Origin of the sequence: Sediminispirochaeta bajacaliforniensis DSM 16054, assembly GCF_000378205.1 — a bacterium.
In the GTDB taxonomy this organism is placed as follows: Bacteria; Spirochaetota; Spirochaetia; order DSM-16054; family Sediminispirochaetaceae; genus Sediminispirochaeta; species Sediminispirochaeta bajacaliforniensis.
In genome coordinates this window covers 173015-375186 of sequence record NZ_KB899406.1, presented here as the reverse complement: position 1 = coordinate 375186, position 202172 = coordinate 173015, and the positions used below count along the sequence as shown (strand labels likewise).

Annotated in this window: 185 protein-coding genes, 1 tRNA gene and 1 pseudogene (1 of these 187 cut by a window edge); 71 read left to right on the top strand and 116 right to left on the bottom strand. The window is 49.6% G+C overall.

The window, feature by feature from the left end; genetic code table 11:
* The 4 genes from F459_RS0101740 to F459_RS23125 form a co-directional block, all read right to left on the bottom strand.
* On the bottom strand, positions 1-198 hold a 198-nt coding region (locus F459_RS0101740; protein ID WP_020611011.1), incomplete at its 3' end, for a transposase.
* 42 nt (positions 199-240) lie between these two features.
* Positions 241-2583 (bottom strand): GAF domain-containing protein, encoded by a 2343-nt coding sequence (locus tag F459_RS0101735; RefSeq protein WP_020611010.1) that lies wholly within the window; start codon positions 2581-2583, stop codon positions 241-243.
* A gap of 171 nt (positions 2584-2754) precedes the next feature.
* Complete coding sequence (locus F459_RS23130; protein WP_407636020.1) at positions 2755-3171, bottom strand: FAD binding domain-containing protein; 417 nt, start codon at positions 3169-3171, stop codon at positions 2755-2757.
* A 98-nt stretch (positions 3172-3269) separates the two neighbouring features.
* The gene (locus F459_RS23125; protein ID WP_081623706.1) at positions 3270-4007 is read right to left on the bottom strand and encodes an FAD-dependent oxidoreductase; all 738 of its coding nucleotides are present in this window, start codon (positions 4005-4007) and stop codon (positions 3270-3272) included.
* Positions 4008-4028: 21 nt separating this feature from the next.
* On the opposite strand from F459_RS23125, the gene F459_RS0101720 reads away from it, so the two are divergent.
* Positions 4029-4379, top strand: a complete 351-nt coding sequence (locus F459_RS0101720; protein WP_154651598.1) for a hypothetical protein — start codon at positions 4029-4031, stop codon at positions 4377-4379.
* Between the two features lie 64 nt (positions 4380-4443).
* Here the strand turns inward: F459_RS0101720 and F459_RS0101715 are convergent, their stop codons facing one another.
* Together F459_RS0101715 and F459_RS0101710 are read right to left on the bottom strand one after the other, a co-directional pair.
* Positions 4444-5259, bottom strand: a complete 816-nt coding sequence (locus F459_RS0101715) for a methyl-accepting chemotaxis protein (protein WP_013255844.1) — start codon at positions 5257-5259, stop codon at positions 4444-4446.
* 5 nt (positions 5260-5264) lie between these two features.
* Positions 5265-6374: an FIST signal transduction protein gene (locus F459_RS0101710; RefSeq protein ID WP_020611008.1), complete on the bottom strand. Its 1110-nt coding sequence runs from the start codon at positions 6372-6374 to the stop codon at positions 5265-5267.
* Positions 6375-6553: 179 nt separating this feature from the next.
* On the opposite strand from F459_RS0101710, the gene F459_RS0101705 reads away from it, so the two are divergent.
* Both F459_RS0101705 and F459_RS0101700 read left to right on the top strand, forming a co-directional pair.
* Positions 6554-7234: a hypothetical protein gene (locus F459_RS0101705; protein WP_020611007.1), complete on the top strand. Its 681-nt coding sequence runs from the start codon at positions 6554-6556 to the stop codon at positions 7232-7234.
* Between the two features lie 167 nt (positions 7235-7401).
* A complete protein-coding gene (locus F459_RS0101700) occupies positions 7402-8382 on the top strand; it encodes a YeiH family protein (protein ID WP_020611006.1) in 981 nt (326 codons plus the stop codon).
* Between the two features lie 78 nt (positions 8383-8460).
* On the opposite strand, the gene F459_RS0101695 is transcribed toward F459_RS0101700, so the two are convergent.
* From F459_RS0101695 to F459_RS0101675, 5 genes are all read right to left on the bottom strand, one after another.
* Entirely contained in the window at positions 8461-9606 is a 1146-nt protein-coding gene (locus F459_RS0101695) for a glycerate kinase (RefSeq protein WP_020611005.1), read from the bottom strand.
* Between the two features lies 1 nt (position 9607).
* Positions 9608-10243 (bottom strand): tetratricopeptide repeat protein, encoded by a 636-nt coding sequence (locus F459_RS0101690; RefSeq protein ID WP_020611004.1) that lies wholly within the window; start codon positions 10241-10243, stop codon positions 9608-9610.
* 90 nt (positions 10244-10333) lie between these two features.
* Positions 10334-11677: a GntP family permease gene (locus F459_RS0101685; protein ID WP_020611003.1), complete on the bottom strand. Its 1344-nt coding sequence runs from the start codon at positions 11675-11677 to the stop codon at positions 10334-10336.
* Between the two features lie 26 nt (positions 11678-11703).
* Positions 11704-12546: an MBL fold metallo-hydrolase gene (locus F459_RS0101680; RefSeq protein ID WP_020611002.1), complete on the bottom strand. Its 843-nt coding sequence runs from the start codon at positions 12544-12546 to the stop codon at positions 11704-11706.
* A 100-nt stretch (positions 12547-12646) separates the two neighbouring features.
* Positions 12647-13339 carry a FadR/GntR family transcriptional regulator gene (locus F459_RS0101675; protein WP_020611001.1) on the bottom strand — a complete coding sequence of 231 codons (693 nt, stop codon included), beginning with the start codon at positions 13337-13339 and terminating at the stop codon, positions 12647-12649.
* Positions 13340-13744: 405 nt separating this feature from the next.
* Here F459_RS0101675 and F459_RS0101670 point away from each other — a divergent pair, with 405 nt between their 5' ends.
* Positions 13745-13993 carry an ABC transporter permease gene (locus tag F459_RS0101670; RefSeq protein ID WP_020611000.1) on the top strand — a complete coding sequence of 83 codons (249 nt, stop codon included), beginning with the start codon at positions 13745-13747 and terminating at the stop codon, positions 13991-13993.
* 31 nt (positions 13994-14024) lie between these two features.
* Here F459_RS0101670 and F459_RS0101665 read toward each other — a convergent pair whose 3' ends face one another.
* Positions 14025-15452, bottom strand: coding sequence for an amidohydrolase (locus F459_RS0101665; RefSeq protein ID WP_020610999.1), 1428 nt, complete (start codon positions 15450-15452; stop codon positions 14025-14027).
* Between the two features lie 264 nt (positions 15453-15716).
* Here F459_RS0101665 and F459_RS0101660 point away from each other — a divergent pair, with 264 nt between their 5' ends.
* The 11 genes from F459_RS0101660 (at position 15717) to F459_RS0101610 (ending at position 25628) form a co-directional block, all read left to right on the top strand.
* On the top strand, positions 15717-16814 hold the full coding sequence (locus F459_RS0101660) for an amino acid ABC transporter substrate-binding protein (protein WP_020610998.1): 1098 nt from the start codon (positions 15717-15719) through the stop codon (positions 16812-16814).
* A gap of 81 nt (positions 16815-16895) precedes the next feature.
* Complete coding sequence (locus F459_RS0101655; RefSeq protein WP_020610997.1) at positions 16896-18065, top strand: amino acid ABC transporter permease; 1170 nt, start codon at positions 16896-16898, stop codon at positions 18063-18065.
* Positions 18058-19131, top strand: coding sequence for an amino acid ABC transporter permease (locus F459_RS0101650; RefSeq protein WP_020610996.1), 1074 nt, complete (start codon positions 18058-18060; stop codon positions 19129-19131). The genes F459_RS0101655 and F459_RS0101650 overlap by 8 nt, the downstream gene beginning before the upstream one ends.
* On the top strand, positions 19128-19928 hold the full coding sequence (locus F459_RS0101645) for an amino acid ABC transporter ATP-binding protein (protein WP_020610995.1): 801 nt from the start codon (positions 19128-19130) through the stop codon (positions 19926-19928). Before F459_RS0101650 ends, F459_RS0101645 begins: the two co-directional genes overlap by 4 nt.
* A 27-nt stretch (positions 19929-19955) precedes the next feature.
* Positions 19956-20576, top strand: coding sequence for a LysE family translocator (locus tag F459_RS0101640; protein ID WP_020610994.1), 621 nt, complete (start codon positions 19956-19958; stop codon positions 20574-20576).
* Between the two features lie 37 nt (positions 20577-20613).
* On the top strand, positions 20614-21219 hold the full coding sequence (locus tag F459_RS0101635) for a LysE family translocator (RefSeq protein WP_020610993.1): 606 nt from the start codon (positions 20614-20616) through the stop codon (positions 21217-21219).
* Positions 21220-21272: 53 nt separating this feature from the next.
* Positions 21273-21740, top strand: coding sequence for a Cys-tRNA(Pro) deacylase (ybaK, locus tag F459_RS0101630; protein ID WP_020610992.1), 468 nt, complete (start codon positions 21273-21275; stop codon positions 21738-21740).
* Positions 21741-22126: 386 nt separating this feature from the next.
* The gene (locus tag F459_RS0101625; protein ID WP_020610991.1) at positions 22127-22927 is read left to right on the top strand and encodes an amino acid ABC transporter substrate-binding protein; all 801 of its coding nucleotides are present in this window, start codon (positions 22127-22129) and stop codon (positions 22925-22927) included.
* A gap of 12 nt (positions 22928-22939) precedes the next feature.
* The gene (locus F459_RS0101620) at positions 22940-23581 is read left to right on the top strand and encodes an amino acid ABC transporter permease (protein WP_020610990.1); all 642 of its coding nucleotides are present in this window, start codon (positions 22940-22942) and stop codon (positions 23579-23581) included.
* Entirely contained in the window at positions 23574-24356 is a 783-nt protein-coding gene (locus F459_RS0101615; protein WP_020610989.1) for an amino acid ABC transporter ATP-binding protein, read from the top strand. Before F459_RS0101620 ends, F459_RS0101615 begins: the two co-directional genes overlap by 8 nt.
* 150 nt (positions 24357-24506) lie before the next feature.
* On the top strand, positions 24507-25628 hold the full coding sequence (locus F459_RS0101610) for an aldo/keto reductase (RefSeq protein WP_020610988.1): 1122 nt from the start codon (positions 24507-24509) through the stop codon (positions 25626-25628).
* Positions 25629-25764: 136 nt separating this feature from the next.
* Here the strand turns inward: F459_RS0101610 and F459_RS0101605 are convergent, their stop codons facing one another.
* Positions 25765-27279, bottom strand: coding sequence for a dipeptidase (locus F459_RS0101605; protein WP_020610987.1), 1515 nt, complete (start codon positions 27277-27279; stop codon positions 25765-25767).
* A 203-nt stretch (positions 27280-27482) separates the two neighbouring features.
* Between F459_RS0101605 and F459_RS0101600 the strand changes: the two genes are divergently transcribed.
* From F459_RS0101600 to F459_RS0101590, 3 genes are all read left to right on the top strand, one after another.
* Entirely contained in the window at positions 27483-28226 is a 744-nt protein-coding gene (locus F459_RS0101600; RefSeq protein WP_033301063.1) for an acyl-[acyl-carrier-protein] thioesterase, read from the top strand.
* A gap of 634 nt (positions 28227-28860) precedes the next feature.
* Positions 28861-29838: a substrate-binding domain-containing protein gene (locus tag F459_RS0101595; RefSeq protein WP_020610985.1), complete on the top strand. Its 978-nt coding sequence runs from the start codon at positions 28861-28863 to the stop codon at positions 29836-29838.
* Complete coding sequence (locus F459_RS0101590; RefSeq protein ID WP_020610984.1) at positions 29831-30505, top strand: cyclase family protein; 675 nt, start codon at positions 29831-29833, stop codon at positions 30503-30505. Before F459_RS0101595 ends, F459_RS0101590 begins: the two co-directional genes overlap by 8 nt.
* A 368-nt stretch (positions 30506-30873) precedes the next feature.
* Here F459_RS0101590 and F459_RS0101585 read toward each other — a convergent pair whose 3' ends face one another.
* The 8 genes from F459_RS0101585 to F459_RS0101540 form a co-directional block, all read right to left on the bottom strand.
* Entirely contained in the window at positions 30874-31842 is a 969-nt protein-coding gene (locus F459_RS0101585; RefSeq protein WP_020610983.1) for an ABC transporter permease, read from the bottom strand.
* 17 nt (positions 31843-31859) lie between these two features.
* Positions 31860-33383 (bottom strand): sugar ABC transporter ATP-binding protein, encoded by a 1524-nt coding sequence (locus F459_RS0101580; RefSeq protein ID WP_020610982.1) that lies wholly within the window; start codon positions 33381-33383, stop codon positions 31860-31862.
* Positions 33384-33551: 168 nt separating this feature from the next.
* Positions 33552-34832 (bottom strand): iron-containing alcohol dehydrogenase, encoded by a 1281-nt coding sequence (locus tag F459_RS0101570; protein WP_020610980.1) that lies wholly within the window; start codon positions 34830-34832, stop codon positions 33552-33554.
* A gap of 4 nt (positions 34833-34836) precedes the next feature.
* A complete protein-coding gene (locus F459_RS0101565) occupies positions 34837-35781 on the bottom strand; it encodes a transketolase family protein (protein WP_020610979.1) in 945 nt (314 codons plus the stop codon).
* The gene (locus tag F459_RS0101560; RefSeq protein ID WP_020610978.1) at positions 35778-36668 is read right to left on the bottom strand and encodes a transketolase; all 891 of its coding nucleotides are present in this window, start codon (positions 36666-36668) and stop codon (positions 35778-35780) included. Before F459_RS0101560 ends, F459_RS0101565 begins: the two co-directional genes overlap by 4 nt.
* 165 nt (positions 36669-36833) lie before the next feature.
* On the bottom strand, positions 36834-37565 hold the full coding sequence (locus F459_RS0101555; RefSeq protein ID WP_020610977.1) for a GntR family transcriptional regulator: 732 nt from the start codon (positions 37563-37565) through the stop codon (positions 36834-36836).
* 73 nt (positions 37566-37638) lie between these two features.
* Positions 37639-38391, bottom strand: coding sequence for an SDR family NAD(P)-dependent oxidoreductase (locus F459_RS0101550; protein ID WP_020610976.1), 753 nt, complete (start codon positions 38389-38391; stop codon positions 37639-37641).
* 223 nt (positions 38392-38614) lie between these two features.
* A complete protein-coding gene (locus F459_RS0101540) occupies positions 38615-39661 on the bottom strand; it encodes a TRAP transporter substrate-binding protein (RefSeq protein ID WP_020610974.1) in 1047 nt (348 codons plus the stop codon).
* Positions 39662-40347: 686 nt separating this feature from the next.
* Between F459_RS0101540 and F459_RS23875 the strand changes: the two genes are divergently transcribed.
* Both F459_RS23875 and F459_RS0101530 read left to right on the top strand, forming a co-directional pair.
* Positions 40348-40518 carry a hypothetical protein gene (locus tag F459_RS23875; protein ID WP_154651597.1) on the top strand — a complete coding sequence of 57 codons (171 nt, stop codon included), beginning with the start codon at positions 40348-40350 and terminating at the stop codon, positions 40516-40518.
* 161 nt (positions 40519-40679) lie between these two features.
* Positions 40680-41393: a GntR family transcriptional regulator gene (locus tag F459_RS0101530; RefSeq protein WP_020610972.1), complete on the top strand. Its 714-nt coding sequence runs from the start codon at positions 40680-40682 to the stop codon at positions 41391-41393.
* A gap of 71 nt (positions 41394-41464) precedes the next feature.
* Here the strand turns inward: F459_RS0101530 and larA are convergent, their stop codons facing one another.
* From larA to F459_RS0101455, 13 genes are all read right to left on the bottom strand, one after another.
* Entirely contained in the window at positions 41465-42739 is a 1275-nt protein-coding gene (gene larA, locus F459_RS0101525; RefSeq protein WP_020610971.1) for a nickel-dependent lactate racemase, read from the bottom strand.
* A gap of 60 nt (positions 42740-42799) precedes the next feature.
* On the bottom strand, positions 42800-44134 hold the full coding sequence (locus tag F459_RS22025) for a nickel pincer cofactor-dependent isomerase, group 22 (RefSeq protein WP_020610970.1): 1335 nt from the start codon (positions 44132-44134) through the stop codon (positions 42800-42802).
* A gap of 160 nt (positions 44135-44294) precedes the next feature.
* Complete coding sequence (locus F459_RS0101515; protein WP_020610969.1) at positions 44295-45329, bottom strand: zinc-dependent alcohol dehydrogenase; 1035 nt, start codon at positions 45327-45329, stop codon at positions 44295-44297.
* A gap of 31 nt (positions 45330-45360) precedes the next feature.
* Entirely contained in the window at positions 45361-46638 is a 1278-nt protein-coding gene (locus F459_RS0101510; RefSeq protein WP_033301049.1) for a TRAP transporter large permease, read from the bottom strand.
* A gap of 8 nt (positions 46639-46646) precedes the next feature.
* Positions 46647-47192, bottom strand: coding sequence for a TRAP transporter small permease (locus F459_RS0101505; RefSeq protein WP_020610967.1), 546 nt, complete (start codon positions 47190-47192; stop codon positions 46647-46649).
* A 60-nt stretch (positions 47193-47252) separates the two neighbouring features.
* Entirely contained in the window at positions 47253-47417 is a 165-nt protein-coding gene (locus F459_RS23870; protein ID WP_020610966.1) for a hypothetical protein, read from the bottom strand.
* Positions 47418-48435: 1018 nt separating this feature from the next.
* A complete protein-coding gene (locus tag F459_RS0101485) occupies positions 48436-48711 on the bottom strand; it encodes a hypothetical protein (protein ID WP_020610963.1) in 276 nt (91 codons plus the stop codon).
* A 178-nt stretch (positions 48712-48889) separates the two neighbouring features.
* The gene (putP, locus tag F459_RS0101480; RefSeq protein WP_020610962.1) at positions 48890-50362 is read right to left on the bottom strand and encodes a sodium/proline symporter PutP; all 1473 of its coding nucleotides are present in this window, start codon (positions 50360-50362) and stop codon (positions 48890-48892) included.
* Between the two features lie 148 nt (positions 50363-50510).
* Positions 50511-51794 carry an L-cysteine desulfidase family protein gene (locus F459_RS0101475; RefSeq protein WP_020610961.1) on the bottom strand — a complete coding sequence of 428 codons (1284 nt, stop codon included), beginning with the start codon at positions 51792-51794 and terminating at the stop codon, positions 50511-50513.
* Positions 51795-51800: 6 nt separating this feature from the next.
* Entirely contained in the window at positions 51801-52652 is an 852-nt protein-coding gene (locus F459_RS0101470) for a carbohydrate ABC transporter permease (RefSeq protein WP_020610960.1), read from the bottom strand.
* Positions 52653-52658: 6 nt separating this feature from the next.
* Positions 52659-53393, bottom strand: coding sequence for a carbohydrate ABC transporter permease (locus F459_RS0101465; RefSeq protein WP_245540045.1), 735 nt, complete (start codon positions 53391-53393; stop codon positions 52659-52661).
* 231 nt (positions 53394-53624) lie between these two features.
* Positions 53625-54995: an ABC transporter substrate-binding protein gene (locus F459_RS0101460; protein ID WP_020610958.1), complete on the bottom strand. Its 1371-nt coding sequence runs from the start codon at positions 54993-54995 to the stop codon at positions 53625-53627.
* A 27-nt stretch (positions 54996-55022) separates the two neighbouring features.
* Positions 55023-55979: a uroporphyrinogen decarboxylase family protein gene (locus F459_RS0101455; RefSeq protein WP_020610957.1), complete on the bottom strand. Its 957-nt coding sequence runs from the start codon at positions 55977-55979 to the stop codon at positions 55023-55025.
* 124 nt (positions 55980-56103) lie between these two features.
* Between F459_RS0101455 and F459_RS0101450 the strand changes: the two genes are divergently transcribed.
* From F459_RS0101450 to F459_RS0101425, 6 genes are all read left to right on the top strand, one after another.
* Complete coding sequence (locus F459_RS0101450; protein WP_020610956.1) at positions 56104-56757, top strand: GntR family transcriptional regulator; 654 nt, start codon at positions 56104-56106, stop codon at positions 56755-56757.
* 95 nt (positions 56758-56852) lie between these two features.
* Positions 56853-57827, top strand: coding sequence for a helix-turn-helix transcriptional regulator (locus F459_RS0101445; protein ID WP_020610955.1), 975 nt, complete (start codon positions 56853-56855; stop codon positions 57825-57827).
* Between the two features lie 119 nt (positions 57828-57946).
* Positions 57947-60334 (top strand): efflux RND transporter permease subunit, encoded by a 2388-nt coding sequence (locus tag F459_RS0101440; protein WP_020610954.1) that lies wholly within the window; start codon positions 57947-57949, stop codon positions 60332-60334.
* A gap of 27 nt (positions 60335-60361) precedes the next feature.
* Positions 60362-61177, top strand: a complete 816-nt coding sequence (locus F459_RS0101435; RefSeq protein ID WP_020610953.1) for an outer membrane lipoprotein-sorting protein — start codon at positions 60362-60364, stop codon at positions 61175-61177.
* A complete protein-coding gene (locus tag F459_RS0101430; RefSeq protein ID WP_020610952.1) occupies positions 61177-62451 on the top strand; it encodes a DUF1302 family protein in 1275 nt (424 codons plus the stop codon). Before F459_RS0101435 ends, F459_RS0101430 begins: the two co-directional genes overlap by 1 nt.
* A 159-nt stretch (positions 62452-62610) precedes the next feature.
* The gene (locus F459_RS0101425; RefSeq protein ID WP_020610951.1) at positions 62611-64398 is read left to right on the top strand and encodes a flavocytochrome c; all 1788 of its coding nucleotides are present in this window, start codon (positions 62611-62613) and stop codon (positions 64396-64398) included.
* Between the two features lie 81 nt (positions 64399-64479).
* Here the strand turns inward: F459_RS0101425 and F459_RS0101420 are convergent, their stop codons facing one another.
* From F459_RS0101420 to F459_RS23865, 18 genes are all read right to left on the bottom strand, one after another.
* Entirely contained in the window at positions 64480-66588 is a 2109-nt protein-coding gene (locus tag F459_RS0101420) for an ADP-ribosylglycohydrolase family protein (RefSeq protein ID WP_020610950.1), read from the bottom strand.
* A 36-nt stretch (positions 66589-66624) separates the two neighbouring features.
* Positions 66625-68028: an extracellular solute-binding protein gene (locus F459_RS0101415; RefSeq protein ID WP_154651595.1), complete on the bottom strand. Its 1404-nt coding sequence runs from the start codon at positions 68026-68028 to the stop codon at positions 66625-66627.
* 10 nt (positions 68029-68038) lie between these two features.
* Positions 68039-68926, bottom strand: a complete 888-nt coding sequence (locus F459_RS0101410; RefSeq protein WP_020610948.1) for a carbohydrate ABC transporter permease — start codon at positions 68924-68926, stop codon at positions 68039-68041.
* Positions 68920-69819 (bottom strand): ABC transporter permease, encoded by a 900-nt coding sequence (locus F459_RS0101405; protein WP_020610947.1) that lies wholly within the window; start codon positions 69817-69819, stop codon positions 68920-68922. Before F459_RS0101405 ends, F459_RS0101410 begins: the two co-directional genes overlap by 7 nt.
* Positions 69819-70556, bottom strand: a complete 738-nt coding sequence (locus F459_RS0101400) for a citrate/2-methylcitrate synthase (protein WP_020610946.1) — start codon at positions 70554-70556, stop codon at positions 69819-69821. Before F459_RS0101400 ends, F459_RS0101405 begins: the two co-directional genes overlap by 1 nt.
* The gene (locus F459_RS0101395; RefSeq protein WP_020610945.1) at positions 70549-71205 is read right to left on the bottom strand and encodes an acetate--CoA ligase family protein; all 657 of its coding nucleotides are present in this window, start codon (positions 71203-71205) and stop codon (positions 70549-70551) included. Before F459_RS0101395 ends, F459_RS0101400 begins: the two co-directional genes overlap by 8 nt.
* Positions 71202-72605, bottom strand: a complete 1404-nt coding sequence (locus F459_RS0101390) for a CoA-binding protein (RefSeq protein WP_020610944.1) — start codon at positions 72603-72605, stop codon at positions 71202-71204. Before F459_RS0101390 ends, F459_RS0101395 begins: the two co-directional genes overlap by 4 nt.
* Positions 72602-73603, bottom strand: a complete 1002-nt coding sequence (locus F459_RS0101385) for an ADP-ribosylglycohydrolase family protein (protein WP_020610943.1) — start codon at positions 73601-73603, stop codon at positions 72602-72604. Before F459_RS0101385 ends, F459_RS0101390 begins: the two co-directional genes overlap by 4 nt.
* A gap of 4 nt (positions 73604-73607) precedes the next feature.
* Complete coding sequence (locus tag F459_RS0101380; RefSeq protein ID WP_020610942.1) at positions 73608-74618, bottom strand: LacI family DNA-binding transcriptional regulator; 1011 nt, start codon at positions 74616-74618, stop codon at positions 73608-73610.
* A 216-nt stretch (positions 74619-74834) separates the two neighbouring features.
* Positions 74835-75143, bottom strand: coding sequence for a 4Fe-4S dicluster domain-containing protein (locus F459_RS24255; protein WP_026294826.1), 309 nt, complete (start codon positions 75141-75143; stop codon positions 74835-74837).
* On the bottom strand, positions 75128-75607 hold the full coding sequence (locus tag F459_RS24250) for an aldo/keto reductase (RefSeq protein WP_211213980.1): 480 nt from the start codon (positions 75605-75607) through the stop codon (positions 75128-75130). Before F459_RS24250 ends, F459_RS24255 begins: the two co-directional genes overlap by 16 nt.
* Complete coding sequence (locus F459_RS0101365; protein ID WP_020610941.1) at positions 75607-76008, bottom strand: MerR family transcriptional regulator; 402 nt, start codon at positions 76006-76008, stop codon at positions 75607-75609. Before F459_RS0101365 ends, F459_RS24250 begins: the two co-directional genes overlap by 1 nt.
* Positions 76009-76208: 200 nt before the next feature.
* The gene (locus F459_RS22015) at positions 76209-76775 is read right to left on the bottom strand and encodes a flavodoxin family protein (RefSeq protein WP_020610940.1); all 567 of its coding nucleotides are present in this window, start codon (positions 76773-76775) and stop codon (positions 76209-76211) included.
* Positions 76775-77296, bottom strand: coding sequence for a hypothetical protein (locus F459_RS0101355; protein ID WP_020610939.1), 522 nt, complete (start codon positions 77294-77296; stop codon positions 76775-76777). Before F459_RS0101355 ends, F459_RS22015 begins: the two co-directional genes overlap by 1 nt.
* Complete coding sequence (locus tag F459_RS0101350) at positions 77293-78003, bottom strand: hypothetical protein (RefSeq protein ID WP_020610938.1); 711 nt, start codon at positions 78001-78003, stop codon at positions 77293-77295. The genes F459_RS0101355 and F459_RS0101350 overlap by 4 nt, the downstream gene beginning before the upstream one ends.
* 44 nt (positions 78004-78047) lie before the next feature.
* Positions 78048-78632 (bottom strand): TetR/AcrR family transcriptional regulator, encoded by a 585-nt coding sequence (locus tag F459_RS0101345; RefSeq protein WP_020610937.1) that lies wholly within the window; start codon positions 78630-78632, stop codon positions 78048-78050.
* Between the two features lie 41 nt (positions 78633-78673).
* Positions 78674-81268 (bottom strand): hybrid sensor histidine kinase/response regulator, encoded by a 2595-nt coding sequence (locus tag F459_RS0101340; protein ID WP_020610936.1) that lies wholly within the window; start codon positions 81266-81268, stop codon positions 78674-78676.
* Positions 81269-81391: 123 nt separating this feature from the next.
* The gene (locus F459_RS23865) at positions 81392-81598 is read right to left on the bottom strand and encodes a hypothetical protein (RefSeq protein ID WP_154651594.1); all 207 of its coding nucleotides are present in this window, start codon (positions 81596-81598) and stop codon (positions 81392-81394) included.
* Positions 81599-81737: 139 nt separating this feature from the next.
* On the opposite strand from F459_RS23865, the gene F459_RS0101330 reads away from it, so the two are divergent.
* Complete coding sequence (locus tag F459_RS0101330; protein WP_020610934.1) at positions 81738-82736, top strand: NYN domain-containing protein; 999 nt, start codon at positions 81738-81740, stop codon at positions 82734-82736.
* On the opposite strand, the gene F459_RS0101325 is transcribed toward F459_RS0101330, so the two are convergent.
* The gene (locus F459_RS0101325; protein ID WP_020610933.1) at positions 82717-84558 is read right to left on the bottom strand and encodes an HD domain-containing phosphohydrolase; all 1842 of its coding nucleotides are present in this window, start codon (positions 84556-84558) and stop codon (positions 82717-82719) included. The genes F459_RS0101330 and F459_RS0101325 overlap by 20 nt on opposite strands.
* 100 nt (positions 84559-84658) lie before the next feature.
* On the opposite strand from F459_RS0101325, the gene F459_RS0101320 reads away from it, so the two are divergent.
* A complete protein-coding gene (locus tag F459_RS0101320; protein WP_081623708.1) occupies positions 84659-85219 on the top strand; it encodes a GNAT family N-acetyltransferase in 561 nt (186 codons plus the stop codon).
* On the opposite strand, the gene F459_RS0101315 is transcribed toward F459_RS0101320, so the two are convergent.
* Entirely contained in the window at positions 85161-85964 is an 804-nt protein-coding gene (locus F459_RS0101315; RefSeq protein WP_020610931.1) for an ABC transporter ATP-binding protein, read from the bottom strand. The genes F459_RS0101320 and F459_RS0101315 overlap by 59 nt on opposite strands.
* A 137-nt stretch (positions 85965-86101) precedes the next feature.
* On the opposite strand from F459_RS0101315, the gene F459_RS0101310 reads away from it, so the two are divergent.
* Positions 86102-86542 (top strand): PGPGW domain-containing protein, encoded by a 441-nt coding sequence (locus F459_RS0101310; protein WP_020610930.1) that lies wholly within the window; start codon positions 86102-86104, stop codon positions 86540-86542.
* Here the strand turns inward: F459_RS0101310 and F459_RS0101305 are convergent.
* Genes F459_RS0101305 through F459_RS0101280 form a run of 6 tightly spaced genes read right to left on the bottom strand, consistent with a single transcriptional unit; the run spans position 86529 to position 92785 of the window.
* Positions 86529-87026 (bottom strand): hypothetical protein, encoded by a 498-nt coding sequence (locus F459_RS0101305; RefSeq protein WP_020610929.1) that lies wholly within the window; start codon positions 87024-87026, stop codon positions 86529-86531. The genes F459_RS0101310 and F459_RS0101305 overlap by 14 nt on opposite strands.
* Positions 87027-87051: 25 nt before the next feature.
* Complete coding sequence (locus tag F459_RS0101300; protein ID WP_245540044.1) at positions 87052-88566, bottom strand: phosphate acyltransferase; 1515 nt, start codon at positions 88564-88566, stop codon at positions 87052-87054.
* Between the two features lie 46 nt (positions 88567-88612).
* Positions 88613-89683 (bottom strand): butyrate kinase, encoded by a 1071-nt coding sequence (gene buk / locus F459_RS0101295; RefSeq protein WP_020610927.1) that lies wholly within the window; start codon positions 89681-89683, stop codon positions 88613-88615.
* Positions 89680-90576, bottom strand: coding sequence for a phosphate acyltransferase (locus F459_RS0101290; RefSeq protein ID WP_020610926.1), 897 nt, complete (start codon positions 90574-90576; stop codon positions 89680-89682). The genes buk and F459_RS0101290 overlap by 4 nt, the downstream gene beginning before the upstream one ends.
* On the bottom strand, positions 90573-91169 hold the full coding sequence (locus F459_RS0101285) for an indolepyruvate oxidoreductase subunit beta (protein ID WP_020610925.1): 597 nt from the start codon (positions 91167-91169) through the stop codon (positions 90573-90575). The genes F459_RS0101290 and F459_RS0101285 overlap by 4 nt, the downstream gene beginning before the upstream one ends.
* Positions 91166-92785, bottom strand: a complete 1620-nt coding sequence (locus F459_RS0101280; protein ID WP_026294823.1) for a thiamine pyrophosphate-dependent enzyme — start codon at positions 92783-92785, stop codon at positions 91166-91168. The genes F459_RS0101285 and F459_RS0101280 overlap by 4 nt, the downstream gene beginning before the upstream one ends.
* Before the next feature lie 180 nt (positions 92786-92965).
* Between F459_RS0101280 and F459_RS0101275 the strand changes: the two genes are divergently transcribed.
* The 3 genes from F459_RS0101275 (at position 92966) to F459_RS0101265 (ending at position 95429) form a co-directional block, all read left to right on the top strand.
* Entirely contained in the window at positions 92966-93424 is a 459-nt protein-coding gene (locus tag F459_RS0101275) for an Lrp/AsnC family transcriptional regulator (protein ID WP_033301037.1), read from the top strand.
* Positions 93425-93674: 250 nt separating this feature from the next.
* The gene (locus F459_RS0101270) at positions 93675-95261 is read left to right on the top strand and encodes a cadherin-like beta sandwich domain-containing protein (RefSeq protein ID WP_020610922.1); all 1587 of its coding nucleotides are present in this window, start codon (positions 93675-93677) and stop codon (positions 95259-95261) included.
* Positions 95262-95356: 95 nt separating this feature from the next.
* Positions 95357-95429, top strand: a tRNA-Met gene (locus F459_RS0101265).
* A 196-nt stretch (positions 95430-95625) separates the two neighbouring features.
* On the opposite strand, the gene F459_RS23110 is transcribed toward F459_RS0101265, so the two are convergent.
* From F459_RS23110 to F459_RS0101250, 5 genes and pseudogenes are all read right to left on the bottom strand, one after another.
* Positions 95626-95856 (bottom strand): transposase domain-containing protein, encoded by a 231-nt coding sequence (locus tag F459_RS23110; protein WP_245540048.1) that lies wholly within the window; start codon positions 95854-95856, stop codon positions 95626-95628.
* Positions 95857-95865: 9 nt separating this feature from the next.
* Positions 95866-96872: pseudogene (tnpC, locus tag F459_RS23105) on the bottom strand (IS66 family transposase); the annotation flags it as partial.
* Positions 96873-96880: 8 nt separating this feature from the next.
* On the bottom strand, positions 96881-97078 hold the full coding sequence (locus F459_RS23100) for an IS66 family transposase (protein WP_020610920.1): 198 nt from the start codon (positions 97076-97078) through the stop codon (positions 96881-96883).
* A gap of 41 nt (positions 97079-97119) precedes the next feature.
* A complete protein-coding gene (tnpB, locus tag F459_RS0101255) occupies positions 97120-97467 on the bottom strand; it encodes an IS66 family insertion sequence element accessory protein TnpB (protein WP_020610919.1) in 348 nt (115 codons plus the stop codon).
* A complete protein-coding gene (locus F459_RS0101250) occupies positions 97464-97676 on the bottom strand; it encodes a hypothetical protein (protein ID WP_020610918.1) in 213 nt (70 codons plus the stop codon). The genes tnpB and F459_RS0101250 overlap by 4 nt, the downstream gene beginning before the upstream one ends.
* A gap of 143 nt (positions 97677-97819) precedes the next feature.
* On the opposite strand from F459_RS0101250, the gene F459_RS24625 reads away from it, so the two are divergent.
* From F459_RS24625 to F459_RS0101225, 5 genes are all read left to right on the top strand, one after another.
* Positions 97820-97993, top strand: coding sequence for a hypothetical protein (locus F459_RS24625; protein ID WP_081623707.1), 174 nt, complete (start codon positions 97820-97822; stop codon positions 97991-97993).
* Positions 97994-98108: 115 nt separating this feature from the next.
* Positions 98109-99806 (top strand): HD domain-containing phosphohydrolase, encoded by a 1698-nt coding sequence (locus tag F459_RS0101240; protein ID WP_245540042.1) that lies wholly within the window; start codon positions 98109-98111, stop codon positions 99804-99806.
* Between the two features lie 21 nt (positions 99807-99827).
* Positions 99828-101999, top strand: coding sequence for a methyl-accepting chemotaxis protein (locus F459_RS0101235; RefSeq protein WP_154651591.1), 2172 nt, complete (start codon positions 99828-99830; stop codon positions 101997-101999).
* A gap of 162 nt (positions 102000-102161) precedes the next feature.
* Complete coding sequence (locus F459_RS0101230) at positions 102162-103343, top strand: PAS domain-containing protein (protein WP_020610914.1); 1182 nt, start codon at positions 102162-102164, stop codon at positions 103341-103343.
* An 88-nt stretch (positions 103344-103431) separates the two neighbouring features.
* On the top strand, positions 103432-103794 hold the full coding sequence (locus F459_RS0101225; protein ID WP_154651590.1) for a helix-turn-helix transcriptional regulator: 363 nt from the start codon (positions 103432-103434) through the stop codon (positions 103792-103794).
* 60 nt (positions 103795-103854) lie between these two features.
* On the opposite strand, the gene F459_RS0101220 is transcribed toward F459_RS0101225, so the two are convergent.
* From F459_RS0101220 to F459_RS0101205, 4 genes are all read right to left on the bottom strand, one after another.
* Entirely contained in the window at positions 103855-104718 is an 864-nt protein-coding gene (locus F459_RS0101220) for a ketose-bisphosphate aldolase (protein ID WP_020610912.1), read from the bottom strand.
* Positions 104719-104756: 38 nt separating this feature from the next.
* A complete protein-coding gene (locus F459_RS0101215; protein WP_020610911.1) occupies positions 104757-105602 on the bottom strand; it encodes a carbohydrate ABC transporter permease in 846 nt (281 codons plus the stop codon).
* Positions 105603-105604: 2 nt separating this feature from the next.
* Positions 105605-106366 (bottom strand): carbohydrate ABC transporter permease, encoded by a 762-nt coding sequence (locus F459_RS0101210; RefSeq protein WP_245540041.1) that lies wholly within the window; start codon positions 106364-106366, stop codon positions 105605-105607.
* Positions 106367-106570: 204 nt separating this feature from the next.
* Positions 106571-107830: an ABC transporter substrate-binding protein gene (locus F459_RS0101205; RefSeq protein ID WP_154651589.1), complete on the bottom strand. Its 1260-nt coding sequence runs from the start codon at positions 107828-107830 to the stop codon at positions 106571-106573.
* Positions 107831-108115: 285 nt separating this feature from the next.
* Here F459_RS0101205 and F459_RS0101200 point away from each other — a divergent pair, with 285 nt between their 5' ends.
* The 3 genes from F459_RS0101200 to F459_RS0101190 are packed head-to-tail and all read left to right on the top strand — an operon-like array spanning position 108116 to position 110918.
* Positions 108116-108907, top strand: a complete 792-nt coding sequence (locus tag F459_RS0101200; protein WP_020610908.1) for a DeoR/GlpR family DNA-binding transcription regulator — start codon at positions 108116-108118, stop codon at positions 108905-108907.
* 27 nt (positions 108908-108934) lie between these two features.
* Entirely contained in the window at positions 108935-110137 is a 1203-nt protein-coding gene (locus F459_RS0101195) for an ADP-dependent glucokinase/phosphofructokinase (RefSeq protein ID WP_020610907.1), read from the top strand.
* A 4-nt stretch (positions 110138-110141) separates the two neighbouring features.
* Entirely contained in the window at positions 110142-110918 is a 777-nt protein-coding gene (locus tag F459_RS0101190; RefSeq protein WP_020610906.1) for a DeoR/GlpR family DNA-binding transcription regulator, read from the top strand.
* 14 nt (positions 110919-110932) lie between these two features.
* Here the strand turns inward: F459_RS0101190 and F459_RS0101185 are convergent, their stop codons facing one another.
* The 5 genes from F459_RS0101185 to F459_RS22005 form a co-directional block, all read right to left on the bottom strand.
* Complete coding sequence (locus F459_RS0101185; RefSeq protein WP_154651588.1) at positions 110933-112291, bottom strand: MATE family efflux transporter; 1359 nt, start codon at positions 112289-112291, stop codon at positions 110933-110935.
* 442 nt (positions 112292-112733) lie between these two features.
* Entirely contained in the window at positions 112734-112991 is a 258-nt protein-coding gene (locus tag F459_RS0101175) for a type II toxin-antitoxin system Phd/YefM family antitoxin (protein ID WP_013255951.1), read from the bottom strand.
* Between the two features lie 185 nt (positions 112992-113176).
* Positions 113177-115294, bottom strand: coding sequence for a PAS domain S-box protein (locus tag F459_RS0101170; RefSeq protein WP_020610903.1), 2118 nt, complete (start codon positions 115292-115294; stop codon positions 113177-113179).
* Positions 115295-115313: 19 nt separating this feature from the next.
* The gene (locus F459_RS0101165) at positions 115314-115760 is read right to left on the bottom strand and encodes a chemotaxis protein CheW (protein WP_020610902.1); all 447 of its coding nucleotides are present in this window, start codon (positions 115758-115760) and stop codon (positions 115314-115316) included.
* A gap of 9 nt (positions 115761-115769) precedes the next feature.
* Positions 115770-117371 (bottom strand): methyl-accepting chemotaxis protein, encoded by a 1602-nt coding sequence (locus F459_RS22005; RefSeq protein ID WP_020610901.1) that lies wholly within the window; start codon positions 117369-117371, stop codon positions 115770-115772.
* 217 nt (positions 117372-117588) lie between these two features.
* Here F459_RS22005 and F459_RS0101155 point away from each other — a divergent pair, with 217 nt between their 5' ends.
* Positions 117589-117897, top strand: coding sequence for a helix-turn-helix domain-containing protein (locus F459_RS0101155; protein WP_020610900.1), 309 nt, complete (start codon positions 117589-117591; stop codon positions 117895-117897).
* A gap of 131 nt (positions 117898-118028) precedes the next feature.
* On the opposite strand, the gene F459_RS0101150 is transcribed toward F459_RS0101155, so the two are convergent.
* From F459_RS0101150 to F459_RS0101120, 6 genes are all read right to left on the bottom strand, one after another.
* Complete coding sequence (locus tag F459_RS0101150; RefSeq protein ID WP_020610899.1) at positions 118029-118859, bottom strand: carbohydrate ABC transporter permease; 831 nt, start codon at positions 118857-118859, stop codon at positions 118029-118031.
* On the bottom strand, positions 118856-119989 hold the full coding sequence (locus F459_RS0101145) for a carbohydrate ABC transporter permease (RefSeq protein ID WP_020610898.1): 1134 nt from the start codon (positions 119987-119989) through the stop codon (positions 118856-118858). The genes F459_RS0101150 and F459_RS0101145 overlap by 4 nt, the downstream gene beginning before the upstream one ends.
* Before the next feature lie 102 nt (positions 119990-120091).
* A complete protein-coding gene (locus tag F459_RS0101140) occupies positions 120092-121405 on the bottom strand; it encodes an ABC transporter substrate-binding protein (protein ID WP_020610897.1) in 1314 nt (437 codons plus the stop codon).
* Between the two features lie 222 nt (positions 121406-121627).
* Entirely contained in the window at positions 121628-123157 is a 1530-nt protein-coding gene (locus F459_RS0101130) for a helix-turn-helix domain-containing protein (protein ID WP_020610895.1), read from the bottom strand.
* Positions 123150-124916: a sensor histidine kinase gene (locus F459_RS0101125; protein ID WP_020610894.1), complete on the bottom strand. Its 1767-nt coding sequence runs from the start codon at positions 124914-124916 to the stop codon at positions 123150-123152. Before F459_RS0101125 ends, F459_RS0101130 begins: the two co-directional genes overlap by 8 nt.
* Positions 124913-125917 carry a substrate-binding domain-containing protein gene (locus tag F459_RS0101120; protein WP_020610893.1) on the bottom strand — a complete coding sequence of 335 codons (1005 nt, stop codon included), beginning with the start codon at positions 125915-125917 and terminating at the stop codon, positions 124913-124915. Before F459_RS0101120 ends, F459_RS0101125 begins: the two co-directional genes overlap by 4 nt.
* 310 nt (positions 125918-126227) lie before the next feature.
* Between F459_RS0101120 and hydG the strand changes: the two genes are divergently transcribed.
* The 4 genes from hydG to hydF are packed head-to-tail and all read left to right on the top strand — an operon-like array spanning position 126228 to position 130706.
* The gene (gene hydG / locus F459_RS0101115; RefSeq protein WP_020610892.1) at positions 126228-127760 is read left to right on the top strand and encodes a [FeFe] hydrogenase H-cluster radical SAM maturase HydG; all 1533 of its coding nucleotides are present in this window, start codon (positions 126228-126230) and stop codon (positions 127758-127760) included.
* A complete protein-coding gene (locus F459_RS0101110; protein ID WP_020610891.1) occupies positions 127747-128052 on the top strand; it encodes a hypothetical protein in 306 nt (101 codons plus the stop codon). The genes hydG and F459_RS0101110 overlap by 14 nt, the downstream gene beginning before the upstream one ends.
* Complete coding sequence (locus F459_RS0101105) at positions 128049-129458, top strand: aspartate ammonia-lyase (protein ID WP_020610890.1); 1410 nt, start codon at positions 128049-128051, stop codon at positions 129456-129458. Before F459_RS0101110 ends, F459_RS0101105 begins: the two co-directional genes overlap by 4 nt.
* A 3-nt stretch (positions 129459-129461) precedes the next feature.
* Positions 129462-130706, top strand: a complete 1245-nt coding sequence (gene hydF, locus F459_RS0101100; RefSeq protein WP_020610889.1) for a [FeFe] hydrogenase H-cluster maturation GTPase HydF — start codon at positions 129462-129464, stop codon at positions 130704-130706.
* Positions 130707-130767: 61 nt separating this feature from the next.
* On the opposite strand, the gene F459_RS0101095 is transcribed toward hydF, so the two are convergent.
* The 9 genes from F459_RS0101095 to F459_RS0101055 form a co-directional block, all read right to left on the bottom strand.
* Positions 130768-131802, bottom strand: a complete 1035-nt coding sequence (locus tag F459_RS0101095) for an ABC transporter permease subunit (RefSeq protein ID WP_020610888.1) — start codon at positions 131800-131802, stop codon at positions 130768-130770.
* Positions 131799-132884, bottom strand: a complete 1086-nt coding sequence (locus F459_RS0101090; RefSeq protein ID WP_020610887.1) for an ABC transporter permease — start codon at positions 132882-132884, stop codon at positions 131799-131801. Before F459_RS0101090 ends, F459_RS0101095 begins: the two co-directional genes overlap by 4 nt.
* On the bottom strand, positions 132881-134410 hold the full coding sequence (locus F459_RS0101085) for a sugar ABC transporter ATP-binding protein (protein WP_020610886.1): 1530 nt from the start codon (positions 134408-134410) through the stop codon (positions 132881-132883). Before F459_RS0101085 ends, F459_RS0101090 begins: the two co-directional genes overlap by 4 nt.
* 75 nt (positions 134411-134485) lie before the next feature.
* Entirely contained in the window at positions 134486-135472 is a 987-nt protein-coding gene (locus F459_RS0101080; protein WP_020610885.1) for an ABC transporter substrate-binding protein, read from the bottom strand.
* Between the two features lie 124 nt (positions 135473-135596).
* A complete protein-coding gene (locus F459_RS0101075; RefSeq protein WP_020610884.1) occupies positions 135597-137204 on the bottom strand; it encodes a response regulator in 1608 nt (535 codons plus the stop codon).
* Positions 137197-138675 (bottom strand): sensor histidine kinase, encoded by a 1479-nt coding sequence (locus F459_RS0101070; protein WP_020610883.1) that lies wholly within the window; start codon positions 138673-138675, stop codon positions 137197-137199. Before F459_RS0101070 ends, F459_RS0101075 begins: the two co-directional genes overlap by 8 nt.
* Positions 138638-139651: an ABC transporter substrate-binding protein gene (locus F459_RS0101065; protein ID WP_020610882.1), complete on the bottom strand. Its 1014-nt coding sequence runs from the start codon at positions 139649-139651 to the stop codon at positions 138638-138640. Before F459_RS0101065 ends, F459_RS0101070 begins: the two co-directional genes overlap by 38 nt.
* Positions 139652-140107: 456 nt before the next feature.
* Entirely contained in the window at positions 140108-140515 is a 408-nt protein-coding gene (locus tag F459_RS0101060; RefSeq protein ID WP_020610881.1) for a type II toxin-antitoxin system VapC family toxin, read from the bottom strand.
* On the bottom strand, positions 140512-140748 hold the full coding sequence (locus F459_RS0101055; protein ID WP_020610880.1) for a type II toxin-antitoxin system Phd/YefM family antitoxin: 237 nt from the start codon (positions 140746-140748) through the stop codon (positions 140512-140514). The genes F459_RS0101060 and F459_RS0101055 overlap by 4 nt, the downstream gene beginning before the upstream one ends.
* Positions 140749-141008: 260 nt before the next feature.
* Here F459_RS0101055 and F459_RS0101050 point away from each other — a divergent pair, with 260 nt between their 5' ends.
* The 5 genes from F459_RS0101050 to araA all read left to right on the top strand — a co-directional run bounded on the left by F459_RS0101050 (position 141009) and on the right by araA (position 147434).
* On the top strand, positions 141009-142370 hold the full coding sequence (locus tag F459_RS0101050; protein ID WP_020610879.1) for a sn-glycerol-1-phosphate dehydrogenase: 1362 nt from the start codon (positions 141009-141011) through the stop codon (positions 142368-142370).
* A gap of 81 nt (positions 142371-142451) precedes the next feature.
* Positions 142452-143477 (top strand): LacI family DNA-binding transcriptional regulator, encoded by a 1026-nt coding sequence (locus F459_RS0101045; RefSeq protein WP_013255976.1) that lies wholly within the window; start codon positions 142452-142454, stop codon positions 143475-143477.
* 32 nt (positions 143478-143509) lie between these two features.
* On the top strand, positions 143510-145189 hold the full coding sequence (locus F459_RS0101040) for a ribulokinase (protein ID WP_020610878.1): 1680 nt from the start codon (positions 143510-143512) through the stop codon (positions 145187-145189).
* Positions 145190-145201: 12 nt separating this feature from the next.
* A complete protein-coding gene (gene araD / locus F459_RS0101035) occupies positions 145202-145897 on the top strand; it encodes an L-ribulose-5-phosphate 4-epimerase AraD (protein ID WP_020610877.1) in 696 nt (231 codons plus the stop codon).
* Positions 145898-145919: 22 nt separating this feature from the next.
* A complete protein-coding gene (araA, locus tag F459_RS0101030) occupies positions 145920-147434 on the top strand; it encodes an L-arabinose isomerase (protein WP_020610876.1) in 1515 nt (504 codons plus the stop codon).
* A 120-nt stretch (positions 147435-147554) separates the two neighbouring features.
* On the opposite strand, the gene F459_RS0101025 is transcribed toward araA, so the two are convergent.
* Positions 147555-148235, bottom strand: a complete 681-nt coding sequence (locus F459_RS0101025; protein WP_020610875.1) for a Crp/Fnr family transcriptional regulator — start codon at positions 148233-148235, stop codon at positions 147555-147557.
* Positions 148236-148331: 96 nt separating this feature from the next.
* Between F459_RS0101025 and F459_RS23860 the strand changes: the two genes are divergently transcribed.
* Positions 148332-148505, top strand: coding sequence for a hypothetical protein (locus tag F459_RS23860; RefSeq protein ID WP_020610874.1), 174 nt, complete (start codon positions 148332-148334; stop codon positions 148503-148505).
* A gap of 37 nt (positions 148506-148542) precedes the next feature.
* Here F459_RS23860 and F459_RS0101015 read toward each other — a convergent pair whose 3' ends face one another.
* The 8 genes from F459_RS0101015 to F459_RS0100980 form a co-directional block, all read right to left on the bottom strand.
* A complete protein-coding gene (locus F459_RS0101015) occupies positions 148543-150651 on the bottom strand; it encodes a [Fe-Fe] hydrogenase large subunit C-terminal domain-containing protein (RefSeq protein WP_026294820.1) in 2109 nt (702 codons plus the stop codon).
* Between the two features lie 184 nt (positions 150652-150835).
* Entirely contained in the window at positions 150836-151243 is a 408-nt protein-coding gene (locus F459_RS0101010; RefSeq protein WP_013255982.1) for a universal stress protein, read from the bottom strand.
* The gene (locus F459_RS0101005; protein WP_020610872.1) at positions 151243-152478 is read right to left on the bottom strand and encodes an Nramp family divalent metal transporter; all 1236 of its coding nucleotides are present in this window, start codon (positions 152476-152478) and stop codon (positions 151243-151245) included. Before F459_RS0101005 ends, F459_RS0101010 begins: the two co-directional genes overlap by 1 nt.
* Before the next feature lie 91 nt (positions 152479-152569).
* Positions 152570-154075, bottom strand: coding sequence for a tripartite tricarboxylate transporter permease (locus F459_RS0101000; RefSeq protein WP_013255984.1), 1506 nt, complete (start codon positions 154073-154075; stop codon positions 152570-152572).
* A 13-nt stretch (positions 154076-154088) separates the two neighbouring features.
* Positions 154089-154553, bottom strand: coding sequence for a tripartite tricarboxylate transporter TctB family protein (locus F459_RS0100995; protein ID WP_013255985.1), 465 nt, complete (start codon positions 154551-154553; stop codon positions 154089-154091).
* Between the two features lie 59 nt (positions 154554-154612).
* Positions 154613-155584, bottom strand: a complete 972-nt coding sequence (locus F459_RS0100990) for a tripartite tricarboxylate transporter substrate binding protein (protein ID WP_020610871.1) — start codon at positions 155582-155584, stop codon at positions 154613-154615.
* Positions 155581-156552, bottom strand: coding sequence for a ComEC/Rec2 family competence protein (locus tag F459_RS0100985; protein WP_020610870.1), 972 nt, complete (start codon positions 156550-156552; stop codon positions 155581-155583). Before F459_RS0100985 ends, F459_RS0100990 begins: the two co-directional genes overlap by 4 nt.
* A gap of 8 nt (positions 156553-156560) precedes the next feature.
* The gene (locus F459_RS0100980; protein ID WP_013255988.1) at positions 156561-157556 is read right to left on the bottom strand and encodes a LacI family DNA-binding transcriptional regulator; all 996 of its coding nucleotides are present in this window, start codon (positions 157554-157556) and stop codon (positions 156561-156563) included.
* Between the two features lie 231 nt (positions 157557-157787).
* On the opposite strand from F459_RS0100980, the gene F459_RS0100975 reads away from it, so the two are divergent.
* From F459_RS0100975 to glgX, 8 genes are all read left to right on the top strand, one after another.
* Positions 157788-158432 (top strand): TetR/AcrR family transcriptional regulator, encoded by a 645-nt coding sequence (locus F459_RS0100975; protein WP_020610869.1) that lies wholly within the window; start codon positions 157788-157790, stop codon positions 158430-158432.
* Between the two features lie 22 nt (positions 158433-158454).
* Entirely contained in the window at positions 158455-159756 is a 1302-nt protein-coding gene (locus tag F459_RS0100970) for a TolC family protein (RefSeq protein ID WP_245540039.1), read from the top strand.
* Complete coding sequence (locus F459_RS0100965) at positions 159753-160640, top strand: HlyD family secretion protein (RefSeq protein WP_020610867.1); 888 nt, start codon at positions 159753-159755, stop codon at positions 160638-160640. Before F459_RS0100970 ends, F459_RS0100965 begins: the two co-directional genes overlap by 4 nt.
* The gene (locus F459_RS0100960; protein ID WP_020610866.1) at positions 160627-161577 is read left to right on the top strand and encodes an ABC transporter ATP-binding protein; all 951 of its coding nucleotides are present in this window, start codon (positions 160627-160629) and stop codon (positions 161575-161577) included. The genes F459_RS0100965 and F459_RS0100960 overlap by 14 nt, the downstream gene beginning before the upstream one ends.
* Positions 161574-162329: an ABC transporter ATP-binding protein gene (locus F459_RS0100955; RefSeq protein ID WP_020610865.1), complete on the top strand. Its 756-nt coding sequence runs from the start codon at positions 161574-161576 to the stop codon at positions 162327-162329. Before F459_RS0100960 ends, F459_RS0100955 begins: the two co-directional genes overlap by 4 nt.
* On the top strand, positions 162326-163429 hold the full coding sequence (locus F459_RS0100950) for an ABC transporter permease (protein WP_020610864.1): 1104 nt from the start codon (positions 162326-162328) through the stop codon (positions 163427-163429). Before F459_RS0100955 ends, F459_RS0100950 begins: the two co-directional genes overlap by 4 nt.
* 3 nt (positions 163430-163432) lie before the next feature.
* Positions 163433-164542, top strand: coding sequence for an ABC transporter permease (locus tag F459_RS0100945; RefSeq protein WP_020610863.1), 1110 nt, complete (start codon positions 163433-163435; stop codon positions 164540-164542).
* A gap of 238 nt (positions 164543-164780) precedes the next feature.
* Positions 164781-166883, top strand: a complete 2103-nt coding sequence (gene glgX, locus F459_RS0100940) for a glycogen debranching protein GlgX (protein ID WP_020610862.1) — start codon at positions 164781-164783, stop codon at positions 166881-166883.
* A 3-nt stretch (positions 166884-166886) separates the two neighbouring features.
* On the opposite strand, the gene F459_RS0100935 is transcribed toward glgX, so the two are convergent.
* From F459_RS0100935 to F459_RS0100925, 3 genes are read right to left on the bottom strand one after another with little or no spacing between them, the layout of a single operon-like run.
* Positions 166887-167228 carry an STAS domain-containing protein gene (locus F459_RS0100935; protein WP_020610861.1) on the bottom strand — a complete coding sequence of 114 codons (342 nt, stop codon included), beginning with the start codon at positions 167226-167228 and terminating at the stop codon, positions 166887-166889.
* A 3-nt stretch (positions 167229-167231) separates the two neighbouring features.
* Positions 167232-169259 (bottom strand): glycosyltransferase family 2 protein, encoded by a 2028-nt coding sequence (locus tag F459_RS22000; RefSeq protein WP_020610860.1) that lies wholly within the window; start codon positions 169257-169259, stop codon positions 167232-167234.
* Positions 169256-173128, bottom strand: a complete 3873-nt coding sequence (locus F459_RS0100925) for a PAS domain S-box protein (RefSeq protein ID WP_020610859.1) — start codon at positions 173126-173128, stop codon at positions 169256-169258. Before F459_RS0100925 ends, F459_RS22000 begins: the two co-directional genes overlap by 4 nt.
* A 222-nt stretch (positions 173129-173350) precedes the next feature.
* Here F459_RS0100925 and crcB point away from each other — a divergent pair, with 222 nt between their 5' ends.
* Complete coding sequence (gene crcB / locus F459_RS0100920; protein ID WP_026294817.1) at positions 173351-173710, top strand: fluoride efflux transporter CrcB; 360 nt, start codon at positions 173351-173353, stop codon at positions 173708-173710.
* A gap of 11 nt (positions 173711-173721) precedes the next feature.
* Positions 173722-174963 (top strand): DUF190 domain-containing protein, encoded by a 1242-nt coding sequence (locus F459_RS0100915; protein WP_020610857.1) that lies wholly within the window; start codon positions 173722-173724, stop codon positions 174961-174963.
* A gap of 43 nt (positions 174964-175006) precedes the next feature.
* On the opposite strand, the gene F459_RS0100910 is transcribed toward F459_RS0100915, so the two are convergent.
* The 6 genes from F459_RS0100910 to F459_RS0100885 all read right to left on the bottom strand — a co-directional run bounded on the left by F459_RS0100910 (position 175007) and on the right by F459_RS0100885 (position 180182).
* On the bottom strand, positions 175007-176092 hold the full coding sequence (locus F459_RS0100910; protein ID WP_020610856.1) for a radical SAM protein: 1086 nt from the start codon (positions 176090-176092) through the stop codon (positions 175007-175009).
* 3 nt (positions 176093-176095) lie between these two features.
* Positions 176096-177169 (bottom strand): ABC transporter substrate-binding protein, encoded by a 1074-nt coding sequence (locus F459_RS0100905; protein ID WP_020610855.1) that lies wholly within the window; start codon positions 177167-177169, stop codon positions 176096-176098.
* Positions 177170-177264: 95 nt separating this feature from the next.
* Positions 177265-178023 (bottom strand): Rossmann-like domain-containing protein, encoded by a 759-nt coding sequence (locus F459_RS0100900; protein WP_020610854.1) that lies wholly within the window; start codon positions 178021-178023, stop codon positions 177265-177267.
* An 18-nt stretch (positions 178024-178041) separates the two neighbouring features.
* Positions 178042-178734, bottom strand: a complete 693-nt coding sequence (locus F459_RS0100895; protein WP_020610853.1) for a molybdate ABC transporter permease subunit — start codon at positions 178732-178734, stop codon at positions 178042-178044.
* 1 nt (position 178735) lies between these two features.
* The gene (gene modA, locus F459_RS0100890; RefSeq protein ID WP_020610852.1) at positions 178736-179464 is read right to left on the bottom strand and encodes a molybdate ABC transporter substrate-binding protein; all 729 of its coding nucleotides are present in this window, start codon (positions 179462-179464) and stop codon (positions 178736-178738) included.
* Positions 179465-179477: 13 nt separating this feature from the next.
* The gene (locus F459_RS0100885) at positions 179478-180182 is read right to left on the bottom strand and encodes an ATP-binding cassette domain-containing protein (RefSeq protein ID WP_020610851.1); all 705 of its coding nucleotides are present in this window, start codon (positions 180180-180182) and stop codon (positions 179478-179480) included.
* Between the two features lie 143 nt (positions 180183-180325).
* Between F459_RS0100885 and F459_RS0100880 the strand changes: the two genes are divergently transcribed.
* The 6 genes from F459_RS0100880 (at position 180326) to F459_RS0100855 (ending at position 188340) form a co-directional block, all read left to right on the top strand.
* A complete protein-coding gene (locus tag F459_RS0100880; RefSeq protein WP_020610850.1) occupies positions 180326-180760 on the top strand; it encodes a MarR family winged helix-turn-helix transcriptional regulator in 435 nt (144 codons plus the stop codon).
* Positions 180757-182502 (top strand): ABC transporter ATP-binding protein, encoded by a 1746-nt coding sequence (locus F459_RS0100875; protein WP_020610849.1) that lies wholly within the window; start codon positions 180757-180759, stop codon positions 182500-182502. Before F459_RS0100880 ends, F459_RS0100875 begins: the two co-directional genes overlap by 4 nt.
* Positions 182495-184336 (top strand): ABC transporter ATP-binding protein, encoded by a 1842-nt coding sequence (locus F459_RS0100870; RefSeq protein ID WP_020610848.1) that lies wholly within the window; start codon positions 182495-182497, stop codon positions 184334-184336. The genes F459_RS0100875 and F459_RS0100870 overlap by 8 nt, the downstream gene beginning before the upstream one ends.
* A 248-nt stretch (positions 184337-184584) precedes the next feature.
* Complete coding sequence (locus tag F459_RS0100865) at positions 184585-185724, top strand: PAS domain-containing protein (RefSeq protein WP_020610847.1); 1140 nt, start codon at positions 184585-184587, stop codon at positions 185722-185724.
* A 120-nt stretch (positions 185725-185844) separates the two neighbouring features.
* Positions 185845-187800 (top strand): HAMP domain-containing methyl-accepting chemotaxis protein, encoded by a 1956-nt coding sequence (locus tag F459_RS0100860; protein WP_020610846.1) that lies wholly within the window; start codon positions 185845-185847, stop codon positions 187798-187800.
* Between the two features lie 12 nt (positions 187801-187812).
* Positions 187813-188340 carry a chemotaxis protein CheW gene (locus F459_RS0100855; protein WP_013256028.1) on the top strand — a complete coding sequence of 176 codons (528 nt, stop codon included), beginning with the start codon at positions 187813-187815 and terminating at the stop codon, positions 188338-188340.
* Between the two features lie 18 nt (positions 188341-188358).
* Here F459_RS0100855 and F459_RS0100850 read toward each other — a convergent pair whose 3' ends face one another.
* The 4 genes from F459_RS0100850 to F459_RS0100835 all read right to left on the bottom strand — a co-directional run bounded on the left by F459_RS0100850 (position 188359) and on the right by F459_RS0100835 (position 192587).
* Complete coding sequence (locus F459_RS0100850; RefSeq protein ID WP_020610845.1) at positions 188359-189507, bottom strand: glycerate kinase; 1149 nt, start codon at positions 189505-189507, stop codon at positions 188359-188361.
* Positions 189508-189524: 17 nt separating this feature from the next.
* Positions 189525-190361, bottom strand: coding sequence for an MBL fold metallo-hydrolase (locus F459_RS0100845; RefSeq protein ID WP_245540038.1), 837 nt, complete (start codon positions 190359-190361; stop codon positions 189525-189527).
* Between the two features lie 94 nt (positions 190362-190455).
* Positions 190456-191589, bottom strand: coding sequence for an aspartate-semialdehyde dehydrogenase (gene asd / locus F459_RS0100840; RefSeq protein WP_020610843.1), 1134 nt, complete (start codon positions 191587-191589; stop codon positions 190456-190458).
* A gap of 251 nt (positions 191590-191840) precedes the next feature.
* Complete coding sequence (locus F459_RS0100835) at positions 191841-192587, bottom strand: CPBP family glutamic-type intramembrane protease (protein WP_051086147.1); 747 nt, start codon at positions 192585-192587, stop codon at positions 191841-191843.
* 105 nt (positions 192588-192692) lie between these two features.
* On the opposite strand from F459_RS0100835, the gene F459_RS0100830 reads away from it, so the two are divergent.
* Genes F459_RS0100830 through radC form a run of 4 tightly spaced genes read left to right on the top strand, consistent with a single transcriptional unit; the run spans position 192693 to position 196845 of the window.
* Entirely contained in the window at positions 192693-193061 is a 369-nt protein-coding gene (locus F459_RS0100830) for an ArsR/SmtB family transcription factor (protein WP_020610841.1), read from the top strand.
* A 7-nt stretch (positions 193062-193068) separates the two neighbouring features.
* Complete coding sequence (locus F459_RS0100825; protein WP_020610840.1) at positions 193069-195075, top strand: heavy metal translocating P-type ATPase; 2007 nt, start codon at positions 193069-193071, stop codon at positions 195073-195075.
* Between the two features lie 50 nt (positions 195076-195125).
* Complete coding sequence (locus tag F459_RS0100820; RefSeq protein ID WP_020610839.1) at positions 195126-196115, top strand: GGDEF domain-containing protein; 990 nt, start codon at positions 195126-195128, stop codon at positions 196113-196115.
* Positions 196116-196161: 46 nt separating this feature from the next.
* Positions 196162-196845 carry a RadC family protein gene (gene radC / locus F459_RS0100815; RefSeq protein WP_020610838.1) on the top strand — a complete coding sequence of 228 codons (684 nt, stop codon included), beginning with the start codon at positions 196162-196164 and terminating at the stop codon, positions 196843-196845.
* A 30-nt stretch (positions 196846-196875) separates the two neighbouring features.
* Here the strand turns inward: radC and feoB are convergent, their stop codons facing one another.
* The 5 genes from feoB to F459_RS0100790 form a co-directional block, all read right to left on the bottom strand.
* A complete protein-coding gene (gene feoB, locus F459_RS0100810; protein ID WP_020610837.1) occupies positions 196876-198927 on the bottom strand; it encodes a ferrous iron transport protein B in 2052 nt (683 codons plus the stop codon).
* Positions 198928-199155 carry a FeoA family protein gene (locus F459_RS0100805; protein ID WP_013256038.1) on the bottom strand — a complete coding sequence of 76 codons (228 nt, stop codon included), beginning with the start codon at positions 199153-199155 and terminating at the stop codon, positions 198928-198930.
* Between the two features lie 64 nt (positions 199156-199219).
* Positions 199220-199525: a MarR family transcriptional regulator gene (locus F459_RS0100800; protein ID WP_020610836.1), complete on the bottom strand. Its 306-nt coding sequence runs from the start codon at positions 199523-199525 to the stop codon at positions 199220-199222.
* Positions 199512-200864, bottom strand: a complete 1353-nt coding sequence (locus tag F459_RS0100795) for an MATE family efflux transporter (protein WP_020610835.1) — start codon at positions 200862-200864, stop codon at positions 199512-199514. The genes F459_RS0100800 and F459_RS0100795 overlap by 14 nt, the downstream gene beginning before the upstream one ends.
* A gap of 15 nt (positions 200865-200879) precedes the next feature.
* Positions 200880-202172, bottom strand: the 3' portion of a protein-coding gene (locus F459_RS0100790; protein WP_020610834.1) for an ABC transporter ATP-binding protein. The gene runs 462 nt beyond the window's last position; only the last 1293 of its 1755 coding nucleotides appear in the window; its start codon lies off the right edge, out of view — the gene reads right to left on this strand; it ends in the stop codon at positions 200880-200882.

Here is a 202172-nt window from a genome sequence, read left to right as displayed (position 1 = left end):
AAACTTTTCTCTGTTGCCCAGAGCGGCAGGTCCTAACTCTGCATCCAGGTTCAGTATACCGTTATTTACCTGCTCTATCCAGTTTCGGATGGTCTGATCGTTTATGCCGTATTCCAGGGCTACCTCACGGATACTCCGCTTCTCAGGGGGTAAGACTTTTTTCAAGACTGATTCTTTGATGGCTCTGCTGTACCTCATACTGTCTCCATAGTTCTGTTCTCTGATGAAGAAATTAAATTCTCACATCAGGCGTAATCTATGTTGACACAGGGGGCCATGGTTACACTCGGCAATAAATGAAAAGTCGTCAAATAGTTTATCTTCCTCTTCCTCCCTTGCTGTACGGGCATCGGCAGGATTCTTTCCTGACATAACGGCTTCCAATTCTTCGATCTTCAGGTCCCTGAGGAGAATCTCAAAGCGCATTCGTATTTCATGAATCCGGTTATTGATGGTTTCCAATTTGACTGATTTATCCACCACATATTCCGGTGTTGTTATCTTACCGCAGTCATGGAGCCAGGCACCATATCGAAAGGCCTTTCGTTCCTCGTCGGAAGAAAACCTGAAATCAGCAAGCGGGCCCGCAGAGGTCCGTTCCGCTTCATTCGCCAGCATGATGGCCAGCTCCGGGACTCTTTTACAATGTCCTCCGGTATAGGGGCTTTTGGTATCAATCGCACCAGCTATGAGCTGAATAAACGACTCAAGAAGTCTGTCATTGGAGTTGATAAGGGCTTTGGTTTGATAGATGGCCGCAGCCTCAGCACTTAACGCCTCGATAAACGTCTTAACCGAGTCACTGAAAGGAATAATCTCTCCTTCGACAGGAGAACGGGCATTGATCAGCTGCAGAGCACCGATCACCTCTCCTCCCTGTACCTGCAAAGGCACAGTCATAAAAGAAATCGACTTGTAGTTGTTTAATGTGTCGAATTCTCTTGTACCGGTAAAATCATACCCTTTACTCTCATAAGCGTTATCAACGACGATGGTCCGCTGGTCATGTATTGCGCAGGAAACCACATTGTTCCGATTAGGCTCCCCATTTTCCTTATATAATGGAACATGCGGTAGTGTGACTCTTTCTTTCTCAACCCCACCCTGCGCTATGTTCAAACTATCATTCAAGACTACCTGGAACTCCAGATGGTCACCCTTTTTGAGATATAAACTTCCACCGTCGGCATCGCCTATTTCCTTTGCACCTTTGAGTATCAGCTCCGTCAGAAGATCTGTATTTCTTTCAACAGACATAGCTATTCCCAGGTCGATTATTCGCTGAAGCTTCACAGTGGCAATCTGTAAATCTTTCGTCTTCGCTTTTAAGGCGCTTTTCATCAATGCAAATGCCTCAGATAATTCTGCAAATTCCACTATGATCGTTTTCTGAGGAACATCGCCGCTGAAATCAAGATTCTTCATCCGTCTTGCTTCACGTGCAAGGATAGTAAGAAAGTGACTAAGCCTCCTACTGCCAAACATAACAAAGGGGAAGAGCAGACAAAGTAGTAACAAAGTGGAGGCAATAGCCCTCTGCCGCATCTCTGCCAGATAGCCCAAGAAATCCTCAGATGGGGCTATCATAATGAGATCAAAAACATGTCCCACTATCGGTTCCCAAGAACGGCTCCAGATCATATATGTATCGCGTATGGAAAACGATCCTGCCCTTGTGGGGGGAAGGATAACCTCACTCAAACTTTGCATGTCGGTATTATCATTAAATGTCGTATTAATAGGCTTAATAGGCGCCAAATAATCAGCTGAAGAACCGATCCACTCTTTAAATTTACTATTCGAGGCAAGAATAGAACCCTTAGCATCCAATAAGGCTGTTTTACAGTTCTCAGAGACATAAAGATTGTTGAGAAAATCCTCCAAACTTGCCAGCGTTATATCTATACCTACGACACACTCTGTTCCTACTGATTTGGCAGCAGTTATGCCGGGTTCCTGGAAAGAATCAAAGAGATACGTATCTGTCAGCACACCTTCCTGCAGGTTCTCCCGAGCCAAAAGAAACCAGGGGCGAGATGATGCCACATACTCAACCCCATCATGTACGCGCTTTCCAACGACCTCCAGGTCTTCGTTTAGATAGGTCCATAACTCGCGAGCTGTCTCTCCATTTTGATTCGTCATAATTATCGAACGTAGAATATAGACAGTCCCGTTCGGTGCTTCATGCTTACGTATGATCTTTTCGTCGGTACCTGCATGAATTAACTGAAGGAAGGTATTATCGGAAAAACCGCGATACACGGAATAAATTTCCGGGTAATTGTTTAAGATCTCGACAAAATAGTGTATGAAAGGCAGGGATAATCCATCATCATTTTGCTTATCAGCGATTCCAGGAATTGTTGCCGCCTGATTCACCGACTTTTGAGCCTGAACAAGCATTTTTGTCAATTCATCCTGAACTCTGCTCCCCGTTTCGCTAAAAAGCCGACCGGCTTTTTCCGTATTCACCCGTTTACTAATCGACAAAACGGCAAGCAGCGTTGTAACTGAAGAGATGATGAGTATACAACAAACCAAAATCAGTAAACTGATCTGAAATTTAAAATGGATCTTCATTTTCTGTTACTATAAACGATCACGCAGCTCTTTGCATGGTTTAAATACAAAAACAAGAAAATCCGGTCCATCTGCCACAGGGCCAGCCCATAGAACAGCGTCGATGCTCATAATAACAAGGATAGGAGGCTGTACATCAACGTTGAGAAAACACTAATGTACAGCCTATTTTTACCGCATCCTTAAGATAGAGGCCTTTATTAATGCTTTTAGTTCCTGCACCTTATATGCATTTCTGGCCATGACGACCGTATTTTGAGTTGCTAAATCGGCAGCCTGTTGTGCCGTTTCGTCCGTTACATGCTTACCAATTAAAAAGCCTTCCACATGCTGTAAGCGCAGCGGAACAGGAGCAACACCGCCTAAAACGATCCTTGCTCCGGTAAATTTCCCCTTTTCGACGCTGTACATCGACGATACACTTACAATGGCAAAATCGACAGCATCCCTTAGACGGAATTTATCATAATGCATGGTTGCACCCTTGATCAGAGGGAGTTCTATACCCGTAACAAGCTCTCCCGGTTTCAGCGTATCGGAAGTCTTTAAGTTTTTACAACAGAATTCCGGGGCTTTTACGGTCCTCATATTTGTGACAATAGTAGCATCCAGTGCAACCAAAGTCGGGGCAATATCTGATGGATTTACCGAGTAACAGCCGCAGTTCATACAACGTCTGGCCTCTTTTATTGCCCCACTTCTGACAGACTAAAAGAATCTTCCTTATCCAGACTTCTTTCCCCAGCAGGAATTTCCTTTAATGTGGAAGCTTTTTTCTCTTTTATCCCCTCGGAATCAAAAGTCAGGAAATCAGTGTCGTCCGACTGCATACTTCTGCATTCATGCGTTGTATCCACTCCCAGAAAACTATTCATGCCGTTTGCCGCAGCATGACCGGTAGCTATAGCTTTTATCTCCGTAGCAGGACCGGTTGTAACATCACCGCCTGCGAACACACCTTCGCGCGATGTCATCTGGGTTTCTTCCGAAATATCGATCAGGCCGCGTTTGTTTAACTGGATCTGGTATTTTTCGTTAAGAAAGGATAAATCAACTTTTTGCCCGACAGCCATGAGGATATTTTCCGCATGTACGATTATTTTTTCATTTTCATCATACTGGGGATTAAAGGCCTCGCTTTCATCTCTGACAGAAATACATTTCTTTAATTCCATACCCTTCACTACGCCGTTTTCCTCAATGACGTTGCAGAGCCCCCAGGACGGCATAATGATAATGCCCTCTTCCCTCGCCCGGCCAATCTCTTCCCGACTTGCAGGCATTTCTTCTTCGCTTTCGATTATGCTGCGCAATATATATCTTCTGATTACAATCCCATTTACTCGAAAATCGAAACAGCATATGGATATCAAGAAATTTCTCGGCAACGTGCATGGGAATTGATCTGCAAATTGATTGATCATCAGTTGTATATTGCATTAGATATGCCGCATAAAGAATTCTTGACCCTTCTGTATTGGGAACAAGTTTATCATCCGGATGATTATTATCCTATTACCAACGTTGTATATCAAAAATGCGAAAATATCCTTGCACTTCTTATCATGGTGTATACAGGAAGCAAAAATCATAGGTGGGCCATTACAATAAGCCGAACAATCAACGGCAGCATTATTAGCTACGCCGAGCACCTGATGTTTATTAGAAGAGCCCTAAACAAGGACAGCAATGATGTTGCACTACCGATGGAGATCAAAACCATCATCCGCAACCATATCCTGTGTAGTGTGAAAAATCTGAAACCTGAAGACGGCAAGAGTTTGGAAGTCCAATGACAGGCTACAAAGGGCTTCTTTCCTTTGCATACACACAGGGAAGAGTTGGAGACCTCTACAAACATCAACGGAATTTACGGTTTACACCGGCGAGGTCGGCCTGAAAGGATAGAAGGATTTCCTCAATCTCGGTATTCGAAACCGCTGATTGGTCGATCATACGATTCAAGCTTTCCCGAAGGGAATCATATTCCTGAAACACATTGAGTATGGATTGTACATCTTCCTGAACTTCATCGGCACTATCTTTGCTCTTTTGGGTTGTTTCCAAAAGCTTTTGCAGGATTTCCCGGCTTGATGAGACTTCAGCACCGATGGACTGCATGATGTCTACGAGCTGAAAGATTAAGTCGATCATTTCATGCAGCTGTGCAGATGCCTGAGTAACGATCTCCCGGGATTGCTCCCCATGCCGCCGGATCTCTTTGGCGACAACAGCGAACCCCGCTCCTTCCGTTCCGACACGGGCAGCCTGAATCGAAGCATTCATTGCAAGAATATTCGTCATCTCGGACAAATCTTCGATTTCCTTCAGCTGCTTCTCCGCCTCTTCGGCTTTCAACTGCAAGGCCTGTCCGAGCTTATAGGAATCGCCGAAAGATGTATCGATATGAGAAAAATGCTCTTCCACATCTTCGATGTAGCCTCGGGAACGCAAGAAAACATCAAGCAAACGTTCCATTCGCTGCTGGAAGGTTGACCTGACGGTCCCAATGACCTCGGTTAATTTAGCGAATTGTTCATGCAAATACTGGATCGTAATATTCAGAAGCTGACTTCGCGATATAATTTCAAAAACGATCGCATTGATTTTACTCGCGAAGTAATGCAGTATCTTTTTCCCGTTGCTTATCCTGGTCGTCGCATGTGCTTGGCCCATTGTGTCTATCTCCCGATGAACAAGGCGGTAAGAGTCTGGTTGTGATGAGTGAACAATTCCTCTCCGTAAGTATTAAAGCCTATGTAAGGAAGGGATGAAAAAATCTGATGAAAGCTCTCCAATTTGCCATCCTCTTTCATTTCAAGATACCGAAGGACACAATTAAAGAGGACCACTCCCTGAATGGGATATACATAATCTTCGGCTTTTCGTAGTGCATCTCTGGCATTTTCAAGAATATCACCCTGTTTTAAGAGTTGCATTTTAGTACCGGCCTCTATGAAGCAGTAAAACTGCAACCCCTTTCCATCTATTACCGCATTGGGGCTTCGTGTATAAACCCTGTCGCCTATGACCACTCCCAAAGGATTCCGTGAAAAATGGATATGGTCGATCGCCTTCGGACCCGGCAGATTCAGCAGCTTAGCGTAATAATCGGCTGCAGGCATATGATTTATTTCCCACACAATACGCCGTTGCGGATCAGCACGGGTGATAAGGAACTCCTTCCCGGTAGGCAAATAATGAACAAAATGATCATAGAAAAAAGGAACCTTCATCTTCATTACCGCTACGGCCGCTCCGTCGCTGGACATTCTGGAATTATGCGCAACCAATGTTTCGGTAAATGTTAGTTCATCTGCCGCCGCTCCGCCGACAATGGGGAAGGTGAACTTCTTTGCGGTGGTAAACTCTTTCATCAGCAACTCACCCAACGACAGTCCGTCGATAAGTACGATTCCAATGTAATCGGCGGGATTTACTTCACCTTCAGGAAGCTGATGAGCAATATCCTCGACGATTTCACGTGCCGTCTGTCGTGGATGTGCTTTAACACCTTCACGAAAAGAGGAAACCACTGTTTCCACCTCATCAGAGGAAAGCGACATGGCCGTAAAACCTTTTTCCATCGGTCCGTTCGGTCCCCACCCACCGATCATCGATGAGCCGAGGCATACGGCCTCGGGAAACCACTGGTGGATAGTCGCCTCTATGTTCAACTTTTTATAATCGACAGAGAAAAAATACAAAACGATCCGAACATTTTCCTGCGAGATCGCCTGCAAGACCGGATCAATATCTTCTCCGGCTGTAGCCGCTGTAAGAACTGACATAGTATTTTGAACCCTCGTTGGAGCAGAATATACTAGAGCATTCATAATGACAATAAAAAAAAGTATGCATTGTCAAAAGAGAACCTACGTATCCCCGAAATTGCAGAAGCAATCGGTATGGAAATAAAAAAAGAAATAGTATATTCTCACTACAAAATATAATGAAGGACGATAGGCAAATGAGAAAAGTACGTTCAACAGTAGATGCCTTATCCTCGCCTTTGACGGGGAAAGGGACAAGGCTTTCCGGTAAGGTTGTGAAGTACCTTTTGGGTCTTCTTATCCTTGCCATGGTTTCCGGCTGTACGATGCTGCCGGCATCGATTCGGAGTGAGGGCCCGGAAGCAGGGACCGTGGGATTCTATGAAGTCACCCCGGTAGAAGGTAAGGTCGTAACGGATAATGTGACGGCTCGGAGAATGAGTACTCCGGGAGATCGCATCTACGTGTATCGCGTCGATGATGATATGGTGGTTCTTGGCGAAGGAAATACAAACCCAGAGGCCAAGGTAAAACCCTTCGATGAGGTAAGCGGTGGGGTTGTGATTACTCCCGACGGAGCAAAGCGACTTGCCTCTTATCTGGAAAAAGTAGTCGCCCAGTACGATAGTACGGATAAACAGAACAGCTTGTACATGGACTTCCGTTTTTTGACTGACGGAACCATCGAAGAAGGCCAGGGAGAAGAGGCTGCTACAAAGAAGCAGATCTCTCTTCGTTTTCAATACATATTCAACAAGATGGCACTTGAAGATGAGGAAACGACCCTCTGCTATCTGGGAGGAAGAGCCTCAGCCTCACCAAAAGAATTGACATACAACGAAATCAAAATACTCATCTCGAACCTGCAAAAAAAGTAACCCCTCTATGCGGATGCTTCGCCCTATGGCGACGGAGCATCCGTGCCGTTGCTTCTTATGTTAGCAATAATCAAGTTCATCATTCATAATATTTCATTATCAATTCAGCATAAAATATAATTATACATAAAGAGTTATTTTCTCTATCCTCCCGGCAAGGAGTTGCCATGAAATTGTTAAACATCTTGCCGGGCCTGGTAATGTGCATCATCATAGGCGGAGTCTCGTTTATAGTCGCTCGATATATTCCTCTGGGAAGTGTAACGATATCAATTCTGCTCGGAGTGCTTACCGCCAACATTGTAAGGCTTCCTGATATAACAAAAGAGGGAGTACGTTTTGCAGAGAAAAAGATTTTAACCTGGGCTATTGCCTTACTCGGCCTGGAACTCGATTACCGCGTACTCCTTTCCCTGGGGTATTCCACTATTGTTATTATTCTTACAGGAGTTATCTTTACTATCGGTATGGGACTTTTTTGGGGAAAAATCCTAAAAGCGGAACGTAATCTCAGCCTGCTTGTGGGAATTGGAAATGCAGTCTGTGGAAGTTCTGCAATTGCTGCGGCTCAAGGGGTCATAAAGGCAGAAGAAGAGGATGTGGGCGTATCCATCGCCGTTATTAATCTTCTCGGGACAGTGGGAATATTTTTACTTCCCGGAATTTTCTTTGTGTGGAAGGGGTTCCCAAACGCAGGAAAGGGTATCCTTATAGGCGACACCCTCCAGGCAGTGGGGCAGGTAACAGCGGCAGGATTCTCTCTTTCAGATGCAATAGGGCAGACAGCAACAATAGTAAAAATGGGAAGAATCCTTCTTCTTACCCCATTGGTCCTTATCCTCGGGGGAATCAGGAAACGAAAAACAGGGAAAAAGCTTGGAGATGAGAAACTCCCCGGTATACCGTCTTACATTCTTTTCTTTATCCTCTTTTCGGTTATACGCTCACTGGAAATAATACCCGCACCCGCAGCCGAGGGGATCAAGCTAATCAGCAAATTGCTTCTTACGGTGGCAATGGCAGGTATCGGCATGAAGATCACCCTCCACCAGCTTATCAGAGGCGGCAGAACCGCTCTCGGAATCGGCATGCTCACCTGGGGCTGCCAAATTGCTTTCAGCCTCCTGCTCATCATGCTTCTGCATTAGTATGATGTCAGTGTTCGGAATCCTGGTGATGTATATTCATAGCCGTTTGGATATGACAAAGGCTGCACAAAACGTGATCTATACGGCGAGCCTCTTTCCAATGGTAAGCAATCGCGCTACCCGCTCCCCCGTCTCTACAAGGAGGTCCCGCCCTTTTTCCATAGCCTCGGCGAGCGTCATAGCCCTGTTCACTGTGCTGATTACCGCATTGATACCCACATCATACACAGCTTCAAACCCATCACCGATATCCCCTACAATGGCAATGACCGGGATCTCTCCGGCCCTTTTTGTCCAAAGAGCGACCCCGGCAGGGACCTTTCCGAAAGGGGTCTGCCGGTCAAGTTTCCCTTCTCCGGTAATGACAAGGTCCGCATCCCGTACCAGCTCACTAAAATCAAGCATGCTCAGGACCGCATCAATTCCCGGCCGCAGTTCCGCACCCAACAAACCGACAAGCCCTCCGCCAAGGCCTCCGGCCGCCCCGCTGCCGGGAAGTTCGGCGATGGAGATATGGAGGTCCCGTTCTACAATTTCGGCATAATGAGCCAGAGCACGATCCAGCTCTTTCACCATGGCGGGACTTGCCCCCTTCTGCGGTCCATAGGTAGCTGAGGCCCCTTGGGGACCGCAGAGGGGATTAGTGACATCACACGCCGTAATGAGTTTTATGTCTTTAATACGGGGGTCCATGCGGGAAACATCTATGGAATCAAGGGAAAGCAGTGCCGCCCCTCCCCGTTTAATCTCGTTTCCCGATTTGTCTTTCAAGGAAATTCCCAGTGCCTGTGCCATCCCTGCACCGCCGTCGTTTGTGGCACTGCCTCCGATACCAAGAAGGATCTCTTTGCAACCGGCATCCAGGACGGCTTTCATGAGTTCTCCGGTTCCATACGTAGTGGAAAGAGAAGGGTCCCGCTTATTTTCCGGAACAAGAGGAAGGCCAGAGGCAGCGGCCATCTCCAAAACGGCTTTTTGCCCCGGAAGCATCCCCCACTCCGCCTCTACTGTTCTTCCCAAGGGGTCTGTCACCCGGCAGCGTCGTTTTTCGCCTCCAAGGGCCCTTACCACGGTATCCGTTGTTCCCTCGCCTCCGTCGGCAATGGGAACGATATGATATTCCTGCTCGCCCAGAATCCGTTGCATGCCCTCTTTGATAGCCAAGCACACCTGCTCTGCAGAGTTACTTCCTTTGTAGGAATCTGTAGCTATGACGATCTTCATATTATATTTCCTTTTCAGCTTTTAAAAGATTTCCGGCGACAGCCTGATTATCTACGAGATCGAGGACCTTCCGGAAAAAGGCTGCCGCCTTATCGCTTTGATGCATATGATTCATATAAAGGCTCCCGATATTATTCAGGGATTCAATATCAGAAGGATCATATTCGGCCGCCTCAAGGTAGAGTTCCAGGGCCTTTGCAGGATCGCTTTTCATAAGAGAACGGGCCTCTTCTACTAAGCGTGCATTTTCCGCAATATGTGAATAACGATCTTCGTCCTTCAAAAGCTTCAATCGAAGCTGTATCAGCTTTTTCTCTTTCTCCGCAGGTTCCTCTTCCAAAGCCTTGTGGTACCACGAGGCAGCCGACGATCCCTTACCCCAGTAATAGTAGATATCAGCCAAAAGGCGGCATAAGCGGAGGCTCCTTCCAAAACGATCGATGCTCTGTGTAAGAAGGGCTTCGGCCTGATCGAATTTCTTTTGGGCCAACAAGACGACTCCCATATTGTAATTCAATCCCAATACGCCAGGCCGTCGTTTCATCATTTTTAACAAATACCGTTCAGCCTCTGCCCATTGGCTTTGCACCATGGCATTGAGCGTCCTTCGCTCGTAATAACGATCAAGAATTCCCATAGGCCCCTCGTGTCACTATTGCATCTAATAATACCGGACACATAATAGTATCCGGTATTATTCCGTTATGAAATCGTTTTTTACTGGTGTTTAGATGAAGATGGCCCCGAGTATCATGATAACGATGATGGCTACAACTCCCTCCACAAGGGTAACCCCGGTTTGGGTTTTGTATGCCGTCGAGGTATCCATATCGGAAAATTGAGAAACGACCCAGAAGTAGCTATCGTTTGCATGAGAGACGGTCATGGATCCGGCACCGATGGCAAGGACCGTAAGGACCTTGGCAATCTCGGAAGTCATCCCCATGTCTCCCATAAGAGGAGCAATCATAGCAGAAGTAACAATCATCGATACGGTGGAAGCTCCCATAGCGGTTTTGAGCAGGGCGGCTATGATAAAGGGGATAAGAAGCCCCGCATGCATCTCTATAAGTGAGCTGGAAAGAACATCGGCGATCGGAAGGGCCCGGAGCACCTGGCCCAGAGAACCGCCTGCACCTGTTATGGCAAGGATTCCTGCAGCGCTGACGATCCCTTCACTCATCCATTTGAACGAGGTACCTTTGGGTTCGGCTTTCGGGATAAGCGTTACGGCGAGGCCGATACCGAGAATAAGGGCGGTAACGGGATTTCCAATAAAATCAAAGAAAGACTTTGCAACTCCGGATCCAAATGGGGCCGAAGGAAAATCGGCAATAGATTTGAAAGCAATGAGGATGATGGGCAATAATATCGGAGCAAAAGAGCGCAAAGCGTTAGGGAGTTTCCCATACTTGTCCATCAGCTCATCGAGAGTCACCTCCGGATTGGCGGGGATATCGTATCTGCTGGAAATTTTCAACGCATAAAAGTAGCCGGCCAAAAGTACAGGGATCGAAACGGCAAGGCCGAGTAAGATAACCAAGCCTAAATCGGCTTTTAGGGTCCCGGCCATGATAATGGGACCAGGTGTAGGTGGAACCAGACAATGGGTGGCATAAAGCCCAGAGCTGAGACAGGTGGCCATAACGGCCAGTGAAATCCCCGATTTTTCCGCCAAGGCCCTATTGATAGGCGAAAGGATGACGAACCCTGAATCGCAAAAAACAGGAATACTAACCACGTAACCGGTAAGGCTCATGGTTAACGGAGCCCGTTTTTTTCCCACAACCTTTAGAATGGCATTTGCCATTGTCAATGCAGCACCGGTTTTTTCCAGAATAGTTCCGATGATTGTCCCCGCAAGAATAACAATCCCGATGCTACCGAGAATGCTGCCGAAACCAGAGGTAATGGTACTGATCAAATCGTCTACGGGTATACCACAGACAATTCCGACAAAATAGGCTGCTAAAAGCAGAACCACAAAGGGATGCCAGTTCAATTTTGAAATTAATAACACCATTCCCACTATGGCAATGATGACCGCAAGGAATAGATACCATCCAGGCATTTCCTCTCTCCTTTCTTAATCTGTGATTATTCGATAATTAAAGTTGAACCTGTACTATTTCTGAAAGAAGAATGACTTCGTTCTTCCAGAAAAGAGACGGCCTTTTCTCCTGTACAGTGAGAAACTCCCATGATCGAAATCTTTCGCTTTATGAAATCGTCAATAACATAACGGATCCGCCGGCTTGAGGCTTCAACGAGATGGGTCCCCCCGAGAAGGGCGTAGATAGGCTTATCAAAGCGCGCTGCTACCGTATCAAGCATATTGAGAATTCCTGGATGGGCACATCCAACAAGAACCACGAGTCCCTTTGCAGCTTCTAAGACTAATAGCACTTCATCACGAAATTCATCAGGATACGCTCTATGTGTCGTATCATCCCGGATCACAAACCGTGGGTTTATAACCTCTTCGGAATGAATCTTCTTAAAGTTCGTAACAATCCAGGTCCCCGGAGCAATTTCGGTAGTATCAGCTGTGACCTCTTTATGAATGATTGAACGGGTCTCAAGGAACTGTTCGTCAAAATCATTACCAAGATATTGGAGGGAAGGACCATATATACCATATTTTTTCTCAAAAAACCCCTTCCCCGTCCATAACGTATACTGAGAATCGGGATACGCTTCAACAAAGGGGCGGAAGCCTCCTGTGTGGTCATAGTGACCATGGCTAAGAATTACATGGCGAACATGTCCAACATCAACTAACAGTTTTTTTGCATTGTCAATAAACCTCCGGCTGCTGCCGGTGTCGAAAAGAAGCATCTCCCCATCTTTGTCGATAAAGAATGAAAGCCCATGTTCTCCGGAAAGCCCCTTGTGCTCACCTATGGAATTCTCAATTAAGGTTGTTATTGTTATGCTCATTGGTGAAGCAATTTCCTTTCCATAAAGTTGTATGTTATCTGTTGTCTGACAAGTAAAGATTGTAAAAGCAAATCTCTTATCTGTCAAACTGTTTTTTATGCTATATGTGAGTATAGGCCTTGATGTCTTCCAGGGCATTATGAAGGTGGTCGGTCATGAGCCGTGCAGCTGTCACACCATCACCCACTTGAAGAGTCTTTAGAATTTCACCGTGCTCATCAACCGTCCGCTCCAATCGCCCCGGCATATTTAAACTGGCGAACCAGCCCTCATTCAGCGTTTTGGTCATGGTATTCATTAAAACAGAAAGCGTGCGGTTTTTTGTCATTTTGGCAATTAAAAGATGAAAGGCACTATCCTTCTCTATGGCTTCCACAAGGTTCTTCTGCCGGACAAAATCACAAAACAGAGAGTAATGCGCTGCTAATTCGGCAAGAGCCTCTTTACTTGCCCATTTGGCCGCCAACGAGGCGGCATGGGGCTCTATAAGAAGACGAACTTCAAAATGCTCCTTCAATAGTTCCATGTTATCTACGACCCAACTTCGAATCGGACAATCATTCTCTTCGGGCGCACTTATGAAAATCCCCTTCCCCTGAAAAACCTTAACGATCCCGGTAACCTCAAGCATCCTTACTGCCTCACGGACAGAAGAACGGCTTACCTCAAGTTTATTCGCTAACTCATTCTCACTATAAAGTTTATCACCCGGTTTCAGATGTTCAGAGTCGATAATCTCCTTTATTGCATCCGTAACCAGAAGCGAGACCCTTTCCTTTTTAAGCGATTTCATATGGCTCTATTGTACTCGTTAAGATAGCTTTCCATCAAGCAAGTACCAGGACTCGGCCATAAAGAAGGCATCTTCATTTCTTTCGGGTACACAATTGTAAAGATTGCTTCGGCAATGTAAACGTTCTGTAAAAGGTCGCCGCCGGCGGGATAGAGCCCGTTATCCAAGAGGGAAAAAAGTGCTTAGCATACCACCATCAGGTATCTGGGAGTATACATGAAGATGAATTTGATACAACAGCGCATCACGAAAAAAGAATTGCTGCTCGTCATGATAGGATTTGTCCTTCTATGTGCAGGATGCACATAGAAAGCAGCAAAAACCCATTATGTCTTTACCACGATAGAACGAGGCGACATCGAGAATACCGTTACCAGCTCCGGCACTCTTGAGGCGGTAGGGACGGTGGATGTTCTCCTCCAATTTCTCTCAGAATCGATCCTGCTGAGCCTGATGGGGGGCCTCATCGGTATCATCATCTCCGTTATTGCAGCCTTGTTCGTCAATCGGTTTGCAAACATTCCCACCGTGATCGATCCGATCGTCGTCATCGTTTCGGCCCTGTTCGCCGCCGGAGTGGGAATCTTTTTCGGATACTATCCGGCAAGAAAGGCAGCAAATCTCTATCCCATCGAAGCGCTGCGATACGAGTAAAAGCGGACACGATCTCTGCGGCTGTTGATTATCACACTGCTGTTCGCATTCCGTTGTTTAAGGATAAAAGCAGCCAAGAAATGGTTGTTACGGCAATGGGAAGGCTCCTTTCATCGATATCGAAGGCCGAATTGTGGTGTGTCTCTTTCATGTCGGTTCCATACAGCATGAACAAGGCCTTCCCTCCCCTCTTCTGTACCGCTTTCATGAAGCAGGTATAATCTTCACTTCCCGCCAGAAGAATAGGCTCGGAGACGATCGCTTCGATATGCCTATTCCCGGCAACAATCTTTTCGGCATATTCGATAAAATCCTGATTTCCGACTGCAGTTTCAGACTCTCCCATGAAAACTACCTTCTTTTGTACCTCATACATTTCCGCTGCTGCATCGACGATCCTCAGCACCCGTTCTTTTACATACTCGTTAATTTCCGATGTGGAGCCTCGCGTTTCAAGTGACATAAAGGCTGTGGCGGGTATGACGTTCCTGCCCGTACCGGCGTTCAGGCATCCGACATTCACCATGCTTCTTCCCTTGCTGTGGGCCGAAATGCTGTGAATATTGGCCGTTGCCGTCACAGCGGCAAGCAAAGCATTTTTTCCACGTTCAGGAGCCCCTGCGGCATGACTCGGTTTCCCTTCATAGTAGACATCGATCTTTGTAGTGGCAAGAAACCCTGCCAAACGAAACGAAACTTTGCCACATGCATGAGGAACTATTCCTATATGGCCACCGATCATGTAATCAACATCATCGACAATTCCGGAAGCGGTCATTGCCTTTGCTCCTCTAACCCCTTCCTCCGCAGGCTGAAAGATTAGTTTAACTGTTCCGTGTAGTTCATCCTTCAACCTTGCCAGGGTTTCCGCCACACCGAGACCTATGGCAGCATGGGCATCGTGGCCGCAGGCATGCATCATATTCGGATTCACCGAAGCAAATCCCTCGGCAAAGGGAAGATGCCCGGGATCATTCGATTCCGGAACCTGCACCGCGTCAATGTCAAAACGGGCGGCCCGCACAGGGCCGTCCCCATTTTTTATGATACCAACAACGGCCGTGAAACCATTCTTTACGAGTTCGGCATATTCAGGGTCGGCGCCCTGCTCCAGGGCCCTGAGATATTGGATCTTCAGGGCCTCGGGATCGGGCAACCCCATCCTTTCTGAGGCTTTGAGAACAGAAGCTCCAACCCTGACCTCATAGCCCAGCTGGTCGAGCCTTCGCGCAATCAAAGAGGCCGTTCGAACCTCGAGCCACCCGGTCTCGGCGTATCGATGGAAATCTCTTCGATACGTAATTATCGTCTTCGTCAGATCATTTACAATTGTTTCGATACGATGAATCATTTTTATACCTTTATCATCTACAATTGACGCAATCACTATATTCGAATCAAACATCAGGGAACAGAGGGAAAGGCTAATACTCCCATGTTCTCCACCAAATGATGCCACGAGGGGGGGGCAGGAAGAGTATCATACTCCATACATATTTGTAGTATAGTTTTGTATTTATTACATTTACGTATGTATATAATAGACAATAAGTCCTACTGAGAATCTGATGAGCATCTATTTTTCATAAAAACGAGGGCATAAGCAGGCTTTTTCTTAAAAGATACAGCACTTTTACCCTATTTTTCGCTTTTCCTCACAATACAACCACCATTCGGTACGAATATTGCATATATATCTAAAACGAAAAGGATGGAGAGAAAAATGGTAAACAAGCGATCAAGACGAACAGCCCTTTGGGGCCTATTCCTTGCCGTATTCGTGACAATTGCGCTGGCTTCCTGCGGATCTTCGAAATCCGAAGAGCCGGCGGCAGCGGAATCATCGACGGCTGCCCCGGAAACGGGTAAATCGACCCTGGAGCTGGTGAAGGAACGGGGCAAGGTCATCGTGGGGGTAACAGCGGGGATCCCCGGATATTCGGCCCCCGACAGCGAAGGCATATGGCAGGGTTTCGACGTCGATCTGGGAAGAGCCGTCGCCGCCGCCGTACTCGGAGATCCCGACGCGATCGAATGCCGTCCATTGAGTGCAAAGGAACGCTTCACTGCGCTTCAGTCGGGTGAAATCGACGTGCTTGTCCGTGTCACAACCTGGACAGCGACCAGGGACAGCCAGTTGGGCGTAAACTTTTCCGGTGTCAACTATTACGACGGTCAGGGCTTCATGGTTGCCAAAGGCTCGGGGATTACGTCCCTGGCAGATCTCGACGGGGCAACCGTCGCGGTGCAGTCAGGAACGACTACCGAGCTCAACCTCTCCGATTATTTTCGAAAAAACAATATGGACTTCGAGCTGATCACCTTTGAAAAAAACGATCAGGCATCGGCGGCCCTTGAAGCGGGACGAGCCGACGCAGTTACCAGCGACCAGTCACAGTTGTACGCCCTCAGAACCAAATTCAAGGAACCTGAAAACTTCATCATGCTTCCCGAACTGATCTCGAAAGAACCTTTGGGGCCGGTTGTCAGGCAGGGCGACGATGAATGGTTCAATATTGTGAAATGGGCCCTTTTCGCCATGCTCAATGCCGAGGAATACGGTATTACCTCGGATAATGTGGACGAAATGAAGGAAACGAGCGACAACCCCAACGTCAAAAGGCTGCTCGGCTCCGAAGGCGGTGTATGGGAGGGTTTCGGCCTGGAGAACAACGCCGGTTACAACATCATTAAATATATCGGCAACTATGGTGAAAGCTTCGAACGAAACCTGGGAAGCGGTTCACCACTGAACATATCCAGGGGGCTCAATGCCCTGTGGACCAAGGGAGGAATCCAGTACGGAATGCCTATCCGCTAAGCGCGCACTCCTTCGGTCCGTTTGCAAGCCGTCCGGCACCAGTCGGGCGGCATCCTTACGATCACATGAATTGGTATTCGTATGAACAGAACAAAAACACGAAGCATAACAATACAGACGGCGATCATTATAGTCCTGATAGCGATCTTCACCTTTTTCGGATATAACTACATCCGGAATATTACCAGCAGGAATATCGGCATCGGATTCGGCTTCATGCGTGAAACCGCCGGTTTTTCCATCAGTCAAACCCTGATTTCCTACACCGAATCGGATACCTTCGGCAGGACCTTCGTTATAGGCCTGCTTAACACCCTGGTAGCCTCGATAATCGGCATTGTGCTGGCTACCCTCCTCGGCTTTCTGATCGGGCTGATGCGCTTATCAAAAAACAAACTGATACATAATGTTGCGGTCTTCTACGTCGAAACGCTTCGGAATATTCCGCCGCTGCTACATGTCCTTTTTTGGTACCAGGTCGTCTTTCTTAATGTCCTGCCCCCCTTCAAAGAATCGTTCAAGCTGGGCGACTGGCTCTACATAAATGTGCGGGGCATCACCATACCCTCTTTTATCCCTCAAACAAGCGCTACGAGCTTCAGGATTCTTTTTTTCGTCTCCATTGTCGCAATCTTCTACATTGGATATGTAAAAAAGAAGATGGTCCTTCGGGGAGTACACAAAAAACTATGGCCGCTCCAGCTGGCGATCATCCTGGCTCTGGTCCTTTTCACAGCCATTGCCAAACCGTTTCAGATCGTGCTTCCGGAAATCACCAAGTTCAAATTCTCGAGCGGAACGACAATCAGGCCGGAGCTTTTTTCCGTGGTGGTTGCCCTGGGAACATACACCTCGACCTACATCTCCGAGGCTGTCAGGAGTTCCATCATAGCGGTCCCCAAGGGGCAGCTGGAAGCGGCAAAGAGCCTCGGCTTTAATCGATACAGGAGGCTCCAGCTCATTATCATCCCCCAGGCGATGCGAACAATGATACCGCCGGTCACAAACCAGTATCTGAATCTTATCAAGAACACATCGCTCGGGATGGCGGTCGCCTACCCGGATCTTACATCGGTCTTTGCCGGTACAACCCTTAATCAGACGGGACGGGCCCTGGAGGTGATGTCCCTGGTCATGCTTACCTATCTCTCCATAAGTCTCGTAACCTCACTGCTGATGAATTGGTACAATCGTTCAATCATCAACAAAAAGGGAGAGCTGTTGGAAAAAGAGGAGGTCCCCCTTGAATGACAAGATAAAAAATCTGCTTAAGGCCATAAAGCGGGATTATTTTAATTCACCCTTCAATATTGTTTTGTCTCTGGTAATACTCTACCTTGCCGCACGGCTCGGCATATGGCTGATCCAGTGGGCCTTTATCAATGCGGTATGGAGCGGAGAAAACCGGGAGGTGGCCGTCAAAAACGGATCGACATGGGCATTTATCAGGGCAAAACTCCGTTTTTTCATCTTCGGCTTCTACCCAAAGGAACAGATATGGAGAATCATCATCACCTTCCTGATCATGGCACTCTCCTTCATCCCCTATTTCATGAAGAAGATACGCCACAAGGTGTTGGTCTTCGCCTCCCACATGCTTATCTGGCCGATTGTCATCATCTTTTTTCTCTCCGGAGGGGCCGGTCTGGAAAAGGTTTCTACGAACGACTGGGGAGGCCTCACCCTCACCCTGATCCTTTCCGCCCTGGGACTTCTCTACTCCTTTCCTATCGGCATAGCCCTTGCCCTTGGACGAAGGAGCCCCAAGCCCGTCATCAGGGGCCTTAGTGTAGCGTACATTGAATTTTTCAGGGGAATCCCTTTGATAACGATCCTCTTCATGGCGTCGGTGGTTGTTCCCTTTTTTCTGCCACCTCAGATATCCATCGATAAAATCATCAGGGTCGTAATCGGCATGACCTGTTTTCAGTCCGCATATCTGGCCGAGGTTATACGGGGCGGACTGCAGTCCATTTCCAAGGGACAGTATGAAGCCTCCGACTCTCTCGGCTTCGGTTTCAGTTTGCAGCAGTACCTCATCATCCTTCCCCAGGTGCTCAAGGTCACCGTTGCAAACATCGGCGGAATTTCCATTTCCTTTCTGAAGGATACCACCCTTGTCCTTATTATCGGCATGTTCGATCTGCTTGGCATGGTCAGTCCCCTGGCCAGCGACAGCAATTGGCTCGGTATGGAACCCGAAGGATATCTCTTTGCGGGACTTATCTACTGGATTATCTGCTTCACCATATCGCGGATTACCAATCGCATAGAAGAAAAAGTACACACCTTACCTGAAGTAGGAGGAACAACATGAAACAGGCAGTAATGACGGCGGAAGCCCCCATCGCTCCGGCTCCACATGCGTCAAGCCACGAGCGAATCATCGCCATAAAACAACTGAACAAGTGGTTTGATGAGTTCCATGTGCTGGTGGATATCGATCTCAATGTCGATAAAGGAGAGAAGATCGTCATTTGCGGCCCCTCGGGATCGGGGAAATCGACCCTGATCAGGTGTATCAATCGCCTTGAAAAACATCAGAGGGGATCAATCAATGTAATGGGCCATGAACTTACCGACGACACGAAGAATGTTTCGCGTATCAGACAGGAGGTGGGAATGGTATTCCAGAGCTTTAATCTCTTCCCTCACCTTAGCATCCTGCAAAACCTGACCCTCGCACCGATCTGGATCAGAAAGATGTCTCAGCGTGATGCAGAAAAGATCGCCTGGAAGTACCTTAAGCGGGTCAATATCGCCGAGCACGCCCATAAATTCCCCGCGCAGCTCTCGGGAGGGCAGCAGCAGCGGGCGGCCATTGCCCGAAGCCTTTGCATGCAGCCGAAAATCATGCTTTTTGACGAACCGACATCGGCTCTTGACCCGGAAATGGTGAATGAGGTACTAGATGTCATGGTCACCCTGGCGGAAGAGGGTATGACCATGCTCTGTGTCACCCATGAAATGGGATTTGCCAGGAGGGTTGCAGATCATGTCATTTTTATGGATGAGGGGAAGATTGTGGAACGTCAGGTGCCGGAAAAGTTTTTTTCAGAACCCGAAAACGGGCGCACCCGCAAATTCCTCAAGCAGATCCATGCAATTTCGTAAATGTGGCAGAATAAGGAGCTATAGATTATGACACTGATGAGTATTCTCGGCTTCGCCCTCGCGATGTTTATCTTAACGGCCACCCCCGGCCCCGGAGTCTTGGCCGTGGTAAGTCAATCGCTACGGGCCGGATTTAAAAGCAGCATCGTTATGATCGCCGGAATCGTTACCGGCGATCTTTTCTATCTTACCTTTGCAATCTTCGGACTGAGCTTTATCGCCCGCAGCATCTCCCCGCTGTTTACCCTAATACGGATCGTCGGCGGACTGTATATGATCTTCATCGGTGTGAAAGCCATCGTGCAAAAAGAGCAAGAAGAAATACGTGAGGGTAACGGCAGCACGGGCCATTCAACCTACCTCAGCGGCCTTTTCCTTACCCTCTCGAATCCCAAGGTCGTTGTTTTTTACTGCGGCTTTCTCCCCACCTTCCTCGACCTTGAAGCACTGGGATTTTCCGACGGCCTCATCATCTCTGCCCTTGTGATGACGATTCTCGGTACGGTTATGCTGCTCTACGCAAAGCTTGCGGATTATATCCGAAGCTTCTTCAGGGGGCCGCGGAGCATGCGGCTGCTCAATGCATCGGCGGGAGGTTTCATGGCCGCGGCAGGAACGCTCCTGGTGGCAAAAACGGTAAGTCGGTAAGATCATGTTAGGCATTGTGCACTATCCGGAGTTCATTATGTCGGGAATCATTTTGAATTTGATTCCCGGCTCGGACACCATCTACATTTTGACTCGAAGCATCGCCCAGGGAAGGAAGGCGGGCTTTTATTCGACCCTGGGGATCTCCAGCGGCATCCTGGTCCACACAAGCTTTGCAGCCCTGGGCCTCTCAGCCATTCTGGCCCAATCCGCAGTGGCCTTCTCCATCGTGAGCTATTGCGGTGCGCTCTACCTGCTTTTTCTCGGCACTCGGATCATTGTCTCCAGATCCACCATGTCCCTCACCATTCCTGAAAAAAAGGAACAGCGGGGAACTGCCTTCAGGCTTTATCGGCAAGGTCTTCTCACCAACCTGCTTAACCCGAAGGTTGTGCTCTTTTTTCTCTCCTTCCTGCCCCAATTCATCGATCCCCATACTGCCCATGGGATAGGCGGCTTTCTCCTGCTTGGGATGACCTTCCTCTTCACCGGGACCCTTTGGTGCCTCGCCCTTGCCTGTGCCGCATCCAGGATTTCCGCAGGTCTGCGTAGGAGCCCAACATGGGGAAACTACCTCCAAAAGACAAGCGGATTAATATTTATCCTTCTGGGAGCAAAGTTATTGGTACACAGCCATTCATAGCCACTTTTCCGTCACTCCGTTTTCCGTTACAACAGAAAAGAAGGATCAGCATGATGGAAAAAACAAATGCCATGCGCCTGCTGGAAAGCCATGGAATCAACTATGCACTCCAAAGCTACGAGGTCGACGAGGAGAACCTGAGTGCCAAGGCAGCCGCAGACAAGGCCGGTCTTGATATCGACAGGGTCTTTAAAACACTTGTTCTGCGCAGTTCTTCCGGTGATATCTTCGTATGCGTTATTCCAGGCTCCTGCGAGTTGGATCTGAAGAAAGCGGCGCAGGTATCCGGATCGAAGAAGGCGGATCTTATCCCGGTAAAAGAGATAAAGCAGCTCACCGGCTATATCCGGGGAGGCTGCTCCCCGATTGGCATGAAAAAGCACTACCCGACCTTTATCGATGAAAGTTGTACCTTGTATGAGACGATTTATGTCAGTGCGGGGACGAGAGGTCTTCAGGTGAACATAGCCCCGGGGGACCTGATCCGGGCTGCCTCAGCAGAGGTCGCCGATCTTGTGTGATGGATCCATCTGGACAAGAGCGCTATAGTATTACCTATTAAGACAAAATAGTTCCCAATTTCCGCAAAATCATACCAATGGTCGACTACCTTCCGAAGTAAGAGGCCGCTATCCTTTTTTCAGACCAGATTCTGGAAAAAGGAGATTGTACACGATGGAACCAATTCGACACGTGGGCCCTGCGGTAGGGGTCTCAATGCTTATTTTTTTTCTCTCTCACCGGTTGTGATTTATTAGTCGGCTCCCGGCGGCCTCTCCGTCAGGAGCCGATTTTTATGGAATTACCCAATCACGCCACAATCGTCTGCTTGCGCCTCTTGCCCCCAGCCATGGGAAAGGTGTATAAACAAGTACATCAGATAGCCCAGTACCAATAGGAGTCTTTCATGAAACGAATCTTCTGGTTATCACTAATACTGCTGATCAGCTCCGGTGCCCTTCTCTTTGCCGGAGGAGCCAAAGAATCGTCATCCGATATCGATGCAATTCGCGCCAAGGGTGTGCTTGTCGTCGGTCTTGACGACAGTTTTCCACCCATGGGATTTCGCGACGAATCCAATGAAATTGTAGGCTTCGATATCGATCTTGCAAAAGAGGCTGCAAAGCGCCTTGGGGTAAAGGCAGAGTTCAAGCCTGTGGACTGGGACGGGGTTATCCTGAGCCTCAACAAGGGTGATATCGATGTAGTGTGGAACGGTATGTCAATTACCGAAAGCAGAATGGAAAAGATCAACTTTTCCAAGCCCTACCTCGACAATCGCCAGATTATCGTCGTTCCGAAGGGTTCGGCTATTAAAGAAAAATCCGACCTTGCCGGCAAAGTTGTGGGACTTCAGATGGGGTCTTCCAGTGAAGTTGCCCTCAACAACGATGCAGAGGTTGCGGCAAGCTTAGGTGATGTGAAAAAATACTCCAATAATGTGGAAGCGCTTCTCGACCTTGCAGCCGGTCGCACCGATGCTGTTATCGTGGATGAGATTGTCGGGCGTTACTACATCAGCAAGAAGCCTGGAATCTATGAAGTCATTAGCGATGATTTCGGTTCGGAGACCTACGGTGTCGGCATCAGAAAGAGCGATGTCAAGTTGAAACAGGAACTCGACAAGGTGCTTGATGAGATGAAAGCCGACGGCAGCGCCGATGAGATCTCTCGAAAGTGGTTCGGCGAAGCCATCGTAAAGCAGTAAGGGTTCTGAAACTTGGATTATATCCTTCAGGTAACGACTCATCTTCTGCAGGGGTGTATTCTGACCCTGCAGTTGTATGTCGTTACCCTGCTTTTTGCACTGCCCCTGGCAATATTTTGTGCTCTGGGAAGGGTATCGGGCCCCAAAGCCCTTGATCGTGTTTTAGGTTTTTACGGCTGGATATTTCGGGGCACACCGTTATTATTACAGCTTTTTTTCTTCTACTACGGTCTGACCATCTTCGGTATTTCCCTAAGCCCTTTTCTCGCTGCAAGCCTCACATTCGTACTCAACTACGGGGCCTACTTTATGGAAATATTTCGGGGGGGAATCGAAAGCATAGATTCAGGCCAGTATGAGGCGGCCAAGGCTCTGAATATGAATTACTGGCAGACGATGCGGCGAATCATTCTTCCCCAGGCCGTTCGCGTGGTACTGCCGCCTACCACCAACGAGGCAATCACCCTGGTCAAGGATACCGCCCTGGTTGTGGTTATCGGAATGGGAGAATTGCTGCGCTCGGCAAAGGAGATCTTTACCAGAGACTTCTCCCTGACGCCCTTTGCAGTGGCGGCTATTCTTTATCTGCTTATGACGTCGGTGGTGATACGATTTTTCCGCTACCTGGAACGACGGATGGCCTACTATGACTGATTTGTATCTCAATATTCGCTCGGTTTCCAAATACTTCGGAGAACTTGCAGCGGTGCGGGACGTCTCGCTTCAGGTAAAAAAAGGTGAAGTGATCTCGATCATCGGGCCTTCCGGATCGGGAAAAAGTACCCTGCTGCGCTGTATCAATCAACTGGAAGTCATCGATTCCGGTGAAATCGCCATCGAGGATGATGTGATCATCTCTTCCGATGGGAATGGTCAGCGTATCAGACTTCCCGAACGTCAAGTACGACGGGGTTTGAAAAAGCTCGGCATGGTCTTTCAGCACTTCAACCTCTTTCCCCACAAGTCGGTACTGGGAAACCTCATTGAGGCCCCCATGATGGTAAACAAAATGCGAAGGAGTGAGATCGAGCCTTACGCCCGTGAACTGCTTTCGAAAGTAGGACTTGAGGACAAGGCCGATGCGTATCCCAATCGCCTTTCGGGAGGGCAGAAACAACGGGTAGCCATCGCAAGGGCCCTTGCGATGAGGCCGGATGTTCTTCTTTGCGACGAGCCGACCAGCGCCCTTGACCCCGAACTTGTGGGAGAGGTCTTGTCGGTCCTGCGGCAGCTTGCGAACGAAGATATGACCATGCTGGTGGTAACCCACGAGATGGGCTTTGCCCGTGACGTATGCGACCGGGTCGTCTTTATGGATCAGGGACAAATCATCGAGGATGCGGACCCGGAAAAGCTATTTTCCAATCCCGACCATCCCCGAATCAAAGCATTCCTACGAAAAATTCTGCAGGAAGAAGCGGCTCAATAAACTATCCAGGTCACCGTCACCACCAGGATTCCGAGCACGTATCAATGCAGAGACATTACACATAAAATCCTGCACACTTTCACCTCCTGGCTCGCTTTTTGACAAAAAATCGTTATGGATTATCAAACGGGAACCCCCTATAATGAATAAATGGCATATATAGGAGAAACAATTCCAAAACTCGGGTTTGGCCTGATGCGGCTGCCCATGATCGGAGAAGAAGTCGACATCGAGCAAACAAAACAGATGGTCGATCTATTTCTGGAGAGAGGCTTTACCTATTTCGATACGGCATACGGTTATCTGAACGGCAAATCGGAAGAGGCTGCAAAAGAGGCTCTGGTTGACCGATATCCGCGGGAGCGGTTTCAGCTTGCGACAAAGCTCCCGGCCTGGGCCGGAGCGAAGAATGCTGAGGAAGCCCAAAATATGTTTTGGACCTCACTGGAACGAACGGGCGCAGGCTATTTTGACTTCTACCTCCTTCATAATCTGGGGGACAAGAGGACACAGGTCTTCGACGACTACGGAATATGGGACTTCCTTGCCGAACAGAAGAATAAAGGACGTATCAAGCATCTCGGTTTTTCCTTTCACGACAAAGCCGCCGTACTGGACGAAGTGCTGAAAAAACATCCGGATATGGAATTTGTGCAGCTTCAGATTAACTATGCGGATTGGAAAAGTCCCTCGATCGAATCACGCAAATGCTATGAGGTTGCACGAAAGCACAATAAACCGATTATCATCATGGAACCGGTAAAGGGCGGATCGCTGGCAACGCTTCCGGAATCGGCCGCATCGGTTTTCGGGAAAGCAAATCCCAAGGTATCGCTCTCATCCTGGGCGATTCGCTACGCCGCATCCCTGGACGGCCTGATAACCGTTCTCAGCGGTATGTCCGCCATTGATCAGATGGAGGACAACCTATCGTCTATGGAATCCTTTCAGCCTCTTTCCCCCGAGGAGAGAAGGGCCGTCACCACGGTACAAGAAGTGTTGGAAAGCATCCCAAGTATACCCTGTACCGATTGCCGTTACTGTATGGAGGGTTGCCCTCAGGATATTGTGATTCCGCAAATCTTTCGTGCCATGAACACCTATCTGGTCTACAAAAACCTGGAGGGAGCAAAGGGAAGCTACATGTGGGAAACCAGGGATGGGGGAAAGTCATCAGAGTGCATCGAATGCGGTCAGTGCGAAGAGGCGTGCCCCCAGCACATTTCGATCATAGCGGAGTTGAAAAAAGCCGGAACGTTATTAGAGGTGTAAAAGAAAGCCATGGTTTCCGGTAGTATCGGGTCTTGTTCTCAATGCTAAATCCGTATCATGATAGCATAAATAGAGCTTTAACGAGGGCCCCCTTTCTTATATGGAAAGGGGGCCCTCGTCTTACCTGAGCACTATCCTAATGTGTCATATACTTTGTCTGCACATTATTTAGCATCACATGGGCCTTACTCAAGGCTTCCAAAGAGACGAAGGTCGAGTATTGCGTCACATACTCCATAGCCAGTTCTTTATCCGTGTCAAACAGGCGTAACATCGTCGCTTCGATCTCGGGTTGCAAAGCAAATTCTCGAGCCTCCATTGCTTTCCAGTTTTTTTGTACCTCGCCGATTTCTTCCTTATAGTTGCTCTCAATCAGGTATTCGAGGGCACAAAAGGTGTAATAGGCGGAATCGGTATTGAATCGAAGCCGATATTCCGTCGGCTCAAAATGATAATCGAGAAAAGAACGTTGGGTGTTGAAGGGAGTTTCCTTCGCCATATGCCACTGTTCGGGAAGTGTCGTCATGCCCAAATACCAGGGGACATAAACGGAGGTACAGGGAGAACCCGTTGCCAGCCAATAAATACAACCGATCTCTCTGGGCATCCCGTCCCGCAACTGAGCAATAAACGAGGTGTTTGTGCTGGAAACGCAAATCTTTCGTTCACCAGTTCCATGGGGACTTCCATCCTGGTATCCTTCGTTTGAAGAGAGCGACGAACCCTCATAATGATACCGCAAAATTTGAGCCACATCCTCAACCCCTATCTTCCTATTCGGCTTAACCGCAAAGGGAAGCTTCCATTCCCCTTCCAAAAAGACAGGCTCCTTACCGGTCAACAAAAATTGAGCGCCACGTTGGCGATAGGTATTGGAATTGGCCACCAGGCTTTCCTGATCCGCAAAGATCTTTGCAAAATCAAAGGTATCGCTCGGCTCGTACCACCCGTGGGCTATCGCATACTCTTTTAATCCCGGTGAGACAATAAAATTTTCATGGTCGTCAAAATCGACATCATGAATAACATACACATTTGGAATAAAATACACCTCATCATCCGGTACCCGTTCCGCAACAAAGTGCTTTCCCCGTATGATATGGAGGACCCAAGCTTCCTGGGGATCGGCAATCTGATAAGAACGGCCGGGATGTGCATAACCGAACCGACTGACAAGTTGTGTCGCTATCTCAACACCCTCGCGAGCCGATCCTGCCCGTTGAAGTATGAGGTGCCTAAGCATGTACCCGATACCGCCGTCGGTTAATTCCGCATCCTCAGGCTGAACACGAGAACCTGCCCAATTACTTCCGACCGTTACCCCAAACTCATTTATCCCGCCATCACTCCATTCAAGACCTACATTTTCCGACCATATATAGGCATAGGTCATTTCCACCTGAGCTAAGGTTCCCCCGCGTTTTAGATGAACAACCTCACCTTTGCTATGGTACTGCCGGGGAACCCGCCACTGTAAGGTATTGCAAACCCCACCATTGTCCTCATTATGTCCCAACAGCACAGATCCGTCTTTCGTCGCGTCTTTTCCGGCAAGCAGGGTTGAGCAAGCCGAAACAGGCCCGACCTGCAGGGTTCCGATAACAAGACAGAGTCCGAAAAACAGAAGCATCCAAGCACCTTTCTTTTTCATTCTTGCCTCCTTTCTTTAAAGTAAACACCTCATTTTCGCCCCCGTAAATAGACCATAATGAGGATGTTATTAAAGTTTCTACCAGCAGGAAATAGACTACTCTGCTCCTTTTGGGGTGTCCTATTCCAACACACAGGATGAGGACCTTGCAATGAACCCCATCTTTTTTTAGGATGGAGCAAATAGTGATTAACGAGGAATCGATGAAACAAGTATCAAGATACACAACAGAACATACCGTGATGTACAGCGAAACCGATGCAAGGGGAGTATTGTCCCTTCCTTCCTTCTTCGCGCTCTTTCAGGAAGCCGCACTCCTTAATGCAGAGGAACTGGAATTTGGAGAAACATACAGTAAACAGGAAAATCTGATGTGGGTGCTTTCCCGCTTACTTCTCGAAATCGATACATTTCCGAAGCATCGGGACCAATTAAAAGTAAGCACTTGGCCCAAACAGCCGCAGGGCCCCTTTGCCATACGTGATTATATTCTTGAATCGGAAGAGGGAACGGTCTGCGCCCGCGCGACAAGCTCCTGGCTGCTGCTAAAATTGGATACCATGCGTCCGATACGGCCTCAGACGATATTCGCCGATCTCTCTTTGGATGGCCTTGGACTTGCCGTAGGGGAAACGGCACCTAAAATTTCGGAAATCGACAACGACAGTACGCAAGAGATGGAGGTCACAGCGCGTTATTCAGATCTCGATCAGAACAACCATGTAAACAACACCCGCTATGTCCGCTGGTTTCTGGATTGTTATACCCCCGAAGAGATCACCATAAGCGGGAAGCTTCACTTTGCCATTAACTATCTGCAGGCGGCATCGTATGGCGACAAGGTATTACTTCGGCGATACGATACCGAATCGGATTCATCGGTTTACGGCTATCTTGAAGACGGTACCCCCTCGTTCTCAGCCCGGATAGGACGGAAAAGTGATTAAACGCTAAGGATATCCTCTTTGTAATCCACTGTTATTGATACCTGACGGCGCTACTTTCATCTGTAGCGCCTGTCTTTTTTGCAATAGAGAACATCCTGCACCACTAAGCAACACTACTGATAGTATCTAACAACAAGCATAACGCGTATATTTTCTTGCCTGATGATTTTAGAATTGTATCAGAGACTGTAACATAACATATAGAAACGAAGTATTTAGAAAATTTTGATCAAGAGAAGTGAAAGGATCTGGCCTCAGTATCATTGTACAGCTTGGCTCTTAAGGGAAATATTGTGACATATGCTTACGCATGAGTGAGCCTTTTGATGAAGTCTCATGACCTATTCGAATCTGTTTCGTAAAAGTCTATGGAAATGCAGGCGACATTATTCAATAAACCACAGACAATTCGATCCATCACGATAGTAACTAGGCTGACGACTCAGATGCTGCGCCAGTTCTTCCCACATTTACGGATCCCACAGCACCATTTACCTCGGTATTGCGTCAATACAATGCGGTCAATGCAGTTGTCAACCGGTTCGCGTGTACGACTGGTCTTCACAAAACAACTTGACATTTAGTATACCAGTGTTAAAATATTATATATAATCGTTAAACATTGGAGGTTTCTATGAAAAAGGTTACGTGTCTCATCAGCATGGGACTCATCCTTGGAGCAAGTCTCTTTGCAAACGGGCAGCAGGAAGTGACAGTCGGCGGAACAAAGGTCGGTGGATACAACGTCGCCTATATCACTCCATCACTAGACGTACCGTTCTGGCGATATATACGACATGGCATCGAATCCGAGGTCAAGATACTCAATGCGAATTCTTCTGTAGTGACTTATGATTCAAAGAACAGCGCAAACACGCAGTCCTCGAACGTCCAGGATGCCATCACGAAGCAAGTGGATGCAATTATCGTATCACCGACCGACAGCGCATCATGTACAAATGTACTAGAATTAGCTGAAGATGCAGGGATTCCCGTGGTTATTTGCGATATCGGCACCGATGGAGGAACCTATGCAGCCTTCATCTCGACGAACAACAAGGCCGGAGCAAAGGAATTGGGCGAATACGTAGCTATGAAACTGAAGAAAGGAGATGAAGTGGCCCAAATAGCCTTGAACCAAGCAAGGATCAACGGAGTATTGAGAAAGGAAGGATTCAACGAAGGAATCGCAACGGTCGGTGCCGTCGACGTTGGCTTCAAACAGATGGAGAAGGTCAACAGACAGGAAGGTGAAACCTATACGCAGGACCTCATCACAGCCCATCCCGAACTCAAGGCAATTTTCTGCCACTCGGAAGATCCTTCGATGGGATGTTGCTCGGCCCTGGAATCCGCAGGTCGTACAGACGTAATGGTCGTAGGATTCGACTGTTCTCCTGATGTCGTAGAAGCGATCCAAGACGGACGCATGCTTGCAACGGCCGCTCAACAACCTGTGCTCATGGGACGCAAGGCCGCCGATTGCATCGACAAGATCCTACAAGGAGAAACAGTTGAAAAAGAAATTAAGATGAACACCCTGCTGGTGACCCAAGACAACATCGGGTCGATCTATACAACGCTCAAAGAAGTCGCCTTGACAGATGAATGACATCAACTTAGACGACAGAAAATGCTTTGATATGTCCCAGCCGGTATACGACCATTGCCCCGGCTGGCCGACATATGAACCAACGATCGTAAGGCTGGAAGCAGAGCACGAGAAGGACGGATTCCAGGCAGAACAGATCCGTCTGAATAGTCATACGGGCACACACATGGATGCCCCGTTCCACTTTTTCCCCTCCGGAAGAACAATCGATGAAATTCCTATCGGGAATTTCATGGGACATGCACTGCTCGTCGACCTGAGGGGGGCCATCAAGCTGAAAGAAGGAATATCACCTTCGCATATTGAACGCTACATTGGGAACATTAGTAAGGATGACATCATCTTGATCAACACCGGATGGTCCCATATGCGGGGATTCGAAGAAATCTACCACCATGACTGGCCTTATTTGACGGCAGAAATTTCCGAATTGTTCGTCGCCAAGCACATCAAGGGAGTCGGCATAGATTGCATGAGTATCGGCGGATGGTATGAAGGCACAGGCCGGCCCGCACATGAAGTGTTGCTCTCCCATGATATATGGGCGGTGGAAGAAATATATTTCCCGGACGAATTGATGGAAGCCGAAAGTTGTTTCTTCATGGCTCTTCCGCTGAAATGGCGGCATTTCTCCGGAGCTCCGGTACGGGCAGTAGGTATCATCTGAGGATCCCTCTCTCGCATTCACAGCACAAGCCCATGGGCTTATCCGACGAATCGGAATAATATATCCAAACGCCCCCCCCTGCAGGGGGACGTTTTCATGTACAGCCTCAAGAGCTTAGCTTACCAATATTTCTCAACAAAAATGTCACCAAATGACATTAGATGACATTTTTGTTGGGATTTTCGCAACGGCTTACCTACAAGCAAAGCATTGTTTCTGCTTTTTGCATTCACTGCGAAGCCGTGAGGCACCGGTCGTGCCACTAATGATTCCCCAGAAACGCCATAAGGTTATACAACCCTGACAAAAAGTTCCGGCATATACGCACGCCGGAACCTCAAAGGAAAACACCCGTCAACGGGGAATGATCAGCTGCGATGATTCAACTTGGAAAGTTGCTCAGCCATAACAGCCACGATTATCACAGTACCTATTACCGTTCCCTGCCAAAAAGGATTGACGCCCAAGATATTGAGTGCATTGCGCAGGAAACCGACAAGCAGAACACCGATGAAGGTTCCAGCCATGGTTCCTTTTCCGCCGCTCATGGAAGTCCCGCCTATGACCGCGGCGGCGATTGCATCCATTTCATTACCTACCCCATAGGTCGGGTCGCATGCCATCAGGCGAGAAGTCATCATCCAAGCGCCGAACCCGCACATTAATCCGGAAACCACATAGGCCATCATGACGTTGAACTTGATGTTTATACCCGTAAGTCTAGCAGCCTCTGCATTGGAACCGATCGCATAGAGGAAACGACCGAACTTGGTCCTTGACAGCAACCATGAGAAAAACAGAAACATCACGATGATGAAGATGACATAAAAGGGCAGGCTGCCGAACACCTTACTCTTGCCCAGGAAAGCAAAGCCGGAAGGAAACTTAGAAGCCGTATTGGCATCGGATATCACATAATCCAGGCTCCTGCAGATCTCCATGATCCCCAATGTAACGATGAATGCCGGCATACTGAGGTATCCGATCAAAAAACCATTAACGACACCGACCACCACGGAAATACATAGGATGACTAAGACGCCAAGCATGATGTTGTGGGTGTTCATCAGCACCATTCCACCGACCATGCCGGATAATCCAAGAATCGCCCCGACCGACAAGTCGATTCCAGCTGTAATGATGACGATCGTCATGCCTATCGCCAACATGGAGTTTACCGAAACCTGACTCATCACATTAAGTATATTGTTTTTCGTAAAGAAATAAGGCGAGGCAAAGCTCATGGCAATAAAGAAAACAATGAAAATAAAAAACATTGTCAACTCTGATTTGTATTCCTGCCCCAACCTGCTGCTGCGAATTCTTGACACCAGCATAATAAAATTCTCCTTTTCTAACCTAACGTCGAATAATATCCGATCTTTTCTTCGTCCAGTTCCTCAACGGGGAATGCACCGGTCAGCCGTCCCTCACGCATGATATAGACATAATCACATATTCCGAGGATCTCCGGAATTTCAGAAGAAATCATGACGATGGAAATTCCCTGTCCCGCCAACTCACGTAGAATCGCATAGATATCGGCCTTGGCTCCTATATCGATGCCCCTGGTAGGTTCATCGACGATAAGAACTTCCGGATCGATGAGCATCCATTTTCCCAGCAGGACCTTCTGCTGGTTTCCTCCTGAAAGGGTCTTCACCAGGGCATCGAATCCAGGAACCTTGATGTTGAATTTCCTGATCATCTGGGAACAATCCTCATCTTCCCGCTTCCTGTTTAGCAGGAAACCAGGCGTGCAGACGAGTTTAGCAAGATTGATGTTCCTAACTACATTCATGTTCTGAACTAATCCTTCCTGCTTCCGGTCCTCCGATACATAGGCAATTCCGGAACACATCATCTTCCTGATGGAAACCCGATCAAGTTTCTTCCCATGAAGGAACACTTCTCCTGAAATACGTCTGTCCGCACCGAAGATACTCCGCATGAACTCGGACCGTCCTGCCCCTATCAGTCCGGAAAAACCAACGATCTGGCCTTTGCACAGTTTGAAGGATGCATGACGGACCCGACCTCCGGCAGCCGAGACATCTTTCGCTTCAAACACGATTTCGCTGGACTGGAAGTTGACATCTTGACAACGGCGCCGTAGACCGGAACCATACAGATCATTGACCTCCCTGCCGACCATAGCCTTGATCAACTCCTTCTGTCCAAGTTCACAGGTCCTTACACCATCCAGTATCCCGCGACCGTCGCGCAGTACGGTGATGCGATCCGATATCGCATAGATTTCTTGTATCTTATGCGATACGATGATGAAGGACATACCCCGTCCTTTCAAGGTCAGGATCAATTCGAACAATTGGTCGATTTCCTTGCTGGACAATGAAGCCGTAGGCTCGTCGAGTATGATGATTTCTGCACCGGAGGAAACAGCCTTCAGTATCTCGATGACCTGACACTGGGCGACAGACAGCGTATTTACCTTTGTATACGGCTTGAGAGAATTCTGCATGTTGAATAGTTTCAGCAAGGCGACGGTATCCTTCAACATCTTCGAACGGTTCTTGAGGAAAGCATGTTTATAGTATGCAGGGTTGGTGATGAAGATGTTTTCGGCGATCGAGAAATCAGGCAACAAGCTGAATTCTTGAGTCACGATGGCTATCCCTTTCCACCTGGCTTCGATGGTTGAGCAAAAGCTACATTCCTCACCTCTGACCGACAACTTGCCCCCGTTGCTTCTAAGAATTCCTGCGATTATCTTCGAAAGGGTCGACTTACCGGCGCCGTTTTCTCCCATCAAGGCGTGCACGTCGCCTTCCATGAGGGTAAAATTGACATCCTGCAATGCGACTACGCCGGAGAACAGCTTGGAAATCCCAAGGGCTTCCAATATTACCTTTTCCATGAAAAACCTCCTTTCTTATCAAGGGCAGAGAAATCCGATGTCCCAAAGGCCACGACGGAACGGAAAGGGAAGCAGACGATCGCCGGGGGTTGTCTGCTTCCCTTTCCATAGAACAACATGCCGCCATACCGGGCGGTAGGTTCCACCGCCCGGTATGGCCATCGCTGACTACATTTCCTTGATGATGGAAAGATCACCGCCGACAGCTGCACGTAGGATCGGCTCCATGTATGAATCGACATCATCCGCGGTCATCGGTACCGGCATATTCTGCAGTTTCATCTTAAGCTGGGGATCTTTTGCGGCTTTCAAGGCCCTCTGGATGTGCTTCTCTCCGAACCCATCCAGCTCATCGAGCTTCGTCGGGGCATCGATGCTCTTTCCATAGGCGATCATTGCCCGTGCGACGGCTTCCGCCAAAGCCCGACCTTCAAGGGTACCGATGGAAGCATCGGCATAGCCATATGTCCTGAATATATCACCTACGACCTTCAGCTGAGGCTGGATGGCCTTGGAGTAGAATACAGCATAGTAAGGATTCATGATGCCGCAAGCAGTACCATGCCCGACGATATCGACCAATGAAAAGCTTGTAAGATGGGCTCCGCTGGTACCTCCTACCATGATTGCATAGCCACCCAGGTCGGTGGCAAGTCCGATGGCTTCCCTCGCCTCGAGGTTCTTCGGATCTTTAACCAAGGTTCTTGCATTCTCCGCACACAAGGAAATCGCCGTGACCGCCAGATCCCGACATAGTTCCAGCTTGTCGCCCTTTGCACCACAATACACCTCGAAGGTATGAGCTATGGCATCCAGGGCTCCGTCAATGGTAACCTTGATCGGCATCGTCGCCGTCACTTCATAGTCAAAGATGCTGGTGGCAGGCACAATGGCAGGATCTACGATGAGCTTCTTCTGACCGGCTACGGGATCGGTTATGTTCGAATACTTGGTCAGGTGGGCTCCCGACGAAGCGGAGGTCTGCACGGCGATGACCGGAACGAGCTGCTTGCCTGTATTTGATAGTCCCTCGGTCACGATTCCGGTTCCGAAGTAATGATCGACCTCGGGAGTCACCGAAGCTCCGAACGTCGCAAGGGCGCTTGCGCATTTGCAGGCATCGATCGTCGATCCACCGCCAACGGCGATGATCGAGTCAGGCTTGTACTGGAGGATATAGGTCACCAACCGATAGACATCTTCTCTCGGAGCATTGGGCTTTGCATCGGGAGCCACAGACTCTCCTGCAAGCTTGACCCCGGAAGCATTCAGGTATCCGAGGACACGTTCCAGAACGGGCATCATATAGGTCTGGTTGCAGACGACCAAGGCCGTCTTGCCATAGTCTAAAGCGATCCGCCCTACCTGATCCAGCACACCCAGCCCGAAGATATAGTCGTCACCTTTCCACTCCTTGAGCAGTTCATACGCTTTTTTCTTGTAATCCATTTCATCATCTCCTTTCTTCATGCCTGCCGATCAGCTTTTCTGCCTTCGAGGCAATGGCCTCGGCGCTGATCCCGTACTTTGCAAGCAGATCGATATAGTCACCGGTTTCCGTGAAGACATCCTCGAGGCCGACGGCATCCATGTCGCAGCAGACCCCGTCACGGGCAAACTTCTCGCATACAGCACCATAGAAGCCACCCATGAGGTTGTGCTCCTCCACGGTGATCAGCCGGCCTGTCCTGGCGACGCTTTCTTCAAGTCCCTTGGCATCCAACGGCTTTACGAACGGCACGGAAAGGACTTCGGCTTCAATGCCCCTTGACGCAAGCAAACCTGCAGCCTCATTGGCAAAAGATGCCGTGATTCCGTTCGCAGCGATCGTGACATCCGAACCTGAACGGATCCGGATCACCTTTCCTGTCTCGAAGTCATCGGATACGGGAAGGTCCGGCATCTCGTTTCGGTTGAGCCGTATGTATACGGGCCCCTGTACACCCAATGCATACTCAAGGGCCTGTCCAGCCTGGGTCGCATCACTAGGGACTATCACCTCCATGTTGGGGAACGCCCGCATGATGGCAATGTCCGTGATGGATTGATGGCTCGCACCGTCGAAGGAATCAGACAGACCACCATAGGCTCCGGCATATATGATCGGCAGCTTGTTGTAGCAGGCGTCGTTCCTTATCTGATCGGCTCCCTTGAGTGCCAGGAAAATCGCAAAGGCATTGACGACAGGATGATATCCCGATGCAGCAAGGCCGGATGCGACTCCGCAAAGGTTCCCTTCCGCGACACCACAGTTGAAAAAACGATTGGGAAAGGCCTTGGCAAAATAGGTACTCTTCGTTGAAGACGAGACATCTGCATCCAATACCACCAATTCAGGGTGGGTCGCCCCCAGGCTTTCCAGCTTCCTGCCGAAAGCATCTCTCATAGCCAAGTTCATAGCACAGCCTCCTTCTTCCTTATGTCTTCCATTAGTTCCGGCTTACCCTTTTCAAAGGCTTCATCGGTTATCTTAGCACCATGCCAGGTGTTCTTGCCTTCGGAAAAGGAGACTCCTTTGCCCTTGACCGTGTCATATATGACGACTTTGGGCCATATTTCATCGCTGTCCAACCAGTCGAAGGACCTGCAGATGTCCACGGTATCATTCCCGTCCAGGCTGAGGGGACATACGTTCCAGCCGAAAGCCCTGAACTTGTCCACAAGCGGTCCAAGCGGCAATATTTCATCCTGGGTACCGTCAAGCTGAACCTTGTTGTAGTCGACCATCAGGACAAAGCGCTCCGGCCGGTATTTTGCGGCCATCAACAAGGCCTCCCAACTCTGGCCTTCATCAAGGCAGCCTTCTCCGGTCATCACATACGTCCAATACTTCCTGCCACTCAACTGTGCCGCCAAGGCCATGCCGAGACCGACCGAGATTCCATGTCCCAAAGCTCCTGTGGACATGTCGACTCCACACAGCTTGGCCATGCAGGGGTGCCCCTGGAGCCGGGAACCGAGAGTCCTGAACGCAGGCAGTTCCTCGATAGGAAAATATCCTCTGCTGGCAAGCACGGTATATAGATTCACGGAAGCATGTCCTTTGCTCAGGACAAATCGATCCCGATCCTCCCAATCAGGTTTATCAGGCCTGATGTTCATTCGGTTGAAATACAATGCAGTTGTCAATTCCGCGCTGGAGGCTGATCCTCCCCAGTGACCTGTGCCCCGTTGATGAAGCACATCAAACATTTCCATCCGAAACCAGGCGGCCAAGGCAGCAAGTTCCGCGGGGGAAAATCTACGATTGGGATCTGCAAGCAGCTCCTTGATTTTACTTCCCATTTATACTCTACTCCTTCTCAAACTGTATTTTGATATGGTCTCATATATCATATATAAGATGCTAACCTCAAACAGTACTATTGTCAAATATTAAATATACTATTGTCGAATACTATATTTAATATTTTATAAAGCCCGGCAAAAAAATTTCCTCACCCATCCGTGCTACGGCTGAACAGAAGACTCCTCCATTGCCCTGAAACGACTGGAGATCGTCTCATTGCCATGGTCAAGAAAACGGTCCAGGCTCATCAGTGTAAAATCCCTTCCCCGCTGCATATGGACCTTCACCAATTTTACAAGGCTCTCCTCATCACGATGCTTCAGGGCTTCCAATATGTTCTTGTGTTCCTCGTTTGTCCGCTGTATCACCACGGAAGAATACTCTTTTTTGAATATCCAGCTTCGGATCAACCAATACTGCAGCTGCAAGGGCAGTAGCAACTCCTGCAGACGTGCGTTCCCCGTATGTTCCCGTACGGTATCATGGATCAGGAGGTCCCCGGCGATGAACTGCCTTGACATCATTGCGTCCGTAGCCGCGTTGAGCTTGGCATAACGGACGATCAAAGACTGGATCTCCCGATCGCTCATATGCTTCGAAGCCAAGCGGAACGACAAACACTCCAGGGTGCTCCTAACATCGCAGATATTCATCACTTCCTTGGCATCGGGATTGAAGACAGAATAACTTTTACCGTCATATTCCACCAATCCCTGATATACAAGCGACCTCAGCCCCTCCCTGATGGGAGTCATGCTAACGTTGATCTCCTTGGACAATGTTTCGACGATCAAACGGGTACCCGGCTTGAATTCCAAGGATATGATGCGGTCCTTGATGATCTGGGTTGCCTGATCGCTAAACGTAATCTTGCTTACCGTACTGTTGGCCACGGACAGTTCCTCCTTTTGCTTCCCATGGAATGAACTTCTGCGGTTCGCCTGGACCGCAGGGACTTCCTTCCACTCAATCCCTCAGGGTACCCCCGTTCACTGCCATTGTCTCCGCCGTCACGAACGATGCTTCACGACTGGCCAGGTAACATACGGCATAGGCTATATCCTCCGGTTTACCCAGACTTTTGGTTATGCTCATATCGATGAACTTCCGGTTCTCCTTAGGTGAAACAGCACCGCTCATCGCAGTCATGATCCGCCCAGGAGCAATGGCGTTGACAGTGATTCCATCGGCACCGACCTGCTGGGCAAGGTTCCTCACGAAGCCCAGGACAGCGCCCTTGGAAGCAGCATAGTGAAGTGCGGCGACCGTACCTCCGTTTTTACCGGCTTCAGAGGAGATGCAGATGATGCGGCCGAATTTTCTTTTGCGCATCCCGGGCAATACAGCCTTTGCAAAGAAGAAATCGCTCTTTACGTTGACGGCGAAGACGAGATCCCATTCCTCGCTGCTGATCTGCTCGATCGGTTTGAGGGGATGGATTCCGGCATTATTCACCAAAATATCGATCCTGCCGAATTCCGTCTCCGCTTCCTTGACGAAATTCTCGACTTCCTCCTGCTTTGAGATATCAACCTTCCTGCAAAGGACATGCACTCCGGTTTCTGTCTTTATCTGGTCACCGGTTTCTTGCAGTTCCGCCCATTTCAGATCGCAGAGGGCTACATTGACACCACGACGCGCCAGCCCCAATGCGATGCCTTTTCCCATTCCCTGTGCAGATCCGGTGATGATCGCACACATGCCGTTCAAGCCTTCCATCTTCATTTCCTTTTTGTTTATTTAATATATTAAATTTATATTTCAAAATCTCATATATTATATTTAAACCGTACTACCAAAAACGGAAGATGTCAATTTCAATTTTCAAACATATGGAAACAGACCCGGTAAACAAAGAAAAGCCGCCCGGGATTACAGGCGGCAGCATGAATTTTTCTGATGATGTACGGGGGAGAGCCCCCAGGCCCGTCACCATGCTGATTCACTTCTCCCTGGTCGCATCGGCTCCTGCCTGCAGCTTGGCCCAGGCCTGGCTGCCTATCAGCTTCTCCACCGACGCGTACACCGGACCCATCTTCGCCTTCCACGGCTCCTTCATCTCCGCAGTGAAGTCTGTGAACTGGATCCCGTAAGTCTCCATTGTCCGCCGGGCCGACACCTCTCGCTCCTTCACCAGCCCGAGCATCACCTGCGTAGACTCCTTCGCCACCCGGTCCAGATCAGCTCTGAAGCCCTCCGGCAGGCCGTCGTACCAGTTCTTGTTCACCACCACCAGCACCCCGTCGGCCATGTAGTTCCACACGTTCATGTACCTACACTGCTCATAGGTCTTCGTGTTGCACACCGTCTGCAGCGAGTTGTCCTCCCCGCACACCGTCCCCAGCTGGATACCCGTGTAAATCTCCCCGGATGGCATCGGCACCGGCTTAGCCCCCATCGCGTTGAACGTCGTGATGAACAGGTCCATCGCCGGAACCCGGAACTTCAGCCCGCGGATGTCCTCCGGCACCACCACCGGGCGCCTGGAGTTCACCAGCTGCCGCGGCCCCCGAGGCCAGTAGGTGAGTACCTTCAGGTTCTTCTCCTCCAACTGGTCGAACCACCCCTGCACGTAGTCGGGATTGGTGTCCATGAACCGCAGCAAGTGGTCCATGTCATCAAACAAGAACGGCGTGGACAACGCAAACAGCTGCGGCACCAGCGTTGCCAGCGTCACCTGACTCTCGCAGGTTATTTGCACCACGTTGCTTTGCGCCTGCTCGAAGATGATCTTCCAATCCCCCTTCGCCAGCTGTCCGTTGGGGTAGATTGTGCAGTCCAGGTTGGGGTACAGCATCCCCATCTCGTCCTTTATATAGGTGAACCCGTCCTGCCACGCCTGCGTGGTGGGCAGGTTGTGCTCGATCTTCATCGTCACCGCCGCCTGGTGAGGATCCCCGCCCCCCAGGCCTTGCTCCGCCTGCCCGTTGGCGAACCCCAGCGTCGCCGCCATCACAGCCATCGCAAACACCATAATAAGCTTCCTCATGTCTTGCTCCTTTCATTTTAATATATGATATATTAACACCGGTATTTCATATGTCAAGCATGATTTTGAATACACGTTTGAGATTTCGCCGATACCCTGCATGTTTTGTTGCAGAAGTCAATCAGCTGAATCATACCGAAAACATGCTCGTTACCACATCTTTACTGGTTTATGAGCGGCCAAAATGGATTTGCCATGGTAATCAAGAAGGGAAATCAGGAACAAAATCCGCAATTCTCAATGAGACAAATATGGGGTCGGCATGAATCGTCAATATCTCTACACTATGCTTTTCCTTGTGGAAGAGACGGCAACAGCTTTGCTGTATTGTTTTAGTTTCTTGAAGGCTCAATTGAAACTTTTTCGGATGTACAGACCGGAAAGAACACGATGTATGAAGTATATTTGGCGTACACAAGATTCCACCGGAGTTTATAACCGTCGATGACGAGAGCACCAAGCAGGACTGTGAAAACAGGGCAGTAAAACGGTGGTTGAAAATCATTTCGTAAAGCCGATTGCAATTTTATTTATATGTGTAAGACATTTCTTCATAAGTACTTATATGAATATCGTAAGGAGTTCACGTCGCAGCAATTGCATGAACGCTATGAGTGCATATGGGGCTGAGAAAAGCACCTCTCTAGTTTTCTTATGACATTAAACCTGTTTTTCTTTTCCATACCGTGGCTGAACTGTTCAGCCGGCCCTATCTGCTGCTGTGCGAAACGATTCCCAACAGGAAGACCTTCTTTCAGGATCTTCAGGCGCTGACTGATGATAACAGTTTCCCTCATGCCATTACTGATCTTTTGCATTCAAAAGAGTCAACAATATTTTTCTTCAATGCTGCTTAGGTTTGAAAAATGCCAAGCTAACGCCGAGGGCGAGGCAGGTATTTTTGCTACTTTGAGAACTGCTGAAATAAAATATTGATTAATGTTGTCTTGTCAGTTAGAGTATATAATATATAAAATATGATTTGTTGTTTTTCATAGTAAATCAGAGGAGTGCATACATGATAATGGGAATCACAAAGGTAAACTTGAACGAGCAGGTGGCCCAGATAATCAAATCAAAAATAGTATCTTTGGAATTCCGGCCCGGAGACAGGCTAATCGTCGAGCCCCTGGCAAAGGAAATCAATGTAAGCATGACTCCGGTCAGGGAAGGCTTGCGTAATCTCGTGTTCGAAGGCTTAGTAACCTATGACGGGAAAAGCTATTCGGTCTTCAACCCTACAAAGAAGGATGTCCTGGATATAAGTCTCATCAGAAGCACTTTGGAGAACCTGGCATTCCAGTTGGCTGCCGTTGCCATGACCGATGAAGAAATCGATGAGATGGAAAAGCAGTATGTCGACAAATGCAAGAACACAAGGAACCAATCCATCGACGAATTCATCGAAGCCGACATGCTCATCCACAACACCGTGCGACGATGCGCAGACAATCCAAGGTTGCGGGACATCCTCCGCCCCCTGCAGGAACAGGACTGGCTCATCAGACGCTGGATATTCGTCACAAACTATTCCCAGGACATCATCGATAAGACCTTCAACGAACATATGGCCCTAATCGCCGCCCTGCGGCTCCACGATTCAAAAAAGACAAGCCATGCAATAGAGAAGCACATGGCAACCAGCAAGAACATCACCCTGCAGGGACTTGATATCTTCTGGGATGAAAAGCAGGAAGATTCAAAGATCTCCCAGTCGATGCACACCCATTGAATCGAAGGGCCGACAGGAAGGAAACGGATGAGCTTTCCGCCCGTAGGGCAGGCCATCCCCGGACAGCATAATCACTGGACAACTATCACGGACACGCCATCAGGAATGGCCGTGACCGTGGCATGGTGACGACCGATAAGGGCTTCGGCTTCCGCCATCGCCTCCTGAAGGGAGTGTGCCGGGATCATATGGAGTGCACGGACCATCCGGTCTGGTGCCTGCGATACAAAAATGACATGGGCTTTCTGAAGTACCCGGATGAATATCTGCGTTTGCCACTGATCTGCGACCGTTTCGTTCCGCCCACGTGAGAGGAAGAGATCCATGGTCCTGTAGATATCCGGTTCATCAGCCATCTGATGGAAGAATCCTTCGCCGCCATGCCCGTCTTCGGATCTGGACACCATTATGATGACCCCTCCTTTCCTGACCGTCACTTCGGCTGCAGTCATGCCCTTGACCGCCTGATAGATATTCTGATCGAGGGGATATCCTCCATTGGTCGAGATGACGATATCCGCAGGACGTGCCTCAACGCGACACAGACCGTCGAGGAAACGGCAACCTTGCACATGGGATTCCTCCATGTCCCCCGCGACGGCATGGATGATTTCCTTACGGGAATTGATGACCACGTTCAAGATAAATGCCAAGCCGGCCTTCCTTGCAGCCCAGACCATATCCCTGTGTATGGGATTTCCTTCAAGGATGCCTGTCCTGGCCTTGGGATGCGTGATGAATTCAGAACAATGGTTCGCCAGAACGGTTTCCCGGCTCGCGACCCCGGGAAGGACACTCTTACGGGCACCTGAGAAACCTGCAAAGAAATGAGGTTCGATGAACCCTTCGGAAACAAGCAGGTCCGCTTCAACGGCTATGCGGTTGATGAAACATTCACCGCCGCTCGGCAATGTACCTATCTTGACCATATTTAGCCGGTCATCACAATCATGGATGCAGATATGTTCATTTCGGACGATGTCGGAACCGAATTTACTGATGAGTTCATCCTCCGTCGTCCCTCTATGACAGCCGGTTGCGATAAGGATGGTAATTTCGGCATCAGGATTCCCCTCCCGTATATCACGAAGCATAGCAGGAACCATCAGCTTGCTGGGAACAGGACGCGTATGGTCACTGGCGATGAGCACAACCTTCTTTTTCCCGTCGGCCAACGACGAAAGCCCGGGGCTCCCGACGGGATGCCGCAAAGCGTTTTCCACCAATTCTTCCTGCCTCATGGCCGCTTCATAACCATGCAGCTTGGACAACAGGATTCCCTGCAGTCGCTCTTCTCCAACATCCAGTTTCAATGATTCCTTTCCATAAGGAAACTCAATGATCATACGCGCTCCCTCCATGATTCCCCATCGGGATATCCACTACAGCAGTCGATCCTGGGCGGATCATAAGCCGGCGGCATAGTCTTCGGCACTCAAGTCAAGGTTGCCTTCTTCATCGAAGCAAAAAGGCTTGAAATCGGAAAGGAATTCCAGTCCATCGCTTGCACGTACTTCATCGCGAAGCGCTTCGGAAACAGATATCGCATCTACATGCGAGGAATTGGCGATCCTAACGATCCTCGGGAAACGCTTATCTATGCCTACGCAAGTAAATACCGCAGCCTGTAATGCAAGGCGGTCGGTATTGAGGATCAACGGAACCCGTACTCCGGATACGACGGTGCATGTCAATGCATTCGGATATGCGGCATCGAAGTCCAGCTTGTTGAACAACCTCTTCGTGACGAAGTCAGCCTGCCCGGCCCCCAAGGCATTACCGTGGGTTTCTTCGCTCAGATCAAGGACGACATACCTTTGTACATTAGGACCGCCCGAGGCATATGGCGTACTATAGGAAGCAGTGATGTTCGGATCCATACCGTCTCCACTATAGTTCTTACCGATCTTGTCGATGACCATTATATCGATATCCTTGAACCCTATCCTGGCCATCAAGGATCTTGCAGTCTCAAGCAGTTCAGGTTCACGGGCGGGAATCGCCTCCTTCGGGACAGCTTCTATCAACGCCGTTTCATCAAAGGCATTCTCGACGATCGCGATTCCAAACAAGATCGGCACAGACTGCAATATCGTATTCCCGAACTGTTCCACATTGTGCGCCATCATGCCGAATCCCTGATCATGGCATATCTGTGCCCCTTGCTGCTTTCCCAATCCGATTGCCATCATCTTGAAAAGGCCGCTTTCATACTTTCCCCTGAAAGCTGTATGAGGCTTTACCCGTCCAAGGACGATAATTCCATCGGCTACGGCGGCATTGGCGTCTATCCGAACTTCCTTTCCATCGGGGGAGATGCCGACAGGAACCGTTTCCATCGTCGCCCTAATCGGTGCATCGACGAAGGATTCCGTGACGCCCAAGCCTTCCACTATGCTCCGTTGTCCTTCCGCCGTGGCACCGCCATGGGACCCCATCGCAGGAACGATAAACGGTTTTCCGCCCAGCCGCTTTACGTTGCGTACTATTTCCTTCACGATCAATGGGATGTTCGCCAATCCTCTGGAACCTACAGTGATGGCGACGGACATGCCCGGATGTATACGGTTCCCGATGCCCGCCTTGTCGAACTGCTTCGCCATCTCGGTCGGTATGTCTTCAAGATGTGAAGCATCAAAATGCTGCTTGACCAAGGCCATCCTTGGCAAAGGCACATCCTTCAACATACCGAAGACCACACCGTCTCTATCAAATTCTTCATTCCGAAACTTCTTGCTCATTTCCTCTATTCTCAACCATCTTGCCGGCATGTATGACAGCGGTACCTAACAAATGTAGGAAAAACAGAAAAGTCATCATAGACCCATGCCATTCTTCGAAGAAAAGGAGCAGAGGCAGACAAAGCCCGCTCCTACTCCGAAACCAACCATAGGAAGGACCTCAATGAGTCTTGATGAGTATCTTCAACCCCTTCTTCTCTTCAAAGGTCCTGAAGGCCTCTTCCCAATCCTCCAGCTTGAACTCATGGGTGGCTAATGCTTTGAGGTTAACCTTACCGGTGGAAACCAGACGTATGGCACTGTCCCATGAAGACCATATGGATCCCAAGGATCCCGTCACCTTGATTTCCTTGTAGCAGATCCTTGGGAAATCGACTTCAAAGGGTTTGCCCGCCAAACCGATCTGGACAAATTGTCCATACTTCTTCACAGCCTCAAGGCCCGTTCTTGTCCCTGGGGCGGATCCGGAACATTCAAATACGACATCGACACCTCTGCCGTCGGTCAGGTCACCTACCAGATCCAACAGTTTCTCCCTTGAGACGTTGACGACGAGGTCTGCCCCGAGCTTCTGCGCGATGCCGAGACGCTCCACATCGATATCCGTCCCTGACACGATGACCGTGGCACCGTGAGCCTTGGCCACCTGCAGGGTCATAAGCCCGATAGCCCCAGGTCCCGATACCAAGACGATGTCACCAGCCTTGATCCGTGCCAGATCAATAGTCGCATGGCAGACACAGGCCAAAGGTTCCAGCAAGGCCCCTTCCTTGAAAGACACATTGTCCGCAAGTTTATGGATTCTGTCAGCGGGGACCATGGTATACTCCGCAAAGGCCCCGTTGAACCAATAGCCAAGAGTCAATCTATGGTCACACAGATTATAGCGTCCGTTCTTGCAGTTCTCGCAGGTACCGCAGTAACCGTATGCAGTCTCCGACGAAATACGGTCACCGACCTTGCAGTTGGAAACACCGTCTCCGACTTCGACGACTACCCCGCTGAACTCATGGCCTGTGATGACCGGGGGACGGACAGGGATGGCGATATCGCTGTGCAGAATATGCAGGTCAGAACCGCAGATGCCGCTGGACATCACTTCAATCTTGACGAAATCGGGCTTCACCACCGGTTCTGCAACTTCCCTTACTTCCATGTTACCGGGTTCGGCAGCATACTTCACTAAACCTTTCATATATACTCCTTAAAGGTCAATTCATTCCAAATCAGCCAAACAAGACCTGGGGCAGCCATAGGACTATCTGCGGAAACAAGGTCACCAGCAACAAGGTCCCGAACAGGGAACCGTAGAGAGACAGGGATCCCTTGAGCAAGTCTTCCATGCTGATGTCACCGACATTGCAGACGCTGAACAGACACACACCGAAGGGTGGCGTGACCAGCCCAATTGCAAGGTTGAGGACGAACAATACCCCGAAATACACCGGATCGATGCCAAGATTGAGGATGACCGGATACAAGATCGGGCTCAGTATGATTATCGCAACACTGGCATCGATCAGCATGCCCACGAAAAGCAGGAACACATCTATGAGCAGAAGAATCACAATCGGATTCGTAGAAAGCTTCATCAAGGCCCCTGCTACTATCTGCGGCAATCCTTCGAAGGTCATGATGAACGTAAAGATCGATGAAGAAGCAATGATCGCCACGACCGCTGCCGTCATCTTAGCACCTTCGACGAACGCCCTCCTCAGTACATCCCATGACAAGCTATGATAACAGAACTTGGAGACCACCAAGGTATAGAATACCGCTAAGGCTCCTGATTCCGTTGGCGTGACGATCCCGGTCATGATTCCGAGGATGATGATCAGAGGTGCACCCAAGGCAAAAAAACCAATCCTAAACGTCGACCAAAGGGACCTAAGGGAAAACTTGGCTACACTCCCATAATGGTGTTTCCTGGCAATGTAGTAGTTCTGAATCATCATGGTGACAGCCATCAAGGCGCCAGGAACAAGACCGCCGATCAACAACCTTGACACAGAAACCTCAGCGACGCCTCCAAGGACTATCATAAGGATGCTAGGGGGGACGACGACAGCCAGCGTCGAGGAAATGACGGTGATACCTGCGGAGTAGTTCCTGTCATAGCCATCATCGATCATCTCAGGAATCATAATGGCCCCTATCGATACAGTATCGGCGACTGAAGAACCTGAAATACCTCCGAAAATGAAGCTTGATACGACATTGACCGCACCCAAACCACCGCGGGCCCATCCGACGAGAGCCTTGCAGAACGCAATGATATTTCTTGCAACGCCGCAGGATTCCATCAGGACACCTGCCAGGACAAACAGGGGAATCGCGACCAATGTATAGGATTCCATACCGGAAAACATCAACTGGGGAATGGAAATGAACGGCACAGGATGGAAGCAACAGAGTACCATGATGCTGGAGAAACCGATGGCTACCAAGACCGGAGCTCCGATCACGATCAGGATCAAAGCTCCCAAGCAAACCGAGATGCTCATTATTGGCATCACTCTATCCCTCCAACCTGATCACAATACACAGAAGGATCCACGGGCTTGCTCTGGGTATCGAAGAATTCCGGATCCGTATGCCTGATAATTGCCGCTATCTGCTGAACAATCCTATAGACCGAGTAAATTCCACCTATGGCTATCGGACTGCGGAGCAACCAATACGGGGCATGCAGGGCGGGAGAAATGTTTTCAGTTCGCCAGTATCCGACAAGTGCCTGCAATCCAAGGAAGGCAAAGACAAGCATCATCGCAGCAAAGATGCCATAGTTGCATATCTTGAAGAAAATCCTGATCTTCCTCGGGAACCTGCTGTAGACCGCCAGGATACCGACATGACTGTTCTCCTTGACTGCAATACTTATCCCCAGCCATACGGAAGCACTGAACAGATAAGTTATCAATTCCAGGGTCCATGGGGTATGGACGAAAGGAACAAACCTGTACAAGACCTGCAACAAAGCCGCGGCCAACAATATGATCATGAGAATTGGCTGAATGAAATAATCCAGGTTTCCTAAAAGGCTTGATAGTTTCTTCATATAGATTCCTATTTTGCAATGATATCCATGGGAGGGGCCGCAGGCCCATCACCATGCTGCTCACTTCTCCCTGATCGCATCGGCTCCTTCATGCAGCTTGGCCCAGGCCTGGCTGCTTATCAGCTTCTCCACCGACGCGTACACCGGACCCATCTTTGCCTTCCATGGCTCCTTCAATAGCCCGAGTATCACCTGCGTTGTGGGCAGGTTGTGCTGGATTTTCATCGTTACCTCCGCTTGCCGTTGGCAAACCCCAGCGCAGTCGCCACAAACACCATAATAAGCTTACGCATATCTTGCTCCTTTTATTTTTATATATCATATACTAACACCGATATTCTATATGTCAAGTCTAATATTTTTAATTTCTACCACACTTTTATAGTTGAATTATTCTAATAACAGAAATAAATCCCTATGTTATAAACACGTGATGATATTTTTTTAGGAATACTGTACGGGAAAAAGACCAGCAGAACCAAACGTTAAATTATTGAGGCCACAGGGCAATGGATGATCAAAGACATAAGTTATCTCAATGAGCTCGAGAAACAGTTTGTCGATCCAATTGCACATTTCAAGGCAGTAGCCAAACAAATGACAGCCGAGAGAAAACGCCTCAAGGATACAATTCAGGTAATAGTGCCGGGGCACAGCACCATGGCGTGTAAAGATTTTACTTTCCTCAGAATAAAAACTCCGTAAGAATATTGGTTATGGAGCTCTTTCAGTACTTTACCACCAGCTGGAGATTGATTGTTTCTTGAACAACCGCAGGCGGTACAAAAACTTTGGGCAACCCTCAACTCCATCTTTAAAATGCTGGTTCTTAACCGGGGGGTCTTCCCCTGCCCAAAGAAGAGAGCCAGGGAGAAGCGGGATATTTTCGTTGGGGACTCTCGCTATTCGGCGGAAAACGTGTACCGATCTCTGAACTATTTCCTCCAATGGTGGTGAGCCCTGCTGAGGCACCTGCATACCAGGATGCAATGGTAGTACGGCAGGGAGACACTTCTGCTCTACTATGCTGTGACCAATCAGGATTTCGAGATTGACGAGGCAGTGGTCGGCTTTGCAGATTCTCCAACACTACATTTTACCATCTTTAGAAGTCGTAGTTTAAAAAGTATATTTGAAAACTTCACCCGATACGGCTCTTTCGGTGCCATAATTACGCAGTGAACCAAGTTTTGCCTTTCTAAAGTGTTACGACAGCACTGTTCAGGTCAGACTTTAGATCCTATCATAACTTTTTTACCAAATCAGGAAGGAAGTCACCCTTGCCGTTCAGCTCCGCCGCAGGTTTTTCAAAATGGTCTTCTAATTTTTTTCTGGTAGCAGGCGTAAGCTTTGCAATGCTCCATGAAGAAAGATTCTGATCAAGTTCAACCACATCCTTGGATTCGGGAACTGCACGAGGTTCAACCTTTTCAAAATGGGATAATAAATCGCTTTTAGTGCTGAAAATTTTCCACTTTTTCGTCTTCGATGTTTTCTTCTCATACGCGGCATAATACATGAACACGCTCCTATTTAACATAGTAGTTCTTTATATTATAACGAAAAGTGCCCTACACTTCAATGTCGTTCCTTTTGGCATAAGGGTTCAAATGAGGTGAGCGCATGTACTCTATCACCTTCATGTCCACGGCACATTTTTTTACGGCCTATATCATCTGAGTGATATAGGCAAGAGTTCATCCCTTTGCAATACTCTGTTCGACCTCATCGAATTCGGATAGGATCCTCTCATTCTGCTGACCGAACCTGAAATTCAGCAGAAAAACGGTCAAAAAATTAGCCAAAAAGCCGGGAACGATCTCGTACATGACCGAACCAAGGCCAAGGTTTTTCCAAATAACCAGCACAACGGTCCCGACGACGATACCGCCGAGAATTGACTGCCATCCGGTTTTTCTGGAAAAAAGCGCCATCAGAACGGCCGGACCAAAGGCTGCACCGAAGCCGCCCCATGCGTATGAGACAAGCCCCAAAACCGTCGAATTGGGATTAAGGGCAAGGAGCAAGGCAATGAGAGCGATAATCAGCACACAACTTCTTCCAACCCAGATAAGCTCTTTGTCAGAGGCCTCTTTTCTAATGATGTGTTTATAAAAATCCTCGGTAAGGGCAGAAGAGGAAACGAGAAGCTGTGAATCAATTGTAGACATAATCGCAGCCAGAATGGCAGCAAGAAGCACTCCTCCAAGCCAAGGATTAAAGAGCCCATCGATCATGAGGATAAATACCTTTTCTTCATTTCCCCCGCTTAGGCCCGGTACCACGGCCGTACCGATAAGCCCGACAATCACCGCTCCTGTCAGAGATATCACTACCCATATCATTGCTATAGTCATAGCTTTGGGTAGCTCCTTTATCGACTTGATCCCCATAAACCGGGCAAGAATATGCGGCTGACCGAAATAACCAAGCCCCCAGGCCATGGTGGAAATAATCGCGACGATTCCGGCAATACCGGGACCGGAGGTGAAAAGCGAAGTCGAAAGCCCCTTTTCGGCAATCGACCGGCCGATAACCGACACACCTCCCGCATGCTGCAAGCCGACAATGGGGACAATAATGATCGCCATAAACATCAAGAGGCCCTGAAAAAGATCGGTCCAGCAAACGGCAAGGAATCCCCCCAAAAAGGTATATAAAATCATGACAACGGCCCCTACGATAACGGCAAGGGCATAGTGCATCCCGAACATGGCGACAAACAATTTTCCCGCCGCGACAAGGCCGGAAGAGGCATAGATGGTGAAAAACAGCAGGGTGATAAGGGCGGAAATAATCCGGATAAGGCCGCTAGGGTCTCCAAAACGGTCACCAAGGAAACCCGACAAAGTCATGGAATGTAGCTTCCCGGTATACATACGCAGACGAGGTGCAACCAATAGCCAGTTAAAAAATGTCCCGATTCCCAATCCGATGGCAATCCAGCTCTGGTCGATTCCCCACAAATAGACAGCCCCCGGAAGCCCCATAAGGAGCCATCCGCTCATATCGCTGGCCTGGGCAGAGAGGGCAGTGACCCAGCTCCCCATTCCACGGCCTCCGAGCAAATAATCTTCAAGATTACTGGTTCGCCGATAAAAATAGATTCCTACGGCCATTAGAAAGACAAAATAGACAACAAAAGTGACTAAAGTAGCATAATTGATCACGTTTCCATCCTTTTCGCGGTAATAAAAAAACGTACCAAATTATTACTACTTGTCCAAGGCTCTAAAAAAAGACCATCCCATGCCTATAATGCACAATTCCCGGGTCGTGGGATCGGTATTGACGATATGATGCTCATGATTCCTGCCTTCATCGCCCCTGGGATCGCATGATCTCCAGAATGGTAGAATCGGTGCTTCGCATACCTTGTTTCGTCAGGGTTCCGATATTCCTGATGGTCGTATCGACGCAGGGATCGACAATACCTTCGCCACCTGCAATGGTATAGTGCTGAAGGGCGAGAGAACTCGACAAGAGTGTACTTTGAACGGCAGTTGCAATTTTAAGAGCGCAGCTTGATTTCGCTCCGTCGCAGATCATACCGGTCACCCCGGAAAGAGAATTCTGCAATGTCATCGCGATTTCTTCGTACGAGCCGCCCATGAGAAACGAAATCCCGCATGCCGCGCCGGCCGCTGCTGTAACGGCTCCGCAGAAGGCCGAAAGTCGATCGGCAAAATGTTTTATATAAATCGCCACCAGATGGCTCAAGGCAAGAGCACGGGCAAGACGCTCGTCATTGGTTTTCAGTTCTTTCGCGAAAACCACGATGGGAACAGTAGCGGTGATTCCCTGATTTCCACTGCCGGAGTTACTCATAACGGGCAGGCTCGAACCGTTCATTCTGGCATCGGAAGCACCGGCGGAAAGCAGAGCAGCCTTCAAGATGGGAGGAAGGTGCTCCGTCGAATTCCCAAATATCGATTTTTCCTTAAACGCCTGCCCCACATGAAGTCCGTAACCGCAGCTGATACCGTCAAGGGCAATTGCCTCGTTCATGACGGCGGCATCAAGCAGGAATTTGATTTCATCAAAGGATACTTCGGTTGCAAAGCGAACAATTGCCCGCAGATTGAGATTCTGAAAAAAAGAAGAACGTTCTTTATGCACGGGAAGGGAAGAGTGGACCTTACGCACCGTACCATTTACCGTGATCTCGGTAATGCGACTGTGTTCCTCTTCTATGACAACAACCGCTTCTTCTCCACCTGCCGAAACCAATGCCCGTACATAGATATCGCCTGTCCCCTCACCGGCGAGGCTTATCACCACCCGCTTCCGTGCAACCAACTCTTCCGCAGCAGCAACGACCTCGTCGGACAAAGCGGCAAGGACCTCTAATCCCGCCGTATAGTTGCCCCCACAAACACCAAGAGCCGCCGCAATGCCAAGGCCGTGTTGTTTCGTTCCGGGAATACCGACCCCAAGCCCGTTTTTAAAGATGTTTCTACTCACCTCTACCTTGATGTACTCAGGATGGTTCGGTAGGAAATGGGCGGCAGTGGCACAAGCAAGCGCAACCGCCGCAGGTTCCGTACACCCGACGGCAGGAAGGATCTCTTTGTGCAAGACATTCAGATATTCTGTCCACATGGATTATTACCCCTTTACTGCTCCGGCAGAAAGCTCTGCCAGCTGGAATCTTGTCAGCATAACATACATAATGATAATCGGCACTACAGCCATTGATGTCCCGGCCATAATAACAGGCCAGGGCGTGGAAAGTCCCTCACTTACAGGAAGAAGCGCGATAGAGACCATCAAGGTATACATCTCTTTTGATCTCATAAAAATAAGAGGCCAGAAAAAATCATTCCACCGGGCAATAAGTGCAAGAACGGCCCAGGATGCAATTGCAGGCCGAATAACGGGTAAAACGATCTTCCAGTAGATTCCAAAATCCCGACAGCCGTCGATACGGGCCTGCTCAAGCAATTCCGTCGGAAAAGCAGAGATATACTGCCGCATATAGAAAATCCCTACAGCAGTTGCGGCTCTCGGAACGATAAGTGCAAGGAGATTATTTACCCAGCCCAATTTTCGAATGATAATGAAAACAGGAATGACCGATGCCTCAGGAGGAATCATCATTGTTGCCAAGAGAAAAGCAAATAGAAAATTCTTAGCGGGGAAGTCGAATTTCGCAAAGGCAAATCCTGCAAGTGAACAGAAAAAAAGTGTTGTTGCTGTTCCTACAATGCTGACAACGACGCTATTGAAAAAGTTCCGTCCCATGGGGAACAATTGCATCACCGAAGGGAAATTTGCAAAAGTGGGTTTGTTTGGGATGATTGATCCCAGGGTGCTAAAGCTTTCGGAAACCGGCTTCAGTGCCGTCAAAAGCATCCAGCATACAGGGAAAAGCGAAACGACAACAACGATGATCAGCGCAACGAAAGTAACGGACCTCTTCAGTCTCGTACCGATGTTTTTTATTCCATACACGATCATATCCCCTTATAAACCGCTTTGCTGCTTCAGAATCTTCTGCTGCATAACAGATACACAAAGAAGAATAAGGGTGAGAATATACCCTACGGCAGATGCATATCCAAGTTTGAATAGAGTAAAGCCATTGATATACAGGTACTGAAACAAGGATAAAGAGGAGGTACCCGGTCCACCCTTCGTTAAGATATAGGGTTCGGCAAAAATTTTCCAAGAATCAACGGCAATCGTGATAAAGCAGAAGAAAAGAAGATTGGAAAGAGAAGGAATGGTAATCCTAAAAAATTTCGTCAGACAATTGGCTCCGTCAATGGTTGCGGCCTCATAGAGTTCGACGGGAATGGTTAAAAGGCCTGAGAAAAGAATCAGGGTATACCACGGCGTTATCCTCCAGACATTGAGAATGATAACGGGAACCTTCGACAGCTTTGTACTTGTCAGCCATGCGACGGGCTTCCCCCCAAAAGCCTGAATAAGTTGATTGATAAAGCCGGAATTGTAATCAAACATTATATTGAAAATTAAGCCGACAGCGACGGTTGCGGTAATATAAGGAAGGAACGAAAGCAATTTGAAAAGCCCCCTCCCCTTTTTAACGGAGTTCAGTAAAGAAGCAATAATAAGAGCAAGGGGTAGAATAAGCACAAGCGAAGCAACCCAGTACAATGTCGTATTTTTGAGTCCGTCGAGAAACATGTAATCGGTGAAAAGGGCTTTATAGTTTGCGAGCCCTATCGGTTTCATCGCACCCAAACCGTTCCATTCATGAAAGCTTAAAACAAGTGACCAGACCAGAGGAAAAAGTTGAAATACAAAAAAGAGAACAAAGAAAGGTGCAATAAATAGATAGCAGTTTTTGTATTTCAGGATTTGCCTTATCAAAGAAGTGCCGTTACCCCAGTACACTCTATGCTCCTATTTCAAACAAAAATCTTATTCGGGGGAACGGATTCCCCCGAATAAGGGATCTCGGTGCTATTTGGCCTCGGTTTTACCGATTTTCGCCCGTAAATTCTTTCCCATGTTTATTACCGCTTCATCCATAGACTGATCACCTGCAAGATATTTCTCAAGCTCTGCCGAGATAATCAGATCGGCTTCGGCGTCGTCACTAGTGACTCGCATATTTTCCGAGGCGTCTCTCAGCCCTATCCCCTCCATCTCCCGGAAGGACTGGCCCCCGTAAAATGCGGAGGGTTCCTTCCAAAAGGGATCTTCAAGAAGCTTTTCTGTGATCGGATTAGGATAAGGGGCATTTTGTTCCTCCATGGAAATGGTCCACTTCTTCCTGGCCTCTCCATTGAAGTGAAAATCAAGCCAAATATCCTCGTATAAACCGGCATATACGGGTTTCGGTTTTTTGACAATCGCCTGAATGCCGATTACCGCAGCACCCCTTGTACCGATATCGGAATAGACCGGTGCAGGCATGACCCTCCACGAACCCTTCATATCCGGCAGATTTTTTCGGAGGAACTCGTCCCAGAAGGCCCCTATATAAAAGGTCGCTATCTGCCCGTTGCGACAGGCCTCATAAAGGGGTGGTTCAAAAATTTTGCTTTTCAAAAGCAGTCCCTCTTCATACAATCGACGAATCGTCTCAAAGGCCCGCCGAGCGCCAGGATCCTTATCGATGACGATATTTCCAGCATCATCCCAGATCCTGGCATTTGCCTGCGGCATAAATCCCCGTCGTCCGTAGTAACGCCAGGTTCGGGAACCCGGATCAATATAAGAAAGATAAACGGTACCGTTACTCAGTTTCTTGAGTTTTCTCCCAACCTCCAAATAACCTGCAAAGGTGTCCATTTCGGCAGGATCGATACCGTACGTATCAAAAACATCCTTGTTATAAAATATCAACTGGGGACGAAGACTTTTCGGCAAGCCGTAAATTTTCCCCTTGTAGGTGATCTGATCGAAGGTTCCCGGAAAGAAATCATCCATATACGGAGTAAGAAAATCAGTCATATCCATGAGAGCTCCCCCTTCTGCAAGGGCCTGCATACTTACCGGCGCGGTCGCAATCGCATCGGGAAGTTCGCCGTAGGAACCGGCAGTCAGCGACATCTGGACCTTCTGACGGACATCGGCCTCACCCTCTGTCTGCACCATTTCGACAGAAACACCCTCGGTCTCTTCCGGATGGTCGACAAGATAGTTGGTAAAAAACTGTAGCCAATACTGTGGCTGACCATAATCATAAAGGACCATGGTACCATTGGGATACCCAGCACCAGTGTCGGCGTCTTTCTGCGAATCGGTCTCCTTTGCACATCCCGTTACCATTCCGAGAATGAAGATGGCGGCAATGATCCATCGCATAAAGGGCAAGTTTTTTCTCATCACATACTCCTTTTGTTTCTGTAGGATTTATTGGCCAGGATACGAATGGGCAGCTTCCACTGCCATCCTGATTTTCTCATAGGAAATCGTTGTCGGAAGCGTACAATCCGCTCCTAAAATAAACGAACGGGTACCGGCGGTCTCTATGATACGCCGGGCTTCCGACTTGATATCCGCGGGGGAACCATCTACCAAGATCCCACTACGGTCATCAAACCCGCCCAGAATTGTCCGTCTGAAAAGCTCACGTCCCTCCGACAAACCGATGTTCTGCTCATGGATTGCCCAATTGACAATTTCTCCCGGGTAGTCCTGGTAGAGATCGATGTGTAATCGATCCTTGCACATATGAAGCACCGTGCACATCGATGAATCAAAAGAATGTAAGACCGTAAGATCATGCGGTTTGATATAGGATTCAAACGTCTTTCGGTCAAAGCGGTATGACTCAGCACCAAGAGCGGCATAGTAGATGCCGTCCGCCCCGGCGTCAAGACAAGCCTGTGCAAAACACGAAAGACCTTCCGCAATTATCCCCAGAGCCCGGCCAACAAGTTCCGGCTTCTGGCAGAGATGTTCACAAACAGGATTCCGTCGTGCAAAGGCACTATCGGGCAATCCGGTTGCATGAAAAGCAGATGCAAAAACACCATGGATTGTTGCCAAAATAAAGACCTCATCACCAACCCGATCCGCCAGTTCTTTAATAATGTCGACCTGATTTCGAATCCAAGGCTCTTTTCCCGTAAGAGGTCGTACATGTTTCCAATCATCCGCCCCCGTCAAGGGGGATACTGTCCTATACAAATTTTCATTCATGACTTTTAAGAAATCTGTATCAGTTTGCTTATAGAAGTTCAGATGAGCTTCCACCGCTTCTTTTCCGAAAAAGGATTTCTCGGGAAAGTGAAGATAAAAACCGGCAGGAATGCAATCGACATGCCTTCCTTGCATTGCAGCGAGAATTCGCTCCTTTTTCGTCATACGCACCTCATCTAATATGATTTGTAATCATATTAGTATTATCTTTTATAATAATACCTTTGTCAATATTTATATTGTGCAAAGCCCCTCTTTCCGTTATTGTGAAACAAGGGAGAAGCACTACATGGCAAAAAAAATGACCCTAAAAGAGCAGGTCCATGATAAAATTTTGGATTTGATCATTCAGAATAGAATTCCGATGCATGAATTCCTGAAGGAAGGAGAGCTGGCTACTCGATTCAAGGTCAGCAAGGCACCCATCAGAGAAGCCCTCATCGAACTATGTAACGAAAATATCATTCGTAATATTCCCCGTTCGGGTTACCAGATCATTCAACTTACCGAACGCGATATCCACGAAGCCACACAATTTCGTCTGATTCTGGAAATAGAGGGCTTACATCTTGCCGCGAAGAATATTCACCCAGACAAAATGAAGCAATTGAAGGCAATGGTGGAGGAAACGAACTATATTGAAAATCAGCATTTTGTCGATTTGCAAAGTTGGTGGGAAAATAATACAAAATTTCACGTTACACTAAATTCCATGTCCGACAATTCTTTGATCACCGACGCACTAAACCGCACCATACACCTCTTATGGCGGGCGATTGCACAACTGTTTTGGGACAAACCCGCAGAAGAGTATCTTTCTTATAATGACCATACGCACGAAGACATCTATGCGGCCCTCTCCGAGGGAGAGATAGAGAAAGCCGAACAGCTGTTACGCCATGATATTTGGTCTATAAAGGAACGCTTTTCCTTTATGCGATAGATGCAGACGTTTGGGATCGGCATGTGATCGAGTGCCTTTATACTCGTCTTGATAGCTCTGGCTATTTATATTAGCATCCCTAAACAGGTGATCTTATGAACAATATCCTGGAAGAGTATTTCTTATCTGAAGCTTCCAGCTATGTAATCGATGACCAGCGGGTCATTCGCTTACAGCTGAAAAAGGAGCTGGGAGAAGGACATTGCGAGCTTATCCCTATTTTGCCTGGTTTCTATATCAGCTTTAACCATCTGTACGTACGCCGGCCGTTAAAGAATAACGAACATCAAAAATTCGGCGGCAGGGTCATTAAAATCGACTACTGCGAACAGGGAGGTTTTTGGGCCGAAGGGGACAACGGTAGCCGCTTTTCCACTAGTCCCAATCATGCGGTTTACTATGGAGGAAGACAGTACTTCCTGCAAGCGGAATTCTCGGAAGGCTTATTCAGAAGTATCGATATTTTCTGTTACGTAGACACAATCACAGCTTCTTTTAAAAAAACGCTGGGAGTAGAAGCCGACAGAGTGGAAGGCTTCTATCGTTTGCTGCAGCATCATGCACCCTGCCTTACGATTCCGACGCCGGCTCATGCTATGGCACTGACGGAAATATTAAAAAATCTGTTTTTATGCGGAAATATGGAACTTTTACGCATCAGGGCCATGGAACTCTTTTTCTTGGAAATGGAGTTTATTGGAAAAGAGTGCCCCAATACGCATCAGCCTTCGGTCCGATCTGTAGAAAGAATTAAAAAAGTAAAGCAATACATTGATAAAGCCGTTGAACAAGAACTATCAATCGATCTTCTTTGCGATTCCTTTTTCATGAGCAGGACAACACTAAAAGAAGCGTTTCGCAAAACATTCCATGTCCCAGTCTATACCTACATCAAAAACTGCAGAATGGAACATGCCAGCAGGCAGCTTAAAGAGGGTGATGAAACCGTCCTTGAAATTGCAAATCGATTAGGATATTCAAATCCAAGCAAGTTTGCTTCTGCCTTCAAAAGTGTCTACGGCATTACCCCTTTACAATTTCGTAAAAAAGCCCAAAAAGAGGAACATTAGCAGCAGAGAGCCCCTCGTCCTTTTAGATCATTTTTTAGTCCGATAAGGCGAGACAGAAGGGAGCTCTTTAATTAGTTTAAACTAACTTTTATAAGCAAAACTACCAACAGGAGACCTTCATGCAACTCCATCGTGTTAATAGTATATTTCGGAGAATCGGCACCTGGCTTATCGCCCATCGCTGGCTCATTCTTCTGTTTATGCTCCTTGTTTCTGCTCTTGGTTTCAGCGGCCTGAATAAGGTCGCAGTTACAAGCTCTAATGACGAATGGTTTAACAAGGCCGATGAGATTGAGATCGCAACGGACCGTTTTGAAGAGCTTTTCGGGAACAATGATACCATTGCTCTTCTTGTTGAATCGGATGATGTGTTTCAGCCACACGTCTTGCAAATGATCCGTGAAATCGGCAACGAGCTATTACTCAAGGTCCCTTATGCCGATGAGATTACATCGTTGACCGAATTGGATGTCTCAGTAGGGACCGAAGAAGGAATAGCTGTCATAAATCCGGTGGGAGACGAAATTCCGCACGGCCCACAGGAATTGGCTGAAATTAAAAAACTGGTTCTTTCCAGAGAGGCCCTTGTAAACAAAATTGTATCGGCAGACGCAAAGGAAACCTGGATTTCTCTTTCCCTGAAGGAATATCCGGACGAAGCGGTATGGAAAGCGGAAAACGATGTGGAACCAATGTATCGGGCAGGAGAGGCTGCCATCGCAGTGGTTACAGACCCCAAATGGGAAAGCCCTTACTATACCATTAAGGCGGTCGGCATGCCCTATACCGAAACTGAAGAACGGGATTTCATGGGCAGTGAAGCCGCTCTTAGAGTCGGTACCGGCTTTATTGCCATGGCGCTATTGCTTCTTCTTTTTCTTAGGTCGCTTAGAGGCCTTTTGGTACCATTATTCACCACCATTGCAGGTATAGCATTAGTATACGGCATCTACGGTTGGATTGGGACCGCCATTGATGCGAATATGATGACACTTCCTGTGCTTCTCGGCATGGCCTTGGCGGTTGGTTACTCTATTCATCTTATCAACACGTTCAAAAGATATTTTCGTGAAACAGGAAATCGGAAAAAATCGGTTATCACAGCAGTAGAGGAAACAGGCTGGCCCATTTTTTTCACAGCGGCAACCACTATGGGATCGGTACTCTCCTTTTCCGCTGCAGGCATCATACCAATCCGCTGGCTGGGCCTTACCTGTGCCGCAGTTGTCGGTGTTGTCTACCTTTATGTCATCATACTGACCCCAATTCTTCTCAGTTTTGGAAAAGACCGAACGGACAGCAGCGATCTTCTGCAGGCAAAAGGGATGAGCGTTTCCGATCGCCGTTTTCGCGGTCTTGGTGAATTTGTCGTTACCAGAAGGAAATCAATCCTACTTGTTTTTATTATAGCGGCTGTACTTCTTATTCCGGGAGTCTTCAAGGTTAGCGTAAACATAGACAGTTTTGAGTTCATGGGCCTAAAAATCCCTTATATAAAAAGGGTTTATGATGTAGTCAACTCCCAGCTTGGCTCGTATATCTCCTACAACCTTACTGTAGACCTCGGGGAGCAGGATGCCGTTAAGGATCCCGATGTCCTGAGAAGGCTGGACAAGCTTATTCAAGAAGCAGGAAGCTTCGAACTCACAAAGAAAAGCAATGGAGTCCCTAAAATTTATTCCGTTCTTGATATTGTAAAAGAAATGAACAGGACCCTACATGAAGATGACCCCGACTACTATCAGATACCTGAGAATAGGGAAATGGTTAGCCAGTTGCTCTTTCTCTACGAGCTTTCGGGAGGAACAAAGACCTACGAATGGATAGATGAAAACTACTCAATTCTACGTGCGCAAATCGAACTATCAAGGTTTGATGCCAATGAAATAGTCTATGAGCTTGATCACATACGTCGGCTCGGCACAGAGCTATTTCCTCACGCAAGAGTCGATATAGTGGGAAGTGCTGTACGTTTTGCAGCCATGAATGAAAAAATCGTCATCGGAGAATTAAAATCATTCCTGACGGCACTTTGTGTCATTGGAATTCTTCTTGCTCTTGTGTTCGGAAGCCTCAGAACCGGACTTATCGGAATGATCCCCAACATTACTCCCATTGTGGTAATCGGAGGAATCATGGGATATTTCGGTTTCTCCCTCGATATGATGACCATGACCATTATGCCGATGCTCCTCGGTATTGCAGTAGACGATACGATACATTTCATCAACCACATTAAATATGAGTTCGAACGGGGAGGGAATTACCATGATGCGATACTCATCTCCTTTCGGAACATAGGTAAGACGCTTGCAATGACCACTGTGATTCTATCGGCATCCTTTGCCATGTATATTTTTTCACCTGTTAATACCCTTTCCCGGGTCGGCATACTGGCGGTCATCGGCCTTACCGCTGCCCTTGCCGCCGACTACCTCATGACCCCGATCCTGATCTATATAACAAAGCCCTTCGGTAAAGAAACGGCCGATCGGAAAATTCTTTAATCATATCCCAAATCAAAGGAGTAGCGTATGCATACCAGAATTGCCGAGAAAAGCCTGAATCCCGTTCTATGTCTGCTTGTATTCCTGGCTCTGTTCACTCTTCCGGTCCTGTCGATAGGAGCCCAGAGTCTTAGCGGCCGCGACATCATGCAGATGGTGGACGATCGGGACGACGGAGATACCAGCCGCAACGAGATGATCATGACCCTCACCAGCCGCAGGGGAAATGTAAGGACCAGGGAGGTACTCTCATACAGCAAAGATTATGGTGAGGACGAAAAAACCGTTATGGTTTTCTTGACTCCCTCCGACGTCAAGGGCGTAGGCTATCTGACGTGGTCGTATGAAGAGAATGGCAAAGATGATGATACATGGCTCTTCATGCCGGCATTGCGAAAGGTCCGAAGGATATCAGGGTCCTCTCGTAACGACTATTTCATGGGTACCGACTTTACCTACGACGATATGGGGGACAGGGAAGTCGACGAGGACGAACACAAGCTGATTGGGGAAGAAACGGTGGACGGAAAGCGGTGTTGGGTTGTCGAATCGACGCCGAAAGACCCCAATTATATGTATTCAAAAAAGATATCAAAGGTCCGTCAGGATATTTCCATGATTGTTCAAGTTGACTACTTTGACCGTCAGGGCAAGCTGCTCAAGAAACTTGTCGTTTCTCAAATTGAACAGATCGACGGAATATGGACGGCAAGACAAATGAAAATGGAGAATCTGCAGGATCAGCACACCACCCTTCTGGAAACCCGGGGCGTCAGCTACAACCAGGAAGTATCGGACGCTCTTTTCAGGGTTTCAACTCTTGAGCAGGGGAGAATTCGCTGATGAAGAAAAACCATATAAGGGCCGCCGCCTTGGCGGCCTTTTTTTGCATTATGCTTCCCTGTCCCCTGCTTTATGCCCAGCTGGAGACCAGCGGTTTTGCAGATTCACACTACGCCTTTGGCACGGGAGATGATCAGAACCTATTGAGCGCCGAAAGCAGGCTGCGAAGTGAAATACGCCTGTATTCGGGAGACTCAAGCTTCTTTGCATCGGTAGATGGTGTCTACGACAGCCTTGCCCCTTCCGAAAGTGGGTTCACCCTGAAGGAACTCTACTATGAATATATGTCCGAAGCTTTCGACCTGCGGATAGGACGCCAGATTATCATCTGGGGTAAGGCAGACGGACTGCAAATCACCGATATTGTCTCGCCCAAGGACTATACAGGCTTCGTGGGGCAGGAATACGAAGACACACGCCTTCCCGCCGAGGCGGTCAAGCTGAGGATTCTGGGAGCTCTTTCCACCATAGAAACCATATGGATTCCAGTCTACACATCTTCTCTTCTTCCAACCGACCCTCTCAACCCTCTCACGAGCGAGCATCCCGATTCCATTGCGTACCAGGGATCTGCTCTTCCGGTTTCCTATGATTTCACGGAAAAGAATCTGCCGAAAGATTTCTGGGACAGTGAATGGGCCATCAGAGGTTCCTGGTACCTTCCATGTATGGACCTAAGCCTCTCCCTTTTCCACGGATGGGAAGATCTCCCGGTCCAGGAAAGGAGCCTGACGGTAGACGGCAGCTCCGGAACCGTAGAGGTGGAATCACGTTATTATCAGATATGGATGACCGGTCTCGACGCCGCCATTCCCGTAAAGGCGTTGGTTCTGCGGACGGAAGGTGCCCTTTTCGTCGGTCGGCGGTTCTCTGCGGCCGAAGGCTTTGGCCAATCCCTAGAAAAAAACCAGATCATGGGCCTGGCAGGAGTCGACTGGATACCGGGAAACGGGTGGTCGCTGACCGCCCAGTACATGGAAGATTGGGTCCTCGATTATGAAGATGCTATGGACCGGGATAGAAGGAGCAGCACGGGGACCGTAAGCATCTCAAAGGACCTGCTGCGGGAGACCCTCACCCTCTCGGCATCCCTCGCTATGGGAATGGTCTACTGGGATTCGGCAATTGAACTAGAAGCAGAATGGAGCCTCAGCGATGCGCTTTCACTTCGGGGCGGGATTCAATACTACAGCGACGGAGAGGGAGGAAAGGGAGATTATACTGCCTACGATGATCTTGACTGTGCCTGGATCGGCGCCCGATGCAGTTTTTAATGCACCTATACAGGTTCAATAATATCAGTATATTTCACAAAAAATCTTAAAAACTATTTTGTTTTAGAAAAATAGTCATAATATATGGTATAAATGTGTATTATAATCGGTACATATCAATTTTACAGATTTATCGACACATTATAGGAGGAAAGAAGAATGAAGCGACTGATTACTTTGTCCATGGTAATCCTACTTGTCTTTATGACAATCGGCTGCGGAAAAAAGGAACAACGCTTTACCGCAGGAACCTATGAGGGTGCCGCACCGGGAATCCATGGCGACGATGTTGTCCTGGAGGTAACGGTAGACGACACCTCCATCAAAGAGATAAAGGTGATTCAGAACAATGAGACGCCGGGGGTCTCCGATGCCGCTTTTGATCGGATTCCCAAAGCAATTATCGAAGGGCAAACCCTGGCTGTAGATACGGTTTCAGGTGCAACCTATTCCAGCAAGGCGATCATCGGAGCGGTTACCGCTGCTCTGCAAGCCGCAGGTGCGGATATCGCAGCCCTTTCGGCAGGAAAGGCTGAAAGCGATGCCGATGCTGTTTCATCGGCCACTAAGGTAATGAACGCCGATATTGTCGTCGTTGGTGCAGGCGGCGCAGGGCTTGCCGCAGCGGTTTCCGCCAATCAGAAGGGTGCAACGGTCATCGTCCTGGAAAAGATGCCGCAGGTAGGAGGCAATACCATTATATCGGGAGCGGCCTATAATGCGGTCGACCCCTCCCGCCAGAAACCGGCAGGTATCGAAGATTCAATCGAAAAGCATTATACCCAGACCTATGAAGGGGGAGATGAATTAGGTAATCCGGTTCTCATCCACACCATGGTGGAAAACGCCTACCCCACGCTCCAGTGGCTGGAAAGTCTGGGCATGGAATTCAAGGGTCAGATCTTCACCGTTTTGGGCGGACTGTGGCCCAGGGCCCATAAGCCGGTAAAGCCGCTTGGTACGGGCTACATCGAAACCTACATGAATTACATCAAGCAACATGACGGAATCACCCTCCTTACCGATACAAGGGCCGTCGATCTCTACAAGGAAGATGGTCGCGTCAGCGTCGTAAAAGCGACAGGACCCGATGCCACGATAGTTGCCCAGGCGCATAAGGCGGTCATCCTCACCACCGGCGGTTTCGGTGCAAATATAGAACTTCGGGACAAGTACAACAAGATATGGCCTACCCTTACCACTATCAAGACAACAAACCATCCCGGTGCTACAGGTGACGGCTTGGCCCTGGCCGAGAAGGTTGGTGCCGATCTTGTCGGCATGGAGTATATTCAGCTGCTTCCCATGGGGGACCCGGATACCGGCAGCCTTTCGGGAAATATCGAGTTGGGGGTTGAAAACCGCATCTTCGTTAATAAGGATGGCAAGCGTTTTGTCGACGAAGGAGCCCGTCGTGATGTAATGACAAAAGCCCTCTTCGACCAGGAAGACGCCTTTATGTGGGTCATCCTCGATGGTCACTGTTACCCCACCACCGACATCAAGAACAACTTCAACGAAACGATGCAGGAGCTTCTTGATCAGGGTCGGGCGTATAAAGCGGATAGCCTGGAAGAGCTGGCCGATGAAATCGGTGTTGATGCAGATAACCTGAAGGCTTCGGTTGCCGAATTCAACAAGGCCGTTGAAACAGGCGGACCGGATGCATTCGGACGAACCCTTTTCGCCGACAAGATTGATCAGCCCCCGTATTACGCAGGTGCGAGGAAGCCGACGGTCCATCACACCATGGGCGGCATCAAGATTAATGAAAAGACCCAGGTCATCGATAAAGATGGTAATGTGATTCCGGGGCTTTATGCTGCAGGAGAAACCACGGGAGGAATTCACGGATCCAACCGTTTGGGCGGAAACGCCCTGGTTGATATCAATGTCTTCGGTAAGATTGCCGGGGAAAACGCCGCGGCAGAAAGCAATCAGGAATAAAAAACAGGGATGGCTGTCGGCATGGCCGGCAGCCATCTTTTTTCCGGAACAAACCTTCAATACCCACCAAAACAAACGTTCCTATAGCTCTTCTCCCACCACGGAGCCAAACAGAGTCCGGGACGCCGAAAGCTGAGCCAGCCCGTACATACCATATCGATAGGGAGCAGGATCACAATATTCCAGAACCTTCTGTCCCTCTACAGAAAAGATGATGGTATCTCCCCGGATCGATGACTCAACCTCATAGCACCTGCCATGGCGCCAGGGAAAGGCAACACTCGCACACTCTTCCAGGCCGTTGTCATTCTTCATAAGGCGGACCCTGTCTTTCCCGTCGAAGCCGACGAAATAACCGTGACGCCGTCCCTTCGCCCGGAGGATCAGCATGTGACTTTCACCGTGTTCCGGTGTGATCGTCGTCCGGAGCAGGAGATCACGGGTATAAAAGTTTCCGGTATAGAGTTCGTTTCTCTCCGGACAGATGGCCTGAACGTGGCTTTCCTCGAGCATCCATGCCCCGCCGTCATAGGTGGTTTGGGTGATGGTATCGAATTCCACACACTCCTTCGAGAAATCAAGGGTTTGAGTTCCCCTGCCCTCGGTGGAAAAACGGTGAAGCAACAGTTTACCAAAACAGAGCTCCTTTTCGCGGCCTTCGACGGTGATACCGATTTCATCTATGGCCCTGCCTCCGGTATCGGGAATCGTCCAGCAGAGATCTTCGGTCTCGAGAACGCCGTCGGCTCCCCGCTTCGGAAAAAAGGGCCTGCTTTCCAGATATGACTTGTCGCCGGTCGTCCTCACGTAGAGGCTGATGGCCGGCAGCACCTCGGAATAGGCATCCCATCGGAAACGACAGCAAAGGCTCTGACCGGAATAAACCAGGGGAGTGAAAGCGGGAAGATAGCGTTCGTCGGAAAAGTCCTCCCGACGATAAAAGCTCTTGTAAAAAAGCCGCTTTTTCTGGTACCGGGGCAGCCGGTCGACCAGGGCAGAAAGGACGTAGTGCGTACCGTCCCTTCCCGGGGAGAGGGTCAGATAGCGGCTGTCGGAGGAGCGGAATCCGTGAGTAGCGCCGGGGAAGGGAAAGTCGAAGAGCAGCTGTCGCTCCGGCGTCGAGGAGGCAAGGGATTCAGGGGACCTCTCTCCCGCCATGCGGTAGCCAAGAAGGGCCAGTCGCTTTGCCTCGGTGGGCAGATCCAGGATGTTAAGGCTTCCTGCAATACTGCTGGCGGCATGAAAGTCGTTTATAGGGCCTCGGTATTTTTCCTCAACCCCGTCAAGGCCGCAGGCGACCCCCATAATAGTCCCTACATTTCCTGCATTGCAGTCGGTATCCCATCCGCACATCGTCGCAATCTCCACGGAACGGGAAAGAGAGCCCTTTCCATAGAGCAGGGAGAGGATGCAGACACCGGCATTGGGAATGATATGGCAAACACCGGGATATCGATCGTAGCCGAAGTTCTCCTCGAGAAAGGCACGACAGGCCCGAAAATCGTCGCTGTTTTTGTGATAAAAATCCATCACCGCCCTGGTGACTCGGGCATATTCGCTCTCTTGCGGAATAAAGGACAGGGCTTTCTCGATGATGGCTTCGGGTTCCCGTAACGAAAAAGCGGCGGCAATAGCGGATGCGATAAAACGGCCGCCGTAGATGCCGTTCCGGTCGTGGGAAACACTGGCCGCCATCTCTCCATAGCGGGCGGCAGCCTCCGGATTATCGGGAAAAATCAGTCCCCATGAGTCGATGAAGATTTGACCACCTATCTGTTCGGCAACAGTGGCGCCGTTGCGCTCCAGCGAGCCGGAAGAAGGGGCCGGGATACCATGTTTCAAATTCAGGTATGCCGTGTGTTCGGTACTGCGGCCGTAGCCCCCCCACCAGTAAAAACCTCTCCCTTCCCGGGTATAGTTGAGCCAGCAGTTACCGATATCTTCGGCAGTAATCTCCCGTTTCTCCCCGTAGTCGTAGAGGGCCCGAATGAAAAAGAGCGGGCCGTTTACATCGTCGTCGGCGGCAAAGTTCTTGTAATCCTTCACATAACCGGTAATATCCCCGTAGGTCTCCCGGATTCGTTCATAGCTCCACACCGTCGGCTCCACCGGGGCGCCAAGGCGAACACCGATGCACTTTCCAAGTAGACCTGCATATACCCGTTCCGGGTAATCGGACTGAATCATCATTTCCCTCTCTATTCACCCTTGCCGGTAAAACAAAGTCTATTGAAGAACCGTCTGGGCATATTCGGTAAGGCGGTCGCCCCCCAAGCGGTACCACTCTTTCACAAAATCGTCGAACCTATCCATGGGATACTCCCCGCTGATCAGCTTGAAAGCATACTCGCGGTAGAGATTTTGAAGGGCATCCCAACTGGGAGCAAGCTCCTTGGGGATCAGAAAGTTGATGTCCTCTTTGGTATATTCGACCGCAATATCAAGACTCTTTTGCGCGCTCTCGCCAAGCAGGGGTACCGGAGATTTCCAGCCGACTACCTCGTGGTAGCGGGGCCACCATTCGTTAAAACGGTCGGTGAGCTTGATCGTACCGTCCTCGACGGTGTAGTGGATTCCTTCAAAGCCGAGACGGTCCAGCATTTGGCCATCATCGCTTGCCATGAACTCAAGAAAAGCCCAGGCAGCTTCCTTGTGCTTGCTTCCAGCCGAGATTGCCCATCCCCGGGACTCCTTGGTAACATCCACGGTAAAGCCTTGATCCACGCCCTTAGCCGGAGGAAGAATCGTCAAACCACTGTCGGCAGCACTTTTCGTCATCTTACTCTCGTAGATATCGACAACCGTGCCGGCGGAACTGGCGATCATACCCACCTGTCCTGTATACAGCTTATCTTCCATGGTATCCCACTTAGTGGTGATATATTCGGGATCGAGAATCCCCTCGGCATAGAGCTTGCGATAGAAGGCAAGTTTCGCCTTTTCCTCATCGGTTACCCTGGAATAGACCCAGCTGCCCTCCTGCTTCATCCAGGTCGAGGTGATACCGAAGGCCCGGTTGAAGACGTAGTCGATACGATCGGTATTCCCGGTATCGGTAAGGCCGATTCCACCCTGTTCCGTAAAAAAGGTGAGCATATCGTAGTAATCATCCAGGGATTCGACATCCTTGCCGTAGGCCTCGTACCAGTCGCTGCGTACCATGGGGACCCGTATTCGGGGTGGAGCGAGCCATAAAAGGTAGGGATAGCTCTCGATCCTTTTTTTATTGAAATCAAGCATAGCTTTTTGCATGATCTCTGATGTTGCAATCCAGGGTCGAAGGTTCTCAAGGATTCCCTGATTTGCAATGGCCTGATCGTTTCCCTGAAAATAGATGATGTCGGGGATATCTCCGCTCATGATCATGAGGTTGAGTTTTTCCGCGTAGCTGCCTTCGGGTACCCTCACAAGTTCAATGTCCAGCTTCAACCCCTCTTTCTCGTAGATCGCCTTTTCGATCCGATTGATGTGATCGACATTGATCTGTTCCGTCGGGGAGTTATCCTTCCCTACCAGCCGCAGCTTGATCACTCCGTCGGCTGCGACATCCGAGGATTCCTGATTTCCTCCCGCAAAGAGCGGAATCGCAGAGAGCATCACCACAAGAAGCGAAACACAAATTCGTTTCATATTCATCCTCCTACTCCTTTACACTTCCGCTCATGGTGCCCTTGGTAAAATAGCGGAGTATAAAGGGATAGAGCACCAGGACCGGTAAAATTGCCAAGATAATCATTCCTGATTTGAGTGCCTTGATATCGATCATCATCGAGGCGTCGGAATATTTCAGAAAACTCAGACTGCCGAGAAAGGCCGCTTTATCCAGGCCGACGATTAATTCCCGCAGTACCACCTGAAGAGGCCACTTTGCCTCGCTGTTCAAATAGATGAGGGCACGGAAATACTCATTCCAATGAAAGACTCCATAAAAAAGTCCAATGGTTGCAAGTCCGCCCTTGTTTATCGGCAGGATGATCCGGGAAAAAATCTGCCACTCTCCGGCTCCTTCGAGCCGTGCGGACTCTTCGAGGGAAAGAGGCACCTTTTCAAAAAATCTCATCAGGATAATGAGGTAATAGGGATTAATAGCTTTGTAGAGAATGACCGACCAGTAGGAATCGATCAGTCCGAGCCCTTTTACGAGAAAATAATCGGGGATGAGCCCGCCTTCAAAGATCATGGTGATTATGATCAAGACGAGAAACAATCGCCTGCCGAAAAGATATTTCCGAGTCAGCACATAGGCTGCAATACTGGTAAGAAAAATGTTGATCGCCGTACCGACAAAGGTAATGAAGAGGCTGTTGAAAAGCCCCCGGTAGACCTTCTGGTTGGTCAAAAGCGCCTTGTAGGTGGCTGTGGTGGCATCCCTCGGAAAGAGGGTAAGGCCGTTCGCACGGGCTATGGCGGCAGGACCGGTAAAACTGATGGCCAACAGGTTGATGAGTGGGTAAACCATAACCAAGGCGAGAAGCAACATCAAAAGAGCATTGAAGAGGCGAAAGGGGCTAAGCCTGTTTTCTACCATAAGCCCTCCCCTGTCAGTTTCTTACTGGTCCGGTGGGTTCCGTATATCAGGGCAAGGCCGATGACACCCTTGAACAAGCCGGCTGCGGTTCCCAGGGAAAACTCCCCCTGTATAAGACCGACGCGGTAAACGTAGGTATCGATGATATCCACCACGCTGATCACCGAATCGTTCATGAGGTTGAAGACCTGGTCGAAGCCGGCATTCATAAAGAAGCCAAGGTTCAGGATAAAGACGGTGATCATGGTGGGAAAAATCGCCGGTAAGGTTATCTTGGTCATCTTTTGGAACCTGCCGCAGCCGTCGATGGCTGCAGCATCGTAGAGATCCTCGGGGATCTCCAGGATGGCGGCGACATAGAGGATCGAGTCCCAGCCGACACTCCTCCACATCTCGGAAAAAACAAGGACCCAGCGAATATGACGGTGACTCGTCAGAAAGGCGACAGGGGCCACACCGAATCGTTCGAGCAGCTGGTTTACCAGGCCGTCCTTGAGGGAAAGCATAGAGATGAAAATTCCGGCGATGACAACCCAGGAGAGAAAGTGGGGAAGGTAGACCAGAGACTGGACGATCTTCCGAAAGCGTCCGTTGCGGATCTCCAACAGCAGCAAGGCCAGGATGATGGGAGCGGGAAAATTGAAGATCAATTTCATGAAACTGATGATCACGGTATTGAGGAACACTCGGCCGAATACCGGAGAGCTGAAGAGTATGCGAAAATTTTCAAGCCCCACCCAACGATTTGAGCCGAAGAAGTTGAACTTCTGAAAGGCAAGCCGGGCTCCCCAGATGGGGATATAGTGGAATATGATAAAATAGAGTGCTGGGAACAGAAACATGAGATAGAGCATCCTGTCCCGGCGAATTCGTTTTCCGACACTCAGGGCCATCACCTGCCTCCCTGGAGTTCCGAGATAAATTGGAGGGGGCGTCTTGATGAAAAGTCTGCGAGGGCATGGGCGCAAAGCCCGGCACTTCGGGCAATGATAAAGAGAGCTTCACACATCGAAGGCTCCCAGCCGAGATCGGCAAGGATCGCACCATGGGCACCATCGATATTAATTACCAGGGTTTTGCCTATAAGCTCGGGCAGGAGCCTCTCTGTTTCCTGCAATAGTCCGCAGCAGCGCCCGGCAAGCCCCAGTTCAGCGGCCAGCTGCAAAAGGAGCGTGGCCCGGGGATCTTTCTCTCTGTAGATGCGGTGACCAAAACCCGGGATACGCTTCCCGGACTCCAGACGCCGGCGAAGCAGCTTCCGGAGATCTTTTTCTTTCTCCGCTTCCAGCAGCATGGCAGCACACTGTCTGGCCGCTCCGCCGTGAACATCGCCTATGGCAAGAAGCCCTGCGGCGACCGAAGCCCCCAAAGAGGCCCGGGCAGAGGCAGCGGAGGTGGTGATACAGGCCGAGGGGGCCTTCTCACCATGATCGGCGGCACTCACAAGAAGCGCGTCTATCATCCTGGCCTGGATTTCGGTGGGACGCTTTCCCGTAATCAATAATCCAAGGCTTCGGGCAAAGCCGAAAGGGCCGATAAGATCATCCATCCTGGTACCGCGGTATCGAATTCCTTCATCTCCGATCTCGGTGATGTCTGGAATACCGCACTTGTATTCACATTCACTCATTCTCTGCACCTCCATCGGTAACCGATATACGAAGGTCGACCATAGAAAGCCCCTTGTCGTGCACAATCACAGGGTTAAAGTCCACGGAGCCGATATGCTTCGGCAGGGAAAGGGCAAGTTCCCCCAATCTCATAAGGGTTCCTACCAATGCCTGGATATCGAGAGGCTTACCTCCCCGATACCCATTCAAAAGCGGATGGCTTTTCATCTCCCTCAGACATGTGCGCACATCAATCTCCCGAAAAGGGGGCCGAAGCATGCGGCTGTCGTCAAGGAGGTCGACAAGGATTCCCCCTGGTCCGAAAAGCACCACGGGCCCGAAAAGGGGATCACGAATAATACCGGCGATCATTTCCAAGCCCCTGTCCGCCATTTTCTGAACCAGGAAGGTTTCGAGGCCTTCGATTCCCGCCATCTTCCGACAGGTATTGCGTACTTCATTCGCCCCGGCCAGATTGAGATGGACCAGGCCGTGGTCGCTTTTGTGGGTCATGAGGGGAGAGATAGCCTTTAGCGCCACCGGAAAGCCGATGTCCTGCGCAGCCTTCGCCGCCTCGTCCGGCCCGTTTGCCGATATCGTGGGAATAAAGGGAAGAGACCAGGAAGAAAGAAGTCCTTCGCTACTTTTCCAGTCAAGTATGTTGTTCATGCACCATCCTCCCCGTCTTTGTGCATCTGCGACCAACGAAGGAGGGCTGCAAGAGCAGCGACCGCCGGCTGGGGATCATGAAAAAGAGGGATGCCCGAATCTTTCAGCATGGAAAAAGCCTGCGAAGCGTCTGGACCGCCGTCCCCCTCGCCGATCCAGACAACGACGATAGGAAGCTTCATTTGCTTTCTTGCCGCAAGAATTCCCTGAACCGTCTGGGCCTCTACCTCCCGATTGGGATTCTTGGCGAAAAGAAGCATGAGCAGATCCCAACTCCCGCCTTCTCCCATGGCGGTGATAAGCGAAGCGATCTCCTCACCCCTCATGGCATCTCCCCTGGCATCTAAGGGGTTGAGAAGCCGGGCGTAGTCGGGAATACCCTCTATCCTGCGCAGCCGCAGCTCCAGGGATTTAGGAATGGGAGGCAGGGAAAAACAACCATAGCGGGAAAACAGGTCCGCGGTGAGACTGGCGGCTCCCCCCGACTGGCTGATGACACCGATCCGCCCACCGGCAGGCGGGCCGATGGTATCCGCGAGAAGGGCAACATCCAGCATCTGTGCAGGAGAATCGACCAAGATTGCTCCGTACTGCCTGAAAACCTCTTCGAAGACCCGCCCGGAAGAGGCAAGGGATGCGGTATGGGTGGCGGCGATCCTGCTGCCGAGCTCACTTCTTCCCGATTTTACCGCAACCAGGGGTATCCGCTTCCGTCCAGCCTTTTGCAGGAGGCGAACAAAGGAATCGCCCGAGCCGACCCCCTCGATAAAGGCGGTCAGTACCGTGGTTTCAGGATCGTCCAGGTAATAATCCATCACCTCCTCCATACAGACGTCGACCTGATTACCAAGACTGGCCAGATAGCGCAGACCGATTCCCCGTCCGGTGAAACTGCCGAAGAGCGCCATCATCAGCGCCCCGCTGGAGGACACAAAACTCACCCCGCCCCTGCGCGGTTTAGCAAAGAGCCGGGTCATGATAAAACTGTTTTTGACATCTGCAAGGCCCGCACAGTTGGGCCCTATGATGCGAATCCGGGAGGAAAGCTCCTTCAGCCGCCTTTGAAGGGAGCGGCCGTAATCGTCGGCCTCGGCAAAGCCTGCCGATATAAGGACCACAGCCTTCACACCGCAGGCGATGCACTCTTCCACCACAGGGATTACCCGCTGACGTGCGACGGTGACAAGGGCAAGTTCCGGCACCTCGGGCAGGGCCGAAACCGAGGGATATGCAGGAACGGAAAAGATTTCGCTCCTGGACGGATTAACGGGATACAGCCTGCCCTTCCATTCGAGCAGATTCTGAAAAATTTCCGCGGGATAAGTTCCCCGCTCGCTGGCTCCCACATGGGCGAGGGAGGCGGGCGAAAACAGAGGGGATAGGGATCTGTACACACTCATCTTCCGGATGCCTCCCGGGAAATTGCAAGATCCACAAGTTCTTCGGCAAGGCTCAGGGCATCTTCGTCTTCGACAAAGCCGAGGCAAACCCCGTCGGCCCGGCGGACCTGCTCCACCCAGGTTTCGGGAAAGGCCTCCACCCCATGGGAGGCGCCTACCAGTGCACAAACCACCGCAGCAATGGTATCGGCATCCCTGCCGAAGTTTGCAGCCCAGAAAAGGGCACGGCGCATATTCTTCCCGGCCATATAATAGATGGCAAGGGCCTGAGGAATGGCCTCCGCACTGGATGCATGCTCGGCAGCCCAAAATTCGGTATGAAGCTCTTCCCAGATATCAAGCATCTCCCCTGCACTGCGGCACAGGTTCAATGCACGGTCGAGGGAACGCCCCAGCCAGCTGTCATCGGGAACCATTTTCCGTGCCGTCTCGACGACCTCCACGGGATCCATGCCGACCATGGCCGCGGCGATGGCTGCGGCAACGGCCTTTGCCGCCCAGATACCGTCGCGATGATGGCTAACGCAGGCATCGATCTCCGCGAGGCGGCCGGCCTCCTGCACATCGCCGGCTGCAAAGATTCCGATGGGAGCCATACGCATGGCAGCGCCGTCGTCATCGTTCATGGTGTTGTCGATCCCCGACTGAGGGGGACGGATTCCCCGCTCGATGTTACGGACGGCACCGTAGAGGGGCCTGCCGCCCCGTTTTTTCATGCCGCCCCGATCGACGATGTTACGCTTCCAGGAGTTCCATACCGCATCGGGAGTGATATCTCCTCCGCAATCTATGAGGGTACGGGCGGTGAGAAAACCGAATTCGGTATCGTCGGTGCTCTTTGCCCCCGGGTAGAGGGAGACGATCATCCCGTACTGCTTTCGATATTCCTGATCCCGGCCAATATCTCCGACAGCGTCTCCGACAGCCAATCCGATCAGGGCCCCTGCGGCTCTGGAAAGATAGAGCTGCCTGTCTGCGAGTAGTTCTCTTCGATTCATAATACTAAGCCTCTCTTTGCCTTGTTGTTTCACGTATAATCAGCTGCGCAGGAAGAAGGGTGACGGGATCGACCTGCACACCGGCAAGCATCTTCAAAACAATCTCCGCAGCCATCCTTCCGATTTCGAGCTTCGGCTTTCCAATGGTAGTCAAGGCCGGGCTGATCATCGTCGCCGATGGAATATCGTCGATACCGATGACGGATATATCGCGGGGAACCGTGATTCCGTTACGCCGCGCCTCCTGAAGGAACCCCACGGCAACCAAATCGTTTCCCGCTATCATGGCGCTTGGCCGCTTGTCCATGGTCGAAAGGGTTCGAGCGATCTCGACCCCGCTTTCCCTGACAAGGGGGACGGTGAAAATTCGATCATCCCGGTCTTCAAGTCCCTTTCCGTTCAAAAAAGCCCGAAAGGCCTTTAAGCGGCTGCTGCCGTACCCCTCGCTATCCAGACGATCGTGATGAACAAGGGCGATGTCCCGGTGCCCAAGGCGATACAGATACTCCAATGCCTCGGTTACAGCTCCAAAGGTATCGGTCCCAACCACGGGAAAGCCTCCCCTTCCCTTTCGTTCACCGAGGAGAACAACAGGGCACTTCACCCCGGAGAGTTCGATCATATCAATGTCCGGTGCGTTGATTAAAACCGCATCAACCCTGTTCATCCGTGCGAGCTGGATATAGCGTCGTTCGCGATCCGCCTCCCAATCGCTGTTGGCCATGACGACACTGTAGCCCTCGCTGTCGAAGCGATCCTGCACGCCCCGGGCAACCTCAGCCCAAAAGCTGTTGGTGATATCCGGAATAATCAGGAGAATAGTTTTCGACCTATTGGTCCGCATACTGGATGCAAGGGTGTTCCGGACATATCCCAGACGCCTAACAGCCTCTTCCACTCGTTCTATCGCATCGGAACTGACGCCATAGCTGTTGCCGGAAAGAACCCGGCTAACAGTACTTTTCGAAAGTCTCGCCGCCCTTGCAACATCAAGAATTGTTACATCCTGTGACATGATAGCTCCATAGGGAACGTTCCCTAAAAAAGGGAAAGAAAATAGAAACGCCTTTGGGAACGTTCCCGAAAACATTATAGCATGGAACCATCTGTACGGCAAATAAAACATCATCACGTATCCGCAGAAAAGAGCGAAAAGAAAGCACCCTGAGCAGTATCGGATCGATACCGGCCCAAGGGTTCTTTGTTCATCCATAAACAAAGAAGAGAGAGATTAGGCCCGGGAAGGCTTCTCCTCGAAATTCGAGGCAACCTCCTTCAGCACGTTCATGATGGGAATGTGCTGGGGGCAGCTCTCTTCACAGTTTCCGCAAGCAATACAGTCCGAAGCCTTTCCAAAGGTCTGCGCGTAATTTCCGTAATACACCCGCTGAATGGAAAAGCCCTTCGTTCCCGCCCGCTTTTCCTCGTTAAGAAGGGCAAAATACTCCGGTATCGCGATGTTCTGCAGACAGCCATCCTCACAATAACGGCAGGCGGCGCAGGGAACCGCAAGTGGTGCATTGATCAGATCCGACCACACCTTCTATACCTTTTCGTTCTTCCGGCGAGATCTTTCTGAAGGCATCCATGTATGCGGTATTGTCGAGCAGTTGCTCCATACTCGACATGCCGCTTAGCACCATGAATACGCCATCCAGACTGGATGCTCTCATTCTCCCAGTCGACGTAATTAATCTGCAACTGTACGAAATCCATCTCGGGATGATCCATGAGAATTTTATCCAGCAATTGGGTCCGGTCATGGAAAGAAAAGCCGACCTCCCCGATTTTTCCCTCCGCCTGCATCTTTCGGACAAACGAAAAGCTGTCGAATATCTTCGCTATCTCGTAATGAGAGATTGTGAGGTTATGTAAAAGATAATAATCAAAATAATCCACACCACATTTCTCGAGTTGCTCGTTGAAGATTCGCTTCTGATCTCCCTTTTCTTTCAAAAGCATGGTCGGCGGCGTTTTTTCTGCGGAATCTCTTCTGCGTATCATCATGCATCCTGGATCTCCTCACCGAAGCCGCCCATCGAGCGCTCTTTCTTAAGCAAAACTCGTTCATAGCTGTCTATTTTCTTCTCTAGGCGTGCCAGAGTCTTTTTTAATTCCTCAATCTTCGAAATGAGAACATCCCGTTGCCCGACGAGAAGGGCCTTGCGTTCGGTACTGGTTTTGTCCCCTTGCTGGCACAAGCTGACGTATTCGATCAATGCCTCAATGGAAAGTCCCGCCCCCCGCATACAGGTTACAAACTCGACCCATCGCTCATCTTCCTCGGTATAATCGCGAATTCCTCCGCGTTTTCTGTTTACAGGAGGAAGCAAACCGATGCGTTCATAGTATCTGAGCGTATCCTGGGAAATGTGATGTTTTTCGCTTATTTCAGAAATCCGCACTTCTCATTGTTCTCCTTGGATTGCATTGCGGCCCGGGCAATGCATGCCTTTGCACGGACCGCACAGATATATTCTTCATAAACATAGGGTCTGGAGTTAGCTCCAAGTCAAGTTAAAATCTTTTTTATTTGGGATTGCCCTTGGCCGGAAACGAAAACACAGGTTGAGGGTGGAGCAGCAATCACTGTCAGGTCGCCCGCCTATAGAGGAAACAGGCGATGAAGTCTCTTGAAAATCCTTTTTTTCCGCTTGTCAAAGCTTGCGGAAGCGGCCACATGTATTGTTCCGATGATCCGGTATCCCCCGGCAGATAGAATGGTTCTGAGGGAAGAGATTGTTCCCCGGCCCTGGGAACGAAGGAGGTTTACCGGAAAGGGGGCAGCGGAAGCGGTGACAATCACCGCCTTTTTTCCCTTCTGACGCCGTTTGATCGTCACTCCGTCGATGTACTCAAATACGGGAACACAACGGTCAAAAAGCGTTTTCATCGGCCCGCTCATATTACCCCAGTAGGTAGGCGTACCGACAATCAAGATATCGGCAACCTCTATCCATTCGGCAATAGTATGGCCGCCGTCCCGGGGAAGAACACAGCTCTTGTCGGGCCGACAACAAAGGCACCCGACGCAAGGCTTAATTTCTTCCTTGTACAGAAACGCCGTACGAACAGCAACATCCTGTTCCTGCAGCAATCTTCCAAGGTAATCAAGAATTTGAGAGCTTACCCCGTTTCTCCGAGGGCTCCCGTACAACATGAGTGCTTCCACTATGTTCCTCCCCAAGCCTGTCTCCATCCGATAGTAATCAATAAGGACGGAGCAGACCACATTTCGTTGTAAAAGACGGCGTAGGATGTCGTCTCATAGCTGGTATTAATATGTCGTCTCGCAAACTGCCATCCTCCCTCAATAAACAGTGCGTGACTGCGGCCGACAGGGAGACTCCAGCCGGCCCCCAGGCAGATGCCCGGGGCGGCGAATTGCGCATAGCCGGTATCCACACACCAAAGTTCAGCAAAGGTCAGAAAATAGGGGTACAGCCCTGCGAAAAGCGGCGGAAACCAGCGCACCGTTGTCCGCACAAGAAAATCATCAATACGAAAATCCGCTTCCCGCTCCCAGGCCGGCCCCAGCTCAATCCCCATGAAAAGGTTATCAAGCACTTCTCTTTCCGTCGAAATCAAAAGCGCGTCGGAAGAAAGGGATACTCCGCCCCTCCAGTCCTCACAAGGAAGCACGGAGGGAGAAAAAAACAGTACGAGAGTGACAATGACGATGGAATACTTCATGGCAGGCGTTCAACCTCTGCCGATTCCAATATTCGAAGAGCCGTAGTGAGAGAACTGATATCGGGATAGATTCCACCATCCGAGCCATCGGGACTTCCGTGGCCGATCAGCGTCATGCTCCAGCTGCCGGCTGAGGCAGGGTCGACGAAACAGCGATAAACCAGCGACGGCTGCCCGCTGCCCCCCTCGCCGCCGCTCCAGTTCTCATCTTCCGGCGAAGCGTCCTCGGGCCAGGAACCATTGAAATCCGTAGAATGGTTGATCTCAAGGTAGAGCCAGAAGCTTCCATCCTTGTCCGTCGGCCTGAGCAGAAGCTCCTGTTCCCTTTTGGGTGTTGCCCCGGTGATTCCGTCCGCCAGGGGTTTTTCCTTGCTTGGTACAAGAAAGCCTGCACCGTCGGTGATATTTCGACGGTGTGACCAGACAGGAAGCGCCTCTACCCTTCGATTTTCCCCGTTAAAGATCCACCCCTCGGTGGCAATTTTACGGGTAACAAACAGTGAGCCGAGATAGGTACCCGAAGCATCTTCCATCCAAATCGCATATTGCGGCGGATTTTTGATGAAGGTACTGTACTGGTGCAGCCATTCTTCTCCCGGATTAACGGTAAGCAGGTAATCCCCTTGTTGAGCAGTCTCCCCCGCACTGCTGCAGGAAACGAGTGTAAAAGCGAGGAGCGTAACCGTGATGTAAAACCAATGTTTCATAACACCTCCACATGTTACCGTTTGGTTACATGTCTATAAAAAAATTATGTAAAGCTATCCTCAATGATACGTTCGAGGACGGAGAATATCCGATCCCATCCCTCCTGACTCTTCAGATCAACGCCGTTATAGACATCGGCCCGATCGGAAAGGAGTACAAGGTAGGAAATACCGGTAGTGAGAAGAGCGACAAGGGCCTCAAGATCCGCGGTATGATTATGGGGAAACTGATCCACAAGCCAACGGGTAAAGGCAAGCCCTTCCTGTTCGATCTTCCGCATCACCTTGATCCCAAGCTCGGTTCTCTCCGCCAAAAACCAGCGTAAAATTTCACGCTTCACCGGGTGTTCCCGAAGATCGGCAATATACTCACGAAAGATATACTGAGCCGTCTGTTTGGGATCGTCAAGCGGAACGGGACGCTTCATTCCCCCGATCCAATAGCTGTTTCGCAGTGCCCATGTCTCCAACAGCTCATCAATGCCCCCAAAATAACGATAGATGAGAACCTTTGATACACCTGCTTCCTTGGCAACCGCATTCACCCCCAATCCGGTAAAACCTTTAGAGAGAAAAAGCCGATCCAAGGCGGTAAGAATTTGCTCTTCCGTCTGCTTTCGATCCTTCATACACTTATGTTACCAAGTGGTAACATAAAAGTCAATAGTCTCTACCTCTTTTCTTCCTCGATCGTCCCGATTCGTATCATATCGGCCACACGCGATAGCAACTCTTCCGGCGTGTATGGCTTTGCAATAATCGGATGCGACAATATAGCGGTATAACCGCCGCTGGTCAAAAGAATCATGACCTCAGGATCGATCTCCTTCAGTTGTCTCATGGTCTCGAGACCTGAAAGCCCCGGCATAGTGAGATCAAGAATCGTAAGAGCAATGTGATGCCCCATCCGTTGGTGCAAGGCAATCGCCTCTTTGCCGTTCTCTGCCGTCAGAATCCGGTATCCCGCCCGTTCGAGGATCTTGCCGGTTGTAATCCGAACAGGAGCCTCATCATCCACAAGCAGTATCATCTTGCCGGGACAGGCATGGGGAGAAACAAGGGGTTCATCGGAAGAAGAACCTTCCGAGGCATCGATGGATAGCAGTCTGGCCTCTTCAATTTGGGGAAAAAGGATGGCGAAACGTGTTCCGACGCCAACAGTCGATGTGACATCAATCTTTGCACCAAGATCCCGGACGATCCGTTGTACCATCGAAAGGCCGAACCCGGTACCGAACCCCTCCTCTTTGGTGGTAAAAAAGGGATCGAACATCTGTTTAATCGTTTCATCGTCTATCCCTACTCCCTGATCCTCAACAACAAGCAGGCAACCCTGGTCCGTTTTTCGTAAGGCAATCAATAGTTTTCCGCCCCACTGCGACCGTTCTTGTCGCATAATCGTCATGGCGTGCAAGCCGTTGATGGCAAGATTAAGTAACAGCTGTTCGAGTTCGGAAGGCTCACCCAGGACCTCTGCATGGTCGGGAAGCTCTTTTTTGATGGTCACACTTTTGTCAAAACTATTTCGACACATAAGAAGTACTGCCTCCACCACAGGGACAAGATCGATCCGCTGATACTCCCTCCGGCGGCCACCGGAAATGGAGAGAAGGTGGCGTACGACCTCTGCCCCCCTCCGGGAAAGGATTTCCATATCGTCTATTCGATCAAGAACCTCGGCTCTGTCCACGGGCCAGTTTTCAACGACACTTCGAAGAAGACTAAGAGAACCGTAGAGACCGCCAAGGATATTATTGAAGTTGTGGGCCAATCCGCCGGCAAGGGTTCCGATTGCCTTAAGGCGTTGGGCATCGGCAAGCTGCTGGATCAGACGGACCCGCTCATCCTGCATCTGTTGATACTCCGTCACGTCACGAATAATGAAGGAAAGGATATAACCCCTATTGGTTGAAACAAGAAAAGGCTTTACCTGGACGAGACGCATTCCGCCATCGCTCCTCTGGATGGTCAAATCGTGCAGGACGCCGAGCCAGGGGGCCGATCCCTCCCTGAGCACGGAACGAATGGCCCCTTCAAATACAGGCTGCCGATCATTCTCTCCCGCTACCACCCGATCTGCAGCTTCCCACAGGGGCTTCCCCACCATCTCCCTGTGCATACTTCCCGTTACCAGCTCCATGCCACGATTCCAGTGGCTGATAAGCCCCTGCTCATCGGTAAGAACAATCCCGTCCAGGGCGTTCTGGATAAATCCCTCGAATTTCCGGAGGGTCTCACGCAACTTGCGAAGATGCCGTACATCATGACCGACGCAAAGGTATCCCAGAAGTTCTCCCTCCCGGGAATACATCGGCGATATGTTCATGAGAACGGGAACGGACCGGATCACAATCTCTTCCTGAAACAGGCCGGCTCCTGCCGAAAAACGCTTGCGGACGCGAGAGAAGAAAGAGGCATCTTCAATGACAACGGCAACGGAACGCCCCTTCAGCTCAGCTTCGGAAAGCCGAAGCCGGTGGCACAAAAAATCGCTGGCAGTAAAAATATCCCCCTCTGTATCCAGAATAAGAAGGAAATCCCGAACTTGGGCAAGGAGCTGGGAAACAGCAAGGCTGGCAGTAATACGGGAAAAACCGTACCGGGTGACGGCCACAGAGAGCCCGACGGCCCAGATCGTATTCCAGTAAATTGCCATAAAGGGAAACTCAATGCCAAGAGAGGGGAGCAAAGCATTGGAGCAGAGCCCCAACAGAAGGCTAATCGTCATCGACCAGCCGAGGTAGCGGGACTGAATCTTGATTCGGTGGATTCCACTTCTATATCCCCGAAGAAGCAAGAGGGTAATTGAGGCCCCTACATAAAGCAAAAGATATGCATTATAGAGGTAAAACCAGGCAGATGAGGTATCTATGATGCCCATGAGATACCAGCGGTTCATCTCCAAACCGACGAAAACAAAGCGGTAATAGCCCCAGGCCGTTATACAACCGGGAACATAAAGCAGGAGATAACGCAGGGGCCCCGGAATTTTTCGATCAAATCCATGCACATGGAGGGCGATATGGAGGGCAATTCCGGGGAACATATGCCAGAGGGGAGAGAAAACCTTATACAGGCTCAGAGCGAAGGCATAATCTTCAACCGCAGTGCTGAATGTCGTGTAGAGGGCCCAAAACGCAAAATCGGTCAAAAGCAGGGCAACAAGCCGATTAAGAAGGGAAGCAGGGTTGTGCCGAAGTATCAGGTAAGCAAGGTAGGCATAAAAAAAGACAAGAGCAAAGGCTCCATACGACAGAGGTTTCACACGTTAATTCCCTTAACTATTTCACGGCCATTGCCAACCGTGAGGGAATTGTACCATGATCCTGTCAGAGTTTGATGAGCAATTGCGTGATAAAAACGGCTCTGAGCGAGAATCGATTTTCTTTTACTCTTCAATCTTCTCAATTAAGTTGATCAGATCCGTCACCGGCATCCATGCAACCACATTATTGATCAATGCACCATTGGAAATGAATGCGCGATACTCGGTATCATACCAGTAGACTCGGTAGAGTCCCGAATCAAGCTTACAAAAGCACTCCTGGTCCTGGGCGGGAAGCCTATCCTTGATATCGACCATTCTTTTTAGCATAACATCTCCTTTTTGTTTCTTCTTATAATAATAGTAAAAAATCCCTTTCCTTGCAATTGTGCCGCGGCGGGAATAAAATTGTTGCATTTTGTTGCTACCAACTTGTATACTGATGAACGAACACAGAAGGTGAGGAAGTATGAGGAAAAAGGCCGTTGCAATCATATGGGATTTGGAAGATGTTACCCCGAGCATAAGTTCAACCTTTGTAAAGGGGCTCCTTGACTATGTTCGTAGTTACGGACGCATTTCTATCGCCCGGGTTTATGGTGATTTTACAAAAAGCCGCTTTGCCCGTGCAGCGGCGGAACTGCATCGGGAATCCTTCGAGATGGTTCATATTCCGGATTCGGCAAAAGAAGAGTACCCCGATACGATAACGGGAGGTGTCATCGCTCTTTTGGCGCTCCATCCCCATATTGATCAGCTCCTGCTCATCAGCGGCAGAAAGGCCTTTACCCCGCTTCTCAGGCAACTTCGTACCCTCGATCTCGAAACGATGGTTTTCTGTGATGCACGGAGGGCGGATGAGCAGTTACTGCTGCTCGCCGATGATTTTGGAGACTTTCGGGACCTCACCATCGTTCCGATGGAAGAAGAAGAAAGCAGCAAAGATAGTCGGCCGACCATCAGTATGGATCAATCGATCATCCTGCTTCAGGAGGCCATCTCCACCATTGCGGAAAGCGGCCAACGACCGACTTCGGATCTGGTAAGGGCCCGGCTGAAATTAATGAATGAAGGCTTTGCCGAAAAAGCGCTGGGATTTGAGTCATGGAACGGTTTTCTTACCGAAGCGCAGAAGCGAAAAGCAATCCATGCACGATTTAAGGATAACGATCTTATCTTGACGACACCTCGTTCCCCCGTCCCTGAAATTATTCTTTCGTTTTTAAAGGCTCTGGAATCATCAAGCAAAATCAGAACAAGCGAGGGAAGAAAGGCAAAGCTCCCCGATATAGGAAAGCAATTGAGTCAATGGGGCCTGGATTATCGGAGCCATGGCTATTCCACGCTGAAAAAGGTAGCCGATGCAGCTGCGAAACGGGGCTTGGTGCTGGTGACACTGGATGAAAGTAACTATTTTCTTGATCTGACGTTGAAGGGGAACGAACTACTTACTGATCGCGAAGATTAATAAAGAGATCAACAAGCTGCGGCTCAAACATCACACCACGTTGCAGCAGAAGGAAAGACTTTGCCGCCTCGGGGCTCATCTCATTACGATAAGGTCTCTTGGCCGTTATGGCATCATATACATCGGCAATACAAATGATTCGTGCGATGCGAGGGATTTCGTCTCCCGCCAGTCCGCAAGGATATCCCGATCCATCCCAGTGTTCATGGTGATATAGGATACCCTTTACAACATCGGGGAATCCCGGAATGTTATCGCAGATCTCGGCGCCCTTCCGGGGATGCTTTTTGATGATCTCATACTCATCATCGGTAAGCTTACCCGGCTTGTCAAGAATCGCTTCACTAATCGCCAATTTCCCGATATCGTGCAGCAGGGCCGAAATGGAAAGCTGCTGCAGATCGGATTCACTGAGCTCCAGCTCTTCACCTATTCGAAGAGAGAGAAGCCTGACCCGTTCGGAATGACCTGCCGTCCAGCTGCTTTTTGCATCGACGGCTGCGGAAAGGGCCTTTAACGAGCCGAAAAGTAGCTGCTCCCGTTCTTCTGCATAGAGGATGTTTTGTAAAGCCACGCCTACCTGATCGGTTAGTTTTTTAATGATGCCGATATCTTCATCACCAAAGGTTTCCTTGGAATCGGAAGTAACGAGAAGAGAACCATAATAGGAATCTTCAAGAACGATCGGCATATTGAGGACCCATGAACGTTCCGCCGGCATTTCCCGACGAAGATGGTCACTGATTCCCAGCTCAGAAGAGTGGAAAAGTCGAGAATTTTCGAGGCTGGCACGCATCTGGGAAGAAAGTTCCTGATTAGAGGCAAAGAATCGTTCAACCCTTTGGGCGCTGTCTATCCCCTGCCGCTCGACAAGCAAATCAAGACCGTTACCCTTTCTATTTACCAACAGCAGGAAAAGTCCGTTTTTCGGATAGAGGGATGAGACAATATCTGCGACATTACCAAGCAGATGCTCCCTGTTGGCGGAAGAAAGAACGGCCTTATCGATGCGGTTCATGGTTTCCAATACGTCGGCCTGGTGCTGAGCCAGGGAAATCTGATGCGAAAGCTCATCCTTCATAAAATCGATGGTCTGACTCAGACGGGCGATCTCATCCCGCCCATGAAGGTTTAAGCTGGTTTCCCGGGCTCCGGAGGCAACCTTACGGGCCTCCTCGCTGAGCCAGTGTATGGGACGAATAATCCTTTTCACAAAAAGTTGACTCAGAAGAAAGGAAAAGAGGAGAAACAGCAGAGAAAAGAAGAGAATCTCTTGCAGAAAAAACGAAACGACCGGAATGAGGCCGGAATGTATCCCCGAAAAATGGATCACTACCGGATCCGTAAAGGTAGGCGAGGTAACATCGGCGGCAAAAGAGAAGTCGTTTTCTCTGCCCCAAAAGGGAGGATGATCTCTGGAGATCCCTTTCTCAAGGGCACGATCAAGCTGTTGTCGTAGTTTTTCCCTGGAAACTTCGGAAGTCAGTGGCGGCCCCCCGATCTGTTCCCATCCCAAGCCATTGAAGCTGAAGAGTCTGACGGACAAGGTGGGCCGAAAGGGATCGGGTAAGCCCGCAAGGGGAGACTGAAAAAGACGCAGAGCCGGTCCGTTGGATTGCAGCTCCTGCAACAGCTCCTCGATAGATCCCGTCGACTCCACAAGACGGCCAATCTGACCATGGTAGTAGGAGATGAGTTTTCGGCTCCATCCCATGGTAAGAACAATAAAGGTTATATAAGCGATCAAAAGACCGAAAAAAGCAAAGCGCAAGGATAGCTGCAACCAAAGAGGCGTATTTCCGCAAATTTTGGGCTTTATCATAGGAGACAAATATACTCTTCCAAAATGAACAGAGACAAGCTATCATTCTCCTTTCTCTATCATTGTATAACAAATCAGTTCCGTGTATGTTTTCTTCATTATGGTACGACGACTACATCTTTTACCCGTGCACCCCGACCACTATGCCACCCTCTACGCCTGGCGAAGCGATCGGGATGATGTGGCCTACAATCCTCTCATGCCCATCGACGAAAAGCGCTTCGCCGAAAGAATGGCCGGCGCAAGCGGCGAGCTCTCCTCGATCTACGATTTTCGCGAACTCAAATGGGAGGCAGTAATAGACGAAGAACCGGCCGCCCTTGTTGGGATTCAGGAGATCAACTCGATGATGAAAACAGCAGAGATCAGCTATCAGGTCGCCCCGGCGATGCGGGGCCGAGGGGTCGGTAAAGCCGCGGTGGCAGCCCTCGTGGAGATGCTCTTCTCATCCACCGACTTACGAAAACTCTGCGCCATTGTATGCAGCCGGAACCTTCCCTCGATTCGCCTGTTGCAGGCCCTCGGCTTCACAAGGGAAGGCTGTCTTCGCAGCCATTTTCTCATCAATGGGAAACCCGAAGACGAGATATTCTTCGGTATACTCAGGCAGGAGTGGCTCGAGATTCGGGAACGGCATATCGAAAGCCCCCACGTTCGATAAGCTCAATGCTCCTGCCGAAAAGCCGGCCGAGGTCGTCGGGCTTCAGGACATCGGAGGGGCGGCCGTCGGCAAAGACCTGCCCCGATTTCAGAAGGATAACCCGCTGAATCCCAGGAGGGATTTCCTCAATGTGATGGGTGATAAGAAGGACACTCTTTCCCTCATCAAGAAAGCCGTCGAGCAGATCAAAAAAGACAAAGCGGCCGTTCATATCGAGGCCGGCGGTCGGTTCGTCCAAAAGGAGAATTTCCGGATTGTGAACCATGGCACGGGCCAGCAGCAGCCTCCGCTGTTCCCCGGTCGAGAGCGTCCCGAACCTCCTATCTGCAAGGGACAGGGCACCGCTTCGCTCAAGGGCCCGATCCGCAGCAGACTGGTCTTCGTCACTGAACTCCTGCGTTCCCCCCGTTGCAATACTTGAATAGAACCCCGAGAGAACGACACTCCGCCCCGTGACCGAAGCCATATAGCGGTGCTGAAGATCGGCACTGACCAGGCCAATACGTTTCCGCAGATCCCAGGCATTCATCAGCTCGTTGCCGAAGGTCCGCATCACGCTACCCGGAAGGGCCGCAGGATAGATATCCCGAAAGATTAGTTTGATGAGGGTTGATTTACCCGAACCATTGGGACCGAGAACCGCGGTATGGGTCCCAGCCTCAAGCCGAAGATTTATACGGTCGAAGACGATTCGCTCCCCCCGGTATACGGTCGCATTCTCAAGTTCAAAAAAGGGTATTGCCACAAACGCCTCCTCATTAGTATCTCTTTAGTGTAGCGAAGAAGGAATGTTTACAAAAGCATCAGCCGCAGCGGAATTTCCCTCTTCTGCGACATTATTCTTGCATGTAAAGAGAGGGCCCACTATAGTGCAGAAAGAGTATGATCCAGTTTGAGCATATTGCGAAAGAGCTTGCCGACTGGACGGCAGGACATGCGGAAGTCCTGGCCATCATCGGGGCTGTTTCGGCATTCATGTTTATCGTAACGCTTGCAATTTTGCCGCTTGTTATTCTTGCCATTCCCGAAGACTACTTTGTGAAGGAACAACAGAGCGTCTGGGGCTTCGGCTTACGGCACCCTTTGCTGAGGACTTTGCTTGTGATCGGAAAGAATATTATCGGGATCGTTCTTTTTATGGCCGGATTCATCATGCTTTTTATTCCCGGTCAGGGCCTGCTGACCATTCTCATCGCCATTACCCTGCTTAACTTTCCCGGTAAGAGGAATCTCGAATTACGGCTGATGAAAAAGCCTAAGATCGCAAAGGGCGTGGGATGGATACGAAAGAAGAAGGGGAAAAAGCCGATCATCCTTCCCTGATCGCAAAATCATTTTTAAGGCAACGGCAAAGGGCCTCCATGTCCGCCCCTTCCTTTTCTAGTCCGCTTTCCATGAGTATATCATCGCGGTTCGCCTCGAACCAACGGTACAAGCGATCGGCTGCAGCCCTTTGCGTCGGGGCTTTTGCGGCAATCCGAACCAGGGCCATCACCTCGGCCTCATCCATGATCGAGCGTGCATTACCAACCTGAAGGAACAAATGGCCCCTTTTCCCCGCACGATCGAAAAAAACCCGATGAGCCCGCTTAGGCCGATTCTTTCCCTCCCCGTTCGGGGATGCAGCCTCAGGGCTTTCTGCCTCGGCAAGAGCCATTCGTTCATTAAGCTCGTCGACCTTTTCATTATGAACCAGGACCGCAGCCTGCCGCAGAAGGAAGGAAAGGTTCTCTTCCGAAAGCTCTCCGAGAAGGCCATCTATCTCTTCGATGAGGTGCTCACGCCGCCCGTTTTCTTTTCGTCCCATAGTCCAAAGATAGCACGAGGCTCTTCTATTTTCCGTCTTCCTCGTAGCCGGAGTAGACCGCAGAGGCACAGAGGGTAAGGAATTTCGTCATGTCGCCGTCGCTTCGGCTGGTGATGATCAGGGGAACGGTGGCACCAAGTACGATGTTGGCAACATCCGCCGACATGGTCATGGCCCATGCCTTATACAGGAAGTTTCCTCCGGAGATGTGCGGTACGATCAGGATATCGGCCTTTCCTGCAACCGGATTATCCTCTATTCCCTTGTGACGCGCCGAATCCTCATAGAGGGCAAGATCATAGGAAAGCGGGCCGTAGACCGTTGCGTTCGGCCATTCCATTGCCGAAAGCTCCTGGGCAAACATGGTGGTGGGTAGCTTCTTGCTGGGAAGTTCATTTGCATCGAGAATGGCCACCTTCGGTTTTGCAACCCCAAGGGCCCGGGCCACATCGATGCCGTTCAAGATGATGTCACGGCTTGTGACGAGGTCGTCGCCGGTGGTGAGGGCGGTATTGATCCCCGGATCCGTGAGGAAGATAAGCCGATTCAGTTTTGGAAGCTCGAAAATACTTACCAGGGAAAGCCTTCTGCCGCTTCCGATTCCCGACTGCTTATCAAGTACCCCTTTCATGAAGATGGCGGTGTTGATATTCCCCTTCATCAGCATATGGCCACGTCCTTCGCGGATCAGGGCCACACCACGATCGGCACAACGGCGCTGATAGGCGGTTTGGGCCGGGTCCGCATCATCCCCTGCCTCCTTCTCCACCGGAACGATCTCATAGCGATTTGCATAGCGCCGGTATGCCTCAGGGAAGGTACCGGGATCCCCTACCAGGAGGGCATCCTCCACGACACGCTCCTCCATGGCCCGGTTCACCGCTTCAATGGCGGTATCATTGGGAAGAACAACGACAACACTCCGGCCTCCGAGGTGGCGGGCGGCTTCAATTAATTCCGTCATCTTTCGGCTTCGTGTAAGATGCCGCATGCTGGCGGCATTGTAGACAGCCACCATCACCTTGGCCCGATCTCCCACAGAGGAGAGGGCATGCGGAAGGGAAGAATCAAAATAGATCGAGTCCCCGACATTGAGAAGGTGCTCTCTGCCGTCGACAATGATCTTCAGCTTTCCCTCCATGACATAGTGGAACTCCTCCCCCTCGTGTGAGGAATATTCAAGCGTATCGGGTTCATTGGGGTAGACATCTACAAGAAAGGGTTCAATGTGCTTACCGGCATAGGAAGGAGCAAGACTTTCATAATCAAACTGCCTCCGCCGTTCCACCTTGACCCGTTCCTCACGGCTGGTGACCATCACCGACCGTGCATCAAAGGCCTTGCCGTATATCAGGGTAGAAATATCTGTTTCCAGGGCCGATGCAATCTTGAGAAGGATGGAAACCGACGGCTCATACGCCTCATCCTCCATCCGTTCGATCAGCGCCAGAGGCTCTTCGATGCTATCGGCCAGCTCCTCTCGACTGATATCCGCCTTCTCCCGAAGAGAACGGAGATGTTTTCCCGTATACACACACATCCTCCTTATACTTTTCTCCATGATAGCCTTGTATCCGGCTCCCATGTCAATAAGTCAAAAGGGGTTCTCCTTCACAGACATGCCTGGCTGCAGCCTGGGCAAGGGCAAGCATCTCCCGTTCTCCCTCAATAATCTTCACCGGGGCGATCCAGCTGCAACGCTCCGTGATCCAATCGGACAGGGGCGGATGGGGAAGCCCCCCGGTGAGGACAACCGCATCGACCTTTCCCTTCAGGGCCGTAGCCATCGCCCCGATCTCCTTGGAAATCTGGTATGCCATGGCCTTGTATACACTTTCGGCCCTCTGATCTCCGGCCGCAATACGCTTACACACCTCACGTCCGTCGGGGGTCCCGAGGTAGGCGAAAAGGCCGCCGCGCTGAACCATCGCCCGCTTCATCTCATCGGCAGATGAAAATTCACTGCTGAAGGCAAGGTCGATTACCCCGCAAAGGGGAAGGGTTCCGGTTCTTTGCGGAGAAAAAGGCCCTTCCTCGTTGGCATTGTTTACATCGATCATTCTCCCCTTTCTCATCGGGGTAACCGAAATCCCGCCGCCGAGATGGGCTATGATAAAATTAAAATCACCAGCGCTCCCCCCCAGCTCTCTGGCGGACTCTCGGGCAACAGAGCGGATATTAAGGGCGTGAATCATGCTCTTTCGGGGAATGGAAGGCCAGCCGGAATAGCGGGCTTCCTCTTCAAATTGATCGACACCAACGGGATCGGCAATGAGCGAAGGCACGCCAAAACGCTCGCCGAAACGACGGGCAAGGACGGCACCGAGATTTGATGCATGGATTCCAAAACGATGGTGGGAAAGATCATCGATCAGTGTATCGGAAACCGCATAGCTCCCCGCCTCCAGGGGACGGGTCAGCCCTCCTCTTCCGGCCACAGCATCGACATGCTCTATGGCAGCGGAGCTCAATACACCGGCGATGGCATCCTCACGCAGCTGTAATTGCTCCATGGGATCGGAAAAACGCCTGACAACGTCGTCCTCCACAGGAAGGCTTTTGGATGCAAGTTCCTCTAACTGCCAGGAATTTTCACCCTGAAAAAGAGCAATTTTCGTACTCGTCGAACCGGGATTGATGATAAGAAAGCGACTCATGCACGCGTCCCCTTACCGCAGGAAAGGGCCAGTATCATCGAAAGAAATTTTTCTCTGACCGTATCGCTTCGGGAAAGCAGGACAATGGGATAGCTTGCACCCAGAATGATCCCGCCGCCCTGAAATCCGCCAAGGTAAAGAAGGCTCTTCCCGAGATGGTTTCCAGCCGCAATATCGTGGGTAAGGAGGATATCGGCATCCCCTTGTATCGCCCCCTGATACCCCTTTAATGCGGCAGCCCGGGGGACAACCGCCAGATCGAGGGCCATGGGACCATCTACGATACAACCGCTTATAGCCCCAGCCTGGTATCGCTCCTTGAGCTGGACAGCATCAAGGGTTTCAGGCATCTTGGAATTGACCTTTTCATTGGCAGCCAACACCGCAACTTTTGGGTTTGCTAGCCCAAGGCGGTGGAAAAGCTCCACGACCGAGTTGAGAATCGTCTGTTTTGCCTCAATGTCGGGGCGGATATTCATACCGCCGTCGGTGATGCCAAGCATCCGGCCTTCGGGACTTTCCACCACTAAGGCATGAGAAAGAAGCTGTCCTTTGGGGAACAAGCTTTTTTCCGTAACAACGGCGTGTAACAGGGTTGGGGTGGAAACTTTGCCCTTCATCAAAAGCGCAGCCTTTCCCTCTTTGATGGCAGCAACGGACCGTGCGGCGACATCTTCTTCGCTTCCAGCCGAAATGACCGCTACAGGATCGATTCCGTAGCGTTCTGCCAAGACCGTTGCCGTCTCTAATTCTCCCACAAGGACGAACCGGGCCAGCCCCTTTTGTTCTACCCTTTCAAGGGCCTGGAACAGCTCATCTCCCTCGGCCCCCGCTACGGCGATCGTTTGCGGCAGCCCACCCTTCAACTGCGCCTCGAGTTGGGCAAAGCTCATCCACTCCTCCTTCTACTACCGGCCTCGGCAAAATTCCTGCCAAGGGAAAGGGCCTTTAGATTGGTTTCGATAATAAGCTCCCCTTTGCTTGCAAAGCGTTCCCGGACCGCTTCTTCCATTGTAGAAAATTCAATTGGTAAATGAAATGATGCCGCACCAACAAGGACCATGTTTGCACTTCGCGCACTCCCTGCGGTAAGCGCCAATGCATCTGCCGGAATCGTCAGGGCCCGTCCGAAGGATGAAATAGATGAAAAGATGGCTTGCTTTTCCGGATAGTCAGGTATATTGATCTCGCAGTGGTCGGAAGTAACGACACTCCCCTTTTCGGAAAGGAAATCAACGTAGCGAAGACTTTCCAGGGGTTCCATGCTGAGGATCATATCCGCCCGCCCTTTCGCAATAAGGTCCCCGGGAATCGGGCCATCGGAAATACGCAGATCGGCCTCCACCGCACCACCACGCTGGGCCATGCCGTGGACCTCGGACTGACGAACTTCCAAGCCCGACATCATTGCCGCCCGGGCAATAATAGCGGCAACGGAAAGAACCCCCTGCCCCCCTACTCCACAGAGAATAATATCATACTTCATGCCTTTGCCTCCTTTGTATGCTTCCGCTTTGCGGTCTGGATACACTCGCGAAATGCAAAAACAACCGAAACCCCTTTGTATTCGATCTCCCTGCGAAGCAGATCGCTGTTTTCCTCGTGCTTTGTCGGAAGGGGTACCATCTCCACACAATGTTCCGGCTCAACCCCCAGGCCGAGAACAACCTTGCGTATGCCCTTCGATTCGAAAATCGTATCCTGGCCACCAGTCATAGCGGTGGTGGAGTTATCCAGAATAAGAATCGTGATCGGGACCGATGAGCTCACGGCATCCGCAAGACCGGTAAGGCCGGAATGCATGAAGGTACTGTCGCCGATGACCGCAACCACAGGATACATACCAGCCTGGGCGGCTCCTCGCGCCATGGTGATACTCGCTCCCATGCATAGTCCTGTCTCAATTGCTTCAAAAGGGGGTAGATAGCCGAGGGTGTAACAGCCGATATCTCCGGTGACGAGATGATTCTCATAAGTTTCGAGGGCCGTATTCAGGGCCTTGAAGGTATCCCGGTGAGGGCAGCCCTTACATAACTGAGGAGGCCTGCCGGGAAGCGGGGCAAGGTTCCTGTGGCCATCTTCCACCTTGGAAGATGGTTCCGGAAGCTTTAGGGCGGTGCGGACGATATCCGGGTTTAATTCTCCTGAAGGAGGAAGGCTGCCATCCAATTTGCCGCTAACGGTGACAGAAACGGGAAGAATACCTCGTAACAAACGTTCTATGAAGGGATAGCCTTCCTCTATGCAAAGAATGCGTTTGCTGCCAGCGGCAAGAGTTCTGATTTTCTCCTCGGGCAGGGGATAAAAATTGACATGCAGGACTGAAGGCGAAAAACCGAGGTCCTCAGCATTCTCTTCAAAATAGTTGTGGCCAAGCCCACTGGTGATCACCGAAAAGGGGGCATCCGTATCCCCCGGCTTCAAAGGGTTTACCGTTTCCGACTCGGCGTAGGCCCGCAGCCGCTTATACAGCTCGAGATGCTCGGCATAGCGCTTTCTGCTGGTGGCAGGCAAGGTGATAAAATCATCCTTTCCGGTAAATTTCACCATGGGATTGGCGTCGCGGGAAGGATTCGGTCTGACGATTGCCCTGGAGTGGGAAAGACGTGTCACCAGGCGAAGCAACACCGGTACATGAAAACGCTCCGAAAGATCAAAGGCGGCACGAGTCATCTCATAAGCCTCCTGCTGATTGTGGGGCTCAAAGCAGGGGAGCTTGGCAAAATCAGCATAAAAGCGGCTGTCCTGTTCATTCTGGGAGCTGTGCATTCCAGGATCATCTGCTACTGCCAGAACCACCCCCCCTTTGATATTCATGATCGCCGAATTCATAAAAGGGTCGGCGGCGACATTGAGGCCTACGTGTTTCATGGTCACAAGGACCCGACGATTCATCGCCGAAGCTCCCACGGCAGCCTCGTACGCGGTCTTTTCATTCGAGCACCACTGGGCCCTGACCCCGCTTTTCGGTTCGATGACCTGCTGCATATATTCGATGATTTCCGTCGAAGGGGTGCCGGGATAGCCATAGGCAAGGCTCACGCCTGCGTGCAAGGCCCCAAGAGCAACCGCCTCATTCCCCAACAAGACATATCCATCCATATAGATCTCCCTCATATGGTTCCCACCGGTCTATATCACCTTTCTACCATAGAATATACTGTTTTTCAACAATATATTCTAATAATATTCGATGTATTACTTATTATACCGAATTATATACGAACAACAAGCTAATAGGAAGACTATACAAAGCAAAGTTATGAGGCTATAGTGAAGAACATGCAACTGGACGATACAAACCTAAAAATTCTCAGAATCCTTCAGGATGATGCATCACTGACAAATCAGGAACTTTCCACCCGAATCGGCCTTTCTCCTGCAACAACCCTTGAACGAGTCAAGAAACTCGAACAAGCCGGGATCATCCGAAAATACGCAGCACTTGTTGATGAGAAAAAGCTGAACAAACACATAAAGGCCTACATATTCATCACCATGAAAGAACATAGCAATCAGAGCCTCATCGAATTCAATAAGCGGATTAAAGATCTCCCGGAGGTACTCGAGTGCTGCCGCCTTGCCGGCGAGAAGGATTACATCCTCAAGGTCGTCGTCGATAATATCGAGGATTTCGAACTCTTTACCCGCACCCGTCTCACCACGATTCCCGGAATCGACAAGACCAGTTCGAGCATTGTCCTGGCCAGCATTGTCGACCGAACCGATATACCGCTGTAGCATACGATGCTCTAACAGAAGGTGCGGAAAAGCAAAACACAAACATGTTGACGCCGTTTACCAAAAGGCATACGATACACTCCAGTATGCTTAAAAAATATATTAATAAACTGAGTTTTTCCCAATTCGGTTACCTCTAATACACCGAAAAAAACTCTCTTAACATTTGCAACCCACTCATCACTTTACCGCAGCTTTTGCATAAGCAGAAAGTGGTGCAGGGTATCTAAACTCTTTGGAAGGAGGATTGATGATGTGCTGGAGACTTTTTAAGAATATCACGGCACTGCTGGTCGTGTTTCTGTTAGTCGGCTTCACGATGTCCTGCAATCTTTTTGGGAGTAGTGATAACGATGATGATGGGGGAGGTGGAAACGGTGGGGGATCATCCGAGTTAATCACCATAACCAACCCCGCGGCCGGAGCAGTGGTTACCACGCAAACCTTCACGATAAGCGGAACCTGGAGCGGCACAACGCCCGCTTCAATTGGTGTTTCCTTCGCAGGCCAGAGCGAGAAATCGGCAAGCCTCAATACAACTGCAAAAACCTGGACGGTAAGCATAACTGCCGGCACTTCAATAACCCAGGGAAATAAGCTGATCTCTGCGACTTCCTACGACAGCGCTGATGACGATATCGAGACGGCAAGTGTCCTGATTAATTACGCCTACAGCGGTGCTCCTATCGGATATACCGTTACCATTTCCACTATCAGCGGAAGCGGTATCACATCAGGATATCTCTACGCCTATTTGAGTGAAAGCGAAAATGGTGAGCCGGCCTACCTTTCCGACGGGTTAAACATTGCTTCTGCCACATCATGGCCAAAATCAGTAGCTATCGAAAGCGTTGGCGCGGGAACCTATTATGTGGGCGCGGCGGTCCTGGATGAAAATGATCCAAACAGCACCATGCTGTACATAGGCAGCGGGGGAACCAATACTATTTCGGTAGGCTCAAGTGATGCTACATTTAGCAACATTATTACCCTGCAGGACGATGATATACGCCTGGCCTCCCTGACTTTGACAGATGCCGACGGCAGATCCATCCCCCTCTCTCCCTCTTTCAGCTCAGATGAGGATGAATATACAGCCACGGTAGGTTTCGATGAAGGGACAAGTGTCACCGTAAACCCAACAGCAAGCAGCAGTAAGGCGAGTATCTCCTATACTCCCAGCAAAACCGTAGCCCTATCCGTGGGATCGGCAACAGAAATTATGGTCACGGTAGAAGCCGAATCTGGAAACGATGATGACTACACCATTACCGTCACCCGAGAAGCCGACGATCGCAACGGAATCTACAAATGCAGCGGCTATGATGAAGATGAAGGAGATTACACCGAGACATATGTGTTTACTAACGGTTCATACACGTATACTTACGATGCGGAAGGGACTGAAAACGATGACACAGACTCGGGTACCTATTCGGCATCAAACGGCGTTCTGACATTGAGCGATTTCGGCGACCTCTACGATCTGTTTGAAGACGGCAGCTTCTATCCCTATGCCTGTAAACGGACCAGTAGTGAGACAAGTGGAATCATCGGGACCTGGAAAAGCCTTGCCGAAGATGATGGAGACTATGAGGTCCTTACCATACAAAGCAATGGTAGCTTCACTCACGACGCCCATGATGGCGGGAGTACCGAACCAACGAACACTATGAGTGGCACTTACTCAGTCTCAAACGGTGTCCTTACACTGACAATAGGAAGTACTGTAGGTTATACGAAGTACGTCCTGCTCTCCTCGGATGGCTATTTGTCCATTGGTGATCTTGTGAGCAACAGCAGCAAGGTCAACAACGGAGGTTATGCAAAGCAGTAGCCCTACAGGCATCTTCCCCGAACGGTCATCAACCTTTTCGGGGAAGAGCCTCTTGACCCTTTTCGTTTATTTCGGTATCTTATCTTTATTAACGACGCAGGGTAGAGCAGTTGGCAGCTCGTCGGGCTCATAACCCGGAGGTCACAGGTTCGAGTCCTGTCCCTGCTAAACGTTCCATATTTATTGGTACGAAGTAGCTAAAAGCTACCGAAGGGCCGGTGTTTTTATCAATCTCCTGTAACAGGATTTGATATGAGCAACCGGCTTTTTTATTTGCATCGCAGAAACCCTTCCGGCCTCCCTGATGTAAGATGACAAGCGGGTACGCCTCACAAATCTGTTGGATTGGTGGTAACCGTCAAAACTACAGGCCCTTGAACGCCACGTTCCTGATTGCCTCCCGGTCACAGTTCCAGGGGAGCAGCGTTTCGTAGTCGAAGTCTACAGCCTTTTCGGCGTATTGATCGAAAATCCAATACAAGTAGCCATATGGATTCAGGTCATTGGCTTTCGCAGTCTCGATCAGCGAGTAGAAGAGACTGCTGGCTTTGGCTCCGTTGGGCGATCCTGAGAACAGCCAGTTCTTCCGACCCACAACGAAAGGCTTGATGGATTGTTCAGCAGCATTGTTATCCGGTGTCAGATAGGGAGATTCCAAAAAGCGAATGATCTTGTTCCACTGTCCCAGGGTATAGGCAACAGCTTTCTCTGGTTCAAGAACTCATCCTCATCCAGATCCTGATCTCTCAGGTTACTTTCAACCCGATAGATGTCCTTGATCTTCTTAACCGCAATCTGGGCGCTTCCAGCCTTCTTCGATGCCTTAGCGGCTTCTACAAACTTCCGGCGGGCATGAGCCAGACAGCCAACATGAACGATATCTTCATTGCCGTCTATCGCCGTTTCATAGGCCTGGTAGCCGTCAGTCTGGAGATAGCCTGAATAGCCTTCCAAACATGCCTTGGCATGCCGAGAACTTCTGGTTTCGTGGTATTCGTAGATCACAAGAGGCGATTCCGGCGGTCCTCCCCGGGCCAGCCACATATAGGATTTTGAGGTGTCGGGCCGGTTCTCTTCTCCCAGGACCTGGACCGTTGTTTCATCCATCTGGATAACTGATCCTTCTTTGATTTTTTCCTTGAACATTTCCATCAGGAACTGAAGGACGTCGTAGACCTTGTTCGTCCAATTCGACATATCTTGCCGGCTGATATGGGCGCCGATACGTTCAAAGCGTTTCTCCTGCCTGTAAAACGGCAAATGATCACAGAACTTATTCACCAGGATAAAGGCCAGAAGACCTGAAGTAACGATGCTGCCAGGGAGAATAGAAGGAGGAGCCGGGGCAATACGAAAAACAGGTTTCTCTTCATCTCCGGAACCTTCACAGTTCTTACAGGCATACTTGAGACGGATATGACGTTCCACATAAATCTGTTCGGGTATATGTTTTAGCCTTTCGCTGATGACCTCATCTACCTTTACAAGCTTGTAACCGCAGCCACAGAGCTTTTCTTCCTCGGGGATATCATGGATGATGTCTTCCCGGGGGATGCTGGGATCTAAGGGCTTACGGCCTGCTTTGGTTCTTCTATGAGCCGGTACGGTTATCTGATCTTCTATACCGGACTCATCTTCAGCAGGGCATCCTCTTCGAACAGCTCTTTCTGACAGGGAGCAATCCTCTCACTGGAACGGCCATATTTACGGTGAAGGGCAAGGCGGAGCTCTTCTGTAAGATGCTCGATTTGACCGGACATACTCTGTATGAGCTCAAGTGCTTTCTCCGGTGATTTCTGAATCTCCGCCAAGTCCATGTTGGAATTCTATCATCTTTGAATTTCAGTGGGAAGATGGTTTAAGCAATCTCTTCATAGCTGAGCCTCTGGTGGGCATGCCAGAAGTCGATCCCATCAAGAAGCATCTTCAGCTGTTCTTGAGATATTTCTCTGGCCTGAACTTCGGTATAGGGCCAGGGGTACTTTCCCTTCTCAAGACGCTTCTGCCAAAGACAGAAGCCATTCCGGTCCCAATAGATGCATTTAATCAGCTTCCTATCTCTGCTGCAGAACAGGAACAGGCTGCCGGAACCGGGAGCAAGCTCCATCTCCTCCTCTGTGATGATGGATAGGCCGTTTACCTGCTTCCGCATATCGGTGACGCCGGGACGAACATAAATCTGGAGGATGGAAAGATCTGGGATCATGGTAACACCCCGTCAAGGTCGGCAACCAGGCGCCAAAGCGTATCTGAGTTGTAGTTTGCTGGAATGTTGATTTTATGTCCTGAAGGATATTCGATAGAGATCGAAAAGGGCTGAGATGGTTTTAAAACCTCCGGAAGCTTTACAAGGCTGTTTCTGTTTACCTTTTCACATTCCCTGAATCTTTCTACCCAGATATCTTTTCTTTCCATGCTTTAATTCTCCTTGTGGAAATTGTGCAAGGAATATCGGGATTTTTGTAGGGCCTGTAGTTTTGACGCTTACACAAGGATCTTGAAAGGAAGAAGGGGCCAAGTCCTTAAAGGGAGACCTTTCAGGTTACTTCTCCCGGCACATTAACAAGGAAGATATACTGGTTTACACCTACAATGATGATTCCATCACCATCCTTCATTCCCCACTCTGTTATTGTGTTTTCTTGAACCATTCCTACAACTTTTCTCCCCGATCCGGGACCTACGTAAGTGCCGGGATCACAGTATGTGGTTTTCAGGTATTTTCCGTGTAGTTTCCAGGTAGTTTTCGGATTTCCCTTGGGTTCCATTTTCTTTTTCATAGCGGTATTTTCTAACCAACATTGATTTAGATAATTTTTTATGGATATACACATGCACTTTCCTAATATGAAACGTAATTTATGCGAATCAGATTTACTGTATAATTTATTTCTGCATAATCCTTTAGCATGTGTACTACTCTCTTCCGCCGGAAAAATTCTTGCCATCAACATCAAGGCATCTGAAGAACTTGGGTACGGCCTCAACGAAATGACCGGTACACCCTTAGAGACGGTAATTGAGAACATAGGACCTGTGCTGAACAAGGATAGCGGCATTGGATCAATAACGGAAGAGCTCACTATCAGAACTAGCGACAAGTCTCTTTATCCGGCGGAATGTACGGTAATGCAAAGCGGAAAAGATAAGATCCTGATCTTTAGGAAAAAGGTAAATCGTGTCAATCGCCTTTATGATCAACAAAAGGTTCAGCTTTCCGCCCGGCTCGGTTCCTGGGACTATGACAGGAAGGCCCGGAGTTTTGATTGGTCTGAGGAAGCATATCGAATTTTCGGAAAAGAACCGTCACAATTTATTCCAAACCATACGAATGTCATTGAGTGTGTGCATCCCGATGATAGACGCTTGGTCGAAAAGAGCTTAACCGAACCAGCGTCCCCCACTGAACTCAAATACAGGATTATCCACGGAATCACAGGGCAGGAGCGCTGGGTATACCAGAAGCATTGGTATATTGGTAATAAAAAGAAAGCCTATACCAACATGCTAACCGGGATTATCCAGGATGTTACAGAGAGTGAGACGTTACTAAAAGAATATGCGAAATTTTATCACGCCGTTAAATTTGCGAGAAATCCCTTTATTATTGCAGACAAAAAGGGGCGAATAACTTTTGTGAACCAACAGTGTGAAAAAGTCTACGGATATGATTTATCAGAGCTACAAGAACAATCGATATGGATTCTGAATAGTGAAAAAGAAGTATACCTTGATAACGGATATTCGGAAACCCAATATGACAAGCTTTTTGCAGAGATAAAAAAAGATCTGCTTCTTCCTCAAATAGGCTGCTGGGAAGGGGAATTAATAAACAAAACAAGAGATGGAAAAATACGATGGGTTCGTTCACTTATTCATACACTACGGGATAAAAAAGGGAAAATAGAAGCCTTTGTTCTCACCAGCTTTGATATCACCGAAGAGCGCAAACAAGAAGAACATGTAAGAATCGAGATTTATGATGCGATAGCAAGTGTAGCGGAACACCGTGACAACGAAACCGGAAAACATATGAAGCGTATCGGAGAATTCTCATATCTAATCGCAAAAAAGTTGGGAAAATCGAGACGCTTTTCTGATGATATTAAAATTTTTGCGCCAATGCATGATATCGGTAAAGTTGGAATAGCTGATGAAATTCTCAGGGCGCCCCGTCTATTGACAGAGGAAGAATTCGAAATCATGAAAACACACACTACCATAGGCTATGACATTTTAAAAGGACGCTCAAAGCTGGAGATGGCAGCCGAGATTGCAGAGAATCATCATGAAAAATATGACGGCACAGGATATCCAAAAGGTATTTCGGGGAAAGGAATTCCCCTTTCCGCCAGAATATGCAGCATAGTCGATGTGTACGATGCTCTCCGCAGCAAAAGGCCGTATAAAGAAGCATTTTCCGAAGAGAAGACGCTTGAAATAATTGCAAAGGGATCGGGAACACACTTCGATCCCGTTCTGGTAAAGCTGTTACTTGCCAACCGGAGCTGTTTCAATACCGTTTTTAACACACTAAAGGATTAAATATCCATGAGAGAAAGAAACATGAAAAAGAAAAAAACCAGCGTACTATTGCCGTTCTTAGCATTAACATTGACGGTCCTTGTCGTTCTCCTAATGGGAATGATTCAGTGGATTCAGGTCTCGTTCCGAAATGAGATAATCCGGAGTAAATTGACGCTGGGAGCAACAGTTACAACCGACATCGCTCGATCGATTGAAACAGTTTTCAAGAATCAAATAATGATTGCGAATATGCTCTCTTCGCAGCCGACCATCGTTGATCTTTGCCAAAACCCGGATAATCAAAATCTCTATGAAAAGGTCCTAAGGAATTTCAAGAATACATACGACAAGTCTGACGGATATGAAAATGTCTTTATTGTCAGATACGGAAGCGAATCCATCACGCTCCACTTGGATAAAGAATATTCTATTCCCAATGGAGGGATTCTCATAAGCTCTGCGGGGAATAAGGATCTCGGAGCAGGTGCCGATAAGGATTGGTCGACTGAAATAAAAAGAGGAAGCGATTTCTGCATCGGCAAGCCCTATCGCAGCTTGGTAAGTGGTGTCCCCGTCTTCGTCCTTACCGTACCTGTCAAGGCAGAGGGAGAGGTGATAGGAGCGGTGGGGCTTGCAACCAGACTTTCATTCATTACCGATCAATTTATCAGGCAAGAAGGTTTCGCAAAAGATGAATATATCTTTATGTTTGATAACGAAGGCTATCTTTTATCACACCCGGAAAACTCTTTGGTCTTAACCGAAAAAGGGCGAGAAGCCATAGAGCAAATATCAGAAAAAGCCGAAAATAAAATCTTCCAATTCAAAGAAAGGGACGAAGAGTCCCTAAATTACTATTTTGGAAGCCAGGTGAATCTCAACTCAGATAATCACACAGTGTGGTATCTATTTTATCGAGAACCCGAGCACATCATGATGGCCTCGATAAAAAAATTCATAACCTCCTCTCTTCTTATACTATTTGCATCCATACTGATAATTTCCGGCGTCATAATCACCACAACCAAACACATAATCCTCAATCCCTTAACCACAATCAAAAAAGATCTTGAGGAAATTTCGAAAGGCGGCGGTGATCTTACTGCAAAAGTACAAATCGACAAGAATAATGAGATAGGTGAAATTGCATCTGCCTTTAATGCTTTCACCGATACCCTTCTCGAAATGATAAACAAAATAAAGCATTCGGTATCGGTACACAGTACAATGCGCGATCGCCTTGCAGCCTCGACCGAAGAAACATCGGCATCGGTCAACCAGATCATGAGCAATATTAATTCCATAAAAACGATGATGGACAAACTGCTCCGCCAATCAAGTGAGGCAAGCAGCTCCACCAAGACAATCAACGATACGATTGCCGGCCTGACAGGCCTAGCAGGAACACAATCCTCTGCGGTACAGCAATCCACTGCGGCGGTTGAGGAAATGATAAGCGCCCTGAAAAATACAGCCAAGATAACAACACGACAGAAAACGATGGCAGATAATCTCATGAAAGGTGCGGAAGAAAGTAACGAGGTACTTGAAGAGACCTACAATTCAATCATAAAGGTAAACACTAATATCGATTCGATAATGGAAATGACCAGTGTTATTGACGACATATCGAGTCAGACAAACCTTCTGGCAATGAATGCCGCCATAGAAGCTGCACACGCCGGCGAGTCGGGAAAGGGCTTTGCCGTTGTCGCAGATGAGATTCGAAAGCTCGCAGAGCATTCCAGTATATCATCCAGCAGAATAACGTTGGAAGTTAAAACGATTATCGAACAAATTCAACTCGCCGCACACAACTTTGCTTCACTCAAGCAATCAATCGATGAAATTGTAAAAGATATAAAAAGTACTGCAGATGCCTTTTCCGAAATTAATACCAGTACCGTCGAGATGTCGTCCGGAAGCGATCAAATTCTGCAGGCAATGGCGTCGCTTTCCGATACCTCCGTAAAATTAACCGAAGCCGCGGAAAACATGCAGAGTCAGACGGCAGTAGTATCTGAAGATATCAGCTCGGTGCTTCAGCTAACACAATCCAGCAATTTAGCAGTTGAAGAAATTTCCGTGGGAAGCAGAGAAATCCTTACTGCAATGAACAATATAACCGATGATGTTCAGAATTTGGGCGAAACGACACGCGAGCTTTCGGAAAGGGTTAGCAATTTCAAAACGGAAGGGGGTTATGTGTAATTGTACCGGGAAAAGGAATCGATCTTCCGTTCATCTAAATTCCCAATACTATTGACAGCTCTTCTCATCCCATACAAGTTACCTTAACACATCCTCAGGATAAGGCCTCATCCTATACATGTGCGAACCTAAATCGGTTTAACTATCCCAAGGAGTATTACTATGGGAAGCAATGAAAAGGATACTGTCGACCTTGATGTTTACAAAAAAGTTTTCAGGACGACTGCCTATGCCCTCATCTTAGTTGATGCAAAAGGCTGTGTGATGGACGTAAATAATTCTTTTTTGCAGTTATGGAAGTTCAATAATCCATGTGATGTAATAGGCAGGCATGCTTCTTTTCTTCTAAAAGAAAAACAAACAGATGAAGAAATAAAAACAGTAATCAAGGAAGGTAGTAATTGGTCGGGAAAGCTAACTGCAGTCGATAACGACAATTCTGTTTTCGAGGTTTTCGCAAGCGTATCAATCATTCGGGATAATCAAAAAAGAATACGTTATGCCTTGGGGACGATAGTCGACATTAATGAACAGCAAGAAACCCTGTACCATCTTTCAAAGAGACAAGAGCATTACCATTTTTTAACAGAAGCGATTCATGATGCATATTGGCTTATAAATTTTGAGGGAGAAATAGTTGATTGTAATATGAACGCGTGTAGGATGCTTCACTATTCAAGAGAAGAGCTGCTTCATAAAAGAATTGCCGAAATAGATGCCATAGAAGGACAGAAAATAATGGATTTTTTCCTGCAGGGAATGGTAAGCCAAGAAACAAGAAATCTAAAAACAAGGCATAGGACAAAGGAAGGTGAGTTAATAGATGTCGATGTAAGATGCATGTACTGGAAATCACGCAACCAGTTTATCGGCTTTATTCGCAATGTCACTCAGCACGAACAGCTTTCCGAAGAGTTGAGGCATACATCAAAAAATCTTGAATCGCTTAATCAAACCTTATCGACTTTCATGAATAAAACACATTCCAAGTATGATGATCAAAAGTACACTGTTTCCAATACAATGTATAAGGTGATACTTCCCATGATTAAGCAATTAAATGAACTCAATGCGGCAAATCAGATCAAGACCGTGGATATCATTAAACAGTGCTTTGAGTCGATGCAAGTCGTTCCGATCGAACTTTTAGAAAAGCTCTCTCCCAACGAGCTCAAAATCTCGCATCTTATTACACAAGGATACACTTCAAAAGAAATCGGCAGTATTATGAATCTCTCGGAACGCACCGTAGAAAATTATCGCCAGGCCATTCGCATGAAACTATGCATAAAAAACAAATCTATTAATCTTAGAAAGGTTTTACGAAAATATTATTTACCGTAAAATGAACGAGCAAGAGCGGATACCAGACCTCGGTAGCATACCTCCCTGGTATCCACTTTTATAAAAATTTAGGACAATTCATTTCTCCTTGAAAAACGCTGCTGATCCTATGTTCGGGATTATTTTGCTGGAAATGTTGCCGAACGGAGAGGCCTTTGTGGAAGAGGCTTCAAAACGGCTTGCGATGAGCAAACGATCGTTACAGAGAAAACTACAGGAAGAGGGTTCCAGCTTTCAATCAATTTTTAGCAAAACACGACGGGAACTTGCTGATTATTATCTCGACACATCTGAAATAACCATTGCAGAAGTGTCCTATCTGCTGGCCTATAGTGATGTTTCCTCTTTTCAGCGGGCTTATAAAAGCTGGCCGGGAATGTCCCCAAAAATGTTTCGCTCTGTCATAGCTGCCTCATCAGAGCGATTACCGTTCATGAAGGCTTATCGGTAACACAAAAAGGCTGTTGCAGCGAAGTGCAACAGCCTCATGATAAGAATCAAACGGATGATCTTATTTATAGTATTTCACCTTATCGGCATCATTAAACAAATCAATCTTATGATACATGACCTGCTTCATCGCCGCGATACAGGGAGGATAGATATCTCCCGGTTCCCGCAGGGCCTGATCCTGCAATACTTCACGGCATTTCTTATAGAAGGCCGTTTTTATATCGCTGGAGATATTGATCTTCTGCACGCCGTTTTTAACGGCCTCGGCGATTTCACTATCGGGATTATCGGAACCACCATGTAAAACCAGTGGCACATCGGTTACCGCTCGTATCTCCTTAAGAAGATCTATCCGTAATTTCGGCTTAACATCTTTGGGATAAAGTCCGTGTCCTGTCCCAATTGCAATTGCCAGGGTGTCGACATCGGTAGCCTCGACAAAGGCTTTCACATCTTCAGGCTGAGTGAAAATGATATTGTCGGTACTGGCGATACCGCCTTCTCCCGTTCCTCCGATGGTACCGAGTTCTGCTTCGACACTGACGTTTACCGCATGGGCGGCCTCGACAACCTTTTGGGTCACCTCAACATTCTTTTCGAAAGGTAAGGCGGAAGAGTCTATCATGACAGAGGTAAAGCCCGACTGAATTGCCCGCATGACCTGAGAAAAGGAAGCTCCATGATCAAGATGGATACAAACGGGAAAGGAAGCCTTATGTGCTTCGTCAATGACAAACTTCAGGAAACTATCACGAACAAACTCCAGCTCATCTGGATGGATAGCAACAATTACCGGAGCCTGCTTTTCTTCGCATGCCTCAAGTAATCCATTTAAAATCATACTGCTGCTTGTGTTAAAAGCGGGAACCGCAAAATTGTGCTTTTTTGCAATACCCAGCAGCTCTTTCATCGTCATCAACATCGATGTACTCCTTAAAAAAATTATATTATTTCTTACGACTAGCTTTTCACAGAACCGGCAGACATACCTGCCAAAAAGTATCTCTGAAAAATCAAAAACAATATCATAATAGGCAAACTGCCCAAAAAGCTCATAGCCATCATCTCGTTCCACTCATATGTATGCTGTCCCATAAGCAGCTGTATACCAATTGGGACAGTCGCCATTTCATTGCTTTTCGTCAATGTCAATGCAAATAGAAACTCATTCCATGATAACAAAAATGTATACAATCCCGTGGAGACGATTCCAGGCAGGGATATCGGAACGATAACCCGAAACAGGGTCAAAAGCCGGGAACCTCCATCGATTAATACCGCCTCATCAAGAGCCTTCGGCAATGTATTAAAAAAACCTGTCATCATTAAAATTGCATAGGGCAAGGTCAAAGCCAAATAGGTAAAAATTAATGCAAAGTAGGTATCGTAGAGCCTATAGGCTACCATCATACCGAAATAGGGAATCATCAATGATATAGGAGGAACTGTTTGTGTTCCAATGATCAGCATATTGATAAGCTTTTTCCCTTTAAAGGTAAAACGGGAAAATGAATAAGCCGTCAACATTGCGATAAACAACGTACACGCGGTAACAATAAGGGCCACCACATAGCTGTTTATAAAAAATCGAATCTTCTCCGGGCTTGCAAAAATCTTTGCGTAGGCACCCAAGGTAAGTACTTTAGGGATTACACTCGGTGGAGTAGCAAAGACCTCTCCATTCGGCCGCATCGACATGGAGATCAGCCAAACAACCGGAAATGCCGCGAAGACGACCCCAAGCAATAAGAAAAAATAGGTGACGATCTTTCTGCCCATGCTTTGCTTTTTTATCGAATGTGTCATACTCACCGTATCCTTTGTTGCCGCACATAGAAGATCGACATAAGCATCGACAGCAACAATATCACCATCGCCGATGCTGATGCTTTCGAGAATTCAAACTGCAGGAATGTCAGCTTATACGTGTATGTCGCCATCACTTCCGTCGCATGACCGGGACCACCGCCTGTTGTCATCCAAATAAGCGGGAAGACCTGCATCGTCCATATGAAATCAAGAATACTAAGACTCAATATGATGGGCATCAAATGAGGAATTGTGATAAACAGGAAACGCTGCCGTCCGTTGGCACCGTCGATCAAAGCAGCTTCGTATTGCTGGTTGGGGACGCCTTGAAGCCCCGCCAAAAGGCTGACCATATAAAAAGGGTAACCGTTCCATATATTGATAAAGGTTAAAACAAGAAGTGCTGTTTTTTCGTTGCTCAGCCATTCAACAACACCACTAATGGCGCCGATGCTTGCCAATATGTAATTTACGATTCCAAGAGGATCGAGAATAAGTCGCCAGATAATGGCGATAATTGCCGGCGTGAACAGCCAGGGGAAAATGAAGATAACACGTAATACCGCTCGCAGGGAGGGATTAATATCAGCATTCAGCAGATTTGCAAACAGCATGCCCAATATCAAGTGAAACAGAACACTAAAAAAAGCAAAAAAGAGTGTATGCAAAACGCTGGATCTAAAAATGGCATCAGATAGAACCTCTTTGTAATGCGCCAGCCCCACGAATTGGGGATCAGGATTGGTGATGACATTATCCATCAGGCTGTATCGCAAAACTTGAGAAATTGGAAAAAACATCAGAAGGAATAAAAAAAGGAGCGCAGGGATGATAAAGAGATAGGGCTCGATTAATTTCTTTCGTCTGTCAAGCAATAGTGTTCGATTAAGCATTACTATTTCCGCATCCTTAACATAAGGCAGGAGAAAGGTCTCCCCTTCTCCTGTCGTAAACCATTATCGGTTTTATTTCGAATAAACCTTTTCCCAAGCAGCACTCGTCGCGGCAAGAGCCTCATCGACGGACTTCTTTCCATTGAGAAGCGCCTGGAGTTGTTCCGACATAAGCCGCATAAGGTTGTTCGCCTCGGGAGCACCCTGGAATTCGTTCCGTACCCCATTTTCCTGATACAGCTTGAAAGCCTTCTCATTCATCGCATCTTCCTTGACCCAGCTCGGATCACCATTAATGTTTCCCGGGAAGGCATTGACGCTGTCGGCAATGAAAGAGTTGACCTCAGGGCTCATAAGATACTTAACAAATTCCCAGGCTTCTTTGGGATGTTTGGAAGTTTTTGAAATGGTTACACCCCAAGCGGCACAATCCAGAATATGCTTTCCGGTATAACCGTCCTTTGCGGGAGGCAAGGCAATGTCGAAATTGAATCCGGAGTTTCTGGAACGAATCATGTTGATATGCGCAAGCGAATCGATCATGGTTGCGGTCCTGCCGTTAACAAAATGCTCAACTTTATCTTGTTCCTGGGCAGTCATGGATCCCGGTACAATAAGCCCCTGCTGATACAAGGTATTCACAAGATTAAAAACCGTCTTGACACCCTCGTTGTTTGGGTTCGGCAGTCCGGTATCGCCACTCGCCCAAACCAATGCCATGATGTCATTCTGAATACCGGTCGGATTCTGTAACGACAGCGACATGTCCCAACCATACTGGTTTTTAGAAGGATCGGTCAACTTCTTGCACACCTCAATGAATTCGCTGTGTGTTTCGGGGAAGCTCTCTATTCCGGCTTCTTTAAACATATCAACATTGTAGAACATGGGGTATACAAAGTTTTCGACGTTGATGAGGTACTTTTTGCCGTCCAATACACTGATACTGGCCAATTGGGATTCATCGTAGTTATCACCCTGGATAAATTCATCAAGGGGCAGTACCGCATTTTGCTTGACCAAATTGTAAATCCAGGTAGGATCACAACCCAAAACGTCACTCAAAGTCCCTGCAGCAGCACCGATTGTTACCTGACTTTGAACCTCGGCATAGGGCTTGGAAATTCTTTTTATCTTGATTCCGGGATGGGATGCTTCATAATCACTGCAAATCTTCTCCATTGCGCCCGGAAGCATTTCAGGTTCCCACCACTGCATAAATTCCAGAACGATCTCCTGATCGCCGGCCCCACTTTTTTCCTGTGCTCCGTTTGCGAACACAAAAGAAAAAGTAAGCAGAAACAAAAATGTCGTAAGTAGAATTTTTTTCATTTCCTTCTCCTCAAAACCGTTTTTCACTCCCATAGAGCAAGTGTTGGTGACAATTATACCCTATCACCTTGAGTTGTCAAGAAAAAACGAACACATATAAACAGATTATTTTCGTTATGTGTTTTTTTATATTGACTTATCAGACAACGCCTCATATACTCTTTTCATCAGGATCTTTATCTTTTAGTTGAAAGTTTCTCGAAATATGCTGCTATAATACGTGAAACCTTAAGACCATTCGAGTCACTTATTCGCAGTTTAACCATAGTGCGCAAGGAGATAACGGTGCAAGATTCCAAAAATTTTGCTGAAGAACGTCATGAGCGAATCATGGAAATCCTGATGCAGGAAACCAGCATCGAAGTATCTGCATTGGCAAAACTTCTCAATGTAACGGACGCCACCATACGACGGGATTTAAAATACCTTGAATCAAAAGAAAAGCTCTACAGAACTCACGGCGGGGCCATCTACAGAGAAGAGCCCATCTTTTGGCAAACCACCACAATAGAACATCGGGCAAAAGAGCATCCCGAAGAAAAAAAGCGGATTGCACGCTATGTTGTCTCGATCGTCAATGATCACGACAGTTTAATGATCGATGGAGGAAGTACCAATACCGCTATTGCCGAAGAACTGGCAAAAACACGGCACAACCTCATGGTGGTCACAAACTCGCAACATATCGGTGAAATCATCATGAATGGGATTGGAGAAAACCAGGCCATCATCATCGGTGGTGAGCTTATGTATCAGACCCAGAATACCGTCGGTCCGATCGCCGTCAATATGATCAAGAATTTCAGGCTTGATAAAGCCATCATCAGTACGACAAGCATCATGCCTGATCAGGGTTGTTTTTCGGCAAATCCTCAGGAGGGCGAGATCAAGAAACAAATGATACTAAATGCCAATGAGGTCTATATTGTCGTCGACAGCTCAAAGATCGGGAAATATGCCTTGTACCAGTTTAGTGATCTCAACGACATCGATGCGGTCATTACCGATGCTAAGATCCGTAAACGTGATCTGGAAACCTTTCATCAAAAACAGATCGACGTACGATTAGCCTATTAACGATAGCGTAACACCGGAGGTAGACAATTGCAGCAGCACAAGATTGGACTTGGTTTAGGTAATAATACCGATTTTGAATTGGCCTGGAATCCAGAGGCATTAGAGCAGTGCATCAGAGAATATGATGTGCATGAAAAGGATCTCAAGGAGGAAAGGAGGCCGATACTCAACGAGAAGGACCTTCTTATCAATGTGCTTCGCTTCATCAAATCTGAAATCGGCGGCGAATGTATTCTGGAAGATACGGAAACTGCCTTACAATTTTCCAAACGCTTCGACTATGAGATAACCATCGGAGGGACCTGCCCACGCTCTGCCATTGCGATGAGAAAGCTCGGCTACACGAGTTGCATGCATCTTGTTACTATGAATGAGCACATAAAGAAACTGCTGCCGCCGGATTGTTCGTATGTTTGCAGCAATAAAGATGAAAGTTTCGATATCCATCTCATCATCCAATACCCTGCAGATGCGGATATTATCGCAAACGATATTCGCATACATACCGTGCGTGCCAACAGAATAATCATCGATGATGATTATAACAACAGCATCATGAACCTCTCCGAAGATTTTTTCGACAACTGTCTCTCGCAAGCCAGGGTATTTTTGCTTAGCGGTTTTAATGTTATGCAAGACCATGAGCTTCTCAAAAAGCGTCTTTCCTATATGAAAGGGCAGCTTATCAAACTAAAAAAACAGGGAACAACGATCTATTACGAAGATGCCTGTTTTGCCGATGAAACATCAAATCGGCTTTGTAAAGAGTATCTCTTTGAACATATTGATATCTTTAGTCTGAACGAAGATGAAATGAAAGATTACCTGCAACAGGATATAGATCTTCTCGACGCATCACAAGTGGCCGCGGCCGCGAAAACCCTCAAAGAGAGGTTTGCCATACCGCTGGTGGTGATTCATTCCAAATACTGGGCCCTGGCATACGGGGAACATGCAAAAGATTATGCAGCCTGTCTCAAAGGCGGTATAACGATGGCAACAACACGTTTCCGTTTCGGCGATTCTTTCAACGAACCTGCACAATACGAAGAAACCTACGCACTTCCGGATGATGAAGCGGGAAAGAAATTTGCCGACGCCTTTGCATCAATTGTTGGCGATAGAGGATGTTGTATACCTTCCGTTATGGTGGAAGAACAGAACGTGACAACCATTGGATTGGGAGACGCCTTTGTCGGCGGCTTCATACCTCAGCTAAGCGAGATGTAGTAGTATGGAAAACATCAACGATAGGCAAAAACAATTATTATCGCTCATCAAAGAGAATCAGATTATCGAATTTGATAAGATAAAGAAACTCACGGGTAATACCGATTTGGCCCTCTACAAAGATCTTGCCGTACTCGAAAAATTGAAGATGATTTATAGGACAAAAGAGGGGATCATACTGCGGAATATTGAGACGGAAAAAAATCAAACGGATCTCTCCCAAGTAGAAAAAGAGTTTCTGGAAGAAAAAAAAAGGATTGGGCGCTTCGCCTCCACCATGATATCAAATGGAGAGAGTCTATTAATCGATGGGGGAAGCACCACCTTTGTTTTTGCGTCGTACCTGCTGAACAAAAACAATCTTTTGGTCATTACGAATGCCTTGCGTGTCGGCAACATCCTGTCCAAAGAAAAAAAAGCAAAAAACCAAATTCTCCTGATAGGCGGATATGCTTCACGAAACACGTATTCGACATACGGCTCTCCCGCCATCGAAGTCCTGAAAAAAGTAAAAACGAACAGAGTAGTGATGGGCGTCTGCGGGATCGATCCGGCCCTGGGCATTTTCGCTTCCAACGAACGAGAAGCGGCGACGAAGCGAATCATGCTCGATTGTGCAAAAGAGGTAATGATCCTGGCCGATCACTCCAAATTCGGAACAAGCACCGATTTCCTTATTAGTGATCTCTCACGAGTCAAGGTGGTAATAACCGACGAAAGAATCACCTCAGCCGAAGCAAAAGCCATAAAAGAAGAGAACATTCTCCTCCATATCGTATGATGATATTCAGGTAGCTATACCCGCCGGTACTTCCACGCCCCTTTATGAAAAAATCTTCCTAACACAATCATCTCCGCAATCTCACTTAAGATAAAGCTGATCCAGACATAGGTAAGCGGCGTGTGAAAACGGTAGATGACCACTGCAGAATAGGGAATCATCACCGCCCATTTGGCAACGAAACTACTAAGGAGAAAGGGAATGGTATAGCCGGAACCGGAAAAAACAGAAGCCCATCCCAAAGAAAAAGCGGCAATAACAAGAGAAGGGAGCACAACAGAAAGCATGATCACGCCTTGTCTGATTTCATCAAGGTCGGTGAGAAACCAACCCAGGACCACTTGTGGGCGGAGCAGTACAAGGGTAATCAAAACAGCGGTGAGGAGGGACCCAATCAAGGAAGAATACCATGCCGTCGCACGGCTTCGGTCGATCTGATTCGCACCAAGGTTTTGTCCGGCGATGGTGCCGGATCCCATCACGATCCCCATAATCGGCATAAAGATAAACGAGTAGATACGCAGGCCCACCCCGATCAACGCCACAGCAGCGGTGCCGTATACACCGACCATTTTGATGAAGACGGTGTTTGCCGTATTTCTGAACAGCATTTCGAATCCGGAAGGAAGCCCGATGGTAAGCAATTTCTTATCCATCACAGGAACAAGACGAAAAAGCCTTTTCGGTGATATGTGGACACCACTCTTCCCAGAGAGCAAAAGCAGCATACCGATTCCAAGAGCCACCACATTTGCAAGAACCGTGGCAAGGGCGGCGCCGAACATTCCCAAACCGGCGCCGGGCAGCGAGGTTCCGGGAATCGAATCGAACATGAGGATGGGATCCAGAATGATATTGATCACCGCAGATCCGATAAGCAGAAACATCGGAGTTTTTGCATCACCGGTACAACGAAATATGGTATTCACGCTGAAGGAAGAGAAAAATATGGGGATGGTTGCGGCCCGAAGGTATCCGTAAGCCTTTGCGTATTCGGTGACAAGCCGATCATCGGTAAACAGGTGCAACATGGGCTTAAGGAAGATGCAAAGCAGAATAGCCGCAAGGGATGCAATGAGAAATTTACACGTGATAGTCTGCTCGGCGGCAACCGCCGTCCGCTTTATATCCCCTGCACCGTAGCTCTGGGAAATAAGTGAAACCGAGCTCATCCCTATGATCTCGTTGAGTACTTCAAAAATCCAGAAAATAGAGGCGAATATCGTAATTGCGGCAACCGCCTGATATGATATCTGCCCAATCCATATCATATCGACGATATCGTAGAGCCCTTGAAGCATGAGCCCCGACATCGTCGGCAAAGACATGGATAGTATATGCTTAGGAATACTCCCCTGTGTAAGATCCCGCACCCAAACACCTCTTATACATGTTGTGATCTCACAACGGCGCGTTGTGACATATCAGTATATAGAAAGCGGAAACGAGGGGAAAGCAGGGAAACTGAAATAGTTGGTGTTTCAATTGCTGGTTGTTGACAGTTATTTTCCCCTTCCTATACAGATGGTGTTTCTGAAGCGCTTACGCTCCTAATATAGCTCATCATGTGTTCCAACATTGATTGGAATTATTTCTTTTTCCTTTATGATAAAATCTATTGTTATTCGATATAGCATATTGATTGATACACTGTAATAATCTGATAGCTTACCTTCCAGCTTATGCAAGCGTAATGATGGATGCAGCGGATTTATTTTTAATAGTTTCAGTGTCTTTTTGTATTGATTAAGAATTTCTGGATGCTTTTTTGCAAATTTCTTCGTCCTTTGTACATAACTTTCTGTAAAAATTAGTTTATACACTTGTTATTCTCTTCATGTGATCATCAATTGATTCATCATAGATTCTCCCATTTTTTATATCTTCCTCTGACTCTTTTATCGCGGCTTCTAGTTCATATTCTCGTAATTGGCTGTATTCCTCTATGGATAGAACCACATATTTGTTTTTTCCGCGGACAGTGATGATGGCTTCATTATTGCGCGATGTAACCTCATCTATTATGGTAACACCCTTCGTTTTCAGCTCGTTTGCCGTTATGGTATTATTCATACGATTCACCTCGTTTGCATAGTACTATTAATAGTATTATTAATCAATCGAAAAAAGACATACCACCTGCACCTTTATAATCTTTTTTATTTCTGATGATGATAAAATCAATTCATTCTTCGCCATACGTAAAGGCAAAAAATTGTCATATGCTTCGCAGTGGGTCACATACCGAGCCAATGGCCCTACTGGGAGCTTAAGGGAATGCGAATTTTGTAGGTAGTGCCGGAGGAGGTCCGGGATTCCACGGTGGCGGAAAGCATGGTTGCCACCTCGGTGATAATCCCCAGGCCGATAGCCGAGGGATAGTGAGGCTCTTCATCGGTATCGACCCCGTCGTCACTTACCACCACCTCAAGGGAAGAAGAAGCCAGCTTAATGATTGTCACGCTAATATGGCCCGTTTCCATATTTTGAAAGGCATGTTTGCCTGCACTGTTTACAAGTTCCTGAATCAGGATACTGACGAGAAACAGTTGCTGAATGTTCATCGTAAGATCTTCAACATAACCTTCGATCTCGATATGACGCTTTTTACTTTGAGACGAGAAGTATCGCAAAAGTTCTTCGATATAGGGACGAACGGGAACAACCCGGTAATCTGGAAATGTAAAAAGCTTATCGTAGAAAACACTCAATGAGGAAACCCGCTTCCGCGCATCTTCAAGGGCCTCATACGCAGTCTCAACCGTCAGAGCTTTTTCCTCAATCTTTAGGAGATCTGCGATAACCAGCAGCGTATACCGTATCCGATACTGGACCTCCTGAAAGAGTTGTTTATTTGTATCATTCAGCTTCTCAATCTCTCGTTCGGCGGCAAGCCTTGCCGATATATCCCTGCTTACCCCCACAATTTCGCAGCAGCGGCAAGCCTTACCTGTAACGGCGATTGCCGTTATCTCAATATCCGCTATTGAGCCGTCCGAACGATAGTGTTGATATAACCCGATTTGCGGTCCTTCCCGTTTTGAATCCGCCATAAGAGCATCATAGGAATCGGGAGTCAGAAGCCCTCGCATTCCAAGCTTCTTTGCGCTTTCTACCGTAAAACCGAACACTTTTTCAACGGAAGGGCTGATATAGGATAGCGTTTCATGCTCAAGATCAATCGTCCAGACAACGGCTCCGGAAAACTCCGCGAGATACCAATAGCGCCTGGCCTTTTCAAGTTCCTCGGATTGTGGTGAGTAGAGATCCATGATAATCGAATGAAGATAGGATCTCCCCTCGATTCTTACCGGATTGGTGATGACAACGACTTCGCATGTACTCCCATCCGCCTTTCGATGGCAGAAGAAAAAAAAGTTCTTTCGCAGTTTGACGGCGGATCGCATTTCCGCTTTCGCCGTGGCAAAGGGAAGAATATTGATATCGGCCATCTTCATCTGACACAGGCTAGCCATCGACCATCCGTAGAATTCCGACGCCGCCCTGTTTGCATCGACAATCGAACCATCCTCGGGATCGAGCATGAACATAGGCAAGGAGCTCTCATCAAAAAGATTGTAGTAGTGATTTTTCTCACTCACTCCGTACGGCTGAACCAAAGTCGGATTTTCAAGCTTTTTTAGATCTGTTATATCACGTAAAACGCCAAAAACGATTTCACCGCTCGCCTCGACATCCGCTATCGAGCGTATCCAGATGACCCGGCCATCGTCGGGCCTGGCTATTCGATATTCGGCCTTGTATGTCGTTTTGTCGCGAATTGCACGCTCCAATGCCTGCTCCCGCAGTATTCGATCCTCAGGCAAAACAAGCAGGCGAAACTTCGTCACGGAAAAAAGAGGAGCGGGTAAGCCGCAGATAGCCACAGCCCCTTCGGAAAAGAGAAAGTGTTCTCTATCCCTGGACATTCGCCAATGCCCCATGGCCGAAACTTCTTCGGCCCTTCGAAAATAACGGAGTGTTTGCCGCTGTTGTTCACACGCCTCGAACAGGGTAAAAGCCATCTCGATAGAGGCCTGGAGCACAAAATAGCCTGAGTTTTTAACGACATAACCATATCTGGTGATATTCCTGACCTTTTGAACCATCTCCTGTGAGGAATGGGAACTCAGAAAGAGAATCGGCAATTCACGTTTTTTTAGAATACGGGATGCGGCCTCTGTTCCGGATATTCCCGGCCCAAGGTCGATATCCATCAAAATCAAATCAATTTCCGGTGTTACCGCTTCAAGAGCTGCCTCACCAGAAAAGACATGAAGCACTTCATAACCGATGGATTCCAGAAATCTTGTTTCTGCCAAGGCCGTTATCGCCTCATCCTCCACCAAAAGAAGTCGTTTTTTCCTTTCTTTCATTGCTACGTTCCCATAGCCGCTATGTTTCACCGAACATCCGATCAATATCCACTATCACGATGAACCGATCATGCTGTTTCCCAATGCCCTTTATGAAATTCTCACCGGCTGCATCTCCCATTACCGGCTGCTCCTCGATGACAGAGTCTGAAATCTCAAGCACCTCATGGACAGCATCTGTGAGCATTCCAACGGTTTTCATCTCCGATTTCGAGATAGTTTCAAGAACGATGATGACATTATCCCCCGAGACCCTACGTGGCTGAAGGCCGAAAAGCACCCGTACATCGGAAACAGGAACACTTCTGCCTCTCACGTTTATGATACCCAGAACAGAATCATCGCTTCCGGGGAGCCTTGTTATGGGTTGCAGTTCAAGAACCTCTCGAACTGAGGCAATGGGAATGGCATATACACTTTCCTCAATGCTAAAGGTAAGATACTGACTGCTGTTGTCTATGGGCATAATTCTCTCCTACAGCTCTTCGAAATCCGCCGGAACAGCCGGAACAATGGCCGTCACGCGCTCCTCCCCTTTCTTATTTCCCTGAGAGGGGCCGTTGGCCTCTTCAGATTTTTTGAGCCGAAAAAAGGCTATGGTCTCGGATAATGCACTGGCCTGCCCCGAAAGCTCCTCTGCCATGGATGCCAATTCCTCACTCGATGATGCATTCTGTTGTATAACGGTATCAAGTTGTACCATTGCATTGGTAATCTGATCGGCCCCTGTGCCCTGCTCCCTGGAAGCGGCGGATATCTCCTGAACGAGATCCGCCGTCTTACGGATATCGGGAACAATCTTATCAATGAGCTCTCCGGCCTGGGTCGCCGTATCAACCGTCGTCTTGGAGAGACTGCTGATTTCCGCGGAAGCATGTTGGCTACGTTCTGCCAGTTTCCGAACCTCACTTGCAACAACGGCAAATCCCTTACCTGCATCGCCCGCCCGGGCAGCCTCAATGGCGGCATTCAACGCCAGGAGATTTGTCTGCCTGGCAATCTCCTCGATAATACCGATCTTACCGGAAATCTCACGAATCGCCTGAACGGCCTGGCCAACTGCCGTACCCCCTTTTGCCGCATCTGTTGCAGCCTGCAATGCAATCTTTTCGGTCATGGCGGCATTATCCATATTCTGTTTAATGGTGGCCCCCATCTCCTCTATCGAGCTTGATACCTCTTCGGCTCCCGAAGCCTGTTCGGCAGATCCCTGGCTTAAATTCTCAGAGGTAGAACTGATCTCTTCACTTCCCGTCGCAACTTGAGCGGTAGCATTCTGTATATCAGCGACAATCGATCTAAGATTTTCCACCATCAAAAGAAGCGAACGCCGTATTCCCGTGGCCTTTTCCACCGCCGATATATCAATCTCGAGATCGCCCGCAGCCACTTTATCGGCAACTTGCTCAACGAGAACAGGTTCACCTCCAACTGTCCTCAGAACAGAATTGGAAAGGAGAAATCCTATGATCCCGCCCAAAAGCACAGCCGCAACAATGACACAGGCCATAAGAATGACACTGGATCGATAAAGTGCGCTTGTTTGCTCGGCAATGGAATGGGCATTATTCTCCTTTCTGTCCGTAGCATCGGTTAAGGCACTGTCCATACTATCAAATTGTGTTCGAGCGGCTTCCATGGAGAGCTTCTTGGCAGCAATGATCTTCTCCATATCATGTGAAGAGCCGAGCTCAATGACTTGCGTTGTGAGAGGGAGCCAGCTATTGTAGCCGTCAAGGGCCTTGGAAACGGCAGCCTGTCCCCCCTCGGTGACAAATCGTTTTCCAGCCTCGGCAAGAAGTTCATCTACCGTTTCCACGCTTTTCTTCCAGGCTGAGGCATACTGATTTTTCAGTTCAAAAGAATCGGCCAACAAAAGATTCTTTTCCGCACGTACAGCATAAAGCGTATTGAGATTTGCTTCCTTTATATAGGAAAGCCCCAATAGTTCGTTTTCATACATGGTATCGGCGGCATCATTAATAACACGCATGTTTCGCAGACCGACAATTCCAACCAGCAAAGACATGAATGCAACAAGCAAAAAACCAACCAGAAGCCTAGCCCGTATACCCATTATATCCTCCCGAAATGACAACGTATAACCATTAGTCATAGTATGTGTCTAATAGGAATATTGTCAATGAATTTTCCAGGCAGGCATCTTTTTATTTGGGAAAAAGCGTGCCGAAGTGTAAAAGTACTAGTATTATTTTGCATACAGTTAGTAGATGAGAATGGAAGGATTTTCCCTTATGGTGAAGTACAGAGCTGTACAAACCAAAGGAGATAGTATGACAGAAACTCAGCAGATTTTTATCAAAAACCTACGCCGGATCAGAAATACAACGGGGCAATCACAGTCTTCCGTAGCGGAAAAGTGCGGCCTTTCGGCCAATTATATTGCAGGTCTGGAATCCGGTCGGAGGTTCCCCTCTCCCGCAACAATCGATAAACTGTGTGTTGCTCTGGAAATTCGCCCCTACGAGCTGTTTTATGATCCCATGAAAGACTTTCAGCCCATTGATGCCGGAAACGCACAATATGTGGTCAAACAATATATCAAACGACGTTTAGAGGAGCTTATAAAAGAGCTCGATTAGGCAAGGTATAGTGCACGTAATGCGACCCCGGGATCTCACTCTCCGGGGTTTTTCTACTGTTGCGAAAATTGGTGGCAAACAAAGCCGCGGGAAGCAGAAGGAATCACCAATATTCGCAACAGAAAAGAGGGTTACCCCTTTACCGAACCGGCAAGAAGCCCCCGAATAAAATACTTACCGAGGATGATGTAGATCAGCAAAACCGGTAATCCTGCAATGAAGGATCCGGCCATGGGCAGATTCCAACTTACAGCCTGGCCGCCTGCCAGCTTTGAGAGGCCGACGGTAATAGGGTTTGCCTCCGGTCTTGTCAGGGTAATCCCCCAAAGGAACTCGTTCCATATCTGGGTAAACTGCCAGATCCCGACGACAACAAAGGCAGGAGCGGAAAGAGGGATAAACATGCGAATAAGAAGAGAAAAAAACCCGCAGCCGTCGAGTCTTGCGGATTCGACCAGGGAGTTGGGGATCTGATCATAAAAATTTCGAAAAATAAGCGTAACGATGGGAATCCCGTAAATCACATGGGCAAGAATCAAGCCGCCGAGGGAACCGTACAGGCCGATACTTCGTAAAACCTGAAAGAGAGGAATAAGAATAATCTGATAAGGGATGAACATCCCAAATAGAAGAAAGGAGAATATCAACTCACTTCCGGAGAAACGATTCTTCGAAAAAACGAAACCGTTGACGGCTCCTACCAGTGCCGATATAAGGGTCGCTGTTACCGACAAAATGACGCTGTTCAAAAAATTGGGGCGTAGAAGATCAAATGCATCGATATAGCTTTTCCAGTTCAGCCGTTTCGGCAGGGACCACGCCCGGGCCAAATTAATCTCAGCCGGATCTTTTAACGAGGTGATAAGTGCCATATACATGGGGACAAGGAAAAGCAGAACCCCAAGAACGAGAAAAAAGTAAAGAAAAAACCTCTGCTTGGAGAGCTTATGTCGAAGTCTCATCCCTCTCTCCTTTGTTTGTGTGAGTGCATCAGATAGGGAATGACAAAGAGCGCCGCCATAATGAACAGAATAACGGCGATCGCAGCTCCCATGGCAAATTGATTGGCCCTGAAGGTTGTCAGATACATGTTTACCGAGGGATGACCGGTATTGGCGTTGTCCGCCCCCGCCATGGCATAGATGAGATCAAACATCTTCAGGGAAATATGAGAGAGAATGATCACGGCGCTGAGGGTAATCGGCTTGATGTTGGGGATGGCAATCTTCCAGTAATAGGTAAACTCTCCAGCACCATCCATACGGGATGATTCACGGATACTCTCAGGCAAGCCCCTGAGCCCGGCTAGATAGAGCGCCATGGTATAACCGGAATATTGCCATATTGCGGCGAGGAGAATTCCCAGGGTAGCCAGATTAAAGCCGTGGATCTCCTCGAAGGGAAGAAGCGGAGGGAGAAGCCATCTGCTTATAGCACAAAGGAGAAGTGAGGACGAGAAAAGAGCCGAATGAATAACCATCTTCCGGTGGATTCTGTTACGAACGGCCCGCAAAAGCAACATAAGGAAAACCAGAGCTGCAATAAAAAAGAGAATAGAAAGGAGATGCTGCCAATTGAAGGTCAGAATAGCCTTACGACTGCTGATCCAGAGGAATTCCCCTTTTTTCAGACCGAGGAAGGTGGGCAGCAGGTTAAGTCCTCCGTTGGGTGCTAAAAGCCATCGCCATATTGTCCCTGTAACGATGAAAGAAAGGGCCATGGGATAAAGAAAAATCGTTCGGTAGAAGCCCTCATGCCGAATTTTTCTATCAAGCAGCACCGCCAGCAAAAAACCTAAAAAAAGTGTTCCGACCAGCAGAATAACAGAGTAAAAAAAAGTATTGACCAGATCTTGTCTGAAACGGCCGTAGATGAATCCCGAAAAAAGTTGTCGATAATTGCCGAGACCGACCCAATGTTTCACAGGATGTTCCGCAAGGCCGGCCCCTTGTCCCCAGTCCGTCAGGGAAACATATATTGTATTAAAGATAAAACCGTAAACGAAGACGGCCACTAAAACGACCGAAGGCAATAGTACGAGAATTGCCTTAACCATGTCCGACCGGTTTTTGAGCTTTTTGCTGTGTGCCATATTATCCGTCCGCTTTGCAAAAATAAGAAGGCCGGCCCGCCGGACAAGATAATCGGTCGGCGGACCGGATATTACAACATAGACTGTGCGGCAAAATTTCCGCTACTTACCTATCCCGTTCTGAATGGCAATCGCCTGACAGGCATTTGCCGCCTGCTGGGCATTTCTGCTGGTCAGGAACATTTCCATGACGGTGGAGAAATCATTCATAAAACCTTCGTTGGCAACCACGCCGTGGGCCAGAGATCCGACAATCCGGTCCTTGGCAAAATCCTTGGCCGCCGACTGCGAATAGACATTATACAGGCTGAGATCACTGTCGGTACGAGCGGAAATGGATCCCTTAAGAGGATTAAAGGTATCGGACCCCTCTTTAGAACCACAGACCTTCAACCAGGAAAGTGTTGCATCAGGATTGTTCGTGCCCTTCGGGCATCCGAAACTATCGGCCAGAAAGATAAAAACACCGCTGGTATCGGGAGATGGGGCCCAGCCGTAGCCGGAACCGGGTTCGATATTCAGGGTGGTGGAGAGATATCCAGCCGCCCAGTCACCCATTACGTTAAAAGCGGCATCGCCGATGACCACCATGTCGGTTGCCTGCTGCCAGGAAAGGGAAGCGGCATCCGTATTGGTATAGGACAGGATCTTTCCAAACGTCTCCCACACCTTAACGACCCTGGGATCTGTCCAGGAAATCTCTCCGTTCCAGAGTGCATCATAATCGTCGGCCCCCAGTACGCCCAGGGCGACACTTTCCCACAGATGGTTTACCGTCCATGTTTGAGCCACGGCAAGGGGGACAACACCCTTACTTTTCAGCGTTTCGGCGACGGTAAAGAAGTCATCCCATGTTTTCGGAGCCTCAACACCCCACTTTTTCAAGTTGTCAGGAATATACCACAGGACATTGGAACGATGGATGTTAACGGGTACAGACCAGATACCTTTATCTGTTCCAATCAGATTGATCAGGTCCTTCGGAAAAACATCCATCCACCCTTCTTCTTCAAAGAGAGGAGTCAGATCGAGCATACGATTGGCCGCTACCCAGGTACCGATAAGCTCCTGGCCTGCATGGACCTGGAACGTTTCGGGAGGATCGCCGCCCAGCATTCTGGTCTTCAGAACGGCCTTGGCATTTACACCGGAACCTCCGGTCACCGTCGCATTAATGACATTGACATTTGGGTATTTGGACTCATACACCTTGATCAACGCTTCCAACGCAGGGGCCTCGTCACCGGCCCACCAGGAGAACAGTTCCAAATCCCCCGATGGAGCCTTGTCGGTGAGAACAACCTGCTCTACATCCATGGGAGAGGCAGGGGCCTTTTCTTCCTCCTGACCGCCTGCAAACAGGCCGGCGGAAACCATCAGGCTCAGAACAATCAGTAATCCAATGCTTTTTTTCATAGGCACTCCTTCTCAGCGTGGGGGAAAGAGTTTTCCGGGAAACCCTGGAATATTAACTTTTTCCCGGAAAAAGAAACTTATTTCCTTACCCCACAAAGATTTAATTTCATTGCATTGTACTCCCGACATAAGAGCCTGTCAAATTTTTATTACTGTTCCGAATATTGGTGATTATTCAGACCTTCATCAGGCAACGCTTTCCATTCCCGGAATTCCCAGCCACTACCTGAAAGAAATCGGATGATTACGAAAGGAAGAGGGCGTAACCCCGGTGATCTTCTTGAAAACCGAAGCAAACTGGTCAGGATGGTGAAAGCCGACTTCGGCGGCAAGATCACCAATTTTCACATCGGAATGCCTCAGCCTTTCCGCAGCCAGGGAAATTCTGTATCGCTGCAGGAAATCGTAAAAGGTGTAGCCGGTTTCCCGCCGAAAAAGCCTGCTGAGGTAGACCTTATGGATATCGACCCTTTCGGCCACGCGTTCCAATGAAAGCTCCTTTGCATACTCTTTCCGGATAAGGTCCAGAACAAGACGAATTTTGCGGTTGCCTACCCGAGGAAAGACAATCTTCCCTGCTTCGCCCGATAAGAGGGTATATTGGGCACGAAACCAATCGGCAATCTCCTGGAGGGTATCAGCGGCTTCCAGCTCGGCGACGGGAAGTTCTGCCGACTCATCCAAGCCGATGCGTTTCCGCTCCCGGTGAAGCAAGGACAACAGGCGTCTATTGAGCTCGGAGACATAGTGATACTGCATCATTCCCGCAAGATCACGGCGATAGAGTCTTCCGATTTTTTCCGCAGCCTCCTGATACTTTTCCTGTGTCAAAAGCTCTTCGATATTTTTCATCCTTCTGTCAATCTGTTGAGGAGAAAGATCGGCAACAGGCTCCACGAGGGCGGGAGTGATGATACAATTGGCGCCGAAAAAAAGCCGATACGAAGCCAGATGCTTTACCTTCCGATATTCTTCCGGCAACATTTCCGGCTCCGCGAAGGAATTGCCGAGAACCAAAGAAATTTCCTTTGTATTGCCAAGTTCATTCCGCAGCGCAACGACGCTCTCTTCCACCACACGATCATTCCAGAGATCTCCGGTAAAAAGAATGAGGATCTTTTCATCACCCAAGAAAACCCAATCCAGAGTTTCGGGATGCCCCACATTCATAAGCCGTTCGGTAAAGCATTCGGACTCGCGTTCGGGCCTATATCCACCGACCAACAAGAGTCTGAAAGGGGCATCATTTTTCCGGAACCGGCACCATGAATGAAAACTAAGCGGATCCCCCTGTTCTCCGAAAAGAGCCCGGCCAAAAAGATCGCTCCTCGATGGTCCGGGAGACTCCTGACCGGAAGGGGCCCGGCGATGAGGAACAGGGAGGGCTCCTTTCAGTACGTGGTAGAGACGCTGTTCATCCAGAAAATCCTTCAGAAGGTAATCGGCGACACACAGTCGGATCGCCCGTCTTGCATAGGAAAAACTTTCATAGCAGCTGAGTATGACAATGGGAATATAGCGATCTTCTCTTCTCACCTGCTCGATGAATTCAAGACCGTCCATAACAGGCATGGCGATGTCCGTGAGAATCAGGTCGGGAGAGACGGAGAAGAACATCTCAAGGCCCTTCTTCCCATCCGGAGCCACTCCGCCCACGGTAAACTCCGGGCCATTCCAAAGTTCCATCCGAAGGATTCGATCGACTGCAGCTTTTTCATCCTCGACAATTAATACTTTTAATACTTTATTCATCTTCACACTCCCAAGGGATTACGATTACGACCCTTGTACCCTCATGTTCCCGGCTTTGAATATCCAATGTTCCGTTTTCGCCGTACAAAATGGCAAGCCGTTCCCGTATGTTTCCTATACCGATCCTGTTGAAATGTCCCTTGTCGGCGGAGCTGTTCTTGCATCGCTCCAATTCCTCCCGATTCATTCCCTTTCCATCATCGGAGACCGAGAGAAGCAAATGGTCCCCTTCCCTCCTGGAACTGAGGAGAATGACACCTTCCCTCTCTGCGGTCACTCCGATCCCGTGAAAGAGGGCATTTTCAACGATAGGCTGCAAGATGAGCCTCGGAACCAATGCCTTTCCGCACTCTTCGGAAAGATCAGTTTCCAGCCTGAAGCTGTTTCCGTAACGCAAGTGCAAAATAGTGCTATAGCGCTCCACCAGATAGCACTCCTCTTCAAGGGGGATAAGGTCCTCCATGCCACCAAGGACAGCGCGCAGCAGGGCATTGAAAGACTTAAGACTTTCATAAATTTCCATGTTCCCCGCCTCCTCAGCCTGGCTTCCTATGGCGTTAAGGGTGTTGTGAATGAAATGGGGGTTGATCTGGGCCTGAAGGAAATCCAGTTCATACTGGATAGAACGCAATTCGGCTTCTTTCTTTTCTTCCTGCTCGTGGTAGATGTTTTTTATAGATTCATTGACGCTGTTAACCAGCCGGTTGTAGACAGAAACCAAATAGGCAATTTCACCTTCGGCTTTGATATCTATGGGCTTCAGCACCTGTTCGCTGTCGTAGGCGTGCATGGCGGAGGTGAGGGCCGATAGAGGACGGGTGATGGCACTGGCAACGGAATAGCTGATAAGAAAGGCAAAGACAATGAACGCGAGGCCTATAATCGATATATAAAAAAGGGCCAGCCTGAGATTATGATTGAGGCGCTGATAGGGAACGAAGCCCACGACGGACCAATGAACCAGCTGGACAGGGCGAACAAAGGCCAAATAGCGTTCCGAACCAATTTTGAGGGAAACAGGGCTCTCCCCGGAAATCCGCCCCACCCTTTCCGCCACCTGAGGATCATCGAGCAGCTTGCCGGTACGATATATGACGGTACCATGGTTGTCAACGATGCCGAGGGAGGTAAATAGACGGTCTCGGTTTTGCTGGAAGATTGTCTGGAAAAGAATCCCTTTGCGAAGAACTGAAACAAGATATCCCATCAAAAAATAGTTATCGTCAAGAAGTCTCTGATACAGGATCAGATGAGGCTGATCCCCGTCGCCATGAGGCATGGTTTCGGGAAAGGTTTCGGGCGGTGAAAAATAGTAGACATAATGGCCAGTAAGGAATCGTGCGAAATCATCACTTTGAAGAATGGCTTTACTATACACGATCCTTCGGTATACACCATCCAGAATTTCCATGTTTCTATTGATAAGGACCATCCGGCCGACCAACCCGGTCCCGGAGATACCCGCGGCATAATCCTTGAGAAGGGCATCCGCGTTTTTTTCTTCCATAGCGACTCCGGTAAGAAGTTTGATAATATAAGGATTATTCTTGACTTCATCGCAGCCCCGAATGATTTGCAGCAGTTGTTCTTCGATATCTCCGGATATTCGGGAAATGCGGACATCCATCTGATTCACGGCATTTTCTTTTATCTGAGAGGAAAAGATGGCGGTAATTACGGCTGAAATCAGCAGAATGATCAACAGAATCGTGAGAAAGTAACTCAGGGTCAGACGAAGAAGAATGGTACGGGATTTCATTCGTGCTCTTCCTCCAAAGCCTCTCCTATATTCATGGGAATTTCCGTGTTCGGGGGTATGGGGGTACCCTCCGTCACATGGCGATAGAGTATCCTGGCTGCCTTTGCACCCATGGCAAAACCGTCCCCATAGGCCAGTACCATATTCTCCCGCGGTATCGCTGTAGGAGCGGAAGTGGGATAAAGCCCGCAGACGAGGGAGTCTTCGGCAAGATCAAGCTGACAGAGGGCGGCATATACGCCCAAAGCCCCAGCGTTGTTGCCGACGAAGACCACCCAGTTCGTAATCTCGGGGTGCAGGGCCAGCATGGCATGCATCTTCAATATCGCGCCGGTAAGATCACTCTTATCGAACTCTTCCGACCATCGCTTGTAATAGCCTGAAGGTAAAAAGAGGGGATCGGTCAAGAGGCAGGCAGCCCGAAGTCGCTGTTCGATTCCGGCATCTCGTTGTGAGCCTAAAAGCAGAAAACCAACATTCCTGCGATAATCATGCAGCCATCCCCGGGCTTCCAGCTGCCGTTTCATCCAGTACCCGCCCTGGGTTCCCAGGGAAAGATTGTCGGGGCCAATATGAGGTGCCAACTGCCGTCCACTCATATCCGTCAGCTTTTCGTCGACGGAGATCAGGGGGATATCTGCCGAAAAGGCCTGGTCCACCAAAAGGCGGCCGAGCCGGCAGTCCGGAGTGCTTAAGGCAATTCCATCCACCTCTCTGTTGACCGCGGCACTCAAATTCGACAGAGTTCTGTTGTGGTCCATTTGATTGTCGAGGATAAGCGGGTCCGCACCAAGTTCCCTGCAGACGGAAATGAATCCGTCCACTTCCCAACGATACCAGAGCATGTCCGTCCGTTTCACAAGGAAGGCAAGATGGCAGTCAGGTTTTTCCTTCGGATCCTGAGCGATCTCGAAGAAAAGATAAAAGATAAGGAGAGCAACAGCTGCAAAAATAACCAGCCACACGAGAAACTTTTTTGACAGTCGTCCTTCTGTGAACATCGCCGGAAACCACCAGTGTTATTGTAACATGGCTTTTGAGGATGGAAGATAAATCATGATGCATATATAGTTTACAAATCGTTCACATGAAACATCATGTACATACTATTTATGTGACGCTATTGATTATTATAATCAGAATAATTATACTAATGTGAAAATTAGACCTAAAGCGGAGGAGCAAAAAAGTTCTGACGTCAGGGGACGAGAATGAAGATCCAAAGCAGCCGATTATTATCTGTTTCCAAACATTATTGTAGTAGCTGTCTCATAAGCTCCCCTGAAAAAAAGCGAAACAAGGAGGGAGCGTATGCCGCTGAGCGTAAAAGAATGGACGGCACAGGTTATCAAGCAGGATGAGATCGATAGATACCTCAAAAACGGAAGGGATTTCATCGATGAAGAAGAGATCAAGAGCTTACTGCAGAACAACAGGAAGTCAGATAAGACGAGGATTCGGGATATCCTCGCAAAATCGCTTGCGATTGAACGACTTGGACCGGAAGAAACCGCTGTACTTCTGAATGTAAGAGATGATGATCTCTGGGAAGAGATGTACGAAACCGGCCTGAAGGTCAAGCAAAAGGTCTACGATAATCGTATCGTGTTCTTCGCCCCCCTCTATTGTTCGAACTATTGTGTAAATAGCTGCCTTTACTGCGGCTTTCGTGCGGAAAACAGCCACGAAAAGCGACGGCGCCTGACCATGGAAGAGGTAAAGCAAGAGACAGAGGTAATGGTGACCGAAGGGCATAAGCGGATGATGATTGTCTACGGCGAGCACCCCCTCTCCGATGTCAACTATATGTGCGATACCATCAGGGCCGCCTACGAGGTCAAAAAGCCTGCCCGCAGGGGTAAGGGCTTCGGACAGATTCGAAGGATCAACGTAAATGCCGCTCCCATGTCCATAGCGGATCTCCACAAGCTGTGGGAAGTGGGAATAGGAACCTACCAGGTCTTCCAGGAGACCTATCATAAACCAACCTATGCATCCCTCCACCCGGCCGGAACCCTCAAGGGAAACTATCGCTGGCGCCTCTATGCACTGCACAGGGCCATGGATGCGGGGATCGACGATGTTGCCATGGGGGCCCTCTTCGGTCTCTACGATTGGCGCTTCGAGGTGATGGGACTCTTACAGCACACCATCGACCTCGAAAATCATTTCGGGATCGGACCCCACACCATCTCCTTTCCGAGAATGACTCCCGCCAGCGGATCAGATTTCAGTGCAAACTCCTCTTATCTTGTCGACGATTCCAGTTTCAAGAAGCTTGTTACCGTCCTGCGTCTTGCAGTCCCCTACACGGGGCTGATTGTAACGGCGAGAGAAGCCCCCGGCATAAAGAAAGAGGTGATCAAGGTTGGATGCACCCAGACGGATGCCTCCACCCGAATCGGTATAGGCGGCTATACAGAGACCCTCAAGGCCCTGCAGGAGCGGGAGGACTACCCCTACGAACAGGATCAGGATATCCAGCAGTTTACCCTGGGGGAAACCCGCCGCCTCGACGCGGTGATGAGGGAATTCGCCGAAATGGGGATGATATCTTCCTTCTGTACCGCAGGATATCGATGCGGACGAACAGGCGACAAGATCATGGGGCTGCTGAAAAGCTGCAAAGAGGGAAAGTTCTGCAAGCTCAATGCGGTACTCACCTTCCGTGAATATCTGGATGATTTTGCCTCCCCTGCGACAAAGAAGGTCGGGGAAAAGGTGATCGCAAAGGAAATGGAAGAGATTCGGAACGAGCCGTTTTTCAAGAAGGGGACGCTTCTTGCGACCTTCGAGGAGATGGTAAGGCGCACCGAGGCGGGAGAACGGGATGTCTATATCTGATCGGATCGGGACCCTTTTCGATGAAAATCAGGACAGGCTCTCGGCCCTGCGGCAGGTAACGGTATGGCTGGAGCGTGAGTTTGGTCAACATGTATGGATCTGCTCGATTTTCGGAAAGCGGTGGGCCTACACCGTCGGGACTTCAGAGGTGCTGACCGGCCGGAACCGCAGGGATCTTGGCTCCGGCTGGGGTCTCCTTGCCGATGAGTTGCGTCTTTCCCCTGAGCAGTGGAAGGAGCTCTGTTTGGCTCTTGCGGAATCTTTAAAAGAAAGGGTGGCAGTACAGCAATGACGATGGACGGAGAAACCAGACGGGAGCGGGACCTGCTCGGTGAAATGGATATTCCTCGGGATGCCTACTGGGGAATCCACAGCCGAAGGGCCGCCGTCAATTTTCCTATTTCAAAACAGTCGGTTTCTCCGGAACTGATACACGCCTACGGCATGGTGAAACTGGCCGCCTGCCAGGTAAACCGTGCCCTTGCGACCTGGGAGAGCCGAAAAGGAGAGGCCATTGAACAGGCCTGTGGTGAGGTGGCAGCGGGGAAATTCGACGAGAGTATCATTGTCGACGCTCTTCAGGGAGGAGCGGGAACATCTACCAACATGAATGTCAACGAGGTGATCGCAAACAGGGCCCTGGAAATTCTCGACCTTCCGAAGGGTTCCTATCAGGTCATTTCACCACTCGACGATGTCAATCTCCATCAATCTACCAACGACACCTACCCTACAGCCCTGCGGCTTGCGGCAATCCGTCTTATCGAAGTACTGGAAAAGGAGATTGTCGCCCTCCAGGAGGCCTTCCAGGCAAAGGAACGGGAGTTCGCCTCTATCGTGAAGATTGGGAGGACCCAGCTTCAGGATGCCGTTCTTACCACCCTGGGGAGGGAGATGTCGGCCTATGCCGACGTCCTCTCCAGGGACCGCTGGCGTTTATACAAAACGAAAGAACGGCTGAGAGTGGTAAATCTCGGAGGAACGGCAATCGGTACCGGACTGGGAGCCCCCAGAAGCTATATCATGCAGGTAACCGAAAAGCTCAGGGGGCTCACCGGTATCGGCTTTGCCCGGGCGGAAAATCTGATCGACGGAACCCAGAATGCAGACGTTTTCGTCGAGGTCTCGGGCCTGTTGAAGGCCTACGCATCGACCCTGGTCAAAATCTCAAATGATCTGAGGCTTATCTCTTCCGGGCCCCAGGCGGGGTTCTGCGAAATAACGCTGCCCCCCCGCCAGGGGGGCTCCTCGATCATGCCCGGAAAAATCAACCCGGTCATTCCCGAGGCTGTGGTGCAAAGCGCCTTTATGTATATGGGATACGATCAGGCCATCACCCTGGCCGCCTCATCGGGAAATCTTGAACTCAACCCTTTTCTCCCCCTTATCGCCCACTGCCTGCTTTCCGGCATCGGCGAGCTGAGCTCGGCGAGCAAGGTCCTGGCGGAGTTTTGCGTCAAAGGGATTAAGGCCCGCAGCGATGAAATAGGACGCCACCTTGAAGGGGCCAGCGCCATAGCCACCGCTCTCATCCCCTCTATCGGCTATGAAAAAGCCGAAGAGCTCCTTCTTTTTGCAAAAGAGAAGGGTTCGACCCTCAGGGAAGCCGCGGTTGGGCTTGGGCTTTTGAGCGATGCGCAGTTTACACAGGCAATATCATCAGAGGCGGTCACCCGCCTCGGCACACCCCAGGAGTAAGGTATGACAAAGACACCGAAGGGCTTGCGCCTCCATATCGGCATCTTCGGAAAGCGCAATGCCGGCAAATCGAGCATTCTCAACGCCCTCACGAAACAGCAGGTATCCATTGTTTCCGACCAGGCAGGGACCACCACCGATCCCGTCGAAAAGCCGATGGAGTTGTTACCCCTGGGGCCCGTTCTTTTTATCGACACGGCAGGTATCGACGACGAAGGGGCCCTCGGCGCCTTGCGGATCGAAAAAAGCCGCAGGGTAATGGACCGGCTGGATATCGCCATGATCGTCATCGAAGGGGAAAAGTGGGATCATTTCGAGGATCTGCTGCTTGGGGAATTCAGGAAGCGGGAAACCCCGGTTATCGTCGTCATCAACAAAACAGACCTCTATGGAAGGGAGTTCTCCGGGCTCCCCGCCAAGCTGGAGGAAAAGAAGCTCCCCTACGTTTTTGTTAGTGCCAAGGAAGAAAGTGGAATTCTGGAATTAAAACAGGGCCTGCTCAAAAGCGTACCCGCAGATTTCGTGAATGAGCAGGAGATCATCGGAGATATTGTCAGGGACGGAGAAACGGCAATTTTAGTCATCCCCATCGACAAAGAAGCACCCAAGGGACGACTTATCCTACCCCAGGTACAGACGATCCGCAATATTCTCGACAGCGACGCCTGCTGTATGGTGGTCAAGGAGCGGGAACTTACCGCAGCCCTGGAGATGCTTAAAAAGCCACCGAAGATCGTGATCACCGATTCCCAGGCCTTTTTGAAGGTTGCCGCAGATACACCGGACGATATCCTCATGACCTCCTTTTCCGTGCTCTTCGCCCGCAAACAAGGCGACCTTCTGGAAATGGTCAGGGGGACTCTCGCCATCGATGATTTGAAATCGGGAGACAAGATCCTCATAGCCGAAGCCTGCACCCATCATCCCATTGCCGAAGACATCGGTCGGGTAAAAATCCCCCGCTGGCTTACCCAGTACACCGGAGCAAAGCTTACCTTCGACCATATCCAGGGCCATGACTTTCCACCGGACCTTTGTACCTACAGCCTGGTGATCCACTGCGGGGCCTGTATGACGAACCGCAGAGAGGTGCTCTCACGCATCATGACCTGCAAGGCCGCAGGTGTGCCCATCACCAACTACGGACTCACCATCGCCTACTCCCTCGGCATCTTCGAACGTGCCCTGAGGCCTTTTGATTTTGCCTACGACTACTGGAGGAACCGGAACAGAGATCAAAGGGATTGAGTCCGGCGGCGGCAACCGGGCACAAAGCCTCATCAAGCCCGCCGGTGCTCATATCCTTTGTTCATATTCTTCGTCTGCTCTTCAGGCTTGCGAAGATGCTCTGCAGCACGATAAAGAAGCAGAGTAATGCCGAGAGGACGATCTTGTTCCACCATGAGGAAAGTGTCCCGTTGCTGCGGATATAGGTCTCGATGGTGGCCTTGATCATCACCCCGAAAAAGCTGCCGATCGCCGTTCCCACCCCCCCGGTAAGGAGGGTTCCGCCGATCACCGTGGAGGCGATGGCCTCCATCTCAAAACCCCTGGCCTGTTCCACAAAACCGCTCGTTGTATTGAGGCAGAAGACGAACCCCGCCAGGGCCGCAAGAAAACCGTTTAGCACATAGGCCCGCATCTTTATCCTGCGCACATTCAGGCCCATGAGCAGGGCCGATTGCTCGCTGCCGCCGATGGCGAATACCCCTCTACCGAACTTGGTGTAGCGCAGAATATACCAGACGGCTATAAGGGCCACCAGAGCGATTATTACGCTCGGATGGATAAACGGATAAAGTTTTATCCCCCGTTTGTTTACCGTAGCCCCGAAAAAAAGATAGATATTCTTCGTCGCCATGTCGAGAAAGGTTTGGTTATCGGTGATGGCGATCTGGTTCACGCTGATCATGGCGGTCAACCCCCGACAAAAGAACATCCCCGCCAGGGTCACGATAAAGGGCTGGAGCTTGAGATAGGCAATAAGCCAGCCCTGTACAATGCCGAAGAAAACGCCGAAGAGAAGAACCAAGCCAATCGAAAGCCATGCGTTCATGCCATGGTTTTGCATCATGTCCGCAAGCATCATGCAGACAAGGCCGATTACCGAACCGATGGAGATATCGATCCCGCCGGTGATAATGACAATGGTCATACCGGCCGCCGCTATGATGAGCCCGGCATTATCGATGAGCATGTTCATCAGGGTCTGCATCTTGCCGAAGCCCTGTTCATGATAGATGAGCACACCGGCGAAGTACATGATGATGAACATAACGATGGTGATGACCAGGAGGAAACTGGTTCCGCTTATTTTCCGTTTCGCTATGCCGAGGATATTCATTGTGCAACTGCCTTTCTCATCTGGATTTTTTGTTTATAGATCGACAACCATCGTTTAAACTCACTCGACTGGATGGCCACAATAAGTACCACAACAATAGCCTTGTAGACAGGCAGCTGGTCGGCGGTGACACCCATGGCATACAGACTCGTGGTAAGGGCCTGAATGGTGATGGCCCCTATAACCGAACCTGCCAAACTGAATTTTCCTCCGGCGAGGCTGTTGCCTCCCATGGCGACGGCAAGGATGGCGTCGAGTTCCATGTAAAGCCCGATATTATTCGCATCGCAGGAGTAGATACGGCTTGCCGATATGACTCCGGCAACAGAGGCCGTCAAGCCGCAGATCAGATAGCAAAGAAAGGTAATAAAGACCGAATTGATACCGACGAGGCGGCCCGCCCCGCTGTTAATACCCACGGACTTTATGTAGAGTCCCAGCGCCGTGCGCGTCAAAAGAAGATAGGCAAGCAGCACAACTCCGATGGCAATGAAGACGGGCGTCGGCACCACGACACGGGGAAGAAAGCCCCCTATGTTCTTGAAGGAATCCATGCGCACATAGAGGATCTGGCCGGGAACCATCCGTCCGTTGATCTCCCTGGCGCTGATGAGCTGGGCAATACCCCTACCGGCGGTAAAAAGGATGAGGGTGGCGACCATTGCCTGAATCTTCATCTTCGCAACCAGAAAACCGTTGAAGGCGCCGCAGGCGAGTCCTGCGACACAAGCTGCAAGAATGCTCAAAACCAGGGGGGTGGCATAGAAATCGTAGCTTGAGCCGAGAAGGCGCACACAAACCGCTGCGGCAAGGGCGCTTACCGCTCCGACGGAGATATCTATCCCCCCCGAGGCGATAACCAGGGTCATTCCCACGGAAAGAATGATCAGCTCACTGGCACGATTAATGATATCGACGATATAGCCGTACAAAACACCGTTTTGAATGGAGATATTGAAAAACGCCGGGGTCTTAATAATATTAAAGAGCAGTACAAGGCAGAGTGCAAAAATGGGTAAGAACAGCTGTTTGTGGCTTATCGTTCGTATAAAGGCCTTTATGCCTATTTGTTGCTGTCTCATGAACACGTTCCTCCGGCTATGGCAGCCATCACTTCGTTCTGAGAAAGATCGTCGTTGGCAAGCTCCCCGGTTTTTTGTCTGTCGCAGAGTATATAGAGGCGGTTTACGGTACGCAGCATCTCCTCGATCTCCGAACTGATGAAGAGCACCGTGACACCTTCTTCTGCAAGCTTAATAATGAGTTTCTGGATCTCGGTTTTTGTTCCCACATCGATGCCCCTTGTCGGCTCATCGAGGATCAGGAACTCCGGATTGGTTATAAGCCAACGACCGAGGATCACCTTCTGCTGATTCCCGCCGGAAAGCTGTTTCACCAAGGTATCGGGAGAGGGTGTCTTGATATTGAGAAGCCGGATGTATCGATCGGCAAGTTCGTTCTGTTTGGCAAGAGGGAGAAGTCGAAAGATGCCGGTTTTCGCCTGCAGAGCGATGATGAGATTTTCCCTGACGGAAAGGTCGCCGATCACCCCCTCTTCCTTTCGGTCTTCGGGAAGGAAGGCCATCCCGGCCCGCATAGAGTCGATGGGAGCGTGGGCCCGCAGGCTACGCCCCTTGACGAAGAGCTCCCCCTTTTCGGGTCTTTCGGCGCAGTAAAGCAGACGGGCCAATTCGGAACGCCCGGAGCCGAGGAGACCCGCAAGGCCGATGACCTCTCCCTTTTTTATGTCGATATCGAATGGCTTAATCATGCCGGAACGGGAGAGCCCCACGGCATGAACCATGGTAGTTTCATCGCTGGCTGACCCTCCTGTTTCGGTCTTCACGCTTCTGATTTCGGCAAGATCGTCAAAATCACGGCCAAGCATTTTGGCCACAAGCTGTACCCTCGGAAGCTCGGCGACCGGATACTGACCCACCTGCTCTCCGTTTCTCAGGACCGTAATCCTATCGCATACCTCATATACCTGATCAAGGAAATGGGTCACAAAGACGACACCGACCCCGTGGTCCTTTAGATTTCGCATAACGGTAAAGAGTTTTTTCACCTCATTATCATCGAGAGAGCTCGTCGGTTCATCGAGAATGAGCACCTTGCACTGGAAATCGACGGCCCTGGCAATTGCCACCATCTGCTGTATCGCCACGGAATAATCGGCAAGGGGCTTTGTGGCATCGATATCCACCCCGACGATTTCCAGTGCACGGCTGGCACGTTTGTTCATCTCGTTCCAGTTCACGGCCCCAAAGGTGGTAAGGGGCTGGCGCCCCACAAAGAGATTCTCCGCAACGGTAATGTTGGGACAGAGGTTTATCTCCTGATAGACTGTACTGATACCGTTTCTCTGGGCCTCTTCGGGAGAGTGGTTCACGACCGGCCGATCAAAGCCGGAAACACGAATTTCGCCGTCGTCCATAAAATAGACGCCGGTCAGCACCTTAATGAGGGTACTCTTACCGGCGCCATTCTCCCCCATGAGTGCGTGGATTTCTCCGCTTCTCAGGAAGAAATCCACATCATTCAAGGCCTTGACTCCCGGAAAGGCTTTACTGATATGCCGCATCTCCAGAATATTTTTTTCTTCCATCGCTTTCCCCGGATTCGCTCGCGGTTGCAAAGAGGCAGGGATAGGATATCCCGTGCCTCTTTCCGATTGCTTACATCAGTATTTTCGAGTGGGTAGAACCTCGGCGGCATTCTCCTGATCGAACACCTTTTCCACCACGTACTGTATCTTGTCGACCTTCTGCCCCTTCTCGAGCTTCTGGATGATCTCCGCTACCCTCGGACCGTGTAAGGGATTACATTCCACGGCACAGTTGAGCTCTCCGGCAATCATCTTATTGAAGGCCTCGTGAACGGCATCGAAGGAAACGATAATGATATCCTTGCCCGGGACCTTTCCGACAGCCTTGATGGCATCGATGGCGCCGAAGGCCATGTTATCGTTCTCGGCAAAGACGATATCGATATCGGGATAGGCCTTCAGAAAGGACTCCATAACCTCCTGCCCCTTCGCCTGGGTAAATTCACCGGTCTGTTTTGCCAGGAGATGAAGATGGGGATTGGCATCCAAACCTTCGGTAATGCCCTGGGTCCGTCCTACCTGAGCCGAAGAACCGATGGTTCCCTGAAGGAGCACGACGTTCAAATCCTCCTGATCGCGTCCGTTCTTTTTCAGATAATCGTTGAGCCACTTTACTCCGTCCTGCCCTTCCTTAAGGAAGTTCCCACCGACCCAGGCGGTGTAGAGGGAGTCGTCAGAGAGCTTCATCTGGCGGTCCGAGAGGATCACGGGGATTCCGGCGGCCTTTGCCTCGCCGAGGACCGTTTCCCATCCGGTTTCCACAACAGGAGCGACAACGATGTAGTCGACATCTTGTTGGATGAAGTTTCTTATCGCCTTGATCTGATTCTCCTGCTTCTGCTGGGCATCATCAAAGATCAGTTTATAGCCGTTCGCTTCGGTAAACGTGCTTTTGAAGGATTCGGTATTAGCCGTCCGCCAATCTGATTCGGCGCCGACCTGTGCATAACCCACCACGATAAGCCCGTCATCCGCCTGAGGAGCCTCGGATTCGCCATTTGCAAATAAAAACCCACCAACGATTGTCATTAGGGCCAAAGAAAAAACCAGCAGCCTTTTCATACAATCTCCTCCTTGAAATAGTTGTGATGAAAAAATGGTACGGCCACTTTCGGCAGCCGTACATGAGTTATCTTATGAAGCTTGGTGGACTTTTTTCCCGATCCTTGAAACGAGGTTTGTTTTTTTACTGGGCAGGTACGCTTCTTTCCGAAGGAGAAAGGCGAAATTCGCTCGGAGCGATTCCCATCGTCTTTTTAAAGATGAAACTGAAATAATGGGGATCACCATACCCCACTTCATAGGCAATATCGGCACATTTCATTCCGCTTCCGGAAAGGAGCCGCTTTGCGGCATTGATTCTTACCGAGGTCAGATACTCGATAAAGGTGATACCCGCCTCCTGGGAGAAGATGGTGCTGAAGTGATTCGGGCTCACGTTCACCTGGGCCGCAACGCAATTGAGGGAGATATCCTGACTCATATAGTTTTCATCGATGTACTGCTTTGCTTTTGCAATGAGAGCATGGTGTCTGGAGTTCAGGCGGGAATCCCGAAAGGCGATCCAGTGTTCTATGATCGACCGGAGTTCGGCGGCAAAGGAAGCACGGGAGCGGGAAGAGGCGATAATGTGTTCCCGGCGAAGATCGGAAGGGATGATGTCGTGGGGATCGCCCTTAAACTCCTCGACGAGCATGGATATGGCCTCGATGATATCGCCGCAGACAAGGAGGCAGTAGCTGAGGTTCGTCGCCGCCGCCCGTTCATCGAGAAGTTCCATGTAGGGAGCGAGAATATCGTCTATCTCCTCTATGCAGGCAAAGCGGAGACGTTCGGCCACGGGATCGGCATCAAGCCACAAGCATTCCGATGGTTTACACCACGGTATGTCGCCGAAAGAGAGAATGTTCTTTTTGCCAGTCAGGGACATATAGCGTACGGCTTTTTCGGCATCGCTGTAGGAACGGGAAATCTCACCGATGTGTTCGGCTACGGTGCCGATACCGATGGAGATTCTGCAATCGCCGTTTCTCCTTTGCGCCTCAAATTGTATTGCCTGGGCAAGGGGATAGACGCGATCATCAAGGGAGTCCCTGGATATGTCCTTGATGATCATGGTTTGTTTGACCAGGCTCTGCGAGAAAAGAAGTAGATCGTTCCGACCTTTTACAAGTTCGGCGATCAGGGATTTTACAATGGTACACGCTGCATAGTTGTCGGGGCTGGTGAAGATTTCCACGATAAGAACGAGGTACCCATTTGCGATCAGATCTATTCCGAGAGAACGAGCCTTCTCCACGGTATCGGAACCATTGATCTGACCGGTGACAAGATTGCAGAGCCATTTCTCCCTGACCACCTCTTCGGTTGATTCGATCTTCATTCGAAGCGTCTCAATATTTGTCATCCGCTTCTGTTCCGCCTCAATCTGATCGGTTACCTTTTTCAAGGATCTGAGCATGTCGGTCGCAGAGACGGGCTTAAGCAGATATTCCTCCACACCGATGGAGATGGCCTCTTTTGCATACTGAAATTCATCATGACCGGAAAGAATGATGATCTTCATCCAGGGCTGGTCCTTCTTCACAATCCTGGAAAGGGCAAGGCCGTCCATAAAGGGCATCTTGATGTCGGTGATGAGAATGTCGGGCTTTATATCCCGTAAAATGGAAAGGGCCATCTCCCCGTCGGGCGCTTCCCCGGCAAGGGTATAGGGGGTTCTGTCCCATGGTATACTGTTGCGGATACCTTCCCGGGTGACAATTTCGTCTTCGACAAGAAATACACTATACATGGTTTTTCATCTCCGGTAATCGAAACGAAACGGCGGTTCCCTCACGATAAACGCTGGAAATGTCCAGTTTCGTCAGACTATCGTAGTAGAGGGCAAGCCGTTTATTCACATTGTACAGGCCGTATACATCGCTGAGCATCGAACTATCCAGCTCGACATCAATCTGCCTTCTGATCTCTTCCAGCCGTTCAGCCTTGAGCCCGATCCCGTTATCCTCGACCCGGAAACAAAGCTTTCCATCCTCCCGCCATCCCCGGACCGTGATCATTCCCCGACCCCGTTTGTTTTTGATGCCGTGGTATAAAGCATTTTCCACCAAAGGCTGAAGCAGCAGTTTGAGCATACTTTTATCGGCCATCGCTCCGTCGTATTCGATTGTAAAATCGAGAATATCACGATAGCGGATCTTCTGGATGGTGAGGTAGTTCTCCACATGCTCAAACTCATCCCGAACCGTGACCCACTCCTTTCCACGGTTCAAAGAGCGCCTGAAAAAGTTCGAAAAACTGCGGGTAACCGAAATGACCTGCTCATATTCCCGTCCCTCGGCCAGCCAGATGATCGAATCGAGGGTATTGTAGAGGAAATGAGGGGTTATCTGTGCCTGCAGGGCCTTCATCTCCGATTTTTGAAGATTCTTTTGTTCCTGAATATTGGCATTGATCAGCTCTTTGATCTTCACCGCCATGATATTGAGGTTTTCAGTGAGGTTATCAAGCTCCTCCACATGGGGAGACTCGGCCCTCGCGGATAAATTACCGGCGGCGATCTGGTTGGATAAGGCTTCCAGCTCTCTGATCGGTCTGTTGATACTGGTGGAGACCGACCTCTGGGCAAAGACGGCAAAGAGAACGACAACAGCAACGACGACGATCTGAAGAAGCGACAAAAGAGTGGCCGTCTGCTTGATGCTTTCGTTGGTTCGGGAAGCCGATTCGATCTCGAGCACAATAAAATCCTGCAGAATATCCGAAACAAGTTCGGCAACGCCCCTGATCTCGTCGAGAATCGCCTCATTCTCCGTCACCGGAAAACGCTTACGCATCTGATTACCGAGCCTGTCTACATAATCGGTCAGGGTGTTCATCGCCCGTCCGGCCACCTCCAGCAGCTGGCGATTCTCACGTACCTCAGTATCCCGCATAATCGAATCAAGCTGCATGTTGATGTTTCGAATGATGCCGTACTGCTGCCCCTCATCGAAGCTCTTATTCCCTGCGACGATGTCCCACAGCTCATTGGAAATATCACTCTTGACGATCTGATTGAGTCGATTCGTCCTGCTTACGTTGGTTATCATCCTATCGTAGCGAAGGGTTTGATACCATGAAAAGGCAAGGCTGATCATGGGGGCTACAAGCGTCAAACAGATAATGATGATGTAAGAATGGCGAAGGGTCTGCTGAATACTTCTGCTCTTCCATCGGTCCAATTCAATACCCCCGGGGAGCAACCGAAGAGAGGTCGTCATACTCCGAAAAGACGGTTTCATCGACATGCAATAAACGAGGAATCTTTTCTCCCCGGGCCAGCCTCTTTGCAAGAGACATGATGGCGGGGCCCGTCTTCGGATTACACTCGATTACACAATTTACCTCACCACGCCTCAGGGCATCGATGGCCGCCTGTTCGGCGTCTATGGTAACAATCACCACATCATTTCCGGGACGAATTCCAGCCTCACGCATGGCATCAAGAATACCCAGGGTCATCCCGTCGTTGTGAGAAAAAACCACCTCGAAATCACTGTAGACCTCAAGAAGGTTCCTCATGATCTCATAGCCCTTGGACCTGAGAAAATCACCGGATTGGGAGTGAATAATGGTAAATTCGGGGTAGTCCGCAAGGGCCTCCCTGAAACCGGCGGCCCGACCAAGGGCAACGGAGGAGCCTTCGGTACCCGAAATTTCAATGATTCGTACGGGTTTGTCGCCGGTTTCATCCTGATTACCCAATCGGGAAAATTTCTTTAAAAGAAAAAAAGCGGCCTCCCGCCCCTCCTGCTCGCTGTCGGTCCCGATAAAGCCTGCATACAAACGATCATCCTCGGTGTGGATCTTTCGATCGGTGACAAGGACGGGAATTCCTGCATCCATAGCTTCCCGCAAAATATTGTCCCACCCGTCGGCCACAATGGGAACGAAACCGATCACATCCACCTGATAGGCGATAAAGGAACGCATCGCCTTTATTTGATTTTCCTGTTTCTGTTCGGCATTCGCAAAAAGCAGCTGAACCCCGCTTTCCTCCGACGCCTGTTGAATAGACCTGGTATTACATTTTCTCCATGCACTTTCCGCACCAATTTGCGAAAAGCCGAGAATAATCCCTCCCTGACCAGAGGTTGCTCCCTGATGCGTCTCGGAACGAACACACTGGGTTACAATGACGGCGCATACAGTGAAGAGCATAGCAAAAGCGATACTATACATTCCTTTTTTTGACATTGAGAAACCCTTTCGGATGCGTGTACGTTAACCCATTGTACACCTGAGATTGTGAGAACTCAAGAAAATCTTAGTGTTCCGAATCCTGGTGGTTGTACGATCTGAGCGCTGCGCCCCTTTTTGACATAGATGGCTCACGAGGGTATGGGAGTTTTTCTGTCCGCCCCAAGTTGATCCGCCGGTGTAACTGATCCATCAACAAGATGAAATCCTTTTGAGTCGGACGACAGGTTGGGCTGCATAACGTTATAGAGCGCTTATAGGCGACTCTCTATATGTGTTTGAGAGCGGACTTTTTTCCGCTCTTCCATCGGAGAATAAAAGTCGGACTGTTCCTTGTGGTTCGTTGAATTCATGCTCCATAATATCCGTTGCGAAGTTTCTATACTTCAGAATTCCTGAATACGCAACGGCGGGACTCTTGTGCCCTCTTGACATCAGGAGCCGTTATATGGGTTATGTTCCAACAATCACCTTTAATCCATCAGATACATACTGTTCTATCTTTCCATCTCTTGTTAGTAATGTATAATTATTTTGTATTGCCTGCCATATTAGCAGTCTATCAAATGGATCTTTATGATTTTCTTTTTTCGGTAGCTTATAGTATGACGCAAATACTTTGTAATCTAATTCTGCTACATGATATCCTGTCTCCATTGATACTTCACTTATTTGTTCAGGATTTAGCCCATCTAATTCTAACTTACCTAATGAATATTTTAATGCTATCTCCCAGAAGTTTATTCCAGATACATATTTTTCATCCTCTTCATTCAAAAATATATTCAAGATTCGTTTCGTTATCTTCTCTGGTTCAAACAATGACCATAAAAGATAGTGTGTATCTATCAAATACCTCATAAATTTATTAACTCTTCTTCTGTCATCCCAAAATCTGGTTTAATTTCATACCGCTTATCTCGTAGTAATCCTAATTTTAGGGAGTTTCGCTTTTTATACTCTTTATAGGGAATAAGAACTGCTACATTTTCCTTCTTTTTTCCATAGGTAATTATAATCTCTTCTCCAGAACGAACATCATCTATTACTTCTGAGAAGTGCGTTTTAAAATCGCCAACTGGTAAGGTTTTCATAACTTCAATATACTTCATTTTGTCAAGTTGTCAAGTTGTCAAGTATTTTTCGATTTACTTCTCTTGAAGTAATCTGACTTCATCAATAGAATTTACATCAATAGGTACGGAGACTTTTCTTTTTTTATATTCTCAATTGCTTCATCCATCATCTGTAGCGTATTCTTTGAAATATCGGCAGGATCTACTAACGCGATGCCACCGCCGGCAAAAGCCCCCACTATGGTAAAGGCCCATGGCCGGGGTATATAGTAGGAAGCATGAAAAATTTTGAAACATCGGAATGCTTGACACAATTACCGGATACGAAATTTTGGGCCCTGTCCGCCGGCTGGCAAGGATTGGGAGAGGTAGTACAAAGCTGGTTTGGAACGATATCAATGATCGTGGTCACCGATGAGGTCATAGCTGATGCTGTGGCTCCCAGCTTCAAAGAAGCCCTTCGACGGGAAGGACTCACCTTGATCAAACTGCTTGTGCTCAGGGGAAAGGCCCCCCTGGTCGCCGACTATCGACGTATTCAGGAGATTATTACCCAGGTACAAGGGCTTCTGACCACCCCGAGGAGAGACGGGAAAAAAGGCGAAAGAGCGTTATGCCAGAGTCTTCTTGTATCCCTCGGATCAGGAACGATCAACGATCTGGTTAAATGTTCTGCAGGTGCCTTAGGCGTCCCCTACCTTTCGGTTCCTACCGCTCCTTCTGTGGACGGTTATTCCTCCTTCGGCGCTTCGATCCTAAAAGAGAACTTTAAGCAAACCATTCCCTGCCCTGCACCTCGGGTGGTGTTTACGGCTTCGGAGGTATTGTCGGCTGCCCCAGCGCAACTTCGAGCCGCAGGCTACGGAGATCTTGCGAGCAAGATTACGGCGGGAAGCGACTGGGTCCTTGCCGATGCATTCGGCCTTGACCCTATAGATGGGACGGCATGGGCCTATACCCAGGAAGGGCTGATCAAACGTCTGTCGGCAGCTCCCGACGACCTTGCCGATGAAATCTTTGCAGGTCTGGTTCGAACGGGTTTTGCAATGCAGATCACCTCATCCAGTCGGCCCGTTTCCGGAGCGGAGCACCTGATCTCACATGTCTGGGAAATGGAACATCTGGAAATCGATGGGATAACCGTTCCTCATGGTATCAAGGTTGGTATCGGACTGCTTACCATCAGCGCCTTTACCTTCCTGGTTTTAGACCATATGAGAAACGGCATCAGCCTCGATGCTCTACCTAAGATCCCCGGCCCTGAGGCCAGAGCGCAGGAGGTTGCACAACTGTGTGCCCACCTTCCGGTGTCGGCCTACCGCGCAATCGAGGAAGTCGCCCTCTCAAAGCTTCCGACCCAAGAGACCGTCAACGAACGCTACAATTACGAGAGGAAGTGGTATAGGAATCTTGCCGACAAGATAGAGACACAACTTGTTCCTTTTGAAGAGCTCAAGGGGATGCTTGCCCGGGCCGGTTGCTTTACAAGCCCGAGGGAGCTGGGGGTCGACCGGTCACGGTTTCTTCGTACGCTCGAGATTGCACAGATGATCCGCTCGCGTTACACCGTTTTGGATTTTGCCTGGGAGACAGGATTGTTCGAGTCCTGTGCCGAGGAGATAACGGCTATGTTTTTTTAGTTGACAGTAATCTTCCGGGAGTATTATAATCACCTATTGCGTTAACGTTAACGCGACAATACTTGCAAAGGACATCCGTGAATGACCATCAAAGATATTGCAAAGCAGGCAGGTGTTTCGATCGGAACAGTCGATCGAGTGCTTCACAACCGGGGCCGCGTATCGGTAGAAACAGCAAGGAGGATCAGGGCCATTGTTAAGGAGTCCGGCTACAAACCCAATATGTATGCCAGCACCCTTTCCAGCTCCAGACACTATACCCTCGCCGCGCTTACTCCTCGTCATGATCAGGATGGGGGATTCTGGGAGCTTCCAGCGAAGGGCCTCCTCAGGGCCGAGACCGAGCTCGAACAATTCTCGATACATGTAGTTCGGTATGAGTTCGACAGATACAGCGAAGACTCGTTCAGGCAGGAGGCAGAACGAATTATCGCAGATCGTCCCGACGGTCTTATCATCGCCCCTGTTCTCCCAAGCCCTGCCCGCCGTCTCATCGACGCACTGAAAGGGAACATTCCCTACGTACTCTTCGACTCCAATCTGCCGGAAACCACGGCACTTGCCTTTATCGGACAGGACTCCTACTGCAGCGGTATTCTTGCAGGCAAACTGATGAAACTGCTCTCTCCGAATCCTGATACGTGCGTTATTATTCAATCGGTTATCCCTGATGTCCATATCACTGGACGAATCAACGGTTTCCTGAGCCAATATGCCGATGATGAAAAACCGCCTTTGGTGATCGAAGAACACATCGAAGATCGGAATGTCTGTACAAAGTTCATGGATACTCTCCTTAGCCAGAGACCGGAGGTGGAGGGAATCTTTGTCACAAACGCTTCCTGTCATCGTGTGGCCGAATACCTTGAGCAACGTTTTCCGCAAGGTTCTCCGATAAAGGTGATTGGTTATGATCTGATTCCCCCAAACAAGGAGTGCCTGAAAAGGGGCTACATCGATTTCATCATCAGCCAGAGGCCTGAAAGACAGGGCTTCGAAGCGGTCTACACCCTTTACAGAAAGCTTGTGCTAAAACGTGAACCTTCCAGCCGGATTGTCATGCCGCTGGATATTCTTACCAAAGAAAACGTTGATTTCTATCGATAGGCCTTATCACAAAGTAACATAAGGAGGAAATTGTGGCCGAAAAAAGCTATGTTCTCGGATTTGATTACGGGACAGACTCGGTACGCGCCATTATTGTCGATGGTGAGAACGGAGAGGAAATTTCCAGCGCGGTAAGCTATTACAAACGCTGGAAAGAGGGTACATACTGCGATCCCAAAAACAACCAATTCCGACAGCACCCCCGGGATTACATCGAGGGCCTGGAGGCATCGCTGAAGGAAGCCCTGGAAAAAGCCCCGGCAGGTACGGAAAAGAAAATTCGGGGAATTGCGGTTGATACCACGGGAAGCACACCGGTGGCGGTAAATAGAGAGGGGATTCCTTTGGCCCTTAGCGATGAGTTTGCAGAAAATCCCAACGGTATGTTTATCCTCTGGAAGGATCATACGGCCGTAGCAGAGGCTGCGGAAATCAACGAGATCGCGCGTAGCTGGGGAGGAATCGATTACACCAAGTTCGAGGGCGGAGTCTACTCTTCCGAATGGTTCTGGGCAAAAATTCTCCATGTGCTTCGCCGGGACGAGGCGGTACGACGTGCGGCCTTCTCCTGGGTCGAACACTGCGATTGGATTCCCGCTCTTCTTACGGGAAGAACCGATCCGCTCACCATGAAACGGAGCCGCTGTGCCGCCGGTCATAAAGCGATGTGGCATGAAGAGTTCGGAGGACTCCCGTCGGAGGAGTTTTTGGTCAGGCTCGATCCCTTGCTGAAGGGCCTGCGGGAACGGCTTTTCGAAAAAACCTACACCTCCGATGTTGCGGCAGGGGGACTTTCAGCGGAATGGGCGAAGCGGCTGGGGCTTGAGGAAGGAACGACGGTGGCGGTCGGCGCATTCGATGCCCATATGGGAGGTGTGGGAGGGGAGATTGCCCCAGGCTCCCTGGTAAAAGTGATGGGAACCAGCACCTGCGATATGCTGATCGCCCCGAAACAAGAGATGAAAGATGTCCTGGTAAAGGGTATCTGCGGCCAGGTAGACGGTTCGATCATGCCCGGCATGCTGGGGATGGAGGCGGGACAGTCCGCATTTGGGGATGTCTACGCCTGGTTCAAAAGTCTCATTGCCTGGCCCCTGGGTCTGCTTGCAAAAACAGGCAAGATAGACAAGGCACATGCCAAAGAGCTTGCCGAGTCGGTTTCCGCACTGATCATCCCCGAAATTGAGAGGGCTGCGGCGGAGATAGAACCTGGGCAATCGGGACTCGTTGCCGTCGACTGGCTTAACGGGCGGAGGACACCCTTTGCGGACCAGCGGCTCAAAGGTGCGGTCACCGGTCTCACCCTTGGGACGGATGCTCCGGCTCTCTACCGGGCATTTGTCGAGGCCACGGCCTTCGGCGCTCGTCGCATTGCAGAACGGTTCGAAGAGGAAGGGGCAAAAATCCGCGATGTTATTGCCATCGGAGGAGTTGCAAAAAAATCACCACTGGTTATGCAGATCGTCGCGGATGTGATGAACCGAACCATACGGGTTGCACGAAGCGAACAAACCGTTGCCCTCGGAGCGGCAATGTTTGCAGCCGTCGCCTCGGGGCTCTATGCCAGCATCGAAGAGGCCCAAAAGGCACTCGGAAGCGGTTTTGAAGCCGAATACAGCCCCAATCCAAACTATGTACCCATCTACGACAAGCTCTATCAAGATTATCTGGCGATCGGAAATTTCGTCGAAGAAGAGACAAACCAGAAATAAGGACAAAGATTCATGGGACATTTTAGCACCATAAAAGAGGAAGCATACCTCGCAAATATGGAAATCAGCAAGCAAAAGCTCGCCATCTACACCTTTGGAAATGCAAGCTCCTTTGATCCCGACCTTGGCGTTTACGCCATCAAACCGAGCGGGGTACCATACGATGAACTATCGCCGGAAAAGATGGTCGTGGTCGACCTCGAGAATAACATTGTCGAAGGAGAGCTCAGGCCGTCATCGGACACGAAGACCCATACCATCCTCTACAGGCATTTCGAGGGCATTGGCGGAATTTGCCACACCCACTCTGCCTATGCCGTGGCCTGGGCCCAGGCGAAGCGGGCCATTCCCATTTTTGGGACCACTCATGCCGACCACCTCACTGTAGAGGTTCCCGTAACCGAGGTGATGAATGACGAAGCCATTACCCGGGACTATGAAACAGAGACAGGCAAGCAAATCCTTTCGACCTTCGAAAGTATCAATTATAAAGAGGTCGAAATGGTCCTGGTTGCCTGCCACGGACCGTTCAGCTGGGGCAAAGACGCAATGAAGGCGGTCTATAACAGTGCAGTCCTCGAAGAACTTGCAAAAATGGCAACGCTTACACTGCAAATCAATCCCGCTGCAGAAGAGCTCAAACAGACGATACGGGATAAGCATTACTACAGAAAACATGGCAAGAACGCATATTACGGACAATTATGAAGAACCATAAGGGGGAACTACAATGATCGACATAGGAACGTATGAAGTTTGGTTTGTCACCGGCAGCCAGCATCTCTACGGGGAAGAGACCCTGCGGCAGGTTGCATTAGATGCGGCAAAAATCGCCGAGGGGCTGGACAGCTCACGGGAAATCCCGATCAAGGTGAAAACAGGCCCGGTGGTAACCACCTCAGAGGAGATCAAAAGGGTCTGCCTGGAGGCAAACAACAGCGCCGCCTGTGTGGGCCTGATATTCTGGATGCATACCTTTTCACCGGCGAAGAAATGGATTGCAGGACTTTCGGCCCTGCAAAAACCCTTTGCCCATCTCCATACCCAGCTTGGGCGCGACATTCCCTGGGCCGATATCGATATGGACTTCATGAATCTTCATCAATCGGCACACGGAGGCCGGGAGTTCGGCTTTATCGGCACCAGACTTCGAAAGAACCGGACAGTGATTGTAGGACACTGGCAGGATGAGGATGTATGTAAACGGCTTGGTATATGGTCCCGGGCAGTCTGTGCCTGGGCCGATTGGCACACCGGAAAGCTTGCCCGCTTCGGTGATAACATGAGGGAGGTAGCCGTGACCGAAGGAGACAAGGTCGAGGCACAAATTCGCTTTGGTTATGCAGTCGACGGCTACGGTATGGGAGAGCTTGTCGAACGAGTGAACGCAGTCACCGAACAGCAGATCGACACCCTTGTGGAAGAATACGAGGTAAGCTACAACCTCGCCGAGGAGCTTAGGAAAACAGGAGCCCGCAGGCAGGCCCTCCGCGACGAGGCAAAAATCGAATTGGGGATGCGATCGTTCCTGGAAGAAGGGGGATTCACCGCCTTCACAACCACCTTTGAGGATCTCTACGGCCTGCCTCAGCTGCCGGGGCTTGCCGTTCAGCATCTCATGGCAGACGGATACGGCTTCGGAGCGGAGGGAGACTGGAAAACCTCTGCCCTCCTTCGGGCGGCGAAGGTGATGTCTTCGGGCCTTTCCGGCGGTACCTCATTTATGGAAGACTACACCTATCATCTCGAAAAGGGCAAGATGATGATCTTGGGAGCCCATATGCTGGAGGTTTGTCCCAGCATCTCGGAGGGAAAACCGAAAGCGGAGATCCATCCGCTCTCAATCGGGGGAAAGTCCGACCCGGTGCGGCTGGTATTCTCCCCTCCCGCAGGTTCAGCGCTGAATGCAACCCTCATCGACATGGGAGGTCGCTTTCGAATGATCATCAACGAAACCGATGTGGTAAAACAACCCCACGATCTCCCGAAGTTACCGGTTGCCCGTGCACTATGGAAACCCAAACCGGATCTTAAAACCGCTGCGGCCGCATGGATTCTCGGAGGAGGGGCCCACCACTCGGTCTTTACCCAGGCACTGACGACCGAATACTTCGAGGATTTCGCAGAGATGGCGGATGTCGAATTTATAGTCATCGATGATGAAACCACCATACGCCAGTTCAAAAACGAATTACGCTGGAACGAGGTGTACTACGCAATGAAAGGCGGTTTCGGAGGATTCTAAGGCCGGAACAAAACGCTTTAAAGTCGATAACGTTATGATTCAATAATGTGGGCGGGCCATGCCGGGACTGGATTCCGGGATGGCCCTTTAAGACTGGGTACAGAGAAAGGACTTTTTTTCCTATCGCTCGATAATATCCTCAAGAATTGTCCGATCAAGGAGTCGAAGTGACGGATATTTGCCGTCGACCGCTCCTGAGGCCTGCAGTTCATGCATGATTCGATTCAAATGGCGGAGCGTGGTTCCCAGAAGCGATGCAAGACTCTCTTTTTCCGGAAGCTCGATGGTCTCCTGTCTTCGAGTCGATGCCTCGGAGAGAAGGAAAAGTGCGAGTCTGCCGGATGCGGAAAGCACATGCCCAGAAAGCAGAGAGCTGTTGCTATAAAGCTTCTTTTTTAGTTCATCGATAATAAAGCGGAGGAATCGGGGGTCCTGCGAGCCGTAGGCTTCCACGGTCCGCATGGGAAGCCCCAGCATTGACACCTGGCGGGTCGATATGACGTTGCTGTGTATCGGCATGCCGCTGAACAGTTCCAGATCACCTATGGCGGCAAGAGGATTGGTCAAGGCAATGACGGCAAGTTTGCCATTCATATGATAATGGACACACTGAAGCTGGCCCTTGACCAGAAAATAAAAAAAGCGGGCCTCGGTCTGCTCAAGATAGATATTGGTATAGGCAGGAAAATGAAAAAGGCGAAGCCGTTCCAAAATCGGAAGGTTAAGGAACTGATCCATCCTATAACCGGCAATATACGATTCAATTTCTTCAGCAACTGCCCTGTTTTTCTCCTCTTCCATAGAGCCTCCGAATTCATTCATATAGTAACACGCATTTTTCGCCCGCAGAGGACATATGTCCTGGAAACCTCATGCGGCTCTGAATAGTGTATATGCATGACGAGAACCAATAGTGCCACGTCGGCAGAGATCGATACCAGGGAGCCGAAGCAGGGCAAGGAAACAGACAAAAGGGTGCTTTACGAGCAGATATGCCGAGCAAACGCCCTTGTAGAGGCAGAAGAGGAAGCTATCTTTTGCTTCTATCGCAGGCGATACCCAAAGCGGTAGTGAGCCAATAACGTCACTGCGAAGGCTGTCGGCGCATCTACTCCATTTCCGTCTCATGAATGACCGCCATAGTTTCGCGGGACAGCGTTCCGATGGCGGACACCGTTTCACTCACGCCCGAGACTGAGGTCATAACATCATGGTATACCGTTTGAACCTCGGAAGAAAGGGTTTTTAGGCTCTCCAGAGAGGTAACGATCTGACTTCCTGCCGCTGACATTTCGTCCATCGTATGGATGATTGTCAGCATGCTTTCTGCCATGTCCTCAGATCCTTCAATAACCTGCTTCATGGATTGGGTTGCCTTCTGCGATACGGATGCCGTCGTATTGATCCGTTCCAGCATCTTATCAAGTGTCTGTTGAATAACCAAAGCGTTTTCCCCGCTCATATCGGCTAATCTTCGCATCTCTTCGGCAACTACGGCAAAGCCTTTTCCGGATTCTCCCGCATGAGCAGCCTCGATCGCGGCATTCATTGAAAGGAGGTTTGTATTCGATGCTACCTGATCAATGATATCGACAAAGTCTCCAATACCTTCGACAGATGCACTTAAACTCTCGATAGCCTCAATGGTCTCCTTCATTTCCTCATCACTGGACTGGGCAAACTCTTTCAAGGACGAGATGGATTCCCGTTTGCTACCGGACAAGGCTGAAGTTTCATGTACGGACTGGATCATCTGTTCCACAGCACTTGCCGATTCTTCTATTGCTTTAAACTGCTCCTCGCTTTTTCCTTCGACATCCGCTGTGATCTCCTTGACATTGAGAATAAGGTGTTCTGCCTTCTCTATTTTTTCATGGAGGTTCCTTGCAAGATCTATCATCATATTCTGCTGCTTTGTGACAATTGCCTGCCGGTAGTGGTGGCAATTTTCGGGTTTGTTAAGGCCATTAAAGATGGCAAATGCCATGGCCTCACAGGTTCCGTAGCCGCAGGAGGCGCAATTCAGAAAATCCTCTTCATTCTCTTTCAGCATGCTTTTGTAGATTTCTTCAAGTTCCTCGGTATTGGGCGTTTTTAAAGAGAAATTATTCGAAAGATCACGGTACTTTCGCCTGTACAGTCCCTCGTTCCAGTACTGTGAGATGATCTTATCAACTTTTTTCGCTCGGACCTTCGGTTTCAGAGAACCCTTACCGTATTGTCGAATGGCCTCGGACCTTCGTTTTTTTATAGGATACTCGATCTCGTCGGCATGTGCCTCGGAAAGCCCCGTCCCTGTTCCGCCGTTACATCCAAGATCACAATTGAGGCAGTCCACAAGGCGCGGCTGCATCCCCTTACCACGAACAGCCTTAAGCTCGGCAAGATACTCATAAATCCCGGGAACACCTTCAATCTTCCTGATCCCCGAAAGGAGTTCGGGCGAAGAACGCTCCACCGTCTGCATCAGCCCTCCGGGCGTCGAAAACATGACAGCACGCTCGGCATCCGGGCCGGTAAAGTCGACCTCCGGATAAGAAGAAAGGGCAATCCCTTTAGCCTTCATATATGCTTTCAGCATAAGGAAGGTGACATTGTAGTCTCCCATCTTTGTTTCTGCAAATTCCCGTTTTTTTGCAATGCAGGGAGAAAGAACGGCAACGTTATGGTCTGCAAACTCTTTTCGATATTCCTGAATCATGGCAATGGTATGGAGCATAGGACTGTGTGCCGGCGCAAGATAAGGAATGAGCTCCGGATGATATATTTCAATGTAGGTAACAATGGCAGGACAGGGCTGGGCTATGACAAGATCGGGATTATCCGTTTTGATATGATTGATATAGGAAGCAACGGTAAGCTCGGCCCCAAAGCTTACATCAAAAAAGGCCTCAATACCTAAGGACTTTAAATACCCGTTCAGCCTGAGGTAAGAATCGGGGAAACTTGAAGCGACGGAAGGGGCAACGATGGCGATCATGGGCTCTTTGCGTGATAAGGCATCGAAAAAGGCCTCTGTGTCGTCAACCACTGATCGCGCATTGTGCGTGCAGGCTTCTATGCATTTCCCGCACCCTATACAGAGATCATGATGAATCGTTACGGTAGAGCCGCTTCCGTCTATGCAGTATTTAACCGGACAAGAAGCTATACAGGCATGGCAGTTTACACATTTACTTTCATCAATCTGTATTACTGGTGCAAGGCTCTGTTTCATTAAGAGCATTCCTCCGCATTAGATATATTGGTAATGCATCAAAGCATAATCTATTGGGATCGGCCATGCTAAGGTTTTAGGTAACTTTTATTTTTATGAATATGGATCTACCTATCGCAAGAGGGAATAAATTCACTACCACGATAACATATAGAGCAGATGTATCGGACCGGCGCCAAGTTTCCTACTTCCCCCGAACCATGAGCAGAGGAACGTCCGTCTCATGTTTCAGATAATCAGAGACGCTACCGAACAAGATATCGGAGAAGGTTTTGTGGCCGTGGGTTGCCATGGCCACAAGATCGTAGTCACCTTCCCCTATTTCCTTCACCAATTCTTTTTCGGGTTCCCCACTCAAAAGGAGTTTTTCGGCATTGATTCCGGCATCGCGGAATTGCTTGAGTACCGGATCAAGAAAACGATCGGCCTTGGCCTTTAGAGCGCGGTCCTGATCAATGGTATGAGAGTGAACGACATGGGCAAGGGTCACCCTGCCGTTTCCGCAACGGCTCATGTCGATGATCTTCGGAATAATGGCATGATCGACAAGGGAGCAATCCAAGAGTAACAAAATATGGGAAAAAGGACACATCAGGCGGCACCTCCCGTAAGGGTCGAATAGAGAAGATAGATATTCAGGCCAATGACGAGGAGAGAGATAGCCGAAGCCAGCAGGAATTCCGGCAATTTTGTCCTGAACACCCCCATAAGAGATTTCTTTCGACACAACAACAGCAAGGGCACCAGGGTAAAGGGAAGCTGGATGCTTAAAATCACCTGGCTGAATATCAAAATCTTGTAGGTATCGATTGCCGCCACAATGATGACAAAGGAGGGAATGGCCGTTATAAAAGTCGAAATACGATACAGCAGGGTTTTCGGGTCTTCGGGTTTTCCGAGGAAGCCCGTGATGACATTGACCTCGGCCATGGAAGAGGTTACCGAAGAACCGACACCGGAAAAAACAAGGGCAACGGCGAAAAGAAAAGCGGCGAAGCTTCCCGCCAAGGGCACCAAGGTTTTCGAAGCATCCTCGATGCTGGTTACTACAACACCGTTGCCGTGAAACACCCTTGCGGCGACTATGATCATTGCTGCGTTCACGACCAGACCAAGCAAAAGTGCGGAGAGGGTATCGATATGTTCATATTTCAAAAGAGAAAGCTTTTTCTCATCGCTTATTCCCCACTCCCTGGAATGGATAACATTCGAATGGAGGAAGATATTATGGGGCATCACCACCGCGCCCAATATTGCCATGGCGATATAGATGCTGGAGGAATCAAGACGGGGAATCACGAGGGACGGAAAGACCTCACGCCAAACAGGCTTTACGATGACCAGCTCCGCGACATAGCACAAGGCGATAATGCCGAGGAAGGCAATAATGACCCGCTCCAGCTTGTGATACCGCTGCCCGACGATCAGAAAAACCTCGAGGAAGACCGTCACAAGAGCCCCCAGCCAGAGAGGCAGTCCCAAAAGCAGATTGAAGCCGATCGCACCGCCCAAAAGCTCGGCAACATCGGTTGCGACACAGGCGGCAACGATCGAAATCCCCAGAAAAAAAGATACGGGTCGGGGAAAGCCATCACGAATATTGACAGCCAGAGACTTTCCCGTTGCAATGCCCAACTTCGCAGCCATATTCTGTACAACAATAAGCATTAGGGTGCTTAAAGAAATCACCCATAAAAGGCTATAGCCGAAGCGGGAACCACCCTCTATATTGGTGGCCCAGTTGCCGGGATCAATAAAGCCTACAGTCACAAGAAACCCCGGTCCCAGAAAGGCAAGAATTGTTTTGAATCGCTTTTTGATGCCCATAGCTACCTCGGCATCATTATGCTCTTAACATAGAGATTAGTGAATAGTAGTCTCCTCACGATTCGCTTTATCTTCACCAGATCCCATCAGCTCATACCCCGGCCTTAGATTCAATTCTCGAATTAATTTTCCGATTTCGTATTGAGAAAATAATCGTCGACCCAAAGGCAATCAGCAAAAACGCCAGACTGATGGGTCTGGTTACAAAGATAGACAGGCTGCCGTCAGACAGAATCAAGGCTCTCCTGAAATTCATTTCGGCAAGAGGACCGAGAACTATTCCAAGAAGAATAGGCACAAGTTGAAAATCAAGACGCCTCAGAAAATAGGCCAGTATCCCGAAGATATAAATGTAATAGACATCGTAGATACTATTATTGGTTGAGTAGGCGCCTGCAGTACAAAAAACAAGAACGATACATGCAAGGATCTCAAAGGGAATTCTGGTAATATGCGCATAGTATCTTGTAAGTACGCGACCGACGATCAATAAGGAAATGTTAACGATTATCAGGCCAATCATGATTGCATACAGGATATTCCCCTGTTCCTTGAACAACATCGGCCCGGGAACCATGCCATGAATCATGAAGGCTCCCATGAGTATCGCAGTCGCGCCATCGCCGGGTACCCCAAGGGTAAGCATTGGAATCATGGTAGCACCACATGCACCGTTGTTTGCCGATTCAGAAGCAGCAACCCCTTCGATTTCCCCCTTTCCAAAGGTTTCAGGATGAGAAGAACTCTGCTTTGTTTGATTGTAAGAGATAAATCCGGCAAGCCCACCTCCGGTCCCCGGAGTCGCACCAATGATAACCCCAATGAGGGTCCCAATAGTAATTGGCCTTCTGCATCTCTTATACTCTTCCCTGGTTACCACACATTTGGTAATTGAATCGGCATCAACAACCTTACGGTCTGTCTTCGGATTGTACTTAGACTTCATGAGAATCTCAGAAATTGCAAATAAACCTATCAAAGCAATAATGAGATCGATTCCCCGTCTGATATTGATATTTCCAAAGGTGAACCTCACGGCCCCGCTGATATTGTCCATGCCGATCGTCGAGACAAAAATTCCAATACAAGCACCCATAAGCCCTTTGAAGATATTCTTGTTGGATACACCGGCGATAACGGAGAGACCGAATACGGACAAGGCAAGATACTCCGCAGGTCCGAAGAGAAGGGTTATCTTTGCAATTTGAGGAGCAGCGAAGAGAAGAACGAAGGCACTCACCAAGCCGCCGATAACAGACGCATGCAAAGCCATGGAAAGAGCCTTGTAGCCCTCCCCCCTTTGCGTCATCGGATAGCCGTCGAACAGGGTAGCGGCATTTGCCGAGGTTCCGGGCGTGTTTATCAGGATGGCAGTGATTGATCCACCGTAGGTACCGCCGACATATATCGCCAGGAGGATAATAATCGCAACGGAAGGTTCCATACCGTAGGTCAACGGAATACAAAGTATGATTCCAAGATCGGAAGTAAGCCCCGGAATAGCGCCGACAATAATTCCTATCACAAGGCCGACGGGAATGGCAAGGAGGACCTGCCAGCTTGCCAATGTATGCAATCCATCCAAGAAAATTTCCACTTTGGCTCCTCCTTCAAGGCAATGAGATATGTAACATGGTGGAAAACAGGAAATAGACTATGCCGACGACCGAAAGCGGAATTGCATAGTAAAACCATGTACGTGCCCCATAGTAACGAAGCACCGCAAACACCATACAAATAGTGGACGGTATGAAACCGAAGAATTTAAACAAAAAAACGAAGCCGATGATGATGAGAATATAGACGGAACTTCTTACCACATCTCGGTATTCCCTGGTATTCCTATACTCCTTATCCAGCTCTATCTCTCGCTTCGGAATAAAAAATAAGCCCTGAATAAGCAGGATGAACGAAAAAATGAATAACCCGCCAATTGCTATCCTGGGAAAGGTCTGGGCATTAATAGCCGTAGTCTCCATCGTCTTGACCTGGGAAGGAATCAAGAACCAAAAGAGTCCGGAAACTACGGTAAAAAGCCCTCCGGCTATCATCTCTGCATTAAATTTTATCTTCATAAGAAAATATTTCCATTCAGCATGTTGCCGGAGGAAGGCCCGCCGGCAACATAATCTGCTTATTTGATGAGATCGATGTATTCCTTCATAGCCCCTGTCTGAAGCCTTATATTCTCGAGGATCTGATCCTCAGTTGCTTCCCACGCTTCCATTCCGAGATCTTTCATGAATTTTTGGAAAGTCGGATCAGCATAGACGTCTCGGATAAATTGGGTAAGTACTGCTTGTTTGGCAGGATCGACGCTATTTCTTACCGCAAAATAATCCATTCCGATAAATTCCGCATCAACTCCCTGGGATTTAAATGAGGGAATATGGCCGATCCCTTCGACATCAATGCCTTCAGGGATAAAAGTGCCAAGACAAGCCAACTCTCCGCTTTTCACATAGTCTCTATATACCGGGGGGCTGCCGATTGCGATATCAACGTGGCCGCCGATAAGTGCATTGATCGCATCCTGGCCACCATTATAGGGTACTGCTTGCGCATCGATGCCGAGCTTTTTAAATAGCACAGCTATCATCGTATAGCTATCATTACCCGGTCCCCCGGTGGTCGCATACTTGATCCTCTTCCCGTTCTTGGCGGCTGCTATGAGTTCATTCAAATTGTGGATCTTACTGTAGGAAGGATTGCTAAGAACAACAAATTCGACTATCCGCATGCCGATAAGCGGGGTAATGTCGTCAATGGTATAGGTAACATCCTGAAAGGCCGGGGTTAGGGAAAAAAGAGGACCGTTTGAGACTACCATTGTGTATCCGTCGTCCTTGGCAAGCATAAGCTCGTTCATCGCAATAGTACCGGCACCACCCGTCTTATTTTCCACAATCACAGGGACACCAAGATATTCCTCTCCATAGGATGCAACCTTCCTCGCAATGGTGTCCGGCCCCCCGCCAAGACTCCAGGGCATGATGATAGTCACCTGCTTACTGGGGAAGGCTTTTTCTTTTTCTGCCTGGCCTTCTGCAAAAAGGCTGCCAAAAGCGAAAAACAAGACACACATCAAAGCCAATACTCTTTTCATACGTCATCTCCTTGTTCTGTTTTTGACCAGTCAAATCTGACTGATATTTCTCTGTCATCGAGCCCAAGCAGGATTGCCTGGAAACCAGCATCAACGGCGAAATACGGAGTATATGAAACCTCATCGGTGAACAAAAACCGGAATTTCTTTCCGGAATCCGATAATCTGTCGTAGACACTCCGGTTGGCACTATTGTTTCGTTTATCCGAGGAAGAACAGGTAACGATCAGACCACCGGTCAGATATTCTATAAGGGTCTCATCAATACTGTCCTCCTGGCCATGATGAGGCAATTTGAGAACGTTCCCATTTTTAGCAAAAAGCAATGTTTCCTTCCTCCAATTCGAAGGACAGTTATCCGCGGCAAGCAAAACACCTTTATCTTTGTACGCTATCCCGATGACCAAGCTATAGGCGTTGGAACGTTCGTCAAGCTCGATGAGCTTATCAAGGACAGCATCGGAGTTCTCTCGAAACACCTGCTCAACTTTCGCAGAATAGGCCGCCAGGGAAGCCCGTGACGGTTCAAGGACCCTAAGCACGGCCCCCTGAAATTCTATAAAATCGCCGCTGGCGATCACTCGCTTTTCTACCGATGAGGCAAGTATCTCCTTGAAGGCATTCAGAGCCCTTGTATACAGTACGATGTTCCTCCTTTTCTCAGAAACAAGGGAGATGGTTTCCTTCCCTGCAATCGAGGGCAGGTACGGGACATAGACCATATCAACCTCAACGGCTTTAAGAATATCCGTCACTCCACAGACATGATCCTCATGAATATGGGTAAGAATAACGAAATCCAACTTCCCTATATTATTCTTTTTCAGGTAATCAAATAGACGAATTCGATTCGCCCCTGTCGCATACTCTTCCTCCAAAGAACTTCCACCATCAATTAAAGCGGCATGCCCATTGTTCCTAAGCAGTATGGCATCTCCATACCCAACATTTACAAACGTTATCTCCATATCCTTCCCTATGATGTAGCCCTGACAAGCAAGGTTGTTTCCGAAAGTATGACCTCTTTCTCCGCCGCTTTGCCCTCAATAATCTCAATGAGCCGCTCGGAAGCAACCTTTCCTATTTCAAGCTTGTTGATCCTTACGGTTGAAAGCTCCGGTTCGACTATTTCGCTGTAGTCGCTATCGTCGAAACCGACTATTGCCAGATCCTCCGGAAGCTTGTAACCGGCGCGCAATGCAACTTTCATCGCTCCAATCGCAATTACATCATTTGTTGCAAAGATGGCAGTCGGCTCTCTTTTCTGGGCAAGCAGCTGCGTAGTACATTCCATTGAAGCCTCGAGACTCGGTTCCACACGCTTTACAAACCGCTCGTCAATCTCGAGGCCGTGCTTCTTCATGGTATCGACGAAGGCACGGTATCTGGCGTTGTAGACGTTAGGAGAAAAATTACCTGATATGATTGCAATATCCACGTGTCCCCGCTGGATCAAATGCTCAACAGCCTGAACCGTACCATTGTAGTTATCAACCGCCACACAGACAAGATCATCCATGTCAATGATATTGTTCAAAAGGACAACCGGTATATTTTGGCTCTTGAAACTTTCGATCGTCGCCTTATCGGTTTGGCCGCAGATAATCACTCCGTCCATCTGCTTTTTCATATATACTTGCCCTGTAGAAATATGGATATCACTTTCCGATGCTATGAATACCGAATACCCCTTCTCCTTGCAGGTCCGCAAGACGCCTTCGAATACCGGGGAATAAAACGGGTTTAAGACAACAGGATATTGCTGGTCGGCAACAATAAAACCGATATTGTCGGTTTTTTTCCTGACCATGGCTCTGGCAATGGCATCAGGAGTGTAGTTGATCTCCTTTGCCGCTTTATAAATGATGGTTCGGGTCTTTTCTGAAACCTTCTCGGGTGAAGCGAAAGCACGGGAAATGGTAGTTTTTGAATAACCGCAAAGCTTAGCAACATCCAATATTGTCGCCCCCATGTCGACTTCTCCTGATGAATATGAGGTTTCACAATGAGAACGTTCTCATTACAAGTATTGTATCATGGATATGGGAAAGCGCAAGGAAATCTTGAGTAGTGTTCCGAATATTGGTGATACGATTCCTTCACATAACCAGAAACATCCCTCTTGACCTTTTTTCTTTCATCACATATTTTACCACATGGTTAAACCATAAAGTTTAATCATGTGGTAAACACGGAGGTACACATGTTCACATTATCTTCCGATAACGAGCCGTCGAAAGAGGAGCTCATCCTTGAGGCGGCCATGAAGGTTTTCATCGAAAAAGGATGGAGCGGAGCAAGAATGCAGGAAATTGCAGATCGGGCGGGAATCAATAAAACCCTTCTCCACTATTATTTCCGTTCAAAGGAAAATCTCTACAGACGGATTCTTCAGCAAGTCCTCACCTTTTTCTTTCGGCAGGCCAGCATCAACTACGATGAGGCTGATGACTTTGAGAGCTTTCTGAGGAAGGCGATTGCGGCAATTATCGACACGGCGAATGATAATCCACAGTTGCCTATATTCATCATGCAAGAACTTTCCCGTGGCGGCGCAACAGTGCGCGAGGTACTGAGGGATGTTGTCGACCGAGAAGAGATGGTCCTACCCGAATTATTGATGTCGCGCGTTAGCCAGGCACTTGAGGCCGGAACAATACGCCGGATCGATCCCATTCAATTCCTTCTCACCCTGATTGGAGGCTGTATCTACTTCTTTGTTGCCGAGCCCATCGCCATGGAGATCATTAAAAAACAAGATAGCGCCGGGGTGTTCGATCGGGCGGCCTTCATCGAAGAACGCAAGGAGGAAATTTTCAATGTTCTCTACTACGGTATCAAGGCGTAAGGCGGGTCTAAAACCGGTCTTCATGCGATACAGACCGCCTGTTTCAATAGTACTTATCGGCATCTTTTTTTGTACCGCTATTACAAGTTTTGCCCAGACACCACAAGAAGCGATTGATCTTGCCCTTGCGCATGATAACGATATTGCGGCCGCTCGGGCAGGCACGGTAGCAGCCGAATACGGAGCACAGGCAGCTGCTTACGACCGTCTCCCACAGCTGAGCCTCGGCAGCAGCTATCAATACAGGGCCCCGGACAATGAACTCGATCTTACTCTGCCTACAGGCAGTACGACGATGAACCTTTCCCGGAAACACAATATGGAACTATCGGCAGGCCTTCACTGGCTTCTTTTTTCCGGTTTTGCCGTAGAATCGAACATCGAACAGCAGAGGTTGCAAAGCCTGCTTGCCGACAATGCCCTGCAATCGACGGAACTCGATGTTGCCTTCAAAACGATAAGCGCCTACCGAAATGTTCAGGCTACCCAGTTACAGCACAGCTCCCTTGCCTCTGGAAGAGAGCGGGCAAGAATTCAGTTTGAGCAGGTGGAACATCTGAGGGAGCAAGGTATGGCAAACGAAGTCGATCTGCTATCCCTCAAATTGGCGCTTTTAGACTACGACCGCCAGCTTATGGAAACCGCTGCAAACATCGACAATGCCCGCCTGACCCTTGAAACGCTGACAGGCAGCAAGACATTCACCGTCCGACAGCCTCTCGCACAGCTCCCTTCTCTGGTGGTTCCAGAACTGCACATCGAACAGCTGTATCAGATGCAGGCGTTTCGCATCCGCCAGGAGATGGCGAGAAACCAGCAACGGCTCACAGCGTCAGCGCAGCTACCCACATTTTCGGTGGATTCCCTACTCCACTATGGAAAACCAGGAACGAACTCCGTCGAAGACGAGTGGATGTTCTACGGCACAATAGGACTTTCGCTAAACTGGTCGTGCAACTGGGGAGGCAACAGGCTTGCATCGGCCGGTGCAAGAGCGGCAGTAACCCAGGCTGATGCAAATAGCCGGGCAGTCAGGCAACAGTTGGAGCAGATGTACAAAGAGGAAGTCCGCCGCTACATCAGTATGGACAGTGAGCTCGCCATACTGAAACAAGCCTTTGACGTTACGTCGAAAAAGATGGAGATCATCCAAGTACAATACAAGGAAGGAATGGCCTCGGTAACGGACTTCAACGATGCAAACCTTGCTCTCACCCAGGCTGAACTTCGCTACCGCAGTCAGATCCTTGCAATTCTGCTGGAACTGAATCGTATCGAGATGTTAAGCGGAAAACCAATCGAACAATGGAGCGTTTCACAATGATCATACAGGCTTCAAAGCGAATACTTGCCGTCCTCTTGCCCCTGATGCTTATAGCCGGCTGTGGGAACGGAAATGAAGAACAGAGTTTTAGCGGACAGACCGACAGCGACACGATTGTACTCTCCTCCCAGAGTGCGGGTATCATTACATCGGTCCTCGTCGACGAAGGCACCAGCGTCGAAAAGGGGGATCTCCTTGCCGAGATCGACACCGAAAGGTTGGAGCTGCAGCGCCAGCAGCAGGCTGCCCAGCTCGACGGTATCGAGGCCCGAATACAGGCCGCCCTCTCCCAGATCGATCAAGCCAAGAAGGAACTATCACTCAGCGAGGAGACCCTTGCCAAAACCGAAAAGCTTCTGCCGCAGGGAGGAGCAACTCAGCAGAGAAGGGACGAGCTGGCCACCCAGGTAGGGGTCGGCAGGTCGAAAATAAGGGGACTTGAGGCAAACTACGACCTGCTGCAGGCACAGAAGAAAGAACTTCTTGCCGGCATGAAACTCACCGACATAGCCATCCGCGACTCGTCGATAAGCGCCCCCATAGACGGAGTGGTCCTGAATCGTTTTCATGAAGCAGGAGAGCTGGCCGCCACAGGAACTCCCCTTTTCGAACTTGCCGATCTCTCCTCGCTTACCGTCAAGATCTATGTCCCCCTTGCCCAGCTGCCGGCGCTTCGCATCGGAAGCGAGGTTTCGATCATGGTGACGGGAAGCGAAGAAAGGTTGACGGGCAAGGTCGAACAGATAGCCGACGAGTCGGAATTCACCCCAAAGACGATTCTTACCAAGGAAACCCGCGAAACCCTGGTCTACGAGGTAAAGATTAGTGTTCCGAATCCTGGTGGTCTGCTAAAGATAGGAATGCCGGTAGATGTATACCTCTGAAAAAGAAGCAACGGCCGCCCTCGAAGCCCGGGCCGTTTCAAAAGGGTACGGAGCGATCAAGGCACTCAGCAGGGTCTCCTTTTCCGTAAAAAAAAGCACAATCTTCGGTCTGATCGGCCCGGACGGAGGGGGAAAGACCACCCTCATACGTGCATTCGTCTCTTTACTCACCCTGGACGAAGGCGAACTCTACTTTCAGGGAAGGAGGGTGAATAAAAGTGCCGACTTCGTCCGATCTCATGTCGGTTACATGCCGCAGCGTTTCAGCCTTTATCAGGATCTGAGCGTGGAGGAAAATCTGCGCTTCTTCGGCCGGCTTTTCGGAGTCGAACGGAGCGATCTTGAAAAACGTATTCAAAGACTGTACGAATTTTCCGGCCTCGGGAGTTTCACGAAACGCAGGGCCGGCGCCCTCTCCGGCGGAATGAAACAAAAGCTCGCCCTCTCCTGCATGCTGGTTCATGCTCCGGAGATTATCATTCTTGATGAGCCGACCTTCGGCGTCGACCCTGTTTCGCGAAACGATTTCTGGGCGATCCTTACCTCGCTACGCGATGAGGGTACGACTATCCTTGTCAGTACCGCATACATGGACGAGGCCTATCTTTGCGACATGGTGGGCCTGATGTTCGGCGGAAAGCTTCTGGCTGTCGATGAACCGAATAGGCTCAAATCCTATTACGAGGTTCCCCTCTACCGTGCAGAAGGAGCTAAAGCACATCAAATCTACCGGTTTCTCGACGAAAGCGGTCTCTGCGACCAGTGTAATCTATTCGGCGACGGTGTTCACTTTACCTTGAAGAAGGCAGAAGATTCGAAGCATATCGAAACGCTCATCCAAAGCACTCCGTATACACTCGACAATATCGTTCGGATAGAACCGGGGATTGAGGACCTGTTTCTCCTCCTTATGGAAACGAAAGGAAGGTATACATGATAGAGGGAAAAAACATGGAGGAAAGATCCGCCGTCGATGTCGACGGGCTGACACGTCGCTTCGGCGATTTTATTGCGGTAAATGGAATTTCCTTCCAGGTTGCGAAGGGAGAAATCTTCGGATTTCTCGGTGCGAACGGCGCAGGCAAGACAACGACCATTCGTATGCTTTGCGGCTTACTCTCGCCCACCGGCGGAAGCGGAAGGGTAGCCGGTTTCGATATCAGCAGTGAATACGAGAAGATAAAGGAACGTATCGGCTACATGAGCCAAAAATTCAGCCTATACGAAGACCTCACGGTCATGGAGAATATCGAATTCTACGGTGGAATCTACGGCCTCGGCCGCAATGAAGTGATCGAACGGAGCAGAGAACTTTTCGCGATTATCGGCCTTAACGAACATGCGGACCAACTGGCAGCCTCCCTTCCCATGGGATGGAAGCAACGCATGGCATTGTGCGCCAGCCTGCTTCATGATCCGGACATCATTTTCCTCGACGAGCCGACAAGCGGTGTCGATCCCGTGGCACGGCGTAGTTTTTGGCTGCTCATCTATCAGCTTGCGGAAACGGGTAAGACAGTATTCGTCACCACACACTATATGGATGAGGCGGAGTATTGTAATCGCCTGGCGATCATGAAACAGGGTGAGATTATCGAATTGTCGGGCCCGCAGGAGTTGAAGAAACGCTACGGAGTACGCTCCATGCAGGAAGTATTTCTCGAAGCCGTACGGGAGGAAAAGATATGAAGAGTTCGATTCCGGCGATCGTCGGGAAGGAGATTGTCCACATCCTCAGGGACAAGCAAAGTCTTTTTATGGTTCTTACCATGCCTGTCCTCATGTTGCTGCTGTACGGCTACGCCATCACCCTCGACATGCAACGTATCACTATCATGGTCATCGACAATTCCGGCACGCCGCAGAGCCGGGAGCTGATCCGCCACGTTTCTTCAACCGATTTCTTCCGGATAAGCAAGGTGGACAGCGGCATTCACGACATCAATACCCTGTTTCAAAGCAGGATGGCCCTGTGTGTTCTTTTTATCCCCGGCGATTACGCCGAAAGCATAATTTCAGGTCGACAGGCAGACCTTCAACTCGTGATCGATGCAAGCGATCCCAATGCGGCGAGCTTCATCCAGAATTATATGGGAAAGGTGACCTCAGAGGAGATGATAAGGCGTAACGGAACAGAGGCCGGACTCTTTTCCGTAGAGCCGAGGATCTTCTACAACCCGGATATGCGGTCGGCACCATTCTTCATTCCCGGACTTATCGCCCTCATCCTTATCCTGATAAGCGCCCTTCTGACAAGCATCGCCATTGTACGGGAAAAGGAGAGCGGAACCATGGAGCAGCTTTTGGTCAGCCCGGTAAAGCCGTCCCAGATCATCATCGGTAAGGTCCTCCCCTATACCCTCCTCGGCTTTGTCGACGGGGTAGTTATCCTGGTTCTCGGCAGCCTCCTTTTCGATGTTCCGATTCAGGGGTCCTTCCTTCTTGTCGCCTGTATGATGGTGATCTATGTCGTAACTGGACTCAGTCTCGGCATACTGGTATCGACGATCTCCCAAAGTCAATCGGTGGCGATGCTTGCGGCCATCACCCTGACCATCCTTCCTTCCATGCTGATGAGCGGATTTATCTTTCCCATCAGCAGCATGCCCCGGGCATTTCAATACTTCAGCAGGATCGTACCGGCAACCTATTTTATCGAGATCATTCGGGGAATCGTTCTGAAGGGAAACGGCATCGCACAAATCTATCGGCAGGCGGCCGTGCTGCTTGGCATAGATATCTTTCTCATCACGGTAAGTATCAGAGCATTTCGAATTCGCTTGGAGTAGATCATGAGACGAATCATCGCGGTCGTACGGAAAGAGTTCAGGCAGATCCGCCGAACCAAGGCCTATATCGGCATTATTTTTATCGCACCCTTCATGCAGCTACTGATTATGGGATCGGCCATCACCAATGAGGTAAAACATATTCCTTCAGCGGTTTTGGATCTTGATTGCTCTCCGCACAGCAGAGAGGTGATCGAAGCGTTTAAGGCAGTGAATCTTTTCGATTATCTCGGTGAGGTCCAGTCACGGCAGGAGGCAACAGCAGAGATGGACGATGGACGCCTCAAGCTTGTGCTCGTAATTCCCCGGCACTTCGAGCGTGATCTCTCCAGGGGGATCAGGCCCGGCATTCAGGTCCTTATCGACGGGGTGGACGGCAACTCGGCAGGAATCAGCCTCGGGTATATCAATTCGGTACTTGCAAAGGTCCAACATGATTGGGTACTCCATACAGCAGGACAAAGTACCGCGTCCATCAATCTGATCCCGCGCATGCTCTATAATCCCGATCTCGACAGCACCCTCAACTTCGTTCCCGGTCTCATCGGCATCCTTCTGGTCATGATGACAACCATGCTTACCGCCCTCAATATCGTTCGGGAAAAAGAGATCGGAACACTGGAGCAGCTCATGGTGACCCCGCTGGAAGGGTGGCAGCTGATTATCGGTAAGATCATTCCCTTTACCGTCCTGGGCTTCCTGCAGTTTACCATCGGTGTGCTTGCCGCCCGAATCATCTTCGCAATCCCATTACGCGGCAGCCTGCCCCTCCTCTATGCAATGGTCGGCCTCTTTTTCCTCTCGACCATGGGGCTTGGAATCTTTGTTTCGACCATAACGCAGACCCAACAGCAGGCGATGTTCGTCGCCTATTTCATCATCATTTTTATGCTTCTGCTTTCCGGTTTTTTTGTTCCGATTCAAAACATGCCGATATTCGTCCAGTATCTCACCTTGGTTAATCCCCTGCGCTATTTCATAAACGTCCTTCGGGAAATCTACCTTAAGGCGACCCCCTTCCGTTACCTCTGGCGCGAGGCCGCTGCAATGGGGAGTATAGGGCTTACCCTCCTCATCGGGGCCGCCTTGCGCTTTCATAAGAGGCTGGGGTGAAAAAGCCTTTTTCCACAGATTTACTAGAAAGCCTTTACAATTTGTTTACTTTTTGCAGGTAGCATGCCTTCCGTAATTAACCAAACGGAGGTTTCTTGTGAAGCAAAAATCAGGTAAAGATCCAATGTAATACCGCATGGATTATCGGTTTGGTTCGAAATTCCTCAGGTTCCAATGATTTAAACTTTTTTTAGTGCGCCGTTATATATTCCCGACAAAAAGTAGTATATTAGCCCCAATGGAGTTATCAACTGATAAGAAACAGCGGACCATCGAACCGGGGCATCCCCTGCCCCTCGGGGCCTACATTACGGGGCGGGGGGCACAGTTCAGCATTTTCTCACGTAATGCTACGGCGGTACGTCTTCTGCTCTTCGACGAGGCTGATGACACAAACCCTTCGGAAACATATCAGCTTGATCCGAAACAAAACAAGACCGGGGATATCTGGCATATCCATATACACGGACTAAGAACAGGTCAGTTCTACCTTTATCAAATCGACGGCCCTTTTGAACCCGAAAGGGGCCATCGCTTTGATCCGGAGGCCCTTATCATAGATCCTTATGCAAAGGCAATTGCACAAGAAAGGCCGTGGGTTGAGTGGCGGCGGGAGTTGACGCCCAAATGCGTGGTGGTGAACGACTATTTTGATTGGCAGGGAGACAAACCTCTCAACTATCCATTGCGTGACTGCATCATCTATGAGGCACATGTTGGAGGATTGACCCGTCATCGTTCTGCATCATCCGCCGCTCCCGGCAGCTACAAGGCCGTTATCGAAAAGATTCCCTATTTCAAAGAACTGGGAATCACCAGCATAGAATTCCTTCCGGTCCATGAGTTCAACCCGCGGGAGTTTTCCCGGTACAATCCCGTCAACGAAGCGTTGCTCACAAACTACTGGGGCTACAGCACCGTAGGTTTCTTCGCGCCGACCTGCGGTTACTCATCTTCCGGCTGCGAGGGAGATCAGGTTCATGAGTTCAAGGAGATGGTGCGGGAGCTGCACAAGGCGGGGATAGAAGTGATCCTCGACATTGTTTTCAATCATACCGCAGAAGGCAATAAAGAGGGGCCGACCTTCTCCTTTCGGGGACTGGACAACAGCATCTACTATATTCTTACCCCGGACCGCAAGGGCTATATGAACTACTCGGGCTGCGGGAATACCATGAATTGCAACCACCCGATTGTCCGATCGTTGATTCTCGACTGCCTCCACTACTGGGTCATGGAGATGCATGTGGACGGCTTCCGTTTCGATTTGGGGTCGATCCTCGGCAGGGACGGCAGCGGCAAACTCCTCGAAAACCCTCCCATCATTGAACGGATAGCAGAGGACCCGGTGCTCAGGGACACCAAGATCATTGCAGAGGCATGGGATGCCGCAGGGACCTACCAGGTCGGAAGTTTTCCCGGCGGGCGATGGGCGGAGTGGAACGATCGTTTTCGGGATGATGTCCGCCGCTTCTGGCTCGACGAGCCCGGCATGATCTCCGCTCTGGCCATGCGTTTCTCTGGGAGTTCGGATCTGTACAGAAAAACAGGGAGAAAACCTTTCCATAGCATCAACTTCATCACTTCCCACGACGGTTTCACCCTGAATGATCTGGTCAGCTACAATACAAAGCATAACGAGATGAACGGAGAAGAAAATCGGGACGGTAACAATGCAAACCTTTCCTACAACCACGGCATAGAGGGACCAAGCGACGACCCGGAGATCGAAGCAGAACGAAACCGTACGGTGAAGAACTTCCTTGCGACCCTGCTTCTTGCAACGGGAACACCAATGCTGCTGGGAGGAGATGAGTTTCGACGCACCCAACAGGGCAACAACAATGCCTACTGCCAGGATAATGAAATTTCCTGGTTCGACTGGGAACTTCTGCAACGCCATGGGGATGTATTCAGATTTTGTAAGGAGCTGATCAAATTCCGCCGACGACACCCCGCATTTAAACGCTTCGACTTTTTCTCCGGTAAGGATATCAGCAGTAATGGACTCATGGATATTTCCTGGTACAATGAATGGTGTAAGGCGGTGGAGTGGAACAGAAAAGAAAATCGTCTGGCGATTCTCATTGACGGGAGCAAGGCCGAAATACAGGCAGACAAGGACGACAACGATTTTTACCTCATGTTCAACGCTACAGGTGAGGACACCCGCTTTACCCTGGCCCCTCCCCCATCCTGCAAGATCTGGCGTCGAAAAATCGACACCGCCGAGGACGTCGACATCCTCGAAATGGGAACAAGTCTACTTCTCAGCGACCAAGGCAGCTATATGGTAAAGGCACGCTCCGTCGTGGTCCTTGTATCCGACCCAACAGAGTGACGGCTACGATGCCCCTCTGGCTGCATCAAGATCATCATAGAGCTCAAAAACCCGATCCAGACGTGTCAGCTTCAGAACCGACAAAACCTGTTTATTTGCGCCCAAAAGGCGGAGATAGCCGGCCGCATCACGGGTCGTTTTGAGTCCGGTAACCAAAGCCGCCAAACCAGAACTATCCATGAACTCAACACCATTCAGATCAAGAATAATCAGGTTTCTCTTTTCGACAACGGAATCCTTAATTTGTTTCTTGACATCCGCCGCATGAACGGCATTAAGCCGTCCCTGCAAAACAATGAGGGCATGTGTCTCATCCAGGTATTCAACATTAACTGAAAAATCCATATATTACTCCTTATGTTTATTATAGTCGCCTGGAAAAAGCGAAGCAGGAGGATGAGCTTCCCATCCCTCCGGCGCTTTATATACGGCGGCATAGACAATGGCAGAAAGCATATAGATGTTGTAGAGTCCCCATCCACAATTAATCAGTAAACCTCCGATAGTAAGCGCCGAACCATTCACATAAGAAAACGTGCCGTAAACCATGGCCATGGCCGTGACAAGTATGACCCCCAATTGAGGGATGACAAGATTGAGTCCGCCATGTCGGCGCTGTCGATTTTTCGGAGTGACGATAAAAGACAAATTCTTTTTAAAAAGGGCTGTCAACGTCGCTTTAATGAAAATAGGGAAGAGGCCGAGATTGTACTGCTCTCCTCGATGCACAGGGATTCCCCAGGACAGATAACGAAAGAGCAGCTTATTCAGAATAAAAAACGGCAGTAAGTGGGCAAGAAATTCCCAGGACCAGGAGGTAACAGGGGGAATAGCGGTAAAGAGGTACACAGCAGGAGCAAGAAGCAGGATAATAGTAAAGAAGCCACTGAAATATGAATACATGGTGGCAAAGTACATTAAACGCTGAGTAAAGCTGAGCCCTTTGATACGAAACGGGTTTTCCTTGAAAAAGACCTGGATTGTCCCCTGGGCCCAGCGAAGCCGTTGTTTGAGAGAACTCTCGAGATCCTCCGGAGCTAAGCCGTAGGCAAGAATTTCCGAGTGGAAGATGCTTTTCCAACCGAGGGAATGAAGCCGCATTGCCGTTGCCATATCTTCAGTCACACTGATGGTTACCAGCGACTGGATGGGTATGGCCTCTTCGGAACGGGTTAGATTGATGCTCTCCAAGTCACTAACGGAGAATCCCATCCTTGCTCCCGGCTGCTCTTCCTCCGTACTTGTGAATAGATCCTCCTGACTCGCGATAAGTTGAGTATAGGCCTCCATGGCCGCCTGGTCCCCCTGCTCCGCCATCTCACGTAACATCAGGGCTATCTCCCCTACATCGGAGGCAGTCATCACCTTCTCGGCATCCCGAAGGGCCTTCCGCACCTGATCGCTGGCGTGCTCAAGGGGAGAGCCCGTTTTAATTAATTGCTCAGCCCTTTTCAAGCCCTCTTTGAGAATAGCTCTGGCTTCTTTCTGACTTTTCGTGGAGGTATTAATCTTTCGCACACTTTTTCGAAGCCGTGCTATGCCCTCTTCCATCTGTTCTTCCATTTCCTGAACAAAGCCGGTCAGACCAAGCTGGAGCAGGGCTTCCCTCCTGAGTAGTGCATTCGAACCGCAAAAAAAGGCGGCATTTCTTCCATCCTTGCCCTGCTGGATCGGGCCGTAAAAAAGCGGAGCATCACTACCGAAAGGATCCCCCGGAGGGATATTGTAAAAATACTGAGGTGTCTGGACAAATGCGATTTCCGGATCCGAAAAATAACCGATGGTGTGCTCCACGATGAGAGGAGCAGGAATCTGATCGGCATCAAGAATCAGGATATATTCCCCGGAGGTTTGCAGCAGGGCATTATTGATGTTCCCGGCCTTTGCGTGACGTGGCTTGCTTTCCCACTCACTACCACGAGTAATATAGGAGCAGCCAAGCTCGTCGGCAAGCCTTGCCATGGCCGGTCGGTTTCCGTCATCCAGGATGAAGACCGACTTATCACGCCAGCGGATATTCATGGCGGCCTCTGCCGTCATCCGAAGCAATTCCACAGGCTCATCATAGGTCACGATAAAAACATCGACCGAGCCTGTCGCAAGAGCAGTTGGGGTCCGGCGGCTTGCAGGCTTCCAGATCATAAAAATGAAAAGAAAGCTCTCTATGATTCCATAGGTTTCGGCAACTACCATGGGAATAGCAAACCAAAGGGCGTTAAGATTGAGGCTCTTCGTATAACGCCAAATGATGTAGTTAAAAGCAAGGACAATAGTAGCTGCTGCAAGTACACGGAATCCCAGTACCCGTGTCTTTATTCTTCGGGGATCGTCCGAAGGAGCAAAACAGCCCCAAAAGCGCGCGCCATCCGATTTCATATCAGACTCCTTTCCATACGCTTTTTCAGTATCCAATGATTTTCTTCTCCCTGCTGGCCAGGATGGTAGAGGACCTCATCCATCACCTGACGGATAAGCCAAAGCCCATAGCCGCCCTCATTGGCCTGTTCCAGGTTGGGTTCTTCGACGGCATCAAAACGAAAGGACTTGCCCCTGTCGAAGAGATGAAAGACAATCGAATCGGCCTCAAGTTCCAGGCTGATTCGAACATAGTCCTTTCCCAATCCTTCGGATTCAACACCACCATAGGCGTGGCGTATGGAATTGGTAATGAGTTCTGAGGCACAAAGCTCCACTTGAGAACTAATCTCTTCACCATATCCCATAAGTTGAACGTTCACCCACGAAGCAAGGCTATCAATGGCATCAAGAACATTCGGTTCCTGCCGCGACGGAAAGCGCGAATCCGCCGAAAAGACAATAAGGGTGACATCATCGCTTCGATACTCGGTTCCGGAAAAGCTATCAACGGCTGTAAGAATCGTCTGAAGGATCTCATCATTCCCTTTTCGTTCTTTTCCGCACTTCAAAAAGATCTGTTCCAAGCGTTCGACACCAAACAATTCTCCGTTCTCATTCTCAGCTTCGGTTACACCATCGCTGTAAAACAAAAACAGATCTCCCGGACGCGGCGCAATCTCTTCCATCTCCGAATCAAGCTGCCTCACAATACCTACGGGAAGCGAGGTAGCCCCAATTCTTTCGACACGGGAAGCAGCTGACACAAAGTGCAATGCATCGGTATGTCCGGCACTGGCATATTGGATGCGTCCCGTATCCGAATTTATTTTGGCTACTTGCATGGTGATAAACTTTTCCGAAGCGAGAAGATCTTCAAAAAGATGGTCGTTTACCGATGAAATCATGGCATCAGGTTCCAGCCCCCCCTCACTCCCGGAACGCAGGAAAGCCCGGGCCGACGAGGTCAGGAGAGCAGCAGGGATACCTTTTCCGGCAATATCGGCCAAGTGAACATAAAGAATTTTGTCATCACAGGTCACAAAATCATAGAAATCCCCGCTTACATATCTGGCGGGATAGGCCTGTGCGGAAAAAGAAAAACCGGGAAACGTCGGAAGCTTTTGCGGCAACAAGTTTCTTTGTACATCGGCCGCCAGCTGTAGTTCCTGTTGATCGCGCTGACGGTCAAGGAGCTGTTTCTGGAGCAAACGAAGCTCCTTTGTTCGCTCTTCGACCAAATCACTGAGATGAAGAGAATACCTTTCCAATTCAGCATCCTGCTGTCGTTGTCTGGTAATATCTTCCATTGTGCCGACATGGCCTATGACCTTATCATGATCCCTGAATGCCGCTCCATGAACACTGACCCAGACATCGTCGCCGTCGACAACGACTCGATGAACTCCCTGATATATACGGGATTCTTCGACAGACTTGTACCATTCTTTTGTAACAGTATCGATATCATCGGGATGAATTACCCGGGCCCAACCCTTTCCCAAAGCATTCTCAAAACTGAGATGAGTAATATCCTGGTACCGACTATTGGTATAGATACAATTTCCCCCATTGTCGGTTACAAAAAGACCGAGAGGAGATGCCTCGCTTATTGCGCGAAAGCGCGACTCACTATTTCGCAATTCCTGTTCCGTCTCTTTTTTTCGCAACAGCTGTCCGACCTGTCCGCCTATGGCATGAAGGATTTCGATAAGGTCCTGATTTTTCGCCAAGCGTTTTGAGGTAAACAACAGGATAATCGCAAAGACGGTCTCGCCCTCGTACACGCAAAGTCCTACAGAACTCTTCAAACCATTCCGCTTGGCGAGATCAGACCTGACAAATTTCGAGGTTTCAATGAGATCGGCCATCCAGACAGGATAATGCTTGCTATAGACGATACCAGGAAGCCCTTCACCGTACCGAAAAACCGTACCACTACTTGTTTCAAAGAAATCTTCTATTCCCTGGTTGTCAGAGCTCCAGACCCCTCCGCGGGAAAGTAGCATCTTCTCTTCATCGGGAAGCCATAATTCCGCTCCAAGCCAGCCAAGACTGGTACAGAGCTTCTCCATAATACCGAAAAGAATCTCTTCGCGGCTTCCCATACCCTGAGCGATAAGAGAGGTAACGCCATATTGGACGGTAAGGTAACGCTCGGCTTCTACTTGATGGGTGATATCTCTTACCAGCAAAACAAGCCCATTTATATTTCCAAAGTGATCATAGACCAAAGAAAAACGGACAGAGAGGGTTATCGAAGGGCCCTCTCCTGTTTCAATCTCTTTACGACTTTCCATATCGGACGCGCCAAGTGTTATGCGCCGTACCAACCCGTCGATATCGCTATATTCCGCAAGCTCGACGACCTCCGACACGGGTTTGTGGAGTACCGCCTTCTTCTTATAGCCGAGTATCTGTTCCGCACGCTTGTTCCAGGTTTCAATGTATCCATCAAGGGAAAGCAAGACGATACCTTCGGAGGAAAATTGAACGATGGAAGCAAGACGCTTTCGTAACGCTTCTGCCTGCATACGGGCCGTCACATTCCGGGAAACAATAACAACTTCCTTGGAAGATGTTTCCTTGTTAAAAACCTCCCGCATGGAACTCTCAAGCCAGATGCTTTCCTTTCCGCCTTTTTTCGATACTTTTCGGATAGAAACCATATCTCCGCCGTAGTTATCAAGCCATTTAATGCCGAAACGTTCCTCATTCGGCCCGACAATAAGGCGCTTAAACTCATGAGTTCCTACCAATTCCTCCGGTGAGTAGCCCAAAATAGATAAACAGGCAGGCGATACGTAGATGAGACCATCCTTGGGAGAGTAGCGAGAAATAATGTCCGTTGAGTTCTCAGCAAGAAGCCTATATTGAGCCTCATTCTTTTCAAGCCGATCACGAAGTCGTCTCTGTTCAGTCAGGTCATGGAGGATAGCAACCCTAAGCATTTTTTCCTCGGAATCGATAATGGTCTTTGCCCGAATTACCAAAGGAAATATCGTACCATCGCTCTTTTGTCCCGCTACCTCATAGGGATCAGAGTATCCCTTCGCTACCATTTCCCGCATGAGAGAGCGCGATTTCTCATCGACAATGTTGTACACATCTGTCCCAATGAGTTCCTGTTTGCTGGAATGGCCCAGTAATTCCACAAACTGATCATTACAGTCGACAATAACCTTGCCATCGTGGAAAACAATCCCTTCGACCGCAACCTCGGTAAGGCGTTTTAGAATATTCGAAGCCTCCTCCGCTTCAAGTAATTTCTCCAAACCAAAATCCGCTCGTTCCTTTTCTTTACGATAATTCCGGTAACTATAGATAAGATATTTCAGCCGGATATTGAAAAAAAGGATGGACAGTACCATAGCGGCAAACATCCCCAAAAAAGAGTGAAAGCCGGGAGAGGTATCAAACCAACGAAAAGTAACAATGCCCCAGGCTAATCCCGTCCCGCCCAAAGCGGTATAGAACCACGCACGCTTTAGAAAGAGCAGAGAATCTGCGACAACAATGAGCATCAGAATGACACTTTCATTGATATCACCGAGAACTTGAATATGCAAAACAGAATTAGCAATGACAAGCAAAAGTATGATGGCGGAAATACAATGAGAACGGGATTCCGCTATTCTCCTGTAATGAATAAGAGCCCAAAGCGAAACCATACCAATTGAGACCAACAAGCTCGAGGCCGATGCAAATCGTCCTCCCATGCCCGGCCGCGCAAAGAAGTAGGAAAAAGTAAAAATTAAATAAACAACAGCCCCACCTGCGGTGATGGCCGGTAAAGATTGCAAAAGCAGACGATCGAGATAATGAGAATATTCTCTGGAGAGATTTTCTCGCGTGTCAAACTTCTGACCATACTTTGTTTTTCTATGCATACACTACTTATTGTAGGAAAAGGCACTAATGATGTCGAATTTCACATTAAAATAGTGCTGGTAATAAGGCCCGCCCGATATGACGCTTTGACCCTCCCCTCTTTCTTTTATATACTTTTTTACCAAGGCAATGGAGTTTGCTTGCGGGTTATACGAATCCCGAATTGCCCCGGTTGTTGACTCCCTAGGTTTTGCCGAGGAGGGGCTGTTACGAGTGATGTAGTGTGGGTACTGATGGGAGGAGGCCTTGGTGCCGCCAGCCGATATCTCATCTCCCTGACCGCCGGTCGGCTGTTTGGAGACACCTTTGCATGGGGTACCATGACGGTAAACCTGGTCGGCTGCTTTTTTATCGGTTTTATCGTGGGGCTGGCCGACCGTACGATGCTTCCCAGAGTGTTGAAGGTCGTTCTTGTAACCGGCTTTCTCGGAGGCTTCACAACCTTTTCCTCTTTCTCTCTCGAATCCGTACGTATGTTTCTTGCCGGATCTTTCGGACGAGGAATGGCGAATCTTGCTGTAAATGTGGTGGTAGGTCTGGTGCTTACCTTGGCAGGTCTTGTTACGGCAAGCCGCATATAGGGGGGGAGAAGATGATTCAGTATCGGTCGATCAAAGTCTACACAAGAGAGAGGGCCCGCTATAAAGGAAAGGAACTTTCCTCCGCAATTGTTTCGTATATCCGCTCACTGAAAATATCGGCACGCTGCATGGTGTTTCGGGGTAGCGAAGGATGCTATGAAAACGGTGAGATTGTAACCAACAAGCTGGTGGCGCTCTCAAACGATATGCCCATCATGGTTGAGATACTTCTGCCGATAGCTGAATCTCAGCCGGTTATTGAAAAGCTCACCTCGATGGTGGGTGACGGCATCATCAGCACATCCCCCGCCGAGATAGCCTTGTTCAGGACCCCTTCGAGCCTCATTCCTCCTCATCTCCTTGTCCGGGATGTCATGACCGAACAGCCGGTCACCGCACATCCCGACTGGTCGGTTCGGGAGACAATCCAGCGCCTTGTTGATGAGCATCTGAAAGCACTCCCGGTTACCGACAAACTGGGTAACGTGGTAGGCATGGTGACCCAGGGGGATCTTATGAAGCACGGGGGAATGCCGATCCGCCTTGGTCTGCTTTCCACCCTGCCGAAAGAGGAGCGCAGTACATGGATGGAAAAAAGCAACAATCGAAATCTATCCGAGATCATGACACCGCATCCGCAAACCATCAATGCAGATCAAAAGGTTTCCGAAGCCCTGCATCTTATGGTCCGCAAAGCCCTGAAGCGTTTGCCGGTCGTCGACGGGAATGGAAAACTCTGCGGGATTCTGGCAAGAATCGATCTGCTGCGACTTCTCTCATCCAAGGTACAAACCGCCAGCGAGACCTCAGGTCCATCGACCGGCGGCAATCAGCTTCAACTGGTACGTGATGTCGTCCTACGCGACAGACTTGCCCTTCCGTCCCATATGCCGCTAAGAGAAGCCATAGACATATTGGCGCAAAAGGCGGCACAGCGCGCCGCCGTAATCGATGCCGACAACCATCTTGTCGGCCTTGTCACCGATTCGATCCTCATGAGGGTTATCGACAAAAAGACATCGACCATCCTTCCGCTTCGGCGCTTTGCCGCACGCCGTGCCGAATCGTTACAGCTCTCCCAAGTGATGAAACGCGAAGTCGTACGGGTGACCGAGGATACCTCTGTCGACGAAGCAATCAGGCTCATGACGGAGCAGGGCCTCAAGAGGATTCCGGTGGTCGATGCAGATGGGAAATTCTGTGGAATGATTCGCCGTGATTCCATTCTGATCGCCCTTTCCCGGTCGATATAGGAATTTTGTTTGATTTCCCCCCGATTCTTTTTGACTGCAGAACTCAATATCGTACCTCTATCCCCATTTCCTTTAGAAATCGTGTAGCGATGGAAACCGTATTGCGATATTCCAGGTGGTCTCGGTAATCCAAGGCTTGATGCATATACCAGCTTCCCTTATATGGGGGCTCTCTTGTGATATGGATGCCTCCGATCTCATTGCCTCCCCCTGCAGCAACCCAAAGGGGGATATCGTCATAACTCCATCCGGCAGCAGGGCCGATACGGATATCCCGCAAGACCAGGCGCATCACGGCTATGATCCGTGCACCTTCCATAGCCGAACAGCGCGGATGCTCCGTCATGGGGATACCAGTAAAGGGGAAAAACCGACTAACATAGACACTCTTCAGGTTCGGGTACTGTCGAATAAAAAACATAAAATCGACATAATCTTCATAGCGACTTTTCGTCACCTTTCCCCCGTTGACAATGGCACAATCGTCTTTGCAATCCGTACATCCGACTCCGGCCAACAATCCGCTCCCCAGTTCGAGACCGGCTTCACAAACCATCCGGCAAAGCTTTTCCTTTTCCTCGAAGCTGTCACCCGGCTTTACCTCATCAAAAAGTTTTCGATTGATCGTTTCGAAGGAAGCACCAATCCGTGTTACCCCCAGGTTTTTCAGCTCAATAATAGACTCCATGGACAATGCGGCCCCGCAATTGACGGTAATGGTGGAATCCGCATCTGCCTCGCGACGGATTGTCTCTACGATTTCAACCATCTCTCTTCCGTCGCTGCCTAAAGTGGTTCCTGCACTCAGATGATAGTCACGAACGCCATGTTCCTTGAGATAGCGGGCAGCCCGCAAGATCTCTTCCATCGATAGAGGCTCTTTCGGTTGCGTCCAGTAAGGACAGTACAGGCACAGCGGCTGAAGATTACAGGTAAGCACACTGGCAATACCTCCCGTCCACCGAAAGGTTGTACCAAGGAGCTTATTTCGTACCAGGCTGGCTGTCTTAAAGAGTTCCTGGGCGGCAGAAAATTCTTCGCTTTCACAGAACAAAAGAAGAGCTTCGTCTCTATCGATAGCCTGTTCCGCGGCCTTTTCCAACACACCGGAAAAACGTCTGTCTTCCATAATCTACTGCTCCTGAAGGATTTCCTCGCTGGTCAGCGAGTCGTTTCGATAGAAAAGGGAATAAAAGTTTTTACACTCGTTCACCACATCAAAACCAACGGTATCAGGATAGAGGGTCTCGGCCACCCATCCCAGGCTCATCAAGGACATGATCCCGTCAAGTGCCGCATATGCAGGAGAGGCATAGACCCGTTTGCTTTTTACCGCGGAGACCTGGGCCCATTGCGGACTGGAAAGAATAGCCTCACGTGTATCCGCTGTCTTGGTAATAATTACCTGCGGGTTCCAAAGCAGTACCTGTTCGAGGGAAATGGCAACGTGCTCATCGGTTGCTTTCATGCTGCTGCCATCATCCGTCGTTGCATAGTCGATGCCACCGGCAAGGGTGATAATGGAGGACATGACCGTTGCCCTGCCTACTGTCGAAAGAGGCCCGTCGTGGCTGGCATAGTAGACCCTCAAACGTTGTTCGTTCGGAACAAGGGCTACCTCTTCGGTAATCTTTGCAATGATGTTGTGCCAGTAATCCGCAAGCGTATTTCCGCGCTCTGTATTTCCCAAAAGATCACCCATGAACCTGAAAGAAGCCTCGTAATCCTGTAGCGTATCCTTCGATATGGCGACGACGGGAATATTCACCTGTTTCTGGAGATCCTCCAACTTGGGATCCTTGGTCATGGAAACGATAACATCGGGCCGGAGAGACAATAATTGCTCGGGATCAACGGCATCAAAAAAGACCGGCACCTCCGGTTTCTCCATCAGCCTTTTGATTTCAGCATCGGGGAACGGCATTCTTCCTCCCTTAAGGTTCATGGTAAAAACCCGAGAGCGGGAAGCCATTTTGTCGGGATCGAGCGCCCACACCATATAGTCGGGAATGGGATGTAAACATACAACCGTGTTCATTTCCGTTGGGAGGGAAACCGTACGATCAGCAAGGTCGATTATCGTCCGACGTTCCATTTGCACAGCCGTAGAGGCATCGTCTGTTTTTCCGGAACAAGCGAAACACAGCAGCATCACAAGAGATGCTGCCGACAGAACAAGAGCGCATGAAAATCTTTTTCCAGTCACTGAGAGTTCTCCTTTTACCCATTATATATACATATATATAATGGGTAAAAGTCAGAATCTGTCAATATGACTACTAAAGCAGATGAGAAACGTGTCTACATGGAGCAGAAACACCAGCGCTTCAGACCGAAAAGTTCGGCGGTCCCTGCTATAGTGGTACCAAAGAAGACGACAGGTTTCGCAAGATCCAAAAATCGTACGATCGAACCGTTTGCAAGGGTACTTCCGGTGCACAGGATGAAATCAGCCCATTCAACCACCCTTTCAAAGTCGCCGATACCATCTTCGATCGTTACCCCGTGACGGACGCTTCCGATATTGGCGGAATTAAGATCAAGGACCCGCAGTCGGCATACGGGTGCAAGGTGTTCGAGAAGAGCTGGCTGAAAGCCTATAAGGGCCACCCGATCATCGGCGTGAAAGGCTTTGATCCTCTGAGCAAATTCATCACCACAGCGCTCGGGGCCGTCGTCTTTGCAGTGGACCGTTCCCTCTGCCCGACCAAGGCTGCGCATCACCGCATTGAGAGAGGCGATAAAAAGCCCCCGGGCATGGGAATCCCCGGTAAGATCAAGATCCAGAACATCCTCAAGAGTTCCTTCAAAGGCTGAAGGGGAATCGGTAAATGCCTGCCCGTATGCGTCCCGGTATTGGGCCTGGAGAAGGATCTCTTTTCCCGTAAGAATCGGGAAATCCTTCCTGCGGGTTCTGCCGATCGCTTCATCCGGACTCAAGCCCCGGGCCGTGATCCGTACAGGATCCCTGGCGATCCCCTCGGATTCAACCAGAGAGCTGAAACGTTCCTGCAATTTGTGATAAAAGGTTTCAATATTCCTATCTGTTATTGTTCCCACCGTCGGCCTCCTCCAGGACTACTCCCACGAGCGCATCCTGGTTATTTTTGTAACGATCAATGAAATAATACCAAGCATTCCCGCAAGAACAAAGGCCCGGTTAAAATCCCCAACAAAAACCGAATTATACACCTCGAGGGCGATGGTATTTGTGCGCCCGATGATATTCCCCCCAAGCATCAGGGTGATACCGACATCCCCAAGGCTCCGGGCAATACCGAGGAAGAGCCCTGTTACGATTCCGCGACGAAGAAGGGGAAGCACAACACGAAAAAAGGTGGTGTGTTTTGACTTTCCAAGCATATAGGCGGCTTCAATGTATCCTTCGATCTCATTCCGAACCGCAGCCTGAACCGTCTTGACCATAAGAGGGAGCCCGGAAATAAATCCGGCGAAGGCAACGCCCCAAAAACTGAAGACAAGGCTGATTCCGGAAACACTTTTTAGAAGAGCGCCAAAAGGACCATTTCTACCGAAGATCACCAGCAGGATAAAGCCGGTTGCTATGGGAGGAAATACAAGGGGAAGGGAAACCAAAAAATCGAGGATGGCGGCCCCTCCGCCCTTTTTTCGCCCGAGATAATAGCCGAGGGGGATGCCGATAACCGCCAAAGCGGGAACAATGCAAAGCAGAACCCGAAGGCTTAAGGAGACAGGCAACATCACCCCCGGGACCATAACCGCGTCTAAAAAGGAACGAAGGGTATACATGCTACAGTCCGTGTCGTTTTACGATCTCCCGGGCCTGCGGCGAATCGAGGAATTCGCCGAAACGAACCGTTGCATCACCGGCAGGGGCGTCCGGCATACTTCTGGCGACGATGTAGATGGGGCTGTAATAGCTCTCGGGAACATCAACGTAACCGGCAATCTTCTCTTTAATCGCAAGCACATCGGTCAGATTTATAAAACCGAAGTCGACCTCCCCACTGATCAGATAGGCGGAAACCTGGGGTACGGTACCAACCTGTATCAGCTTATCCGCCACCTTATCCGCAAGGCCGCTATGTTCCAGGTATTCGGTTGCGGCAATGCCGTAGATAGCCATTTTGGGGTCCGGCAAGGCAATGCGATCGACGTCCGCGGCCGTCAGCCTGCCAAGATCCGCAGGCCCGGCATCCTTTGCGGCTGCAAGCACCAATCGTCCGTTGCCGACAATATACTCCCGGTCGAAGGGAAGCTTTACCTTATCGAAGAAGCTTTTATCTCCCACTACAAGATCGACCACGCCGCTTCTCTTCGCCTGGGTGGTGACCTGCCCCATGTTGCCGTAGATGTGTTCGACGGTGATGCCGGTCTTGCTGGTGAACAGTTGGCTCAGATCATCGACAAGGGCCCGGTAGCCAGCACCAGCGGCAATCGTCATGCTTTCGGCATTCACCGAGCCAACCACCATCACAATCGCCAGGACGATCAGCACAATAGTTTTTCCACGTTTCATTTCTTTCTCCTTATTATCGCCGTGCAAGAACGGCGTTGCGTTCCAGGTACTCAAGCTGGCGATCGAGCCAGGCCCTATCCTCCCTCCCCTCGTTGATGGCAAGGATCCTGTCGGCATAGCGGAGGGCGTTCGAAAGGTCGTGGGTGACATGAATAATCGGTATCTTTCGTTCTCTGCCGACCTTGATAATCATCTCCTGAAGGATGATGCGATTTTCAATATCGAGAGCGGAAAATGGTTCGTCCAAAAGCAGCATATTGGGGGACATGGCCAGGATACGGCAGAGGGCCGCACGCTGCCGCTCTCCTCCCGAGATCTTATCGGGGCGACGATCGGCAAGATGAGCGATTCCGCTCGCCTCAAGGAGGTCCACGGGATCGGGACCGCCGTTATGGGCAAAGGCAAGGTTCTCCCGGATCGTCATGTGAGGGAAGAGGGTATACTCTTGGGTGACAAGTCCGACCCGACGCCCCTGCGGAGGAAGGTGTATGTGCGCCTGCTTATCGAAAAAAACGGTATCGCCAAGTCGAATAAAGCCTTCGCCTGGGTGCATAAAACCGGCAATTATCCGTAACAGTGTTGTTTTACCGGCCCCTGATGGTCCGACAACCGCAAGGACCTCGCCCGGTCGACACGAAAAGGATAGTTCCACGGTAAAGCGATCGAGCTTCGTACCGATTTCCATCTCGAATTCAGGGGACTCTGCTTGTGCTGTCAATATAGAGAAGCTCCTTCATGCTTAGATGATCACTCTATACTACCATTATCCTTCACAACACACAATGGCGATGCGTCATTGACAAAAAAGTCGGCATACAGTATTTTATTAGCCGGCTAAGTATTCATAAGGATGCGATCGATATGAACAAGGAACTATTACTTTTCACCTTCCTCTCCGTAGCAAAAGAGCTACATAAGCAAGCCTTCGGCCTTGTGGAGGAGATCGGTGTGCATCACGGTCAGCCGCGTTTGGTTAATCTCTTGAGAGAAAAGGACGGACGGTCCCTTAGTGAAATAGCAGGCCTCCTCCATTCAGAAACGGCGACCATATCCAAGATGGTCAAACGGATGGAACATGCAGGCTATCTTGTTCGGCGCAGCGATCCGAACGATAACCGGGTGACCAGAATTTTTCTCTCGGCTTCGGGGCGTGCTTTGGGAGATAAGATCGACAAGCTGCATCAGAAGATGAATGATCTGCTCTGCGCCCCCCTTAGCAATGAGGAAGAGAAAACCTTGCACACTATCCTGAAAAAAATTCAGGCTGCAATCCAAGAAGACGAGAAACAATCATGAACTCATTTAAACGTATTCTGAAATTCATGCGGCCCTACCTCCCCTTTGCCATTCTCGGGCCGCTTTTAATGCTCCTGGAAGTGGCCATGGACCTCATCCAGCCCAGGTTGATGGAGAAAATCGTCGATATCGGTCTTGCCAATTTCGACTACCACTACATCCTGAAGACGGGTTTGATGATGGCGGCTGCGGCCGTGGTAGGGGTCCTGGGAGGGGCAGGATGCTCCTTTTTTTCCACGCTTGCAGGAGTGGGCATGGGTACCGATCTGAGAAGCAGGCTCTATAGTCATATTCAGAGGCTTTCCACCTCCGATATCGATCGGCTGAGTACCGGCAGCCTGGTAACCCGCCTGACAAACGATATCATCCAGATTCAGGAAATCTCGATTATGATGCTTAGGATTCTTGTCAGGGCGCCGCTTCAGATCATCGGAAGCCTCATCATGGCAATACTCATCAGCCCGCGCCTTTCGCTCATCCTCGTACTCCTCATTCCCCTGTTGTTGCTGTCGATCACGATAATCATGCGTCGATCCTTTCCCCTTTTTACCCAGGTACAAGAACGGATAGACGGAATCAACACGGTCACCCAGGAGGCGCTCAGCGGCGTTCGGGTCATAAAGGCCTTTGCCAGGGAAGAGTTTGAGACGGAGCGCTTCGCCAAGGCAAACGGCACATTGGTAAAGACGATGGAAAAAGCGGCTACCATGATCGCCTGGATACATCCCGTCATGATCCTTTTGCTCAACGGAGGCATTGCACTGGCTCTCTACTTCGGCGGGACCCTCAATACCCAGGGGCCCCTCACCACGGGAGAGCTTATGGCCTTCCTTAATTATCTTATGCAGCTTTTGATGTCTCTCATGATGGTCAGTATGATCCTCATCCGTTTTTCCCGAGGAGAGGCTTCGGCAAAGAGAATCATGGAAGTTTTCGACACGAATCCCAATCTTCGGGACCCGGCAGAGCCAAAACACCTTTCTGCTCCACAAGGAGAAATCATATTCGATAAGGTTTCCTTCAATTACGGGAAGAACGAAGAGGAACGAAATATCCTCGATAGTATCAGCTTCACCCTACAGGCCGGACGTACCACCGGTATCATCGGGACTACCGGCTCGGGGAAGTCGACCTTGGTCCATTTGCTGACAAGACTCTACGATGTTGCTTCGGGAAGGATACTCCTGGACGGGATCGATATCCGAGAGCTCAACCAGGAGGATCTCCGAACGCTCGTCACCGTGGTCCCCCAGCAGGCAATGCTTTTTTCCGGTACGATCCGTGAAAACATCACCTTCGGAAAGCCGGAGGCCACCGACAGCCAAATCCTCGAAGCGGCAGAGGTTGCACAGATACGAGACTTTATCGATAAAAATGCAGAGGGACTGGACACCGTGCTGCAGCAGCGGGGAGTCAATCTTTCAGGGGGACAGAAACAGCGCCTTTGCATCGCACGGGCCCTGCTCCCCTCCCCTCCTGTTCTGATTCTCGACGATAGTACCAGTGCCCTTGATGCAAAAACCGCATACCGTCTGCAGCAGGCACTTTGCGAAAAACGGAGGAGAATGACCACCATTATCATTGCCCAGCGTATCGCATCGATCAGGGAAGCGGACTCGATCATCGTCCTCGACGACGGTGCAGTCGTCGATATGGCGCCTCACGAAGTGTTACTGCAACGCTGCGGGCTTTACCGCGATATTGTACGGTCCCAGGAAGGAGAGGGGGTGCTCCATGTCTAAGTCCAAAAACACGGCAGCAAGGGTTACCGCCTTACCCAGCCGGGGAGTCGGTCATGGTTCCGCAGGTATGTTCAAAACAGAGAAAGCAGAGGTGAAAAACAGTCGTAAAACCCTTCGGCGCTTCTGGAATTATATGAAAGCGTACAAAATACGACTGCTCTTTGTCGTTTTCCTGGTCCTCGTTGCATCCCTTCAGCAGATGTTGACCCCCTGGCTGATCAGCATTGCCATCGATCGTTACATCCTTCCCGGTGACCTTTCAGGGCTGTTGCGAATCGTCCTTATCATGGGAGGCCTAATCGCCATCGTTGCCGCAGCGGGATGGCTTCAACAATATATGATGATCAGAATCAGCCAGGATACCTTGGGTACGCTTCGTCGGCAGCTCTTTTCGCACCTCCAGCGGCTCGATCTGAAATACTACGACGCCCACACCCACGGCGAACTCATGAGCCGCTTTACCAATGATATCGAGAATATCAGCAACGCCATGTCACAGGTGGTTACGCAGTTTCTTTCCAGTGTCATCGCCATTCTCGGCGTGCTTGTGATGATGTTCATCCTCAATCCCCCCCTTGCTGTCGTCACCCTTACGACCGTTCCTTTGATCTTTGTCGTGACGAAAGTAATTGGGAAAAGGACAAGGGAAAGCTTCAAACAGCAGCAACGCCTTTTGGGTACCATCAACGGACATATAGAAGAAAGCATCACAGGAACGACGATCATACGCCTCTTCAGGAGGGAGGCTGCGGAAGAGAAAACCCTTGATTCGATGAACCGCGAGCTGAAACAGGTGAGTACCAAGGCCCAGGTCCTGGCGGGGCTCATGGGGCCATTGATGAACCTTACCAATAATATCAGATACGCCGTTGTTGCCGCGGCAGGGGGTGTCTTCGGTATCATGGGGATTGCGAGCGTCGGAACCATAGCAGCATTTCTCAATTATACACGGCAATTCGGCCGACCCATAAGCCAGATCGCCCAGCTCTACAACTCTATCCTCTCGGCCCTCGCCGGAGCCGAAAGGGTATTTGAGGTTCTTGATCAGCGTCCGGAAATCTTCTCCCCCGACAATGGAGCGGCTCCATCCGCCTTACGTGGTGAGGTCACATTCCGGCATGTAAACTTTTGCTACGTGCAGGGCAAACCTATACTAAAGGATATCAACCTGCACGCTGCACCGGGTGGTAATATAGCCCTGGTGGGACCCACGGGAGCGGGAAAGACAACGATTATTAACCTTCTCACCCGGTTTTACGACATAGGCAGCGGAGAGATTCTCATCGATGGAAAAGATATTGGAGAATATGATCTTACCGCTCTGCGCAGAAATCTCGGCCTCGTTCTTCAGGACACATTTCTCTTCAGGGGAACGGTGATGGATAATATCCGCTACGGTAATATGGAAGCCGACGATGATGCGGTATATGCAGCAGCCCGCTCCTCCAGGGCCCATCATTTCATTCGCCATCTGCCGGAAGCCTACCAAACCATGCTTTCCGAAGAGGGTGGAAACCTCAGCCAGGGGCAACGGCAGCTGCTATCCATCGCCCGTGCCCTCCTTGCAAACCCTTCGATCCTTATCCTTGACGAAGCAACCAGCAGTGTCGATTCCCGCACCGAACTCCTCATACAGGAAGGTATGTCGGAGCTCATGAAGGGACGGACCTCGTTTGTCATTGCCCACCGACTTTCCACCATTCGCGGGGCCGATATGATCCTGGTGCTGAAGGAAGGAACCATTGTCGAACGGGGAAATCATCAAGAGCTGCTAAAGCAAAACGGCTTTTATGCCGGTCTCCATGCTGCTCATTTTGAAACGGAACTGCGATAAAACAACAAAAATGCATTATGTTTTTATTATATGCTCATAAACCGTGTCGGGAAGGAGCCCTTTACAGAAAGAGGTAAACACGATAAGCACAAAAGGAGAAAACTGGAAAAAGAGATCATTTAGTAGCCAATGATAACTGAAAGTAGTATCATACATAGGGGTGTGCAATCTTTCTTTTTTGTAATTTCGTTATCCCCTCACGATATTCCTTCCCCGCAACGTAAAGCTGCGCAGCATGGATCTGAGAAATGAACTGTGACCTTTGCCCGATTGCTGTCGCAACCTTCGATCAAGATATCAGGCTACTTCACGCCAATGCTTCGTTCCGAACCTTGTTTGGAGTGAAGGATACCGATATCATCGTTGGCCTGCCAATCTCATATTTCCTTCCGGATCTCCGCGACAACGAGGCAATCATAGAAGCTATCAGGAGAACCGGTACCTTCACAAATTTATCTCACAGTTTCCGTCGCAAAAAGAGGAAACGACGCAAAGAGTTGATTACTGTGGCGGTCCAGTTTTTTTCAAGGGACAAGGAAAGCGTTTCAGCATCCTTTATGGAAGTTGGCATACCGCTCTTCAGTAAAGAGCTGGCGGAATTCACCTTTGCCAATTCTTCTCACTGGATAGCGGAGACAGATGAAAAAGGAGTCTACACCTTTACATCCGAACACGTTCACTATCTGTTGGGAAAGAGCCCTAATTATTTCATAGGAAAGAAAATAGATGATACGATAGTGCCTGAAGACCGGCCAAAAGTCAGAACGATTCTAAAAAAACATCAAAATGAGGAAACAATAGAGAGTCATTATCTCAAGCGGATGTTCGGTGCCGACGGAGAGATAAAAATCATGGCCACCACCGTGGTCTCTCTTTTCGACCGGAAAGGTACATTGAGAGGATTGCGGGAAATCAGCAAGGATATAACGGCATCCTATCGAAAAAACAAAAAGCTCAAGGCCATGGAGCAGCAGATTTCCGATTTGCAGGCGGCAGTCAGGATCATTCTCAGTGAAGAGTTCAGGCAGAAGGCAATACCGCCGAAAAACATCTCTCCGCTCATGCTTGTCGTTAACGCAGTCCTTCTTAATCTTGAACACGACCCGGAGGAAATCCGAAACAAGAAAATAGCCTATCTAAAGGAGTTCTTCGCAAGCCCCACGCACCTGCTTAACGATAGGCTCACGAGTCTAACGAGCAGGGAACTCCAGATAGCAGGACTGATTCGCGACGGCTACACATCAAAAGAGATTGCTTCCATTATGCATATGTCTTCGCGTACCGTCGAAAATTACCGCCAGTCAATCAGGAAAAAACTTGGTATCATCCACTCTTCCGTTAGCCTAAAGGAGACTTTGGAACAAATTTTCTCGGAAAACGCTACGTAAAAATTACCCTTACCAAAGTACTCTTAGCGTATACCGTTCAATTGCAAACCATATACTCCCAGTCTACAATTTTTGTAACTATCCGAAGGTATACTTTATCTCTTTTGCCAGGGAGGGCATATGTTCAAAAACATGAAGATAGGGACAAAGCTTGTCTCCATAAGCTTTGTCATTCTCGTACTGTCTCTCGGGGCGGTGGGCTACGTATCCATAAGCAAAGCAAGGGACGGGTTGCTCAATCTGGAATACGAGCAAATGAACTATCGTCTTGCGGAATTATCCGAAGCCATCGAGAACATCCTTACAACAGAACAAAAGGTTGTTATCGGTATCGGAACCAGTGCACAGATAACGGACTGGGCCGCGACAAAAAGCAACGAAGCGATGGTCGTATTACGTCGGTATCTTCGGGAAATCGTAGACGACCATGAACTTGGCGGAAATTATCAATCGCTCTTTGTGACGGACGAAAAGGGAACCGCAGTGGTCTCCTCCGATGACGACGCCATCGGTCTCCAGCTGAGGGAAAGAGATTACTTCAAGAAGGCAAAGGAGGGTTCCGCCGCCTTTGGCCAGGTCATAGAGAATGTAATGACAAACGCTCCGGTCATACCCATTAGCGTTCCGCTTCACACAGATGGAGAGTTCAGGGGGGCTCTGGTTGCGTTAGTGGATCTGTCGGTGCTGAAAGAGATGACAAGGGATGCCAAGATAGGTGAGACCGGATACGCCTTTATAACAGACTCCGAAGGAGTTATCATTGCCCATCCCGAGGAGAGCATCGTTTTTTCGACAAATGTGAGGGAACTTGCCGGCATGGAGCAAATCGCCGGAGAAATGGCGAACGGCGAAAGCGGCATCGATGAGTATTCTTTCGAAGGCGAGACAAAAACCGCCGGTTTCGCCCCCATCAAACTTACCAATTGGTCCATAGCCCTGACGTTATCGAACGAGGAATTTCTCGCTCCGGTGGCCACCGTTACAAGGGCGATCATCATCATTGCGGCAGTCTCCTTGCTTATCGCCTTCTTCGCCTTCTTCTTCTTTTCCCGAAGCCTCACCAAACCGATCAACCAGGGGGTCGGCTTTGCAGATCAGATTGCAAGCGGCCAACTCGACGCACAATTGCATAATCGAAACAATGACGAAATAGGCAGGCTTGTAGGGGCCTTAACAAAGATGAAGGAGAATCTGATTCATACCATCTCGCAGGTCAAGCTATCCACATCGCAAGTATCAACAGGAAGTCAGCAGCTCAGCAGTACAGCCGAGCAACTTTCTCAAGGGGCTACGGAGCAGGCCGCGTCGGTAGAGGAGGTTTCCTCCTCTATGGAGGAGATGAGCGCAAACATCAGTCAGAATGCCGATAATGCGATGCAGACGGAAAAGATTGCGATCCAGGCCGCATCGGATGCGGAAGAGAGCGGGAATGCCGTTATGGAGGCGGTAAACGCCCTCAACCAGATTGCCGAAAAAATCACCATTATCGAAGAGATAGCGCGGCAGACAAACATGCTTTCGCTAAACGCTTCCATCGAAGCCGCAAGGGCAGGAGAGCACGGAAAGGGATTTGCCGTGGTCGCCGCAGAGGTAGGAAAACTTGCGGCAAGGAGCAAGAGTGCCGCCGGGGAAATAGGGAACCTCTCGACATCTTCGGTCGCGGTCGCCGACAAGGCACAGCAAATGCTGACAAAACTGGTACCCAATATCCATAAGACGGCCGAATTGGTCCAGGAGATCAGCGCGGCCAGCAGGGAACAAAGTAAGGGTGCAGAACAGATCAATGTGGCAATCAGTCAACTTGATGAGGTTATTCAGCAAAATGCCTCGGCTTCCGAAGAGATGGCATCGGTTGCCACCGAACTGAACAACCAGGCTCAGGAGCTGCAGAGGACAATAGACTACTTTGTCATTGACGAACATGAAAACACAAAGCGGGAGTACCCGATAGCAGTGGAAGCCCCCCGGCAGGTTCCCAAACAGGCAATCAGGCACATAACGCGAAAAAATCCGGAAATGGAGACCGCCATCACACTTTCATCCAAGATCGATTCAGATGACTTTGAGCAGTTTTAAAAGGAGTGGAATATGAGTGAAGAACCTATCACCAGGACCTTTCTTACCTTCTCTCTGGCAGATGAGTCGTATGCAATCGATATTCACTGGGTGAGGGAGGTCCTTGCCTACCAAAAGGTGACACGGGTCCCCAGGGCGCCTGATATTCTTTCGGGAGTTATCAATATCCGGGGGAAAGTGATTCCGGTTATCGACCTAAGACAAAATCTCCGGTTAGGCGAAAGTAAAACTCCCGGACAAAGTACATCGATCATTGTGCTTGAGATTAATCTTGAGGAAACCCTTTCCATGGGGATTATTGTAGACGATGTTCATGAGGTCATCGAAATTGAGAATGCCCAGATCCAGTCGACACAAAACATCCGCAACTTTCAGGACACAATGGTGGTCAAGGAGATAGCAAAGGAAGATGATAATCTCATTATGATTCTTGATCTTGAAGGCTTACTCGACCGCGATAGTCTCACCGTCATTGCCGGTTATGAAAATGAAAGCCATAGGGAATCCGGCCATTTAACGGGAAGCACCGCATCGGTATAAAAACAGATACCTACGTTCTCATTCGCCGGGGAGCTGGCTACCGATCTTCATGATCCGGGCAACCCGCTCTCCGGTCTCAACGAGTAATTCACGGCTTCGAGCCATTGCCTCCGTGAGTGGCATCGCCTTATTTACCGTGCTCATGACGGCATCGATACCGACATCGTACACCGCTTCGAAACCTTCACCGATGTCTCCGACCACTGCGACAACCGGGATGGGCCCACTCTTCTTGGTCCATGAGGCAACACCGGCGGGGACCTTTCCGAAAACGGTCTGCCGGTCGAGCTTTCCTTCACCGGTAACGACAAGATCGGCATCTTTAACCAGTTCATCGAAACGCAAGATGGAGAGCACCGCATCGATACCTGTTTGGAGTTCCGCACCAAGAAATCCGACTAAGCCGCCGCCGAGTCCTCCCGCCGCTCCGCTACCGGGAAGTTCCGCAATAGAGGGGCCAAGGTCCCGCTCGATGATCTCGGCACAGTGTGCCAATGCTGCATCAAGCTCTTTCACCATCGCTTCGGTGGCTCCCTTTTGCGGACCATAGGTTCTCGAGGCCCCTTTGGGACCACAAAGAGGATTATTGACATCGCAGGCAACGGTAACCTGAAGATCGGCAATACGGGGATCCGCCTTCGAGGCGTCGATGTGGTCGAGGTCGGAGAGAGCTCCCCCTCCGAAGGGAAGTTCCTTCCCTGCTTTGTCCAAAAACGAAAAACCAAGGGCCTGGGCCATGCCGACCCCACAGTCGTTTGTCGCACTTCCTCCGATTCCGATGAAAAGTTCACGACATCCGGCATCAAGAGCAGCCTTAATGACCTCTCCTGTCCCATAGGTGGTGCTTAACATCGGGTTTCGCTCCTGTTCGTCTACAAGGGGAAGTCCCGAGGCCTCCGCCATTTCTATTACCGCCCGACCGCCAGGAAGTAAACCGAATCGGGCATCCACGTTCTTTCCAAGAGGACCGATAACCCTTACCGTCTTCATCGTCCCCGACGTAACCTCGAGAACCGCTTCGATAGTGCCCTCTCCCCCGTCGGCAATCGGCACGATATGGTAATCAGCCCTTGGGTAGATCCTTTTCATTCCCGAGACAATGGCTTCACACACCCTTCGGGAACTGTTACTGCCCTTGAACGAATCGGTCGCAACGACAACTTTCATACGCGCTCCTTATTCTATTATCTATCGACGGTAAAATCGGTTCCGGTTTTGTTTGAAAAAAAGCCCTTACATGTTTTTGAGAAAAGGAGTTCCGCCTTCTCGCCGGTGCAGTGACACAGGCCAAGGGAGGAGATGGAAGCATCACACAGGTATTCACGTACGGCATCAAGGTGTTCGTCGTCCGCTTCCACCAAATGGGCTCCGCCCAAGACGGCAAAAAGAGGGAGAGAGAAATGTTGCTTCACAGCATCAAGCATGTTGCACATTCCGGGATGGGAACAGCCGAGCAAGACCACTAAACCCGAGCCGGTTTCGATAACAAGCAGGATCTCGTCGGAAAAGGTATCGGCCTTCATCCTGCCGTCGAGCTCAAGGGCAAAACGTTCGGGAATCTTCTCTTCTGCATGGATACGAGGGAAACGACTCACGGCATGGATTCCCGGCACGATTTCCGTAACAGCCCTGTCGATGACAGTATGCGAGATACCTTGCTGCCGAATATATTCGGGACCAAAATCACAACCGAGAAACCGGGGGACCTGCTGCCGGACATCATACTTCGGCTGAAAAAACCCTTCTCCCGTCCAGAGGTGAAACGAATTGGTCAGTGTACAAAGAGAGCGAAAACCTCCGGCATGGTCATAGTGACCGTGGCTTAAAAGCACATGGTCAAGCTTCCGCACATTTATCCGCAAGGCGTCGGCATTGTGAAGAAACAGACCGGATTGTCCGGTATCAAAAAGCAGCGTTCTTCCCTGATACTCTATATAAAAGGAGAGCCCGTGCTCATGGCGTAATTCCTTCCGAACCCCTTCCCTGTCTTCCACTAATGTCGTTATCCGTAATGCCATCATCTGTATTGTCTGCATAATTATTTTTGACGTCAAGCCATGGCAATAAAAAAGGCCTGCGGATTACCGCAGGCCGATGACGGACGTTCGTATCACATTATTTCGAGCAAACGACATCCCGCATTCCGTCCGTTGAAAGGACATATGCACGACGCTTTAGTTCCTCAGTGTTATAATCCTCGGCAGGATTATCGCCGAAAAGCCCCAGGCGAAACATGGTTTCGGCATTCAAGACGGCCGCGCCGGCAGCCCCCCTTACGGTATTGTGTCCCATGATGACCATACGGTAGTCGAGTACATTGCAGGGACGAAGGCGGCCTACAACGGTAGCCATTCCCTTTTCAAGCCATACATCCCGGGAAGGCTGAGGCCTGTCGGCATCATCCATCATAAGGATCGGATGGTCGGGAGCAGAGGGCAATTTGAGCTCCTGGGGCAGTCCTCGAAAACCGGCCATGACACTTCGAAGCTCCTCAAGACTCGCCTTCTTTTTAAGAGAAAACGAGACAGTCTCGGTATGGCCGTCCACCACAGGAACCCGGTTACATTGCGCGCTGACCACAAAGTCCGCATCAACAACCTTCCCATCCGCCAGGGTGCCGAGAATCTTTTGCGATTCGATCTCCATCTTTTCCTCTTCCCCTCCGATGTAGGGGATGATATTACCGAGGATATCATACGATGCGACACCGGGATAACCGGCACCCGAGATGGCTTGCATGGTAGTAACCTGAACCGCCTCCACGCCAAAGGTCTCGTGAAGAGGGGCAAGGGCCATGGCCAGAAACATCGTTGAGCAGTTCGAATTGGTAATGATGGCACCGTCCCATTTCTGGCCGGCAATAAGGCTCAGATGATCGGGATTAATCTCAGGAATGACCAGAGGGACATCCTCTTCCATCCGGTGATTTTTCGAATTGCTGATAACGACATGTCCGAGTCTGGCATACCGCTCTTCGGCAGCTCCGGCAACAGAAGAATCAAGCCCTGAAAAAAGTACGGGGCTCTTGAGTGTATCTTCAAGGCCTTTAATCTGCATATCGGCAATATACCCCGGAATCGGAGTGTTCTGTTTCCACGCACACGCTTCGACATACCGCTTACCTGCCGAACGCTCCGAAGCGACAAGTTCGGCAACCTCAAAATAGGGGTGATCGGTCAGCAGGGTGATAAACTTCTGCCCCACAGTTCCGGTAGCTCCAAGGATTGCAACCCTCATTTTGCTGTTCATGATCCACCTCCAAAGGGGATTTGTTATTATAATAACAAAGTGTTACTATATGCTCGTAATGTTATGATAAGGGGAGATTTGTGTCAAGTAGCCTGAATCATTAATTGAAACAATATATAGTGTCCGGAATCGTGGTGATTCCTTTACCTTTAAGCCCATGCATAAGAAGGCAGATAGTCAATCATCCACCGTAAGGCCGTGGGAATGCACCTGACCCACAGCTCCCTCCCACCACGATTTCGGACAGTAGTTTAAAAAAACGCAGCAGAGATCAGAAAAATAGCCACCCCATGGGTAACGCAGGAAGGAAAAACACCATACCGGCTACCGACTGTCCCGGTAATCACCCCCTCCCACAGAACAAAAAGGAGCAGGGGTAAGGAAAGCCCCGATCCGGTCAAAGCAAGAGGCAAATACGAGAAGGCAAAAAGGATACCGGAACTCACACCGGCAAGCAGGGATGATTGATGATCTTTCAGAAAGGCAAGGAGATAACCACGGAATAAACCCTCTTCGATGAAGGCCAGCGACAGCGACAGACATAAAAGAGGAAGAGCCATGTTTACACGGAATTCAGGCCCAATGGCCTCTGTGCCTCCTTTCGCCTGGAAGAAAAGCAGGGGAGCAGCCACACAGAATCCAGCCAAAAGGCCCACAAAAATCCCCGCACCGCGGTCGTTTGAGAAAAAACGACAACGATCACGGTTTTCCCTATCGAAGGCGAGGAATACAAGCATCGCCGCGAAAAAGAGCAGCGAAAGCAATACAAGTAACAAGGCATCATCGGTAAACAGGAAGCGAAGGACGCCGCCCTCAGTCGAAGGAAACCAAAAACCAAGGCTTGCCATGACATCACGGCAGACAACAAATCCGACTATATAAAGAACCACTCGACCAAAGGCCGGAGGCCTGGAAAAAGCAAGGGAGAGCAGGAGCAGGAGAAAGGCAGGCCATATTCTTCCGAGGTATTCCACAAAAAGGTGAAAAGAATTCATCATAATTTTGATAATATTATTTTTCTGCCTTTGACAGAAGAGCCCTTCTGTTATATTATTCAATTAAACAATTGCTTAATTGTTCAACTATTTAATAAGGAGTCTGATATGACCGGATGTTCCGGAGAGCGAACAGATATATGCGACCAATACTGCCCAACCTGCCCTGAACGAGCGGAGTTCCTTCGGAAAAAGCTGCTGGATGTGGCGGGTCTATCCGAACTTTTTAAGGTTTTGGGTGATGAAACCCGGACACGGATCATCTATCTTCTTTCAATCAACGAACTATGCGTTTGCGATCTGTCCGATCTGCTGGAGATGAGCCTGCCCGCGGTGAGTCACCACCTTCGCCTTTTAAAGACCATGCGTCTTGTTCGGTATCGACGAGATGGGAAGCAGGTATTTTATCGCCTCGACGATGAACATGTCGAGCAGCTCATAAAGGTTGCACGCGATCACTTTGCAGAGGAGCGCTGATACATCCATGGAGAAAATCAAACACATACACCCCCACCCCGCCGCAGATGCCGGTTGTCCTACCGGAAGCTGTCCCCATTGTTCCGGACATGATCACAGTTTTGAAGAGGCCTCCCCAAAGGCGGAGGCAATACGGCTGACTATCTCCCTTATTTTCTTCGCCCTAGGGCTCATATTTCGAAGCAAGCTTCAGGCAAGCCCCTACCGTATCGGTGAATATGTAATTTTTCTTATCCCATACCTTACCGTAGGGTACGGGGTCATTCTGTCGGCACTGCGAAACCTTATCAACGGTAAGCTCTTCGACGAGAATTTTCTCATGACGGTTGCAACCTTAGGGGCAATCGCCCTGGGAGAAATGCCGGAAGCGGCGGCAGTCATGCTATTCTACACCATCGGCGAGATGTTTCAGGAGAGAGCGGCCTCTTCCGCCAGGCGCTCCATTCAAGCCCTTACCGATATTCGTCCCGACACAACCTATCTTGTTTCCGACAGCCAGGGGTCAGATCCGAGGAAAACCGATCCTCTTTTGGTAGAGCCGGGTTCCCTGGTTCTTGTACGGCCGGGGGAAAGGGTCCCCCTTGACGGCATCATTGTATCGGGGAATTCTTTTTTCGATACCTCGGCACTGACCGGTGAATCGGTTCCGGTCAGAGTGGGGCCCGGCAGCCAGGCACTTGCCGGTTCGGTAAACGGACAGGGCTTGCTTATCATAGAAACCACCGCCCGCTACGGAGATTCATCCATGGCCAGGATCATCAAGCTCGTAGAGGAGGCTGCCGAGCGTAAGGCCCCGACCGAACGCTTTATAACCCGCTTTGCAAGGGTCTACACACCTGCCGTGGTAGGAGCTGCACTGCTCATAGCCCTCCTTCCTCCCCTTTTGCTCGTCGATGCCTCCTTTGCAGAGTGGATTCGCAGGGCGCTTATCCTGCTGGTCGTATCATGCCCCTGTGCTCTGGTTATATCGATACCCCTAGGGTATTTCGGAGGAATAGGAGGCGCCTCTGCCGCAGGTATCTTGATCAAGGGAGCTAACTATCTGGAAACCCTGGCAGAACTTGATACCGTTGTATTTGATAAGACAGGGACCCTCACCGAAGGGGTATTCGAGGTATCCGGCGTCTATCCAGAGAAGGGATACAGCAGGGAAGAGCTTCTTGGCCTGGCAGCCTTTGGGGAATCCCATTCAAATCATCCAATTGCGGGAGCAATCCGCAGGGCAGCGGAAACCATTCCTTCGGAATTTCGTATCGATGCCTCACTCAACACGTTTGAAGAGATAGCGGGAAAAGGAGTCAGGGCCGAGTGGTTGGGAAAGCCCCTCCTGGCGGGTAATCAGACGTTGCTGAGGGAAAACAATATTGCTTCGCCTCCCCCCATAGAGAAGGACAAGGGTGAGGCCGCAAGCAGCGTGCTCATAGCCTACGGAGGAAACTATATAGGAACGATAGCCGTAAGCGACAGGATCCGCGAAGATGCCGCAGGGCTTGTCAGTGCGCTCCACGGTAAAGGGATACGCCACACCGTTATGCTTACCGGCGACAGCGAAACAGGGGCAAAGGCTGTCGCAGAAAAACTGGGTCTGGATAGCTATTACGCAAAACTTCTCCCTGATGAGAAACTTTCGAAGCTTGAAGAGATTATGGCCTCTCCCCGGACCCACAAACGCACCGCTTTCGTGGGCGACGGTATCAACGACGCTCCGGTCCTCAGCAGAGCGGATGTGGGAATCGCCATGGGCGGGATAGGCTCCGATGCAGCCATCGAAGCGGCGGATGTCGTTCTCATGGATGATAAGCCGTCGAATCTTGCAACAGCAATTACCGGAGCGAAGCGAACGAGAGGGGTTGTACTTCAGAATATCATCTTCTCGCTCGGCATCAAAGGACTTGTCATCCTGCTGGGAATCTTCGGCCTTGCGTCCATGTGGATGGCGATTTTTGCCGATGTCGGTGTGGCTCTCCTGGCCATCCTTAACTCAACCAGGGTTTTGAAGATGTTCAAAGCGTAAATGATTACCTCTTAGCCCGGTTCTATGATAGAATGCGGGCGAGGTTGTGCATGAAACCACAGAAACAGGGGGGAAAGGTGCTTCCGTCCCTCTTGATTGCCTTCCTTGCCCTCGCAGTAATAGGAATATTCGCGGTCCATTGTGCGAGCTTGAAAAAAGAGGCAAGGACGCTGGTTCGGCTGGATACCCTTCGAGGCCTGACACAGCGGATTATCCATCTGGAGCTTTCCGGCAAGAATACCTTGCCTCTTATCGGCCAAGCGGATCTGATATTTGCCTCCGCTCCGGAGTCTGCCAGAAACGAGTGGGAAGGGCTGAAAGCGGATCTCCGTCGTTACCATACAGCAACGCAAATGGAGCAAGCTTTGATAGCGACTTCCATTACGCAATCGGGAGAACTGATCTGGCAGGAACTGGACCCCGACCGGATTCCCGGCGGCTTAATCTTGCAGGATCGACGGGAATGGTACTGGGCGATAGTGGCGGCTGTGGGAACGGCGGCTATCCTCTTCCTGGTTCTTTTTTCACGGTATTTCACACCTTCGCAGAATTACCGTCAGCCTTTGAGAGACGAACAAACAGGATGTTACAGCCGTAACTATTTCTATACGAAGCTTCAAAGCGAGATTACCAGGGCCGAACGCTATGGGCTTCCGCTTTCGCTTATTATCTTTGATATCGATCACTTCAGGCAGTTGAACGAAGCATACGGCCGGACGATCGGTGACGGCCTTTTAAAGCGTTTGGCCAATCTTGTCGCCTCGCTGCTTCGTGACAGCGATATCTTCGGCCGCACGGGAGGCGAGGAGTTTGCCGTCGTGGTTCCGCACACGGACGAAAACTCAACAGCCGTACTTGCGGAAAAACTCAGAGGCTCGATAGAAGGCTTTCCTTTCGATCTTCCGATGACGGTCACCTGTAGTTTTGGTATCACATCGTTCAAAAAGGGAGAAAGTTGGCAAGATTTCTTCTCACGGGCCGATGAGGGGCTCATCCTTGCAAAACAAGAGGGGCGCAACAGAGTCTCCATAGCAGTATAACCGGCCGTTGAAGCAACCACGCCTTTTTTTGCGTGTAGGTTGTGTCATGAAAGTCGAAGAATCACGAATACCGATCATGTCTCTTCCCGCGGAAGAGCGGCCTCGGGAACGGCTTAGCGCCTTCGGGCCGTCGACCCTCTCCGATAAAGAACTCCTTACCATTATCCTCGGTTCCGGGATCAAGGGAAACGATGTGGGGCACCTTGCCTCGGCCCTGTTGAAGCTACTTGATACCAGCGATCTGCATTGTACCGTAGACCAAATCAGAACGATACCCGGTATTGGTCGAGCAAAGGCGGCGCTTGTTGCCGCAGCGCTGGAATTCTCGCGGAGACGATTTGTACCGGCAAAAAATAAAATCACTTCGCCGGCTGATGTTCTCCCACTGGTCCGCCATCTTGCAGACAGGCCTCAGGAGCAATTTCTCGCCCTTTCTCTCAATGGGGCCCATGAGGTTATCAAGTTGCGGATAATCTCGGTCGGTCTGGTAAATCGGACACTGGTTCATCCCCGTGAAATCTTTGCAGGCTGTGTAAAAGATAGGGCTGCGGCCCTTATCTGTGCCCACAACCACCCATCAGGAAACCTGCAACCGAGCGCGGAAGACCACGAGGTCACCCGACGCCTCACGGCATCGGGTGAAATTCTCGGAATTCCCTTAATTGATCATATCATCTTTACACAGGAAGGCTATTATAGCTTCCTCGAGCACGACGAACTGGGCCAATAGCAGCCGGCCTCTGCTTCTGTCGTCCTCGCTTCAGAATATCAACAAGCCTGCGTGATAGGCAAGGAACCCGGCAACAAAGGAGGAAATGGTATAGTACAGCGAACAGCCGAGGGTCCACCGAAGAGACTTTGTTTCCGAGTAGATGGTTGCAACCGTCCCGATACAGGGAATAGAGAAGAAGAAGGCGAATATGAAGGCCAATGCGGAGGCCGGAGAAATCGAAGAGGCAAGGCTTCCCACCAATGCAGCCTGTTCGTAGCCGCCAGTCCCGGCGACAAAGAGGGTGGTGATCGATGCAACCCCTCCGCTTATTCCGTACAATACGGCAAGAACGGAAAGGGAGGCCTCTTTGGCCGCTACCGCAGCCACCAGGGCTATGAAGAGCTTCCAGTCAAGCCCCATCAGTGAGGAGACGGGATCGAAGAATCTGCCGATCGAGGCGAGGAGGCTATTCTCCATGTTTCCATCCGGTTGATAGGAAAGGGCCCAGACCAGCAGCGAAATCAGGGCAATAAGGGTGACCGCACGCTTTACGAAGCCTTTGACCTGACTCCATACATAGGACCAAATGGTCCTCCAGTTGGGTCGGTGATAGGGAGGCAGCTCCATGATCAATCCTGTGTGCTCTCCCTTGAGAAGAAATTTTCGCAGCAAGGCGGAGCTTCCCGAAAGGTGAAGTAACATGACGGCAAGAAGAGCAAAGATCACCAACGGCATGTTGGTGCCGAAAAAGATTGTACCCATAAAACTAACGACCCCCCACAGGGCCATACAGGGAACGATGGAGACCATGACCAGAGTCGTCATCCTCTGCTGCCAGGAATCAACAACCCGACAACCGGTAACCCCGGCAATATTACAGCCGAAACTCATCATAAGCGGCATGAAGGATTTGCCGTGAAGGCCGATCTTATTCATCCAGCTGTCGAAAACATAAGCAAGACGTGCAAGGTAGCCGACATCTTCCATGATACCGAAAACAAGATAGACGCCGAAGATATAGGCAAGCATCATAACAGCTATGCCGATTCCGGGGACCAGACCATCGACAAAAAGCGATCCTATCCAGGCGGGAGCGGGAGCAAAAAGTGCCTTCAGCCCCGAAAGCAGGGGGGGAAGCGCTCCCTGCACCACTCCCATAATCGGTATGGCCACCATCATAGCTGCCGCAAAGGCAAGAACCATGATACCGAGAGCGACAAACTTTCCCCATACGGGATGGGTGGCCGCCCGATCGAAACCTCTTTTTCGAAGTCCCTTTTTCCCATTCGGCGAAATCCCCTTGAGGGAGGCAGAGACGACCCTCTGTATTCGGCTATATCGGCCTCCGGCGATTCGGAGGGCCCCATCCGGAATGGTTTCGATGATCGTAACCAGCTGTTTCCACTCGTTATCGGATAAAAGCCGGCGTGTTAGGGTCCTTGCCTCGTTATCACCCTCGATGAGCTTTACAGCAAGCCACTGGAGCGAATAGGGCGCAAGAACTTTTTGGGCCAGAAGCTTAGATATTCTCTCATACGCCTCAAGGCAGAGCGTATCATCGATGAAAGTATCGGGAGGCGGAGGAGTGGAGAGGGCTGCCTCGGCTATGGCATCCATAAGCTCGTCAAAGCCTATTCCCTTCGAAGCAGTCATGGAAACCACGGGGACCCGAAGCTCCGCGGCAAGATGAGAGGTATCGATCTGCTTGCCTTGTCGTTCGGCAACATCCGTCATGTTCAAGGCAAGAACAACGGAAACAGAAAGGAGCCTGATCTCTCCCAAAAGGTAGAGACTCCGCTCAAGCTGGGACGCATCGGCCATCACCACGACAACGTCGGGTTCCTCTTTCATGAGAAAGTCCCTTGCGATGGTCTCCTCCAGGGAGTTTGCCGTCAAGCTGTAGGTACCAGGCAAGTCGACGATATTGTAATCGCTTCCGTTATAGCGAAAACCTCCGCTCTTCTGTTCCACGGTCTTGCCCGGCCAATTTCCCACATGCTGGCGTGCACCGGTAAGTCGGTTAAAAACCGTCGACTTTCCCGTATTCGGCTGGCCGGCAAGGGCAATGGTCAGCCTTCTCGTTCTCTGAGCCGTATCCATCTATAGAACCTCTCTAACGGTGATTTTCGCGGCTTCGCCCCGGCCTAGGGCGACCTCGCTGTCCCGCAACCAAACAAGCACAGGGCCTCTGCCCCGCCTTGAAACCATTGTCACAACCGTATCCGGAGTGAAGCCGATAGCCGAGACCCGACTTATAAAGCCATTTCCCCCTTGCAGGCTGTCAATCACGCCACGGCATCCCGCGGATAAGCGATCCAGGGTACACATCTTTCAACCTCCATTATCCAACTATCTTTATTAGCCTATGCTACTAAGCGCAAAAAAAATCTCCTTAGCCTTTACCAAGAGCACCTTCCCCAAGGAAAGAAAGGCTCCAGATCCTCGGCCCCTGCGTCGCCCCTGCATGTGGAACAGAACGGGGGCAGGCCCCTGATCCGCAACAGGAGGCGCATGAAACCGATTCGCCGGGGGAAGAAGGATTCATCACTATTAGGTATCCCCGTCGGCATAATTCATCGATAAGGTATACGGCAAAATCAGCGTCGATCGAAAGGCGATCGGCAGCATCTTTCACAGAACAGAGTCGCCCCTCGGAAAAGAGCGCCAGGACCTCCAAAAAGAGGTTATTGTCCCGCATAATGGGGCCTCTTCAGCAGCTTTAGTTCACTACGCACCAAAATCATCCCGAAAAGAACGACACAGAGATCGCCAAGGGGATAGGAAAGCCACAAGCCGATCTCGCCGAACATATAAGGGAGCAGTAATGCCAGTGGAATAAAAAAGAACAGTTGGCGTCCCAGAGTCAGCAACGCACCCTTTCCCGCCTTCCCCAGTGCCATAAAAAGCATGATAAATACGGCAATCAGACCGTAAAAAAGAAAACTGGAGAGAAAAAGCCGAAATTGGCGGCTTCCTTCGGCAACAATTTCTGCATCGGTAATGAACCATGAGAGAATGAAGGGAGCAAAAAGCTGAAAGAAGAGCCATATACCCACAGCAATGGCGGAAGCGACCTTGCCGAAATACCAGAACGCCTCCCTTACCCTATCGAAGCGGCCTGCTCCATAATTGGCGCCCAGCACGGGCTGCAGACCGTAAGAAATTCCGAAGATCGGAATGTAAAAGAAGCTCATGATCCGAAAGGCGGTGCTCATGACGATGTTACTGTTTATGCTGTAGGAAGAACTGAGCGAAAGCAGGATGGAGAGCTGAATGGCTACCGCAAGGGACATGATCATCCCGGAAAATCCCACCCTGATGATTTCGGGCATAAGCGGCCAAGTGATTCGAAAACTCTTTGTGCTGAGATTGATACTGCTTTGTTTCGATTTGAAGTGGGCAAAATCCCCAAAAAGAAAGAGGCTTTGCCCGATTATGGTAGCAAGGGCGGCCCCCTCCATTCCCATGCCCAAAACCTTGATGAAAATGGGGTCGAGGATGATGTTGGTAATGGTGCCCAAAGCCATGATTTTCATGGCAGTCTTCATCTGCCCCTCGGCTCGTATCAAAAAGTTCAGGGCGGGGCCCACTGCACCGAAGACAAAGCCCAGCGATAAGAGCCTGAGGTAATCAATTCCGAGGCTGAGAATCTCTTCCCTGGCGCCAAGGGCGAACAAAATCTCCGGCGCAAAGGAAAAGGTGATCACGGTCAGCACAAGCGAGCAGAGGGTCACGGGCCAGAAGACATTTCCCAAAAGGGCGTCCATGGTTTTCTGGTCTCCCGCTCCCATGGCGCGGGAAAAGAGGGAGGAGGCACCGGTTGCGAAGAGGCTCAGTATTGCCTGGTTGACAAGGATGACCGCATAGCCCATGGCAACCGCCGATACCGCAGCAGGTCCAACAAACTGGCCCACAAAGATGCTGTCCACCAGATTGTAGAGTCCGATAACGATCATTCCCGCCATGCCGGGAAGGGCCAGAGAAACAAAAAGTTTGCCCATGCCCTGATTCAGAAGCATCTCTCGTTTGTCGTTCATCGTTTTCTATCTCCCTTATACCGAGGCAGTTTCCATCTGCCCCAGCTTCCAGCCGATCGATTTCTCGCGCATACCGATAAAGTCGGCGTAAAGGCCGCCCTCCGACATGAGACGGTCGTGGGTCCCCCGCTGGATCATCCTGCCGCCCGAAAGCACCCATATCTGATCCGCATTACGGACCGTTTTTAGACGATGGGCGATCATGATGACCGTCTTATTCTTTGTCAGCTCCGTTATTGCCTCCTGGAGTTTATTTTCGTTCTCGGGATCGACGTTGGCGGTGGCTTCATCGAGAATGATGATGGGAGCATCCTTTAATATGGCCCGGGCGATGGATATTCGCTGCTTTTCCCCACCGGATATGGTGGCTCCGGCTTCACCTACGACCGTATCGTAGCCGTCGGGGAGGGCCATGATGAAATCATCGCAACACGCTTTTCGCGCCGCTTCCCGGACCTCCGACATGGTCGCATCCGGATTCCCGAATTTTATGTTGTTCGCGATGGTATCGTTAAAAAGGTAGACCCGCTGAAAAACCATACTGAAATTGGCGAGCAGGGTATCGAGGGTATAATCCTTTATATTTCTTCCGCCGAGGGTGATGGCCCCCTCATCCACATCCCAGAAACGGGTGATGAGATTGCAGAGGGTGGTTTTTCCTCCGCCGGAAGGGCCAACGATGGCAACGCTGCTGCCCTGGGGAATTTCGAAACTTACCTTGTCGATGATCCTCTTTTGATCGTAGGAGAAACTTACCTCCTCTCCCCGGATGCTATAATCCCGGGGCACAATGCTCTTGCCCGCTTCATCCATAAGGGGAATTCCATTGATTTCCTCAACGCGCTTGATGGACAAATCAACGGTTCTCAGCAGGGCCGACATACTGCCGGCGGTTTCAAGCTGACTGTAGATAAGAAAGGCGGAAACAAGCATCATCAGGGTAACGGAAAGCTCCATTGTTCCACCGAGAAAGAAGAAAATCGCGGCTATCACAATACCCACACTTGCAAGTTTCAGAATAAGAGACTGGAGAAACATAAAAGGGATGAAGGCGAGCTCCAGCCCGATATTTTGCTTCTCACACTCGGCGATGGCCCGGTCTATGGTTTTATTGGCCTCTCTGGCAAGGTTAAAGGAACGAACGACGCCGATCCCCTGGACATATTCGAGGACCGCTCCAACAAGAGCGCTCTGGGCGGCAACACGGGCAGGGCTTATCGCTTCTGCCTTACGCTGCATGAGGAGATTGACCAGGAGGAAAAAGAGGATTCCCGCGATGACGATCAGCCCCATACGCCAGTCAAAGGC

Coding starts and splice junctions, on each gene's coding strand:
- F459_RS0101585 (WP_020610983.1), bottom strand. CDS start 31,842: ATGCTGGTGTCAAGAATTCGCAGCAGCAGGTTGGGGCAGGAATACAAA.
- F459_RS0101390 (WP_020610944.1), bottom strand. CDS start 72,605: ATGAGTGTGTACAGATCCCTATCCCCTCTGTTTTCGCCCGCCTCCCTC.
- F459_RS0101380 (WP_020610942.1), bottom strand. CDS start 74,618: ATGTCACAGGATGTAACAATTCTTGATGTTGCAAGGGCGGCGAGACTT.
- F459_RS0101300 (WP_245540044.1), bottom strand. CDS start 88,566: ATGTGTGTGTATACGGGAAAACATCTCCGTTCTCTTCGGGAGAAGGCG.
- F459_RS0101110 (WP_020610891.1), top strand. CDS start 127,747: ATGTCTATATCTGATCGGATCGGGACCCTTTTCGATGAAAATCAGGAC.
- F459_RS0101580 (WP_020610982.1), bottom strand. CDS start 33,383: ATGGAAAAGGTAATATTGGAAGCCCTTGGGATTTCCAAGCTGTTCTCC.
- F459_RS0101660 (WP_020610998.1), top strand. CDS start 15,717: ATGGTAAACAAGCGATCAAGACGAACAGCCCTTTGGGGCCTATTCCTT.
- F459_RS0100870 (WP_020610848.1), top strand. CDS start 182,495: ATGTCTAAGTCCAAAAACACGGCAGCAAGGGTTACCGCCTTACCCAGC.
- F459_RS0101285 (WP_020610925.1), bottom strand. CDS start 91,169: ATGAAGTATGATATTATTCTCTGTGGAGTAGGGGGGCAGGGGGTTCTT.
- F459_RS0100945 (WP_020610863.1), top strand. CDS start 163,433: ATGAGACGAATCATCGCGGTCGTACGGAAAGAGTTCAGGCAGATCCGC.
- F459_RS0100975 (WP_020610869.1), top strand. CDS start 157,788: ATGTTCACATTATCTTCCGATAACGAGCCGTCGAAAGAGGAGCTCATC.
- F459_RS23865 (WP_154651594.1), bottom strand. CDS start 81,598: ATGCTAAAAAGAATGGTCGATATCAAGGATAGGCTTCCCGCCCAGGAC.
- F459_RS0101510 (WP_033301049.1), bottom strand. CDS start 46,638: ATGAGCATCTCGGTTTGCTTGGGAGCTTTGATCCTGATCGTGATCGGA.
- F459_RS0101690 (WP_020611004.1), bottom strand. CDS start 10,243: ATGGGAATTCTTGATCGTTATTACGAGCGAAGGACGCTCAATGCCATG.
- araD (WP_020610877.1), top strand. CDS start 145,202: ATGGGACATTTTAGCACCATAAAAGAGGAAGCATACCTCGCAAATATG.
- F459_RS0100805 (WP_013256038.1), bottom strand. CDS start 199,155: ATGTGTACCCTGGATCGCTTATCCGCGGGATGCCGTGGCGTGATTGAC.
- F459_RS0101170 (WP_020610903.1), bottom strand. CDS start 115,294: ATGAAAGAAAGGAAAAAACGACTTCTTTTGGTGGAGGATGAGGCGATA.
- F459_RS0100830 (WP_020610841.1), top strand. CDS start 192,693: ATGACCGGATGTTCCGGAGAGCGAACAGATATATGCGACCAATACTGC.
- F459_RS0101070 (WP_020610883.1), bottom strand. CDS start 138,675: ATGACGACCTCTCTTCGGTTGCTCCCCGGGGGTATTGAATTGGACCGA.
- F459_RS0101025 (WP_020610875.1), bottom strand. CDS start 148,235: ATGGAAGAGGAGAAAAACAGGGCAGTTGCTGAAGAAATTGAATCGTAT.
- ybaK (WP_020610992.1), top strand. CDS start 21,273: ATGGAAAAAACAAATGCCATGCGCCTGCTGGAAAGCCATGGAATCAAC.
- F459_RS0101085 (WP_020610886.1), bottom strand. CDS start 134,410: ATGGAAGAAAAAAATATTCTGGAGATGCGGCATATCAGTAAAGCCTTT.
- F459_RS0101175 (WP_013255951.1), bottom strand. CDS start 112,991: ATGAATAATACCATAACGGCAAACGAGCTGAAAACGAAGGGTGTTACC.
- F459_RS0100950 (WP_020610864.1), top strand. CDS start 162,326: ATGAAGAGTTCGATTCCGGCGATCGTCGGGAAGGAGATTGTCCACATC.
- F459_RS0100970 (WP_245540039.1), top strand. CDS start 158,455: ATGCGATACAGACCGCCTGTTTCAATAGTACTTATCGGCATCTTTTTT.
- F459_RS0101140 (WP_020610897.1), bottom strand. CDS start 121,405: ATGAAAAAAAGCATTGGATTACTGATTGTTCTGAGCCTGATGGTTTCC.
- F459_RS0101515 (WP_020610969.1), bottom strand. CDS start 45,329: ATGAAAGGTTTAGTGAAGTATGCTGCCGAACCCGGTAACATGGAAGTA.
- F459_RS0101305 (WP_020610929.1), bottom strand. CDS start 87,026: ATGGGACGAAAAGAAAACGGGCGGCGTGAGCACCTCATCGAAGAGATA.
- F459_RS0100835 (WP_051086147.1), bottom strand. CDS start 192,587: ATGATGAATTCTTTTCACCTTTTTGTGGAATACCTCGGAAGAATATGG.
- tnpB (WP_020610919.1), bottom strand. CDS start 97,467: ATGATCCCAGATCTTTCCATCCTCCAGATTTATGTTCGTCCCGGCGTC.
- F459_RS0101410 (WP_020610948.1), bottom strand. CDS start 68,926: ATGGTAGAAAACAGGCTTAGCCCCTTTCGCCTCTTCAATGCTCTTTTG.
- F459_RS0101570 (WP_020610980.1), bottom strand. CDS start 34,832: ATGGATTACAAGAAAAAAGCGTATGAACTGCTCAAGGAGTGGAAAGGT.
- F459_RS0101705 (WP_020611007.1), top strand. CDS start 6,554: ATGAGAAAAGTACGTTCAACAGTAGATGCCTTATCCTCGCCTTTGACG.
- F459_RS0101635 (WP_020610993.1), top strand. CDS start 20,614: ATGTCGGGAATCATTTTGAATTTGATTCCCGGCTCGGACACCATCTAC.
- F459_RS0101435 (WP_020610953.1), top strand. CDS start 60,362: ATGCATACCAGAATTGCCGAGAAAAGCCTGAATCCCGTTCTATGTCTG.
- F459_RS0101045 (WP_013255976.1), top strand. CDS start 142,452: ATGACCATCAAAGATATTGCAAAGCAGGCAGGTGTTTCGATCGGAACA.
- radC (WP_020610838.1), top strand. CDS start 196,162: ATGAAAGTCGAAGAATCACGAATACCGATCATGTCTCTTCCCGCGGAA.
- F459_RS0101165 (WP_020610902.1), bottom strand. CDS start 115,760: ATGCCCATAGACAACAGCAGTCAGTATCTTACCTTTAGCATTGAGGAA.
- F459_RS0101210 (WP_245540041.1), bottom strand. CDS start 106,366: ATGGATAATGTCATCACCAATCCTGATCCCCAATTCGTGGGGCTGGCG.
- F459_RS0101645 (WP_020610995.1), top strand. CDS start 19,128: ATGAAACAGGCAGTAATGACGGCGGAAGCCCCCATCGCTCCGGCTCCA.
- F459_RS0100895 (WP_020610853.1), bottom strand. CDS start 178,734: ATGTATACCCTTCGTTCCTTTTTAGACGCGGTTATGGTCCCGGGGGTG.
- F459_RS0101425 (WP_020610951.1), top strand. CDS start 62,611: ATGAAGCGACTGATTACTTTGTCCATGGTAATCCTACTTGTCTTTATG.
- F459_RS0101235 (WP_154651591.1), top strand. CDS start 99,828: ATGAAAAAGAAAAAAACCAGCGTACTATTGCCGTTCTTAGCATTAACA.
- F459_RS0101685 (WP_020611003.1), bottom strand. CDS start 11,677: ATGCCTGGATGGTATCTATTCCTTGCGGTCATCATTGCCATAGTGGGA.
- F459_RS0101290 (WP_020610926.1), bottom strand. CDS start 90,576: ATGAGCTTTGCCCAACTCGAGGCGCAGTTGAAGGGTGGGCTGCCGCAA.
- F459_RS0101105 (WP_020610890.1), top strand. CDS start 128,049: ATGACGATGGACGGAGAAACCAGACGGGAGCGGGACCTGCTCGGTGAA.
- F459_RS23130 (WP_407636020.1), bottom strand. CDS start 3,171: ATGAGGACCGTAAAAGCCCCGGAATTCTGTTGTAAAAACTTAAAGACT.
- F459_RS0101440 (WP_020610954.1), top strand. CDS start 57,947: ATGCAACTCCATCGTGTTAATAGTATATTTCGGAGAATCGGCACCTGG.
- F459_RS0101145 (WP_020610898.1), bottom strand. CDS start 119,989: ATGGCACACAGCAAAAAGCTCAAAAACCGGTCGGACATGGTTAAGGCA.
- F459_RS0101715 (WP_013255844.1), bottom strand. CDS start 5,259: ATGGGCCAAGCACATGCGACGACCAGGATAAGCAACGGGAAAAAGATA.
- F459_RS23100 (WP_020610920.1), bottom strand. CDS start 97,078: ATGGACTTGGCGGAGATTCAGAAATCACCGGAGAAAGCACTTGAGCTC.
- F459_RS0101155 (WP_020610900.1), top strand. CDS start 117,589: ATGACAGAAACTCAGCAGATTTTTATCAAAAACCTACGCCGGATCAGA.
- F459_RS0101355 (WP_020610939.1), bottom strand. CDS start 77,296: ATGAAGTATTCCATCGTCATTGTCACTCTCGTACTGTTTTTTTCTCCC.
- F459_RS0100875 (WP_020610849.1), top strand. CDS start 180,757: ATGAACTCATTTAAACGTATTCTGAAATTCATGCGGCCCTACCTCCCC.
- F459_RS0101475 (WP_020610961.1), bottom strand. CDS start 51,794: ATGTGGACAGAATATCTGAATGTCTTGCACAAAGAGATCCTTCCTGCC.
- F459_RS23125 (WP_081623706.1), bottom strand. CDS start 4,007: ATGATCAATCAATTTGCAGATCAATTCCCATGCACGTTGCCGAGAAAT.
- F459_RS0100800 (WP_020610836.1), bottom strand. CDS start 199,525: ATGCGGGACAATAACCTCTTTTTGGAGGTCCTGGCGCTCTTTTCCGAG.
- F459_RS0100860 (WP_020610846.1), top strand. CDS start 185,845: ATGTTCAAAAACATGAAGATAGGGACAAAGCTTGTCTCCATAAGCTTT.
- F459_RS22025 (WP_020610970.1), bottom strand. CDS start 44,134: ATGAGCAAGAAGTTTCGGAATGAAGAATTTGATAGAGACGGTGTGGTC.
- F459_RS0101405 (WP_020610947.1), bottom strand. CDS start 69,819: ATGGCCCTGAGTGTCGGAAAACGAATTCGCCGGGACAGGATGCTCTAT.
- F459_RS0100845 (WP_245540038.1), bottom strand. CDS start 190,361: ATGATGGCATTACGGATAACGACATTAGTGGAAGACAGGGAAGGGGTT.
- F459_RS0101565 (WP_020610979.1), bottom strand. CDS start 35,781: ATGAACTTGGCTATGAGAGATGCTTTCGGCAGGAAGCTGGAAAGCCTG.
- F459_RS0101005 (WP_020610872.1), bottom strand. CDS start 152,478: ATGGGCATCAAAAAGCGATTCAAAACAATTCTTGCCTTTCTGGGACCG.
- F459_RS0101505 (WP_020610967.1), bottom strand. CDS start 47,192: ATGAAGAAACTATCAAGCCTTTTAGGAAACCTGGATTATTTCATTCAG.
- F459_RS0101655 (WP_020610997.1), top strand. CDS start 16,896: ATGAACAGAACAAAAACACGAAGCATAACAATACAGACGGCGATCATT.
- F459_RS0101190 (WP_020610906.1), top strand. CDS start 110,142: ATGGAAAACATCAACGATAGGCAAAAACAATTATTATCGCTCATCAAA.
- F459_RS22000 (WP_020610860.1), bottom strand. CDS start 169,259: ATGAAATCGGATGGCGCGCGCTTTTGGGGCTGTTTTGCTCCTTCGGAC.
- F459_RS0101590 (WP_020610984.1), top strand. CDS start 29,831: ATGAATGACATCAACTTAGACGACAGAAAATGCTTTGATATGTCCCAG.
- F459_RS0101330 (WP_020610934.1), top strand. CDS start 81,738: ATGAGGAAAAAGGCCGTTGCAATCATATGGGATTTGGAAGATGTTACC.
- F459_RS0101205 (WP_154651589.1), bottom strand. CDS start 107,830: ATGAAAAAAATTCTACTTACGACATTTTTGTTTCTGCTTACTTTTTCT.
- F459_RS0101605 (WP_020610987.1), bottom strand. CDS start 27,279: ATGAAAAAGAAAGGTGCTTGGATGCTTCTGTTTTTCGGACTCTGTCTT.
- F459_RS0101120 (WP_020610893.1), bottom strand. CDS start 125,917: ATGTTCACAGAAGGACGACTGTCAAAAAAGTTTCTCGTGTGGCTGGTT.
- F459_RS0101415 (WP_154651595.1), bottom strand. CDS start 68,028: ATGAAACGAATTTGTGTTTCGCTTCTTGTGGTGATGCTCTCTGCGATT.
- F459_RS0101540 (WP_020610974.1), bottom strand. CDS start 39,661: ATGAGGAAGCTTATTATGGTGTTTGCGATGGCTGTGATGGCGGCGACG.
- F459_RS0101350 (WP_020610938.1), bottom strand. CDS start 78,003: ATGAAACATTGGTTTTACATCACGGTTACGCTCCTCGCTTTTACACTC.
- F459_RS0101060 (WP_020610881.1), bottom strand. CDS start 140,515: ATGAGGTATTTGATAGATACACACTATCTTTTATGGTCATTGTTTGAA.
- F459_RS0101450 (WP_020610956.1), top strand. CDS start 56,104: ATGGCAAAAAAAATGACCCTAAAAGAGCAGGTCCATGATAAAATTTTG.
- F459_RS0101015 (WP_026294820.1), bottom strand. CDS start 150,651: ATGAAACAGAGCCTTGCACCAGTAATACAGATTGATGAAAGTAAATGT.
- F459_RS0101250 (WP_020610918.1), bottom strand. CDS start 97,676: ATGGAAAGAAAAGATATCTGGGTAGAAAGATTCAGGGAATGTGAAAAG.
- F459_RS0100935 (WP_020610861.1), bottom strand. CDS start 167,228: ATGGATTTTTCAGTTAATGTTGAATACCTGGATGAGACACATGCCCTC.
- F459_RS0100965 (WP_020610867.1), top strand. CDS start 159,753: ATGATCATACAGGCTTCAAAGCGAATACTTGCCGTCCTCTTGCCCCTG.
- F459_RS0101460 (WP_020610958.1), bottom strand. CDS start 54,995: ATGAGAAAAAACTTGCCCTTTATGCGATGGATCATTGCCGCCATCTTC.
- F459_RS0101600 (WP_033301063.1), top strand. CDS start 27,483: ATGAAACAAGTATCAAGATACACAACAGAACATACCGTGATGTACAGC.
- F459_RS0101095 (WP_020610888.1), bottom strand. CDS start 131,802: ATGAATATCCTCGGCATAGCGAAACGGAAAATAAGCGGAACCAGTTTC.
- F459_RS0101240 (WP_245540042.1), top strand. CDS start 98,109: ATGAAACGTAATTTATGCGAATCAGATTTACTGTATAATTTATTTCTG.
- F459_RS0100985 (WP_020610870.1), bottom strand. CDS start 156,552: ATGGAGATAACGTTTGTAAATGTTGGGTATGGAGATGCCATACTGCTT.
- F459_RS0100995 (WP_013255985.1), bottom strand. CDS start 154,553: ATGAAGATAAAATTTAATGCAGAGATGATAGCCGGAGGGCTTTTTACC.
- glgX (WP_020610862.1), top strand. CDS start 164,781: ATGGAGTTATCAACTGATAAGAAACAGCGGACCATCGAACCGGGGCAT.
- F459_RS0100990 (WP_020610871.1), bottom strand. CDS start 155,584: ATGAAAAGAGTATTGGCTTTGATGTGTGTCTTGTTTTTCGCTTTTGGC.
- F459_RS0100980 (WP_013255988.1), bottom strand. CDS start 157,556: ATGGGGGCGACAATATTGGATGTTGCTAAGCTTTGCGGTTATTCAAAA.
- F459_RS0101695 (WP_020611005.1), bottom strand. CDS start 9,606: ATGAAGATCGTCATAGCTACAGATTCCTACAAAGGAAGTAACTCTGCA.
- F459_RS0101455 (WP_020610957.1), bottom strand. CDS start 55,979: ATGACGAAAAAGGAGCGAATTCTCGCTGCAATGCAAGGAAGGCATGTC.
- F459_RS0100915 (WP_020610857.1), top strand. CDS start 173,722: ATGATTCAGTATCGGTCGATCAAAGTCTACACAAGAGAGAGGGCCCGC.
- F459_RS0101610 (WP_020610988.1), top strand. CDS start 24,507: ATGGCATATATAGGAGAAACAATTCCAAAACTCGGGTTTGGCCTGATG.
- F459_RS0101595 (WP_020610985.1), top strand. CDS start 28,861: ATGAAAAAGGTTACGTGTCTCATCAGCATGGGACTCATCCTTGGAGCA.
- F459_RS0100850 (WP_020610845.1), bottom strand. CDS start 189,507: ATGAAAGTTGTCGTTGCGACCGATTCGTTCAAGGGCAGTAACAGTTCC.
- F459_RS0101325 (WP_020610933.1), bottom strand. CDS start 84,558: ATGATAAAGCCCAAAATTTGCGGAAATACGCCTCTTTGGTTGCAGCTA.
- F459_RS22005 (WP_020610901.1), bottom strand. CDS start 117,371: ATGGGTATACGGGCTAGGCTTCTGGTTGGTTTTTTGCTTGTTGCATTC.
- F459_RS0101465 (WP_245540045.1), bottom strand. CDS start 53,393: ATGAAACCGATAGGGCTCGCAAACTATAAAGCCCTTTTCACCGATTAC.
- F459_RS0101430 (WP_020610952.1), top strand. CDS start 61,177: ATGAAGAAAAACCATATAAGGGCCGCCGCCTTGGCGGCCTTTTTTTGC.
- larA (WP_020610971.1), bottom strand. CDS start 42,739: ATGATCATTGAGTTTCCTTATGGAAAGGAATCATTGAAACTGGATGTT.
- F459_RS23860 (WP_020610874.1), top strand. CDS start 148,332: ATGACGAGAACCAATAGTGCCACGTCGGCAGAGATCGATACCAGGGAG.
- F459_RS0101310 (WP_020610930.1), top strand. CDS start 86,102: ATGATCCAGTTTGAGCATATTGCGAAAGAGCTTGCCGACTGGACGGCA.
- F459_RS0100820 (WP_020610839.1), top strand. CDS start 195,126: ATGAAACCACAGAAACAGGGGGGAAAGGTGCTTCCGTCCCTCTTGATT.
- F459_RS0101345 (WP_020610937.1), bottom strand. CDS start 78,632: ATGAAGGATCGAAAGCAGACGGAAGAGCAAATTCTTACCGCCTTGGAT.
- F459_RS0100880 (WP_020610850.1), top strand. CDS start 180,326: ATGAACAAGGAACTATTACTTTTCACCTTCCTCTCCGTAGCAAAAGAG.
- buk (WP_020610927.1), bottom strand. CDS start 89,683: ATGAGTCGCTTTCTTATCATCAATCCCGGTTCGACGAGTACGAAAATT.
- F459_RS0101230 (WP_020610914.1), top strand. CDS start 102,162: ATGGGAAGCAATGAAAAGGATACTGTCGACCTTGATGTTTACAAAAAA.
- F459_RS0101420 (WP_020610950.1), bottom strand. CDS start 66,588: ATGATGATTCAGTCCGATTACCCGGAACGGGTATATGCAGGTCTACTT.
- F459_RS0101055 (WP_020610880.1), bottom strand. CDS start 140,748: ATGAAAACCTTACCAGTTGGCGATTTTAAAACGCACTTCTCAGAAGTA.
- F459_RS0101710 (WP_020611008.1), bottom strand. CDS start 6,374: ATGTCAGTTCTTACAGCGGCTACAGCCGGAGAAGATATTGATCCGGTC.
- feoB (WP_020610837.1), bottom strand. CDS start 198,927: ATGGATACGGCTCAGAGAACGAGAAGGCTGACCATTGCCCTTGCCGGC.
- F459_RS0101640 (WP_020610994.1), top strand. CDS start 19,956: ATGACACTGATGAGTATTCTCGGCTTCGCCCTCGCGATGTTTATCTTA.
- F459_RS0101090 (WP_020610887.1), bottom strand. CDS start 132,884: ATGAGACAGCAACAAATAGGCATAAAGGCCTTTATACGAACGATAAGC.
- F459_RS24250 (WP_211213980.1), bottom strand. CDS start 75,607: ATGATACGCAGAAGAGATTCCGCAGAAAAAACGCCGCCGACCATGCTT.
- F459_RS0101270 (WP_020610922.1), top strand. CDS start 93,675: ATGATGTGCTGGAGACTTTTTAAGAATATCACGGCACTGCTGGTCGTG.
- F459_RS0101050 (WP_020610879.1), top strand. CDS start 141,009: ATGAAAAATTTTGAAACATCGGAATGCTTGACACAATTACCGGATACG.
- F459_RS0101150 (WP_020610899.1), bottom strand. CDS start 118,859: ATGAGACTTCGACATAAGCTCTCCAAGCAGAGGTTTTTTCTTTACTTT.
- F459_RS0101720 (WP_154651598.1), top strand. CDS start 4,029: ATGCCGCATAAAGAATTCTTGACCCTTCTGTATTGGGAACAAGTTTAT.
- F459_RS0100955 (WP_020610865.1), top strand. CDS start 161,574: ATGATAGAGGGAAAAAACATGGAGGAAAGATCCGCCGTCGATGTCGAC.
- F459_RS0101395 (WP_020610945.1), bottom strand. CDS start 71,205: ATGAACAACATACTTGACTGGAAAAGTAGCGAAGGACTTCTTTCTTCC.
- F459_RS0100865 (WP_020610847.1), top strand. CDS start 184,585: ATGAACTGTGACCTTTGCCCGATTGCTGTCGCAACCTTCGATCAAGAT.
- F459_RS0101680 (WP_020611002.1), bottom strand. CDS start 12,546: ATGAGCATAACAATAACAACCTTAATTGAGAATTCCATAGGTGAGCAC.
- F459_RS0101400 (WP_020610946.1), bottom strand. CDS start 70,556: ATGAGTGAATGTGAATACAAGTGCGGTATTCCAGACATCACCGAGATC.
- F459_RS0101125 (WP_020610894.1), bottom strand. CDS start 124,916: ATGAAATCCCGTACCATTCTTCTTCGTCTGACCCTGAGTTACTTTCTC.
- F459_RS0101080 (WP_020610885.1), bottom strand. CDS start 135,472: ATGAAAAGGCTGCTGGTTTTTTCTTTGGCCCTAATGACAATCGTTGGT.
- F459_RS0100825 (WP_020610840.1), top strand. CDS start 193,069: ATGGAGAAAATCAAACACATACACCCCCACCCCGCCGCAGATGCCGGT.
- F459_RS23870 (WP_020610966.1), bottom strand. CDS start 47,417: ATGAAAATCCAGCACAACCTGCCCACAACGCAGGTGATACTCGGGCTA.
- F459_RS0100855 (WP_013256028.1), top strand. CDS start 187,813: ATGAGTGAAGAACCTATCACCAGGACCTTTCTTACCTTCTCTCTGGCA.
- F459_RS0101470 (WP_020610960.1), bottom strand. CDS start 52,652: ATGATCGTGTATGGAATAAAAAACATCGGTACGAGACTGAAGAGGTCC.
- F459_RS0101385 (WP_020610943.1), bottom strand. CDS start 73,603: ATGAATCGAAGAGAACTACTCGCAGACAGGCAGCTCTATCTTTCCAGA.
- F459_RS0101010 (WP_013255982.1), bottom strand. CDS start 151,243: ATGTGTCCTTTTTCCCATATTTTGTTACTCTTGGATTGCTCCCTTGTC.
- F459_RS0100925 (WP_020610859.1), bottom strand. CDS start 173,128: ATGCATAGAAAAACAAAGTATGGTCAGAAGTTTGACACGCGAGAAAAT.
- F459_RS0101065 (WP_020610882.1), bottom strand. CDS start 139,651: ATGTCAAAAAAAGGAATGTATAGTATCGCTTTTGCTATGCTCTTCACT.
- modA (WP_020610852.1), bottom strand. CDS start 179,464: ATGAAACGTGGAAAAACTATTGTGCTGATCGTCCTGGCGATTGTGATG.
- F459_RS0100795 (WP_020610835.1), bottom strand. CDS start 200,864: ATGAACGACAAACGAGAGATGCTTCTGAATCAGGGCATGGGCAAACTT.
- F459_RS0101615 (WP_020610989.1), top strand. CDS start 23,574: ATGACTGATTTGTATCTCAATATTCGCTCGGTTTCCAAATACTTCGGA.
- asd (WP_020610843.1), bottom strand. CDS start 191,589: ATGAACAGCAAAATGAGGGTTGCAATCCTTGGAGCTACCGGAACTGTG.
- F459_RS0101625 (WP_020610991.1), top strand. CDS start 22,127: ATGAAACGAATCTTCTGGTTATCACTAATACTGCTGATCAGCTCCGGT.
- F459_RS0101550 (WP_020610976.1), bottom strand. CDS start 38,391: ATGGAAGGCTTGAACGGCATGTGTGCGATCATCACCGGATCTGCACAG.
- F459_RS0101130 (WP_020610895.1), bottom strand. CDS start 123,157: ATGAATAAAGTATTAAAAGTATTAATTGTCGAGGATGAAAAAGCTGCA.
- F459_RS0101445 (WP_020610955.1), top strand. CDS start 56,853: ATGAACAATATCCTGGAAGAGTATTTCTTATCTGAAGCTTCCAGCTAT.
- hydG (WP_020610892.1), top strand. CDS start 126,228: ATGCCGCTGAGCGTAAAAGAATGGACGGCACAGGTTATCAAGCAGGAT.
- F459_RS0101220 (WP_020610912.1), bottom strand. CDS start 104,718: ATGTTGATGACGATGAAAGAGCTGCTGGGTATTGCAAAAAAGCACAAT.
- F459_RS0101215 (WP_020610911.1), bottom strand. CDS start 105,602: ATGACACATTCGATAAAAAAGCAAAGCATGGGCAGAAAGATCGTCACC.
- F459_RS0101560 (WP_020610978.1), bottom strand. CDS start 36,668: ATGGGAAGTAAAATCAAGGAGCTGCTTGCAGATCCCAATCGTAGATTT.
- F459_RS0101075 (WP_020610884.1), bottom strand. CDS start 137,204: ATGTATAGTGTATTTCTTGTCGAAGACGAAATTGTCACCCGGGAAGGT.
- F459_RS0101485 (WP_020610963.1), bottom strand. CDS start 48,711: ATGTATTATGCCGCGTATGAGAAGAAAACATCGAAGACGAAAAAGTGG.
- F459_RS0100960 (WP_020610866.1), top strand. CDS start 160,627: ATGTATACCTCTGAAAAAGAAGCAACGGCCGCCCTCGAAGCCCGGGCC.
- F459_RS0101735 (WP_020611010.1), bottom strand. CDS start 2,583: ATGAAGATCCATTTTAAATTTCAGATCAGTTTACTGATTTTGGTTTGT.
- F459_RS0101280 (WP_026294823.1), bottom strand. CDS start 92,785: ATGGATGGATATGTCTTGTTGGGGAATGAGGCGGTTGCTCTTGGGGCC.
- F459_RS0101700 (WP_020611006.1), top strand. CDS start 7,402: ATGAAATTGTTAAACATCTTGCCGGGCCTGGTAATGTGCATCATCATA.
- araA (WP_020610876.1), top strand. CDS start 145,920: ATGATCGACATAGGAACGTATGAAGTTTGGTTTGTCACCGGCAGCCAG.
- hydF (WP_020610889.1), top strand. CDS start 129,462: ATGACAAAGACACCGAAGGGCTTGCGCCTCCATATCGGCATCTTCGGA.
- F459_RS0100910 (WP_020610856.1), bottom strand. CDS start 176,092: ATGGAAGACAGACGTTTTTCCGGTGTGTTGGAAAAGGCCGCGGAACAG.
- F459_RS0101530 (WP_020610972.1), top strand. CDS start 40,680: ATGATAATGGGAATCACAAAGGTAAACTTGAACGAGCAGGTGGCCCAG.
- F459_RS0101675 (WP_020611001.1), bottom strand. CDS start 13,339: ATGAAATCGCTTAAAAAGGAAAGGGTCTCGCTTCTGGTTACGGATGCA.
- F459_RS0101320 (WP_081623708.1), top strand. CDS start 84,659: ATGGTACGACGACTACATCTTTTACCCGTGCACCCCGACCACTATGCC.
- F459_RS0101275 (WP_033301037.1), top strand. CDS start 92,966: ATGCAACTGGACGATACAAACCTAAAAATTCTCAGAATCCTTCAGGAT.